Annotated in this window: 215 protein-coding genes, 8 tRNA genes, 2 pseudogenes and 1 other annotated feature (2 of these 226 cut by a window edge); of the genes and pseudogenes, 109 read left to right on the top strand and 116 right to left on the bottom strand. The window is 68.3% G+C overall.

Features of this window, described 5'->3' with window-relative positions; genetic code table 11:
* From IEX50_RS06010 to IEX50_RS05995, 4 genes are all read right to left on the bottom strand, one after another.
* Nucleotides 1-477, bottom strand: partial view of a DHA2 family efflux MFS transporter permease subunit gene (locus IEX50_RS06010; RefSeq protein WP_157175194.1) — the 5' end (the start) only. The gene continues 1,053 nt to the left of window position 1, outside the view; only the first 477 of its 1,530 coding nucleotides appear in the window; it begins with the start codon at nt 475-477; the stop codon falls past the left edge of the window.
* Between the two features lie 2 nt (nt 478-479).
* Nucleotides 480-1,646, bottom strand: coding sequence for an HlyD family secretion protein (locus IEX50_RS06005; RefSeq protein WP_157175195.1), 1,167 nt, complete (start codon nt 1,644-1,646; stop codon nt 480-482).
* Entirely contained in the window at nt 1,646-3,061 is a 1,416-nt protein-coding gene (locus IEX50_RS06000) for an efflux transporter outer membrane subunit (protein WP_157175196.1), read from the bottom strand. The genes IEX50_RS06005 and IEX50_RS06000 overlap by 1 nt, the downstream gene beginning before the upstream one ends.
* Before the next feature lie 243 nt (nt 3,062-3,304).
* On the bottom strand, nt 3,305-5,374 hold the full coding sequence (locus IEX50_RS05995; RefSeq protein WP_157175197.1) for a TonB-dependent receptor: 2,070 nt from the start codon (nt 5,372-5,374) through the stop codon (nt 3,305-3,307).
* A gap of 174 nt (nt 5,375-5,548) precedes the next feature.
* Between IEX50_RS05995 and IEX50_RS05990 the strand changes: the two genes are divergently transcribed.
* On the top strand, nt 5,549-6,556 hold the full coding sequence (locus IEX50_RS05990; RefSeq protein ID WP_157175198.1) for a fumarylacetoacetate hydrolase family protein: 1,008 nt from the start codon (nt 5,549-5,551) through the stop codon (nt 6,554-6,556).
* A 130-nt stretch (nt 6,557-6,686) separates the two neighbouring features.
* On the opposite strand, the gene IEX50_RS05985 is transcribed toward IEX50_RS05990, so the two are convergent.
* From IEX50_RS05985 to IEX50_RS05940, 10 genes are all read right to left on the bottom strand, one after another.
* Entirely contained in the window at nt 6,687-7,055 is a 369-nt protein-coding gene (locus IEX50_RS05985) for a hypothetical protein (RefSeq protein WP_157175199.1), read from the bottom strand.
* A gap of 165 nt (nt 7,056-7,220) precedes the next feature.
* On the bottom strand, nt 7,221-7,592 hold the full coding sequence (gene rplL / locus IEX50_RS05980; RefSeq protein WP_076073194.1) for a 50S ribosomal protein L7/L12: 372 nt from the start codon (nt 7,590-7,592) through the stop codon (nt 7,221-7,223).
* 52 nt (nt 7,593-7,644) lie between these two features.
* On the bottom strand, nt 7,645-8,160 hold the full coding sequence (gene rplJ, locus IEX50_RS05975; protein WP_157175200.1) for a 50S ribosomal protein L10: 516 nt from the start codon (nt 8,158-8,160) through the stop codon (nt 7,645-7,647).
* A gap of 451 nt (nt 8,161-8,611) precedes the next feature.
* On the bottom strand, nt 8,612-9,310 hold the full coding sequence (gene rplA / locus IEX50_RS05970; RefSeq protein WP_076073196.1) for a 50S ribosomal protein L1: 699 nt from the start codon (nt 9,308-9,310) through the stop codon (nt 8,612-8,614).
* Nucleotides 9,311-9,314: 4 nt separating this feature from the next.
* The gene (gene rplK, locus IEX50_RS05965; RefSeq protein ID WP_076073197.1) at nt 9,315-9,746 is read right to left on the bottom strand and encodes a 50S ribosomal protein L11; all 432 of its coding nucleotides are present in this window, start codon (nt 9,744-9,746) and stop codon (nt 9,315-9,317) included.
* A gap of 151 nt (nt 9,747-9,897) precedes the next feature.
* Nucleotides 9,898-10,437: a transcription termination/antitermination protein NusG gene (gene nusG, locus IEX50_RS05960; protein ID WP_076073198.1), complete on the bottom strand. Its 540-nt coding sequence runs from the start codon at nt 10,435-10,437 to the stop codon at nt 9,898-9,900.
* 8 nt (nt 10,438-10,445) lie between these two features.
* Nucleotides 10,446-10,649, bottom strand: a complete 204-nt coding sequence (gene secE / locus IEX50_RS05955) for a preprotein translocase subunit SecE (RefSeq protein ID WP_076073199.1) — start codon at nt 10,647-10,649, stop codon at nt 10,446-10,448.
* 120 nt (nt 10,650-10,769) lie between these two features.
* Nucleotides 10,770-10,845: transfer RNA gene (locus IEX50_RS05950), tRNA-Trp, on the bottom strand.
* A 63-nt stretch (nt 10,846-10,908) separates the two neighbouring features.
* A complete protein-coding gene (locus IEX50_RS05945; protein WP_157175201.1) occupies nt 10,909-13,260 on the bottom strand; it encodes a putative bifunctional diguanylate cyclase/phosphodiesterase in 2,352 nt (783 codons plus the stop codon).
* A 138-nt stretch (nt 13,261-13,398) separates the two neighbouring features.
* Nucleotides 13,399-15,156 carry a fatty acyl-AMP ligase gene (locus IEX50_RS05940; protein WP_157175202.1) on the bottom strand — a complete coding sequence of 586 codons (1,758 nt, stop codon included), beginning with the start codon at nt 15,154-15,156 and terminating at the stop codon, nt 13,399-13,401.
* Nucleotides 15,157-15,280: 124 nt separating this feature from the next.
* Between IEX50_RS05940 and IEX50_RS05935 the strand changes: the two genes are divergently transcribed.
* From IEX50_RS05935 to IEX50_RS17730, 5 genes and pseudogenes are all read left to right on the top strand, one after another.
* On the top strand, nt 15,281-15,877 hold the full coding sequence (locus tag IEX50_RS05935) for a regulatory protein RecX (protein ID WP_157175203.1): 597 nt from the start codon (nt 15,281-15,283) through the stop codon (nt 15,875-15,877).
* A gap of 109 nt (nt 15,878-15,986) precedes the next feature.
* Nucleotides 15,987-16,574: a cold-shock protein gene (locus IEX50_RS05930; protein ID WP_373285292.1), complete on the top strand. Its 588-nt coding sequence runs from the start codon at nt 15,987-15,989 to the stop codon at nt 16,572-16,574.
* Between the two features lie 73 nt (nt 16,575-16,647).
* Nucleotides 16,648-17,049 carry an NADH:ubiquinone oxidoreductase subunit NDUFA12 gene (locus tag IEX50_RS05925; protein ID WP_157175204.1) on the top strand — a complete coding sequence of 134 codons (402 nt, stop codon included), beginning with the start codon at nt 16,648-16,650 and terminating at the stop codon, nt 17,047-17,049.
* Nucleotides 17,046-17,546: an outer membrane lipid asymmetry maintenance protein MlaD gene (gene mlaD / locus IEX50_RS05920; RefSeq protein WP_157175205.1), complete on the top strand. Its 501-nt coding sequence runs from the start codon at nt 17,046-17,048 to the stop codon at nt 17,544-17,546. Before IEX50_RS05925 ends, mlaD begins: the two co-directional genes overlap by 4 nt.
* A gap of 55 nt (nt 17,547-17,601) precedes the next feature.
* Nucleotides 17,602-17,994 (top strand): annotated as a pseudogene (locus tag IEX50_RS17730) (DUF2155 domain-containing protein); the annotation flags it as partial.
* 35 nt (nt 17,995-18,029) lie between these two features.
* On the opposite strand, the gene aat reads toward IEX50_RS17730, so the two are convergent.
* Nucleotides 18,030-18,761 carry a leucyl/phenylalanyl-tRNA--protein transferase gene (gene aat / locus IEX50_RS05910; RefSeq protein WP_157175206.1) on the bottom strand — a complete coding sequence of 244 codons (732 nt, stop codon included), beginning with the start codon at nt 18,759-18,761 and terminating at the stop codon, nt 18,030-18,032.
* A 580-nt stretch (nt 18,762-19,341) separates the two neighbouring features.
* Complete coding sequence (locus tag IEX50_RS05905; protein WP_157175207.1) at nt 19,342-20,985, bottom strand: M28 family metallopeptidase; 1,644 nt, start codon at nt 20,983-20,985, stop codon at nt 19,342-19,344.
* Between the two features lie 226 nt (nt 20,986-21,211).
* Between IEX50_RS05905 and IEX50_RS05900 the strand changes: the two genes are divergently transcribed.
* Nucleotides 21,212-22,213, top strand: coding sequence for a threonine aldolase family protein (locus IEX50_RS05900; RefSeq protein ID WP_157175208.1), 1,002 nt, complete (start codon nt 21,212-21,214; stop codon nt 22,211-22,213).
* Nucleotides 22,214-22,231: 18 nt separating this feature from the next.
* A complete protein-coding gene (locus IEX50_RS05895; RefSeq protein WP_157175209.1) occupies nt 22,232-23,170 on the top strand; it encodes a DMT family transporter in 939 nt (312 codons plus the stop codon).
* Here the strand turns inward: IEX50_RS05895 and IEX50_RS05890 are convergent.
* A complete protein-coding gene (locus IEX50_RS05890; RefSeq protein ID WP_157175210.1) occupies nt 23,095-23,925 on the bottom strand; it encodes a Rossmann-fold NAD(P)-binding domain-containing protein in 831 nt (276 codons plus the stop codon). The genes IEX50_RS05895 and IEX50_RS05890 overlap by 76 nt on opposite strands.
* A gap of 154 nt (nt 23,926-24,079) precedes the next feature.
* Here IEX50_RS05890 and pepN point away from each other — a divergent pair, with 154 nt between their 5' ends.
* Nucleotides 24,080-26,668, top strand: a complete 2,589-nt coding sequence (pepN, locus tag IEX50_RS05885) for an aminopeptidase N (protein ID WP_157175211.1) — start codon at nt 24,080-24,082, stop codon at nt 26,666-26,668.
* A gap of 467 nt (nt 26,669-27,135) precedes the next feature.
* Here the strand turns inward: pepN and IEX50_RS05880 are convergent, their stop codons facing one another.
* From IEX50_RS05880 to IEX50_RS05865, 4 genes are read right to left on the bottom strand one after another with little or no spacing between them, the layout of a single operon-like run.
* A complete protein-coding gene (locus tag IEX50_RS05880; RefSeq protein ID WP_157175212.1) occupies nt 27,136-27,720 on the bottom strand; it encodes an ABC-type transport auxiliary lipoprotein family protein in 585 nt (194 codons plus the stop codon).
* 1 nt (nt 27,721) lies between these two features.
* Entirely contained in the window at nt 27,722-28,693 is a 972-nt protein-coding gene (locus IEX50_RS05875; protein WP_157175213.1) for an MlaD family protein, read from the bottom strand.
* Nucleotides 28,693-29,583: an ABC transporter ATP-binding protein gene (locus tag IEX50_RS05870; RefSeq protein WP_157175214.1), complete on the bottom strand. Its 891-nt coding sequence runs from the start codon at nt 29,581-29,583 to the stop codon at nt 28,693-28,695. The genes IEX50_RS05875 and IEX50_RS05870 overlap by 1 nt, the downstream gene beginning before the upstream one ends.
* Nucleotides 29,580-30,674, bottom strand: a complete 1,095-nt coding sequence (locus IEX50_RS05865) for an ABC transporter permease (RefSeq protein ID WP_157175215.1) — start codon at nt 30,672-30,674, stop codon at nt 29,580-29,582. Before IEX50_RS05865 ends, IEX50_RS05870 begins: the two co-directional genes overlap by 4 nt.
* Nucleotides 30,675-30,859: 185 nt before the next feature.
* Here IEX50_RS05865 and IEX50_RS05860 point away from each other — a divergent pair, with 185 nt between their 5' ends.
* Entirely contained in the window at nt 30,860-31,534 is a 675-nt protein-coding gene (locus IEX50_RS05860) for an HAD family hydrolase (protein WP_157175216.1), read from the top strand.
* A gap of 128 nt (nt 31,535-31,662) precedes the next feature.
* Here the strand turns inward: IEX50_RS05860 and IEX50_RS05855 are convergent, their stop codons facing one another.
* The 3 genes from IEX50_RS05855 to galE all read right to left on the bottom strand — a co-directional run bounded on the left by IEX50_RS05855 (nt 31,663) and on the right by galE (nt 34,946).
* A complete protein-coding gene (locus IEX50_RS05855) occupies nt 31,663-32,988 on the bottom strand; it encodes a cystathionine gamma-synthase family protein (protein WP_157175217.1) in 1,326 nt (441 codons plus the stop codon).
* A gap of 168 nt (nt 32,989-33,156) precedes the next feature.
* Nucleotides 33,157-33,927, bottom strand: coding sequence for a peptidoglycan editing factor PgeF (pgeF, locus tag IEX50_RS05850; protein ID WP_157175218.1), 771 nt, complete (start codon nt 33,925-33,927; stop codon nt 33,157-33,159).
* On the bottom strand, nt 33,924-34,946 hold the full coding sequence (galE, locus tag IEX50_RS05845; protein WP_157175219.1) for a UDP-glucose 4-epimerase GalE: 1,023 nt from the start codon (nt 34,944-34,946) through the stop codon (nt 33,924-33,926). Before galE ends, pgeF begins: the two co-directional genes overlap by 4 nt.
* A 132-nt stretch (nt 34,947-35,078) precedes the next feature.
* Between galE and IEX50_RS05840 the strand changes: the two genes are divergently transcribed.
* Nucleotides 35,079-36,320, top strand: a complete 1,242-nt coding sequence (locus IEX50_RS05840; RefSeq protein ID WP_229673682.1) for a YihY/virulence factor BrkB family protein — start codon at nt 35,079-35,081, stop codon at nt 36,318-36,320.
* A 360-nt stretch (nt 36,321-36,680) separates the two neighbouring features.
* Here the strand turns inward: IEX50_RS05840 and IEX50_RS05835 are convergent, their stop codons facing one another.
* From IEX50_RS05835 to aroQ, 5 genes are all read right to left on the bottom strand, one after another.
* The gene (locus IEX50_RS05835; protein ID WP_157175220.1) at nt 36,681-37,058 is read right to left on the bottom strand and encodes a Fe-S oxidoreductase; all 378 of its coding nucleotides are present in this window, start codon (nt 37,056-37,058) and stop codon (nt 36,681-36,683) included.
* Between the two features lie 156 nt (nt 37,059-37,214).
* Nucleotides 37,215-37,946 carry a ParA family protein gene (locus IEX50_RS05830; protein WP_157175221.1) on the bottom strand — a complete coding sequence of 244 codons (732 nt, stop codon included), beginning with the start codon at nt 37,944-37,946 and terminating at the stop codon, nt 37,215-37,217.
* Between the two features lie 88 nt (nt 37,947-38,034).
* Nucleotides 38,035-39,405, bottom strand: coding sequence for an acetyl-CoA carboxylase biotin carboxylase subunit (gene accC, locus IEX50_RS05825; RefSeq protein WP_157175222.1), 1,371 nt, complete (start codon nt 39,403-39,405; stop codon nt 38,035-38,037).
* A 2-nt stretch (nt 39,406-39,407) separates the two neighbouring features.
* Nucleotides 39,408-39,890, bottom strand: a complete 483-nt coding sequence (accB, locus tag IEX50_RS05820) for an acetyl-CoA carboxylase biotin carboxyl carrier protein (protein ID WP_157175223.1) — start codon at nt 39,888-39,890, stop codon at nt 39,408-39,410.
* A gap of 30 nt (nt 39,891-39,920) precedes the next feature.
* Nucleotides 39,921-40,361 (bottom strand): type II 3-dehydroquinate dehydratase, encoded by a 441-nt coding sequence (aroQ, locus tag IEX50_RS05815; RefSeq protein ID WP_157175224.1) that lies wholly within the window; start codon nt 40,359-40,361, stop codon nt 39,921-39,923.
* 277 nt (nt 40,362-40,638) lie between these two features.
* Here aroQ and thiS point away from each other — a divergent pair, with 277 nt between their 5' ends.
* Nucleotides 40,639-41,646: a sulfur carrier protein ThiS gene (thiS, locus tag IEX50_RS05810; RefSeq protein WP_157175225.1), complete on the top strand. Its 1,008-nt coding sequence runs from the start codon at nt 40,639-40,641 to the stop codon at nt 41,644-41,646.
* A gap of 116 nt (nt 41,647-41,762) precedes the next feature.
* The gene (locus tag IEX50_RS05805) at nt 41,763-41,954 is read left to right on the top strand and encodes a CsbD family protein (protein ID WP_157175226.1); all 192 of its coding nucleotides are present in this window, start codon (nt 41,763-41,765) and stop codon (nt 41,952-41,954) included.
* Between the two features lie 125 nt (nt 41,955-42,079).
* Here the strand turns inward: IEX50_RS05805 and IEX50_RS05800 are convergent, their stop codons facing one another.
* From IEX50_RS05800 to IEX50_RS05775, 6 genes are all read right to left on the bottom strand, one after another.
* Entirely contained in the window at nt 42,080-42,265 is a 186-nt protein-coding gene (locus IEX50_RS05800; protein ID WP_157175227.1) for an ankyrin repeat domain-containing protein, read from the bottom strand.
* A 12-nt stretch (nt 42,266-42,277) separates the two neighbouring features.
* A complete protein-coding gene (locus IEX50_RS05795; protein ID WP_157175228.1) occupies nt 42,278-42,733 on the bottom strand; it encodes a hypothetical protein in 456 nt (151 codons plus the stop codon).
* A 149-nt stretch (nt 42,734-42,882) separates the two neighbouring features.
* The gene (locus tag IEX50_RS05790; protein WP_184075026.1) at nt 42,883-43,338 is read right to left on the bottom strand and encodes a hypothetical protein; all 456 of its coding nucleotides are present in this window, start codon (nt 43,336-43,338) and stop codon (nt 42,883-42,885) included.
* A gap of 11 nt (nt 43,339-43,349) precedes the next feature.
* Nucleotides 43,350-45,008 carry a thiamine pyrophosphate-binding protein gene (locus tag IEX50_RS05785; RefSeq protein ID WP_157175230.1) on the bottom strand — a complete coding sequence of 553 codons (1,659 nt, stop codon included), beginning with the start codon at nt 45,006-45,008 and terminating at the stop codon, nt 43,350-43,352.
* An 82-nt stretch (nt 45,009-45,090) separates the two neighbouring features.
* Nucleotides 45,091-45,279: a hypothetical protein gene (locus IEX50_RS05780; protein WP_157175231.1), complete on the bottom strand. Its 189-nt coding sequence runs from the start codon at nt 45,277-45,279 to the stop codon at nt 45,091-45,093.
* Between the two features lie 127 nt (nt 45,280-45,406).
* Nucleotides 45,407-46,846, bottom strand: a complete 1,440-nt coding sequence (locus IEX50_RS05775; RefSeq protein WP_157175232.1) for an NAD-dependent succinate-semialdehyde dehydrogenase — start codon at nt 46,844-46,846, stop codon at nt 45,407-45,409.
* A gap of 135 nt (nt 46,847-46,981) precedes the next feature.
* Here IEX50_RS05775 and IEX50_RS05770 point away from each other — a divergent pair, with 135 nt between their 5' ends.
* The 3 genes from IEX50_RS05770 to IEX50_RS05760 are packed head-to-tail and all read left to right on the top strand — an operon-like array spanning nt 46,982 to nt 49,136.
* Nucleotides 46,982-47,683, top strand: a complete 702-nt coding sequence (locus IEX50_RS05770) for a CoA transferase subunit A (protein WP_157175847.1) — start codon at nt 46,982-46,984, stop codon at nt 47,681-47,683.
* Entirely contained in the window at nt 47,680-48,504 is an 825-nt protein-coding gene (locus IEX50_RS05765; RefSeq protein ID WP_229673680.1) for an HAD family acid phosphatase, read from the top strand. Before IEX50_RS05770 ends, IEX50_RS05765 begins: the two co-directional genes overlap by 4 nt.
* Nucleotides 48,501-49,136 (top strand): 3-oxoacid CoA-transferase subunit B, encoded by a 636-nt coding sequence (locus IEX50_RS05760; protein WP_157175233.1) that lies wholly within the window; start codon nt 48,501-48,503, stop codon nt 49,134-49,136. Before IEX50_RS05765 ends, IEX50_RS05760 begins: the two co-directional genes overlap by 4 nt.
* Nucleotides 49,137-49,454: 318 nt before the next feature.
* Here IEX50_RS05760 and IEX50_RS05755 read toward each other — a convergent pair.
* The 3 genes from IEX50_RS05755 to dapB form a co-directional block, all read right to left on the bottom strand.
* Nucleotides 49,455-49,531: transfer RNA gene (locus tag IEX50_RS05755), tRNA-Arg, on the bottom strand.
* A 43-nt stretch (nt 49,532-49,574) separates the two neighbouring features.
* A complete protein-coding gene (gene nth, locus IEX50_RS05750) occupies nt 49,575-50,246 on the bottom strand; it encodes an endonuclease III (protein WP_157175849.1) in 672 nt (223 codons plus the stop codon).
* 14 nt (nt 50,247-50,260) lie between these two features.
* Nucleotides 50,261-51,040, bottom strand: a complete 780-nt coding sequence (dapB, locus tag IEX50_RS05745; protein ID WP_157175234.1) for a 4-hydroxy-tetrahydrodipicolinate reductase — start codon at nt 51,038-51,040, stop codon at nt 50,261-50,263.
* A 143-nt stretch (nt 51,041-51,183) separates the two neighbouring features.
* Between dapB and IEX50_RS05740 the strand changes: the two genes are divergently transcribed.
* The 6 genes from IEX50_RS05740 to arsH all read left to right on the top strand — a co-directional run bounded on the left by IEX50_RS05740 (nt 51,184) and on the right by arsH (nt 54,603).
* Nucleotides 51,184-51,257 (top strand) — tRNA-Gly (locus tag IEX50_RS05740).
* A 195-nt stretch (nt 51,258-51,452) separates the two neighbouring features.
* Complete coding sequence (locus tag IEX50_RS05735) at nt 51,453-51,785, top strand: ArsR/SmtB family transcription factor (protein WP_157175235.1); 333 nt, start codon at nt 51,453-51,455, stop codon at nt 51,783-51,785.
* Nucleotides 51,786-51,798: 13 nt separating this feature from the next.
* The gene (arsC, locus tag IEX50_RS05730) at nt 51,799-52,242 is read left to right on the top strand and encodes an arsenate reductase (glutaredoxin) (protein WP_157175236.1); all 444 of its coding nucleotides are present in this window, start codon (nt 51,799-51,801) and stop codon (nt 52,240-52,242) included.
* Nucleotides 52,239-53,525 (top strand): arsenic transporter, encoded by a 1,287-nt coding sequence (locus tag IEX50_RS05725; protein ID WP_157175237.1) that lies wholly within the window; start codon nt 52,239-52,241, stop codon nt 53,523-53,525. Before arsC ends, IEX50_RS05725 begins: the two co-directional genes overlap by 4 nt.
* Entirely contained in the window at nt 53,522-53,845 is a 324-nt protein-coding gene (locus IEX50_RS05720) for a YnfA family protein (protein WP_157175238.1), read from the top strand. Before IEX50_RS05725 ends, IEX50_RS05720 begins: the two co-directional genes overlap by 4 nt.
* Nucleotides 53,845-54,603: an arsenical resistance protein ArsH gene (arsH, locus tag IEX50_RS05715; RefSeq protein WP_157175239.1), complete on the top strand. Its 759-nt coding sequence runs from the start codon at nt 53,845-53,847 to the stop codon at nt 54,601-54,603. Before IEX50_RS05720 ends, arsH begins: the two co-directional genes overlap by 1 nt.
* Here arsH and IEX50_RS05710 read toward each other — a convergent pair whose 3' ends face one another.
* Nucleotides 54,604-55,878 carry a TonB family protein gene (locus tag IEX50_RS05710; protein ID WP_157175240.1) on the bottom strand — a complete coding sequence of 425 codons (1,275 nt, stop codon included), beginning with the start codon at nt 55,876-55,878 and terminating at the stop codon, nt 54,604-54,606.
* Nucleotides 55,879-56,172: 294 nt separating this feature from the next.
* Here IEX50_RS05710 and IEX50_RS05705 point away from each other — a divergent pair, with 294 nt between their 5' ends.
* The 4 genes from IEX50_RS05705 (at nt 56,173) to IEX50_RS05690 (ending at nt 60,701) form a co-directional block, all read left to right on the top strand.
* The gene (locus IEX50_RS05705) at nt 56,173-57,468 is read left to right on the top strand and encodes a serine hydrolase domain-containing protein (protein ID WP_157175241.1); all 1,296 of its coding nucleotides are present in this window, start codon (nt 56,173-56,175) and stop codon (nt 57,466-57,468) included.
* Nucleotides 57,469-57,607: 139 nt separating this feature from the next.
* Nucleotides 57,608-59,065, top strand: coding sequence for a 3-isopropylmalate dehydratase large subunit (leuC, locus tag IEX50_RS05700; RefSeq protein WP_157175242.1), 1,458 nt, complete (start codon nt 57,608-57,610; stop codon nt 59,063-59,065).
* On the top strand, nt 59,062-59,643 hold the full coding sequence (leuD, locus tag IEX50_RS05695) for a 3-isopropylmalate dehydratase small subunit (RefSeq protein WP_076073238.1): 582 nt from the start codon (nt 59,062-59,064) through the stop codon (nt 59,641-59,643). Before leuC ends, leuD begins: the two co-directional genes overlap by 4 nt.
* Before the next feature lie 65 nt (nt 59,644-59,708).
* Nucleotides 59,709-60,701: an SDR family oxidoreductase gene (locus tag IEX50_RS05690; RefSeq protein WP_157175243.1), complete on the top strand. Its 993-nt coding sequence runs from the start codon at nt 59,709-59,711 to the stop codon at nt 60,699-60,701.
* A gap of 12 nt (nt 60,702-60,713) precedes the next feature.
* On the opposite strand, the gene IEX50_RS05685 is transcribed toward IEX50_RS05690, so the two are convergent.
* From IEX50_RS05685 to rnc, 3 genes are all read right to left on the bottom strand, one after another.
* Complete coding sequence (locus tag IEX50_RS05685; RefSeq protein ID WP_229673678.1) at nt 60,714-60,995, bottom strand: c-type cytochrome; 282 nt, start codon at nt 60,993-60,995, stop codon at nt 60,714-60,716.
* Between the two features lie 178 nt (nt 60,996-61,173).
* Nucleotides 61,174-62,007 carry a GTPase Era gene (gene era / locus IEX50_RS05680; RefSeq protein ID WP_229673785.1) on the bottom strand — a complete coding sequence of 278 codons (834 nt, stop codon included), beginning with the start codon at nt 62,005-62,007 and terminating at the stop codon, nt 61,174-61,176.
* 149 nt (nt 62,008-62,156) lie between these two features.
* Entirely contained in the window at nt 62,157-62,825 is a 669-nt protein-coding gene (gene rnc, locus IEX50_RS05675; RefSeq protein WP_184075024.1) for a ribonuclease III, read from the bottom strand.
* Nucleotides 62,826-62,888: 63 nt separating this feature from the next.
* Here rnc and IEX50_RS05670 point away from each other — a divergent pair, with 63 nt between their 5' ends.
* From IEX50_RS05670 to IEX50_RS05655, 4 genes are all read left to right on the top strand, one after another.
* Nucleotides 62,889-63,149 (top strand): DUF4169 family protein, encoded by a 261-nt coding sequence (locus tag IEX50_RS05670; protein WP_157175246.1) that lies wholly within the window; start codon nt 62,889-62,891, stop codon nt 63,147-63,149.
* A 170-nt stretch (nt 63,150-63,319) separates the two neighbouring features.
* Nucleotides 63,320-63,913, top strand: a complete 594-nt coding sequence (locus IEX50_RS05665; RefSeq protein WP_157175247.1) for a DedA family protein — start codon at nt 63,320-63,322, stop codon at nt 63,911-63,913.
* A 125-nt stretch (nt 63,914-64,038) separates the two neighbouring features.
* Nucleotides 64,039-66,657 carry a sensor histidine kinase gene (locus IEX50_RS05660; RefSeq protein WP_157175248.1) on the top strand — a complete coding sequence of 873 codons (2,619 nt, stop codon included), beginning with the start codon at nt 64,039-64,041 and terminating at the stop codon, nt 66,655-66,657.
* Nucleotides 66,654-67,049, top strand: a complete 396-nt coding sequence (locus IEX50_RS05655) for a response regulator (protein WP_229673676.1) — start codon at nt 66,654-66,656, stop codon at nt 67,047-67,049. Before IEX50_RS05660 ends, IEX50_RS05655 begins: the two co-directional genes overlap by 4 nt.
* Here the strand turns inward: IEX50_RS05655 and IEX50_RS05650 are convergent.
* Nucleotides 66,985-68,130, bottom strand: coding sequence for a mechanosensitive ion channel family protein (locus IEX50_RS05650; protein WP_157175249.1), 1,146 nt, complete (start codon nt 68,128-68,130; stop codon nt 66,985-66,987). The genes IEX50_RS05655 and IEX50_RS05650 overlap by 65 nt on opposite strands.
* Nucleotides 68,131-68,336: 206 nt before the next feature.
* Here IEX50_RS05650 and IEX50_RS05645 point away from each other — a divergent pair, with 206 nt between their 5' ends.
* Together IEX50_RS05645 and IEX50_RS05640 are read left to right on the top strand one after the other, a co-directional pair.
* Complete coding sequence (locus tag IEX50_RS05645; protein WP_157175250.1) at nt 68,337-69,836, top strand: DHA2 family efflux MFS transporter permease subunit; 1,500 nt, start codon at nt 68,337-68,339, stop codon at nt 69,834-69,836.
* A 41-nt stretch (nt 69,837-69,877) separates the two neighbouring features.
* Entirely contained in the window at nt 69,878-70,069 is a 192-nt protein-coding gene (locus tag IEX50_RS05640; protein WP_157175251.1) for a hypothetical protein, read from the top strand.
* 192 nt (nt 70,070-70,261) lie between these two features.
* On the opposite strand, the gene IEX50_RS05635 is transcribed toward IEX50_RS05640, so the two are convergent.
* The gene (locus IEX50_RS05635) at nt 70,262-71,785 is read right to left on the bottom strand and encodes an amidase (RefSeq protein ID WP_157175252.1); all 1,524 of its coding nucleotides are present in this window, start codon (nt 71,783-71,785) and stop codon (nt 70,262-70,264) included.
* A gap of 103 nt (nt 71,786-71,888) precedes the next feature.
* Between IEX50_RS05635 and IEX50_RS05630 the strand changes: the two genes are divergently transcribed.
* Nucleotides 71,889-72,107, top strand: a complete 219-nt coding sequence (locus IEX50_RS05630; RefSeq protein WP_157175253.1) for a hypothetical protein — start codon at nt 71,889-71,891, stop codon at nt 72,105-72,107.
* A gap of 90 nt (nt 72,108-72,197) precedes the next feature.
* Nucleotides 72,198-73,088: a hypothetical protein gene (locus tag IEX50_RS05625; protein WP_157175254.1), complete on the top strand. Its 891-nt coding sequence runs from the start codon at nt 72,198-72,200 to the stop codon at nt 73,086-73,088.
* Nucleotides 73,089-73,441: 353 nt separating this feature from the next.
* On the opposite strand, the gene IEX50_RS05620 is transcribed toward IEX50_RS05625, so the two are convergent.
* The 3 genes and pseudogenes from IEX50_RS05620 to lon all read right to left on the bottom strand — a co-directional run bounded on the left by IEX50_RS05620 (nt 73,442) and on the right by lon (nt 76,410).
* Nucleotides 73,442-73,516, bottom strand: a tRNA-Val gene (locus tag IEX50_RS05620).
* A 103-nt stretch (nt 73,517-73,619) separates the two neighbouring features.
* Nucleotides 73,620-73,907 (bottom strand): annotated as a pseudogene (locus IEX50_RS05615) (HU family DNA-binding protein); the annotation flags it as partial.
* Nucleotides 73,908-74,007: 100 nt separating this feature from the next.
* The gene (lon, locus tag IEX50_RS05610) at nt 74,008-76,410 is read right to left on the bottom strand and encodes an endopeptidase La (protein WP_157175256.1); all 2,403 of its coding nucleotides are present in this window, start codon (nt 76,408-76,410) and stop codon (nt 74,008-74,010) included.
* 133 nt (nt 76,411-76,543) lie between these two features.
* Between lon and IEX50_RS05605 the strand changes: the two genes are divergently transcribed.
* Nucleotides 76,544-76,816 carry a hypothetical protein gene (locus tag IEX50_RS05605; RefSeq protein ID WP_157175257.1) on the top strand — a complete coding sequence of 91 codons (273 nt, stop codon included), beginning with the start codon at nt 76,544-76,546 and terminating at the stop codon, nt 76,814-76,816.
* Nucleotides 76,817-76,971: 155 nt separating this feature from the next.
* On the opposite strand, the gene clpX is transcribed toward IEX50_RS05605, so the two are convergent.
* The 5 genes from clpX to IEX50_RS05580 all read right to left on the bottom strand — a co-directional run bounded on the left by clpX (nt 76,972) and on the right by IEX50_RS05580 (nt 81,894).
* The gene (clpX, locus tag IEX50_RS05600; RefSeq protein ID WP_076073256.1) at nt 76,972-78,240 is read right to left on the bottom strand and encodes an ATP-dependent Clp protease ATP-binding subunit ClpX; all 1,269 of its coding nucleotides are present in this window, start codon (nt 78,238-78,240) and stop codon (nt 76,972-76,974) included.
* Between the two features lie 129 nt (nt 78,241-78,369).
* Entirely contained in the window at nt 78,370-79,017 is a 648-nt protein-coding gene (locus IEX50_RS05595; protein ID WP_157175258.1) for an ATP-dependent Clp protease proteolytic subunit, read from the bottom strand.
* Between the two features lie 82 nt (nt 79,018-79,099).
* Nucleotides 79,100-80,038, bottom strand: a complete 939-nt coding sequence (locus IEX50_RS05590) for a glycosyltransferase family 2 protein (protein WP_157175852.1) — start codon at nt 80,036-80,038, stop codon at nt 79,100-79,102.
* A 142-nt stretch (nt 80,039-80,180) separates the two neighbouring features.
* Nucleotides 80,181-81,746 (bottom strand): trigger factor, encoded by a 1,566-nt coding sequence (gene tig / locus IEX50_RS05585; protein ID WP_157175259.1) that lies wholly within the window; start codon nt 81,744-81,746, stop codon nt 80,181-80,183.
* A 63-nt stretch (nt 81,747-81,809) separates the two neighbouring features.
* A tRNA-Leu gene (locus IEX50_RS05580) sits at nt 81,810-81,894 on the bottom strand.
* A 120-nt stretch (nt 81,895-82,014) separates the two neighbouring features.
* Between IEX50_RS05580 and IEX50_RS05575 the strand changes: the two genes are divergently transcribed.
* Both IEX50_RS05575 and IEX50_RS05570 read left to right on the top strand, forming a co-directional pair.
* Nucleotides 82,015-82,218, top strand: coding sequence for a hypothetical protein (locus IEX50_RS05575; RefSeq protein WP_157175260.1), 204 nt, complete (start codon nt 82,015-82,017; stop codon nt 82,216-82,218).
* A gap of 8 nt (nt 82,219-82,226) precedes the next feature.
* Complete coding sequence (locus IEX50_RS05570; protein WP_157175261.1) at nt 82,227-83,108, top strand: aldose 1-epimerase family protein; 882 nt, start codon at nt 82,227-82,229, stop codon at nt 83,106-83,108.
* A gap of 173 nt (nt 83,109-83,281) precedes the next feature.
* Here IEX50_RS05570 and IEX50_RS05565 read toward each other — a convergent pair whose 3' ends face one another.
* The 6 genes from IEX50_RS05565 to IEX50_RS05540 form a co-directional block, all read right to left on the bottom strand.
* A complete protein-coding gene (locus IEX50_RS05565; protein ID WP_157175262.1) occupies nt 83,282-83,794 on the bottom strand; it encodes a YaiI/YqxD family protein in 513 nt (170 codons plus the stop codon).
* Nucleotides 83,791-84,807 carry a sulfate/molybdate ABC transporter ATP-binding protein gene (locus IEX50_RS05560; RefSeq protein WP_157175263.1) on the bottom strand — a complete coding sequence of 339 codons (1,017 nt, stop codon included), beginning with the start codon at nt 84,805-84,807 and terminating at the stop codon, nt 83,791-83,793. The genes IEX50_RS05565 and IEX50_RS05560 overlap by 4 nt, the downstream gene beginning before the upstream one ends.
* Nucleotides 84,807-85,616 carry a sulfate ABC transporter permease subunit CysW gene (cysW, locus tag IEX50_RS05555; protein ID WP_229673674.1) on the bottom strand — a complete coding sequence of 270 codons (810 nt, stop codon included), beginning with the start codon at nt 85,614-85,616 and terminating at the stop codon, nt 84,807-84,809. The genes IEX50_RS05560 and cysW overlap by 1 nt, the downstream gene beginning before the upstream one ends.
* Entirely contained in the window at nt 85,616-86,443 is an 828-nt protein-coding gene (gene cysT, locus IEX50_RS05550) for a sulfate ABC transporter permease subunit CysT (RefSeq protein ID WP_157175265.1), read from the bottom strand. The genes cysW and cysT overlap by 1 nt, the downstream gene beginning before the upstream one ends.
* Before the next feature lie 91 nt (nt 86,444-86,534).
* Complete coding sequence (locus IEX50_RS05545) at nt 86,535-87,563, bottom strand: sulfate ABC transporter substrate-binding protein (protein WP_157175266.1); 1,029 nt, start codon at nt 87,561-87,563, stop codon at nt 86,535-86,537.
* Between the two features lie 71 nt (nt 87,564-87,634).
* Entirely contained in the window at nt 87,635-88,063 is a 429-nt protein-coding gene (locus IEX50_RS05540; protein WP_157175267.1) for an RrF2 family transcriptional regulator, read from the bottom strand.
* A 119-nt stretch (nt 88,064-88,182) separates the two neighbouring features.
* On the opposite strand from IEX50_RS05540, the gene IEX50_RS05535 reads away from it, so the two are divergent.
* Together IEX50_RS05535 and IEX50_RS05530 are read left to right on the top strand one after the other, a co-directional pair.
* Nucleotides 88,183-88,259: transfer RNA gene (locus tag IEX50_RS05535), tRNA-His, on the top strand.
* A 110-nt stretch (nt 88,260-88,369) separates the two neighbouring features.
* Nucleotides 88,370-89,413: a Leu/Phe/Val dehydrogenase gene (locus IEX50_RS05530; protein ID WP_157175268.1), complete on the top strand. Its 1,044-nt coding sequence runs from the start codon at nt 88,370-88,372 to the stop codon at nt 89,411-89,413.
* A 238-nt stretch (nt 89,414-89,651) separates the two neighbouring features.
* Here IEX50_RS05530 and IEX50_RS05525 read toward each other — a convergent pair whose 3' ends face one another.
* A complete protein-coding gene (locus tag IEX50_RS05525) occupies nt 89,652-90,593 on the bottom strand; it encodes a DMT family transporter (RefSeq protein ID WP_157175269.1) in 942 nt (313 codons plus the stop codon).
* 92 nt (nt 90,594-90,685) lie between these two features.
* Between IEX50_RS05525 and ccmC the strand changes: the two genes are divergently transcribed.
* The 7 genes from ccmC to IEX50_RS05490 are packed head-to-tail and all read left to right on the top strand — an operon-like array spanning nt 90,686 to nt 95,488.
* Nucleotides 90,686-91,405, top strand: coding sequence for a heme ABC transporter permease CcmC (ccmC, locus tag IEX50_RS05520; protein ID WP_157175270.1), 720 nt, complete (start codon nt 90,686-90,688; stop codon nt 91,403-91,405).
* A complete protein-coding gene (locus IEX50_RS05515) occupies nt 91,402-91,548 on the top strand; it encodes a hypothetical protein (protein ID WP_184075021.1) in 147 nt (48 codons plus the stop codon). The genes ccmC and IEX50_RS05515 overlap by 4 nt, the downstream gene beginning before the upstream one ends.
* On the top strand, nt 91,545-91,997 hold the full coding sequence (ccmE, locus tag IEX50_RS05510; protein WP_157175271.1) for a cytochrome c maturation protein CcmE: 453 nt from the start codon (nt 91,545-91,547) through the stop codon (nt 91,995-91,997). The genes IEX50_RS05515 and ccmE overlap by 4 nt, the downstream gene beginning before the upstream one ends.
* Entirely contained in the window at nt 91,994-93,919 is a 1,926-nt protein-coding gene (locus tag IEX50_RS05505; RefSeq protein WP_157175272.1) for a heme lyase CcmF/NrfE family subunit, read from the top strand. The genes ccmE and IEX50_RS05505 overlap by 4 nt, the downstream gene beginning before the upstream one ends.
* Nucleotides 93,916-94,446 (top strand): redoxin family protein, encoded by a 531-nt coding sequence (locus IEX50_RS05500; protein ID WP_157175273.1) that lies wholly within the window; start codon nt 93,916-93,918, stop codon nt 94,444-94,446. Before IEX50_RS05505 ends, IEX50_RS05500 begins: the two co-directional genes overlap by 4 nt.
* On the top strand, nt 94,443-94,856 hold the full coding sequence (locus IEX50_RS05495) for a cytochrome c-type biogenesis protein (RefSeq protein WP_157175274.1): 414 nt from the start codon (nt 94,443-94,445) through the stop codon (nt 94,854-94,856). The genes IEX50_RS05500 and IEX50_RS05495 overlap by 4 nt, the downstream gene beginning before the upstream one ends.
* On the top strand, nt 94,853-95,488 hold the full coding sequence (locus IEX50_RS05490) for a tetratricopeptide repeat protein (protein ID WP_157175275.1): 636 nt from the start codon (nt 94,853-94,855) through the stop codon (nt 95,486-95,488). The genes IEX50_RS05495 and IEX50_RS05490 overlap by 4 nt, the downstream gene beginning before the upstream one ends.
* 711 nt (nt 95,489-96,199) lie before the next feature.
* On the opposite strand, the gene IEX50_RS05485 is transcribed toward IEX50_RS05490, so the two are convergent.
* The gene (locus IEX50_RS05485) at nt 96,200-96,421 is read right to left on the bottom strand and encodes a DUF3072 domain-containing protein (RefSeq protein WP_157175276.1); all 222 of its coding nucleotides are present in this window, start codon (nt 96,419-96,421) and stop codon (nt 96,200-96,202) included.
* 395 nt (nt 96,422-96,816) lie between these two features.
* Here IEX50_RS05485 and IEX50_RS05480 point away from each other — a divergent pair, with 395 nt between their 5' ends.
* From IEX50_RS05480 to IEX50_RS05465, 4 genes are read left to right on the top strand one after another with little or no spacing between them, the layout of a single operon-like run.
* The gene (locus tag IEX50_RS05480) at nt 96,817-98,754 is read left to right on the top strand and encodes a potassium transporter Kup (protein ID WP_157175277.1); all 1,938 of its coding nucleotides are present in this window, start codon (nt 96,817-96,819) and stop codon (nt 98,752-98,754) included.
* A gap of 25 nt (nt 98,755-98,779) precedes the next feature.
* Nucleotides 98,780-99,349, top strand: coding sequence for a nucleotidyltransferase family protein (locus tag IEX50_RS05475; protein ID WP_157175278.1), 570 nt, complete (start codon nt 98,780-98,782; stop codon nt 99,347-99,349).
* 23 nt (nt 99,350-99,372) lie between these two features.
* On the top strand, nt 99,373-99,921 hold the full coding sequence (locus IEX50_RS05470; protein ID WP_157175279.1) for a PRC-barrel domain-containing protein: 549 nt from the start codon (nt 99,373-99,375) through the stop codon (nt 99,919-99,921).
* On the top strand, nt 99,918-100,427 hold the full coding sequence (locus tag IEX50_RS05465; protein WP_157175280.1) for a 2'-5' RNA ligase family protein: 510 nt from the start codon (nt 99,918-99,920) through the stop codon (nt 100,425-100,427). The genes IEX50_RS05470 and IEX50_RS05465 overlap by 4 nt, the downstream gene beginning before the upstream one ends.
* 156 nt (nt 100,428-100,583) lie before the next feature.
* Here the strand turns inward: IEX50_RS05465 and IEX50_RS05460 are convergent, their stop codons facing one another.
* Nucleotides 100,584-100,991, bottom strand: coding sequence for a DUF3775 domain-containing protein (locus IEX50_RS05460; protein WP_157175281.1), 408 nt, complete (start codon nt 100,989-100,991; stop codon nt 100,584-100,586).
* A 109-nt stretch (nt 100,992-101,100) separates the two neighbouring features.
* Nucleotides 101,101-101,177: transfer RNA gene (locus IEX50_RS05455), tRNA-Met, on the bottom strand.
* 149 nt (nt 101,178-101,326) lie between these two features.
* Here IEX50_RS05455 and IEX50_RS05450 point away from each other — a divergent pair.
* Together IEX50_RS05450 and IEX50_RS05445 are read left to right on the top strand one after the other, a co-directional pair.
* Nucleotides 101,327-103,570, top strand: a complete 2,244-nt coding sequence (locus IEX50_RS05450) for a S9 family peptidase (RefSeq protein WP_157175282.1) — start codon at nt 101,327-101,329, stop codon at nt 103,568-103,570.
* Between the two features lie 131 nt (nt 103,571-103,701).
* Nucleotides 103,702-104,376 carry a DUF1013 domain-containing protein gene (locus IEX50_RS05445; protein ID WP_157175283.1) on the top strand — a complete coding sequence of 225 codons (675 nt, stop codon included), beginning with the start codon at nt 103,702-103,704 and terminating at the stop codon, nt 104,374-104,376.
* Here IEX50_RS05445 and IEX50_RS05440 read toward each other — a convergent pair.
* Nucleotides 104,360-104,707, bottom strand: coding sequence for a GCN5-related N-acetyltransferase (locus tag IEX50_RS05440; RefSeq protein ID WP_157175284.1), 348 nt, complete (start codon nt 104,705-104,707; stop codon nt 104,360-104,362). The genes IEX50_RS05445 and IEX50_RS05440 overlap by 17 nt on opposite strands.
* Before the next feature lie 62 nt (nt 104,708-104,769).
* Here IEX50_RS05440 and IEX50_RS05435 point away from each other — a divergent pair, with 62 nt between their 5' ends.
* Nucleotides 104,770-105,552: a transglutaminase-like domain-containing protein gene (locus IEX50_RS05435; protein WP_157175285.1), complete on the top strand. Its 783-nt coding sequence runs from the start codon at nt 104,770-104,772 to the stop codon at nt 105,550-105,552.
* A 186-nt stretch (nt 105,553-105,738) separates the two neighbouring features.
* On the opposite strand, the gene IEX50_RS05430 is transcribed toward IEX50_RS05435, so the two are convergent.
* Nucleotides 105,739-106,539 carry a DUF1206 domain-containing protein gene (locus IEX50_RS05430; protein ID WP_157175286.1) on the bottom strand — a complete coding sequence of 267 codons (801 nt, stop codon included), beginning with the start codon at nt 106,537-106,539 and terminating at the stop codon, nt 105,739-105,741.
* 68 nt (nt 106,540-106,607) lie between these two features.
* Nucleotides 106,608-107,261 (bottom strand): arylesterase, encoded by a 654-nt coding sequence (locus IEX50_RS05425; protein ID WP_157175287.1) that lies wholly within the window; start codon nt 107,259-107,261, stop codon nt 106,608-106,610.
* A gap of 17 nt (nt 107,262-107,278) precedes the next feature.
* Here IEX50_RS05425 and IEX50_RS05420 point away from each other — a divergent pair, with 17 nt between their 5' ends.
* Together IEX50_RS05420 and IEX50_RS05415 are read left to right on the top strand one after the other, a co-directional pair.
* Nucleotides 107,279-107,971, top strand: a complete 693-nt coding sequence (locus tag IEX50_RS05420) for an ABC transporter ATP-binding protein (RefSeq protein WP_157175288.1) — start codon at nt 107,279-107,281, stop codon at nt 107,969-107,971.
* Nucleotides 107,972-108,113: 142 nt separating this feature from the next.
* On the top strand, nt 108,114-110,609 hold the full coding sequence (locus IEX50_RS05415) for an ABC transporter permease (RefSeq protein ID WP_157175289.1): 2,496 nt from the start codon (nt 108,114-108,116) through the stop codon (nt 110,607-110,609).
* A gap of 282 nt (nt 110,610-110,891) precedes the next feature.
* Here IEX50_RS05415 and IEX50_RS05410 read toward each other — a convergent pair whose 3' ends face one another.
* From IEX50_RS05410 to IEX50_RS05400, 3 genes are all read right to left on the bottom strand, one after another.
* Nucleotides 110,892-112,433: an efflux transporter outer membrane subunit gene (locus tag IEX50_RS05410; protein ID WP_157175290.1), complete on the bottom strand. Its 1,542-nt coding sequence runs from the start codon at nt 112,431-112,433 to the stop codon at nt 110,892-110,894.
* Complete coding sequence (locus IEX50_RS05405) at nt 112,426-115,605, bottom strand: efflux RND transporter permease subunit (RefSeq protein ID WP_157175291.1); 3,180 nt, start codon at nt 115,603-115,605, stop codon at nt 112,426-112,428. Before IEX50_RS05405 ends, IEX50_RS05410 begins: the two co-directional genes overlap by 8 nt.
* A 105-nt stretch (nt 115,606-115,710) precedes the next feature.
* On the bottom strand, nt 115,711-116,895 hold the full coding sequence (locus tag IEX50_RS05400; protein WP_157175292.1) for an efflux RND transporter periplasmic adaptor subunit: 1,185 nt from the start codon (nt 116,893-116,895) through the stop codon (nt 115,711-115,713).
* A 145-nt stretch (nt 116,896-117,040) separates the two neighbouring features.
* Between IEX50_RS05400 and IEX50_RS05395 the strand changes: the two genes are divergently transcribed.
* A complete protein-coding gene (locus IEX50_RS05395) occupies nt 117,041-117,682 on the top strand; it encodes a TetR/AcrR family transcriptional regulator (protein ID WP_157175293.1) in 642 nt (213 codons plus the stop codon).
* Between the two features lie 73 nt (nt 117,683-117,755).
* Here the strand turns inward: IEX50_RS05395 and IEX50_RS05390 are convergent, their stop codons facing one another.
* Nucleotides 117,756-118,238, bottom strand: coding sequence for a Ros/MucR family transcriptional regulator (locus tag IEX50_RS05390; protein ID WP_157175294.1), 483 nt, complete (start codon nt 118,236-118,238; stop codon nt 117,756-117,758).
* A gap of 418 nt (nt 118,239-118,656) precedes the next feature.
* On the opposite strand from IEX50_RS05390, the gene IEX50_RS05385 reads away from it, so the two are divergent.
* A complete protein-coding gene (locus IEX50_RS05385) occupies nt 118,657-119,883 on the top strand; it encodes a dicarboxylate/amino acid:cation symporter (RefSeq protein WP_157175295.1) in 1,227 nt (408 codons plus the stop codon).
* A gap of 74 nt (nt 119,884-119,957) precedes the next feature.
* Here the strand turns inward: IEX50_RS05385 and IEX50_RS05380 are convergent, their stop codons facing one another.
* The 6 genes from IEX50_RS05380 to IEX50_RS05355 form a co-directional block, all read right to left on the bottom strand.
* On the bottom strand, nt 119,958-121,232 hold the full coding sequence (locus IEX50_RS05380; protein WP_157175296.1) for a D-amino acid dehydrogenase: 1,275 nt from the start codon (nt 121,230-121,232) through the stop codon (nt 119,958-119,960).
* Nucleotides 121,233-121,365: 133 nt separating this feature from the next.
* Complete coding sequence (locus IEX50_RS05375) at nt 121,366-123,405, bottom strand: S9 family peptidase (protein WP_229673672.1); 2,040 nt, start codon at nt 123,403-123,405, stop codon at nt 121,366-121,368.
* A gap of 81 nt (nt 123,406-123,486) precedes the next feature.
* On the bottom strand, nt 123,487-124,497 hold the full coding sequence (locus IEX50_RS05370; RefSeq protein WP_157175298.1) for a glycosyltransferase family 4 protein: 1,011 nt from the start codon (nt 124,495-124,497) through the stop codon (nt 123,487-123,489).
* A gap of 51 nt (nt 124,498-124,548) precedes the next feature.
* Entirely contained in the window at nt 124,549-126,141 is a 1,593-nt protein-coding gene (locus IEX50_RS05365; protein ID WP_157175299.1) for an alpha-amylase family glycosyl hydrolase, read from the bottom strand.
* Nucleotides 126,138-127,250 carry a glycoside hydrolase family 130 protein gene (locus tag IEX50_RS05360; RefSeq protein WP_157175300.1) on the bottom strand — a complete coding sequence of 371 codons (1,113 nt, stop codon included), beginning with the start codon at nt 127,248-127,250 and terminating at the stop codon, nt 126,138-126,140. Before IEX50_RS05360 ends, IEX50_RS05365 begins: the two co-directional genes overlap by 4 nt.
* A 55-nt stretch (nt 127,251-127,305) precedes the next feature.
* Nucleotides 127,306-128,085 carry an SDR family oxidoreductase gene (locus IEX50_RS05355; RefSeq protein ID WP_157175301.1) on the bottom strand — a complete coding sequence of 260 codons (780 nt, stop codon included), beginning with the start codon at nt 128,083-128,085 and terminating at the stop codon, nt 127,306-127,308.
* A gap of 102 nt (nt 128,086-128,187) precedes the next feature.
* On the opposite strand from IEX50_RS05355, the gene IEX50_RS17645 reads away from it, so the two are divergent.
* Genes IEX50_RS17645 through IEX50_RS05335 form a run of 4 tightly spaced genes read left to right on the top strand, consistent with a single transcriptional unit; the run spans nt 128,188 to nt 130,619 of the window.
* A complete protein-coding gene (locus IEX50_RS17645; protein ID WP_188699421.1) occupies nt 128,188-129,027 on the top strand; it encodes a GspE/PulE/PilB domain-containing protein in 840 nt (279 codons plus the stop codon).
* Between the two features lie 10 nt (nt 129,028-129,037).
* Complete coding sequence (locus IEX50_RS05345) at nt 129,038-129,790, top strand: hypothetical protein (protein WP_157175303.1); 753 nt, start codon at nt 129,038-129,040, stop codon at nt 129,788-129,790.
* A complete protein-coding gene (locus IEX50_RS05340) occupies nt 129,787-130,215 on the top strand; it encodes a hypothetical protein (RefSeq protein ID WP_157175304.1) in 429 nt (142 codons plus the stop codon). The genes IEX50_RS05345 and IEX50_RS05340 overlap by 4 nt, the downstream gene beginning before the upstream one ends.
* The gene (locus IEX50_RS05335; protein ID WP_157175305.1) at nt 130,215-130,619 is read left to right on the top strand and encodes a hypothetical protein; all 405 of its coding nucleotides are present in this window, start codon (nt 130,215-130,217) and stop codon (nt 130,617-130,619) included. The genes IEX50_RS05340 and IEX50_RS05335 overlap by 1 nt, the downstream gene beginning before the upstream one ends.
* Here the strand turns inward: IEX50_RS05335 and IEX50_RS05330 are convergent.
* The 6 genes from IEX50_RS05330 to gspG all read right to left on the bottom strand — a co-directional run bounded on the left by IEX50_RS05330 (nt 130,600) and on the right by gspG (nt 136,539).
* Nucleotides 130,600-132,102 carry a SulP family inorganic anion transporter gene (locus IEX50_RS05330; RefSeq protein ID WP_157175306.1) on the bottom strand — a complete coding sequence of 501 codons (1,503 nt, stop codon included), beginning with the start codon at nt 132,100-132,102 and terminating at the stop codon, nt 130,600-130,602. The genes IEX50_RS05335 and IEX50_RS05330 overlap by 20 nt on opposite strands.
* Nucleotides 132,103-132,174: 72 nt before the next feature.
* Nucleotides 132,175-132,230, bottom strand: a sequence feature (sul1 is cis-regulatory element that is thought to sense ions involved in sulfur or methionine metabolism; They are found in Alphaproteobacteria).
* A gap of 87 nt (nt 132,231-132,317) precedes the next feature.
* The gene (gspD, locus tag IEX50_RS05325; protein ID WP_157175307.1) at nt 132,318-134,405 is read right to left on the bottom strand and encodes a type II secretion system secretin GspD; all 2,088 of its coding nucleotides are present in this window, start codon (nt 134,403-134,405) and stop codon (nt 132,318-132,320) included.
* 10 nt (nt 134,406-134,415) lie between these two features.
* Entirely contained in the window at nt 134,416-135,252 is an 837-nt protein-coding gene (locus IEX50_RS05320; RefSeq protein ID WP_157175308.1) for a type II secretion system protein N, read from the bottom strand.
* Nucleotides 135,249-135,644 (bottom strand): type II secretion system minor pseudopilin GspI, encoded by a 396-nt coding sequence (gene gspI, locus IEX50_RS05315; RefSeq protein ID WP_229673670.1) that lies wholly within the window; start codon nt 135,642-135,644, stop codon nt 135,249-135,251. The genes IEX50_RS05320 and gspI overlap by 4 nt, the downstream gene beginning before the upstream one ends.
* Nucleotides 135,641-136,105 carry a prepilin-type N-terminal cleavage/methylation domain-containing protein gene (locus IEX50_RS05310; protein WP_229673668.1) on the bottom strand — a complete coding sequence of 155 codons (465 nt, stop codon included), beginning with the start codon at nt 136,103-136,105 and terminating at the stop codon, nt 135,641-135,643. The genes gspI and IEX50_RS05310 overlap by 4 nt, the downstream gene beginning before the upstream one ends.
* Before the next feature lie 5 nt (nt 136,106-136,110).
* The gene (gspG, locus tag IEX50_RS05305) at nt 136,111-136,539 is read right to left on the bottom strand and encodes a type II secretion system major pseudopilin GspG (protein WP_373285280.1); all 429 of its coding nucleotides are present in this window, start codon (nt 136,537-136,539) and stop codon (nt 136,111-136,113) included.
* Nucleotides 136,540-136,627: 88 nt separating this feature from the next.
* On the opposite strand from gspG, the gene gspL reads away from it, so the two are divergent.
* The 4 genes from gspL (at nt 136,628) to IEX50_RS05285 (ending at nt 141,192) form a co-directional block, all read left to right on the top strand.
* Nucleotides 136,628-137,806, top strand: coding sequence for a type II secretion system protein GspL (gspL, locus tag IEX50_RS05300; protein WP_157175311.1), 1,179 nt, complete (start codon nt 136,628-136,630; stop codon nt 137,804-137,806).
* Entirely contained in the window at nt 137,806-138,291 is a 486-nt protein-coding gene (locus IEX50_RS05295) for a type II secretion system protein M (protein ID WP_157175312.1), read from the top strand. The genes gspL and IEX50_RS05295 overlap by 1 nt, the downstream gene beginning before the upstream one ends.
* Complete coding sequence (gspE, locus tag IEX50_RS05290; RefSeq protein ID WP_157175313.1) at nt 138,288-139,829, top strand: type II secretion system ATPase GspE; 1,542 nt, start codon at nt 138,288-138,290, stop codon at nt 139,827-139,829. Before IEX50_RS05295 ends, gspE begins: the two co-directional genes overlap by 4 nt.
* A gap of 133 nt (nt 139,830-139,962) precedes the next feature.
* Complete coding sequence (locus IEX50_RS05285; RefSeq protein ID WP_157175314.1) at nt 139,963-141,192, top strand: type II secretion system F family protein; 1,230 nt, start codon at nt 139,963-139,965, stop codon at nt 141,190-141,192.
* 300 nt (nt 141,193-141,492) lie between these two features.
* Here the strand turns inward: IEX50_RS05285 and IEX50_RS05280 are convergent, their stop codons facing one another.
* Nucleotides 141,493-142,290: a type II secretion system protein N gene (locus IEX50_RS05280; RefSeq protein ID WP_157175315.1), complete on the bottom strand. Its 798-nt coding sequence runs from the start codon at nt 142,288-142,290 to the stop codon at nt 141,493-141,495.
* Nucleotides 142,291-142,304: 14 nt separating this feature from the next.
* On the opposite strand from IEX50_RS05280, the gene IEX50_RS05275 reads away from it, so the two are divergent.
* From IEX50_RS05275 to IEX50_RS05265, 3 genes are read left to right on the top strand one after another with little or no spacing between them, the layout of a single operon-like run.
* A complete protein-coding gene (locus tag IEX50_RS05275; protein ID WP_229673667.1) occupies nt 142,305-143,285 on the top strand; it encodes an ABC transporter substrate-binding protein in 981 nt (326 codons plus the stop codon).
* Between the two features lie 5 nt (nt 143,286-143,290).
* On the top strand, nt 143,291-143,902 hold the full coding sequence (locus tag IEX50_RS05270; RefSeq protein ID WP_229673665.1) for a type II secretion system protein GspJ: 612 nt from the start codon (nt 143,291-143,293) through the stop codon (nt 143,900-143,902).
* Nucleotides 143,899-144,765 (top strand): type II secretion system minor pseudopilin, encoded by an 867-nt coding sequence (locus IEX50_RS05265; protein WP_157175317.1) that lies wholly within the window; start codon nt 143,899-143,901, stop codon nt 144,763-144,765. Before IEX50_RS05270 ends, IEX50_RS05265 begins: the two co-directional genes overlap by 4 nt.
* A 147-nt stretch (nt 144,766-144,912) precedes the next feature.
* Here IEX50_RS05265 and IEX50_RS05260 read toward each other — a convergent pair whose 3' ends face one another.
* Nucleotides 144,913-146,046: a sensor histidine kinase gene (locus tag IEX50_RS05260; protein ID WP_229673663.1), complete on the bottom strand. Its 1,134-nt coding sequence runs from the start codon at nt 146,044-146,046 to the stop codon at nt 144,913-144,915.
* A gap of 114 nt (nt 146,047-146,160) precedes the next feature.
* On the opposite strand from IEX50_RS05260, the gene IEX50_RS05255 reads away from it, so the two are divergent.
* Both IEX50_RS05255 and IEX50_RS05250 read left to right on the top strand, forming a co-directional pair.
* A complete protein-coding gene (locus tag IEX50_RS05255) occupies nt 146,161-146,469 on the top strand; it encodes a hypothetical protein (RefSeq protein WP_221237484.1) in 309 nt (102 codons plus the stop codon).
* 491 nt (nt 146,470-146,960) lie between these two features.
* Nucleotides 146,961-147,509 (top strand): hypothetical protein, encoded by a 549-nt coding sequence (locus IEX50_RS05250; RefSeq protein WP_157175319.1) that lies wholly within the window; start codon nt 146,961-146,963, stop codon nt 147,507-147,509.
* Nucleotides 147,510-147,523: 14 nt separating this feature from the next.
* Here the strand turns inward: IEX50_RS05250 and IEX50_RS05245 are convergent, their stop codons facing one another.
* The 4 genes from IEX50_RS05245 to folK form a co-directional block, all read right to left on the bottom strand.
* The gene (locus IEX50_RS05245) at nt 147,524-148,261 is read right to left on the bottom strand and encodes an extensin-like domain-containing protein (RefSeq protein WP_157175320.1); all 738 of its coding nucleotides are present in this window, start codon (nt 148,259-148,261) and stop codon (nt 147,524-147,526) included.
* 38 nt (nt 148,262-148,299) lie between these two features.
* Nucleotides 148,300-149,073: an NUDIX domain-containing protein gene (locus IEX50_RS05240; protein ID WP_229673661.1), complete on the bottom strand. Its 774-nt coding sequence runs from the start codon at nt 149,071-149,073 to the stop codon at nt 148,300-148,302.
* Nucleotides 149,074-149,101: 28 nt separating this feature from the next.
* Nucleotides 149,102-149,177: transfer RNA gene (locus IEX50_RS05235), tRNA-Lys, on the bottom strand.
* 37 nt (nt 149,178-149,214) lie between these two features.
* Nucleotides 149,215-149,715 (bottom strand): 2-amino-4-hydroxy-6-hydroxymethyldihydropteridine diphosphokinase, encoded by a 501-nt coding sequence (gene folK, locus IEX50_RS05230; RefSeq protein WP_157175321.1) that lies wholly within the window; start codon nt 149,713-149,715, stop codon nt 149,215-149,217.
* A 102-nt stretch (nt 149,716-149,817) separates the two neighbouring features.
* Between folK and IEX50_RS05225 the strand changes: the two genes are divergently transcribed.
* On the top strand, nt 149,818-150,546 hold the full coding sequence (locus tag IEX50_RS05225) for a uracil-DNA glycosylase family protein (protein ID WP_157175322.1): 729 nt from the start codon (nt 149,818-149,820) through the stop codon (nt 150,544-150,546).
* Entirely contained in the window at nt 150,543-150,692 is a 150-nt protein-coding gene (locus IEX50_RS05220) for a hypothetical protein (protein ID WP_157175323.1), read from the top strand. The genes IEX50_RS05225 and IEX50_RS05220 overlap by 4 nt, the downstream gene beginning before the upstream one ends.
* A gap of 343 nt (nt 150,693-151,035) precedes the next feature.
* On the opposite strand, the gene IEX50_RS05215 is transcribed toward IEX50_RS05220, so the two are convergent.
* The 4 genes from IEX50_RS05215 to rpsD form a co-directional block, all read right to left on the bottom strand.
* Nucleotides 151,036-151,197 (bottom strand): hypothetical protein, encoded by a 162-nt coding sequence (locus tag IEX50_RS05215; protein WP_157175324.1) that lies wholly within the window; start codon nt 151,195-151,197, stop codon nt 151,036-151,038.
* Nucleotides 151,198-151,257: 60 nt separating this feature from the next.
* Nucleotides 151,258-152,106, bottom strand: coding sequence for an N-carbamoylputrescine amidase (aguB, locus tag IEX50_RS05210; protein WP_157175325.1), 849 nt, complete (start codon nt 152,104-152,106; stop codon nt 151,258-151,260).
* 32 nt (nt 152,107-152,138) lie between these two features.
* Nucleotides 152,139-153,125, bottom strand: coding sequence for an agmatine deiminase family protein (locus tag IEX50_RS05205; protein WP_157175326.1), 987 nt, complete (start codon nt 153,123-153,125; stop codon nt 152,139-152,141).
* 249 nt (nt 153,126-153,374) lie between these two features.
* Nucleotides 153,375-153,989, bottom strand: coding sequence for a 30S ribosomal protein S4 (gene rpsD / locus IEX50_RS05200; protein ID WP_157175327.1), 615 nt, complete (start codon nt 153,987-153,989; stop codon nt 153,375-153,377).
* Between the two features lie 205 nt (nt 153,990-154,194).
* On the opposite strand from rpsD, the gene IEX50_RS05195 reads away from it, so the two are divergent.
* Nucleotides 154,195-154,500: a chorismate mutase gene (locus IEX50_RS05195; RefSeq protein WP_157175328.1), complete on the top strand. Its 306-nt coding sequence runs from the start codon at nt 154,195-154,197 to the stop codon at nt 154,498-154,500.
* 110 nt (nt 154,501-154,610) lie between these two features.
* Here IEX50_RS05195 and IEX50_RS05190 read toward each other — a convergent pair whose 3' ends face one another.
* The 4 genes from IEX50_RS05190 to rpiB all read right to left on the bottom strand — a co-directional run bounded on the left by IEX50_RS05190 (nt 154,611) and on the right by rpiB (nt 158,296).
* Nucleotides 154,611-155,804, bottom strand: a complete 1,194-nt coding sequence (locus IEX50_RS05190; RefSeq protein ID WP_157175329.1) for a TrmJ/YjtD family RNA methyltransferase — start codon at nt 155,802-155,804, stop codon at nt 154,611-154,613.
* Between the two features lie 90 nt (nt 155,805-155,894).
* Nucleotides 155,895-156,356 (bottom strand): transcriptional regulator NrdR, encoded by a 462-nt coding sequence (gene nrdR, locus IEX50_RS05185; protein WP_157175330.1) that lies wholly within the window; start codon nt 156,354-156,356, stop codon nt 155,895-155,897.
* Nucleotides 156,357-156,518: 162 nt separating this feature from the next.
* Complete coding sequence (gene glyA, locus IEX50_RS05180; RefSeq protein WP_157175331.1) at nt 156,519-157,832, bottom strand: serine hydroxymethyltransferase; 1,314 nt, start codon at nt 157,830-157,832, stop codon at nt 156,519-156,521.
* A complete protein-coding gene (gene rpiB, locus IEX50_RS05175) occupies nt 157,829-158,296 on the bottom strand; it encodes a ribose 5-phosphate isomerase B (RefSeq protein WP_373285279.1) in 468 nt (155 codons plus the stop codon). The genes glyA and rpiB overlap by 4 nt, the downstream gene beginning before the upstream one ends.
* Nucleotides 158,297-158,401: 105 nt before the next feature.
* Here rpiB and IEX50_RS05170 point away from each other — a divergent pair, with 105 nt between their 5' ends.
* From IEX50_RS05170 to IEX50_RS05160, 3 genes are read left to right on the top strand one after another with little or no spacing between them, the layout of a single operon-like run.
* Nucleotides 158,402-158,881, top strand: coding sequence for a hypothetical protein (locus IEX50_RS05170; protein WP_157175333.1), 480 nt, complete (start codon nt 158,402-158,404; stop codon nt 158,879-158,881).
* A 22-nt stretch (nt 158,882-158,903) separates the two neighbouring features.
* Nucleotides 158,904-159,461 carry a DUF3429 domain-containing protein gene (locus IEX50_RS05165; RefSeq protein WP_184075016.1) on the top strand — a complete coding sequence of 186 codons (558 nt, stop codon included), beginning with the start codon at nt 158,904-158,906 and terminating at the stop codon, nt 159,459-159,461.
* A 49-nt stretch (nt 159,462-159,510) separates the two neighbouring features.
* Nucleotides 159,511-159,882 (top strand): tRNA-binding protein, encoded by a 372-nt coding sequence (locus IEX50_RS05160; protein WP_157175335.1) that lies wholly within the window; start codon nt 159,511-159,513, stop codon nt 159,880-159,882.
* A 187-nt stretch (nt 159,883-160,069) separates the two neighbouring features.
* On the opposite strand, the gene hemA is transcribed toward IEX50_RS05160, so the two are convergent.
* Together hemA and murI are read right to left on the bottom strand one after the other, a co-directional pair.
* On the bottom strand, nt 160,070-161,284 hold the full coding sequence (hemA, locus tag IEX50_RS05155; protein ID WP_229673781.1) for a 5-aminolevulinate synthase: 1,215 nt from the start codon (nt 161,282-161,284) through the stop codon (nt 160,070-160,072).
* Nucleotides 161,285-161,401: 117 nt separating this feature from the next.
* On the bottom strand, nt 161,402-162,199 hold the full coding sequence (gene murI / locus IEX50_RS05150) for a glutamate racemase (protein ID WP_157175337.1): 798 nt from the start codon (nt 162,197-162,199) through the stop codon (nt 161,402-161,404).
* A gap of 253 nt (nt 162,200-162,452) precedes the next feature.
* On the opposite strand from murI, the gene plsY reads away from it, so the two are divergent.
* The 3 genes from plsY to topA all read left to right on the top strand — a co-directional run bounded on the left by plsY (nt 162,453) and on the right by topA (nt 167,184).
* Complete coding sequence (plsY, locus tag IEX50_RS05145; protein WP_373285291.1) at nt 162,453-163,064, top strand: glycerol-3-phosphate 1-O-acyltransferase PlsY; 612 nt, start codon at nt 162,453-162,455, stop codon at nt 163,062-163,064.
* Nucleotides 163,061-164,170 (top strand): DNA-processing protein DprA, encoded by a 1,110-nt coding sequence (gene dprA, locus IEX50_RS05140; protein WP_229673659.1) that lies wholly within the window; start codon nt 163,061-163,063, stop codon nt 164,168-164,170. The genes plsY and dprA overlap by 4 nt, the downstream gene beginning before the upstream one ends.
* 353 nt (nt 164,171-164,523) lie before the next feature.
* The gene (gene topA, locus IEX50_RS05135; RefSeq protein ID WP_157175339.1) at nt 164,524-167,184 is read left to right on the top strand and encodes a type I DNA topoisomerase; all 2,661 of its coding nucleotides are present in this window, start codon (nt 164,524-164,526) and stop codon (nt 167,182-167,184) included.
* A 277-nt stretch (nt 167,185-167,461) separates the two neighbouring features.
* Here topA and IEX50_RS05130 read toward each other — a convergent pair whose 3' ends face one another.
* From IEX50_RS05130 to coaBC, 4 genes are read right to left on the bottom strand one after another with little or no spacing between them, the layout of a single operon-like run.
* Complete coding sequence (locus IEX50_RS05130; RefSeq protein ID WP_157175340.1) at nt 167,462-167,824, bottom strand: DsrE family protein; 363 nt, start codon at nt 167,822-167,824, stop codon at nt 167,462-167,464.
* Entirely contained in the window at nt 167,812-168,576 is a 765-nt protein-coding gene (locus IEX50_RS05125; protein WP_157175341.1) for a HesA/MoeB/ThiF family protein, read from the bottom strand. The genes IEX50_RS05130 and IEX50_RS05125 overlap by 13 nt, the downstream gene beginning before the upstream one ends.
* A complete protein-coding gene (gene dut, locus IEX50_RS05120; RefSeq protein WP_157175342.1) occupies nt 168,573-169,013 on the bottom strand; it encodes a dUTP diphosphatase in 441 nt (146 codons plus the stop codon). The genes IEX50_RS05125 and dut overlap by 4 nt, the downstream gene beginning before the upstream one ends.
* Nucleotides 169,010-170,194, bottom strand: coding sequence for a bifunctional phosphopantothenoylcysteine decarboxylase/phosphopantothenate--cysteine ligase CoaBC (gene coaBC / locus IEX50_RS05115; protein WP_157175343.1), 1,185 nt, complete (start codon nt 170,192-170,194; stop codon nt 169,010-169,012). The genes dut and coaBC overlap by 4 nt, the downstream gene beginning before the upstream one ends.
* A gap of 127 nt (nt 170,195-170,321) precedes the next feature.
* Between coaBC and IEX50_RS05110 the strand changes: the two genes are divergently transcribed.
* The 8 genes from IEX50_RS05110 to IEX50_RS05075 all read left to right on the top strand — a co-directional run bounded on the left by IEX50_RS05110 (nt 170,322) and on the right by IEX50_RS05075 (nt 179,832).
* Nucleotides 170,322-171,212, top strand: coding sequence for a bestrophin family protein (locus IEX50_RS05110; RefSeq protein ID WP_157175344.1), 891 nt, complete (start codon nt 170,322-170,324; stop codon nt 171,210-171,212).
* Between the two features lie 424 nt (nt 171,213-171,636).
* Complete coding sequence (locus tag IEX50_RS05105) at nt 171,637-173,445, top strand: sensor domain-containing diguanylate cyclase (RefSeq protein WP_157175345.1); 1,809 nt, start codon at nt 171,637-171,639, stop codon at nt 173,443-173,445.
* Between the two features lie 85 nt (nt 173,446-173,530).
* Complete coding sequence (locus IEX50_RS05100; protein WP_157175346.1) at nt 173,531-175,105, top strand: aldehyde dehydrogenase (NADP(+)); 1,575 nt, start codon at nt 173,531-173,533, stop codon at nt 175,103-175,105.
* Nucleotides 175,106-175,157: 52 nt separating this feature from the next.
* Complete coding sequence (gene araD1 / locus IEX50_RS05095; RefSeq protein ID WP_157175347.1) at nt 175,158-176,141, top strand: AraD1 family protein; 984 nt, start codon at nt 175,158-175,160, stop codon at nt 176,139-176,141.
* A gap of 1 nt (nt 176,142) precedes the next feature.
* The gene (locus tag IEX50_RS05090; protein ID WP_157175348.1) at nt 176,143-177,066 is read left to right on the top strand and encodes a Gfo/Idh/MocA family protein; all 924 of its coding nucleotides are present in this window, start codon (nt 176,143-176,145) and stop codon (nt 177,064-177,066) included.
* A 284-nt stretch (nt 177,067-177,350) separates the two neighbouring features.
* Nucleotides 177,351-178,274 (top strand): 2-dehydro-3-deoxygalactonokinase, encoded by a 924-nt coding sequence (locus tag IEX50_RS05085; protein ID WP_157175349.1) that lies wholly within the window; start codon nt 177,351-177,353, stop codon nt 178,272-178,274.
* Complete coding sequence (locus IEX50_RS05080; protein WP_157175350.1) at nt 178,271-178,915, top strand: 2-dehydro-3-deoxy-6-phosphogalactonate aldolase; 645 nt, start codon at nt 178,271-178,273, stop codon at nt 178,913-178,915. The genes IEX50_RS05085 and IEX50_RS05080 overlap by 4 nt, the downstream gene beginning before the upstream one ends.
* 38 nt (nt 178,916-178,953) lie before the next feature.
* The gene (locus tag IEX50_RS05075) at nt 178,954-179,832 is read left to right on the top strand and encodes an SMP-30/gluconolactonase/LRE family protein (protein WP_157175351.1); all 879 of its coding nucleotides are present in this window, start codon (nt 178,954-178,956) and stop codon (nt 179,830-179,832) included.
* Nucleotides 179,833-179,918: 86 nt separating this feature from the next.
* Here the strand turns inward: IEX50_RS05075 and IEX50_RS05070 are convergent, their stop codons facing one another.
* Nucleotides 179,919-180,779, bottom strand: coding sequence for a type 1 glutamine amidotransferase (locus IEX50_RS05070; RefSeq protein WP_157175352.1), 861 nt, complete (start codon nt 180,777-180,779; stop codon nt 179,919-179,921).
* A gap of 165 nt (nt 180,780-180,944) precedes the next feature.
* Between IEX50_RS05070 and lov the strand changes: the two genes are divergently transcribed.
* Nucleotides 180,945-181,994, top strand: a complete 1,050-nt coding sequence (lov, locus tag IEX50_RS05065) for a blue-light-activated histidine kinase (RefSeq protein WP_157175353.1) — start codon at nt 180,945-180,947, stop codon at nt 181,992-181,994.
* Nucleotides 181,995-182,039: 45 nt separating this feature from the next.
* On the top strand, nt 182,040-182,780 hold the full coding sequence (locus IEX50_RS05060; RefSeq protein ID WP_157175354.1) for a metallophosphoesterase family protein: 741 nt from the start codon (nt 182,040-182,042) through the stop codon (nt 182,778-182,780).
* 140 nt (nt 182,781-182,920) lie between these two features.
* On the opposite strand, the gene IEX50_RS05055 is transcribed toward IEX50_RS05060, so the two are convergent.
* The 9 genes from IEX50_RS05055 to IEX50_RS05015 form a co-directional block, all read right to left on the bottom strand.
* Nucleotides 182,921-183,409, bottom strand: coding sequence for a GreA/GreB family elongation factor (locus IEX50_RS05055; protein ID WP_157175355.1), 489 nt, complete (start codon nt 183,407-183,409; stop codon nt 182,921-182,923).
* 39 nt (nt 183,410-183,448) lie between these two features.
* Complete coding sequence (locus IEX50_RS05050) at nt 183,449-184,015, bottom strand: YbhB/YbcL family Raf kinase inhibitor-like protein (RefSeq protein WP_157175356.1); 567 nt, start codon at nt 184,013-184,015, stop codon at nt 183,449-183,451.
* Between the two features lie 30 nt (nt 184,016-184,045).
* Nucleotides 184,046-185,368 carry a replication-associated recombination protein A gene (locus IEX50_RS05045; RefSeq protein WP_157175357.1) on the bottom strand — a complete coding sequence of 441 codons (1,323 nt, stop codon included), beginning with the start codon at nt 185,366-185,368 and terminating at the stop codon, nt 184,046-184,048.
* 71 nt (nt 185,369-185,439) lie between these two features.
* Entirely contained in the window at nt 185,440-186,618 is a 1,179-nt protein-coding gene (locus IEX50_RS05040) for a glycosyltransferase family 4 protein (RefSeq protein WP_157175358.1), read from the bottom strand.
* Between the two features lie 161 nt (nt 186,619-186,779).
* The gene (locus IEX50_RS17725) at nt 186,780-187,136 is read right to left on the bottom strand and encodes an SWIB/MDM2 domain-containing protein (protein ID WP_157175858.1); all 357 of its coding nucleotides are present in this window, start codon (nt 187,134-187,136) and stop codon (nt 186,780-186,782) included.
* Nucleotides 187,137-187,308: 172 nt separating this feature from the next.
* Nucleotides 187,309-191,610: a DNA-directed RNA polymerase subunit beta' gene (rpoC, locus tag IEX50_RS05030; RefSeq protein WP_157175359.1), complete on the bottom strand. Its 4,302-nt coding sequence runs from the start codon at nt 191,608-191,610 to the stop codon at nt 187,309-187,311.
* A gap of 129 nt (nt 191,611-191,739) precedes the next feature.
* Nucleotides 191,740-195,903, bottom strand: coding sequence for a DNA-directed RNA polymerase subunit beta (gene rpoB, locus IEX50_RS05025; RefSeq protein WP_157175360.1), 4,164 nt, complete (start codon nt 195,901-195,903; stop codon nt 191,740-191,742).
* 348 nt (nt 195,904-196,251) lie between these two features.
* On the bottom strand, nt 196,252-198,651 hold the full coding sequence (gene clpA / locus IEX50_RS05020) for an ATP-dependent Clp protease ATP-binding subunit ClpA (RefSeq protein WP_157175361.1): 2,400 nt from the start codon (nt 198,649-198,651) through the stop codon (nt 196,252-196,254).
* A 132-nt stretch (nt 198,652-198,783) separates the two neighbouring features.
* Nucleotides 198,784-198,981, bottom strand: coding sequence for a DUF1192 family protein (locus IEX50_RS05015; protein ID WP_157175362.1), 198 nt, complete (start codon nt 198,979-198,981; stop codon nt 198,784-198,786).
* 102 nt (nt 198,982-199,083) lie between these two features.
* Here IEX50_RS05015 and IEX50_RS05010 point away from each other — a divergent pair, with 102 nt between their 5' ends.
* From IEX50_RS05010 to tatC, 10 genes are all read left to right on the top strand, one after another.
* Complete coding sequence (locus IEX50_RS05010) at nt 199,084-200,064, top strand: NAD(P)H-quinone oxidoreductase (protein WP_157175859.1); 981 nt, start codon at nt 199,084-199,086, stop codon at nt 200,062-200,064.
* Between the two features lie 123 nt (nt 200,065-200,187).
* Nucleotides 200,188-201,270 (top strand): aspartate-semialdehyde dehydrogenase, encoded by a 1,083-nt coding sequence (locus IEX50_RS05005; protein ID WP_157175363.1) that lies wholly within the window; start codon nt 200,188-200,190, stop codon nt 201,268-201,270.
* 12 nt (nt 201,271-201,282) lie between these two features.
* Complete coding sequence (locus tag IEX50_RS05000) at nt 201,283-201,738, top strand: GFA family protein (protein ID WP_157175364.1); 456 nt, start codon at nt 201,283-201,285, stop codon at nt 201,736-201,738.
* 73 nt (nt 201,739-201,811) lie between these two features.
* Nucleotides 201,812-202,564 (top strand): alpha/beta fold hydrolase, encoded by a 753-nt coding sequence (locus tag IEX50_RS04995; protein WP_157175365.1) that lies wholly within the window; start codon nt 201,812-201,814, stop codon nt 202,562-202,564.
* Nucleotides 202,565-202,695: 131 nt separating this feature from the next.
* The gene (argS, locus tag IEX50_RS04990) at nt 202,696-204,423 is read left to right on the top strand and encodes an arginine--tRNA ligase (RefSeq protein WP_157175366.1); all 1,728 of its coding nucleotides are present in this window, start codon (nt 202,696-202,698) and stop codon (nt 204,421-204,423) included.
* On the top strand, nt 204,423-205,163 hold the full coding sequence (locus IEX50_RS04985; RefSeq protein ID WP_157175367.1) for an SPOR domain-containing protein: 741 nt from the start codon (nt 204,423-204,425) through the stop codon (nt 205,161-205,163). The genes argS and IEX50_RS04985 overlap by 1 nt, the downstream gene beginning before the upstream one ends.
* A 106-nt stretch (nt 205,164-205,269) precedes the next feature.
* Nucleotides 205,270-206,277 carry a beta-N-acetylhexosaminidase gene (nagZ, locus tag IEX50_RS04980; protein ID WP_157175368.1) on the top strand — a complete coding sequence of 336 codons (1,008 nt, stop codon included), beginning with the start codon at nt 205,270-205,272 and terminating at the stop codon, nt 206,275-206,277.
* Nucleotides 206,278-206,373: 96 nt separating this feature from the next.
* A complete protein-coding gene (locus tag IEX50_RS04975; protein WP_157175369.1) occupies nt 206,374-206,619 on the top strand; it encodes a twin-arginine translocase TatA/TatE family subunit in 246 nt (81 codons plus the stop codon).
* 92 nt (nt 206,620-206,711) lie between these two features.
* The gene (gene tatB, locus IEX50_RS04970; protein ID WP_157175370.1) at nt 206,712-207,218 is read left to right on the top strand and encodes a Sec-independent protein translocase protein TatB; all 507 of its coding nucleotides are present in this window, start codon (nt 206,712-206,714) and stop codon (nt 207,216-207,218) included.
* On the top strand, nt 207,218-207,991 hold the full coding sequence (tatC, locus tag IEX50_RS04965) for a twin-arginine translocase subunit TatC (protein WP_157175860.1): 774 nt from the start codon (nt 207,218-207,220) through the stop codon (nt 207,989-207,991). The genes tatB and tatC overlap by 1 nt, the downstream gene beginning before the upstream one ends.
* 86 nt (nt 207,992-208,077) lie before the next feature.
* Here tatC and IEX50_RS04960 read toward each other — a convergent pair whose 3' ends face one another.
* From IEX50_RS04960 to IEX50_RS04950, 3 genes are all read right to left on the bottom strand, one after another.
* A complete protein-coding gene (locus IEX50_RS04960; RefSeq protein WP_157175371.1) occupies nt 208,078-208,206 on the bottom strand; it encodes an entericidin A/B family lipoprotein in 129 nt (42 codons plus the stop codon).
* A gap of 167 nt (nt 208,207-208,373) precedes the next feature.
* Nucleotides 208,374-209,957, bottom strand: a complete 1,584-nt coding sequence (locus IEX50_RS04955) for a sensor histidine kinase (RefSeq protein WP_157175372.1) — start codon at nt 209,955-209,957, stop codon at nt 208,374-208,376.
* Between the two features lie 70 nt (nt 209,958-210,027).
* Entirely contained in the window at nt 210,028-210,204 is a 177-nt protein-coding gene (locus tag IEX50_RS04950) for a NepR family anti-sigma factor (protein WP_157175373.1), read from the bottom strand.
* 248 nt (nt 210,205-210,452) lie between these two features.
* Between IEX50_RS04950 and IEX50_RS04945 the strand changes: the two genes are divergently transcribed.
* The 8 genes from IEX50_RS04945 to xth all read left to right on the top strand — a co-directional run bounded on the left by IEX50_RS04945 (nt 210,453) and on the right by xth (nt 217,798).
* Complete coding sequence (locus IEX50_RS04945) at nt 210,453-211,247, top strand: response regulator (protein ID WP_157175861.1); 795 nt, start codon at nt 210,453-210,455, stop codon at nt 211,245-211,247.
* Nucleotides 211,248-211,313: 66 nt separating this feature from the next.
* Complete coding sequence (locus tag IEX50_RS04940; RefSeq protein ID WP_184075014.1) at nt 211,314-211,451, top strand: hypothetical protein; 138 nt, start codon at nt 211,314-211,316, stop codon at nt 211,449-211,451.
* 200 nt (nt 211,452-211,651) lie between these two features.
* On the top strand, nt 211,652-212,236 hold the full coding sequence (locus IEX50_RS04935) for a sigma-70 family RNA polymerase sigma factor (protein ID WP_184075046.1): 585 nt from the start codon (nt 211,652-211,654) through the stop codon (nt 212,234-212,236).
* A 298-nt stretch (nt 212,237-212,534) separates the two neighbouring features.
* The gene (locus IEX50_RS04930; protein WP_157175863.1) at nt 212,535-215,174 is read left to right on the top strand and encodes a bifunctional [glutamine synthetase] adenylyltransferase/[glutamine synthetase]-adenylyl-L-tyrosine phosphorylase; all 2,640 of its coding nucleotides are present in this window, start codon (nt 212,535-212,537) and stop codon (nt 215,172-215,174) included.
* Between the two features lie 23 nt (nt 215,175-215,197).
* On the top strand, nt 215,198-215,686 hold the full coding sequence (locus IEX50_RS04925) for a peroxiredoxin (protein ID WP_157175374.1): 489 nt from the start codon (nt 215,198-215,200) through the stop codon (nt 215,684-215,686).
* A 203-nt stretch (nt 215,687-215,889) separates the two neighbouring features.
* Nucleotides 215,890-216,615 carry a M23 family metallopeptidase gene (locus IEX50_RS04920; protein ID WP_157175375.1) on the top strand — a complete coding sequence of 242 codons (726 nt, stop codon included), beginning with the start codon at nt 215,890-215,892 and terminating at the stop codon, nt 216,613-216,615.
* A gap of 38 nt (nt 216,616-216,653) precedes the next feature.
* The gene (gene erpA, locus IEX50_RS04915; protein ID WP_157175376.1) at nt 216,654-216,980 is read left to right on the top strand and encodes an iron-sulfur cluster insertion protein ErpA; all 327 of its coding nucleotides are present in this window, start codon (nt 216,654-216,656) and stop codon (nt 216,978-216,980) included.
* 41 nt (nt 216,981-217,021) lie between these two features.
* Nucleotides 217,022-217,798 (top strand): exodeoxyribonuclease III, encoded by a 777-nt coding sequence (gene xth, locus IEX50_RS04910; RefSeq protein ID WP_157175377.1) that lies wholly within the window; start codon nt 217,022-217,024, stop codon nt 217,796-217,798.
* Between the two features lie 55 nt (nt 217,799-217,853).
* Here the strand turns inward: xth and IEX50_RS04905 are convergent, their stop codons facing one another.
* On the bottom strand, nt 217,854-218,333 hold the full coding sequence (locus IEX50_RS04905) for an Lrp/AsnC family transcriptional regulator (RefSeq protein ID WP_157175378.1): 480 nt from the start codon (nt 218,331-218,333) through the stop codon (nt 217,854-217,856).
* Between the two features lie 175 nt (nt 218,334-218,508).
* Here IEX50_RS04905 and IEX50_RS04900 point away from each other — a divergent pair, with 175 nt between their 5' ends.
* Entirely contained in the window at nt 218,509-220,158 is a 1,650-nt protein-coding gene (locus tag IEX50_RS04900) for a sensor histidine kinase (RefSeq protein WP_229673657.1), read from the top strand.
* Between the two features lie 66 nt (nt 220,159-220,224).
* Entirely contained in the window at nt 220,225-220,443 is a 219-nt protein-coding gene (locus IEX50_RS04895; protein ID WP_157175379.1) for a hypothetical protein, read from the top strand.
* Between the two features lie 470 nt (nt 220,444-220,913).
* Here IEX50_RS04895 and IEX50_RS04890 read toward each other — a convergent pair whose 3' ends face one another.
* Nucleotides 220,914-221,871, bottom strand: partial view of an SdiA-regulated domain-containing protein gene (locus IEX50_RS04890; protein ID WP_157175380.1) — the 3' end only. Its footprint extends 2,480 nt past the window's final position; 958 of the gene's 3,438 nt are visible here — the last part of the coding sequence; the start codon falls outside the window, past its right edge; it ends in the stop codon at nt 220,914-220,916.

Here is a 221,871-nt window from a genome sequence, read left to right as displayed (position 1 = left end):
GATGGGTCCCAGGATCGGGGCGACGACGGTGGTCATCGCCCAGATACCGAGCGCGACCGCGGCCTTGTCCTTGGGGAAGATACGCAGCATCAGCGATTGCGACAGCGGCATCAGCGGGCCGCCGGACAGGCCCTGGAGGATGCGGAACGCGACGAGCATCGACAGGCTGGACGACAGTCCGCACAGCATCGAGAAAAGCGAGAAACCGCAAAGCCCAAAGGTGAAGGTCTTTACCGCGCCGAAGCGGTTGGCGACCCAGCCGGTGAGCGGCACGCTGATCGCCTCCGCCACCGCATAGCTGGTAATGACCCAGGTGCCCTGCGTGGGGGAGACGGCGAGGCCGCCGGCGATGTGCGTGACCGAGACGTTGGCGACGGTCTGGTCGAGCACAACGGTAAAGTTGGCGAGACCGAGCCCGACCGCGACGATCGCCAGCGTCGCGCCCGACAGCGGTTTCGGTGCGGCGGCCTCCGCCATGGTCAGCGGTCGAGGTGGACGGTGACGTCCATCGACAGGCCGACGCGGAGCGGATGGTCCCGCAACTCGCGCGGATCGAGCGTGATGCGGAGCGGCAGGCGCTGCACCACCTTGATCCAGTTGCCGGTCGCGTTCTGCGCCGGGATGACCGAGAAGGCAGCACCGGTGCCGCCCGCGAAGCCGGTGACGCGGCCGTGGAACACGACGTCGTCACCGTAGAAATCGGACACCATGTCGACGGCCTGGCCGACGCGGACCTTGGCCAGCTGCGATTCCTTGAAGTTCGCATCGACATAGGCGCGCCCGACCGGGACGACCGTCATGGCCGGCGTGCCCGCGGCGACACGTTGCCCGACCTGGACATTGCGGCGCGCGACGACGCCGTCGATCGGCGCGCGGACGATGGTGCGTTCGAGGTCGAGCCGGGCCTGGTCGAGCCGCGCCTGCGCCAGTGCCACGTCGGGGTTGGACCGTGCGGTGGTGCCGTTGGTCAGCGCGCGGTTGGCGGCGAGTTCGCCCTCGGCCGATGTGCGGGTGGAGGCGGCGCGGCGGACGTCGGCGGCGGCCTGCGCATAGGCGGCGGTCGCATCGGCGAAGGCGGAGCGCGCGCTCGTCAGTTCCTCGCCCGAGACGGCGCCGGTGGGGGCGAGCTTCTGACGACGGGCAAGGTCGATGCGGGCGCGGTCGAGGTTGGCGGCGGCGGAGTCGAGCTTGGCGCGCGACTGGGCGATGTCCGCCTCGCGTGCGGCGACGGTCGCGCCGAGTGCGGTGTTGTTCGCGGCGGTCTGACCGTAGCGCTGGCTGGCCTGTTTCACGGAAGCCTCGGCGGTGGCGAGCGCGATGCGGGCGTCGGCGGAGTCGATCGTCATCAGGATGTCCCCGCGGCGGACCTGCTGCGTATCGGCGACGCGCACGGAGGTGACCGCGCCCGAGACGAGCGGCGTCACCTGCGCCACGTCGGCGCCGACATAGGCGTTGTCGGTGGTGACGCGGGTCGACCCGACGAGCAGGTACCAGACGAGCCAGGCGATCAGCCCGAGAATCGTGACGACGCCGAGGATCAGCAGCAGACGCTTGCGCTTCGACGGCTGGATCGCGGGCGCGTCCTGGGTTTCGGTCGCGTCCTGTGCGTTGGCGCCCGGACGCGCGGTCGGATCAGCATCGGCCATCAATTTTGTCCTTCGCGGTATCCGCCGCCGAGCGCGCGGACGAGGGCGATATCGAGCGTGACTGCGCGCGCCTGGGCATCGACGAGTTGCCGGCGGCGGGTGAGGAGGCGGTCTTCGGCGGACAGCACGCTCAGCCGCGCGGACAGCCCGCCTTCGTAGCGTTGCTGCGCGATCGTGTAGGCGGCCTCGGCGGCCTTCACCGCCGCGGCCTGGTCAGCGATGCGCGCGTCGATCGCGTCGATGCCGGCGGCGGCGTCGGCGACTTCGCGAAGCGCGGAGAGCAACGTCTGATCATAGTCAGCGATCGCCTCGTCATAGATCGCGCCGGCGTTGCGGTAGCGCGCGCGGAGGCGGCCGCCGTCGAAGATCGGAAGCGAGAAGGCGGGGCCGGCGGAGCCGATCGACGAGCCCTGTTCGATCAGCTTGCCGAGGCCGAGCGACTGGAGGCCGATCAGCGCGGACAGGTTGACGTCCGGATAGAAGCCGGCGCGCGCGACCTTGATGCGCGACGCCGCCGCCTCCGCACGCAGCCGGCGAGCGACAAGATCGGGACGCCGGCCGAGCAGCGCGATACCGGCATCGGCGGGGACGCGCGCGGAGACCCCGGTGCGCAGGACTGGGCGGACGATGCGCAGCCCGCGATCGGGGGTTGCGCCGACCAGATAGGCGAGGCGGTTGCGGGACTGCGCGATCGATTCGTCGAGCTGGTTCAGCGTGGCGCGGGCGGCGGGGACGTCGCCCTCGGCCAGCCGCACCTCGCCCTGATTCTCAAGCCCGTTGGCGGCGCGATCGGCGACCAGTTTGCCGCTGTCGGTGCGGATGCGCAGTTCGGCGGTGGCGACATCGCGCTCGGCGTAGAGCATCGCCAGCTGCGCATAGGCGTCCGCCACGGCGGTGGTGAGCGTCAGCGCGGCCTGATCGGCATCGACGCGTGCGGCAACCGCCTCGGATGTCGCGGCGGCCAGCGCGGCCCGGTTGCGGCCCCACAGGTCGAGGTCGATTCGGCCGGACAGCGCGATGCGGCCGGTATCCTGGAACCCCTTCGGCACGAAATCGCGCGGGATGCCAAGATTATAGCTCTGTTTCGTCACGCCGACATTGCCGTCGGCGGTCAGCGTGGGGCGGCTGTCTGCACCAGTCTCTTCGGCGAGTGCTTCGGCCTGGCGCAGGCGGGCGGCGGCAACGGCGACGTCGGGCGATCCGGCCAGCGCCTCGGTCATCAGCGAATCGAGTTGCGGGTCCGCATAGCTGCGCCACCAGCCGGCACCGGGCCAGGCGGCAGCGACATCGGTGCGCGGCAGGATGGCAGCGTCACCCACGCGTGCCGTAGCGGCAGGCGGCAGCGTAGGGACGCTAGCGCATCCGCTGAGCAGGACGAGGCAGAGGGTGAGGGGACGGTACGACCGGACGGGCATGCCGGCGCCTTTACGCGTTCGGAAGGCGCGGGTCGATGGTTTCGATCGTCATAAGACGGTTTCGGCGATGTCACAAAGTTGCGACGTTGCAATGCTAGTTCTACACTTTATCCGAATGGGGCATATTCGGATCGGCTTGTCATTCGTAGGGGTGCGTGATGATCGAACGTTTGCGGCTGGGCTACCGCATTTTCTGCACGCTGGCCGGGGCGCGCAATGCCCCGACCCCGCAGGTTGTGCCGATCAGAAAGTGAACCGCATCGTGGCGCGCAGGTCGCGCCCGGCGAGCGGAGCATAGTCCTTTAGGAAGCTCGCGTGGCGGCGCGAGACCGTGTCGAAGATGTTGTTCGCCGACAGGACGAGCGTGGTCTTGTTGGTTTCGAACGGTTGCAGCGTGACCGACGCGTTGACGAGCGTGAACGCGTCGGTGTTGGTTTCGAACGGCTGCACGCGGTCCTGCTTGTCGGACCATTCGACCTCGACCCGGCCGGAGGTGCGCGGTGACTTCAGCTCGACCCCGCCGAGCAGGCGGAGCGGCGGGATGCGCGGGGCGGGACCCGACCCGATAATCCGCGCGCGGACATAGTCGGCGCTGCCGTCGGCCAACAGATCGTAATCGCCGAACTTCGCCAGCGTGGCGCTGCCCTCGACCTCGAACCCGTAATAGCGCGCCTTGGCCTGGTTGTACTGGAACACGGGCAGGTCGTCGCGGACCTCGCCGGTCTGGGTCTCGTAGATATAGTTGTCGAACCAGCTGTGATAGACCGACGCGGAGAGTGCGAACCGCTCGAACTTGGCGCGCGCCGTGCCTTCGAGGCCCCAGCTGGTTTCCTTGTTGAAGTCCGGGCTGCCGACCTCGAACGACTGGGTGCCGGCGTGCGGGCCGTTGGCGAACAGTTCCTCCGCCGACGGCGCGCGTTCGGTGTGCGATCCGTTCAGGCCGAGGCGGATGCCGTCCGCGACGCCGACGCTGGCGCCGAGCGAGCCGGAATAAGCGTCGAAGGTGCGGTTCAGGGCGGGGTTGCCGAGCGCGTCGTCGGCGACCGCGGTCAGGATCGAATGTTCGTAGCGGCCGCCGGCCTCGGCCTTGATCGCGCCGAGATCATATTCCTGCAGCGTGAAGAGGCCGTATTGCTGCGTCTCGTTCTTCGGCAGGAAGGCTTCGTCGCCGACCACGTTGAAGTTGCGGATCATCATCTGGCCACCGACCGCGCCACGCCAGCCCCCATGCTGTGCCTGGACGAGTTCGAGGCGCGCCTCGTAGCTGTCGTTGAAGAACTGCGTGCCGATCTCGCCGGTGTCTTCGATCTCGGCATGCTGGTAGTCGGCATGACCGGCGCGGAAGCGAATCTTCTCCAGCACATTGCCGCCGGTATCGACCTCGGCGCGCATGTCCTCGCGGGTCTGCTTCATCTTGAGGCGGACGGTTTCGGCCTCGACCGCCGGATCGAGCGAGAAGCGAATCGGGACACCGTAGAGATTGTTGTAGCGCGAGACCGAGACGCCGAAATTGCCGGTGTCCGTGACGATCGCGGCGCCGCCGGCGACCTCCCAGGTTTCCGCGGCGGAGTTGGGCAGTTTGCCCTTGAGATCGGCGAGATCCCGGACGCTCTCGTCGCTGCTCGCTGCGGCCTGCGCGCGGAGCGGGGGGCTGAGCAGGTAGCCGCCGGTGTCCAGATCGCCGGTCTTAGTGTAGCTGCCGTCGACGTGGAACACGATCTTGCCGAGCAGGGGGGCTTCGACTGCGCTGGACACGGAGCGTTCGTTCGCGGCCGAGCCGTAGCTGGCAAGCCCGTCGATGTGGATCGGTTCGTCGGGGACGCGGCGCGGGATGCGGCTGTCGATGACGTTGACGACGCCGCCGATCGCGGAGGAGCCGTAGAGGAGCGCGGAGGGGCCGCGCAGGACCTCGATCCGATCGGCGGTCAGGGGGTTGATGACGACGGCGTGGTCGACCGAGGTGTTCGACACGTCGAAGCTGCCGATGCCATCGGTCAGCACGCGGACGCGGTCGCCCTGGAAACCGCGCAGCACGGGACGCGACGCGTTGGGACCGAACGAGGTGGCCGACACGCCGGGCGTGCGGGCGAGCGTCTCGCCGATCGTCGGGCGAATCTCGCGGACGAGGTCGGCACCGGACAGAATCGTGACGCCCGACAGCGAACTGTCCGCATCGCGTGCGAACGGTGCGGTGATGACGATGTTCTGCGGCGCGTCATCGTGGAAGGCGACGGCAGCCTTCGGTGCGGGCTGTGCGGCGGGGGCGGCGGTCAGCGCGGCGGCGGCGGTGGTCGTGAGCAGGGACAGGATCATGAGTGGTCCGTTCGGGCAGCAGGTTCGACTCGGGACCTAGCGGGCATGTAATAGTATATCAACGCATTTACGGGTGTGCGGAGACGGCCCGCTGCCGTTTCCGCGGACTCGGGAGGATGGCGGCGCACGATGCTTGCCGCTATGTTGCACAAAACACACAGAGGAGAGGCTGCCATGAAGCTGGGATCGTTGAGATCGGGACGCGATGGTCGATTGGTCGTGGTGAGCAGCGACCTGGCGTGGTGCGCGGATGCTGGCCATATCGCACCGACGCTGCAGGCGGCGCTGGACGATTGGGAGCGGGTGGAGCCGGCGTTGCGGAACCTGGCGACCGACCTGGCGCACGAGGCGATCCCGATGATGCGGTTCCACGAGCGGCAGGCCGCGGCGCCTTTGCCGCGGGCATATCAGTGGGCGGACGGATCGGCCTATGTGAACCATGTCGCGCTGGTACGGCAGGCGCGCGGGGCGGAACTGCCCGACAGTTTCTGGACCGACCCGCTGATGTACCAGGGCGGGTCGGACGGGTTCCTGGGACCGCGCGACCCGATCCGGCTGGCGGACGAGACGTGGGGTTGCGACCTGGAGGCGGAGATCGTCGTCGTGACGGGCGACGTGGCGCAGGGGATCGATGCGGTCGCAGCGCGCGAGGCGATTCGGCTGGTCGGTCTGGTCAACGACGTGTCGCTGCGCAACCTGATCCCGGCGGAACTGGCGAAGGGGTTCGGTTTCGTCCAGTCGAAGCCCGCGTCCGCGCTGTCGCCGGTGTTCGTGACGCCGGACGAGCTGGAGGGCGCGTGGGACGGTGGGACACTGTCCGGTGCGCTGAAGGTTGACCTGAACGGGCAGCCGTTCGGGCGGGCAAATGCAGGTGCGGACATGACGTTCGATTTCGGCGTGCTAATCGCGCATTTGGCGAAAACGCGGTCGCTGGTGGCGGGCACGATCATCGGGTCGGGGACGGTTTCGAACCGCGGGCCGGACGGCGGGCCGGGGCGGAGCGTGGCGGACGGGGGTGTGGGCTATAGCTGCATCGCGGAACTGCGGATGGTGGAGACGATCACCGGCGGGGCGGCGGTGACACCGTTTTTGAAGGTGGGGGATAGCGTGCGGATCGCGATGGAGGATGCGCATGGGCATCCGATCTTTGGAGCGATCGAACAGGTTGTGGAAGGGGTTTAGGCTTCTTCTCCCTCCCCCTCCGGGGTAGGGGCTCGCGCGAATCTCCCATGACGCGTGTGGTGGACTCGTCGGCTCAAGCCGTGCCCCCCACCCAACCCTCCCCCCGGTGGTGGGAGGGCTTAGAAGCAGGTTAGCGGGTCTGCAGTTCTCTCGCCAAGCCGCAGCGGCCGAAGGATTGGCCGTCGTCGCAGCGGCGGTCGCGGAGGCCCTCGCTGACGCGGCGGTCGCCGGTGGAGTCTCGGGCGTAGCGTGGGCTGCGCGGTTCTGAGATCGGGTCGCCGTTCCAGGCGCGGTAGCGGTCCTTGGGGCCGGGGGCGCACACGATGATGTCGTCGCTATCGGCGGTGTCGCGCTTGCACATCGGCAGCGCGCTGGTGAGTTCGCGGTAGCGGCGCAGCGCCTCGTTCGCCGTGATCAACTGCCTAGCAGTAGGCGGCGGGGGCGTCAGCAGCACCGGGACCGGATTCGCGGCTAGCAGCGCGAGAACGAAAGCGAACATCGGTTGCTTGTGCGTCAGGGCTGACACGAAGGCCAGAGATTTGCGGACGATTCAATCTTGTCGCCGGGACACGAAAAAGGGGGCGGCCCTTGGCAGGCCGCCCCCTGATCCTGTTCCGTCCCGTGGCTGGCTCCCCGCCTGCGCGGAAGTACAGCCGGGTTGGACTTACTTGAGTTCGACGGTTGCGCCGGCTGCTTCGAGCTGGGCCTTGGCCTTCTCGGCTTCGTCCTTCGAAACGCCTTCCTTGACGGCCTTCGGAGCGGACTCGACGAGCGTCTTGGCTTCGGTCAGGCCCAGGCCGGTCATGGCGCGGACTTCCTTGATGACGTTGATCTTCTTGCCACCGTCGCCGGTGAGGATCACGTCGAACTCGGTCTTCTCTTCGACGGCCGGTGCAGCGGCGCCGGCAGCGGCCGGTGCGGCAGCAGCGGCGGCAGCGGAAACGCCCCACTTCTCTTCGAGCAGCTTCGAAAGCTCGGCTGCTTCGAGGACGGTCAGTGCGGACAGGTCTTCAACAATCTTGTTCAGGTCAGCCATGATATTCTCCGTGGCGGGCGCGTGCCCGCATGATGTTCAAACAAAAGCGCGATTAAGCGGCTTCTTTTTCCGCATAGGCGGCAAGCACGCGCGCGATCTGCGCGGCCGGCTCCTTGACGATGCGGGCGATCTGGGTCGCAGGTGCCTGCACCAGACCGATGATCTTCGCACGCAGTTCGTCGAGCGACGGAAGCTCGGCAAGCGCCTTGACCCCATCGATGTCGAGCAGCGTCCCACCCATCACGGCGCCCACGATTTCCAACTTGTCGTTGGTCTTCGCGAACTCAACGATCACCTTGGCCGGGGCCACGGGATCGGTGGACGTGCTGAGCGCCGTCGGGCCGACCAGCAGGTCGGACAGATCGGCATAGGGCGTGCCCTCGAGCGCGATGCGGGCAAGCTTGTTCTTGGAAACCCGGTAGCTGGCGCCCGCTTCGCGCATCCTGTTCCGCAGCACAGTGGACTGTGCGACGGTCAGACCAAGATTCTTGGTCACGACGACGACCTGGGTCGTGTCGAAGATGCTCTTCAGTTCGGCAACCAGTCCGGCCTTTTCAGCCCGATCCATAGTTACACTCCATTCACATGATCCCCGAAACATTCGGAGACCGCCCCGCGACGGACGAACCGCCGCGGAAGGTTGAACCACAGGACAAATAAGCCGTCCTGCGGCTGTCCGTGGGGGGAGTGACTGGATCGGCACGGGGCCGATGGCAGACCCGCCTGCCGCGATGGGCAGGACGGTGATACTCTTCCCCGTCTTGGCGGGAGATTAAGCATCCCGGAGGATGCACCCGCTGTCTCGGACGGTACTGACCGGCGTCGAACAGGTTCGACAGCGGCAAATCGATTTGATTCGATGGACGGGCGTCTAGCGCAATCCACCGGGCCTGACAATCATCATCCCGGCGAAGGGCGGGATCCCGCTTCGGCCAGAGGCTTGCTCTGCACCGGAGGGAGATCCCGACTTTCGCCGGGATGACGGTTGGGAGCGGGGCGGTTGACCCGCCCCGACTGGATCAGACGCCGGCGATCTCGGCGACGTCGACCTTCACGCCCGGGCCCATGGTGGAGGAGACCGCCACCTTCTGGAGGTACTTGCCCTTGGCGCCGGTCGGCTTGGCCTTCACGATCGCATCGACGAACGCGTCGAAGTTGGCGCGCAGGTCTTCGGCCGGGAACGATGCCTTGCCGATGCCGGAGTGGATGATGCCGGCCTTTTCGACGCGGAATTCGACCTGGCCGCCCTTGGCAGCTTTGACCGCTTCACCGACGTTCATGGTCACGGTGCCCAGCTTCGGGTTCGGCATCAGGCCCTTGGGACCCAGCACCTTACCGAGGCGGCCGACGAGGCCCATCATGTCCGGCGTCGCGATGCAGCGATCGAAATCGATCGTGCCACCCTGGACCTGTTCCAGCAGATCTTCGGCACCGACGACTTCCGCGCCGGCGGCACGGGCTTCGTCGGCCTTGGCGCCGCGGGCGAACACGCCGACGCGGACGTCCTTGCCGGTGCCCTTGGGCAGCGTCACCACGCCGCGGACCATCTGGTCGGCGTGACGCGGATCGACGCCGAGGTTCAGCGCGACTTCGATCGTCTCGTCGAACTTGGACGTCGCGTTGGTGCGGGCCATCGCGATGGCCTCGTCAACGCCGTACAGCTTCAGGACGTCGACGGCCTGTGCCATCGCCTTGTTCTTCTTGCTCAGCTTGGCCATCGGATCAGCCCTCCACCACTTCGAGGCCCATCGCGCGAGCGGAGCCTTCGATCGTCTTCGTTGCCGCGTCGATATCGTTCGCGTTCAGGTCCTTCATCTTGGCCTGGGCGATTTCCGCGAGCTTGGAGCGCGCGATCGTCCCCGCACTGATCTTGCCCGGCTCCTTGGAACCCGACTTCAGATTGGCGGCCTTCTTGATGAGGTAGGACGCCGGGGGCGTCTTGGTCGCGAACGAGAAGCTGCGGTCGGCATAGACGGTGATGACGGTCGGGAGCGGGGTGCCCACTTCCTGGTCGCCGGTCGACGCGTTGAACGCCTTGCAGAATTCCATGATGTTCACGCCGCGCTGACCCAGCGCGGGGCCGATCGGCGGCGACGGGTTGGCCTTGCCGGCCGGAACCTGCAGCTTGATGTAACCGGTAATCTTCTTCGCCATGATGATCTCCTATGGCTTAGCGGTACATGCGGCAGGTTTGACGCTGCCTCCCGCGGACTGATCCGGGTGAAACCCGGAAACTTGGAACAGGACGTTGCGTCCCGTTGAAACTATCTTGCGAAGTTGTCAAAGTTGCGGTGTTCGAAGCACCTTACTTTGCGCGCTCCACCTGTTCGAATTCGAGTTCGACCGGGGTGGCGCGACCGAAGATCGAGACCGAGACCTTGACGCGACCGCGGTCGAAATCGAGTTCCTCGACCAAGCCGTTGAAACTGGCGAACGGACCGTCGAGGACCTTCACCGAATCGCCGATTTCGTAATCGACCTTCAGCTTGGCCTTCGGTGCGGCGACCGCGGCTTCTTCCTTGGTGTTCAGGATGCGGGCGGCTTCGGCTTCGCTGATCGGCTGGGGCTTGCCCGACGATCCGAGGAAGCCGGTGACCTTCGCGGTGTTCTTGACGAGGTGATACACCTGATCGCTCATGTCGAGCTTGGCCAGCACGTAGCCCGGGAAGAACTTACGGTCGGACGTGACCTTCTTCCCGCGGCGGACCTCGGTGATCTTCTCGGTCGGCACTTCGACCGATTCGACGAGATGTTCCAGCCCGAGCCGGGTCGCGTCGGCGAGGATCGCTTCGCGCACCTTGTTCTCGAAACCGGAATAGGCGTGGATGATGTACCAGCGGGACATGCTCTACCTTAACCCTTGCTCGCCAGCGACAGCAGGAACTGCACGATCTGGCTGAAGATCGCATCGACGCCGAAGAAGAACAGGCCGAGCGTCAACGTCATGATGACGACCATGATCGCGGTCGTCACGGTTTCCTTGCGGGAGGGCCACACCACTTTCGCGGTTTCGGCCCGGACCTGCCGGATGAATTCGCCGGGATTAACCTTGGCCATGTCCAACCTTCGCGAAACGACGATAACGAGGCCAAGCGCACCCTTTCGGACCCTATCAGGCCCCGAAGGTGCGCCCGCCTCGTCTTCATTCTTACCGACCCGAACATCCACCCGGTGGGGTGGCAGGAGTAGGGGGACTCGAACCCACGGCCCTCGGTTTTGGAGACCGATGCTCTACCAACTGAGCTATACTCCTCCGGGTCGGAAGAAGCGCGTGCTTAGCGGGCAGCCGCGCGACATGCAAGCCGCGCGTGAGCGATCAGGCGACGGAGCGCTGCTCTTCCTTCTCCAGGACAACGGGCCGCGGCGCGACCATCAGTCGAACGGCGGCGGCAGTCATTGGCGAGCCAGCATAATGGCCCTGAATCCGATCAAGTCCGAGCGCCTGCATGCGGGTGAGGTCGGCATGGCTTTCGGCGCCCTCCGCGACAGTGGCGACGCCGAGCGCGTCCGCCATCGCGACGCCGGCACGCACGACCGCAAGGCTTTCGCGGCGGCCGTCGGTCGACCCGCGGACGAAGCTGGTGTCGATCTTGATCGCCGAGAAGCGACCGACGCGGATATGGCCGAGTGCGGCATAGCCGACGCCGAAATCGTCGAGCACGAGCCGGATACCGAGCGCCTGCAACGCATCGAGCGTCGGCAGGATCGTGGCGGAATCGGACAGGAAGAATGATTCGGATACTTCCAGTTCCAGCCGGTGGGGCGCCAGCCCGGCGTCCGACAGCGCGGACAGCACGGTGGCCGTGAACTGCGCGTCGTGAAGCTGCGCCAGCGCGAGGTTGACGGACAGCCGGATCGGATCGGGCCAGGCTGTCGCCTCGCGACAGGCAGTGCGCAGGACCCATTCGCCAATCCGGCCGGCGAGCTGTGCCTCCTGTGCCACAGGCAGGAAGTCGCCCGGCGCAAGGTCGCCGAGGGTCGGGTGGCTCCAGCGGATCAGCGCCTCGAAACTGTCGATCACGCCGGTGGTGGCGCAGACGACCGGCTGGTAGGCGAGATGGAATTGGTCGCCGATGTCGAGCGCCTCGCGCAGCGCCGCCTCCATCATGCGGCGATGTTCGGCGTGAATCAGCAGCGAGGGATCGTAGCGCCGCATCGTGCCGCGGCCGTCGTCCTTCGCGCGGTACAGCGCGAGATCCGCGTTTCGGACGAGTGTTTCGACCGAGCGGCCGTCGCGCGGGGCGAGCGCCGACCCGAGGCTGGCGCCGATCCGGATGATGTTGCCGTCGACCTCGAACGGTGCGGACAGCGCGGCAATGATGGCGTCGCCCAACCCGTCGACCGCGCCAGGCGTGACGCGTGCCAGCAGAATCGCGAACTCGTCACCACCCATGCGGCCGCAGACATCCTCGTCCGTGATCAGCGTGCACAGCCGTTCCGCGACGAGTTTGAGCACCCGATCGCCGACCGGATGGCCGAGCGTGTCGTTGACCGGCTTAAACTTGTCGAGATCGATCAGCAGCAGCGCGCAGGGGTGACGGTCGCCCAGCGCGCGGCCGATGCCGATACGGAGCGAGTCCATGAATTCGCGGCGGTTGGGCAGGCCGGTGAGCGCGTCGATCCGCGCCAGCCGATCGATCTTTTCCGCCGAGCGCCGCTGTTCGGTAATGTCGGAGCCGACACCGCGATAGCCGAGGAACGCGCCGTCCGCATCGTAGCGCGGGGCGGCCGACAGGCTCCACGACCGCGCGTCGCCGTTGACGACGATCTGGAACACCAGGTTGGAGAAGCGTTCGCGCGCGTTCATCAACGAGACGAGATTGCGGAGCGCGGCGGTGCCGGTCTCGTCCGCCGGCCCGTCGGACAGCAGGCGGAGCAGCGGCATCCCCTCGAGCCGGGCCGGATCGCGCGCGGCGGCGTGCGCGAATCGCGGGGAAACCGCAACGAGACGCTTGGCGCTGTCGACCTGCCACAGCCAGTCGGCAGCGCTGTCCTCGAAATCGCGCAGCAGGAGCCGGACGACCTCGCTCTTGTCCTCGAGCGCCTGATCCGCCCAATGGCGGGCGATGAAGGCGCGGCCGACGCCGAGGCCGCTCGCGCCGAGCAGCCCGGCGTAGACCGGCGGCAGCAACGCGAGCAGCGGCGATCCGGTCCGCGCGAGCATGATCGATAGGCCGATCGACGACGGCACGAGGAACATCATCAATACGCCGGGCACGGTGCCGGTGGTGAGCGCGGTGAGCGCCATCAGCGCGCAGGACAGCAGGCAGGCCGCCAACTGCTGTTCCGTGCTGCCGCCGATCGCGAACAGCGCGGGCGGCAACGCCCAGAGGAGGCCGAGACCGCTGCTGCGGATGCCGTGGAGGAGGAGTCCGTCCGGATCACCCGGGCGGGTCCGCGCCCGGATGCGCGCCAGATCGAGCGCGAGCAGCAGCGCGGTGGTCATGAGCCAGGCGAACAGGCCGGGCAGCGGCACCGAACCGACGAACAAGGCAGCGATCAGGATGCCGGCGGCGACGAACGCCGCGGACGTCAGCGGCAGGCCGCGCGCGAGTTCGGCATATTGCGCGACGCGTACGAGGCGCCAGTTCGCAAGGTCGGGATCGACGAAACCGGCGACGACCCGCCACGAACGGGCGGCGGGGGGTATGGAGGTGGCGTCGATCATGTTCCCGCCGGTATGGGCACCGATCCTTTATGATCGGTAACCGAAGGTCTAAACTTTAGGACCCGTTTGTTACAAATAATTGGGGGATCACTATAAAAAAAGATCGTTCGGATCGTTACGCCGGCAACATAATCGGGGTCAGGCGGCGACCGCGTAGGGCTGTATTTCGCCGGACAGGTACAGGTTGCGCGCCTTGGCCCGGCTGAGCTTGCCGGAACTGGTGCGCGGCAGCGTCTTGGGCGGGACCAGTTCGATGACGCAGTTCATGCCGGTGATTGCGCGGACGCGGTCGCGGATTTCCTCACGCAGGCGGGCGCGTTCGCCATTGTCGGACGTGCGGCACTGGACAAGGACGGCGGGTGTCTCCTCCCCGCCGGGGGTGGTGATGGCGAAGGCGGCGATGTCGCCGGCCTTGAATCCGGGCAGCTGTTCGACCGCCCATTCAATATCCTGCGGCCAGTGATTCTTGCCGTTGATGATGATCATGTCCTTGGCCCGGCCCACGATGTAGACATAGCCGTCCGACAGATAGCCCATGTCGCCGGTGTCGAGCCAGCCATCGACCAGGCAGGCGGAGGTCGCCTCGGGATCGCGGAAATAGCTGTGCATCACGGATGCGCCGCGGCACCAGACCTTGCCGATCGCGCGGTCGGGCAGGACGGCGCCGTCCTCCTCGCGGATCTGGATCTCCATGCCGAGCGCGGGGCGGCCGCAATTGACGATCGCGCGGTAGCGTTGCGGCCGGTCGCAGGCGGCGTCGCCACCGGACAGTTCGGTTTCCTCGACCAGTTCGACGACGATCCCCTCGCCCGGCGGCATGATCGAGACGGCGAGCGTGGCCTCGGCAAGGCCGTAGGAGGGGAGGAAGGCGGAGGCCTGGAACCCGGCGGTGGCGAACGCATCGACGAAGCTCTGCATCACGTCCGGGCGGATCATGTCGGCGCCGTTTCCGGCGACGCGCCAGCGCGACAGGTCGAACCGGTCCGATGCGCGCGTCTGGCTGGACATGCGACGCGCGCAGATGTCGTAGCCGAAGGTCGGCGAATAGCTGAGCGTCGTGCCAGGGTTGCGGCTGATGAGGTCGAGCCAGGCGAGCGGGCGACGCGCGAAATCCTCGGTCTTCAGGTAGTCGGCCGAGACCTGGTTGGCGACCGGCGAGAGCAGGCAGCCGACGAGGCCCATGTCGTGATACCAGGGCAGCCAGGAGACGCAGCGGTCGCCGGGGCGGACCTCCATCCCGATCGAATGGGCGGCGAGGTTGCTCAGCAAAGCCTCGTGCGTGACGGCGACGCCGTGCGGGAAGCGGGTCGAGCCGCTGCTATACTGCAGATAGGCGATGTCGGACGACGCGGCGGGCGGGAAGACGATGTCGGCCGGCGCGTCGCGGGTGGCGAACGCTTCCCACGACAGCCCCTCGACGCCGCAACGATCCGCGGCGGCGGCGGCCATGGTGGCGAGTTCGGCGGGGTAGAACAGCATGCGCGGGTCGGAACTGCCGAGCTGGACCGCGAGCTGTTCGATATAGCTGTCGCGCCCGCCGAACGAGGTCGGCAGTGGCAGCGGGACAGGCCATGCGCCGGCGACCACGGTGCCGAAGAAGAGCGCCGCGAAATCCGGGCCGGTTTCGGCGAGCATCGCGATCCGGTCGCCCGGTGCGACGCCGGCGGCGATGAGCCGGCGCGCGACATCACGCGCATCGTCGCGCAGTTCCGCATAGGTGTAGGCGCGGGTCAGTTGGCCGCGCGGATCATGGAAGTTGAGCCCACAGGCACCGTCCGCCGCGAAATCGAGCGCCTCGACCAGGGTCGCGAAATCCGCGTAACGGCGTACCCGGCCGTCGTCGGTCGGCGTAGCACCGCCTGCGTCCTTCGACCTGTCCGCAACCTTGTCGAGCACTCAGTTCAGCTCCCGTCATTCCAATACCGTTGCCGCGCATCACCGAGCGCGACCGGTTCCAACCTGCATGTAAAGTCGCCGGGCACGTTCAAATTCCGGCCCGACTGTGGCACAAAGATGGCGCGTGGCACGACATTCATCAAACCGCAACCCGGACCGGGTCCGACCGCCTCTCGATCGCGAGGGGCTGGAGCGGCTCGCGCTGCATTATCTCGGGCGGTACGCGACCACGCGGGCGAAGCTGTCCGACTACCTGAACCGCAAGCTGAAAGAGCGTGGCTGGGCGGGGGCGGACCCGGACGGCGGGAGCGACGGGCGCGCGGATGCGACGGTTGAGGCGATCGTCCTGCGCATGGCGGAACTCGGCTATGTCGACGACCGGGTGTTCGCGGAGATGCGGAGCGCGGCGCTCGGCCGGCGGGGTTACGGCAAGCGACGGCAGGCGGATGCGTTGCGCGCCGCGGGGGTGGGCGAGGAGGATCGCGCGGCGGCGCTGGCCCCGCCGGAGGAGGACGAGGACGGCGACGAGCCCGCGGTGAACAGCGACCACGCCGCCGCGATGGCGTTTGCAAAGCGCAAGCGAATCGGGCCGTTCGCGACCGCCGCGCTGGACCCGGACATGCGGCGGAAGGCGCTCGCGTCGATGATGCGGGCGGGGCATCCTTATGATCTGGCGCGACGTTTCATCGATTGCGCGCCCGGCGAGACGCCCGAAGAGTAGATTCGCCGCCTGAACATGTCGGACAGGCTTGCATCCGGACGCCTTTCATGGTGCGTTCAGGTTAGCAGCGGGCCGGGGGCTGTCCGCTGCGGAACGGGGCGTGCGTGCGATGAGTGTGCAGACCATGATGCGGGCAGAGCCGGGCATGGAAACGGACGGGTTCGTGCCGGATCCGATCGTGCTGGCTGCCGACGAATCGCGGATGTCGGGCGCGGTGAAGTGGTTCGACATGACCCGCGGGTTCGGGTTCATGGTGGGCGACGACAATGCGGGCGACGTGCTGCTGCACTTCTCCGTCCTGCGCGACCATGGCCGCCGGACGTTGCCGGAAGGGACGCGCGTGGAATGCATCGCATCGCGGCGCGAACGCGGGTTGCAGGCGACGCGCGTGCTGGCGATCGACCTGAGCTGCGCCACCGGGCCGGATGCGGACCTCGCGCTGCGCCGTCAGCAGGAGCGGACCGACCCCGCCGGGCTGGAGGACAAGGCCGGGCCGTTCGAACCGGTGACGATCAAATGGTTCAACCGGATGAAGGGTTACGGCTTCGTCCTGCGTGACGGCGATACGAGCGACGTGTTCCTGCATATGGAAGTGGTGCGCCGCGCGGGACTGGACCAGCTGTTGCCCGACCAGCGGTTGCAGGCGCGGATCGCGGCGGGGCCGAAGGGGCCGATGGCGGTCGTTCTGGCGCCCTGACGGCGCATGCGACCGGGCGCGGCGGATGCGCTGCGCCATTGCAGGGGGCGGGCTTCGCCGCTAAGCCGCAGGCATGACAGTTCTTGGCAGCATCTTTACCTGGTGGAACGGCGCGACGATCGGGACGCGGCGGCACACGAAGCGGTTCGGTGGCAAAGTCGGGCAGGACACGCTCGGCAACGTGTATTTCCAGGCGAAGAAGCCGGATTCGCGCGGGCAGCTGAAGCGCTGGGTGATCTATGAAGGCGCCAACGACGCGAGCCGGGTGCCGCCCGAATGGCATGGCTGGCTGCACAACACGATCGATGCCGTGCCCGATCAGGGCCTGCCGCCCGCACGTGTGTGGGAGAAGGAACCGCTGCCGAACCTGACCGGCACGCGCGATGCGTATCGCCCGGCGGGTTCGCTGGACGCCGGGGGCCGGCGTGCCGCCGCGACGGGCGATTACGAGGCCTGGAGCCCGGACCAGGCATGAAGACGATGGTCAAGGAAAACGGCGTCGAGGCGCTGATCGGATTCGTCGTGGTGGCGGTGGCCGTGCTGTTTGCACTGTTCGCGTGGGGCCGGACCGGCGGCGGCGGGGCGGCGGACGCGATCCACGTCAGCGCGCTGTTCCCGAACGCCAGCGGCGTGACGGTCGGCACCGATGTGCGCGTCGCGGGGCTGAAGATCGGCAGCGTGACGGAACAGAAGCTCGACGCAGCAAGCTACCAGGTGAAGATCACGCTGGCGATCGACCCGAGCGTCAAGCTGCCAACGGACAGTAGTGCGGCGATCACGTCGGAGGGTCTGCTGGGCGGAACGTTCATCTCGCTGCAGCCGGGTGGATCGACCGAGATGTTGAAGAACGGCAGCGTCATTGCGGACACGCAGGGGTCGGTCGACCTGATGGGGCTGATCGGATCGTTCATCAACAAGCCGGCCGCACCGACGACCGATACGACCGCCGCGCCGGCCGCGCCGGCGCAGTGAAGACCGCGTGAAGACCGCCGCCGGCGCGGTGGTGATCGCCGCAGGGCTGGGCCTCATGGCCTGGCAGGTTTCGGCCTTGCAGGGCCAGGAACAGCCGGCACCGCAGACTGCGGCACCGCGTGCCGCGACCCCCGATACGTCATCGTCGCGATCATCGTCGCGGACCCGGACGGAAGGGCCGGCCGCGGAACCGTTGTCGAAGGTCGAGACGCCGATGGCGCAGCGCGTGGCCGTGCTGGGCGTGCTGAACAAGCGGAATGGATTGTCGCGTGACCTGTCGCTCCGGCCCGGGCAGGCGGTGCGGCTGGGCGACCTCGTCGTGCGGCTGCGCGCGTGCGCGGAGACCGCGCCGTGGGAGCCGGAGCACCTGACCGGGGCGTTCGTGCAGACCGATGTGCAGGGGCGCGATACGCGCTGGCGGCGGGTGTTCTCGGGTTGGCTCTACAAGGAGTCACCCTCGCTGAACGCAGTCCAGCATCCGGTCTATGATGTCTGGCCCAAGAGCTGCACGATGCGGCATCCCGATATGGGGCCGGCGACGATCGCAGCCGGGGCGGGTGGGGTTGCGCCGTCCGCGGCGGGGCCGGCAAGACGGTCGAGCGCGCCAAAGTCGCCGATCACGACTCCGGTGGCGGCACCAACGCCGAGCGCCGCGTCGAGCAACGACACGTAGGCCGACCGCCGGATTTCGACCGCGCCCAGCGAGGCGAGGTGATCGGTGATGAACTGGCAGTCGAGCAGCTTGTAGCCGCCGCAGCGTAGCCGCGCGACCAGGTGGGCAAGTGCGACTTTCGATGCGTCGCGGCAGCGGCTGAACATGCTTTCGCCGAAGAACGCGCCGCCGAGCGTGACGCCGTAGAGTCCACCGACCAGCTCGCCGTCCTGCCAGGTTTCGATCGAATGGGCGTGGCCGCGGGCATGGAGTGCGGCATAGGCGCGCTCGATCTGCGGGTTGATCCAGGTGTCGGGGCGGTCCGGCGTACTTTGTGCGCAGTGGGCGACGACGTCTGCGAAGGCGACGTCGGCGGTGACGGTGAAACGGTCCGACCGCAGCGTCTTGGCAAGCGAGCGCGAGAGGTGGAACCCGTCGAGCGGCAGGACGCCGCGCTTGCGAGGCTCGACCCAGTAGATGTCACCCGCGTCGCGGCTGTCCGCCATCGGGAATACACCGATGGCGTAGGCGCGCAGCAGCATGTCGGGATCGAGCGCCATCATGCATGGAAGATGGCGGGGAGCGCGCGGCTTTGGAAGGGCCGGGGGGCAGGATGTGGCATTTTGTCCGCCGCGGGCGGCGCGACGGGGAAGTGCGCCGCTTGGTTGTACCGGCTGTCGTCGGCGTTGGCGCAGTCCAGCCCCCGCCGCCACCAATCGTCACCCCGGCGGAGGCCGGAGTCTCGTTTTGGCCGGATGATGGCGCAAGCCGAAGCGAGGTCCCGACCTTCGCCGCGCAGTGGCGGTGATTGTACGGGTTGGCCGTGTTCGTCTGCGCGGGGTCGCGCGGGACGGGGCGTTTGTACGGGCGGTTCACCCCGTTTCCCGGCAGTAGCTACCCCGGCGGAGGTGAGCGTCTCGCCTTTCCTGAGTTTCAGCGCAAGTCAGAGCGAGATCCCGGCTTTTGCCGGGATGACGGGGGGCTGTGTATGCGAATAGCGGTGTTATGAGCCTTGGGCGATACGACCAGACGTATCGCATGGCTTTTCGTAGAGAGGGTGCGTTTGGGGTGCTGTGCCCCACCCCCAGCCCCCTCCCCTGAAGGGGAGGGGGCTTTTCCTTGCCTCGCTGCTGGGCGCGACTTCTACTTCCGTTCGCTGGCGGTCTTGTCGCGTTCGGCTTTGAATTCGCTGTCGGCGCTCCAGTTGGGCCAGTTGGTCCCGGCGGCGAGGTCGCGGCCGACGGCGTAGAGGAGGCCGAGGTCGGCGGTCATGCCGGCCAGGTTCCAGCTGGGGCTCCATTCGTCGGCGGGCTGGTGGTAGCGGTCCTTGGTATAGGCCTGCGCGAATGCCTCGCCCGCCGCGGTGCCGCCCGCGATCAGGTCGCTGCCGCCGTCGAACGAGACGGCGGGGACGCCGCGCTTGGCCATTGGGAAATGGTCGGAGCGGTAGAAGCCGCCGGCCTCCGGATGCGGTTCGGGCGAGAAGGTGCGGTTGCGCTTGGCGCCCTCCGCGGTGAGCATGTCGAGCAGGCCGAGTTTCGCGCTGCCCGAAATGCCGAAGTCGCGCGCCGGGCCGGCGACCGCCATCGAGTCCATGTTGAGGATGCCGACAGTCTTGCCGAGCGGATAGACCGGGTTTGCGGCATAATACTCCGAGCCGAGCAGGCCCTTCTCCTCCGCCGTGACCGCGAGGAACACGAGCGAGCGGGCGGTGCGCGGAGCCTTTGCGAAGGTGCGGCCGAGTTCGAGCAACGCGGCGATGCCCGTCGCGTTGTCGACCGCGCCGTTATAGATGCGGTCGCCCTTCGCATCGGGCGCGCCGACGCCGAGATGGTCCCAGTGCGCGGAGTAGATCACCGTCTCGTCCGGGCGGCTGGTGCCGGGCAGGCGGCCGAGGACGTTCTTCGACGTGATGACCTGTGCGTCGACCGCGTAGTTGGCGTTGAACGTCGCCTTCAGCGGGACCGGGCGGAAGTCGCGCGTGCGGGCCTTCGCCTTCTCCGCGTCGAAATCGAGGCCGGACGCCGTGAAGAGTTTGACGGCGAGGTCGCGCTGGATCCAGCCCTCCATCGGCGTGTGGCTGGCGGCCGGGTTCTGCCGGACGATGTCGAACATGGTGTTGGTGTTGCTGTTCTTGACGGTTGCCCAGCCATAGGAAGCGGGGGCAGTTTCGTGCACGATCAGGATGCCGGCGGCCCCGCGGCGGGCGGCTTCCTCGTACTTGTAGGTCCAGCGGCCGTAATAGGTCATCGCCTTCCCGCCGAAATCGCCGGCGCCGGTTTCGAAATCGGGGTCGTTGACGAGCACGACCGCGATCTTGCCCTTCAGGTCCTGGCCCTTGAAGTCGTCCCATTTCCGCTCGGGCGCGGTGACGCCGTAGCCCATGAAGACGAGCGGGGCGTTCGCGATCGAGACGGACTTTTGGCCGGTGAGTGCGGCGCGGACGGCGATCTGGTCGCCCTGCGTGAGCGGCGTGGCGGTGCCGGCGATCGCCATCGACAGCGTCGGGGTGCCGGTGATCTGCGAGCGGAGGAGGGGGACGTCCTGCGTCCAGCCGCGTTTGCCGGACGCGTCCGCGGTGCCACCGGGCTGGAGGCCGGCGGCCTGCATCTGCTTGACGATGTAGGCGACGGTCTTGGTTTCACCGGGGGTGGCGGGGCCGCGGCCTTCATAGGCGTCGCTCGACAGCGTCTTCACGTCGGCGGTGATGCGGGCGGGGTCGAAGGTCTGCGCCGTGGCGATGCCGGCCGTGGCGGCGAGGAGCGTGGCGAGAAGCGTACGGTGCATGCGGGACCCTTGTTTGGTGTTTGGGGGAGGGTGCAACGGCGGGCCAGGGAACGCAACCGGGGGAGCTACGCGCTTCGTATGCCCGCGGAGGCGGGGATCCAGGTTGCCGGGCCGGACCTTGTATTCGGGACCCAGCTGGACCCCCGCGTCCGCCGGGGGTACGTTGGTTGGGAGGGGGCTGAACCGCTCCCTTGAACGAGAGGGGGCTTTCGGTATGGCAGTCGCCATGCGCTTTTTCTCCGACAATGCCGCGCCGGCTCATCCGGCTGTTCTGGACGCGATGCTGGCCGCCAATGCGGTCGATACCGCTTATGATGGCGATGCGTTGTCGAAGCGGATGGACGGCGTCTTTTCCGACCTGTTCGAGACGCCGGTGACCGCGATGTGGGTGGCGACGGGGACGGCGGCGAACGCGCTGGCCTTGGCGGCGATGGTGCCGCCGCATGGGGGCGTGATGTGCCACCGCGATGCGCATATCCAGAACGACGAGGGGGGCGCGCCGGAATTCTATACGCACGGTGCCAAGCTGATGCTGGTCGACGGGGTCGGGGCGAAGCTCGACCCGGCGGGTGTGGCGGCGGCGGCGGATGCGATCGCGAACGACGTTCACCGGGTGCAGCCGCATGCGCTGTCGATCACCAACGCGACCGAATATGGGCTGGTCTATACGCCGGACGAGGTCGCGGCGCTGGGCGAGGTGGCGAAGGCGCGCGGCTGGGGGCTGCATATGGACGGGGCGCGGTTCGGCAATGCGATGGCGCATGTCGGCTGTTCGCCGGCGGACATGACGTGGCGCGCCGGGGTGGACGTGCTGAGTTTCGGGTTCGTCAAGAATGGCGGGATGTCGGCGGAGGCTTTGGTGTTCTTCGACCGGACGTTGGCGGCGGACACGTTGCGCCGGCGGAAGCGCGCGGGGCATCTGTTGTCGAAGGGGCGGTTCGCGGCGGCGCAGATCCTGGCGCTGGTCGAGCAGGATCGCTGGCTGGACACGGCGCGGGCGGCCAATGCGGGCGCGGCGGCGCTCGGTGCGGCGGCGGGGGCGCGGGCGCTGCACGCCGTTCAGGCGAACGAGCTGTTCCTGCGCGCCACGCCGGACGAGGCCGCGGCTCTCAGGGCGCAGGGTTTCGACTTTTACGACTGGGCGGCGGGCGAGGTGCGGATGGTGGTCTCGTGGAGCCAGCCGGCCGACGAGATCGCGGCGCTGGCGGCAGCGATCGCGGCACTGTGACCGCGCGATGAGGGCCGCATGACGGGGGCGCTGACCGCTCCGCCGCTGCCGCCGGCGACGATCCGGCGCGTGCTGGTGCCGTTCATGCTGGTGACGTTGATCTGGGGATCGACCTGGCTGGTGATCCGCGACCAGATCGGCATCGTGCCGGCCAGCTGGTCGGTCACCTACCGCTTTATCGTGGCGACGGTCGCGATGTTCGGCGTGGCGGTGGCGACGCGTGCGCCGCTGCGGATCGGGCGGGCGGGGATGCTGTTGGCCGCGGTCATCGGGTTCTGCCAGTTCTTCGCCAATTTCAACCTGGTGTATCTGGCGGAGACGTCGATCACGTCGGGGCTGGTGGCGGTGGTGTTCGGGTTGCTGGTGGTGCCGAACGCGGTGCTGGGTCGGATGTTGCTGGGGCAGGCGCTGTCCGTGCCGTTCCTGGCCGGGTCGGCGATCGCGATGGTGGGTGTCGCGCTGCTGTTCGATCATGAGTTGCGGACCGCGGGGGTGCGCGGCGAGGATGCGATCGCGGTGGCGGGCGGGATCGTGACGACGCTGGCCGCGGTGCTGGCCGCGTCGATCGCCAATGTGGTGCAGGCGACGCCGGCCGCGCGGCGGGTGGCGGTGATCCCGCTGATCGCGTGGGCGATGCTGTTCGGGACGATCGTCGATGCGGGTTATGCGTGGGCCACGGTCGGTGCGCCGACGGTGGAGTGGCGCTGGGGCTATGTGGCCGGGATCGCGTATCTCGGGCTGGCCGGGTCGGCGCTGGCGTTTCCGCTCTATTACCGCGTGATCCGGACGATCGGACCGGCGCGGGCTGCCTATTCCAGCGTGCTGGTGCCGGTGATCGCGATGACGCTGTCGACCGCGTTCGAGGGGTATCGCTGGTCGGTTCAGGCGGGCGTGGGCTCCGCGCTGGCGATGGCCGGGCTGGTCGTGGCGTTGAGGGCGCGCAACCCGGCGCGGTAGTCGGGATAGGCGGGCGACCAGTCGAGCACGCGTTTGGCCTTGCCGTTCGCGACGCGGCGGTTCTCCGCATAGAAGCCGCGCGCCATGGGGGAAAGGTCGGCCACGTCGAGCGATTGCAGTTCGGGCCAGGGCAGGCCGAGCAGGTCGCACGCCGCCTCGATCACCGCATTCTGGCTGGACGGCAGGTCATCGGCCAGGTTGTAGACGCCGGGCGGGCCGTCCATTCCGGCGATGACGCCGGACACGATATCGTCGACATGGATGCGGCTGAAGACCTGCGTGCGCAGGTCGATGCGGTGCGCGCGGCCCTCGCGGACGCGGTCGAGCGCGGAGCGGCCGGGGCCGTAGATGCCGGGGAGGCGGAAGATGCTGGCCTGCGGCAGCGTCTGCCAGCGGAGGTCGGCGGCGGCGCGGGCGTTGCGGCGGCCGGTGCCGATCGGGGCGCTCTCGTCGACCCACGCGCCCTGCGCATCGCCGTAGACGCCGGTGGAGGAGAGGTAGCCGAGCCAGCGGGTGCGGACGAGGGCGGGGCCGTAGCGGGTCAGGACCGGGTCCTGTTCGTCCGCGGGCGGGACGGAGGAGAGGATGTGGGTGGCGGCCGCGATCTCTGCGCGGACCGCGGGTTCGTCGTCGAAGGCGAGTGCGGTTTCGGTCGCGGTGCGGCGGGTGGCGGTGACGTACCAGCCGTCCTGCGTCAGGCGGTCGGCGAGGCGGGTGGCGGTGTAGCCGAGGCCGAAGATCAGGAGGCGGGACATGTCTGGTTCCTTTCTTGGGGCCGTGGCGTGGGTGAGGTGATCTTATCCCAGGCCACGCCCCCCACCCCGACCCTCCCCCCGGTGGGGGGAGGGGGCGAGTGCGTTCGCGGTTCTTCGTTGTGAACCCTTTGGCTCGTGCCTAGTTTCGGGAGCTATGGATATACGCACGCAACCGCTCGCTGCCGCACCGGCTCCCGTTCTTCGCGCTGACTATGCGCCGCCTGTTTGGCAGGTGCCGGAGATCGCGCTGGAGTTCGATCTGGATCCGGCGCGGACGCAGGTGACGGGGCGGTTGTCGGTGGTGCGGGCCGGCGACGGGCCGTTGCGTCTGGATGGCGACGGGCTGACGGCGGACTCCGTCATGGTGGACGGTGTTGCGGCGGACTGGGCAATGGATGGCGACCAGTTGGTCGTCGATTTGCCCGGCAACGCGCATCTGGTCGAAATCCGCGTCACGATCGCGCCGGAGGCCAATACGCAGCTGATGGGGCTGTATGCGTCCGACGGGCTGCTCTGCACGCAGTGCGAGGCGGAGGGGTTCCGGCGGATCATGTTCTTCCCCGACCGGCCCGACGTGCTGGCGCGCTATGCCGTGCGGCTGGTGGCGGACCGGGCGCGCTATCCGGTGCTGCTGTCGAACGGTGACCATGTCGATTCGGGGACGCTGCCGGACGGGCGGCACTATGCGGACTGGCGCGATCCGTTTCCGAAGCCGAGCTATCTGTTCGCGCTGGTGGCGGGCGACCTGGCGGTGAACCGCGACAGTTTCGTCACCGGATCGGGCAAGGTCGTGGAGCTTGGCATCTGGGTGCGCGAGCATGATCTGGGCCGGACGGGCCATGCGATGCACGCGCTGAAGACCGCGATGGCGTGGGACGAGCGGGTGTATGGCCGCGAATATGATCTGGGCGTGTTCAACATCGTCGCGGTCAGCGATTTCAATTTCGGGGCGATGGAGAACAAGGGCCTCAACATCTTCAATTCGCGCTACGTGCTGGCCGATCCGGACACCGCGACGGACCAGGATTACGACGCGGTCGCGACCGTTGTGGCGCATGAATATTTCCACAACTGGTCGGGCAACCGGGTGACGTGCCGCGACTGGTTCCAGCTGTCGTTGAAGGAGGGGTTCACCGTCTTTCGCGACCAGCAGTACAGTGCGGATCAGGGATCGGCGGCGGTCAAGCGGATCGAGGACGTCCGTGTGCTGCGCGCGGCGCAGTTCCCGGAGGATGGCGGCCCGCTGGCCCACCCGATCCGGCCGGACAGCTATATCGAAATCAGCAATTTCTACACCGCGACGATTTACAACAAGGGTGCGGAGGTGATCCGCATGATGCACACGATGCTGGGCGAGGCGGCGTTCCGTGCGGGGTCGGACCTGTATTTCGATCGGCATGACGGGACGGCGGCGACGTGCGAGGACTTCGTCGCGGCGATGGAGGATGCGTCGGGCCACGACCTGGGCCTGTTCCGGCTGTGGTACCGTCAGGCGGGGACGCCGCGGGTCCATGCCGCGCTCGATTTCGATGCGCCGGGCGGCCGCGCGCGGCTGCGGTTGCAGCAGGTGGTGCCGGCGACGCCGGGTCAGCCGGACAAGCAGGCGATGCCGATGCCGCTGCGCATCGCGCTGTTCGGCGAGGTTTCGGGGACCAAGCTGTTGCCCGAACAGACGGTGATGCTGGACGGGGCGCATCAGGAGATATTGTTCGAGGGGATCGGCGAGCGGCCGGTGTTGTCGATCAACCGCGGGTTCAGCGCACCGGTGACGATCGAGAGCGATCGGTCCGCGGCGGACCTGGCGTTCCTGTCCGCGCACGACGACGATCCGTTCGCGCGGTACGAGGCGATGCAGCAGTTGATGGTCGATACGCTGGTCGACGATGTCGCGACCGGCAACGCCGACCTGGCGCCGGTGATCGCGGCGGTGAAGGCGACGCTGGCCGATCCGGCGCTGGAACCGGCGTTCGTGGCGGAGGCGGTGCTGCTGCCGTTCGAGGCGTATCTGGGCGACCAGATGCCGGTGGTCGATCCGCAGGCGGTGACGCGCGCGTGGGACCGGTTGCGCGGTGCGCTGGGGGCGGAGCTGATCGCCGACTGGCGCGGGGTGTATGCAGGTATGGCGGCGGGCGGCAATTCGCTCGAGGCCGCCGGCAGGGGCATGCGGCGGCTGCGCGGTGTGGCGCTGGGCTACATCGTGGCGAGCGGGGCGGCGGATGGTCCCGCGCTCGCGAAGGCGCAGTATGAGGCTGCGGGGACGATGACGGATCGGCAGACGGCGCTGACCGCGTTGGCGATGACGGCATCGGCGGAGCGCGATGCGGCGTTTGCGGCATTCCATGCGCGTTATGCTGACAATGCGCTGGTGCTGGACAAGTGGTTCCAGACGCAGGCTCTGGCGCCGCGGAGCGACACGATCGATGTGGTGGAGCGGCTGGCGCGGCATCCGGATTTCGTGATGACGAACCCGAACCGGTTGCGGTCGCTGGTGGGTGCGTTCGCGGTGAACCAGCGGGCGTTTCATGATCCTTCGGGGCGTGGGTACCGGTTCCTGGGCGACATGGTCGTGGCGATCGATCGGATCAATCCGCAGACCGCGGCCAAGCTGGTGCCGCCGTTGGGGCGGTGGTCGCGATTCGATGCGGCGCGTGGGGCGATGATGCGGGCTGAGCTGGAGCGGGTGTTGGGGACCGAGGGTTTGTCGAAGGATGTGTTCGAGCAGCTGAGCAAGAGTTTGGGGTGAGAGGGGCGGAAGTCCTCGTCCCCGGGGGTGCCGGAAGCTTGTTTGGGCTCTGGGTGAGTTCTTTGCCGGAGGGAGATCCCGGCTTTCGCCGGGATGACGTTCGAGGGGACGGGTCGATTCCTCGTCGAGGTGATGCGTTCGTTGCGACGTTGCTCCCCTCTCCCAACCCTCCCCCCGGTGGGGGGAGGGCTCTGCCTGCAGCCTGTGTTACTAGCTTACTCTTGGTCGACGATTTCGGTTGGCGGAGCCGCGTCCAACATTCTGCAAAGGCCGAGCCACGCTTAGGCGCCGCGCGACCTGCCCCCTCTCCCCTACGGGGAGAGGGTTGGGGAGAGGGGGTGTGGCTTGGGGTGCCCTTTAGGCAAATAAATGCGACGACACTTTTAGGTTCTGCGCCGCCGCAAGACGCGGTTGCTCAGCTGCGGATCGTCATCGAGCCTCGGCTTACTTAGCCTATTGGATGAACTTCAGCCGCCAACCCAGCCAGCAACCTCGCTTGCAACCTGGTTCGCGCCCTGCGTCAGGGCCGCCGCGATCGTCGGGCCGTCCTCGGTCGTCACCGGGACGCTTGCCTGGAAGCGGCGGGTTTCGACGGTGTCAGATTTTCCGCGGGCCAGCGAGGCGTCGTAGGTGACGACGGCGGTGCGGGTGGCGGCGTCGAGGCCGAAGGTCTGGAGTCGGCCGCCGAGGCGGAGGCCGGGGGTGACGTTGGCACCGCGCGGTTCGATGACGACTCGGCCGGTGCGAGCAGTGACCGTGTCGGCGAGCACGTTCCGGAACAGGCGGGCAGGCGCGTCGGCCCACTGTGCGTCCTTGACGTAGGCGATCTCGGTCGGCGTGGTGCGGACCGGGATGCGGAGCGCGAGGAGTTCTGCCGGCACGCTCGGCACGCCGATCAGAACCGCCTGGCCGTCGGCGGCGGTGCGCGACGCGCCTGGCTGGACCTGCGCAGTGGAGGGCAGCGCTAGGAACGACGGCGGCACCTTCGGCCCGAAGGCGCAGCCCGCGAGCGTCAGGGCGGCGAGGACGGATAGGGGCAGGGACAGGCGCATATCAGTTCCTCGGCTTGTAGTCGGGCAGCTTGCCGCCGCCGATCAGGGCACCCGCGCCGCCGCGGTCGACCTTGTTGGCGACGGACGTCAGCGATTCGGCCATCTGCGACAGGTCGCGGACGAGCTGGTTGGCGTTCGGGATCGTGTCGTTCGTCAGCGTCTTGATGCCGGGGCGGGCCTCCGTCATCGTCGCGTCGATCTGGGCCAGCGTGCGGTTCGCGTTGGCAGCTGCCTTGTTGAAGTTCGCCATGGCGGGGCCGACGTCGCGCTGCATCACGCCGTCCGCGGTTGTGGCGAGCTTCCCAATCTGTTCGGCAGCGTCGCCGGCCTGGCGGACCGCGATGCGCGTTTCGACCAGCGTCTGGGCGATCTCGGGACCACGATCGGCCAGCGAGCCGGACAGCCGATCCATGTTGGCCAGGATGCGACCGATCGAATTCTGGTTGTTTGGGTTGAGCAACTGGCCGAGCCGGTCGGTCAGCGTGGTCACGCGTTCGAGTAGGACGGGCGCGGAGTTGAGCAGCTGGCCGAGTGCGCCGGGCTTAGTCGGGATCACCGGGTAGCCGTCCGGGCAGGTCGGGTCCTTTTCGAGTTCTGGATTGCACGCGATCGGTGCGGCGCCCTTGACCGCGCCGTCCAGATTGATCTGGCTGACACCGGTGAAGCCGACGCCAGCGATCGTGGCGGTCGTGCCCTTCAGCACGGGGACGCCTTCCTTCACCTTGATCCGCACGCGGACGAATTCGGGTGAGGCGGGCATGATCGCGATGTCCTCGACATTGCCGACCGGCACGCCGGAGAAAGCGACGACTGAGCCCTTGGCGAGGCCATCGACCGAGGAGCGGAAGAAGATGTCGAACTTCTGGTCATTGGGGCCGGAGAAGCCGGCCATCCACACCAGGAAGCCCAGCGTGACGACCAGCAGCGCCAATACGACGCCGCCGACCAGAACATGGTTTGATCGGTTTTCCATCAGGCCCTCGCGTCCGCTTGCTGGCCCGCCGGTGCGGGCGGCGTCGCCCGTTCGCGGGCTTCGTCGTGCAGTGTTTCGGCCCCTTGCGCCGCGGTGCGTCCGCGGGGGCCGTTGAAATATTCCTGGATCCACGGCTGGTCGAGCGCGAGCAGTTCCGGGATCGTGCCGACCGCAACGACCTTGCGATCCGCGATGACGGCGACGCGGTCACAGATCGCGTAGAGCGTGTCGAGATCGTGGGTGATGAGGAAGACGGTGAGGCCGAGCGTGTTCTTCAGGCTCTTGATCAGTTCGTCGAATGCGGCGGCACCGATCGGATCAAGCCCGGCGGTCGGTTCGTCGAGAAACAGCAGTTCCGGATCGAGCGAGAGCGCGCGGGCGAGGGCGGCGCGTTTGCGCATGCCGCCGGACAGCTCGGACGGATATTTCGGACCGGCCTCCGCGCCGAGCCCCGACATCGCAATCTTGTAGCAGGCGATCTCGTCGAGCAGCGTCGCGTCGAGGCGGCGGTAGTATTCGCGGAGCGGGACCTGGACGTTTTCCGCGACGGTGAGCGTGGAAAACAGCGCGCCGTTCTGGAACAGCACGCCCCAGCGGCGGCGGACGTTGCGCGCGTCGGTTTCCTCGCGCCCCAGCATCGATTCGCCGAACACCGTGACCTCGCCGGCGCTGGGCGTCTGGAGGCCGATGATGGAGCGGAGCAGCACGGACTTGCCGGTGCCGGAGCCGCCGACGACGCCGAGGATCTCGCCGCGCCGGACGTCGAGGTCCAGGTTTTCATGAACGACCTGATCGCCGAACTGGTTGCGAAGGCCCTTCACCCGGATCAGGAAATCGTCCTGGGCGGGGGCGGCGGGGGCCGGGGCGGACTTGGCGAGTGTGGCGGTCATACCCAGCCGATCGCTGCGAAGAACACCGCGAACACGGCGTTGATGATGATGACGAGGAAGATCGACTGCACGACGGCGGACGTCGTGCGCAAGCCGACCGATTCGGCGCTGCCTTCGACCTGCATCCCCTGGAAGCAGCCGGCCATCGCGATGATGAGGCCGAACACCGGGGCCTTGATGAGGCCGGTCAGCACGTCGGTCAGTGGCACGACCTCGCGGATGCGGGTGATGAACGTGACCGGAGGGATATCGAGCGAGATCCAGGTGAACAGGCCGCCGCCGAGCAGGGCCAGCAGCGAGGCGTAGAAGCCGAGCAACGGCATCAGGAGTACGGTGGCGAGCACGCGCGGCAGGATCAGCGCCTCCATCGGCGAGACGCCGATGGTGCGCATCGCATCAACCTCCTCGGCGAGACGCATCGATCCGATCTGCGCGGCAAAGGCGGAGCCGGAGCGGCCGGCGACCATGATCGCGGTCATCAGCACGCCGAGTTCGCGGAAGGTGATGCGGCCGATCAGGTTGATCGCGAACACCTCGGCGCCGAACTGGCGGAGCTGGATCGCGCCCTGTTGCGCGATGACGACGCCGATCAGGAAACTCATGAGGCCGACGATGGCGAGCGCCTCGACACCGACAACCTCGAACTGGCGTGCGACGGCGTTGTAGCGGAAGCGGCGCGGGTGGCGGATGACGCCCCAGGCGGCGACGAGCGTGGCGCCGAAGAAACCGGTGAGGCCGATCAGCGTGTGGCCGGCCTGTGCGACCGCATCGCCGATCTGGCCAAGTACGCGGACGAAGGAGGGCGTCGCGTCGGGCCGGACCTTTGCCGGGCGGTCGGCGGCGGCGACCTGTTCGAGCAAACGCGACGTGTTCTCATCCGCGCCCTGCACGGGGATGTTGTGGTCGCGGACCAGGCGGTGGACGATCCAGGCGCCGACTGTGTCGATCCGGTCGATCCCGGACAGGTCGATCGCGGTGGGGCGGGTGTCGATCGCCTCGACCCGGTCGACCACGTCGCCGAGCCGGGCGAGCGTCATCGTGCCGCAGAAGCGCAGGACGCCGTTATCGTTCGTGAATTCCGCCCCGCTCATGCCGACGGACGATGACGGGAAATGACAGGGGGAGCAAGCATGTGAACGCGATACGTCCCATCCCTTAAGATAGTTCCCAGAGGGTTTGGTTATTACACTTGGCACCGACGAGGTGCCGCGCGTCGTCGGGTGTCCGGCGCGCATCGCGCTTGGCCCGTCGCGCCGAAACCGGTAACGCGGCGGGCATGACCGAACTCGCGATCTACGACATGGACCGGACGATCACGCGGTCGGGGACCTATACCCCGTTCCTGATCCACGCCGCGAGCCGGCTGGCCCCGTGGCGGCTGGCGCTGGTGCCGTTGGTGCCGTTCGCGATGCTGGTTTACGTCGTGGGGGCGATCGACCGGAAGCGGTTGAAAGAAATTAATCAGCGGTTGCTGCTGGGCGGGTCCGTTTCGCGCGCCAAGCTGGCCCCGGTGACGGCGTCGTTCGCCGATGCGGTGATGCGCGCGAATGTCCATCCGGGCGCGCTGCGGCAGATCGCGGAGGACCGCGCGGCGGGGCGGCGGCTGGTGCTCGCGACCGCATCGTACCGGTTGTACGTCGAGGCGATCGCGGGTCGGCTGGGGTTCGACGATGTCATCGCGACGGGGACGATGAACGGGTTGGACGACCGCATCCTGGCGCAGGTGGACGGCGAGAATTGCTACGGCCCGGCCAAGTTGCGGATGATCGAGGCGTGGATGGCGGCGCAGGGTCTGGTGCGCGGGGAGACGCAGGTGCGGTTCTATTCGGACCATGTGTCGGACGGGTGTGTGCTGGACTGGGCCGATGCACCGTTCGCGGTGAATGCGAGTGCGAAGTTGCGGGTGATGGCGGGGAAGAAGGGGTGGCCGCTGCTGGAATGGGGGGTTTGAGTTTTTCTTAAGCCCTCCCCCCACCGGGGGGAGGGTACGGTGGGGGGCTTTGGCTGGAGGCGGCCTTACCTCAAGCCACGCCCCCCACCCCGACCCTCCCCCCGGTGGGGGGAGGGAGTTTGGTTGTATTACACCCCGCGCAGGGCCTGGTCGCAGTCGGCGATGAGGTCGTCGGCGTTTTCGACGCCGATCGAGATTCGGACGAGGTTGTCGGTGATGCCCAGCGCCTGTTTGCGGGCGTCGGGGACGGACAGGTGCGTCATGCCGGCGGGGTGGCTGGCGAGCGTTTCGGTGCCGCCGAGGCTGACCGCGAGTTTGGCGATGCGCAGGCCGTCGAGGAAGCGGAAGGCCTCGGCCTCGCCGCCCTTCAGGAACAGCGAGAAGGTCGATCCGGCGCCCGAGCAGTGGCGGCGGTAGATGTCGGCCTGACGCCCGCCGGGGTCGAGGAAGCCGAGATAGCCGACATGTTCGACCTTGGCATGGTCGCGCAGGAAGGCGCAGACCCTGGCGGCGTTCTCGCCCGCGCGGCTCATCCGCAGTTCGAGTGTTTCGAGCGAGCGGAGCAGCATCCAGGCGGTGTGCGGATCGGTGATCGTGCCGATCGTGTTGCGCATCGAACGGATGACGTTGATGTGCGCCTTCGACCCGACCGCGCCGCCGGCGACGAGGTCGCTGTGCCCGCCGGCATATTTGGTGAGCGAATAGAGCACGAGATCGGCGCCGTGGCGGAGCGGTTTCTGCCAGAGCGGACCGAGGAAGGTGTTGTCGATGACGACCGGCGGCTTCTCCTCCAGATCGGCGAAGACCGCGTTGCGAGAGGCGACGACGGCCTCGATATCGACGAGCGCGTTGGTGGGGTTGGCCGGGCTTTCGAGATAGACCATCGCGACGCGACCGTGGGCGTGCGCGCGTTCCATCACCGCGTCGATTTCCTCGCGCGTGGCGCCGGCGGGGAAATCGAGCCAGTTGATCCCGAACCGGCCAAGCACCTTGCCGATCAGCGTTTCGGTGGCGGCATAGAGCGGCGCGGAGTGGACGATGGTGTCGCCCGGCCGGCAATGCGCGAGCAGGACGGTGGCGATCGCCGACATGCCCGAGGAGAAGGTGAGTGCGTCCTCCGCATCCTCCCAGATGCCGAGCCGGTCCTCGAGGATCTCCTGGTTCGGGCCGTTGAAGCGCGAATAGACCAGCCCCTCCGCGCCGCCGGGGCGCTTGCCCGTGACGCCTTCGAAGTGGCGTTTGCCGGCGGCGGCGGATTCGAAGACGAAGGTGGAGGTGAGGAAGATCGGCGGCTTGAGCGCGCCTTCGGACAGCATGGGGTCGTAGCCATGGCCCATCATGAGCGTTTCGGGGCTCAAGCGGTGGCCGCCGATATCGAGCGCCTCCGCCTTGGGACGGCGGCGCGCGGTGGCGCCGGTCAGGTCGGCCTCGGTCGGGACGGTGTCATCGGACATGGGGGTTCCTTCGCTTTTCCTGGTTGGGAGGTAGTGCCTCGCAGGAAGGTCTTTTAGCCCCTCTCCTTCAGGGGAGGGGTTGGGGTGGGGGCAACAGCACCTCCCCTGCAACGTTGTTTGGGTGACGAGGTCAGCCCCACCCCAACCCCTCCCCTGAAGGGGAGGGGCTTAGAAAGTATCCGCCGCGATCACGCTCATCTGGCGGCCGTAGCCCGGTTCCGCGCGGTGGGTGGCGCGGCGGTAGCTGTAGAAGCGGTTGGCGAGCGCGTAGGTGTCGAGGCCGAGCGCGTCGATGCGGGTGACGCCGGCGGTGGCGAGGCGGTGGGCGACGTAGGATTCGATGTCGAACTGATGATGGTCCTCGCGGCGCCCTTCGCGGAAGAAGCGTTCGGTTTCAGGGTCGTGCGCGGTGAAGCGGTCGCGGAAGCTCGCGTCGACCTCGTAGGAGGCACGCGCGATGCAGGGGCCGATCGCGGCGACGATGCGCGTGCGGTCCGCGCCGAGCGCCACCATCGCGTCGAGTGTCGCATCCGTGACGCCGCCGAGCGCACCCTTCCATCCGGCGTGGGCGGCGCCGACGATACCGGCGGTCCGGTCCGCGAACAGGACGGGGACGCAGTCGGCGGTCAGGATGCCGATCAGCAGGCCGGGGCGGTCGGTGACGAGCGCGTCGGCGTGGGGGCGGGCGTCGTCGGGGAACGGTTCGGTCACCGTGATCGCGGTGGCGGAGTGGACTTGGTACAACGTCACGAGCCGCGCGCCGGGGGCGACCGCGTCCACCGCGCGGCGGCGGTTTTCGAGGATCGCTTCGCGGTCGTCGTCCGAACCCAGGCCGACGTTGAGGCCGGCGTAGATCCCGGTCGACACGCCGCCGCTGCGGCCGAGGAAGCCGTGGCGGATCCCGTCGAGCTGGGCAGAACGGACGACGTCGACGGTCAACGCTTCGTCCCGCTTGTGCTGGCCATGCCCTGCCGCACGGTGCCTTCCCAGGCGAGCGCGTGGCCGACGATGGTGTCGAGATCGTCATGCTGCGGCCGCCACGGCAGCCGCGCGAGGATGGCGCTGTTGTCCGCGATCAGTGCGGCCGGATCGCCTGCGCGACGCGGTTGCATGACGCGGTCGACGGTGACGCCGGCGACACGGTCGACCGCGTCGAGCACCTCCAGCACCGAAAAGCCGCGGCCGTAGCCGCAGTTGAGCGTGAGGTTTTCGCCGGGCGAGGCCTCGAGTGCCTCCAGCGCGTGGAGATGCGCGTCGGCCAGGTCGGTGACGTGGATATAGTCGCGCACGCCGGTGCCGTCGGCCGTGTCGAAATCGCTGCCGAACACGGCGACCGAGGGGCGCTTGCCGAGCGCCGCTTCGGCGGCGATCTTGATCAGGTGGGTGGCGCCGGCGGTGGATTGCCCGGCGCGGCCCTGCGGATCGGCGCCCGCGACGTTGAAGTAGCGCAGCGCGCAATAGGTGATCGGGTGGGCGGCGGCGACGTCGGCGAGCATCTGTTCCGACATCAGTTTGGACATGCCGTAGGGGTTGATCGGGCGTTTGGGATCATCCTCCTGCACCGGCACGCGCTCGGGCGTGCCGTAGGTGGCGGCGGTCGAGCTGAACAGGAAGTGCCGGACGCCGCCGGTGACCGCGGACTCGATCAGGCTGCGCGTGGCGGCGGTGTTGTTGCGGTAATATTTGAGCGGGTCGCTGACCGACTCCGGCACGACGACCGAACCGGCGAAATGCAGGATCGCATGGACCCGGTGGTCCGCGATGACGCCCGCGACGAGATCCGCATCCGACACGTCGCCCTGGACGAAACTGGCGCGCGGATCGACCGCATCGGCGAACCCGGTGACGAGATTGTCGAGCACGACGACTTTCCGCCCGGCGTCGAGCAGCGCCAGCACCGCGTGACTGCCGATATAGCCGGCGCCGCCGGTGACGAGGACGGTGGTCGGTTCGGTCATGCGGGTGCTCCGGCGGTTTGGGTCGCCCCGTCTCTACGGCGCGGCGGCGCGGGATGGAATAGCGGGCGGCCATTCCGGCCGGAACGAAGGGGGGACGGGCCGGGTTGAGGCGAGGTTAACCAAGGGGCCGCCATGACCGATACTGCCACCGTTCCCGACCAGCGCGGTCGGGACGCGACATCGCCCTGGCGGATGCCGGCCAAGGGCTGGAAGGACGTGCTGATCCGCACGTACCGCGAAACGGGGCGCGACAATATCGGGCTGATCGCGGCGGGGGTCGCGTTCTATGCGTTCCTGTCGATCGTGCCGCTGCTGGGCGCGATGGTGCTGAGTTACGGGCTGGTGGTGGAGCCGGCGACCGTGCTGCACGATATCCGCGCGCTGGCGGCGGTGATGCCCGCGGATGCGGCGAAGCTGATCGGCGAGCAGCTGCTGAACGTTGTCGAGGCGTCGGGCGGCAAGAAGGGGTTCGGGCTGATCCTGGCGCTGGGGCTCGCCTTCTACGGCGCGATGAAGGCGGCGACGGCGGTGATCACCGCGCTCGACATCGCGTACGAGCAGGAGGAGACGCGCGGGTTCGTGAAGCTGAACGCGCTTGCGCTGGCGATCACGGTGGGTGGCGTGCTGACCGCGATCGTGGCGATGATCGCGATCGCGGCGATGGCGCATCTGGAGACGCTGCTGCCGGGACTGCCCGCACCTGTGCTGTGGCTGGGGAAGATGTTTTCGTATCTGGTGATGGGGGCGGTGGGTGCTGCGGCGGCGGCGACCTTGTTCCGGTACGGGCCGGATCGCGATCGGGCGCAGTGGACTTGGCTGACGCCGGGGTCGCTGCTGTCGACCGTGCTGTGGCTGGCGCTGACCGCCGGGTTCGGCGTGTATGTCTCCAATTTCGGGAATTACGATGCGACTTACGGGTCGCTGGGCGCGGTGGTGGTGCTGCTGACCTGGATCTGGTTGTCGTCTTATGTGCTGTTGTTGGGGGCGGAGCTGAATTCGGAGCTGGAACATCAGACTTCGGCCGATACGACGCGGGGGCCCGAGCGGGCGATGGGAGCTCGCGGGGCGACTGTCGCGGATAGTGTGGCCGGGGGTGTTGTTGCTTCGCGTGATGTCTCGTTGGGCGAGGTTGCAGAGCCGGAGGTCGGTTCTGGCGCGCCTGCGAAGGCCGGTACGGGCGTCGGGCGGGCTTTGGTGGTTGCGGGTGTTGGGAGCCGGGCGGCGCGGGTTGCCGGTGGGGGGAAGGCCGGGATGGTGCCAACCTTGTTGGTGACGGCCGGGTTGAGTTGCCTGCGGCGCGAGCGGCGGGCGGGTGTTGGGGTGGTGTTGCTGGCGGCCGGTGGGGGGCTGGCCTGGTTGGGGCGGAAGCGGTGAGGTTTCGTCGTTAGGTCCCCGGCCGGGGCCGGGGCCTGGGTGAAACGGTTGCGTCTAGGCCCCGGCCTTCGCCGGGGAACACTTTTGCGTTGGGTGTGACCCGCGGCCGTCTCGCGCATGTTCCCTCCACCAATTCGGTTCGAGCGTATTGGCGGTGTTGCTGAGTTCTCGACAGGCTCGAACCGAACGGAAATGGGACGGAATGCTTCCACCGATCTGTTGGCTTCTCGGCTTCGCTCGAAGGGTCCCTAGACTTCGCATGGGATGGACGGTGCGCGAGTAGCGTGCAGTCATCTTCTCTGCACAAACGAAAAGGGCGGCCCGTTGCGGGGCCGCCCTTCTGTTGCTTGAAGTCGGGGCTTACTTGCCGCCGCGGTTCTTGCAGTTGTCGGTGACCGTGCGCGAGCAGGTCGGGTAGTCCTTGGTCGACGGCTGCGGGGTCGTGGACTGGGTGGCCATCGGGGCCGGGGCTGCGGCCGGGTCCGACGCCATCGGCGCTGGTGCGGCGGCCGCCGGGTCGGTTGCCATCGGCGCTGCGGCGGCCGGATCGGCGGGCGTTGCGGCGTCGGCCGGGGCGGTCATCGCCGGATCGGCGGCGGGCGGCGTTGCGGATGCGGCGGGATCAGCAGCAGCGGCCGGATCGGCGGCGGCACCGGCCTGCGCCGGCGGCTGCGTCATGTCCTGAGCGATGGCTGGCGCGGCGAGCATGAAAGCGGCGGCGATCAGAAATGGCTTCATGGGGTTTCTCCTCAAAAGGACGGTATAATTCGTGTTCCGGATCGTAGTAACTCACGAACTTGCGATCGGACCCATGCTTTGGCACGAATTAACGCAGTTTCACGCCTCCATCTGACAAAAAGACTAGCTAAACAGGCAAAGCGTTCACCGATCCGGTCAGGTCGTTTCGGCGAGACGTCGTTCTATACCGGTCCAGATGCCGGCGAATGCTTGCGCGGCAACCGAGGTGGGCGCGAACATCGCCACGGGTGCGCGGTGGAGCGTCATCGATTCGACGGCGCTGGCCATCGGAATGCGCGGCCAGTCGGGCGCGGCCTCGATCGTGGCGAGGTGCAGCGCGCGGCGGCGGTCGACCATCGAGAAGACCGGCAGGATCGGCGCGTGGCGGCCGGGCGCGTTGGCGAAGTGCGTCACGACATCGTCGAGCGCACGGCGGGCGAGCGGGGAGGGGATGACGGGCGCGACGATCAGCGTGGCGGCACGCGCGACCTGCTCGCTGGTTTCGGTGAGGCCGGGCGGGCAGTCGAGGATGATCCGATCGTAACGCTCGGTCAGTTCGTTCAGCAGGCGGAGCAGCCGCTTGCGCTTGCCCAGCACCCCGAAGAAGCTGTCGAGCCGGCGGAGCGAGGCGTCCGCGGGGAGCAGGTCGAGCCCGTCGATCGCGGTCCGGCGGATCAGGCGGTCGGGGGTGACGGAGCGCGCGAACACCGCCTCGGCCGGATCGGCGGCGGGGCTGTCGCCACCGAGCAGCCAGGTCGAGGCGGCCTGCGGGTCGAGATCCCAGAGCAGCGTGCGGCGGCGGCAGATGGTGGCGTTGTGCGCGAGGTTGACCGCGAGCGAGGTCTTACCGACGCCGCCCTTGAGGCTGTAGACCGCGATCGTCGCCATGCCTTGCTCCTCCTGCGTACCTCGGGTGGGTTCGGTTCGAACGTTCTCGACAGGCTCGAACCGAACGGGTTTGGGTGACTGCTCCCGGTCAGGCCTTTGCCGCTGCGTCCGCGAGATCCTGGCGGGCGAGCCATTCCTCGAGCCACTTGATCGTGTAGTCGCCGCGCTGGAACTCCGGATCGTCGAGCAGTGCCTGGTGGAGCGGGATCGTCGTCTTGACCCCTTCGACCACGAATTCCTCCAGCGCGCGGCGGAGGCGGCGGAGCGCACCGTCGCGAGTGGTGCCGTAAACGATCAGCTTGGCGATCATCGAGTCGTAGTAAGGCGGGATGCGGTAGCCGGCATAGAGCCCGCTATCGACGCGCACGTTCATGCCGCCTGGCGCGTGATAGCCCTTCACGAGACCCGGCGAGGGCATGAAGGTGCGCGGGTCCTCCGCATTGATGCGGCATTCGATCGCGTGGCCGCGGAACACGACGTCTTCCTGACGCAGCGTCAGCGACTTGCCGTCGGCGATGCGGATCTGTTCGCGGACGAGATCGAGGCCGGTGATCGCCTCGGTCACCGGATGTTCGACCTGGAGCCGGGTGTTCATCTCGATGAAGTAGAATTCGTTGTTTTCGTAAAGGAATTCGATCGTACCGGCGCCGCGATAGCCCATGTCGGCCATCGCCTTTGCGACGATGCCGCCCATGTCCATGCGCTGCGCCGCGGAGATGACGGGGGATGGGGCCTCCTCCAGCACTTTCTGGTGGCGGCGCTGGAGCGAGCAGTCGCGTTCGCCGAGATGGATCGCGTTGCCGCGGCCGTCGCCGAACACCTGGAATTCGATGTGGCGCGGATCGCCGAGATATTTTTCGAGATAGACGGTCGCGTCGCCGAATGCGGCCTTCGCCTCGCGCCCCGCCTGCATCATCAGCGTTTCGAGCTGCGACGGATCGGTGCAGACCTTCATTCCGCGGCCGCCGCCACCGGAGGCCGCCTTGATGATGACCGGGTAGCCGGCCGCCTCGGCGATCGCCTTGGCTTCGTCGATATCGGAGATCGGGCCGTCGGAACCGGGGACGAGCGGGAGACCGAGGGCGGCGGCGGTGCGCTTGGCCTCGATCTTGTCGCCCATCGTGCGGATATGTTCGGGCTTCGGTCCGATCCAGATGATGCCGTGGCTCTCGACGATCTCGGCGAAGCGCGCGTTTTCGCTGAGGAACCCGTAGCCCGGGTGGATCGCGTCGGCATGCGTGATTTCGGCGGCCGAGATGATGTTCGGGATGTTGAGGTAGCTGTCGGCCGCCGCGGGGGGGCCGATGCAGACCGCCTCGTCCGCCAGCCGGACGTGCATGGCGTCTTCGTCCGCGGTGGAATGGACCGCGACCGTCTTGATCCCCATTTCATGGCAGGCGCGGTGGATGCGGAGCGCGATTTCGCCGCGGTTGGCGATCAGGACCTTGGTGATCGCCATGCTTATTCGACGATCGCGAGCGGCTGGTCGAATTCGACCGGCTGGCCGTTGTCGACGAACAGCTGGCGCACGGTGCCGGCGCGCGGGGCGACGATCGGGTTCATGACCTTCATCGCCTCCACGATCAGCAGCGTGTCACCGGCGGCGACGGCCTGGCCGACCACGGCGAACGGCTTGGAGCCCGGTTCGGCGGCCATGTAGGCGGTGCCGACCATCGGCGATTTCACGACGCCGGGGTGATCGGCGGGCTCGATCGCCAGCGGGGCGGGTGCGGCCGCGGCAGGTGCCGGGGCGGCGAGCGGGGCCGGGGCGGGTGCGGCCTGCATGACGGGCGCGGTGATCGCGGCGGCCTTGCGCACCACGCGGATGCGGCGGTCGCCGTCGGACACCTCAATTTCGGTCAGGTGCGTGTCGTCGAGCAGTTCGGCCAGTTGCTTCACCAGGCCGACATCGACCTGCATCGCGCCATTGGGGGTATCGGTCATCTTCGGAGTCCCTGTTTTGGCGCGCAAATGTCAGAGCTTGGCGGCGGCGTCCAGCGCCAGCACGTAGGAATGCGCGCCGAAGCCCGCGATCGTGCCCTTTGCGGCCATGCCGACATAGCTTTTGTGGCGGAAGGTTTCGCGGAGGTGGGGGTTGGACAAGTGCACCTCGATCACCGGCACCGACACGGCCTTGATCGCATCGTGGATCGCGATCGAGGTGTGGGTGAAGGCGCCCGCGTTGAGCAGTACGGCCTTGGCCCCGCGGGCGTTCGCCTCCTGGATCCAGTCGACGAGCAGCCCTTCGTGGTTGGTCTGGCGCATGTCGATCTCGAGCCCGATCTCCTGCGCGCGGTCGTCGAGCATACCCGCGATGTCGTCGAGCGTGTCCGACCCGTAGATGGCGGGCTCGCGCAGGCCCAGCATGTTCAGGTTGGGACCGTTCAGGACGTAGACGACGGGGCTGTCCGGCATTGCGGGCTTTCTGGTGGCTTGGAGGGCACGTCCTACAACGGACGGGCGGGCGAGGCAAAGTGCAGTCTGGCCCCCCTCCCTTTCAAGGGAGGGGTTGGGGGTGGGTGGGCGAGCGTAGACTCGTCCGTCCGACTTTGGTTCGCGCGCTGCCGTCTGCGCGGCAGCACCCACCCCCGGCCCCTCCCTTGAAAGGGAGGGGGGAAGGCGATCTTATTTTGCTACCGTTTGAACATCGCCCCCCGCGTCTCTAGATCGCGGGTCAGGCACGGAGACGCAGATGCATAGCGACGGTACGATCACACTCAGCGTGAATGGCGAGCATAAGCGCGTGCGGGCCGGCATCACGCTGGCGGAGCTGGCGTCGGAGTTGGGGCTGGTGCCGGAGAAGGTGGCGGTGGAGCGCAACCTGGAGGTGGTGCCGCGGTCCACGCTGAACGACGTGGTGGCGGAGGACGGCGACGAGCTGGAAATCGTTCATTTCGTCGGTGGGGGCGATCATGTCGCGGCGCCGGTCAAGGACGACACATGGACGGTCGCCGGGCGGACGTTCCGGTCGCGGTTGATCGTCGGGACCGGCAAGTACAAGGATTTTGCGCAGAACGCCGCGGCGGTCGAGGCGGCGGGGGCCGAGATCGTGACCGTGGCGGTGCGCCGCGTGAACGTGTCGGACCGCAACGCGCCGGTGCTGATGGACTATATCGATCCGAAGAAAGTGACGTACCTGCCCAACACGGCGGGGTGTTTCACCGCGGACGAGGCGATCCGGACGTTGCGACTGGCGCGCGAGGCGGGTGGCTGGAACCTGGTGAAGCTGGAGGTGCTAGGCGAGGCGCGGACGCTGTACCCCGACATGGTCGAGACGATCCGCGCGTGCGAGATCCTGGCCAAGGAAGGGTTCGAGCCGATGGTGTACTGCGTCGACGATCCGATCGCGGCGAAGCGGCTGGAGAATGTCGGCGCGGTGGCGATCATGCCGCTGGGCGCGCCGATCGGGTCGGGGCTGGGCATCCAGAACCGCGTGACGATCCGGCTGATCGTCGAGGGGGCGAGCGTGCCGGTGCTGGTCGATGCGGGCGTGGGTACCGCGTCCGAAGCGGCGGTGGCGATGGAGCTGGGCTGCGACGGGGTGCTGATGAACACCGCGATCGCCGAGGCGAAGGACCCGGTGATGATGGCGACCGCGATGCGCCATGCGGTGGAGGCCGGGCGGCTGGCCTACCGCGCCGGGCGGATGGGGCGGCGGATGTATGCCGACCCGTCGAGCCCGCTGGGCGGCCTGATCTGAGCCCCGCGACCCGGATGTTACGAGAGCGTCATGGAACCGCGTTCGGGGCGGTTGGTTTTGATTCATGTTAAGATAGACGGCCTCGCAATGGTGCGGCGCCGGCCAGGAGACGGATCATGGGCGAATTCACCGACAAGCTGAAGGGTGCCACGAACGAAGCCATCGGCAATGTGAAGCAGGCCGTCGGCAAGGGCACCGACAACCATGACCTGGCCGCCGAAGGCCATGCGCAGGAAGCCAAGGGCGAAATGCAGCATGCCAAGGGCGACGTGAAGGGTGGCGTGAAGAACGTGGTCGACAAGATCTGACCCGCTGCCAAGACTGAATGACCGAGCGCCGTCGCGGGAAACCGCGGCGGCGTTTTTTTGAGAGACGCCGGGTCGGTTGGGGGCCTGAATTGGTCTCCCAGCGCCGGACGCTGAACTTTGGTGCGTTATTTGTGAGCGAGGCGTGCGCGGATCTGTTCGAGGGCCGCCGCATCGGCCGGCTTCCGTGGCGGCAGGTCCGGTGCAGCGGCCTGCGTCCTGACCGACTTGCCCTGATTGTCTTTTAAGTCGGGATCGGCGCCGCGTGACAGCAGGAACGCGACGAGGGACCATTGGCCGAAACTCGCGGACATGATGGCGGGGGTCTAGTTGAACGTTGGCAAGCGGTGATCGACGCTGGCACCTTCCTTCATCAGCCGGTCCATCCATTCGGTGTCGTCCATGAGGATGGCGTTGGGGTAGGAACCTTCGATGATCTCGTCCCGGCTCAACACCGGCTTGGCACGCTCATGCGCGTAGAACGATGCGCCGAGTGTGCCGAGCGCGGCCAGGACCGCGAGGAAGCTGCCCCACATCGCGATGCGGATGACGTGAAGGCCCGCCTGATTCGATCGCCGCCGCGCCCCCCGTTCCAGCACCGCGAGGAAGGGCAGCACGACGGGATATCCCGTCACCGAAAGCAGGACCGCGAGGTAGAGGCCGAGTTCCGCGTCCGTCGGCTTACCGGGAACGCTTAACAGCACGGGCAGGATCAGCAGGATGCACAGCACCCAGAGCGACCAGAGTGCCGCGGTCTTCGCGAAAGTGACGATGCGCGGCATAGGACCCAATCGGTAGGATACGGGCGTAGCCGTGCCGACCGCCCCCGCACAAGCGTGTCGTGCGGTTCACGATCTAACACGAGACCCGAAGCCGGTCGTCGCCATTGGCGAGGGGCGGCACCGGGGATCGGGACCTGCGGGAACGGTGTCTAGTTGCCTTGTCGCTGGGCCGGCATCTGGCTGCGAAGCGTCTGGTCCGTGAACGACACGGCTTCGGCGACCGACACGGTGAAGACCCCGCCTTCGGCCTGCTGCCATTGCGCGATGCCGTCGGCGCTGTCCAGGAACGCGATCTTGGACGAGGACAGCTTCGTGACGCTCGCGTCCAGCGCGGCCTTGGAAAACGGCGCGTGTTGCAGGACACCGGCGAGCGGCAGTCCAGTGAAATGTACGCCGACGATGCTCACATGGTAGATCGGCCCGATCTTCGGGAAATCAGCGCCATCGTCGATCTTCTGGATCTTCAGAAGTGACCCCTTGTCCTCCGGACGGGTGCGATACTCCCATATCTGCCCTTCCGAATATGTCTTGCCGGGCAATCCGGCCATCGCTGTCCCGGTAAACCCGACAAGCCCAAGACCGGCCCACAGCAGGCGCCGCAGCATCGTCCGGACGATCATGCAGGGTTCCGGAGCATCGTCATCGTGGCGCCGGGTGCGATCTGTTCGATGTCGGTCTTGAGGTGGAGGAGGGCGATGCCGGGCTGCGCAGTCGCCTCCGCCAGTGCGGGGGCGAAGTCGGCGGTGCGGTCGACCGTCGTGCTCCAGGCGCCGTAGGCGCGGGCGAGGGCGGCGAAGTCGGGGTTGGCGAGCGCGGTGCCGGAGATGCGGTTCGGGTAGCGCCGTTCCTGGTGCATGCGGATCGTGCCGTAGCTGGCGTTGTTGACCACGAGGATCAACAGGCGGCAGCCGAGTGCGGCGGCGGTCGCCAGTTCCTGTCCGTTCATCAGGAAATCACCGTCGCCCGCGATCACGACGACCTGGCGGTTCGGATGGCGGCGGGCGGCGGCGATGCCGGCGGGCAGGCCGTAGCCCATCGCGCCCGCGGTGGGGGCAAGCTGAGTCGTCGGGCCATCGTAGCGCCAGTAGCGGTGCCACCAGCCGGAGAAGTTGCCGGCGCCGTTGCAGAGGATGCTGTCGGCGGGGAGCACGCGCTGCATTTCGGTGACGCAGGCGGCGAGATCGAGCGTGGCGGCGCTGTCCGGTGGGACGATCCAGGCCTCCCATTCGGCGTTCGCCTCCGCCCCGTCGGCGAATTCCAGTAGGTCGTCGTCCCAGCCCGCGGCGGTTTCGGCAAAGTCGTGGCAGTCCGCGCAGATGGCAAGGTCGGTGCGGTAGACCGAATGGAGTTCCTCCGGGTCCGGGTGGACGTGGACGAGGATCTGCTCGGGATGTTCGGGCGTGATGAGCGTGTAGCCGTCGGTCGTCGCCTCGCCCAGCCTGGCGCCGACGACGAGGATCAGGTCGGCGGCGCGGACGCGGGCGGTGAGCGCCGGGTTGGGGCCGTAGCCGAGATTGCCGGCGTAGACCGGGCAGTCGTTGGGGATCGCATCCTGCCGACGGAAGGCAGCGGCGACGGGCAGGCCGATCCGCATCGCCCAGGTGCAGAACCAGACCGCGGTGGCGGCGTCCCAGTCCGCGCCGCCGACGATTGCGATCGGGGCGGCGGCGTCGCGCAGCAGATCGACCAAGGTGTTCATCGCGAGCGCATCGACGGGCTGCGGCGGGCGGACGATGCGCGGGCGATCAACTGCGGCGACGACGTCGCAGAGCATGTCCTCCGGCAGGGCCAGCACGACCGGGCCGGGGCGGCCGGCCATGGCGGTGGCGTAGGCGCGCGCGATATATTCGGGGATGCGCGCGGCGTCGTCGATCCGCGCGGCCCATTTGGCGAGCGGGCGGAACATGGCGACGAGGTCGACTTCCTGGAATGCCTCGCGGTCGCGGTCGGCGCGGGCGACGTCGCCGACGAACAGGATCATCGGGACCGAATCCTGCATCGCGACATGGACGCCGATCGATGCGTTGGTGGCGCCGGGGCCGCGCGTGACGAAGGCGATGCCGGGGCGCTTGGTCATCGCGCCGTCCGCGGCGGCCATGTAGGCGACGCCGCCCTCCTGCCGTGCCACGACGAGGTCGATCGCGGGCACGTCGTGCAGCGCATCGAGGACCGCGAGGTAGCTTTCGCCCGGCACGCAGAAGATGCGGTCGCAGCCCTGCGCCACGAGTTGATCGACGAGGATGCGGCCGCCGGTGCGGGTGTCTGGGGATGTCATGCCCCGGTCATAGCCGGATCGGTTGCGGCGGAAAACCGTGCGTCCGTCGGGTCGGGCGAAATGGCCTATGCCGTGCGGATCGTTAGCGGGCGGGCAGACCGGAGCCTTCCGCGGCCTGGGCCGGGAGCTGCGCGCTGCCGCGTTCCGGCGCCGGGTGCGATTCGATGTAGGCGAAGACGGCGACCGCGATCGTCAGGAGCAGGACGCCGACGACCACCGCGTAGAGAATCCGTGCGCCGCGGCCGGGGGCACCATCGGGTCGTCCAGTCATGGTGGTGGTCCTTTCCGTGACGATCTCGGGCGCTTGCCTAGCATGGTTGCGCGCGGGGGTCGCGTTAACCGCGATCAATGTTCCGGGGCGTTCCCGCCGACACGGGAACGCCCCCTCGGTCGATAGATCAGGACATGTGGACGGTCTTGGTCACCAGATGCGCCTGGACGCCTTCGGGGCCGTCCTCCGATCCGTGGCCGCTGTCCTTCATCCCGCCGAACGGACTGTCGGGGAAGCTGAGCCGGACGCCGTTGATGGCGACCATGCCGGCCTCGATCGCGTCGCCGAGCAGGTTCTGGCGGCGGCCGTTTTCGGTGAAGCAGTAGGCCGCGAGGCCGAAGGGGAGCCGGTTGGCCTGTTCGATCGCATCGTCGACGGTGGCGAACGGGCGGAGGAGCGCGACCGGGCCGAACGGTTCGTCGTTCATCGCGCGCGCGGTGAGCGGCACGTCGGCCAGCACGGTCGGCTGGTAGAAGAAGCCGTTGCCGGACGTCTGCCGCTCGCCACCGGCGAGGAGGCGCGCGCCGGCGGACAGCGCGTCGTCGACGAGGCCGGCGATCGCATCGGGACGGCGCGGGTTGGCCATCGGGCCCATCTGGCTGGCGGCGTCCATGCCGTCGCCGACCGCGAGCGCCTTCGTCCGCGCGGCGAACCCAGCGGCGAACGCGTCGTAGATCCCGTCCTGCACATGGAAGCGGGTGGGCGCGACGCAGACCTGGCCGGCGTTGCGGAATTTATGCGCGACGAGCGTGTCGAGCGTCTTTTCCAGATCGCAGTCGTCGAACACCAGCACGGGGCCGTGGCCGCCAAGTTCCATCGTGGTTTTCATCATGGTGTCGGCCGCGAGTGCTGCGAGATGCTTGCCGACCGGGACCGAGCCGGTGAAGCTGAGCTTGCGCGTGACGGGCGAGGCGAGCAGCTGGCGCGAGACCATGTCGGGGACGCCGAACACGCATTGCGCGACGTCGCCGGGCAGGCCCGCATCCTGGAAGCAGCGCAGCACCTCGACCGCGGAACCGGCGGTTTCCTCCGACGGCTTGATGATGATCGAGCAGCCGGCGGCGAGCGCGGGCGCGATCTTGCGCACCACGTTCATCACCGGGAAGTTCCAGGCGCAGAAGGCGGCGACCGGGCCGACCGGTTGTTGCAGGACGAGCGAGCGCGTGCCCGCCGGGCGCGGCAGGACGCGGCCGTAGATGCGCAACGCCTCGCCCGCGTGGAAATCGAGCAGCGCGGCGGCGAACGCGACCTCGCCCTTCGCCTCGGCCAGGATCTTGCCCTGTTCGGTGGTGGCGATGCGCGCGATGCGGTCGGCCCGTTCACGCAGGAGCGCGGCGGTCTTCTGCAGCATCGCGGCGCGGGCGTCGGGGGCGGTGGCGCGCCAGGCCTTGAACCCGCGGTCGGCGGCGGCCAGCGCCTCGTCCAGGTCGGCGGCGGTGGCGAGCGGCAGTTGCGCCAGCGTTTCGCCGGTGGCGGGGTTCAGCACGGCGTGGGTGTCGCGCCCCTCGCCGGTGCGCCAGGTGCCGGCGATGTAGAGGCCGAGACTGGTATCGTAAGCGGTCGCCATGGCGGTTCTCCTGCGGTTGGCGCTCAATCGCATGGTCGCGCGGCGGTGTCACGCCGGGGTGTGCGCGCGCGATTGACCGGTGTCGTGCGGGCGGCCTATTCCGAAATGCAGAAGAAGAACTGGAGAGAGTCGCCGATGAACAAGCTGTATCCCGATGCGGCCGCGGCGCTGTCCGGCGTCCTGTTCGATGGCATGACGATCTGCGCCGGCGGGTTCGGGCTGTGCGGCGTGCCGGAACGGTTGATCGATGCGATCGCGGCGGCGGGCACGACCGGGCTGACGGTGGCGTCGAACAATGCCGGGATCGACGGGGAGGGGCTGGGCAAGCTGCTCCGCACGCGACAGATCAAGAAGATGATCTCCTCCTATGTCGGTGAGAACAAGGAGTTCGAACGGCAATATCTGAGCGGTGAGCTGGAGGTCGAATTCTGTCCGCAGGGGACGCTGGCCGAGCGCGTACGCGCGGGCGGGGCGGGGATCCCGGGTTTCTACACCAAGACGGGCGTCGGCACGCTGGTGGCCGAGGGCAAGGAAGTGAAGCTGTTCGACGGGCAGGAGTATATCCTGGAACGCGGCATCCGCGCGGACCTGTCGATCATCAAGGGATGGAAGGCGGACGAGGCGGGCAACCTGATCTTCCGCAAGACGGCGCGGAACTTCAACCAGCCGATGGCGACCGCATCGTCGATGACGGTGGCGGAGGTCGAGGAGATCGTGCCGGTCGGATCGCTGGACCCGGATGCGATCCATGTGCCGGGGATCTTCGTGAAGCGACTGGTGCTGGGCGCGCCGTACGACAAGCGGATCGAGTTCCGCACCGTGCGGGAGCGGGTGTGAGGTCTTTCGGTCTGTCGTGCTGGGTGGCGGCGGTGACGCTTTCGGGATGTGCCGCAACGCCGGCACCGGTCGCGACGGTGCCAGCGGGGATGCAGTATCTGTACGGGTCGGGTGAGGCGGCGGCGCTCAGTCGGCAGGCTTATGCGGGGCTGGCGGATTATGTGCGCGCGTCGTCGCGGGCCGCGCCGGTGTCGGTGGTCGAGGGGGCGGGGCCGTGTGGGGCCAAGCCGCGGGCGATCGTGCTGGACGTCGACGAGACGGCGTTGCTGAACCTAGGCTATGAATATGCCGACGGGCTGGCGGCGCGGCCTTATGACCCCGCGCGATGGGAGCGGTGGGAGCGGACCGGCACGCGCGCCGTGTTGCCGGTGCCGGGCGCGGTCGATGCGCTGGCCGCGGTGCGGGCGCAGGGCGTGACGGTGATCTTCAATTCCAACCGCAATGCCGCGACCGCGCAGGAGAGCCGCGCCGCGATCGAGGGCGCGGGGCTGGGGCCGGCGGTGCACGGCGAGACGCTGTTCCTGAAGGGTGATGCGGGCGGCGGTTCGGGCAAGGATGCGCGGCGGCGGCTGGTTTCCGAGCGGTGGTGCGTGATCGCGATGGTGGGCGACCAGCTCGGCGATTTCAGCGATCGGTTCGTGGGCTCAGCACCCGTGCGACGCGCGGCGGCGCAGGCCGCGGGGACGGGCGAGCGCTGGGGGCATGGCTGGTTCATGCTGCCCAATCCGGTGTACGGCACCGGTCTTGCGGGCACGTTCGACGATGTATTTCCGGTGGACCGGCGCTGGGCCGATCCCGCCGCCAGAAAGGGTGCGAAATGAGCTGGGACCGCAATCAGATGGCGGCGCGGGCCGCGCGCGAGCTGCGCGACGGATATTATGTGAATTTGGGGATCGGCATTCCGACGCTGGTCGCGAACAACATTCCGGACGGCGTGACCGTGACGTTGCAGTCCGAGAACGGGATGCTGGGGATCGGGCCGTTCCCCTATGAGGACGAGGTCGACGCGGACCTGATCAACGCGGGCAAGCAGACAATCAGCGAACTGCCGTCGTCGAGCTATTTCTCGTCGTCCGACAGCTTCGCGATGATCCGCGGGGGGCATATCGACCTGACCGTGCTGGGCGCGATGGAGGTTTCGGAGGGCGGCGACATCGCCAACTGGATGATCCCGGGCAAGATGGTGAAGGGCATGGGCGGGGCGATGGACCTCGTCGCCGGCGTGAAGCAGATCATCGTGGTGATGGACCACACCGCCAAGGACGGCAGTGCGAAGTTCATCCCGACGTGCACCCTGCCGCTGACCGGGCGGAACGTGGTGGACATGATCGTGACCGACCTGTGCGTGTTCCGGCGGGCGGACCATGCGACGCCGTTCCGGTTGGTGGAGCTGGCGCCGGGCGTGACGGCGGATGAGGTTCGGACGAAGACGACGGCTGCTTTTGAGGGGTGAGGTTTGGGCTTGGTCTCAGCCGAGCGGAGCCTGAAGCGTAGGGACTGAGCACCTCCATCCGGTTGTCACTACGGACTTGATCCGGGGTTCAGGACACTGGGTGGAGCAGCTGCGGATGTGAACCCAGCGCACTCCAGCTCGGGGAAGTTCCGGCAGGTGTCCGTTGTCGTGGGGTGGCGGTTTGTGGCGGGTAGGCGTCTAGGCCCCGGCCTTCGCCGGGGAACACAACTTTGTCGCGCGAGACGGATGCCATGTCGTCACACCGGAATTGCACCGGGGCAGGCCTCTGTTGAAGCCGTTCGAACTGTCTGAAAAGGTTGGTGCACCGTGAGGAATTCGAATCCCCGACCCCTGCCTTCGGAGGGCAGTGCTCTATCCAGCTGAGCTAACGGTGCGCTGGACGGGCACTTAGCAAAGGGCTGGGCGGGGGGATAGGCCTTAATTGAGCGGTGAGGGCTCCGCGGCGGGGGCCGGCGGGGCGGGGGTCTTGGGCTTGTAGCGGCAGAGGTCGGCGACCGGGCAGCGCCAGCAGAGCGGGGTGCGCGCCTTGCAGATGTAGCGGCCGTGCAGGATTAGCCAGTGGTGCGCGTGGGCGCGGAACGGGGCGGGGGTGACCGCCTCCAGCCGGCGTTCGACCGCGACGACGTCCTTGCCGATCGCGAGGCCGGTACGGTTGCCGACGCGGAAGATGTGCGTGTCGACGGCGATCGTTTCGTGGCCGAACGCGACGTTCAGCACGACGTTGGCGGTCTTGCGACCGACGCCGGGGAGCTGTTCGAGCGCCTCGCGGTCGGCGGGTACCTCGCCACCGTGCAGCGCCAGCAGCCGTTCGGACAGCGCGATGACGTTCTTCGCCTTGGTGTTGAACAGGCCGATGGTGCGGATGTGGTCCTTCAGCGCGTCGAGCCCGAGTGCGACCATCGCGGCGGGGTTGTCGACTTCGGCGAACAGTTTGCGTGTCGCCTTGTTGACGCCGATGTCGGTCGCCTGCGCGGACAGCGCGACCGCGACGAGCAACGTGTAGGGATTGGTGTAGGCGAGTTCGGTCTGCGGTGCGGGGTCCGCCTCCGCCAGGCGGCGGTAGAATTCGAACACGTCGGCACGCGGCATGGGGCGCATGGCCATCAGTCGGCGAACAGATCGGACATGGTGTAGCGGCCGGGGGCGCGGCCGGCGAGCCAGCCCGCCGCGCGGACCGCACCGCGGGCGAAGATCGCGCGGCTTTCGGCGCGGTGGCCGAGTTCGATCCGTTCGCCCTCGGTCGCGAAGGTGACCTGGTGATCGCCGGCGACGGAGCCGCCGCGGAGCGATGCGTAGCCGATCGTGCCGGCTTCGCGGACGGCCGGGGGCTGTGCGGCGCGATCGGTGCGGGCGAGGTCGGCATGGTTTTCGTTGCGGCCGGCGGCGGCGGCGGTGCCGAGCAGGAGCGCGGTGCCGGACGGGGCGTCGCGCTTGTGGCGGTGGTGCATCTCGACGATCTCGATGTCCCAGTCGGGGCCGAGCCGGGCGGAGGCCTGTTCGACGAGCCAGGCGAGGACGTTGACGCCGAGCGCGGTGTTGGCGGCCTGGAGCACCGGGATGGTGCGTGCGGCGGCGTCGATCGCGGCGTGGTGCGCGGCGTCTAGGCCGGTGGTGCCGATGACGATGGCGGTGCCGGCGGCGGTCGCGGCGGCCAAGTTGGCGGCGAGCGCGTCGGGGGTCGAGAAGTCGATCAGGACGTCACAGGCGGTGGCGAGGGCCGGGGCGTCGGCGTGGGAGCCGACGACCGGGCCGTCACGGCCGATGCCGCCCGCGATTGCGATGCCGGCATCCGTTGCGGCGGCCAGGATCGCCTGCCCCATGCGCCCGCCGGCGCCGAGCAGGCCGAGGCGGAGGGCGGGGTTTGCGGGGGGCGGGCTGGTCATGTCCGGTCCCATGGCAAATCCGCGGGCGGGCGAACAGGATTATCGTCGCGCGGTCGCCGGGATAGACCTTGCCGTCGGCACGAACAGAAAGTATGAGCGCCGAACCGATGGGGCGACCCGCCGGCACGCGTACGGATCGGTATGCGGGTGTAGCTCAATGGTAGAGCTTTTGCTTCCCAAGCAAGTGACGAGGGTTCGATTCCCTTCACCCGCTCCATTCGGCAGCCTCAAACCAGATATGTTGTCTTAGGGGCGTTCCAGCGGCCTGCGGCTTGGGCTGGTTGCCCGGTATCGCTGCCCTGAGATCCGCATGGTCGAGCGTGGGACGAACCTTGCGTGGGGTACTCGACAGGCTCGAACCGAACGGGTTTTGATGATTGTCAGGCGCCGACACTTCCAATAAGCTGGATATATGGAAACGGAGACTGCCATCGCCACGTTGGGCGCGCTCGCGCAGGGGACGCGGCTTGACGTGTTCCGGCTGCTGGTGCGGCATGAGCCGGACGGGATGGCGGCGGGGGAGATCGCGCGGTCGCTTACCGTGCCGCAGAATACCATGTCCGCGCATCTTGCCATTCTTGCCCGCGCCGGTGTCGTGCGGTCGGAGCGCCGCGGGCGATTGATCGTCTACCGCGCCGATCTGGACGGGTTGCGGGCGCTGACGCTGTTCCTTGTCCGGGATTGCTGCGCGGGGGCGCCCGAGCTGTGCGCGCCGCTGCTCGCCGAACTGTCTCCCTGCTGCTGAAAGGATGCCCATCATGGCGAAGGTGCCGGCCGTCGATATCGTGATCTATCACAACCCAGCGTGTGGCACGTCGCGCAACGTGCTGGGCCTGATCCGCAATGCCGGCATCGAGCCGCATGTCGTCGAATATCTCAAGACGCCGCCGTCGCGCGCGCTGCTGGTGGCGTTGATCGAGCGGGCAGGCATCACCGCGCGCGAGCTGCTGCGCGAGAAGGGGACGCCCTATGCCGAGCTGGGGCTGGGCGAGGCGAGCCTGTCCGACGATGCGCTGGTGGATGCGATGATAGCGCACCCGATCCTGATCAATCGCCCGCTGGTCGTGTCGCCAATGGGTGTGAAGCTGTGTCGGCCGTCCGAAGCGGTGCTCGACCTGTTGCCGGAACCGCAACGCGGCGCGTTCGCCAAGGAAGACGGCGCGCAGGTGGTGGACGAAAGCGGTCGGCGCGTCGCCGGATGATCCTCGCGCTCGCCATCTTCGCGGTCACCATCGCGCTCGTCATCTGGCAGCCGCGCGGGCTCGGCATCGGGTGGAGCGCGATGGGCGGGGCGGCGGTGGCGCTGCTGCTCGGCGTCGTGTCGCTGGGCGACATCCCGACCGTCTGGGGTATCGTGTGGAACGCGACGGCGACGTTCGTCGCGATCATCATCGTCAGCCTGCTGCTGGACGAAGCGGGGTTCTTCGAATGGGCGGCGTTGCACGTCGCGCGCTGGGGCGGCGGGCAGGGGCGACGGCTGTTCGTGCTGATCGTGCTGCTGGGTGCGGCGGTGTCGGCGCTGTTCGCGAACGATGGCGCGGCGCTGATCCTGACGCCGATCGTCATCGCGATGCTGCGCGCGCTGGGGTACAGGGACTGGGCGACGCTGGCGTTCGTCATGGCGGCGGGGTTCGTCGCCGATACGGCCAGCCTGCCGCTGATCGTGTCCAACCTCGTCAACATCGTGTCGGCCGACTTCTTCCGGATCGGTTTCGCGGATTATGCCGCGGTGATGGTGCCGGTCGATCTGGCGTCGATCGCCGCGACGCTGGTCGTGCTGCTGCTGTTCTTCCGTCGCGACATACCGGCCGACTATGACGTGGCGCAGCTCCGCACGCCGGCGCAGGCGATCCGCGACCCGGCCACGTTCAGGGCGGGCTGGATCGTGCTCGGGCTGCTGCTCGTTGGGTTCGTCGTGCTCGAGCCGATCGGCGTGCCGGTCAGCGTGGTCGCGGCGGCCGGCGCGGTCCTGCTGATCGTGATCGCCTCGCGCGGTCGAGTCATCGAGACGCGCCGGGTGCTGAGCGGCGCGCCGTGGCAGGTCGTGATCTTCTCGCTGGGCATGTATCTGGTCGTCTACGGCCTGCGCAATGCGGGGCTGACCGATCATCTGGCCGTCCTGCTCGACCGCACGGCGCAGGGCGGCGTGTGGGGCGCGGCGTTCGGCACCGGGATCATCGCCGCGCTGCTGTCGTCGGTGATGAACAACATGCCGACCGTGCTGGTGGGGGCGCTGTCGATCGAGGCGACCCACGCCACCGGTGCGGTGCGCGAGACGATGATCTACGCCAACGTGATCGGGTGCGACCTGGGGCCGAAGATCACGCCGATCGGCTCGCTCGCGACGCTGCTGTGGCTGCATATCCTGGGCCAGAAGGGCATCCGGATCGGCTGGGGATATTATTTCCGGGTCGGGGCCACGCTGACGATTCCGGTCCTGCTGGTCACGCTGGCGGCACTGGCGATCCGGATCGGGATGGCATGACGGCGCTCGTCTATCTGGCCGCGGCGGTGGCGGAGATCGGCGGCTGTTTCGCCTTCTGGGCGTGGTTGCGGCTGGGCCGGTCGCCGTTGTGGCTGGTGCCCGGCATCGTGTCGCTCGCGCTGTTCGCCTGGTTGCTGACGCGGGTGGACAGCGATGCGGCGGGGCGCGCCTTCGCGGCCTATGGCGGGATCTATATCTGCGCTTCGCTGGGCTGGTTGTGGGCGGTCGAAGGGGTGCGGCCGGATCGCTGGGACGTGGGCGGGGCCATGCTCTGCCTGGTCGGCAGCTGTGTCATAATGTTGGGACCGAGGACTGCCTGATGCCGCTTCGCACGATCATCGATCCCGATCATCTGCCGGCGCTCGATTGCCGCTATGCGATCGAGCGACCCGCCCTCGGCCTGGGGGCGGGCGATCCGCCGCCGCGTATCCTGCTGCTCTACGGATCGCTGCGCGCGCGATCCTATTCGCGGCTGTGCGTCGAGGAGGCGGCGCGGCTGCTGCGTTTCTTCGGGTGCGAGACGCGGATCTTCGATCCCGCGACGCTTCCGCTGCCCGACCAGGTGGCGGGCGACGATCATCCCGCGGTCCACGAACTGCGTGCACTGTCGCTGTGGTCGGACGGGCAGGTGTGGTGCAGCCCGGAACGGCACGGCCAGATCACCGGGATCATGAAGCTGCAGATCGATCATCTGCCGCTGTCGATGGGCGGGATGCGCCCGACGCAGGGGCGCGCGCTGGCGGTCATGCAGGTGTCGGCCGGGTCGCAGTCGTTCAACAGCGTGAACACGCTGCGCGTGCTGGGGCGCTGGATGCGGATGGTGACGATACCCAACCAGTCGAGCGTCGCCAAGGCATTCGAGGAGTTCGGCGACGACGACCGGATGAAGCCGTCGAGCTACTATGACCGGATCGTCGACGTGATGGAAGAACTGGTCCGCTTCACCGTCCTGCTGCGCCCGCACGCCGTCCAGCTCGTCGATCGCTATTCCGAGCGGAAGGCGGCCGGTGTGCCGATCGACGCCGCGACGGACCTGTCGAGTATCGCGGTGTCGGCGGGGCCGACTCAGGCGGGCTGATCAGCCTGGGGCCTGTGCCTCGTCTTCCTCCGCGGCGGTGCGCTGGCCGGGAAGGGCGAAACGGACGGTGGTGACGCAGCCGCGATAGCCGTTCGGGCTGGGCGCGACGGTGGCGCGCTGGATCATCGAGCGGGCGGTTTCGCCGAACGCATCGGCCGGTTCGGCGGCGACGACCTGGACGTTGCCGGTCTGGCCCCAGGAGGCGACGTCGAACCGCACGGTCGCAACGCCACCGATGCGGCGCCGGGCGAAGGGGGTCGGGAACGGGCGGCCGGGCGGCAATGTCATGACCTGTTGCAGGTCGACCGGGCATTCGGGGCCCTTCGTGGCGACCGGCACGGCCGGGCGTTGCGCGGGTTGCATCGGCGCGCTGTTCGTATGGTATTGGAACAGGCATCCGGTGCGCGCACCGGGTTGGTAGCGGTTGAGCGCGAGCGCGGCGCGGGCCGCGGCATCGAAGCCGTTATTGCCGCTGGACGCGATCAGGCGGATCTTGGCCGGGTGGCCGGCCGCGTCAATGTCGTGCTGGAAATAGCTGAAGTTCCAGTCGCCGTTCGGTTCGACGAACCGTTCGAACGACGGGAAATTGGTGCTGCGTGCGTTCGGACGGCCGCCTTCGTAACAGTTCGATCCGACCGGTTTCAGGCGATCGAACGCGGCCTTGCCGGCGGAACCGATCATCGGCCCGGACAGGAGGCGCGCCAGCGACGCGGCGGGCGCGCGATCGATCGGCACGGCCTGAACCGTGAAGCCGATGCTGCAACCCGTGCGCGCCGCGCCGGGGCGGAAGCGCCAGCCGGACAGGGCGGGGGCGAGGTCGCTTGTGTCGACGAACATGCCGTACTCCCCCGGTCCGGGGCGCTGGCGGATCGCGGTGGGGCGACCGGCGGCATCGATCGTGAATTCGAACATGCGCGGGTTCGTAGCAGGTGGCCACACGTAACCCGGCTGCGTGGTGCCGGGGGGCGGAACGGACGGCTGGGCGTAGCGGACCGTACTGGTATCGTACGGCCGGACGACGCGGTCGGGCGCGACCATCTCTGTCCCGCAACGAACCGTGCCGGGGACGAAGCTGACCACATCCTCGGTCCTGCGGGTCTTCGGCGCCTCGCCGTAGCGCCAGCCGGCGACGTGCTGGCTGAGGTCGGTGGGCGGGCCTTGCGTCGGGACCGTGAAGTCGGCCGCCGGTGGCGCGGATCGGACCGCCGGTGTCGGTGCCGGCTGCACCGCCGCAGCGGTTGTCGCGAGCAGGAGGATCAGGGCCGTGAACTGCATCGTCCGTCTCCGCCGCCATTTGTATGCGATTACCAAGATATAGCGCAGCGCGGACGCCGTCGGAAGTGGAATGTCGCCCGCATCAAAGTAAATCCATGTTACGATTATTTGACGGTGCTGTGGTTCGTCCGGAAAGGGCGTCGATCCGATGTGGTCATGCGCCGTCCGCCACCGCCGTCCGCCGTCCGCCGTTCGCCGGCGCTGGTCCGGACGGCGGAGTGGGCCCGCCAAAGGGAGCGGTTTGCGCGGCGGGCGGAGCTTTTGCGGAGTGGCGGCGGGGGTTAGAGCAGCGCGATGAAATTTCGCAGACTGACATGGCCGACGTCGCGGCCGAAGGGCAAACCGGTCGGCCCGAGCGCGGCGCTGGCGGGTGCGGCGTTGCTGATCGGCGTGGCGGCGGTGGCCGGCTGGCAGGGCGGGTCGGCGACCGAGAAACCCAACGCGCAGCCGGGTGCAGCGGCGGTGTTGCCGGCGTCCGTCGCGGATGCGGGAGGGCGGATCGCGGATGCGGCGAGCACGCGCCACCGGGTCGATTATGCGCAGCTCGATCGACGGATCGAAGGGCTGATGCGGACGCCGGGGATGAGCGGGCTGGGCGTGGCGGTGGTCGAGGGATCGCGCGTCACGTTCGTCAAGGGATATGGCCGGACCGAGCCGGGGGCGGCGGGCGATCCGGTGACGTCGCGCACGGCGTTCCGCTGGGCCTCGCTGTCCAAGACGGTGGCGGCCACCACGATGGAGAAGCTGGCGGCGGAGAAGAAGCTGTCGCTGCAGTCGCCGGTGACGCAGTACCGCACGTCGTTGCGGCTGCCGGGCGGCAAGGAGCGGTTCGCGACGATCGAAGACGTGCTGTCGCACCGGCTGGGGATCGTCAAGAACGCGTATGACGACAAGCTCGAGGACGGGATGGACCCGGCTTATATTCGCGGGCTGTATGCCGGGCTGTCGTCGATCTGTTCGCCGGGCGCGTGTTTCGCATATCAGAATATCGCGTTCGATACGGTGACCGAGATCGTCCGCGCGGTGACCGGGCGGAGCTATGCCACGACGGTGCAGTCGATGCTGTTCGGGCCGCTGGGCATGGTGAACGCGTCGATCGGGCGGGCGGGGCTGACGGGGGCGGCAAGCTGGGCGCGGCCGACGAAGGGGTCGCGCGTGCTGACCGTGCAGGAACCTTATTACCGGGTGCCGGCGGCCGGCGGCGTCAACAGTTCGATCGGTGATCTGGCGCTATGGCTGAAGGCGCAGATGGGCGGGAGCCCGCGGGTGTTGCCGCAGGCGTTGCTCGACGACCTGCACCGCGCGCGCATCAAGGTACCGCGCGGGCGGCAGGGGACGTTCGACCGGGCGATGACGGACGGGCGCTATGCGCTGGGCTGGCGCAATCACCGGTTGGCCGGGCATCTGCTGGTCGGGCATCGCGGGGCGGTGTCCGGGTACCGGTCGCTGATCCTGTTCGATCCGGTGGAGCGGGTCGGGATCGCGATGTTGTGGAACAGCGAGAGCCCGCGGCCGGTGGGGTTGCCGTTGGAGCTGTTCGACGCGTTGTACGGGCTGCCGGCAACGGATTATCTGGAGCTTGGGAAGTAGCTTCGCCAGGATCTGTTACTGATATTTAAGGCGTGGTTCGTCGTCGAAGGGACGGCCCTGCGCGACATGTCGTTGCCGCCGCTTTGCCTTCGCGGGGTCGCGGGTGTAGGGCGCCCGCGATAGCTGCGAGGCCCCCGCGATGACCGAACCGAAGACGCTGTATGCCAAGATCTGGGACGCGCATGTCGTCGATACGCGCGAGGACGGCACCGCGCTGATCTATATCGATCGGCACCTGGTGCATGAGGTGACGAGCCCGCAGGCGTTCGAGGGACTGCGCGTCGCCGGGCGGACGGTGCGGCGGCCGGACCTGACGCTGGCGGTGCCGGACCATAATCTGCCGACCACGCGGCGGGTGGATGCGCAGGGCGCGCGTTTGCCGATCGCGGATCTGGAGTCGGCCGCACAGCTGGAGGCGCTGGCCCGGAACGCGCCGGCGGCGGGGATCCGCTATATCGATGCGGTCGCGGCGGAGCAGGGGATCGTGCATGTCGTGGGGCCGGAGCAGGGCTTCACCCTGCCGGGCACGACCGTGGTGTGCGGCGACAGCCATACCGCGAGCCACGGCGCGCTGGGGGCGCTGGCGTTCGGGATCGGCACGTCGGAGGTCGAGCATGTGCTCGCCACGCAGACGCTGCTGCTGCAACGGTCGCAGTCGATGGAGGTGCGTGTCGACGGCGTGCTGGGCGCGGGCGTGACGCCGAAGGACGTGATCCTGCACATCATCGGGCGGATCGGTGCGGCGGGCGGGACCGGCCATGTGATCGAATATACCGGCAACGTGTTCCGCGAGATGTCGATCGAGGGGCGGCTGACCGTCGCCAACATGTCGATCGAGGCAGGCGCGCGCGCCGGGCTGGTGGCGCCGGACGAGACGACCTTTGCCTATCTCAAGGGCCGGCCGATGGCGCCGGTGGGCGAGCAGTGGGACGCCGCGGTCGCGTGGTGGCGGACGCTGGCGACCGATCCGGGCGCGGCGTACGACAAGGTGGTGGTGATCGACGCGGGCGAGATCGCGCCCAGCCTGACCTGGGGGACGAGCCCGGAGGATGTCGTGCCGATCACGGGCGTGGTGCCGGACCCGATGAGCTTCGCCGATCCGTCGAAGCAGGCCGCGGCGCAGAAGTCGCTCGACTATATGGGCTTGGTGCCCGGCACGCGGATGCAGGATGTCGGGGTCGACATGGTGTTCATCGGCAGTTGCACGAACAGCCGGATCGAGGATCTGCGCGCGGCCGCGGATGTGGTGCGTGGGCGGCATGTCGCGGCGGGCGTTTCGCAGGCGCTGGTCGTGCCGGGGTCGGGGCTGGTGAAGCGGCAGGCGGAGGCCGAAGGGCTGGACCGCGTGTTCGTGGAGGCGGGCTTCGAATGGCGCGAGCCGGGCTGTTCGATGTGCCTGGCGATGAACCCGGACAAGGTGCCGCCGGGGATGCGCTGTGCGTCGACGAGCAACCGGAACTTCGTCGGGCGGCAGGGGCCGGGGGCGCGGACGCACCTGCTGTCCCCCGCGATGGCGGCGGCGGCGGCGGTGACCGGGCGGTTGACCGATGTCCGCGAACTTTTTCGCGAAGGCGATCTGGTGGGAGCGACGGCATGAACCCGGTGGTGAAGGTCGAGGGCCGTGCGATCCCGTTCGGGCGGAAGAATGTCGACACGGATGTGATCATCCCGGCGCATTATCTGAAGACGATCAGCCGGTCGGGCCTGGGCCGCGGCGCGTTCGAGGTGGTGCGGCGCGAGCCGGGCAACGTGTTCGACGACCCGCGCTACGTGGGCGCGCCGGTGCTGATCGCGGGCGACAATTTCGGTTGCGGGTCGAGCCGCGAACATGCGGCCTGGGCGCTGGGCGACATGGGCGTGCAGGCGGTGATCGCGCCGTCCTATTCCGATATCTTTTCCGGCAATGCGGTGAAGAACGGGATCGTGCCGGTGGTGCTGCCGCAGGACGCGGTCGACCGGCTGATGGTGGTCGCCGCGGAGGGGTTGCCGGTGACGGTGGACCTGGAAAGCTGCACCGTGACGACGCCGTATCAGGACCGCTACAGTTTCACGATCGACCCGTTCCGGCGCGACTGCCTGATGCACGGGCTGGACGAGATCGGCCTGACGATGGCGCAGGGCGATGCGATCTCCGCTTATGAAGCGAAGGTCGGGGCGGAGCGCGGCTGGGTTTGAGCGCGGCCGTCTGAACGTCCGTCCGTGTCGTCCGTTGAGGGGCGATACGGACAGGGAGACGGCAGATGGACGGCGACGGCACTTCGCGACGGACGGTTCTGGGTGGTGCGGCGATCGCGATCGCGGCGGCGAGCGCAGCGCCGGGGCTGGCGCAGGCGGGCGGTGGTGGTGCGGCACCCTCGCTGCGCGATCCGCGGACCAAATATACCAACACGCCGTTTCCGGAGCAGCGCCAGCCCTGGCCCGCGCTGGCGAGCAAGATGACGCCGCGGCCGGACCACGGCGAGACGAGCTATCGTGGGTCGGGCAAGCTGACCGGGCGCAAGGCGCTGATCACCGGGGGCGACAGCGGGATCGGCCGGGCCGCGGCGATCGCGTTTGCGCGCGAGGGGGCGGATGTCGCGATCAACTATTATCCGACGGAGGAGCCGGATGCGCGCGAGGTCGTGGCGCTGATCCGTCAGGCGGGGCGCAAGGCGGTGGCGATCCCGGCGGACATCCGGACGCTGGAGGCGTGCGAGGGGATCGTGCGCAAGGCGATCGCGGGCTTGGGCGGGCTGGATATCGTCGTGAACAACGCCGCGTATCAGCAGAGCAAGGCGGACATCCTGGAAATCACGGACGAGCAGTTCGACCGGACGTTCAAGACGAACATCTACCACGTGTTCCGGGTGAGCAAGGCGGCGATCCCGAGCCTGCCGCCGGGGTCGGTCATCATTAACACGATCTCGGTCAACAGTTACGACCCGGGCGAGGAACTGATCGACTATGCCGCCACGAAGGCGGCGATCCTGAACCTGACCAAGGGCATGGCCAAGCAGCTGGCGAAGAAGGGCATCCGCGTGAATGCGGTGGCGCCCGGCCCGATCTGGACGCCGTTGCAGGTGGCGGGCGGTCAGTTGCCCGGCACGATGGGCGAGTTCGGGCAGGACACGCCGCTCGGCCGCGCAGGTCAGCCGGCGGAGCTGGGCAGCCTGTACGTGGCGCTGGCGTCCGACGAGGCGAGCTTCAGCACCGGCACCGCGGTCGGCGCGCATGGGGGGAAGGGAAATCCGTGACGTCGGCGCGTGTTACTGCTTGGTGAGGTAGGCGATAACGTCGGCGCGGTCCTGGGGGTTGGGCAGGCCGGCGAAGGCCATGCTGGTGCCGGGGGCGACGGCGCGGGGGTTGCTGAGCCAGGCGTCGAGGCGGGCGGGGGTCCAGGTGCCGCCGGTTGCGGCGAGGCTGGCGGAGTAGGCGAAGCGGGGGCGGCGGCTGGCGACCGGGTTGTTCACGACGTCGTGGAGGTTGGGGCCGTCCGTGTCGCCACCGCCCGCGCCGACGGTGTGGCAGGCGGCGCAGCGGCGGAACACCGCCGCGCCGTGGGTCGTGTCGGCCGCGGCGAGACGGGCGGGCAGCGTGGCGGCGGCGCGGGCCGTATCCTGGAGGCGCTGCGATTTTTCGCCGGGTGCGAGCAGCAGCGTCGCGACCAGCGCGACGCCGGCGCCGCCGATGAGGAGGATGGGAAGGCGGGGCAGCGGCGTGGTCCTACTACTCGACCCAGTCCAGGCCGATTTCCTTGTAGAGGCCGCGGTCGTCTTCCCATTTCGGGTTGACCTTCACGTGCAGGAACAGGTGGACCTTGCGGTCGAGGAGATGTTCGAGCTCGGCGCGGGCGCGGCTGCCGATTTCCTTGAGGCGGACGCCCTTTGCGCCGAGCACGATCGCCTTCTGTGTGTCGCGGCCGACGTGGATCTGCTGGTGGATCACGACGGAGCCGTCCTTGCGTTCCTCATACTTCTCAGTCTCGATCGCCGAGGCGTAGGGGAGTTCGGCGTGGAGTTGGAGGTAGAGCTGTTCGCGCGTGACCTCGGCCGCCATCATGCGGTCGGTGGCGTCGCTGACCTGATCCTCCGGGAAATGCCACGGGCCGGCGGGGACGCGCTTGGCGAGGGCGGCCTTGAGCCCCGCGACGCCGTCGCCGGTGCTGGCGGCGATCATGAAGATCTCCTCGGGGTTCAGCATCTCCTGAAGCCGCATGGCGAGTTCGAGGAGCTTTTCCTTCGGGGTGATGTCGACCTTGTTCAGCACGACGAGTTTCGGTTCGCGGCGTTCGGCGAGCGACTGGACGAGCGGTTCGAGGCGCTTGGTGAGGCCGGTCTTGGCATCGATGACGAAGGCGATGACGTCGGCGTCCTGCGCACCGCCCCAGGCGGCGGCGACCATCGCGCGGTCGAGCCGGCGGCGCGGTTCGAAGATGCCGGGCGTGTCGACGAGCAGGACCTGCGACGCGCCTTCGAGGGCGACGCCCATGAGGCGGACGCGCGTGGTCTGCGCTTTCGGGCTGACGATCGCGACCTTTTGCCCGACGAGCGCATTCACCAGCGTTGACTTGCCGGCGTTGGGCGCGCCGACGACCGCGACGAAACCGCAGCGCTGGTCCTGCGTCGCGACGGTCGCGGGTTCGGCGGTGTGGAGGCCGGCCGTTTCTAGCTCAGGGGCGGGCTCGGGCGTTTCGGGGGCTTCGGAAGCGGTCACGTCAGGGACTCCAGTAATTTGGTGGCGGCCTCGGTCTCGGCCTCCTGTTTCGATGCGCCTTCGGCCTGGGCCTCGGCGCGGCCGGGGATGGCGACGCCGACGGTGAAGCGCGGCGCGTGGTGCGCGCCGGTGCGGCCGAGCAGCGTGTAGACGGGCGGGCGGCAGCGATGCGCGGCGGCCCATTCCTGCAACGCGGATTTGGGATGGCGCGGGGCCTGTGCGCCGGCATCGACCATCGACCCCCAGGCGCGGCGGACGAACGCCTGTGCAGCGGGGAGGCCACCCTCGAGATACAGCGCGCCGATCAGCGCCTCGACCGCGTCGCCGACGACGTTGCCGCTGTTGACCGCGCCGTCGTCGCGCGCCTGCTTGCCGAGCCGGAGCATGCGGTCGACACCGATCGCGCGACCGACGACGGCGCAGGTTTCGCGGCTGACGATCGCGTTGAGGCGGCGTGACAGCGCGCCCTCGGGCTCGTCGGGGAACAGCGCGTAGAGCCAGTCGGCGGCGACGAGGCCGAGCACGCGGTCGCCCAGGAACTCGAGCCGTTCGTAGGTGGCGCCGGCGTGGCTGCTGTGCGTCAGCGCGCGGCGGAACAGGGCGATGTCGCGCGGTTCGTGGCCCAGCGCATCGGGCAGCCAGGCGGCAAGGGGATCGGCGGTCATTCCGGCTGCCATAGCGCAGGCGGGGCCTTTGCGTCGATGCCGGATGGACGTATCGTTTGCGGCATGGGCGAGATCGTGAACCTGGGGCGCGTGCGCAAGCAGAAGGCGCGGGCGGTGGCGGCGGAGACCGCGGCCGCGCGGCGGGTGCAGTTCGGCCGGACGAAGGGTGAGGTTGCGGCGGACGCGGCGGCGAAGGCGCGGGTGGCGCGGGTGTTGGATGGGGCTTTGCGAGAACGGGGTGCCGTTGTGGCCTCATCTCAGGAGGCGGTTTCTGAGGAGCTGTCGCCCCCCACCCCCAACCCAGTTGCTCCAATCGTCAGGTAAAACATGCCCCCGGCATGTTTCAGGTATTGCCAGGGGCAATTCCCACCTGACGACCGGTGCAACTCCTGAACGGGAGGGGGCTCAGAAGCCGGAGCACCCGCTTCGAGATTAGTGCGGACGGTAGTTCTGCGCGGTAGCGGGCGACCCTGAGTTCGGGCAAGGATCGGTGGATGTCGATCGAGAGCCTCGTGGCCCAATATGGTCTGGTCGCGCTGTTCATCGGCGCGGGGCTGGAGGGTGAGACGGTCGTCCTGACCGGCGGGGTGCTGGCGCACCGGGAGCTGGTGCCGTTGTGGGGCGCGGCGCTGGTGGCGGCGGGCGGATCGTTCACGTCGGACCAAATCTTCTTCGCGCTGGGGCGGCGGTACCGCGACCATCCGCGGGTGCGGCGGGTGATGGGGAAGCCGGCGTTCGCCCGGGCGTTGCGCGCGCTGGAACGCCATCCGGTCGGGTTCATCCTGGCGTTCCGGTTCCTGTACGGGCTGCGCACGGTCAGCCCGGTCGCGATCGGCACGTCGCAGGTGCCGGCGGCTCGGTTCGTGTTGCTGAACGCGGTCGCGGCGTTGCTGTGGGCGGTCATCTTCACCGGACTCGGGTACGGGTTCGGCGAGGGGATCGAGGAACTGGCCGGGCGATTCAGGCCGCATCTGCCGACGCTGCCCGTGGTGCTGGCGCTTGCGGGGGGCATCGCGCTGGTGATTGCGGTCGCCCGGCTGCTGTGGGTGCGGCAGGTCGCGCGCGCGCCGGAGGGCGATGCGGACTGAATCCTGTTACCGGTCACAGGAAAGGTGCGCAGTCCCCTTGCAAAGCCGTCGAAACGCGATACGCCTAGCGCCCAGAACAACTTAGCGTCGTAGAAGCGCTGGTTGCCGGGACCGGGGGGTCGTCAATGAACACGATGTTCGATCACGACCTGACGGCACCTCGACCCCGCCCGCGGGGCAAGCAGTTCGTGCTGGCCGGGATCGTCGCGACGCTGTTGCTGGCGTTCGGCGCGGTCGGCATCCGATCTGAATATCAGCGGGCGGTAGAGGGGCGCAGCCGGCTGATCCGTTCGTTCGAGCGGCGTACGATCGTGTCCGACCTGCTGTCGCGCCTGAAGGATGCCGAGACCGCGCAGCGCGGCTACCTGATCAGTGGAAACCGGTCGTACCTGGCGTCGTACCGGCCGGCGATCGCCGACATTGCACGGTACCGCGCGCGGCTGGACGATCATCCCCCCGAAACGCCGGCGCAGAAGCGGCGCTACGCCGTGCTCGACCGGGCGATCGACGCGGAGCTGTGGGAACTGGGCGCGATCCTGCGGGTGGACGCGATGCGCGGGAGCCCGAGCGCGCGGCAGACGGTGGGGCGCACCGGATCGGGCGCGATGGACCGCGTTCGTGCGGTCGGCGCGGCGATGATCGCGGACGAGGACAGCATGATCGCCGGGCAGGTTGCATCCGACGACGAGCGGATCGCCGCGGTCGAGCGGCAGGTCGTGCTGCTGGTCGCGTTCTTGGCGGCGCTGGCCGGCCTCGCGCTGACCCGCGAATGGCGGGGGCGGCGGTCGAAGCATCGCCTGGAAACGGCGGTGCACGCCGCGGCGGTGCGGTTGCGCGGCGTGTTCGCGGCGACGAGCGACGCGGTGGCTTTGATCGATCCAGACGGCGTGATCCAGGCGGTGAACCCCGCGCTGGTCCAGCTGGTCGGTCGCCCGCCCGTCGAGTTGATCGGCAAGGATATCGCCGCGCTCACCGATGCGCTGCCCGCCGCCGGTACATTGTCGGAACGACTGGGGCTGATCGACGGGCGGTTGGCGGAACCCTACCGGATCGACCGCGTGGCGCATCATGCCGACGGCAGCACGGTGCCGGTCGACGTGTCGCTAGGGCTAATGCCGGAGGAGACGGGACTGCGTGTGGTCGCCGCGATCCGCGACGTGTCGGAACGCAAGCGCGTGGAGCGGATCAAGGACGAGTTCGTGGCGACGGTGAGCCACGAGCTGCGCACGCCGCTGACCTCGATCGTCGGTGCGTTGGGGCTGTTGCGCGCGACGGCGCAGGCCAATCTGTCCGACGGCGCACGGCGGCTGGTGCAGGTCGCGGAGGATAATTCGCAACGGCTGATCGACCTGATCAACGACCTTCTCGATATCGAGCGGATGGAGGCGGGGGGGCTGCGGTTCCGTGAGGAGCCTCTCGATCTCGCCGCGGTGCTACGTCAGGTGGCGCATCGCAGCGAAGGGTTGGCCGCGGTGCACGAAGTGCGCATCGCCCTGTCGATCGCGGCGGGCGTCATTCCGGTGCGCGGCGACGAGGGGCGGCTGGCGCAGGTGACGACCAACCTGCTGGCCAACGCGATCCGGTTCAGTCCGCCGGGCGAGACGGTGACGATCACCGCGGAACGGCGGCAGGGCCGCGCGGTGGTGACAGTGGACGATGATGGGCCCGGTGTGCCGGAGGCGTTCCGCGACCAGCTGTTCACCCGTTTCGCGCAATCGGAACCGGGCGGGCGAGCTGTCGGCACCGGGCTGGGTCTGGCGATTTCGCGGCAGATCGTGCGGGCGCATGGCGGGACGATCTGGTTCGAGCCGCGGGCGGGGGGCGGGGCGCGGTTCGGTTTCGCGATCAACCTGCGGACGGGGACGACCGAGACGCCGCACATGCTGATTTGCGCCGATCATCCGGTCGCCGTGTGCGGGCTGCGCCGGCTGGCGGATGCGGGCGGGTGCAGCGCCGATTGGGTCGCGAGCGTGGAAGACGCACGCGCGGCAATCCGGTCCGGCAGTTACGACGCGATGCTGATCGAACTGGACGGGGAGGATGCGACCGGTCCGGCGCTGCTGGCGGGGCTGAGCGTCGGGCCGGCCGAGACGCGGCTGCCCATGCCGGTGATCGCGCGCAGCGAGGGCACGGTGCAGCTGGGGATCGAGGCCGACCGCGCATCTTGGGACGCGATCGAGACCGCGGACGGCGCGCTGGCGGCGCAGTTGCGCACGTTGCTGGACGGCATGGCGGCGGCGCGCCCGCTGATCGTCCATATCGACAGCGATGCGGCGGTGATCGACCGGACGGCGGGTGCCCTGCGCCGGCGTGCGCGGTTGCGCGGGGCGCCCGACCTGGCGGCGGCGACCGCATTGCTGCGGCGGGAGCGACCGGTCGTGCTGATCGTGCACCAGGACCCGTCGGACGGCACGTCAGATGACCTGGCAACGTGGCTGGCGACGCTGAACGCGGACGACCGCGGCGATCCGGTCGCGACGATCCTGTACACGACGCGTCCGGTGACGGCGGTGCTGGAGCGGATGGTCGATTATGTCGTCGCCCGGTCGGAGCGATCGTCCGCCAACCTGGTCGCGGCGGTCGACCGGCTGCTCGCGCGGGCGGGCGTGGCGACCGATGCGGTGCAGAGCGATCGGGGGGACGACCCGAGCGGCCCGGCGAAGCGAGGCGATGGCGACGGGGCCGCCGCGAACGATGCTGACAATGGTGCGGTCGCGGCCGCACAACGCGGCCAGACCGGGTGACGACGCCGCCCCCGCTGCATGTCCTGCATGTCGAGGACGATCCCGATATCCGCATGATCGCGGGCATGGCGTTGTCATTGGATGCGCAGATCGACGTGCGATCGGCGGATTCCGGGTCCGCGGCGCTGACACTGCTGCGCGGGGGCGAATGGCGGCCGGACCTGCTGCTGCTCGACATGATGATGCCAGAGATGGACGGCACGGGCCTGGTCGAGCAGGTGCGGCAGATCGACGGGCTGGCGGAGGTGCCGGTTGTGTTCCTGACCGCGCGGGCGCAGCCGGACGATGTCGAACGCTACCGCGTAGCCGGATCGCTGGGGCTGATCGTCAAGCCGTTCGATCCGTTGACGCTGGCGGCGAAGCTGCGGGGGTTGTTGGTCCCGGCGCGATGACGGGCCAGTCGCCGGACGTGGGGGTGATCCGCCGCTGGAGCAGCGCCTCGGGCATTTCGGCGGCGATGTAGGCGAGCATCGCCTCACGCACGGCGCAGCGCAGGTCGAACGCGGTGGGGCCGTCCTTTGCGGTCATGAGCGCGCGGACCTCGATCATGTCGGCCTTCATGTCCGTCACTTGCAGGTTGTGGAAGCGGCGGTCCCAGAGCGGCATGCGGTCCATGACGGTGGCCAGGTGCGCGCGGAGGCGAGGGATGTCGGCGGTGGGATCGAGGTAGAAGATGATGTTGCCGAGCAGTTGAGCGGACTCGCGCGTCCAGTTCTGGAACGGCTGTTCCAGGAAACGCGAGACGGGGACGACGAGCCGGCGGTCGTCCCAGATGCGGATGACCACGTAGGTGAGCGTGATTTCCTCGATCCGGCCCCATTCGTTGTCGAGCACGACCGCATCGTCGATCCGGATCGGTTCGGTGAAGGCCATCTGGACGCCGGCGATCAGGTTCTTCAGCGCGGGCTGCGCGGCGGCACCGACGGCGAGTGCGGCGAGGCCGGCGGACGCGATCAGCGTGACGCCGATCGTCCGGACGCTGGGGATCGAGATGAGCATCATGCAAAGCGTGACGACCAGTACGAGGAAGACGGTGATGCGGTGCAGGATGCCGGCGCGGGTCCGCTTCCGCCGGGCGCGGAGATTGTCTTCGACCGTGATGTCGGTGCGCGCGATCAGCACGTCCTGCAGCGCGTTCAGGATGCCAATCAGCAGCCAGCCCATGAGTGCCGGGACACCGAGCCCGAAGATGCGTTGCCAGATCTCGGTCGCGTCGTCGTTCAGCCGGAGCGCGGGCAGGACCGCGGTGAGCGCGATGGCGCAGAACACCCAACGCAGCGGCTGGGCGAGCCGGTCGACGATCAGGTCGTCGGTGCCGGAGGGGGTGCGCGCGGCACCGCGCCGGGCGACGAGCATCAGGACATGGTGGAGCAGCAGGCCGAGCAGGATCGCGCCGACGCCAATCGCCAGCGCGCTGCCGAACCGCAGGGCGGTGTCGTCGTAGGTTTCGATCCAGCGGTCGAGCGTCTTCATCGGCGTGTCCGGGTTATATTGCAGTGCAGCATATATTAAGGGAACGGGAGAGCGGTGGGGAGGTTCCGTTAGGGGCAGGGGTTTCGACGGCGCGCGATCCACGCCGGCCGTGCGTCCAAAACGAGCCGAGCCCGGCGTCCGTCGGGATGACGGCGAAAGGGTGATTGCATGATCGACGCAGGTCGCGTCTTCGACGGTCTGATTTCATGAGGTTGCGGCGGCGCGGGCTCGCATCGATCAATGCGGAGGTGCGCGACGGGATACTGCCCGCGGCGGACTCAGTGGCGCTGGTGCCGCTGGAACAGGCGAGCGGCGCGGGCAGCGTGCGGAATTACCGGGTCGTTGCGCTGATCATCGCCTGCGCACTGTTCATGGAGCAGATGGACGCAACAGTGCTGGCGACCGCGTTGCCGACGATGGCGCGCGATTTCGGGGTGCTGGCGACCGCGATGAGCGGGGCGCTGACGAGCTACCTGCTGGCGCTGGCGATCTTCATTCCGGCGAGCGGCTGGCTGGCCGACCGGTTCGGATCGCGGACGATGTTTCGGCTGGCGATCCTGCTGTTCATGGGCGGGTCGTTGCTGTGCGGACAGGCGACCAGCCTGCCGTTCATGATGGGCGCGCGGTTCCTGCAGGGGCTGGGCGGGGCGATGATGATCCCAATCGGGCGGCTGGTCCTGCTGCGCAGCGTGAACAAGGAGGACATGGTGTCGGCCATGTCGTGGCTGATCATGCCCGCGCTGATCGGGCCGATCCTGGGGCCGCCGGTGGGTGGGTTCATCGTGACCTATCTCGACTGGCGCTGGATCTTCTGGCTGAACCTGCCGATCGGGACGCTGGGCGTGGTGCTGGTGACGAAATATATCGGCGACTATCGTGCGGAGCGGCGATCGCCGTTCGACGGGGTGGGGTTCGTGCTGTCGGGCGTGTCGCTCGGTTGCCTGCTGTTCGGGTTCGAGATGGCAAGCCGGTCGGGCGAGGCGGCGACCGGCGTGGGGCTGGCGGCGGTCGGGCTGGTCGCGGGGTGGTTCTATATCCGCCATGCGGCGCGGGTGCCGAACCCGATCATGGACCTGTCGCTGATGCGGATCGCGTCGTTCCGGCTGTCGGTGATCGCGGGGTCGCTGACCCGTATCACGCAAGGCGCGCAGCCGTTCCTGTTGCCGCTGATGCTGCAACTGGGGTTCGGCATGACCGCGGCGGCGAGCGGGACGATCACGGTGGCGGGCGCGATGGGGTCGCTGGCGATGAAGGGGCTGGCGCCGCGGGTGTTGCGGCGGTTCGGGTTCCGGCGTGCGCTGGTGACGAACGGGCTGGTCGCGAGTGCGGGCTATGCGGTGTGCGGGCTGTTTCGGCCGGACTGGCCGGTGGCGGCGATCTTCGCCACGCTGCTGGCGTGCGGGTTCTTCATGTCATTCCAGTTCACGGCGTACAACACGATTGCCTATGACGAGATCCCGAAGGAGCGGATGAGTTCGGCGACGAGCTTCTACGCGACGTTTCAGCAGCTGATGCTGTCGCTGGGGATCTGCACCGGGGCGGCGGCGCTGCATGGCGGGATGCTGGTGTCGGGCGCGAGCGTGCCGAGCCTGGGCGATTTCACCGCGGCGTTCCTGGTGGTGACGGCGATTTCGGCGTCGGCGACGATCTTCAACCTGCGGTTCGCGAAGGATGCGGGGGCGGAGCTGAGCGGGCATCGCGGGTGAAGGGGGTTTCGCTTGGGCGCGGGGTCTGGCAGGTTCGCGGGATGAGCGATCCGACCATCATCCCCGTGCCCTTGCCCCCCGAAACGCTGGCGGCGCTGGACGCCTGGATCGCGCGGGCGAAGGGCGCGCCGTCGCGGGGCGAGGCGGTGGCATCGTTGCTGGCGGGGGCGCTGGGGAGCCATTCGCCGTCTTCGGTGGTGCCGAGCCTGGTGACGGGGCGGGATATCGTTTGAGGGTTTAGGCTGGGACTGCCCCTTCGATCCGTTCGTGCTGAGTAGAGACCGAGTAGCGCTCTTGCGCGTATCGAGGGCTCGTATCGAAGCATTGCCTCAAGGGTGGGGCCGATCCTTCGATACGGGCCTTCGACTGCGCTCAGTCCCTACTCAGGACAAACGGTTGGGGGGTGGGAGAACGGAGGTCGGGCGTTAGCGCTTCGCCGGCCGCAGCTGCTTCTCGGTTTCTTCGTCGCGCTCGACCGACTCGCGGAAGCTGGGCGTGAGCTTCAGCCGGCTGGCCTGTTCGTAGGCGTAGCCGTAGCCGATCAGGCGCGCTTCGGACCAGGCGGGGCCGATGAAGGAGAGGCCGACGGGCATCCCGCGGACCGCACCCATGGGCACGGTGAGGTGCGGGTAGCCGGAGACCGCGGCGAGGCCGCCGGCGCCGCCGCCGGAGATCTGGTCGCCGTTGACGGTATCGATTAGCCAGGCGGGCGGCATGGTGGGGGCGACGAGTGCGGTGACGCGGTTGCCGGCGAGCAGCGCGTCGATCCCGTCGCGCCCGGCGATGCGGAGCGACAGCGCGCGGGCGGCAAGATAGGCCGGGTCGGTCAGGCCCTTGGTTTTCTGTGCCTCCAGAAAGCTTTCCTGGCCGAACAGCGCCATTTCCTGGTCCGCGTGGGCCGTGTTGAACGCGATGACGTCGGCCAGCGTGCGGGTCTTCACCGCCGGCGGCGTGGTGGCGAGGTAAGCGTTGAGATCGGCCTTCAGCTCGGTCATCAGGACGAGGTTTTCGGCCGGGCCGATCTTGTCGCGATCCTTGAGCGTGGCGATGTCGACGAGGGTGGCACCCTGCGCGCGGAGGACGGCGAGTGCGGCGTCGAACAGCCGGTCGACGGGCGCGGACCAGCCGGTGGCGAAGCGCAGCACGCCGATCCGCATGCCCTTGAGCGCCGCGGGGTTGAGCGCGGCGGTGTAGTTGGTGCGGCGGCGGTCGGCCTGCGCGGTGGCGGCATCGGCCGGGTCGCTGCCGGCGATCGCGGTCAGGACGCGGGCGGCGGTGGCGACGTCGCGCGTCATCGGACCGGGCGTGTCCTGGCTGTGGCTGATCGGCACGATGCGCGTGCGGCTGACGAGGCCGACGGTGGGTTTCAGCCCGACGATGCCGTTGATCGCGGCGGGGCAGGTGATCGATCCGTCGGTCTCCGTCCCGATCGCGGCATCGACCATGCCGGCGGCGACGGCGGCGCCGCTGCCCGACGAGGAGCCGCAGGGATTGCGATCGAGCGCGTGCGGGTTGCGCGTCTGGCCGCCGACCGCGCTCCAGCCCGAGATCGAGGCGTTGGAGCGGATGTTGGCCCATTCGGACAGGTTAGTCTTGCCGAGGATGACCGCACCGGCGGCACGCAGCGAGGCGGTGACGGGGGCGTCGCGGTTGGTGACGTTGTCGATCAGCGCCAGGCTGCCCGCGGTGGTCGGGAGCGGGCCTGCCGCCTCGATATTGTCCTTCAGCAGGATCGGCATGCCGAACAGGATGCCGCGGCCCCGGCGACCGCGATCGAGCGCGCGGGCCTGATCACGGGCGGTGGGATCGAGCGCGAGCACTGCGCCAATGCGCGGGTTCAGTCGTTCGACGCGGCCGATCGCGGCGCGGACATTGTCCTCCGCAGATTGTGCGGCGGCGAGCGTGGGGACGGACAGCGAGACGAGGAGCATCGGCAGCAGGCGAGTCATTACATTCCCCCATGTAAGTTGTTGCACCATGGCGAAGCCTCGTCACGAAAGCGAGCGGAACGGCGTGGTGGCGGCGGCGTTGGCGCGGGACAGGAGAACGACCATGGAAGACAAGCGCCCCGCGCAGACCCCCGAGCGCGAACTGGCCAAGCCGGCGGATGCGACCGCCGCGCGGACCCGACCGACTGACGCGGCGGCATCACCCCCGGCGGATGCGGACGACGCCGCCGATGCGCGGCGTGGCGCGAGCGATGCCGATGCGGCGACGAAGGAGATGGCGGCGCGCGGGTTCGGTAGCCACAAGGGGACGGAAGCGGATTGAGCGCGACTTCATTTGTCGTCGGGTCCGACCTTTCGCGAAATGGCATGAACGCGACAACAGCCAGTGGTGCTGGCGCCGCGAAATGATGCCATGACCGATGCGCCGGCTGGAACGCCGGCCGCGATGGGGGACGGAATGGACGCAGTGGAGTGGCAGACGAGCATGGCGGGCGTGCGGGCGATCGTCCGGGCGCCCGAGGCGATCCGGACAATCCAGGTTTACGGCCAGCGGTGCAGCGGGACGAATGTGTTGATCCACCTGATCGAGGGGAACCTGCCGCAGGGGACGTTTACCGAGGCTTACGGGTTCAAGCACTGGTTCGTGCCACCGCAGGTGCTGTTCCAGCCGTCGACGCTGGTCGTAGTAATCGCGCGTGATGCGGTGGGGTGGTTGCAGAGCGTCCACCGCCAGCCCTGGCATCTTGACCCGGCGGTCAGCCAGATGCGCTTCAGTGACTTCATCCGGATGGAGTGGGCGAGTTATTGGTACGGCGACTTTTGGGGCGTGGACGAGGCGCATCCAATCTACGCGACCGAGATGATGCACGAACGCGATCCGCAGACCGGCGCGCGGTTCGCCAATCCCATGCGGAAACGGACGGCAAAGCTGTCGCATTGGGCGGGGCTCCATCGGCGGGCGCATAATCTTTGTCTGGTTGATCAGGCGAGCGTGCAGGCTGATCCAGAGGGGGTGACGCGCGCGCTGGCCGCGATGACCGGGTTGCCGATGGGCGACACGTTCCGGCCGGTCGACAGTTACAAAGGCAGGGGCGTGAAGCCGTACCAGCCGCATGTCTATCCGGCGGTGTCGGCGGACGACCTGGCGTTCATCGCCGCCAATCTGGATCCGAAGGTTGAGGGATCGTACGGGCTGACGATGCCGGCGGCGGCGGCGGCGGATCGGGGGTCGCCGGTGGGGGCGGACACGACGACGCGCGGGTCTGGGGCGTTGTCGGTCTCCGCGATGGTGACGGACAGCTGATCCATTCTCGCCGCCGCCGTTGTCCTGGTTGCCGGCCACTGTTGTTTCCCGGCGGAGGCCGGGGTCTGGGTGCAGCGGTTGCATCTTGGCCCCGGCCTTCGCCGGGGAACGGTTCGAGCTTCGTGAGACGGACGGCCCGCGTGCCGGTTTGTGGCGAAGCTGCTCGGCGCGAGGGGCGCGCTGCGAGGGGGCCGCAGGTGGCGAATGACGTTGCCGCGGTGCGGTGATGTGCGCGCCGTGAGGCGGCGCTTTGTCACGCTCGGGTGGCCGCTGTATTGGCCCAGGCGGAGCGGGCGTTCGAGTGTTCAAAGGTTCAGCCAAACCCTGCGCGGGCGGTCCGACCTCAGTGGGCGTGGTGGGCGCGGCAGGGATTGAACCTGCGACCCCACCCGTGTGAAGGGTGTGCTCTACCACTGAGCTACGCACCCACGCCCGGAACCGGCGGCACGCCGCGCGGTGAGAGGGCCGATTAGGGAGTCGCCGCCGGCTTGTCCAGCCCTGATGCCGCCGTTGTTCGACAGCGGAGGCGGTTCAGGCGTTCACGGCGTCTTTCAGGCCCTTGCCGGGCTTGAACTTCGGCTGGCTGGAGGCGTCGATCTTCATCGGTTCGCCGGTGCGCGGGTTGCGCCCGGTCGATGCCTTGCGCTGCGACACCAGGAAGGTGCCGAATCCGACCAGCCGGACTTCGTCCCCGCGCGCAAGCACGGCGCTCATCGTGTCGAAGACCGCTTCGACCGCCTTGACCGCATCGCCCCGGGTCAGGCCGGACGCCTCGGCGACGGCACCGATCAACTCCTGCTTGTTCATCGCTTTACGTTCCCCCGAATTCGCGGCGGGCGGAGTCGCCCGCCGCGGTCAATTCGCCATCTAACAGCCGCAAGGCAAGCGCTGTCAAACGGCCGTCACCCGATTCGCGCGATCAGTGGCGGACGGGTGGCTCCGGCGTCACACCCGGGACGGGCACGGGGGGCAGGGCGGCCAGTTCGTCCGCCTCGGTCCACTCGATCGGCTCGAGCGGTTCGGTGAGCGCGAGCGCGAGGACCTGATCGACGTGCGAGACCGGGATGATCTTGAGCGTACTCGTGATATTCGCCGGCATTTCGGCAAGGTCCTTCTCATTCTCCTCCGGGATCAGGACCGTGGTGATGCCGCCCCGCATCGCCGCCAGCAGCTTCTCCTTCAACCCGCCGATCGGCAGGACGCGACCACGCAACGTAACCTCGCCCGTCATCGCCACGTCGCGGCGGACGGGGACGCCGGTGAGCGTCGAGACCATCGCGGTGACCATCCCGATGCCGGCGGACGGACCGTCCTTCGGCACCGCGCCCTCGGGCAGATGGATGTGGATGTCCTTGCGGTTGAACAGCGACGGCTTGACCCCGTAGCTCGGCGCGCGGGCGCGGACGAACGACCAGGCCGCCTGGACGGACTCGTTCATGACCTCACCCAGCTTGCCGGTCGTCTTGATCAGGCCCTTGCCCGGCGTGGTGACCGACTCGATCGTCAGCAGCTCGCCGCCAACCTCGGTCCAGGCCAGACCGGTGACGGCGCCAATCTGGTCCTCGGTCTCGCCGATGCCGAAGCGGTACTTCCGGATGCCCGAGAAGTCGGCGAGATTGTCGACGGTGACCTCGATCCGCTCGTCCTTCTTCTCCAGGATCCGGCGCAGCGCCTTGCGGGCGACCTTTGCGATCTCGCGCTCCAGCGTGCGGACGCCGGCTTCGCGGGTGTAGTAGCGGATCAGGTCGCGCAGGGCCGGCTCGGTCAGGACGAACTCGCTGGCCTTCAGGCCGTGCGCGTCGATCTGCTTGTCGAGCAGATGCGCCTTGGCGATCTCGACCTTTTCATCCTCGGTGTAGCCTTCGAGGCGGATGATCTCCATCCGGTCGAGCAAAGGCTGCGGCAGGTTCAGCGAGTTGGCGGTGCAGACGAACATCACGTCCGACAGATCGATGTCGATCTCCAGATAATGATCCTGGAACTTGGCGTTCTGTTCCGGGTCGAGCACCTCGAGCAGCGCCGATGCGGGATCGCCGCGGAAATCCTGGCCGAGCTTGTCGATCTCGTCGAGCAGGAACAGCGGGTTGGACGCGCCGGCCTTCTTCAGGTTCGTGACGATCTTGCCGGGGAGCGAGCCGATATAGGTGCGGCGATGGCCACGGATCTCGGCTTCGTCGCGCACGCCGCCGAGCGACTGGCGGATGAACTCACGCCCGGTCGCCTTCGCGATCGAACGGCCGAGCGAGGTCTTGCCGACACCGGGCGGGCCGACGAGGCAGAGAATCGGACCCTTGAGCTTGTTGGTGCGCGCCTGGACCGCGAGATACTCGACGATCCGGTCCTTGACCTTCTCGAGCCCGAAATGGTCGTTGTCGAGCACGGCCTGCGCCGCTTCGATGTCCTTCTTCAGCTTCGACTTCTTGCCCCACGGCAGCCCCAGCAGGACGTCGAGATAGTTGCGCACCACCGTCGCCTCGGCCGACATGGGAGCCATGCCGCGCAACTTCTTGAGCTCCGCAGTCGCCTTCGTCCGGGCTTCCTTCGACAGCTTGGTGCCGGCGATCTTGGCGGCCAGTTCGGCGACCTCGTCGCCGCCGTCCTCACCGTCGGCATTGCCCAGCTCGCGCTGGATCGCCTTCAGCTGCTCGTTGAGATAATATTCGCGCTGGGTCTTCTCCATCTGGCGCTTCACGCGGCTGCGGATCTTCTTTTCGACCTGCAGCACGCCGAGTTCGCCCTCCATGAAGGCGAAACCCATTTCGAGGCGCTTCGACGGGTCCATCTCGACCAGCATGGCCTGCTTGTCGGCGACCTTGATCGTGATGTTGGCGGCGACCGCATCGGCAAGCCGGAACGCGTCCTCGATCTGGCCGAGCTGGACCGCGGTTTCGGCCGGGGTCTTCTTGTTGAGCTTGGCGTAGTTCTCGAACTGGTCAACGACCGACCGCATCAGCGCGGACACTTCGGTGCCGGTCGCCTCGACGTCGTCGATTGTCTCGACCTCGGCGGTCAGGTGATCGCCGGTTTCGTCGAGGCTATCGATCCGCGCGCGCTGGCGCCCTTCGACGAGCACGCGAACGGTGCCGTCGGGGAGCTTGAGCAGCTGCAGCACGGTGGCGGTGACGCCCAGATCGTAGAGCTGCGAACGGTCGGGATCATCCTCGGCGGGGTCGAGCTGCGCCACGAGGAAGATCGACTTGTCCGCCGCCATGGCGGTTTCGAGCGCGGCGACCGACTTGTCGCGGCCGACGAACAACGGGACGATCATGTGGGGGAAAACGACGATATCGCGAAGGGGAAGAACGGGAAGGGTCTCGGTCATGTACACTCCGATGGCCATGCGATTGCGGCCTGTTGGATACGGATATGGGCAAGGACAAAAGCTGAATCAATGAAGGGCGCGGTGGGCGCGCGGAGCCGTGCGGCAACTTTGGTCGACCGTGCGTTCGGGTGTGATGGACAAAGATACACAGGACATCGTCTCCCTCGCCGCCGCGCGGACCGGGGAGATGTGCGCGGTCTTCATGATCGGGGACGGCTTGCTGGGGATGGTGCAGCCCGAGCGGCATCTGGCGCTTTGGGAGTCGGATGTCGGCGCGGTCGATGCGCTGACGCGGCCGTTCCAGGGGCGGCCGGGAAGGCGGCGGGCTTATGGGGCGGTGCAGTTTTTGGCGGGCGTCTGGCTGGCTTCGCGGATGCGGGGGCCGCGGGGTAGATTTTCCGTCTAGCGTTGGCTTCTCGGCTTCGCTCGAAGGGTCCCTCGACTTCGCTCGGGATGGACGGATTTGTGTTTAACGTAGTGTTCCCCGGCGGAGGCCGGGGCCTTGGCGGTACTGTTTCACCTAGGCCCCGGCCTTCGCCGGGGAACTGTTAGGGTTTTTGGCTAGGCAGCAGGCTGGGCTTCCTTGCCCTTCTTGGCGAAGACACGGACCGGTTCCTTGCGGCCCTCCACCACGTCCTTGTCGACGCGGATTTCGTCGACGCCGTCCATGCTGGGCAGGTCGAACATAGTGTCGAGCAGGATGCCCTCGAGGATCGAGCGGAGGCCGCGCGCGCCGGTCTTGCGTTCGATCGCCTTCTTGGCGATCGAAACCATCGCGTCGTCGGAGAAGCCGAGCCTGACATCCTCCATGTCGAACAGCTTCTGATACTGCTTCACCAACGCGTTCTTCGGTTCGCCCAGGATCTTGATCAGCGCAGGCTCGTCGAGGTCCTCCAGCGTCGCGATGACGGGCAGGCGGCCGACGAACTCGGGGATCAGGCCGAACTTCAGCAGATCCTCGGGCTCGCACTGCTTGAGCGTTTCGCCGACGCGGCGTTCCTCGGGCGTGGCGACATAGGCGCCGAAACCGATCGACTTGCCCTGCAGACGGTCGCCGATGATACGCTCGAGACCCGAGAAGGCGCCGCCGCAGATGAACAGAATGTTCGTCGTGTCGACCTGCAGGAATTCCTGCTGCGGATGCTTGCGGCCGCCCTGCGGCGGGACGGAGGCGGTGGTGCCTTCCATCAGCTTGAGCAGCGCCTGCTGGACGCCCTCGCCCGACACGTCGCGCGTGATCGAGGGGTTGTCCGCCTTGCGGCTGATCTTGTCAATCTCGTCGATGTAGACGATCCCGCGCTGCGCCCGCTCGACATTGTAGTCGGACGCCTGGAGCAGCTTCAGGATGATGTTCTCGACATCCTCACCGACATAGCCGGCCTCGGTCAGCGTGGTCGCGTCGGCCATCGTGAACGGCACGTCGAGGATGCGGGCGAGCGTCTGCGCGAGCAGGGTCTTGCCGCAGCCGGTGGGGCCGACGAGCAGGATGTTCGACTTCGAAAGTTCGACGTCGGCACCCTTGCCGCCGTGGTTCAGCCGCTTGTAGTGATTGTGGACCGCGACCGACAGGACCCGCTTGGCGCGCTTCTGACCGATGACATAGTCGTCGAGCACGTTGCAAATTTCCTGCGGGCTGGGGACGCCGCCGTCCTTCTTGCTGACCAGTGCGGACTTCGTTTCCTCGCGGATGATGTCGTTGCACAGTTCCACGCACTCGTCGCAGATGAAGACGGTCGGCCCGGCGATGAGCTTGCGCACCTCATGCTGCGACTTTCCGCAGAAGGAGCAATAGAGGGTGCTTTTGGAGTCGCCGCCGCTCAGTTTCGTCATGGTGGTCCGGTTCCTGTGTCGACCCCTGCCACGGGGGGTCTGCGATAAAGGCAATGTAGGCGGGCTCCAACCGGCCCGGCAAGCGCGATCTGGTCGGACCGCACTTGCCGGACGCCGGCCGGCTTCGGATCAGACCGTGGCGGGCGTGGTCCCGTCTTCCGGCATGGGCCGCTTGTCGAACACCGCGTCGATGAGGCCGAACTTCAGCGCCTCGTCGGCTTCGAGGAACTTGTCGCGGTCCATGGCATGCTCGATCTCCTCGATCGGCTTGCCGGTATACTTGGCGTACAGCGTGTTGAGCGCGTGCCGCATACGCAGGATCTCACGCGCCTGGATCTCGATATCCGCGGCCATGCCCTGTGCACCGCCGGACGGCTGATGGATCATGATCCGGCTGTTGGTGAGTGCCGAACGCATGCCGGGTTCACCGGCGGCGAGCAGGAAGCTGCCCATCGACGCGGCCTGACCGATACAGACGGTGCCGACCCGCGGGCGGATATACTGCATGGTATCGTGGATCGCGAGACCCGCCGTCACCACGCCGCCCGGCGAGTTGATGTACATGTAGATGTCCTTCTTCGGGTTTTCCGACTCGAGGAAGAGCAGCTGTGCGGTGATGAGCGAGGCCATATGGTCCTCGACACCGCCGGTGATGAAGATGATCCGCTCGCGCAGCAGGCGGGAATAGATGTCGAACGAGCGTTCGCCACGGTTGGACTGTTCGATGACGATCGGAACGAGGCCGCCGATGATGTCGGCGTGGTCGGGATATGCCATGGGAGTGTTCGGTCCTTATGCCCTGCGCTGCCTGCAACATCGGCGTTTGGCGGGGAAGGTTCAAGAGGCGGGTGGTGCCCGGTCAGTTGCCGATGCCGGGGACCGCGAGATAGGCGAGCCGCCGAACCTCGCGCCGGCCGCGCACTACGGTGTCGAGGATGATGCCGCAAAAGAAGGTGAGCACCGCGACAATGCTGAGCCCGGTCGACAGGATCGCGGTGGGCACGCGCGGCACCAGCCCGGTCTGCATATAGGTGAGCACCAGCGGGATCGCGAGGAGCACGGCAAGCGCCGCGAGCAGCGCGCCGATGCCGCCGAAGAAAAGCACCGGGCGCTCGATCCGGAACAGCGTCAGGATCGTGGTGAGGATGCGCCAGCCGTCGCGGTAGGTGGCGAGTTTCGACTCGGAGCCTTCGGGGCGCGCGCCGTAGGCGGTCATGACCTCCGCCACCGGCATGCGCAGTTCGAGCGCGTGGACGCTGATCTCGGTTTCGATCTCGAACCCGGCGCTGAGCACCGGGAAGCTTTTGACGAAGCGGCGCGAGAAGACGCGGTAGCCCGACAGGATATCGCCGAAGCTGCGGCCGAACAGCCGGGCGAGCATGCCGGTGAGGACCGCATTGCCGAGCCGGTGGCCGCGGCGATAGGCGGCCTCGACCTCCGACCGGCGGGCGCCGACGACCATGTCGAGCCGGTCGTCGATCAGCCGCTGGACTAGGGCGGGGGCGGCGGCGGCCTCGTAGGTCTCGTCGCCGTCGGCCATGACGTAGATGTCGGCCTCGACATCCGCGAACATGCGGCGGACGACATGGCCCTTGCCTTGCATCCGTTCGACGCGGACTTCCGCGCCGGCCGCGCGGGCGACGGCGGCGGTGCGATCGGTGCTGTTGTTGTCGTAGACGTAGACCGTGGCGGCGGGCAGCGCGGCGCGGAACGACGCGACGGTCGCGGCGATCGCGGCTTCCTCGTTATAACACGGCAGGACGACGGCGATGCGGGGCGCGGGGCGGCCGGTGTCCATGGCGATCCGGGGCGGCGTGTTTGCGCTGAAAGGCTCGACGTGGGTCGCCACTCAGGGTCCTTCGAAGGTTCCGGGGCCGTAACGTAAAACGGGCCGTCTGCGGAGTCCAGACCGGGCGCGGGGGTGCCGCGCCCGGGGAGGATCAGCCTTCGGTCGGCTCGGTCGTTTCGGCTGCTTCGGCCTTGGGCTTCTTGGCGCGCGGCTTCTTGGCCGGGGCCTTGGCTTCGGTCTTCTCCGCCGCTGCTTCGGTCACCGGAGCGGCATCGTCGGCATGATCATGGTCGGCATGGTCGTGCGCGGCGTGATCGTGACCGGCGTGGTCGTGGTCATGGTCATGATCGCAATCCGGGCCGTGGACGTGGTCCTTGCCGAGATTGTCGGCATCGGCCTCGATTTCGGACTCAAGCTCGGCGCGCTCGACTGTGCGGTCGGTGATCTCGGCGCGTTCGAACAGGAAGTCGACGACCTTGTCCTCGTACAGCGGGGCACGCAGCTGGGCGGCAGCCATCGGGTCCTGCTGGACATACTGGATGAAGCGCTTCTGGTCTTCACCGCGATACTGCTGCGCCGCCTGTGCGACGAGGCGGTTCATTTCCTGCTGGCTGACCTCGACGCCGTTGCGCTGGCCGATTTCGGACAGGAGCAGGCCAAGGCGGACGCGGCGGACGGCGATCGCGCGGTAATCGTCGCGGTCGGTCTCCAGCTCGGCGCGGGCGGCCTCCGGGTCTTCCTCGTGGCTGGCTTCATGATCGAGCTGACGCCAGATCTGCTCGAACTCAGCCTCGACCATCGACGGCGGAACGTCGAAGCTGTGCGAGTCGGCGAGCTGGTCGAGCAGCTTGCGCTTCATGTGCGTGCGGGTGAGGCCGTTCAATTCCTGCTCGACCTGACCCTTCAGCAGGCCGCGCAGCTGCTCCATGCTCTCGAGGCCGAGCGACTTGGCGAAATCCTCGTCAGCGGCGGCTTCCTTGGGGACCTGGATCTTCGTGACGGTGACGTCGAAGGTCGCGGGTTTACCCTTGAGGTAAGCGACGTTGTAGTCGTCCGGGAAGGTGACGTTGAGCGTGCGGCTCTCGCCGGTCTTGACGCCTTCGAGGCCGGATTCGAAACCGGGGATGAGCCGGCCGGAGCCGAGTTCGACCGACATGTCGGAGCCGGTGCCGCCGTCGAACGGCTCGCCGTCGACCTTGCCGACGAAGTCCATGACGACCAGGTCGCCCTCGACCGCGGGATGGCCTTCCATCGCGTCGTCGAAGCTCTTCTGCTGGCCCGCCAGGCGGCGGACCTGCGCGTCGATCTCGTCGTCGGTCGGCTCGACCGTCAGGCGCTCAAGCTTCAGGCCGTCGATCTGCGGCTCCGGCACGTCGGGCAGGATTTCCAGCGTGACGTTGAGTGCGGCGTCCTTGCCGGGTTCATACCCGTCGACCAGTTCGACCGCGGGCTGCATCGCCGGGCGGAGGCGCTGTTCGGTCATGAGCGACTGGACACCGTCGCGCACGGCGGCGTCGAGCGCCTGCTGTTCGAGCGCCGGGCCGTGCATCTTGCGGACCAGGTTGGCGGGCACCTTGCCGGGGCGGAAGCCGGGCATGCGGATGGTGGGGGCGGCCTGCTTGATCTCCGCATCGACCCGCTTGGCGATGTCGGCGGCGGGGATGGTGAGCGTGTAGGCGCGCTTCAGCCCCTCGTTCAGCGTCTCGACAGTCTGCATCGCTCTTCTCGTTCTTTCTCGGAATGTCGTCCGGGGAGGCACTCCACCCGTGCGGGGCGGAGATGGTGCGGGCGAAGGGACTCGAACCCCCACATCTTGCGATACTTGGACCTAAACCAAGCGCGTCTACCAATTCCGCCACGCCCGCATGAGGCCCGGTCGGCGGGGCATATAACAGGGAAGGCCTGCCAAGCAAGCACGCAGACACGCGTGGACCCGCGTCGCAGGTAGCGCGTTCAATGCGCACAAACCGTGACAGGAGCGCATCATGGCGAGCTTTCCCGACCAGAACCCCGACAGTCCACCGGCCGGCCCGGACGATACGCCCAACCCGTTCGACGAGAACCAGACGCCCGCGCGCGAGGACCACAAGGATGACGGTCGTTCGCCGATGGAGGACCCCGGCAGCGACGGCGGGACCGGCGGCACGGGCGGGACGGATGGCCCGCAGGACCATGACGTCACGTCGTGAGTGTTGAGATGACCGCGGATGTTGTGATCGCCTCGTCCGGGCTGACCGTCACGGTCAGTCCGGATGGGGCGGAGTTGCGGCGGATCGTCGACGACGAAGGGCGCGACCTGTTATGGGATGGCGATCCGAAGTTCTGGACGGGGCGTGCGCCGTTGCTGTTCCCGATCGTCGGGGCTGTGGCCGGCGGGCGCTACCGCGTCGATGGTGCGGAGTATGCGCTGGAGAAGCATGGCTTTGCCCGCAGGAGCCGGTTCGAAGTGGTCGAGACCGGCGCGGATTTCGTGCTGTTCCGGCTGACGGACAGCGCGGCGACGCGGGCGGTGTATCCGTTCGCGTTCTCGCTCGAGATGCGGTTCGAGGTTGCGGGGCATCGGTTGGCGATGACCGCGACCCTGACCAATCCGGGCGAGGTTTCGTTGCCGGCGTCGTTCGGGTTCCACCCTGCGTTGCGGTGGCCGCTGCCTTATGGGGCGGAGCGCGGTGAACATGTGGTGCGTTTCGACCAGCTGGAGCCGGAGGCGGTGCGGACGGTGACGCCGGACGGGCTGATTGCGGCGGAGCGGTTCCCTTCGCCGGTCGAGGGGCACATGCTGGTGTTGCGTGACGAGCTGTTCGCGGTGGATGCCGTGATCTTCGAGGACGTGCGGAGTCGTGGGCTTTGGTATGGCGGGGCCGGCGGCACGGGTGTGCGGGTGGATTTTGCCGACATGCCGGATCTGGGCATCTGGACGAAGCCGGGGGCTGGGTATCTGTGCATTGAGCCGTGGCAGGGGATGGCGGATTCCGACGGGTATGCTGGCGACTTCCGGGACAAGCCGGGGGTGGTCGAGGTGGCTCCGGGTGCGGCGCGGGTGTTTGCGATGCAGATGGAGTTTGGGGTTAGCGCGTAAGGGCGGTTTAGCGCGCGCTGCTGGCTTCCCGACTTCGCTCGAAGGGGCACTACGCGTGGGTTAGGTACCCACTCGCAATTTCCGTTTGGTTCGAGCCTGTCGAGAACTCTGCGCGGGGGTTCTCGACAGGCTCGAACCAAGCGGGGTGGGGGCGGGGTGTTGAAGTGGCGGGGTTAGGCTGAGGGTGGCGTCGGAGCCGTACTGGGGGCTGCGCGGGACTGGCGCTTCAGATTTACCACCGCCCCGTCGAGCGCCTGCAGGAACGCGGAGCGGTCTCGTGCCGAGAACGGCGCGGGGCCACCGGTGACGCTGCCCATGGCGCGGAGGTCGGCCATCAGGGCGCGCATGGCGACGGCGCCGCCGATGCGGGCGCGGTCGAAGGGGCGGCCGTCGGGGCCCATCACGACGGCGCCGGATTTGACGCAGCGTTCGGCGAGCAGGATGTCGGACGTGATGACGATGCTGGTCGCCTCGGCGCGTTCGGCGATCCAGTCGTCGGCCGCGTCGAACCCGTCGCCGACGATGACGCGCGCGAAGTCGGGGTCGGGCGGCACGCGGATCATCTGGTTCGCGACGACGCGCACCGCGACCGCGTGGCGGCGGGCGACCTTGTAGATCTCGTCCTTCACCGGGCAGGCATCCGCATCGACCAGAATGCAGGGCCGGGGCAGCGCGTCGCCGGTCATGCCGGGAAGATGCGGAACCGGAAGGGGCGGAGGTGGACCGTCGCGCCGACCGCGGGGGCGGTGGCGAGGTCGGCCTCGAACGGTTTGTCGATGCCGGCGACCTGCGCCTCGATCCGGGTCAGGCCGTTTTTCGGGCGGGCGAGCAGGACGGTGGCGGGGATGCCGGTATCGTCCGCGACGACGTCGTGCGGGCGGAACCAGGCGTTGGCGGGGCCGTCCGGGGCCTCGGCTGCGCCGAGATCGATGTCGTGATGCCAGGCGCGGCCGGCGCGGACGGTGACGGGCAGGCAGTTCGATTCGCCGACGAAACCGAACACGAAGGCGGAGGCGGGGCGATCGTAGATGTCGGCCGGGGGGGCGACCTGTTCGATCACGCCGTGATCCATCACGACGACGCGGTCGGCGAGTTCGAGCGCTTCCTCCTGATCGTGCGTGACGAAGATCGAGGTGAGGCCGAGCCGGTCGTGCAGGCCGCGCAGCCAGCGGCGGAGGTCCTTGCGGACCTTTGCATCGAGCGCGCCGAACGGCTCGTCGAGGAGGAGGAAGCGGGGTTCGACCGCGAGCGCGCGGGCGAGCGCGACGCGCTGGCGTTGGCCGCCCGACAGTTGTGCGGGGTAGCGGCCGCCGAGGCCGGGGAGCTGGACGAGATCGAGCAGTTCGTCGACGCGGCGCGCGATCTCGGCCTTGGCCGGGCGGTCGCGGCGCGGGCGCACGGTGAGGCCGAACGCGATGTTGTCGGCGATCGTCATGTGGCGGAACAGCGCATATTGCTGGAACACGAAGCCGACGCCGCGTTCGGACACGGGGCGGCCGGTAACGTCCTCATTATCGAACGCGACGGTGCCGGCGTCGGGAAATTCCAGCCCGGCGATGATCCGCAGCAGCGTGGTCTTGCCCGAGCCGGAGGGGCCCAGCAGCGCCAGGAACTCGCCCGGTTGCGCGTCGAGATCGATGCCGTGCAGTGCGGCGAAACTGCCGAAGGTCTTGGCGACCCCGGTCACGGTGATGCCCATCAGTGTCCGATCCCCTGGATCTGATCGCCGTAGCGCCATTCGAGCAGCGTCTTCACCACCAGGGTGACGAGCGCCAGCACCGCGAGCAGCGAGGCGACCGCAAAGGCGCCGACGAAATTATATTCGGTGTACAGGATTTCGACGTGGAGCGGCATCGTGTTGGTGAGCCCACGGATGTGGCCCGACACGACCGACACCGCGCCGAATTCGCCCATCGCGCGCGCATTGCAAAGCAGTACGCCGTAGAGCAGTCCCCAGCGGATATTGGGCAGCGTGACGTGCCAGAAGGTCTGCCACCCCGTCGCGCCGAGCGAGATGGCGGCTTCCTCGTCGTCCCGCCCTTGCTCGGCCATCAGCGGGATCAGTTCGCGCGCGACGAACGGGAAGGTGACGAAGATGGTCGCAAGCACGATGCCGGGGACGGCGAAGATGATTTCCACCCCGTTCGCCTGAAGCCAGGGGCCGAACCAACCGTTGATGCCGAACAGCAGCACGTAGATGAGCCCCGCAACAACCGGCGAGACGGAGAAGGGCAGGTCGATCAGCGTGATGAGCAGGCCCTTGCCGCGAAATTCGAACTTCGTGATGCACCAGGCCGCGACGATGCCGAACACGATGTTGGCCGGCACGCTGATCGCGGCGACGATGAGGGTGAGGCGCATCGCGGCCATCGCGTCGGGTTCGGCGAGTTGGGCGAGGTAGGTGGGCACGCCTTCGCGGAACGCCTCCACGAAGACGGCGACGAACGGCATCAGCACGAACAGGCCGAGGAAGGCGAGTGCGGCGGCGATGAGGGCGGCGCGGGTCATCATCGTTCCATGCGACGACGGCGCCACACCTGCGTCAGGTTGACCGCGAGCAGCATCGCGAAGGCGAGCAGCAGCATGACGGTCGCGATCGCGGTGGCGCCGGCATAGTCATATTGTTCGAGCTGCGTGACGATCAGCAGCGGGGCGATCTCGGTCTTGTACGGCAGGTTGCCGGCGATGAAGATGACCGAGCCATATTCGCCGACGCCGCGTGCGAAGGCGAGCGCGAAGCCGGTGAGCAAGGCGGGGCCGATCGCGGGAAGGATGACGCGGCGGAAGATCGTGAAGCGGCCGGCGCCGAGCGAGGCGGCGGCCTCCTCCAGGTCGCGGCCGACATCCTCCAGCACCGGTTCGACCGAGCGCACGACGAAGGGCAGCCCGACGAAGACGAGCGCGATCGTGACGCCGAGCGAGGTGTAGGCGACCTTGATCCCGAGTGGGGCGAGATATTGGCCGATCCAGCCGTCCGCCGCCCAGAGCGCGGTGAGCGCGATGCCGGCGACCGCGGTGGGGAGCGCGAAGGGCAGGTCGACGATCGCCGACACGAACCTCCGGCCGATGAAGCGGTAGCGGACCAGCACCCAGGCGACGAGCATGCCGAATACCGCGTTGACCGCAGCGGCGGCGAGCGCGGCGCCGAAGCTCAGCCGGTAGGCCGCGACCGCGCGTTCGGAAAAGGCGACGCGCGCGAAGTCGGCCGGGCCCATGCCGGCGGATTTGAGGAACACGGTCGACAGCGGGATCAGCACGACAATCGAGAGATAGGCGAGCGTCAGGCCGAGGGTGAGGCCGAAACCGGGCAGGACCGAGCGTTTGGCGCGGGTCATGGGGTATCAGCCCGGCGCGTACGACCGGTCCTCGACAGGCGCGCAGACCCGTATGGTTCGAGCCTGTCGAGAACCTTCGTCATTCGAGCGGTCAGCGGCCCGTGGGGCGGTAGATGGCGTCGAAGGTGCCGCCGTCGGCGAAGTGGGTGGCCTGCGCCTTGCGCCAGCCGCCGAAGTCGCCGTCGATGGTGAGCAGCTTGGTCTGCGGGAACTTGCTGGCGTAGCGCGCGGCAACCTGGGGGTCGCGCGGGCGGTAGTGCGCCTTGGCGATCAGGTCCTGCGCGGCCGGCGTGTAGAGGAACTCGAGATAGGCCTTTGACACCGCGGCGGTGCCGTGGCGCTGCGCGTTCGCGTCGACCACCGCGACGGGCGGTTCGGCGAGGATCGAGACGGAGGGCACGACGATGTCGAACTTGCCGCGGCCCATTTCGTCGCGGGCCAGCATCGCCTCGTTCTCCCACGCGAGCAGCACGTCGCCGAGGCCGCGTTCGGCAAAGGTGGTGGTGGAGCCGCGCGCGCCGGAGTCGAGCACCGGCACGTTCTTGTAGAGCCGCGTGACATAGTCGCGTGCGGCGGCGTCCGACCCGCCGGCCTGGCGTCCGTAGCCCCAGGCGGCGAGGTAGTTCCAGCGCGCGCCGCCGGACGTCTTGGGGTTCGGCGTGATGACCGACACGCCCGGCTTCACCAGATCGGCCCAGTCGCGGATTTTCTTCGGGTTGCCCTTGCGGACGAGGAACACGATCGTGGAGTAATAAGGCGCGCTGTGGTCGGGCAGCTTCGCCTGCCAGTCCTGGGCGAGCAATTTCCGGTCGGCCAGGATGTCGATGTCGTAGGCGAGCGCCAGCGTGACGACGTCAGCCTCCAGCCCGTCGGCGACCGAGCGCGCCTGCTTGCCGGAGCCGCCATGGCTCATCCGGATCGACAGCGGCTTGCCGGTCTTCGCCTTCCAGTCGGCGATGAAGGCGGCGTTGATGCCGCGGTACAGTTCGCGCGTGGGATCGTAGCTGACGTTCAGCAGCGTGCTGCCGTCCGTCTTGCTGCCGCCGGAGCAGCCGGGGAGCGTCGTGAGCGCGGCGAGGGCCAGCGCGATCGTCAGTCTGGCCTTGGTCGGTCGCGTCATGGTGATCCCCCTTTCGACAATCTGGTATTCCGGGTCCTGGCCGATTGGCGAACAGGCAAAACTGTCAGCGATCAAACCATAAGCTTTTCGACGGGCGGTTTATCGGACAGGCGGATCCGGTCGAGGATATTGGCGGTCTCGTCGCGCACCGTGAGCATGACGGCGCGCAGGCGGCATTCGTCCTCGTCCAGGCAATTGTCGCACGGCGCATGATTGAGCCGGCTGGCGCAGGGGACGAGGGCGAGCGAACCGCGCGTCAGGCGGACGATGTCGCCGTAAGTCACTTCCTCCGGCGGGCGGGCGAGCCAGTAGCCGCCGACCTTGCCGCGCATCGTGTCGACCAGTCCGGCGCGTTTCATCTCGGACAGGATGACGGTCAGGAATTTCGCGGGAATATTCTGCGCTGCGACGATTTCGGTTAGCTGGACCGGACCCTGCCCATAACGGTCGGCAAGATGCTGGAGCGCGCGGGCGGCGTAGCGGGTGCGTTGCGATAACATGAGATTGTCTACTTAGGGGGTCGGGATATCGAAGCCAAGCGGCCAGCTTGCGTTTCGTGATCGCCGGATGTAGGGGCGCGGGACGACATGCGGCCACGCGCCGCGGTGTCGACGATGTGGCGGCCATAGCTCAATTGGTTAGAGCGCCGGTTTGTGGTACCGGAGGTTGCGGGTTCAATCCCCGTTGGCCGCCCCATCCCCCCTGATATTCCCGACGACGCGAACGGCCCTTTTTGGGCTGGTCTCGCGCGTGCAGGAACATTATTGCCGGTATTCGCAATATAATGTCGCGTTAGGATTTCGGCCATGACCGCCCCGTGGGACTATCTGGATTATGACGACCATGAGGGTCTGCATTTCTTCCGGGATCGCGCGAGCGGCCTGACCGCGGTCATCGCGATTCATTCGACGACGCTGGGGCCGGCGGCCGGCGGCACGCGCTACTGGGCGTATGACGATGCCGAACTGGCGGTGACGGACGTGCTGCGCCTGTCGCGCGGCATGAGTTACAAGAATGCGATGGCCGGGCTGCCGCTGGGCGGGGGCAAGGCGGTGATCCTGGCGGACGGTGCGCGCGGCAAATCGCCCGAGCTGCTCGCCGCGTTCGGGCGGGCGGTCGATTCGCTGGGCGGTCGTTACGTGACTGCGGAGGATGTCGGCATCACGCTGGCCGACATGGTCGCGGTGCGCGAGCAGACGCGGTTCGTGTCGGGCCTGCCGGCCGAAGGTGGTGCGGCCGGTGGCGATCCGGGGCCGTTCACGGCGCAGGGCATTTTCTTGGGCATCGAGGCGGCGGTGCGGCGGCGGCTGAAGCGCGACTTGGACGGCGTGCATGTCGCGATCCAGGGTGTGGGATCGGTCGGCGGCGGGCTGGCGCGGCGGCTTGCAGCGCGTGGGGCCAAGCTGACGCTGGCGGATGTCCATGCGGATCGCGCGGCGCGGCTGGCGGAGGAGCTGGGTGGTCGTGCGGTTGCGGCGGCGGACATCCTGCGCGTCGAGTCCGATGTGGTGAGCCCGAACGCGCTGGGTGCCATTCTGGACGAGGCGACGATCGCCGGGCTGTCCGCGCCGATCGTGGCGGGCGGGGCGAACAACCAGCTGGAGACGCCGGCGGATGGCGGGCGGTTGCAGGCGCGCGGCATCATGTACGCGCCGGATTATGTGATCAACGCGGGCGGGATCATCAGCGTCGGGGTGGAATATCTCGGGCAGGGCGACCGCGATGCGGTGGAAGCGCGGATCGCGGCGATCCCGGACCGGCTGAACGCGATCTGGGACGAGAGCGACGCCAGCGGCGATAGTGCGGCGGCAGTGTCCGACCGGATGGCGCAGCGGTTGATCGGGCGGTAGGCTCTACTGCGCTTTGAAGCGGAGGCAGCGGAATCCCGGATCAGCTCCGGGATGATGTTCTGCTTGGAATGTTACAACTCGTCCCCGTCCATCCCGAGCGAAGTGGAGGGACCCTTCGAGCGTAGTCGGGAAGCCGGCGTTGGCCCCTCAGCTGCGCTCGGGGAGCGTGCCTCGACTTCGCTCGGCATGGACGGGGTTTGGGGTTGGTCTTCACCGCCTAGCGTTGTGGCAACAGGCGTTAGAGGTCCGGTCTTGCGGCGATGACCGTCCGCCGCAGATAATGTTCGCGCCAGGCGGTCAAGAGGCCGCCGGCGACGACCAGAGCCGCGCCCAGCAAGGTCGTCGCGACGGGCGCGTGGGCGAAGACGAGCCAGCCGAAGAGCGTGGCCCAGAGGATCTGGAGATAGTCGAGCGGGGCGACGACGGCGACGGGGGCGTGTTGCAGCGAGGCGGTCATCATGAGCTGTCCGCAAATACCGATCATGCCGGCGGCGACGAGCAGCGCCCAGGTGGTCGCGTCGTGGCGCTGGCCGAACCACGGGAGCGCTAGGAGGCCGGCGACGGTGGTGGCGACGGTGAACCAGAAGACGATCGCGGCGATGCCCTCGCTCTTGCCGATCTGACGGAGCGTGATGGCGACGCCGGCCTGGCCGATGGCGGCGGCGACCGCGACCAGGACGCCGGCCAGCGGGAGACGGTCGCTGCCCGGCTGCATCACGATCAGGACGCCGGTGAAGCCCATCGCGACCGCCGCCCAGCGGTAGCGCCCGACGCGTTCGGACAGGACGAAGACCGAGAGGATGGTCGCGAACACCGGGGCGGCGAAGGTGATCGTCGTCGCCTCCGCCAGCGGCAGCAGGATCAGTGCCTCGAAGGTGAGGACCATCGAGACGAGGCCGATCGCGGAGCGGGTGAGGTGGGCGAGCGGGCGCCTGGTGCGGAGCGCGCCGAGGCCGGGGCCGAGCAGGACCCAGGCGAGCAGGACCGGCAGGCCGAAGCCGTTGCGGTAGAGGATCATTTCCGGCGCGGTGACGCCGCGCTCGCTCGACAGTTTGAGCGCGACCGCCATGATCGCGAAGCAGGAGGCCGAGCCGAGCCGGAGCGCGATGCCCAGCAGCGGGCGATCGGCGGCGGGCGCGACCTTCGCGGGGGTCGCGGGCAATGGGGTGGGGTTCGGCATGTCGGGCGGGCGTCTAGGCGGACGACTCCCGGTGCGGCAAGCGCGATCGGTTCTTTCGCGGGCGGCGAACAGCCTCTATGCAGCGATGAACGATGCACGCTTTCGCCAACCCGACCAGATTTCTGGGGATCGCCCGGCCGGTGACGCCGTGGGCGTTGTGGGGCGGCGTGCTGCTGTCGCTGATCGGGCTGGCCAGCGGGTTGTGGCTGACGCCGGCGGATTATCTCCAGAAGGACAGCGTGCGGATTCTGTACGTCCATGTGCCGGCTGCGTGGCTGGGGATGGCGGGCTGGACGGGGATCGCGGCGGCAAGCCTGATGCAACTGGTGTGGCGGCATCCGCTGGCGGCGGTCGCGGGGCGGGCGCTGGCGGTGCCGGGGGCGGTGTTTGCGGCGTTGTGTCTGGCGACGGGATCGATCTGGGGCCGGCCGACCTGGGGGACGTGGTGGGAATGGGATGGGCGGCTGACGTCGATGCTCGTGCTGTTCTTTCTCTACCTCGGCTATATCGCGCTGGCGCAGGCCTATGCCGATCGCGGGGCGGGCGGGCAGCGGATCGTGGCGATCTTCGGCATCGTCGGCGCGGTGAACGTGCCGGTGATCCGCTATTCCGTGGTGTGGTGGCGGACGTTGCACCAGGGTCAGAGCATTAGCCTGACGGGGACGACGATTGACGGGGCGATCCTGTGGCCCTTGCCGATCGTGGTGGTGGGGTTCACGCTGATCTTCACCGCGGTCGTGCTGATGCGGATGCGGGCGATGCTGGCGGACGCGAAGATCGAGGCGCGGTTGCGGCGGATGGCGCGCGCATGAATCCCTGGCCGTTCGTGATCGCCGCCTATGCCATCGTGATCGGTGGGACGGCGGCGCTGTGCCTGTGGGCGCATGTCGCGATGCGGCGGGCGGAGCGGCGGGCCGACGCGGTGACTTCGCAGTCGAAGCAGGCTGGACGATGAGGGCGAAGCATCAGCGGCTGACGCTGGCGGTGCTGGCGATCGTTGCGGTCGTGGGCGCGGCGTTGCTGGCGATGTCCGCGCTGAAGGATCAGGCGGCGTATTTCTATACGCCGAGCGATGCGGTGCGGGACGGCGTGCAGCCGGGACGGGCGGTGCGGCTGGGCGGGATGGTGGCGGACCGGTCGATCGTGCGCGCGGCCGACGGGGTGACGATCCGCTTCGTCGTGACGGACGGTGCGCAGACGGTGCCGGTGCGGTACACCGGAATCGTGCCGGACCTGTTCAAGGAAAATAGCGGCGTGGTGGCAGAGGGCGCGTTCGTGCCCGGCGGCGGGTTCGTCGCGACGAACATCCTGGCCAAGCATGACGAACGCTACATGCCGCCGCAGGTGGCGGGCGAGATGCACAAGTCCGAGAGTATCGCGCCGGGGAAGGCAGGCGCGACGTGATCGCCGAGTTCGGCCTGGCCGCGCTGTGGCTGGCGGCGGCGCTGTCCGTGTTGCAGCTGGCGCTGTCGGCGTTCGGGCTGACCGGTGGGCGCGACGCGCTGATGGCGCCGGTGCGGTCGGTGGCGGTGGTGCAGGGTGCGCTCACCATGCTGGCGTTCGCGGCACTGATCGCGCTGTTCGTGCGGGTCGACCTGTCGGTCGCGCTGGTCGCGGCGAACGACCATAGCCAGAAGCCTTTGCTGTACCGCTTTGCGGGCACATGGGGGAACCATGAGGGGTCGATGCTGCTGTGGGTGGCGGTGTTGGGGCTGGCGGGGGCGGCGGTCGCGTTGCTCGAGCGGCGCTTGCCGGAACGGACGCTGGTCGCGACGCTGGGCGCGCAGGCGTTCATCGCGATCGGGTTCTTTGCGTTCCTGCTGTTCGCGTCCAATCCGTTCGCGCGGCTGGACCCGGCGCCGGCGGAAGGGCTGGGGCTCAATCCGCTGTTGCAGGACCCAGGCTTGGCGTTCCATCCGCCGACCTTGTATTTCGGCTATGTCGGGTTGTCGGTGGCGTTCTCGTTTGCGGTCGGCGCGTTGGTGACGCGCGACGTGGGGCCGGTGTTCGCTCGCGCGATGCGGCCGTGGGTGCTGGGGGCGTGGATCTTTTTGACGCTGGGCATCACGGCGGGCAGCTACTGGGCCTATTACGAGCTCGGCTGGGGCGGCTGGTGGTTCTGGGATCCGGTCGAGAATGCCTCGCTGATGCCGTGGCTGGCGGCGACTGCCTTGCTCCATTCGGTGACGGTGCTGGCGACGCGCGACGGGTTGCGCGCGTGGACGATCATGCTGGCGGTCGTCGCGTTTTCGATGAGCATGGTGGGGACGTTCCTCGTGCGGTCGGGCATCCTGACGAGCGTGCATGCGTTCGCGGTCGATCCGACGCGGGGCGGGTTCATCCTGGCGTTGTTGGCGATCTATATCGGCGGGGCGCTGGCACTGTTCGCGCTGCGCGTCGGCACGGTGCGCGAGGGGCAGCGGTTCGATGCGGTCAGCCGCGAGGGTGCGCTGGTGGCGAACAATCTGCTGCTGTCCGCGATCCTGGGCGTGGTGCTGATCGGGACGCTGTATCCGCTGGCGGTCGAGGGACTGACGGGCGGAAAGCTATCGGTCGGGCCGCCTTATTTCAATGCGGCGGCGGGGCCGTTGGCGCTGATTCTGGTCGCGATGATGGGGGCGGGGCCGCTGGTGCGGTGGCGGCGTGACGACGGCGTCGCGGTGCTCAAGCGGATGGCTTTGCCGATCCTGATCGCGGTGGTGGCCTTCGCTGCGGTGTGGCTGCGTGCGCCGGGGATCGGGGTGCTGCCGCTGCTCGGGCTGACCGTGGCGGCAGGCGCGGCGGTGGCGAGCGTCGCGCCGTTGTGGAAGCGCAAGCTGTGGCGGACGCCGCTGTTCACATACGGGATGGTCGTGGCGCATCTCGGCATCGCGGTGGCGCTTGCGGGGATGGCGTCGGAGGCGGCCTTTACGCAGGAGACACTGGTGGCGGCGCGGCCGGGCGAGACGCACCGCGTGGGGCCGTGGGCGCTGCGGTTCGACGGGGTGGAGCCGATCGCGGGCGAGAACTGGACCGCGATCGAGGGGACGCTGACCGTGCGGCGCGGCGACGATGCGGGTTACGTCATGCGTCCGCAGGCGCGGGCGTTTTCCGCGCCGCCGACCGAGACGAGCGAGGCGGCGATCCGCACCGTGCTGGACGGGCAGCTGTATGTCGTGCTGGGCAAGGCGGACGAGCAGGGGCGCTGGCAGCTGCGGCTGTGGTGGAAGCCCTATGTGACGTTGATCTGGCTCGGCGGTGGGCTGGTCGCGTTGGGCGGTCTGCTGTCGCTGGTCGGGCGGGTGTTGCGTGAGCGGCGGTCGCGCTTGGTGGAGCAGTACGCATGACCAAGGCGGGCGTACGCTGGCTGTTGTGGGTGCCGCTGGTGGCGTTCCTGCTGTTCCTGGGGCTGGTCGCGGGCGGACTGCTGCGGCCGGCGGACCGGACGATCGTGTCGCGGCTGGTGGGGCAGCCGATGCCGGCGATCGCGTTGCCGGCGGCGTCGGCGTCGCGGCCGGGGCTGAGCGCGAATGCGGGCGGCGCGCGGCTGGTGAACGTCTTCGCCAGCTGGTGCGTGCCGTGCGCGGCGGAGGCGCCGCAGCTGGCGGCGCTGGCGAAGGCGGGCGTGCCGATCGACGCGATCGCGATCCGCGACACGCGGGCGGACGTCGACCGGTTCCTGGCGCGCTACGGCAATCCCTATCGTTCAATCGGCAGCGACGTGGACAGCCGGGTGCAGATGGCGCTCGGGTCGTCGGGCGTGCCGGAGACGTTCGTGGTGGACGGGCGCGGCATCATTCGGGCGCAGAAGATCGGTGATATCCGGCCGGAGGATGTGGCCGGGCTGGTTGCTGCGGTGCAGGCGCTGCGATGAGGTTTTTCGTCGCCTTTGCGCTGACGATGGCGCCGGTGATGGCGGCGGCGCAGTCGGGCGTGCCGCCTGCTGCGCTGAGCGATACGCAGCTTCCCGATCCGGCGGCGGAGGCGCGCGCGACGGCGCTGATGCAGACGCTGCGGTGCCTGGTGTGCCAGGGGCAGTCGATCGCCGACTCCGATGCGGACATGGCGGGCGACATGCGCGCGCTGGTCCGACGGCGGATCGCGGCGGGCGAGCGGCCGGAGGATATCCGCGCATGGCTGGTGCAGCGTTACGGCGACTGGGTGACGTATGATCCGCCGTTGAACGCGGTGACGTGGCCGCTGTGGGCGCTGCCGGTGCTGTTGCTGGTGATCGGTGCGTTCGTGGCGCGTGGCAGTTTCCGGCGGCGGGGGCGCGGCGCATGACGGGGTGGGTGATCCTGATCGTGCTGGCGGCGGTAATAGGCGTTGGGCTGGCGCGGTTCGGGCGGTTTCCGCGCGGGGGTGTCGAGTTGCTCGGGGCGGCGCTGCTGCTCGCGCTGGCGGGTTATGCGTGGCAGGGGCAGCCGGGGCTGGCGGGCCGGCCGACGCCACCGCGCGCCGATGTGGCGCGGGCGAACAGCGACTATGGCGCGCTGCGCGAGACAATGTTCGAGCGGTTCACGGGCGATGCGCAGGTGCTGACCACGGCGGACGCGTTCCAGCGGCAGGGGCTGGACCTGTATGCGATCGGTGTGCTGCGCGGGGCGCTGGTGCGACGGCCGCGCAGTGCGGACCTGTGGGTCGGCATGGGCAACGCGCTGGTCGCGCATGCCGACGGGCTGGTGACGCCGGCGGCCGAGCTGGCGTTCGCGCGGGCGGCCAAGGCATCGCCGCTGCATCCGGGGCCGCCCTTCTTCCTGGGGCTGGCCTATGCGGGGTCGGGGCAGTTCGATCGGGCGCGGGATGCGTGGGCCGGGCTGCTCGCGCGGACGCCGGCCAATGCGCCGTGGCGGGCAGACCTGGCGCTGCGCGTGCGGGCGCTGGATGCGTTGCTGGCGAGTGACGCGACGCGCTAACCGTTCGCGGGATTGCGTGAAGTCACCTGACTGGCCTTGTCCGAGCCTGTCGCATGCTCAAGCTAGACGACATCTATTGGTTTTGCAGCGCGATGATGACAGGTCGAGCCGCGTTCCGTCTGGTTCGGGGCGAGCGATAACTCTGCGCCGGGTTTTCGACAGGCTCGAACCAAACGGGGTTGGGATCGTGACCACGCCAGGAACTCAGAGGAGGTCGGACAGGGCGAGCGTGTTCGACGGCACTTTGCGTCAGAAGCGGGTCGGGACGCCGAGCAGGATCGTGCTCATGTCATTGTCGAGATGGTCGACGTCGATCTGGGGTCCGGCGCGCGGCCAGAACGTATATTCCGCGCCGGTACCGACGGCGAAGCTGGATCGGAGGCGTTGTGCTTCGTCGCGCTCGATGCCGGGTTAGGTGTCGGAGATCGTCTCACGCTGACCGCCATGGCCGAACGTGCCGTCGGGACGGGGACGTAGCTGGCCTTCGGAACGCCGCGTATGTCGTAGCGCGGATTCCCGGGATTGCAGTCCGTGCGACGCGGGCGACCGGACTGGCGCCATGAATTGAAAGGTAGTGATTTCTCGGGTTGCGTAAGCCCGTCATATTGCGTGGCGATTGGCACGCAGTGCCGAACGACCGCGCTGACAACTTATCGACAAGAACCGGACCGGAAACAAAATCGGGGGGCAGATCGCCCCCCGGTTCCGGTTTTACTGGCCGCGGCCTGTCTTGGCCTGGAGCTCGTCGATCTTCTTCGATGCGTCGGCCTTGGTGAGGCTGTCGTCGAATTCTTCGCCGGCTTCTTCGCTCAGCGTCTTGAGGTAGGACGCCTGCGCGCCGGTCATCGCCTCGTCGCCCGTGGTCCAGTCGGACGGGTCCTTTTCGGCGTTCGAGGTCGGATGGGTTTTCGGATTTTCGGTGGTCATGAGCATCCTTCCTGATGGCTGCGGGGAGAACGCCGATGTTCGCTTTGCGTTCCGGTTCGTCGTACGCGATTTATGATTATCGGAGCGCGGTTCGGTGGGGCCGCGGACGGGTCGAACGCCGCCGCCGCCCGGTTATTTCGATAACCTGTGTCAATATTGCACGCTGGTTCGGCCGGTCCGGATACTCGTTGCCATGGTCGTGCAAGAAGAAGCCGGGCGGTCGACGTTGCGTCGCGCGGGCGGGACGCGGCTTTTTCTGGGGGCGGTGCTGCAGGGTCGCCCGGGCGGGCCGGCGATAGTGGGTGCGTTGCAGCGCGGTATGGCGAGTGCTAGGGGCGGCGCAACGCGGCCTGACGGCGGCGAAGGGACCTGCACGACATCATGCGGATTTTGGTCGGTCGATGAGCGTTTCGGAAACCGGCGTCGCTCAGGTGGCCGCCGAGCCCGATCCCGCGCATGGCCACGGTGAGCAGGGCATTGCCAAGCTGGCGGTCGGCGCGATCGGCATCGTGTTCGGCGATATCGGGACGAGCCCGCTCTATGCGTTCCGCGAGACGTTCGCGGGGCATCATCCGCTGACGCCGGATCGGCTGCATGTGCTGGGCGTGCTGAGCCTGATCTTCTGGTCGATGATGCTGGTCGTCACGATCAAATATGTCAGCATCATCATGCGCGCCGACAACAAGGGCGAGGGCGGGAGCCTGGCGCTGCTGGCGCTGATCAACCGCAAGGGCGGCGGCAAGCGGCGCTGGACCAAGGGGATCGTGCTGCTGGGCGTGTTCGCGACCGCCTTGTTCTACGGCGACAGCATGATCACGCCGGCGATTTCCGTCCTGTCCGCGGTCGAGGGGCTGGCGGTGGTGGAGACGGCGTTCGCGCCGCTGGTGCTGCCGATCGCGATCACGATCCTGGTCGGGCTGTTCTTCATCCAGTCGCGCGGGACCGCCAAGGTCGGGCTGCTGTTCGGGCCGATCATGCTCGTGTATTTCACGGTGCTGGCGGGGCTCGGGCTGCTGCACATCGTGCAGTCGCCGATGATCTTCGAGGCGCTCAACCCACTGCATGCCGCGCGCTTCTTCTACGCCGAGGGCGTGACCGCGTTCCTGGCGATGGGGTCGGTCGTGCTGGCCGTGACAGGCGCGGAGGCGCTGTATGCCGACATGGGGCATTTCGGGCGCAACCCGATCCGCGTGTCGTGGATGTTCTTCGTCCTGCCGGCGCTGATGCTGAACTATCTGGGGCAGGGCGCGATGCTGCTGTCGCTGACGCCGAATGCCGCGCTACAGGCGATCCACAATCCGTTCTTCCTGCTGGCGCCGGACAATTTCCGCCTGCCGCTGGTGATCCTGGCGACGCTGGCGACGGTGATCGCGAGCCAGGCGGTGATTTCGGGCGCGTTCTCGGTGACGCAGCAGGCGATCCAGCTGGGCTTCATCCCGCGGCTGCGCATCGTCCATACGAGCAGCCAGGCGGCGGGGCAGATCTACATCCCGGCGATCAACTGGGCGCTGATGGTGATGGTGATCCTGCTGGTGCTGACGTTCCGGTCGTCGAGCAACCTGGCGGCGGCGTACGGCATCGCGGTGACGGGCGCGATGCTGATCGATACCGCGTTGATCGCCATCGTGCTGTTCAGCCTGTGGAACTGGAACAAGTTGTGGGCCGGGTTCCTGGTGGCGATCTTCGCGATCATCGACGTGGCGTATTTCGGGGCGAACCTGACGAAGGTGCCCGATGGCGGCTGGTTCCCGCTGCTGATCGGGTTCATCGCGTTCACGCTGCTGACGACCTGGGCGCGCGGGCGGCAGCTGATGATCGACCGGATGCGCGAGTCGGCCATGCCGGTGCAGGTGTTCGTAAAGTCAGCCGCCAACAGTGCGACGCGGGTGGCGGGCACCGCGGTGTTCATGACATCGAGCGCGGAGGGCGTGCCGCATGCGTTGCTCCATAATCTGAAGCACAACAAGGTGCTGCACGAGCGGGTGATCCTGCTGACCGTCAAGATCGAGGACGTGCCCTATGTGATCACCAAGGCGCGGACGCAGATGGAGGATCTGGGGCAGGGGTTCTTCCGGCTGGTGCTGCGGTTCGGGTTCATGGAGGAACCCGACGTGCCGGGCGCGCTGAAGGATGTGGAGAGTTGCGGGAACGGGTTCCGCATGATGGACACGAGCTTCTTCCTCGCAAGGCAGACGCTGATCGCATCGTCGCGGCCGGGGATGGCGATCTGGCGCGAGAAGCTGTTCGCGTGGATGCTGCGCAATGCGGAAAGCGCGATGGAGTTCTTCAAGCTGCCGACGAACCGCGTCGTTGAGTTGGGCAGCCAGGTCGAGATCTGATGATCGCGCGGCGGGAGTGCGGGGGTTGCGCGTAGCGATCCTGCTGGCCGCCGGAAGCTCGCGGCGGTTCGGGCGGGCGAACAAGCTGCTGGTGCGGACGGGCGGTCTGCGGCTGATCGACCGGACGCTGGCGATCGCGCGGGCGGCTCCGGTGGCGCGGGTGGTGGTGGTGACCGGGCCCGACCGGGCGCGGGTGACGCAGGCGGCGCGCGGGCCGCGGACGACGGTGGTCCATGCGCGCGATCATGATCAGGGAATGGGGGCGAGCCTGGCCGCGGGGCTGGCGGCGTTGCGGCTGCGTGAGCGCGAGGTGGTGGTGATGCTGGGCGACATGCCGGCGGTGCCCGCGACACTGGCCGCGCGGTTGTGGCGGGCGTTGCGGCCGGGGGATGCGGGGGTGCGGCCGGTATCGCGCGGGCGGCCGGGGCATCCGGTGGTGTTGCGGCTGCCGCTCGCGCAGATGCCGGCGGGCGATGCGGGCGCGGGACGGGGGATGCGGTTGCGGACCGTGGCGGGGCCGCGCGGTTGCGTGCTGGACGTCGATACGCGCGCGATGCTGGCGCGGGCCGTAACCAAGCGCGGGGTGGCGCGTTAGGGCCGCTCCAGCAGGAGGGCAGCGTGGAAGATATTGCAGGGTGGATCGCGCCGATCGCGACGATGGTGGCGGCGATGATGACCGCGGCCAATCTGGGCACGCGGACGACGGGCTGGGGCTTCGTCGTGTTCACGGTCGGGTCGATCTGCTGGATCATCGTGGCGGCGACGTCGGGGCAGGCGAACCTGTTGTGGTCGAACGCGTTTCTGACGCTGGTCAACGTGGTCGGGATCTGGCGCTGGCTGGGACACCGCGCGCGGGTGGAGGACAGCGCCGCCGCGGCGATCGCGCAGAGCCGCGCGGACGAGTCCGCGCCCGTCCTGTTCGCGGCAACCGCGATGCAGGGGCGGCCGGTGAAGGGTCTGGACGGGACCGTCGTGGCGACCGCGGTGGAGGCGATGGCGGACTGTCGCGACGGGCGGATCCATTATCTGATCGTCAGTGTCGGCGGGCTGGCTGGGGTGGGCGAGACGTTGCATCACCTGCCGTGGACCGCGGTGACGGTGCATGACGATGCGTTGGCGACGGACCTGACCGCGGCGGATGCGCGCGGGCTGGCGGTGGCGGCGTGACCGCGCCGCTCATCCTGTCGGCGTTGTTCGGGCCGGCGGACTTCGGGTATCTCGACGGCTTGCGCCGCGCGCATTTTCCGCCGGAGCGGAACGTCATTTCCGCGCATCTGACGATGTTCCATCACCTGCCGCCGTCGGTGGCGGACGAGCTGGAGCGGCGCGTGGCGGAGCTGTGCCGAGCGCCGGCACCGAAGGCGGTGTTGTCCGAGCCGATCAATCTGGGACGGGGTGTCGCGTTGCGGGTGCGGAGCCCGGAGCTGGCCGAGATGCGGGCGGAGCTGGCCGAGGTGTTCGCGACGATGCTGACGCCGCAGGACGGGCAGGGGTGGCGCGCGCATGTGACGATCCAGAACAAGGTTCGGCCGGAGGAGGCGCGGGCGTTGCTGGCGGCGTTGCAGGCGGACTGGCGCGAGCGGCCGGTGTCGATCGTCGGGTTGGCGGGGTGGTGGTACCGCGACGGGCTGTGGGAGCTGGCGTTCAAGCGGAGTTTTCGGGGGGTTGGGTAGTTGGGACTAACGAATGGCGTTGCGCCTGCGTCCCCGAATCCCGGATCAGGTCCGGGATACTGCTGAGGGCACTGCGCGCTTCGACTTGTTCCTTGCGCGTGCGGTGCTGTTGCCCCCACCCCAACCCCTCCCCTGAAGGAGAGGGGTTTAAGGAAATCAGTCGATCTGGCCGATGCCGGTGCAGCTGAGGTCGAAGGCGGCGAGGCCGGCGTCGAGGTAGCCGGCGAGCATCGGCATTTCCATGAGCTGGTCCGCGGGGGATTCACCGCTGCGGTCGTTGGCTTCCTCAAGTGCTTCTTCCCACTCGGTCGCGTCGTAGGTGCCGCGGCCGACCCAGGCGAGCGCCAAGACTTCGGCGACCTGATCGTCGGCGAGGTCGTCGAGTGCGGCGGCCATCTCCTCTTCGATCACGGTGTTGGTTTCGTCTTCCATCACCGAGAATTCGTCGTCGGCGTCGAGCGGGTTCTCATCCTCGTCTGCGGCGAGGCCGGGGACCTGCGCCTCCATTTCGCGTGCGCGGATGATGAGGCGGCAGACCGTCTCGAGCGATACCGTGAGTTCCATTGCCGTCTCCTGTGAGCCTGTTGCCCCCCCGAACGACACGCGCGGTCGCTGGTTCCGCGGCTTGCGCGCCGGCAACTGTTTGTCAGGAAAAGAAGATCGCAAAGCGGACTGGTAGCGAAGGAGGGACTTGAACCCCCGACCCCAGGATTATGATTCCCGTGCTCTAACCAGCTGAGCTACTTCGCCGTACCCGTCAGTCCGCTCTGCGATGGCGGGGCCTATAACAGCGCGGGCGGCGCGGTCAACCGGTTCCGCGAGACTTGACGTGGTGGGAAGGCTCGACGCGAGGCGTGCGGCCACGCTAACAGGCGGGTGCCCCCTGTCCGGAGACAGCCATGTCGCTTCGCGTGCCCATCGTCCTTGCCGCCCTCTTGTCCACGGCCGCAGGTGCGCAGACGGTTCCGGCCCCGGCCGCAACGCAGCCCCCGAGGCTGACGCTGGACCGCGTGTTCGAGAGCCCGTCGCTCAACGGATCGGTGCCGCGCAGCCCGAAGCTGTCGCCCGACGGGACGCTCGCGACGCTGCTCAGGGCGCGGGCGGACGACCGGGACCGGTATGATCTGTGGGCGGTGGACACGACGACGGGCCAGTCGCGGATGCTGGTCGACAGTGCGAAGGTCGGCAGCGGGGCGGAGATTTCCGAGGCGGAAAAGATGCGGCGCGAGCGGGCGCGTGTCGGCGGCACGCGCGGGATCGTCGATTATGACTGGGCACCGGACGGCAAGTCGATCCTCGTGCCGATCGACGGGGACCTGTACCTGGCGGGGCTGAACGGGACGGTCCGCCGGCTGACCGCGACGCCGACGTCGGAGGTGGACGCGGAGGTTTCGACCGGCGGGCGCTATGTCAGTTTCGTGCGCGATCAGGATTTGTACGTCGTCGATACGGGATCGGGCGTCGAGCGGCGGCTGACCAGCGGCGGGGGCGGCACGGTGACGTGGGGATCGGCCGAGTTCGTCGCGCAGGAGGAGATGGACCGACACACCGGCCATTGGTGGGCGCCCAACGACGCGCGGATCGCGGTGGCGCGGGTGGACGAGAGCAAGGTGAAGGTGGTGACCCGGGCGTCGATCGGCGCGGAGGGGACGCGGTTGTACGAGCAGCGTTATCCGGCAGCCGGTACGCCCAATGCCGAGATCCAGCTGTATGTGATGGCGCCGGACGGGACCGGGCGGGTGAAGGTGGACCTGGGCACCGACCCCGATTTCTACCTGGCGCGGGTCGACTGGTCGAAGGACGGCGGGTCGCTGTATGTCCAGCGCGAGAGCCGCGACCAGCACCGGCTCGACCTGCTGGAGGTGGACCCCGACACGGGCAAGTCCAAGCTGTTGTTCAGCGAGACCGCCAAGACCTGGATCAACCTGAACGACGGGCTGCATTCGCTGGCCGACGGCAGCCTGATCTGGATGTCGGAGCGGAGCGGCTATGCGCATCTCTATCGCTACACGCGCGGCAAATGGTCGACGCTGACCAAGGGCGACTGGGCGGTGAAGGACGTGGTCGGCGTGGATGAGGTGGCCGGCAAGGTCTATTTCCTGGCGAACCGCGACAGCCCGATCGAGCAGCAGCTCTATTCAGTCGACCTGACGAAGCCGAAGGCGCCGGCGCAGCTGACCGAGGCGGGCTGGTTCAACGGCGCGACGATGGACAAGAGCGCGACCAAGGCGCTGGTGTTCCGATCGAACCCGACGCAGCCGCCGCAGGTCTATCTGGCCGATGCGGCCGGCACGCGCGTGGCGTGGATCGAGGAGAACCGGCTGGACGCGACGCATCCGTATGCGCCGTACCTGCCGCGCCATGTGGTGCCGGTGTTCGGCACGCTGAAGGCGAAGGACGGGAGCGAGTTGCAGTACAAGCTGCTGTCGCCGCCGCGCGAGCCGGGCAAGAAGTATCCGGTGTTCGTGCAGGTTTATGGCGGGCCGGGCGCGGGGCGGCAGGTGACGCGCAGCTGGGGCCCGGCGATCCAGCAATATCTGGTGGAGCGCGGGTGGATCGTGTTCTCGATCGACGGGCGCGGGACGCCGGACCGCGGCGCGGCGTTCGAGAACCAGATCTACAAGGCGATGGGGACGGTGGAGGTCGAGGACCAGCTGACCGGCGTCAACTGGCTGAAGTCGCAGGCGTTCGTCGATCCGGGCAAGATCGCGGTCAATGGCTGGTCCTATGGCGGGTATATGGCGTTGAAGCTGCTGGAGAAGGCGCCGGGCGTGTTCGCGGCGGGCGTTTCGGGTGCGCCGGTGACGCGCTGGGGCCTGTACGACACGCATTATACCGAGCGCTACATGGGCAATCCGGTGACCGATCCGAAGCCCTATGCCGCGTCCGACGCGCTGCCGTTCGCGACGCAGATCCGCGATCCGTTGCTGATGCTGCACGGCATGGCGGACGACAATGTGGTGTTCGAGAATTCGACGGCGTTCTATGCGAAGCTGCAGGAGGCCAAGCTGCCGTTCGAGATGATGGCGTATCCGGGCAAGACGCACGGCGTGTCGGGCGAGGGCGCGCAGACGCATGTGTGGCGGACGATCACCGATTTCCTGGAACGGCGCGTCGTGGGGGTGGAGCCGCCGGCCAAGTAAGCCGCGCCGGAGGGCGTCTGAGCTTGGCCACATCGCGGCTTGCCCTCGGTGGCCGTGGCGCTTACATTCGAGACATAATCAGGCCGCTCTCCACATACGGGGGGCGGCCCTTTCTTTATCCGGAGTGTTTCATGTCCCAGCCCCTCATGCCCCATGCGACCGCGTCGTGGCTGGTCGACAACAGCGCGCTGAGTTTCGAACAGATCGCGGCGTTCTGCGGGCTGCACATCCTGGAGATCCAAGCGATCGCCGACGACATGGCCGCGACCAAGCTGACCGGGCGCGACCCGATCCGCGCGGGCGAACTGAGCCAGGCGGAGATCGACAAGGGTCAGGCGGACCCGGCGTACCGGCTGGTCATGCTGAAGGGGCCGGAGCAGGTCCGTCGCACGAAGGGCCCCCGTTACACGCCGGTGTCCAAGCGTCAGGACAAGCCGGACGGCATCAGCTGGATCATCCGCAACCATCCGGAAGTGTCCGACGGCCAGATCGGCAAGCTGATCGGCACGACGCGCGACACGATTTCAAAAATCCGCGACCGCAGCCACTGGAACATCGCCAACATCACGCCGAAGGATCCGGTGACGCTGGGGCTGTGTTCGCAGCGTGAGCTTGACGCGCTGGTCGCCAAGGCGGCGAAGGCGGCCGGCATTGAAGCGCCGACCGATACGCGGCTGGACGGCGATCGCAGCGCGTTGATCGAGGAATTGCGCGCGCAGCGCGAAGCCGCAGCGAACGCACCGGAAGGGGCCGCGCCGAACCTGTTGCCCGGCGGCATGGTCGATCCGTTCAAGCGTCGGGATTGATCTGACTGGCGGCGATGCGGCGTTTGGCCGCGCGCCGCCATTCGAGCGAGCGGGCGTTGAGCGCGTGGAGGTCCGCGCCGTCCAGCACCAGATCGGCAAGCCGGACGGCCTCCGTCAAGACCGCGTCCGGCGCCTTCGCATAGGCCGGGCGGCCGGCAATATGATCGTACCAGCAACCACCCACCGCATTGTCGAGCAGGATACGCTGAAAACAGTGGTTCGCCGATACTGGCCAGTCGCGCGCGGCCGCGGATCGTGGCAGGGTACGCCGGGTCAGATCCAGCCAGCGCGCCTCCAGCAGCGCGCGGTCGTCAAGCGAGAGCGATGTCATCGAACGGAAACGCGCGGGCCGGCGGCCTGTTGCGGGTGGATTCACAGGGGGGACAGCCAGGCATGCGGCTCAGGATCGACGCGACTTTGGATTACCAGCTGCCGGAGCCCTACGACGTCCTGCTCGCGATCGAGGCAGCGCCGACCGCGGACCAGCGGCTGATCGAGGATGGGCTGATCGTGCAGGGCGCGGGGCCGCTGCGCACCGTGCCGGGTGAGGACGGGGTCGGGCGGCGGACGCTGATGCGCGGCCTCGGCGGGCGGTTGCTCGCGACCTATCACGGGGTGTTCGATGTCGAGCGGCCGGCGTCGCGGCTGTCGGGGCTGGGGAAGGCGGAGACGCGCGACCTGCCGGGCGACGTGCTGCCGTTCCTGTGGCCGAGCCGCTATTGCGAGAGCGACAAGTTCTTCGGCTTCGTCCACCGCGAGTTCTCGAATGTCGAGGGCGGCGACAAGATCCTGGCGATGGCGGACTGGATCCATCGCCACATCGATTACGTTATGGGATCGAGCGACGGGACGACGACGGCGGTCGATTGCTTCGTCCACCGCGCGGGCGTGTGCCGCGATTTCGCGCATCTGCTGGCGAGCCTGGCGCGCGCGGACGGGATCCCGGCGCGGGTGGTGTCGGCCTATGCCTGGGGGCTGGAACCGGAGGATTTCCACGCGGTGGTCGAGGTGTGGCTGGATGGCGACTGGCATCTGGTCGATGCGACGCGGTTGGCGAAGACCGAGGGGATGGTGCGGACTGCTGTCGGGCGCGATGCGACGGATATCGCGTTCATGACGGTGTTTGGGAGTGCGCGGTTGAATTTCCAGGAAGTGCGGGTGACGCGGTTGGATTGAGGGTTTTTGGGGAGCTAAGTCCGTTTGGTTCGAGCCTGCGCGGAGTTCTCGACAGGCTCGAACCAAACGGGTGGGGGGTGAGTTCTTTGGCCTCTAGGGCTGAGCTAAGTTTGAGGTTGGCTTCTCGGCTTCGCTCGAAGCGTCCCTCGACTTCGCTCGGGATGGACGGTTCGCGAGGGGATTACCTTACGAAGTCACCACCCGGATGTGGCGATAACGCGCCTCCACAAGACTGTAGAGGCCGAAGCAGAAGAGCCCTGCCGCCACGATGCCGAGGAGGATCGGACCATAAGCCTGGTCCTGCAGTTCGGACAGGGCCTGGCCCATGCCGCCGGCGCGGGCGGCTTCGCTGGTCCAGGCGGCCATGATGAAGAACCAACCGATGATGACGAACACGACGGCACGGGCGGCATAGCCGAGGCGGCCGATGGTGCGCACGTGGCGCGGGGCGGGGGTGGCGCCTTCGAGGTCCTTGAGGAAGCTGGACTTGTACGCCTTCATCGCCTGCGTGCCCGCGACGACGAACAGAGCGACACCGACCAGACCGATCAACAGCGTGCCGGCGGGCTGTTCGAGCAGCCAGCGGGTCCAGTCCTGCGCGCTTTCGTCGCCGGGGGCGGCGCCGCCTTCGACCGGGCGGCGCAGCGCGAGCTTGGCTGCGGTCCAGGCGAGCACGACGTGGGCGATGCCGCTGATCGCGTAACCAAGCCGCTTGAAGGCGCCCTTCGCATCGGTGCCGACGCGTTCGGGGTCGAACGCCGCCTGCGTCAGCCGCCAGAAGGCGTAGCCGGCGAGGCCGAGCGTGATCGCGCCGAGCAGGACGCGGCCGAACGGTTCGTCGATCAGGCTGGCCATCACCGCCTGGTTGTCGTTCGGGCTGGCCCCGGTGCGGGCCGCGTCGATCGCGAACCAGCCGACCAGAATATAGACCAGCCCGCGTGCCGCGAAGCCGAGCCGTGCGAGCCAGTTAGCGCCCTGTTCCGTCATGATATTGTCCCCCCGGAATGTCGTTCCGGAGGCTCAATGGACGAGCGGCGTTCCCGTTCCTTGGTCGGTCAGCGTAATGCGGCGCGGACCGCGGGCAGCATGCGGCGGACGATGACGGTCACGCCGCGTGCGTTGGGGTGCATGCCGTCCGCCTGCAACAGCGTGCGGTTGCCCGCCACGCCGTCGAGGAAGAAGGGGTAGAGCGGCGCGCGGTACTTTCGCGCGAGCAGCGGGAAGATCGGTTCGAACGCGGCGGCGTAGGGGCGGCCCATGTTCGGGGCGGCGCGCATGCCGGCTACCAGCACCGGGATTTTGCGGCGGCTGAATTCCGCCAGGATCGCGTCGAGATTGGCGCGGGTCTGCGCCGGTTTCAGGCCGCGCAGCATGTCGTTCGCGCCGAGTTCGACGATGGCGAGATCGGGCTTCGCTTTCAGCCCGCGCAGCACCCAGGCGAGCCGCGCGCGGCCTGCGGCGGTCGTGTCACCGGAGACGCCGGCGTTGTAGACGCGCGCGGGTTTGCCGCTTGCGCGCAGCGCGGCCTCGAGCCGGGTTGGGAAGGCCTGTGCGGGGGAGAGGCCGTAGCCGGCGGTCAGGCTGTCGCCGAATGCCAGGACGAGCTTGTCCGCGGCGAGCGCGGGGGTGGCGAACAGCGCGAGTGCCGCCGCCGACAGCGCTTGGAGAAGCCGCGCCGCCCGTCCATAGGGAGTCGTCCTGCCAGTCATCGGGTATCCTTCACGCCATGCCGACCGACTCTATCGCGATCCGCGCGCGCAATGTCACCCTCGCGCTCGGCCGGGGGGCGGCGCGGGTGGAGATTTTGCGCGGCATCGACCTGGATATCGCGACCGGGGACAGCGTCGCGCTGCTCGGCGCGAGTGGCTCTGGCAAGTCGTCGCTGATGGCGGTGCTGTCCGGGCTGGAACGCGCGACGAGCGGCGAGATCCTCGTCGCGGGGGCGGATTTCGGGAAGCTGGACGAGGATGCGCTGGCGCTGGCGAGGCGGGGGCGGATCGGGATCGTGTTGCAGGCCTTCCATCTATTGCCGACCATGACGGCGCTGGAGAATGTGGCGGTGCCGCTGGAGCTGGACGGGGTGGCGGAGCCGTTCGTCCTTGCCGAGGCGGAGCTGAAGGCGGTCGGGCTGGGGCACCGGATCGGCCATTATCCGGCACAGCTGTCCGGCGGGGAGCAGCAGCGCGCGGCGATCGCGCGGGCGATCGTGTCCGGCCCGGCGATCCTGTTCGCGGACGAGCCGACGGGAAACCTGGACGAGGCGACGGGGGCGGCGGTGCTCGACCTGCTGTTCGCGCGGCGGGCGGAGACGGGGGCGACGTTGCTGATGATCACGCATGACCGCGCGCTGGCGGAGCGGTGCGACCGGGTGCTGGAGATGCGCGACGGGCGGATCGTGAACGATCGGCGGACGGCGTGATTGTGGCTTTGTTGAAAAACGCTTTGGTATCCCCGCGTAGACGGGGATCCGGTTCTGCTTCTCCTTCTGGCCGTTGCAGTTGGGTTCAACCTGGACCCCCGCGTCCGCGGGGGTACGCAGTGATGGCGTTGGGGTCCGTCGCATGAGTATCGCCTGGCGGCTGGCTTTGCGCGATTTGCGTGGCGGCTTGGTCGGGCTGCGGCTGCTGGCCGTTTGCCTGTTTCTCGGTGTTGCAGCGATTGCCGGGGTCGGGTCGCTGTCTTCCGCGATTGTCGGCGAGTTGCGGTCGCAGGGGCGGGTGATCCTGGGCGGCGATCTGTCGCTGTCGCTGTCGCAGCGGCAGGCGACGGCGGCGGAGCGGGCGGGGATCGCGCGGCTGGGGCGCGTGGCGGAGAGTGCGTCGCTGCGCGCGATGGCGGCGCGGACCGACAATGCGGAGGCGGTGCTTGCCGAGTTGAAGGCGGTCGACGGGGCTTATCCGCTGTATGGGCGGCTGACCGTGGTGCCGGGGGGGCGCGTGGCGCGGCCGGGGGGCGGGCAGGTTCTGGTGGCGCCGGCGCTGGCGGAGCGGTTGCGGGTGCGCGTGGGCGATCCGGTGCGGCTGGGCGATGCGACGCTGACGGTCGGCGGGATCATCGCGGAGGAGCCGGACCGGGTGGGCGACGGGTTCGTGCTGGGGCCGGCGGTGCTAATCGGCATGGCGGATCTGGCGCGCACCGGGCTGATCCAGCCGGGCAGCCTGTATAACTGGCGGTACAAGATCGCGATGCCGGCGGGCAGCGATGCCACGGCGGCGGGCGTCGCGCTGAACCGCGCGTTTCCGGAAGCCGGGTGGCGGGTGCGCGACAGCAGCGACGGCGCACCGAGCACGCGGCGCTTCATCGAACGGATCGGGCAGTTCCTGACGCTGGTTGGGCTGACCGCGTTGCTGATCGCCGGGATCGGGGTCGGCAATGGGGTCGGCGCGTATCTCGACGGCAAGCGGCCGGGGATCGCGACGTTGAAGACGCTGGGGGCGTCGTCGGGAACGATTTTCCGGATCTACCTGATCCAGGTCGGGCTGGTGGCGGTCGCTTCGGTTGCGTTGGCGCTGGTGGCGGGGGCGCTGGTGCCGTCGCTGGTCGTGGCGCTGGCGGGCGCGGCGTTGCCGGTCGCGCCGGGCTTTGCGATCCAGTGGCGACCGTTGGCGCTGGCGGCGGCATATGGGTTGCTCGTGACGTTCGCGTTTGCGCTGGCGCCGTTGGCGCGCGCGCGGGCGGTGGGGGCGGCTTCGCTGTTTCGTGGTGGGGTGGAGCGTGCGGGGCGGCCGCCTTGGCGGGTCGTGTTGGGGGTTGCCGCGGCGATCGGGACCGCGGCGGCGCTGGCGATCGGGACGGCGCGGGAGCCGTTGTTCGCGGGCGGGTTTCTTGGGGCGGCGGCGGTGTTGCTGGGGTTGCTCGCGCTGATCGGCTGGGGCGTGCGGGCGGGGGCGGCACGGTTGCCGCGGTCGCGGCGGCCGTTGCTGCGGCTGGCGATCGCGAACCTACATGCGCCGGCCGCGCAGACCGACCGGCTGGTGGTGGCGCTGGGGCTCGGGCTGAGCCTGTTCGCGACGCTGGCGGTGATCCAGACCAATCTGGGCGGGCAGATCCGCAGCACGGTGCCGGATCGCGCGCCGTCCTTTTTCATGCTCGACATCCCGTCGGCGGAGATCGACCGGTTCCGCAGTGTCGTGAGCGGGGCCGCGCCGGGCAGCACGCTGAGCGTCGTGCCGTCGCTGCGCGGGCCGGTGGTCGCCGTGAAGGGCGTCCGCGTGACCGAGATGAAGAATGTGCCGGAGGGCGCGTGGATCCTGCGCGGCGACCGCGGGCTGACGTTCGCGCAGGATTTGCCGGACGGGAACCGCATCACCGAAGGCAAATGGTGGCCGCGCGACTATGCCGGGCCGCCTCTGGTGTCGATGGATGCCGCGGCGGGCAAGCTACTGGGTCTGAAGGTCGGCGACGCGATCACGGTGTCGGCGCTGGGTGTCGAGGTGCCGGCGACGATCGCGTCGTTCCGCGAGATCAAGTGGGACAGCCTGGGGTTCAACTTCGTGCTGATCTTTTCGCCCGAGACGTTCGCAGGGGCGCCGTTCAACTACATGGCGACGCTGGACCTGGCGCCGGAGCGCGAGGCGGCGCTGAACCGGGCGGTGGTGGGGGCGTTCCCGTCGGTCAGCCTGATCCGCGTGAAGGATGTAATCGAACAGGTCGGGACGCTGCTGGGGCAGCTGGCGACGGCGGTGGCGGCGGCGTCTGCGGTCGCGATCGCGGCGGGGATCGCGGTGCTGGTCGGGGCGATCACGGCGTCGCGTGCGGCGCGGGTCTATGACGCCGTGCTGCTGAAGATGCTGGGCGCGCGGCGGGTGCAGATCCTGGCGGTGCAGGCGATGGAATATGCGGTGCTGGCGCTGCTGGTGTCGGCGGTGGCGCTGGCGGTCGGCGCGGGGGCCGGGTGGTATGTGGTGGTAAAGGTGTTCCAGCTGGAATGGGGGCCGGACTGGTCGGTCGTGCTGGGGACGCTGGCGGGGGGTGTGGTGCTGATCCTGGCGATCGGGCTGGCGGGGGCGCTGCCAGCGCTTGCGGCGCGGCCGGCGCGGGCTTTGCGGGATATGTGATGGGTTTGGCTCGAGGCTTTAGCGTATTGCTTGGGATGCTGTTGGCTTCTCTGCTTCGCTCGAAGGGTCCCTCGACTTCGCTCGGGATGGGCGGGATTTTGAAAGCAAGCGCCGTTTGGTTCGAGCCTGTCGAGAACTCAGCGCGGAGTTCTCGACAGGCTCGAACCTAACGGGAGTGGGGTTTGGGAGTGGGAAGTAGCGTCAACCGTCCGCGTTGCGTCTGGTGACACCCCTCTCCCCAGCCCTCTCCCCGGAGGGGAGAGGTGGCTTGTTGCGCCTTCGTTAGCGGGGCTGGACGGGCGTGACGGCTGCGAGCGGGGCGGCGTCGCCGGGGCGGAGCGGGGGTGGGGGGCCTAGGCCGCCGCCGAGGGCCGCGTAGAGCGAGACGAGGTTGGTGAGTTCGTTGCCGCGTAGGGTGATGAGCGCCTGTTCCGCCGAGAACAGGCTGCGTTGCGCGTCAAGGACCTCCAAATATTGCGCGACGCCGTTCTGGTAGCGCGACTGGGCCAGCTGCGCGAGCGTGCGTTGGGCGGTGACGGCGCGGACCTGGGCGGCGATCTGTTCGCGCAGGTAGCGGCGGCCGGCGAGCGCATCGGCGACTTCGCGGAAGGCGGTCTGGACGGTCTTCTCGTAGGTCGCGACCGCAATGGTTTCGCGGGCACGGGCGACGGTGAGGTCACCCTTGCGTGCGCCCCAGTCGAAGATCGGCAACGAGATCGACGGGCCGAAGCTCCAGCCCAGACCCTCCGGCCCGATGAGGTTGCCGAGCTGCGACGAGGTGTAGCCCGCCTGGCCGGTGAGCGTGATCGACGGGAAGAAGGCGGCGCGCGCGGCGCCGACATTGGCGCGGGCGGCGCGAAGCTGTTCCTCCGACTGGAGGATGTCCGGGCGGTTGGCGAGCAGTTCGGAAGGCAGGCCGGCCGCGATATCGCGGATGATGCCCTGGTTATCGAGCGTCGAGGCGGGCGCGAGCGTCTCCTCGTCGATCGGTTGCCCGACGAGCAGCCGGACGATGTTGCGTTGCTGCGCCCGCTGGTTGCGAAGCGAGGCGGCTTCGGTTTCGGCCTGGGTCACCAGCACTTCGGCCTGGCGGTAGTCGAGTGCGGAGGTGACGCCGGCGTCGAGCCGGAGCTTGGCGATCCGCAGCCCTTCGCGGCGTGACGCGATCGTGCGGTCGGCGAGATCGGCCTGTTCGGACAGCGAGCGTGAGGTGAGGTAGGCGGTCGCCAGATCGCGGATCAGCGACAGCCGGAACGCGCGTTCCGCCGCGACGGTGGACAGGAAGTTCGATCGCGCGGCCTCGCTGAGGTTCGCGACGCGGCCCCAGAAATCGAGTTCGAACGAGGTGACCGCGACGCCGACATTATAGGTGTTGAACGTGAAGCCGTTCGGCGTTTCGGCACTGCCGTCGGTCGGGACCGTCGTGGATCCGCCGGTCTGGCTCTGGATCGATGCGATGCCGGCGCGGCGGCGTGTGGCACTGCCCGTCGCCGCAAGCTGCGGCAGCTGGTTCGCGCGCTGGATGCGATACTGGCCACGCGCTTCTTCGATCCGCGCGACGGACACGCGCAGGTCGCGGTTGTTCACGAGCGCAATCGCGATCAGTTCGCGGAGACGCGGGTCCTGGAAATAATCCTGCCAGCCGATCGCGGTGGCCGGGACGGAGCCGCCCGCGGGCAGCACCTCGGCCGGATAGTCGGTCGCGGTGCTGAGCGCCGGGGTGACGTGCTTGGGCGCCATGTTGCACGCCGACAGCGCGGTGGCGGCGAGCAGTGGCCACGCCAGGCGGGGCTGTGACCGGGCGCGTTGGGAACGATCATGCATGGGTCGGTTCCCCATCCTTGTGGCCATGGTCCTCGCCGGTGTGCGCGTTGGGGGCGTGCGGTGCCTTTCGCGTCAACCAGCGGCGGACCGCGATGTAGAAGAGCGGGATGAAGAAGATGCCGAGGATGGTGGCCGCGATCATCCCGCCCATCACGCCAGTGCCGACCGCACGCCGGCTGGCGGCACCAGCGCCCGTCGAGATGAAGAGCGGCACCATGCCCAGGATGAAGGCAAGGCTGGTCATGATGATGGGGCGCAGCCGGAGCTTCACCGCCTCCATCGTGGCATCGAACACGCTCTTGCCCTCGGCCTCCTGCTCGATCGCGAATTCGACGATCAGGATCGCGTTCTTCGCGGCGAGACCGATGATCGTGATCAGACCGACGTTGAAATACACGTCCGCCGAATAGCCGCGCATCATCGTAAACAGGATCGACCCCAGCACGCCGAGCGGCACGACCAGCAGCACCGCGACGGGCACCGTCCAGCTTTCGTACAAGGCCGCCAGCAGCAGGAAGACGACGATCAGCGACAGGCCGAGCAGCAGCCCGATCTGGCCGCCGGACTGGCGTTCCTCGAACGAGGTACCGGTCCATTCATAGTCGAACCCGCCGGGGACCTTTGCGACCAGCTGTTCCATCTCGGTCAGCGCGTCGCCCGTCGAATAGCCGGGCTTGGATTCGCCGGAGATCGAGGCGGAGGGGTAGCCGTTGTAGCGTTGCAGCTGCGGCGGCCCGACCGTCCAGGTGGCGGTGGTGAAGGCGCCGAACGGCACCATGTCGCCCGCCGCGTTGCGGACGCGCAGGTTGAGGATGTCCGCAGGCGTCATGCGGTAGGGGGCATCGGCCTGCAGATAGACGCGCAGGACGCGGCCATCGCGGTTGAAGTCATTCGCATAGGCGGAGCCGGCCGCGATCGAGAGCGTGGTGTTGACGTCGCCGATCGACAGGCCGAGCGCGCGGGCGCGGACGCGGTCGATATTGACCTTCAGCTGCGGCGCAGGCTCCATCCCTTCGGGACGGACATTGGCGAGCACCGGACTTTGCGATGCCATGCCGAGGAGCTGGTTGCGCGCGGCCGTCAGCTCTTCCTCGCTCTGGCCGCCGCGGGCCTGGAGCCGGAATGAGAAGCCGGTGGCGTTGCCGAGCTGCTGGATCGGAGGCGGGGTGAGCGTGAAGATGATCGCCTGCTTCACCGTCGACAACGCGCCGAGCGCCTTGCCGGCGAGCGTCGCGGCGCTGTTTTCCACGCCGGGTCGATCCTCCCACGGCTTCAGCGGTGCGAACACCATCGCGGTTGATTGACCCTGGCCGAAGAAGCTGAACCCGCGGACGGCGATCACGTTGGCAACCTGCGGCTGCGCGTCGAAGAACGCCTGCGTCGCGCGGATCGCCTCGTCCGTCCGCTGGCGCGTGGCACCGGGCGGCGCCTGGATGACGGAGATTGTGTAGCCCTGATCCTCCGAGGGGAGGAAGCCGCCGGGGAGCCGGGTGAACAGCAGTGCGGTCAGCCCGAAGAGCAGGAGCGCGACCCCAAGCCACCGGACCGGGCTTTTCAGGATCGAGCCGACGCCGCGTTGATATTTGTCGGTGGTGCGCGCGAAGCGTTTGTTGAAGCCGCCGAAGAAGCGCTGGACGAAGGGGAAGCGCGACGGCTTCTTCTCCTGCTCATGCGGTTTCAGCAGGGTGGCGCAGAGCGCGGGGGTGAGCGTGAGTGCGAGCAGCGCGGAGAAGGCGATCGAGACGACGAGCGTGATCGAGAACTGGCGGTAGATGCCGCCGGTCGAGCCGGGGAAGAACGCCATCGGCACGAACACCGCCATCAGGACAAGCGTGATGCCGACGATGGCGGTCGTGATCTGGCCCATCGCCTTGATCGTCGCATCGCGCGGCGACAGATGTTCCTCCGCCATGATGCGTTCGACATTCTCGATCACCACGATGGCGTCGTCGACGAGGATGCCGATCGCGAGCACCATGCCGAACAGCGTCAGCACGTTGATCGAGAAACCGAACAGCCAGAGGCCGAGGCAGGCACCGGCCAGCGCGATCGGGACAACGAGCGTCGGGATGACCGTGGCGCGCCAGTTCTGGAGGAACAGAAACATGACGAGGAAGACGAGGATCATCGCCTCGACGAGTGTCTTGATCACTTCCTCGACCGACACGGTGATGAATGGTGTCGTGTCGTAGGGAATCGACCAGGCGACGTCGGCAGGCAGGCCCTTGGCCAGTTCCGCCATGCGGGCCTTGACGCCTTCGCCGGTGGCGAGCGCGTTGGCGCCGGTGCGCAGCTGGATTGCCATGCCGGCCATCGGCTTGCCGTTCAGTTCGGTGCCGGTGCTGTAATCCTGCGCGCCCAGTTCGACTCGACCGACATCGGCCAGCGTCACGGTGGACCCGTCTGGGTTCGCTCTCAGGATGATGTTTTCGAACTGCTGCGCGTTGGTGAAGCGGTTCTGTGTGATGATCGTGGCGTTCAGCTCGCTACCCTTGGCGACGGGCTGATCCCCCAGCGAACCGCCGGCGGTCTGGCTGTTCTGTTCGGTGACGGCGGCAAGTGCTTCTGCCGAAGACAGCCTGTAGGTGGCGAGCTTGTCCGGATCGAGCCAGATGCGCATTGCGTACGGGCTGCCGAACAGGCGGATGTCGCCCACGCCGGGGACGCGGCGCAGCTCGTCGATGATCTGGTTGGAGGCGATGTTGCCGAGTTCCGTGCTGTCCGTTTCACCACCCTTGGAGGTGAGTGCCACGATCTGCAGGAAGCCGGCATTGGCTTCGCTGACCAGCACGCCCTGGCGGCGGACTTCCTCGGGCAGACGCTGTTCGACGCGGCGCAGACGGTTCTGGACGTCCATCTGCGCCGTATCGATGTTCGTGCCGGACTCAAAGTTCACCGTGATCGATGCGGTGCCGTTCGAAAGGCTGGTCGACGACATGTAGAGGAAGCCCTCCACGCCGTTCAGTTCCTGTTCGATCACCTGCGTCACATTCTGTTCGAGCGTGGCGGCATCGGCACCAGGATAGGTGACGGAGATCTGGAGCGAGGGCGGGGCAACGTCCGGATATTGCTCGATCGGCAGCGCGCGAAGCGCGAGGATGCCGCCGAGCAGGATGCCGAGCGCGATCACCCAGGCGAAGACCGGGCGGCCGATGAAGAAGCGGGAAAACATGGGGCCTAGCCTTCGTGAAGCTGGGAACAGGTGCGCGCACGACCGGACCCGTCATGACGCGGCGGCGTCACGAGACGGGTCCGGGGGGACGGCGGCTTCATCGGATCAGCGCTGCGCCGCCGCCGGGGCGGCTGGCGACGCCGCGGCGGGACGGCGACCCGCGGGTGCGGCGATCCGGACAGGTGCGCCGGGTTGCGCCTTTTGCGCGCCGTTGACGATGACGCGGTCACCGGGGCGCAGGCCTTCGGTCACGACCCAGTTGCTGCCTTGCAAGTCGCCGACGCGGATTTCGCGGACGGTGGCGATGTTGTTCTGGCCGACGATCATGACGGTCGCGCCCTTCGGCCCGATCGTGACCGCGCGCTGCGGCACGGTGATGCCGCGCGTGTCGGTGCCGGCCGACACCTTCGCACGCACGAACTGGCCGGGCAGCAGGTAGCGGTTCGGGTTCGGGAATTCGGCGCGGAGCGAGACGGTGCCGGTCGATTCGTCGACCGACATGTCGAGGAAGTCGAGCCGGCCCTTCGGACCGTAGGGTGTGCCGTCTTCCAGCGCGAGCGAGACCTGGACCTTGTTCAGGTTGGGCGTCTTGACCAGTCCGGCGGCGATGTCGCGTCGGAGCTGCATCAGGTCGCTGCTTGATTGCGAAAAGTTCACGTAAATCGGATCGAGCTGTTCGATACGAGTAAGCAGCGTTGCGCCGGTGGCACTGACGAGTGCGCCCTCGGTCACTTCGGCGCGACCGGCGCGGCCCGAGATGGGGGCGACGACATTGGTGTAGTTGAGCGTCAGGCGGGCACGATCGGCCTGTGCGCGGGCGTTGGCGACGTCGGCCTGGCCGGTCCGCTGCTGCGCCACGGCGGCGTCATATTCCTGCTTGCTGATCGCTTGCTGTCCGACAAGCGGCTGATAGCGGGCGACGACCTGAGCTGCATTGCGGGCAGAGGCTTCGCTGCGGCGCAGCGTAGCCTGGGCGGCTTCGAAGTCGGCGCGGCGTTCGCGGGGGTCGACGCGGAACAGCAATTGGCCGGCGCGGACGTCGGTGCCTTCCTCATATGTGCGCCGTTCGACGATGCCGTCGACGCGGGCGCGGACCTCCGCCGTTCGGATCGCCGCGACGCGGCCGGGGAGTTCGACGACGTGGGCGACCGACGTCGGCTGAATCGTCACTATTTCGACTTCGGGCGGTGGTGGGGCGGGGGGTGCTTCCTGCGCGCACGCCGGCAGCAGGAGTGCCAGCGCGAACGCAAGCGTGACGCCAGAGGCGCCGTTTTTCAGACTGGCGAACATGAGCAACGAGCCCCTTTTTGTTCTGTATCGGTCGATATGATGAACGATCGGTTTCGAGCGGACTCGACGCCTTGTGTCACAGTATGTAATGTATGATACACTACGCGTCAAATCGCTTTTGCGCCGCAGCATGGAATCACGATCAATGGGTACGGCAGACGAGCACACCCCCGAAACCGGGCGCCGCGAGCGCCGCGCGGAAGCGATGGTCACCGCGGCGGGCGAACTGTTCCTGGAGCGGGGCTTCGATGCGGTCAGCCTGACGCAGATCGTGCGCCGATCGGGCGGTTCGCTGTCGACGCTCTACGATCTGTTCGGCAGCAAGATCGGACTGCTGGGTGCGGTGGTCGACGCCGAGCGGTTCGACGGGATCGGCCGTTTGCGCGTCATTCTGTCAAAGGATGGGGCGCCGGCGGACATTCTGTTCGAAGCGGCGTGCCACCTGATGGATCTGATGGGTGATCCGCGGTTCGTGGGCCTGATCCGACTGGTGATGAGCGAGGCGCTGACGTCGCCTGAGTTCGCGGCACGCGTCTATGCAGGCAACAATGCGCCAATGATGAATGAATTCATCGCGCTGTTCAGGCGGTGGAATGCCGAGGGCCGCACACATGTGCCCGACCCGGAGCTATCCGCCCATATATTCAACAGCATATTCTTCCAGGCGCCGCAGTTGCGCGCCGTATTCAGCGATGCGGAAGCGCCTGGGCAATGCGACAAGCAGCGGACGATGCGGCATGTCGTCGCGATGTTCCTGGCGGCGGCCGGGACGGCGCGACCAGACTGACCGATCTGTTCCGATCGATCATGAAAACGCGACGATCCGCGACTGCATGGCGCAGCCGCGGATCGTCATCGGATCAGGCGTCGTTGCTCTGGTCGGCGTCGGCGGCGGCCTTCTTGGCGCGCGGCTTGCGCTCCGGCTTGGCGGGGGCGGCGGCGGGCTCGACCTTCTTGCGACCGAGGCCGAAGCTGTGGGCGAGTTCGCGGCGACGCTCACTATAGGCCTTCGCCGTCATCGGATAGTCCGACGGCAGGTCGAAGCGTTCGCGATACTCGGCCGGCGTCATGCCATTCTGCGCAAGATGGCGCTTCAGCATCGTGTACGGCTTCCCGTCGATCATCGACAGGATGTGGTTCGGGTTGGACAGCGACTTGCGCGCCGACACGGCCGGTTCCGGCTTCCCGGCTGGCTCGGGCTCCTGCGGCTCGCCAAGGCCCGCCATCGCTTCATATGTCGCGCGGATCAGGCCGGGAACTTCGGCGGTCGCGACATTATTGTTCGAGACATGGGCAGAAACGATATCGGCGACGAGGCCGAGGAGATCTTCGTTGGCAGGCATGGAATAGAGTGTCCTTTGTATCAGAGCGAGCCGGCCGGTGGATTGCACCCGTTCCGAACCTCGCTTTTGGTCACTTAGGGAATTTGTATACACTATCCAAGTCAATGTTTCGATTTTTTATTGATTTTAGGTCGAACCTGCAATCTCGTCAGTAGATCTGAATTACCGATATGTCACATGCGTCTTTTGAACGATGTTGCTGAACTGTTCTTCCGTAGACACGATTTGCTGCCTGGCGCCGCAGTCTCGCGCAATCATTGGAAAATCTGCGTTTCGGCGCGGTCCCGCAACGGAAGACCGCGGAACTGACGTCCGTTACACGTAGCATGGACAAGCAGGATCGGCTTGCCGATGAAGGTGACAGGACGGATTATTTCGTTCGGGGCGGCCATGGGACCGGAATCGAAGCAATGACGATATGGCGATGACCGGGCGGATCGTGCTGGCGCTGGTGTCCGGCCTGGCGGCCGGTGCCGGGCTTGCCCATGTCGAAGTCGCCGGGCCGCTGGCGGTGGCCGAGCCGATCGGGCAGGCGTGGCTGGCGGGGCTGCAGATGACACTGGTGCCGCTGGTCTTTGGCCTGCTGGTGACGGGGATCGCCTCGGCGGCGCTGTCGGTGCGTGCGGGCGGCGTTGCGGGGCGGGCGATCCTGCTGTTCGCGGTCGCGCTGCTCGCGTCGGCGACGTTCAGCGCGGCGGCGACGTCGGCGATCCTGGCCTGGTGGCCGGTGCCGGCGGGCGGGGCGGCGGCATTGAGTGGCGCGGTGGCGAGCGGGGCGGCGATCCCAGCGGGGGCGGTCGAGCCATCGGCGGCGTGGCTAGTCGGGTTCATACCGGTCAACCCGATCCGCGCCGCGGCGGACGGCGAGATGGTCGGCGTCGTCCTGTTCGCGCTGCTGTTCGGCTTTGCCGCGACGCGGATAAAAGCAGAGCAGCGCGCGGTACTGATCGCGTTCTTCGAGGCGATGGTGGACACGTTGCTCGTCGTGGTCGGTTGGGTCCTGTGGCTCGCGCCGATCGGGGTGTTCGCGCTGGGGCTGGTTGCGGGATACCGGTCTGGACTGGCGAGTGCGGGCACGCTGCTGCATTACGTCATGGTCGTTTCTGCGGTGTGTCTGGCGCTGACTATGCTGATCTATCCGGTGGTCATGCTGTTCGGGCGGATCGGGGCGGGGCGGTTCGCACGGGCCGCGGTACCGGCGCAGGCGATCGCGTTCAGCACGCAATCGTCGATCGCGGCATTGCCCGCGATGATCGCGGCGTGTGACGGGCCGCTGGCGGTCTTGGCGACGGTACGGAGTATCGTGCTGCCGCTGGCGATCTCGCTGTTCCGCGTGACGAGTCCGGCGGCGAACCTGGCTGTCGCGATCTATATCGCGCAGTTGTACGGGGTGCCGCTGTCGTTGGTCACGCTGACCGTTGGGGTGATGGTGGCGGCGCTGGTCAGCCTGGCGGCGGTCGGGTTGCCGGGGCAGATCACCTTCTTCACGACGATCGGGCCGATCTGCCTGGCGATGGGGTTGCCGGTCGGGCTGCTGCCGCTGTTGCTGGCGGTGGAGACGATGCCGGATATCTTTCGCACGACCGGGAATGTGACGGCGGACATGGCGGTTGCGCGGATCATTGGGCGGCGGCGGGAGGTTTAGTCCGGCGCCTTTTGTTCGAACTCAGTGCGGAGTTCTCGACAGGCTCGAACCAAACGGGGTGGGCTGTTGCTAGTTTACGCGTTTACAGGACTGTACCGTGCGTAGGACAGGTCCGCGTAGTCAATGTCGGGCGTGGCGCCGGTGATGAGGTCGGCGATGAGGCGGCCGGAGCCGCAGGCCATGGTCCAGCCGAGCGTGCCGTGGCCGCAGTTGAGCCAGAGGTTGGCGATCGGCGAGGCGCCGACGATCGGCGGGCCGTCCGGCGTGGCGGGGCGCAGGCCGGTCCAGTATTGCACGGCGTCGAGATCGGCGGCGCGCGGGAAGAGGTCGGTCAGGCTGAGGCGCAGGACCTCGGTCCGCTTCGACGGCAGGCGCGTGTCGAAGCCGGCGAGTTCGGCGGTGCCGCCGACCCGGACGCGGCCGCCGAGCCGCGTGATGCCGATCTTGTAGGTTTCGTCCATGACGGTGGACAGCGGCGCGCCGGCTGGGTCGGCGACGGGGGCGGTGAGCGAATAGCCCTTGAGCGGGTAGACCGGCAGGTCGAGGCCGAGCGGGCGGGCGATGTCGGCGGAATAACTGCCGAGCGCCAGCACGACCTCGTCAGCGCGGTAGGTCTGGCCGCCGGCGAGCACGTGGTCGACGCGGCCGTCCTTTGCGACGATCGAGTCGATGTTGGTGTCGTGGACGAAGGTGACGCCGGCGTCGGCCGCCATGCGCGCCAGTTCGCGGGTGAAGAGGTGCGCGTCGCCGGTCTCGTCGCCAGGGAGCAGCAGGCCGCCCGCGATCGGCGCGGTGGCGGCGGCGAGGCCGGGTTCCTGCGCGAGGACGGCGGCGCGGTCGAGCATACGATGTTCGACGCCGAGTTCGCGCAGGACGGTCACGTCCTTGATGGCGGCGTCGACCTGCTTCTGGGTGCGGAACAATTGCAGCGTGCCGCCTTCGCCGTGGTCGTAGGCAATGCCGGTTTCGGCGCGGAGGAGCCGGAGCATGTCGCGGCTGTAGGTGGCAAGCCGCATCATGCGCGACTTGCCCGTCGCGTAGGCCTCCGCCGTGCAGGCGGCGTTGAAGCGGATGAGCCAGGCGAACAGCGCGCGGTCCATGCGGGGCTGGACCTTGAGCGGGCCGTGCTTCATCGCGAGCCAGCGGAGCGCCTTCACCTGCATGCCGGGGCCGGCCCAGGGGGCGGAATAGCCTGGCGAAACCTGGCCGGCATTGGCGAAGCTGGTTTCCATGCCGACGCCCTCGCGTCGTTCGATCAGCGTGACCGCGCAACCGGCCTGCGCGCAGTACCAGGCGGTCGCGACGCCGACCACGCCGCCGCCGAGGACGAGGACCGACCGGCCGGTCATGCGCTTGGACCCATGAAGGTCGGGCAATAGAGGCGCGCTTCGGGTTGGATCACGGCAAGTCGGCTTTCGCAGGATAGTGGCATCGGAGACTAAATCCGTGGTGATCGGTCATGGTTCCGGTTGGGCGGTGCCGTCAACCGCCCGGTTTCAGGTGGCGGTCGAGGAAGTCGATCGTGGCCTCGTAGGCGCGGACCCAGCTGTCGTGGCGGATGAACGAATGGCGTTCGTCGGGGAGGAGCATGTCCTCGTAGGGGATGCCGCGCGCCTTGAGCATGGCGGCGAGCAGGAAGGATTGCGAGACGGCGACGTTGCGGTCGTCGTCGCCGTGGATCAGCAGGACGGGGGCGCGCCAGCTGTCGATCGCCGACACGGGCGAGGATTGCCACTGGAGCAGGCGGGCGGCGTCCTGCGCGGTGGGGGAGAGGCCGGGGCTGGGCGTGCGGGTCAGGTCGTGGACGCCGTGCAGGTCGACGCCGGTTGCGAACAGCGCGCTGTCGCGGGCGAGTCCGAGCGCGGTAAGGTAGCCGCCCCAGCTGCCGCCCCAGAGCGCGATGCGGCCCGGATCGACGTCTGCGCGGACGGCGAGGAAGGTGCCGGCGGCGCGGACATCGCGATATTCGCTGGCGCCGTCGCGGCCGGTTCCGGGCGCATCGCGAAAGGCGAGGCCGTAGCCGGTGCCGCCGCGATAGTTGACGACGAGCACGTCATAGCCCTTTGCGACCATCGTCTGGTTGAGGATCCAGGCGTTGGAATAATAGCGCGAGGGGTGGAAGCCGAGCAGCATCTGACGCCGCGGGCCGCCGTGAAGGAAGATCAAGGCCGGGTGGCGGCCGGTGCCGGGGGCGCGGAAGTAGAGCGCGTGGACGGGGGCGCCGTCGTCGGCGGTGAATTGCACGACTTTGGGGACGACGTAGCGGGCGGCGGGGGTGGCGTCCTGCGTGCCGAGCGGCGTGGTGGTGCCGGTCTTGCCGACCAGCGCGACATAGGCCGGGTGGGTGGCGTCCGCGGCGATCGTCGCGACCGCGTCGCCGCCGAGCGAAGGGTAGGCGACGATCGCCGGGCCGGTAGCGATCGGTTTCGCGGTGCCGCCCGCGATGGGGCGACGCCAGACGCGGCGGCGTTCGAGGTCGCCGGCATTGGCGGTGTAGAGCAGGTCGCGCTTCGCGCGGTCGATCTGGAAATCCTCGACTTCGAAGTCGCCCGTCGTCAGCGCGCGCGGTGTGCCGCCGGTGGCGGGGACGGCGTAGACGTGCATCCAGCCGGTGCGTTCCCATGGGAAGATCAGGTCGCCGGTCGCCGCCCAGTAGAGGTTGCGGCCGCGCGTGCCGCCGTAGCGGTTGCCGGGGCCGGAGGGCGCGGCCCACACTTGGCGCGCGGTGAAATCGTGCAGGTCGACGACGTGGATCGACCAATAGGGGCCGCTGGCGACCGGGGCGGCGGCGGGCGGGGGCGTGAAGCGGATGAACGCGACGCGGGTGCCGTCGGGCGAGAAGACCGGATCGACATCGTAGCCGAGCGCTGGATCGAGGTAGCGCATCGTCTTGCTGGGCACGTCGAACAATGCGGTGACGGCGTGGCCGCTGCGGTCGTTCTGGAACAGCAGGCGGGTGCCGTCGGGCGACCAGGCGAGTGGGCCGGCGCTGCCGTCAAACGTGGCGAGCTTCACCGGATCGCCGCCGGCGACGGGCGCGATCCAGAGCGTGCCGTCGGCGGTCCAGGCAACGCGGTCGCCGGTCGGAGAAAAGGCGGGGGCGTGGCCGGTGCCGAGGATGCGGTCGGTGCCGTCGGCGACGGTGCGGAGGTGGACCTCCTGCCGCGGCGGGGTGGCGAGGTGCGCGGGGTTGGGGGCGGCGGCGTCGGGATATTCGGGGTCGCCGCCGCGGACATAGACGATGTGGCTGCCGTCCGGATCGAAGGCGAGGTCGTAGAGGTCGAGGCCGTCGTCCTGCGTGTAGGTGGTGAGGGCGCGACCGGGCGTGCCCACGTCCGCCAGCCAGAGATTGCGGACGCCGGCGCGGTTCTCGACCCAGGCGAAGCGCCGGCGGTTGGCCGCGCCGACCAGGTTGTTGGCCGTCGGCATCGCGAGGGCGCGGGCGATCGTGCTCGGTGGTGGTGCCGCCGGGGCGGTGACGGGGGTGAGCAGCGCGAGCAGCAGCAGGACGGTGGGGCGCAAGGCTGGTCTCCGGACGATCATGTCGTATCGGAGACTAGGGGTTGAGCGCGGTGCGGCAAGGCGGTTTTGCGCCTTCGCCGATCAGCGGCCGAGGATGTCGCGGTAGAGCGCGAGATAGGCGTCGGCCATGTGATCGATCGTGAAGCGGTCGGCGATCGACTGGCGGCAGGCGCCGCGGTCGATTTCGGCGATACGCGGGATGGCGGCGATCGCTTCGTCGAGGCTGTCGACGAGGAAACCGGTGACGCCGTGGTCGATGATCTCCGCCATCGAACCGCGGCGGGTGGCGATGACCGGGGTGCCGCAGGCGAGCGCCTCGACCACCGACAGGCCGAACGGTTCGTCGAAATTGATGAGGTGGAGGAGCGCGTATGCGGCCCCGAGCGTGTCAGTGCGCTGCTTGCCGCCGATCGCGCCGAGATATTTGGCCTGCGTACCGTCGATGTGGGGGGCGACGTCACGTTCGTGATAGCCCTCGTCCTGGACGATGCCGGCCATGATCAGCCGGCGGCCGGTGGCGCGGGCGGCGGCGATGGCTTCGGCGGCGCCCTTGTCGGGGTGGATGCGGCCGAAGAAGAGGAGGTCATCGCTGCCGGTCGGGTCGAACGGGAAATCGTCGATCGGGATGCCGTGGTGGATGGTGGCGGCATAGGGCAGGTCGGGGTGGCGGTCGGCCGCGCTGATCGCGACATAGGCGACGCGGTCCTGATATTCGCGGTAGGCGGGCAGGATGCGGTCCGATCCGAAGCCGTGGATCGTGGTGACGACCGGCGTGTCGACCAGCCGCGAGAAGGCGAGCGGCATGAAATCGGCCTGGTTGTGGATGATGTCGAACTCGGCGGCGCGTTCGAAGACATGGGCGATGTGGAGCGCCTCCCACACCTTTGCGTCGATCGTCGGGTCCTCGGAATAGGCGCGCGGGACGACGCCGGCGAGCGTGCCGGCGGTGATCGAATCCTGCGTGGCGAAGAGCGTGACGTCGACGCCGCGCGCGACGAGCGCCTCGGTCAGGAGCGAGGTGACCAGTTCCCAGGGGCCGTAGTGGCGCGGCGGGGTGCGCCAGGAGATGGGGGCGAGCATGGCGATGCGCATTTCGGAGGCCTTTGGTGAGCGGTGTTCGGCGAGGGGGTGAAGCGGTGGCGTCTAGGCCCCGGGCTGCGCCGGGGAACTTTGGCGGTGGAGGATCAGGCCTTCGTTGGGGGCGAGTTCGATCGTTGTTCCGGGGGACGCGGGGTTGGGGAGAGTGGAGGCGAGCGCTTGCCAGTGGCCTTGGGGGATGGGGTAGCTTGCCGGGGTGTCGGTGAGGTTGAGAAGGACGAGTAGGTCGGGGCCGCGGTGGTAGGCGAGGATGGCCGGGTCGGGGGCGAGGAGGGTTAGGTCGCCTGTTTCGAGCGCGGTCTGGGTGCGGCGGAGGGCGAGGAGTTGGCGGTGCAGGTTGAGAAGTGAAGTTGGGTCCTCCGACTGCGTCACGACGTTGCGGGTGGCGTGGTCGGGGTTGAGCGGGAGCCAGGGGGTGGCGGTGGTGAAGCCTGCGCCTTCGGTGGCGTCCCAGGGCATGGGGGTGCGGACGGGGTCGCGGCCAAGGCCGATATTGGGCTCGCGGAGTTCGCGGGGGTCCTGGACCTGGGACGCCGGGATCGGGACGTCTTCAAGGCCGAGTTCGTCGCCATAGTAGAGCGTCGGCGTGCCGCGGAGGGTGAGGAGGAGCATGGCGGCGACGCGCGCTTGCGCCTGGCCGCGCTTGGTGGCGACGCGGGGGCGGTCGTGGTTGCCGAGGACCCAGTTGGGCCAGGCGCCAGGCGGCAGGGCGGCCTCGTACTCGGCGATGATGCGGTGGAGGGTGGGGGCGTCCCACTCAGCGTCGATCAGCTGGAAGTTGAAGGGGAGCTGGACCTCGGGACGCTCAGGGGTGCCGTAATAGGCCATGAGATCGGGGACCGGCAGGTAGATTTCGCCGATCAGGACGCGGTCGGGATAGGCGTCGGCGACCGCGCGCATCTCGGCGGCGATGGCGTGGACCTCGGGTTGGTCGGTGCTGTTGATCTGCAGCACGCGGTGCATTTCGCCCATGCCGTGGCGGTAGTGCGGGTTGGGCGGATTGTCGGGGAAACCGGCCGCCTTCACCATGTGCCACAGGACGTCGATGCGGAACCCGTCGACGCCGCGGTCGAACCAGAAACGCATCGCGGCGTACATCGCGGCGCGAAGGTCCGGATTGCGCCAGTTGAGGTCGGGCTGTTCGGCCAGGAAGGCATGTTCGTAATATTGGCCGGTGCGGTCGTCGTAGGTCCAGGTCGGGCCGCCGAAATCGCTGATCCAGTTGTTGGGCGGGCCGCCGTCGGGCGCGCGATCGGCCCAGAGATACCAGTCGCGTTTCGGGTTGGTGCGGCTCGACCGGCTTTCCACGAACCAGGGGTGCCGGTCCGAACTGTGGTTGGGGACGAAATCGAGCAGCAGTTTCAGGCCGCGGGCGTGCGCGGCCGCGACGAGCGCGTCGAAGTCCGCGAGCGTGCCGAAACGCGGATCGATGCCGGTATAGTCGGCGACGTCGTAGCCGAAATCGGCCATCGGCGAGGGGAAGATCGGCGAGATCCAGACCGCGTCGATGCCCAGCGCGACAAAGTAATCGAGCCGGGCGCGGATGCCGTTCAGGTCGCCGATCCCGTCGCCGTCGCTGTCCTGGAACGAGCGCGGATAGACCTGGTAGAGGACCGCCGATTTCCACCAGTCGGTCATGCGAACAGCGCCTTCGGCAGATGGGTGATGCGGCAGGCCAGGTCGGCTTCTCCGGACGCGACGATATAGTGGTCGCCGGCGTCGACAATGCCGGTGGTGAACACGACCGGGGTGGGGAGATAGAGGAGGTCCGCGATCGGGGCGGTGAGGGTGGGGGAGGCCTCGAGCAGCGGGGTGGTGTCCTCGATGCGGAGGATGCGGGTGGGTTCGGTGGCGTCGAGCAGCGCCCAGAAGGTGCGGTAGATGCCGACTTTCTCGCGGGTTTCGACGCCGTGGTAGAGCATCAGCCAGCCGGTGGGGGTGAGGATGGGGGGCGTGCCGCCGCCGATCTTCATGGCGGGCATGCTGCCCTTGCGCGCGCGCAGGCCGGGGGCGCCGAGCGGGCGCCAGTGGAGCGCGTCGGGCGAGCGGGCAAGGTTGATCGCGGGGCCGCCGGCGTAGGGGCTTTCGGGCGGGTAGGCGAAGTAGACCTCGCCGAGCGGGCGGGTGAGCGCGTGGTAGGCGTCGTCGATCCGCCCTTCGAACAGGAGCATGTCCTTGTTCTGATGATCGAGCACGATCCCCTCCAGCCGGTAGTCGAGCCCGTTGTCGGAGATGTGGAGCGTGGTGCTGTGGCGTTCCGCGCTGACCGAGCAGGTGGTCATGTACCAGCGGTCGCCGATCCGGCTGATGCGGGCGTCCTCCACGCCATAATCCTGGTAGCTGGCGGCGGGTGCGATGGCGCGGTCGTAGTGTGTGGCGACGACTTGTCGGCCGGTGGGGTCGAGTTCGACGGGGAGCAGCCAGGAGAGCGAGGTGAGGCCGAGCATGCGGTGCGGGTGGCCACGCAGTTCGAACTGGCGGGGGTCGGTCATGTCGACGTTGGCGAGCGGGTGGGCGTCGAGGACGTAGCCGGCGGGGGTCCAGCGGATAGCGTGGACGTGGTTGTCGACGACCGGCTCGGAGAGGGCTTCCGCAATGCGGACCACCATGAGGAGGTTGCCGGAGGGAAGCCGGGTGAAGCCGGGGTTGAATGCGCCGAGGACGTAGGTGGCGGCGCCGAGCGTGGCGCGGAGTGGGGAGCGCGACAGGTCGATGTCGGCGGGGGTGAAGATGAGCGCGTCGTGCATGAACGGCCTTCGATGGTTCTGTGGTGTGGTCCGAGCCTTACGGTCGTCGCCGGAGCTACATGATGCCCGGGAAGATGCCGCCGTCGATGAGGAGGCTCTGGCCGGTGATGTAGCCGGCCATGTCGGAGCAGAGGAACGCGCAGGCGGCGCCGAATTCGGCGGGGGTGCCGAGCCGTTTGGCGGGGATGGTGGCCAGGCGGTCGGCGAGGATATCGGCGGCGGGGCGGCCGGATGCCTTGGCCTGGCCGGCGACGAGCGAGGTGATGCGGTCGGTGTCGAAGCTGCCCGGCAGGAGGTAGTTGATCGTGACGTTGGCGTGCGCGACCGAGCGGGCGACGCCGGCGAGGTAGCCGGTGAGGCCGGCGCGCGCGCCGCTGGACAGGTCGAGGCCCGCGAGCGGCATCTTGACCGATCCGGAGGTGATGTTGACGATTCGGCCGAAGCGGCGGTCGACCATGCCGTCGATCACCGCCCGGACCAGCATGGCGGGGGCGATCATGTTCGCCTCCAGCCCGGCCAGCATGGCGTCGCGATCGACCATGCGGAAATCGCGCGCGGGCGGGCCGCCATTGTTGTTCACGAGGATGTCGACGTGCGGCATGGCGGCGAGGATGGCGGTGCGGCCCGCCTCGGTCGACAGGTCGGCGGCGACGGCGATGACTTCGGCGCCGGTTTCCTGGCGGATTGCGGCGGCGGTGGCCTCGAGCTTGTCCGGGTCGCGGCCGTTGATGACGACGCGCGCGCCGGCGCGGGCGAGTTCGAGCGCGCAGGCCCGGCCGAGCCCGCGGCTGGACGCGCAGACGATGGCGGTGCGATCGGCGATGTTCAGGTTCATGCGCGCTTCCCTCGGGCGGTTCGGGTGCGACCTTGGTGCAGCGCCGCGGGTAGGGCAATGCCGGTCTGGCGGAACGGCCCCGGTCCGCGCTATGCGGACGCGATGTCACGGCCGCTTCCCCCTACGCCCGCCGAACTGGGGGATATCGACCCGGCGTTCCTGCGCGCGCGCGGGATCGTGCCGGTGGCGGTGACGGACGGGCGGCTGGTGGTGACGATGCCCGACCCGGACGATGAGGCGCTGATCGCGACGCTGGCCTTTGCCGCGCGGCGGCCGGTGGTGGCGCGGGCTGCTGTTGTCGAGATTGCTACGCCGGTTGCGGGGCCTGCGCCGAGCCTGGCGGCGGGGTTGTTCGGGGCGATCGGGGGGGATCGGTCGGGCGACTGGCTGGCGGTCGAGATGGTCGCGCAGCTGGTGGCGGACGGGGTGGGGGTCGAACCTGCGGTGGCGCGGGTGCGGGCGTTGCATCCGGAGCGGGCGGAGGTGCTAGACCGGATTGCGACGGGGGCTTTGCCGGTCGGGTGGGACCCCGCTGGTGGTGCGCCTGCTGATCTGCCCGCGGTGGCGGCGGCGATGCGGTGTGAGTTGGAATGCTCTGCGGCTCTGCGGCAGGCGGTGGCGATGGTGGCGCTGGTCGCGATCGTGGCGGTGGTGACCGTGGGGGTGTGGAGTTTGGCCTTGCTGCCGGCGGTGTTGCCGATGCGCGGGGCGGTGGCGGCGTGGTCCGGGGCGCGGCGGGATGGTCGTGCGCTGGCGGTGGGGGCAGATGTGGCATCGGTTACGCCGGCCGAGCGGGACCGGGTTTCGGCGGGTGGTGCGCTGGTGCCGGTGATCGTGGCGGTGCAGGACCGCGCGCTGCTGACGATCCGCGATGCGGGCGGACGGGCGGCGGTGGCGACGCTGCTGGTGCTGGCCGTGCTGGTGGTGGTGCGGCTTGGTTGAGGGTGGGCCTGTGACGATCGACGCGGGGGCGGTCGAGGGCTCTGCGGAGGGCTTGGCGGCGTTGCGGGGGGACGCTGTGGCGGTTCGGCTGGACGCGGCGGATGTGTTGTCGCTGGTGGTCGATGTGCCCGGTGTGGTGACGCGGGCGGCGGTGGCGCGGGCGTTGGCGGGGCGGGCGCCGGTGGCTTTGGGGCGGTTATATTGGGGGTTTGAGGCTGGCGACGACGGGCGCGTGCGGGTGGCGATGGCGCATCGCGATCGGGTGGATGCGGTGCTGGCCGCCTTGCGGGCGGAGGATGTCGTGCCGGGGGCGGTGATCGCTGACGGTATCGTGGTGACGGCGGACGTGCCTGCGGAGCAGCCGGCGTGGCTGTGGTTGCTGGTGGTGGTGCCGTTGCTGACCGGTGTCGGTGGCTGGGTGCTGTCGCGGGCGGGGGAGGCGCGGATCGCGCGGCTGGCGCCGCTGGCGGGGGCGCGCGCGGCGGATGTGGCGGCGCAGGCGGGTGCGGTGGCGGTGTTCGCGCGGCCGGGGGTGAGCGAGGTGCTGGGGCGGCTCGACGAGGTTCTGCCGGCGGGGGCGACGTTGCATGCGGCCGGCATGGGGGCGGGCGGTGCGGTGGAGGTCGTGATCGATACGACCGATCCGGTGGTGCTGCGCGATTCGCTGGGGCGTGACGCGATGCTGCGGCGGGCGCGGACGGTGTCGCAGGAGATGGTGGCGGACCGCGGGATCCGCATGACGATGCGGATTGATCGACCATGAAGGACGCGGTCCGGTTCGGGGTGCTGGCGGGGCTGGTGCTCGGCGCGTCGCTGTGGGGGGCGGCGATGGTGCGGCGGCTGAACGGCGTGCGGCTGCGCGAGGCGGCGATGCTGGCGGTGGTGCGTGCGCCGCGGCCGGTGCGGGCGGACGGCGACCCGGTGGCGCGGGTGCGCGCGGCGGCGGTGGGGTCGGGCGTGACCGTGCTGCGGCTGTCGGCGGCGGGGCGGGTCGGCGGGCGGGCGCGGACGCTGGCGACTTTGGTGGGACCGGAGGCGGCGATGCGCGCGCTGCTGGCGGCGCTGGAGAGCGGGCCGCCGGCGGTGCGCTTTGCGGACTGGCGGTTGCGCGCGGAGCCGGGGGCGGCGGACCGGTTGCGGTTCGAGGGGACGGCGTTGGTCTGGTCGCCCGATCGGCGGGGGCGGTGATGCGGCGCGCGACCTGGATCGCGGGAGCGGTGGCGCTTGCCGTGCCGGTGGTCCTGTTGTGGAACCGTGTGGCGGTGCCGGTGGTGCCCGTCGCTTCGGCGGCGGCGGTGTTGCGGCCCGTTCCGGTCAGTGCGCCGACGCGGCGGTTGTTCGGGGGTGGGCTCGACGATCCGTCCGTGGCCGATGTGGTGGCGGGCGGGGAGGGCGATGCGCCGGTGCTGGTCGGTGTCGTCGGGCGGTTGCCCGATGCGGCGGTGGCGCTGGTCCGCGATGCGGACGGACGGAGCCGGCCGGTCGCGGTGGGCGAACTGGCCGGGACGTGGCGGCTGGAGGGGCTGGCCGCGGACCGCGCGGTGTTCGCGCGCGGCACGGAGCGGGTGCGGGTCAGGCTGGCCGGGGAATGACCGGGCTGCCCGCGTCGACGTCGGTCAATGGCGCGTGGCGATCGACGAGGATCGCGCTTGCCTGGTTCAGGCCGACGACCTGAACCTGCGTGCCGTGGCGTTGCAGCATCGTGACGACATGCTGCAGCGCGCCGACCGCAGTGACATCCCACAGATGCGCGGCGGTCAGGTCGATCCGCACCGCACGGGCGGTTTCGCGCAGGTCGAACTTGTCGGCGAAGATGTCCGCGCTGGCGAAGAAGACCTGTCCCGACACGGTATAGCGCCGCGTGTCGGTGGCCGCGTCGTGATCGACCGCGACGTCCATCATGCGCGTCACCTTGAACGCAAAGAACACGCCGCTGAGCGCCACGCCGACCATGACGCCGGCCGACAGATCGTGCGTCGCGACGGTGACCGCGACGGTCGCCAGCATGACCACGCCCGACACCTTCGGATGACGCGCCAGATCGCGGAGCGAGCCCCAGGAGAAGGTGCTGATCGACACCATGATCATGATCGCGACGAGTGCGGCGACCGGCACCTGCGCCACCCAGGGGCGGAGCGGGACCATGACGATCAGCAGGAACACGCCCGCGACCAAAGTCGACAGCCGACCGCGCCCGCCGTAGCGGACGTTGCCGACCGTCTGGCCGATCATGCCGCAGCCGGCGATGCCGCCGAACAGCCCGGCCGCGACATTGGCGACGCCGAGGCCGGTGCATTCGCGCGCCTTGTCGCTGCCCGTCTCGGTCAGTTCGTCGACGACGCCCGCGGTCATCATCGATTCGAGCAGGCCGACCGCCGCCATCGCGAACGCATAGGGCGCGACGATCCGCAGCGTATCCCAGCCGAGCGGGACGTTGGGGAAGGCAAAGCTGGGCAGCGACGCGGGCAGCCGGCCGAGATCGGCGATCGTGGCGACCGGCATCGGGAACAGCGTCGCCACGATCGTCAGCACGACGATGCAGACGAGCGGCGAGGGAATGACGGTGGTGACCCGCGGCAGCAGGTAGATGATCGCGAGGCCGCCGGCGACCATGGCGTAGGTGTGCCAGCTGACATCGATCAGCTGCGGGAGTTGCGCCGAGAAGATCAGGATGGCGAGCGCGTTGACGAAGCCGGTGCGGACCGATTTCGACACGAACCGCATGAGGATGTCGAGCTTGCACAGCCCGAACAGGATCTGGAACAGGCCGGCGAGGACTGTCGCGGCGAGCAGATATTGCAGGCCGTGACTGTGGACGAGCGCGGCGACGACCAGCGCGACCGATCCGGCCGCGCCCGAGATCATGGCCGGGCGGCCACCGACGACCGCGATGACGATGCCGATGACGAAGGAGGCGAACAGCCCGACCTCCGGATCGATGCCGGCGACGAACGCGAACGCGATCACCTCCGGGATGAGCGCGAAGGTGGCGACCATGCCGGCTAGCGTGTCGCGACGCACGCCGCCGAGGCCGTCAAACCATTCGGCCCGGTAGCGGGATAAAGCAGATGTCATGTGTAAAACTCGCAGACCGCGCAGCGGGACCGTCCGGTTTCGACCGGCGGTAAATCCAGGCATGCGCATTCGCGTTGTCCGGCGGATCGGCGGCCGGAATAGCCGCCCGGATTTGCACCGGGTCCTAGTGAGTGCTGCGGCGGTTAGCGGATTGTGACGCGCAGGGCAATGTTGGCGGAACAGGCAGGGGATCCGACCTCGCGCGTCGCCAGCGTTTAGTAGAGTCCGTTGATCTCCGTCGTCAGCCGTGGGCCGGTCGGGCGGAGGAGGGGGCTGTCGCCGGGGCGGGGGCGGAGTTCGATGTTGGCTTCTTCGCCGCGGAGGCGGGCGTACTGGCGGTCGGTGGCGGTGTCGACGCTGACCTTGTCGCGCAGGATGGTGGGTTTGAGGAAGACGAACAGCGTACGCTTCGTGCGGCTGGTCGTGCGGGCCTTGAACAGGTTTCCGAGAATGGGGACGTCGCCGAGCACGGGTACCTGGCTGCGGCTGCTTTCGCGGTCGTCGGTGATCAGGCCGCCGAGCACGATGGTGCCGCCATTGTCGGCGAGCACTTTCGTCTGGATCGCGCGGCGGTTCGTGATGAGATCGGCGGCGCCCGACACCGCGCCGACGAGCGAGGACACCTCCTGGCTGACTTCCAGTCGGACGACGTTGCCCTGCAGGATGCGCGGGATGACGCGTAAGGTGATGCCGACGTCCTGCCGTTCGATCGTCGTGAACGGGTTGGTGCTGTTGCCGTCGGTCGCGAAGCTGCCGGTGCGGAAGGGGACGTTCTGGCCGACGACGATCTGCGCGACTTCGTTGTCGAGCGTGGTGACGCTGGGCGTGGAGAGCAGGTTCGCGCGGCTGGACGTGCCGATCGCCTGGAGCAGGATGTTGAAGCTGTTGCCGATGCCGAGATTGCCGGTCAGGCCGTTGCTGAGCACGCCGGCGGCGGCGACCGGATTGATCGCGGACAGCAGCGAGCTGAGCGGGAGGCCGAGCGTGGTCGACGAGTTCAACAGGCCGTCCGCCCCGGTGACGGCGGCGGCGCCGACGCCGAGCTGGATGCCGAGTGATTCCGCCTGGTCGCCGGTGATTTCGACGATCGCGGCCTCGATCAGCACCTGCGGCCGGCGGACGTCGAGATCGGCGATCAGCGGTTCGAGCGCGGCGATCGCGGTGGGCGTGCCGCGCGCGACGATGGCGTTGATTTCAGGCGCGGGCTGCACCGCGAGTTCGGGCGTGGAGAAGCCCTGGACTGCCTGACGTTGCGCCCCGCCGCCGGTGTTTCCGCCGCCGCTGGACGCGCCGAGTGCCGCGCCGAGCCCGCCGGATGCCGCAGCCCCCAGGGCCGAGCCGCCGGCCGCTGAAAGCGAGGTACCGATTCCGCCGCCGACATTGCTGCCGCCGCCGAGGCCGCCCGCGCCGATCGAGGAACTGGACAGGCTGCGCGCGACGGGGTTGTCGGCCTGGGCGGACCCATCGCCGAGCAGGCCGCGCAGGACGAGCGTGATCGATTCGGCATCGCCGTTGGTCAGCCGGAAGACGCGGGTGATGGGGGTCGCGCCGCCGGGCTGGTCGAGCAGCCGGGCCATGCGCCGCGCCTCCGCCAGGGCGGACGCATCGCCGCGGACCAGCACGATGTTGCTGCGTTCGTCGGCGACGACCTTTGCACCATTGTCGCCCATGACGGCCTGGATCGCGGTGGCGACGTCGCGTGCGGCACCGTTGCGCAGCGTGATGCTGTCGAACGAGGCGCCGCCGCCGCTGTCGAGCGACGCCGCGAGCCGTTCGATGCGGCGGACATTCTCGGCATAGTCGGTGACCACGACGGCGTCGGGATTGGTCACCGCCTCGATCGTGCCGAAGCTGGCGATGAGCGGGCGGAACACGCGGACCGCGGCCTCCGGCTGGAGATTGCGGAGGCGGATGAGGCGGGTGACGACGTCCTGTGCGCCGGCATTGCCGCGCAGGGCCGAGCTGCCGCCGTCGCGGATCGCGTTCGCCTGAGGAATGATGCGCCAGCTGCGGCCGGAGCGGACCGCGGCGAACCCCTGGACGCGGAGGACGGACTGGAACAGTTCCCAGACGCCGCCGACGCTGAGCGGTTCGGCGGAGGTGACGTTGACGCGGCCCTTGACCGCGGGATCGAGGATGAGCGTGCGGCCGGTGATGCGGCTGATCTGTTCGGCGACGTCGGCGATTTCGACGTCGCGCATGTTGACGACCACGTCGGCGACGGGGCCCTGCGCGGCGGAAGGAGCGACGGGCAGCAGCGTGGCGAGCGCCACGGCGGCAAGGAAACGGTTCGGGCGGATCATGCGGGGTCCTTCACCGGGCCGGGAGCGATACGGCGATGCGACGGCCGTTCCGGACGAGTTCTACACGTAGCGGGCCGCCGGAGGCGGCGGAAGCGAACAGGGCGCGATCACGGTTCGCGTCACCGACAGCGGCGCCGTTGACGCGTTCGACGAGGTCGCCAGGCTGGAGCCCCGCGGCGCGCATGGCGGGCGATGCGCCCGGGCCGATGCGGTAGCCGCCGTCGGTCGGCGTGGCGCCCATGCTGTCAAGGAATGCGGCCGGCGCGCCGGCCCCCGATGGCGGGGGCGAGAAGACGAGCGGCGCGGAGGGGACCGGCGTGGGCGTGGCGGCGGTCGGCAGGCCGACGAAGGGTTGCGGCGTGGGGGCCGTGCCGGCGGCGGGCGGTGGCGCGCCGGGTTGCGGGAAGGCGAGCGTCTGGAGCCCGGCGGGGCCGCGCAGCAGGATGTGGTCGATCGCGATGCTGTCGACGATCGCGCCGCCGGGGGCCGGATCGCCGACATGGAGCAGCGTCGCGGGCGTGTCGCCGGCCGAGACGAGCGCGGTCGATGCGCTGGCGGGTCGCGCGAACATGACGGCGCGCAGGACGAGGTTGCCGGCGGCGGCGGCGGTCGCGACGGGAGCGGCCGAGCCGAACGGGCTGGCCGCGACGATCGCGGCAACATCGACCGGCGGGGGCGGGGCGACGGGGGTGAAGGCGACGGCGCGGGCGGGGAGACCCGATTCGCCGGTGAGGCGCCAGGTGAGGCCGGCGAGCGCGATCGCGACCGACACGATGACCGCGCCGGTGAACAGATCGACGCCGATTTCGGCGCGGCTGCGGCGGAGGGGGATGCGCAGGATGGTCATGCGGCGGGGACCGGTGCGACCTTCGGCCCGCGATCGACGAAGCCGCCGAGCGTGACCATGGGCGCCGCGCCGGGCGGGCCCACGGCGACGTCGATGCGGGACAGGTCGGGGTCCGGGCTGGTGCGGATCATGGTGCGCACCTGCCAGCGTCGGCCGAGCATGTCGACCGTTCCCGCACCGGCAGCGCCCGCCGTATCGCCGATCGCGAGTTCGGTCAGGCGGTTTTCGGCGACCCAGACCGCGGCGGCGCGTGATTCGAGGCGGGCGATGGAGTCGATATGGCTTTCGACCGCGCGGACGAGGCCGGCGGCGGCGACGCCCAGGATGAGGAGCGCGACGAGCGCCTCGATCAGCGAGAAGCCCTGTTCTGACGTGGGCACCGCATGCGTCACGATGCCGCACTCGCGGTCGTCGTGACGGTCATGCCGTCGTAGCGGACCCGCCAGCTGTCGCGGGTGGAGCCGATGCGGGCGTCGATGGTGCCGCCCATGCCGTCGATCCCGATCGGCACGGGCGCGGGGGTGACGCCGGACAGCGTGACGCCGGACGGCAGGTCGTGGCGGGCAAGCAGCGGCGTATCGGACGCAGCCCAGCGGCGGCCGTCCCACGCAACGAAGCCGTAGCCGCGCGCGTCGGCGGTGAAGGCCACGGCGCGGTCGGTGACCATGACGTCGTCGGCGGCCATGCGGATGCGGGCGGACAGCCGGCGCGCCTCGTTTTCCGCGCTCGCGCCGCGGGTGGCGGCGCCCATGCCCAGCGTCACGGCGCCGCCCGCAATGCCGATGATGACGAGCACCACGAGCATTTCGACCAGCGTCATGCCGGTTTCGGACGGATGTCGTGCGTGCCGCATGCGGGTCAGCGGCGGCGTTCGGTCAGGTCCGCGTCGAGGCCTTCGCCGCCGGGCTGGCCGTCCTTGCCGAGCGAGGACAGGTCGAAGCCGCTGCCGCTTTCGCCGGGATTCTTGTACGCATAGGGGCGACCCCACGGGTCCATCGGGACCTGCGGCAGATAGCCTTCGGTCGCATAGTTGGTCGGCACGGGGACGCCGGACGGCTTTTCCGCCAGCGCGGTCAGCCCCTGTTGCGTTGAGGGGTAGTCGCCATTGTCGAGGCGGTACATCTTGAGCGCGGCGGCGATCGTTTTCAGATCGGTGCGGGCGACCGTGACGCGCGCCTCGTCGGGGCGGCCGATGACGTTGGGGACAATGAGCGCGGCGACCAGCGCGATGATCGCCAGCACGACGATCATTTCGACCAGCGTCAAGCCGGCCTGACTGTCACCCAAATGTCTTTGTTCGGGCAGTACCCGTGGGGCCTGCGGTAGGCTAGTGTCTGTCGGCAACGTCGTCATCGGACCACCAATAAGGCTTTATGTGAAAGTCACGTTACACGCGATCCATCAACGCGACTATCGCCGTCTGCGTGCCTTCATGCCGCCCGCGGGGCCGGGTGGGGTGTGGGTGCTCGGGGCCGGCGCGCCCGTGCTGCGCGAAGCCGTAGACGAGGGCGCGCGGACCGGGGCGGTCGTGCTGGTGCCGACCGAGCAGGTGCTGCTGACCGTCGTCGACCTGCCGCTGGCATCGCGGCGGCAACGGCTGGCGGCACTGCCGTTCGCGATCGAGGACCGCATCGCCGAGCCGATCGAGGCGGTGCATGCCGCGCTCGGGACCGAGACGGGGCCGGGACGCTATCTGGCGGGCGTGGTCGCGACCGCGACGATGGCGGCATGGGTCGCGCGGATCGAGGCGGCGGGGCTGGGCCATGCGGCGGTGATGCCCGATGCGCTGGCGCTGCCCCTGCCGGCCGAGGGCGCGTGGGGCGTGGAGCGGACCGGCGACCGGGTGCTGGTGCGGACCGCGGACGGCGGCGGCTTTGCTGTGCCGGCGGCGCGGTTCGCGGCGATCTGGGGCGTGGCGGGGCGGCCGGATTGCATCCTGTACGGTGAGGCTTTGCCGGACGGGATCGCGGGCGTGGCGGCGGCCGATCCGGTCGTTGGCGTGCCGAGCGTGGCGATCGACCTGCGGCAGGGCGCGTTCGCGCGCGTGCGGCGGGCGACGTCGCGACTGTGGCGGCGGGCGGCGATCGTGGCGGGCTGCGGCCTGCTGGCGCATGGGGCGATCGCGGCGGCGGACACGATCGCGCTGCAACGCGTGGCGGCCGAGCGGAAGGCGGAGACCGCGGCGATCGTCGAGCGGATCGCACCGGGGACGTCGACCAGCGGCGACCTGGCCGAGGTGGCGGGTGACCTGTTGCCGAGCGGGAATGCGACGCCGGGGGCGACGTTCGTGCCGATGATGGGGCGGATTTCACAGGCGATGGGCGCGGGCGTGACGTTGCGGTCGCTGGCCTATGATGCGGGCGCGGGGACGATCGTGCTGGACGTGAGCGCGCCGGACCTGGCCGCTGTGCAGGGCGTGGAGGCGCGGATGCGTAGCGCAGGGCTGGTGGTGAGCGGCGGCGGCGGGACCGCGGCGGCGGGCGGCGCCGAGGGGCAGATCACGGTACAGACGCGCGCCAATGCGGCGGTATCGGCGACCGGAGAGGCAGGCTGATGGCGATCCCGTTCGAACCCTATGTCGTGCGTGGCCGGTCGTGGTGGATGGACCGATCGCCGCGCGAACGCGTGATGCTGGCGGTGCTGGGCGGCGTGGCGGTGATCGCGCTGATGCTGGTGCTGGTGGTGAAGCCGTTGCAGGCGGCGCGCGGCCAGGCGCTGGCCGATATCCGGACGTACGAGACGCTGTCCGCCGGGCTGGTCGCGGCGGGGCCGGCGGTGCGGCCGGCGGGAACCGCGCGGACCGGGCCGGTGGCGCAGATCCTGACGACGACCGCGGCGGGTTTCGGCCTGACGGTACAGCGTGTCGAGCCGGAGGGCGGACGGACGCGTGTCGTGATGGACGGTGTGCCTTATGACGCGACGATCCGCTGGCTGGCGGATCTTGAGACGGGCGGCGGCGTGACGCTGGCCGAGCTGCGGCTGGACCGCGGGACGGCGCCGGGGACGGTCAACGTGCAACTGGTGGTGCAGGGCGAATGAGCGACGTGATCGTGACCGACGTGGTCGATGTGGCGGCGGACGAGGTGCTGGTGTTGCAGCCGGCCGAGCCGGTGGCGATCGCCGGGCTGCCTTACGGCTTTGCGCGGCGGCATGGGGTGATCGTGCGGGCGACGCCGGCCGGTGGCGAGTGCGTGACGCGCGGCGCGCCGTCGCTGGCCGCGATGCTGGAGGTGCAGCGGTTGTTCGGCGATGCGATGCCGATCGTGCCGCTGGACGATGCGGCGTTCGATGCGGCGCTGAGTACGCAATATCGCGATAGTGCCACCGAGGCGTCGGATGCCGCGTCGGCGAGCGACAGCGATCTGGCCGCGCTGGCCGACAGCGCGTCGGCGGTGGACGACCTGCTCGACAATCGTGACGATTCGCCGGTGATCCGGCTGATCAACGCGCTGCTGCTGGAGGCGGTGAAGGAGGGCGCGTCGGACATCCATGTCGAGACGCAGGAGAAGCGCCTGCTGGTGCGGTTCCGGATCGACGGCGTGCTGCGCGACCGGGTGGAGCCGAAGCGTGCGCTGGCGCCGTTGCTGGTGAGCCGGATCAAGGTGATGGCGAAGCTCGACATCGCGGAGAAGCGCGTGCCGCAGGACGGGCGCGTGACGTTGCGGGTCGGCGGGTACGATATCGATGCGCGCGTTTCGACCATTCCGACGCAGCATGGCGAGCGGGTGGTGCTGCGGTTGCTCGACCGCGGGGCGACGCAGCTTGACCTGAAGGCGCTCGGCATGAACGAGCATGACATCGGGGTCTTCCATACGTTGCTGCAGCGGCCGCACGGGATCGTGCTGGTCACCGGGCCGACCGGTAGCGGCAAGACGACGACGCTGTATGCGGCGCTGACCCGGCTGAACGACCGGCAGCGCAACATCATGACGGTCGAGGATCCGATCGAATATGAGCTGGAGGGTGTCGGCCAGACGCAGGTCAATCCAAAGACCGAGCTGACCTTTGCGCGGGGGCTGCGTGCGATCCTGCGGCAGGATCCGGACGTCATCATGGTGGGCGAGATCCGCGACGACGAGACCGCGGAGGTGGCGGTCCGGTCGAGCATGACCGGGCATTTCGTCCTGTCCACGCTGCACACGAACAGCGCGATCGGGAGCGTGACGCGGCTGATCGACATGGGGGTTGAGCGCTATCTGCTCGCGCCGATGATCGTCGGGCTGATCGCGCAGCGGCTGGTGCGGAAGCTGTGTCAGGCATGCCGGGTCGAGGATGTGGCGGGGGCACGGGACGTCGCGCTGATGTCCGGGGCGATCGCGGTGGGCGATGTGGTGTACCGGCCGGTCGGGTGCCCGGCGTGCCACGGCGACGGGTATCGCGGGCGGCTGGGGCTGTACGAGCTGGTGACGGTGGACGAGCGGATGCAGGCGCTGATTCACGACGGCGCGTCGGAGGCGGCGCTGGTGGCGGCGGCGCGGGAACGGTCGCCGAGTTTGCTCGATGACGGGATCGCGAAGGTGCGCGGCGGGCTGACGTCGGTGGACGAGGTTGCGCGCGTGGTGAGGGACGATTTGTGAGTTTCGGTTGTTCCCACATCCCGTTGGGGCGGGTTCTCGACAGGCTCGAACCGAACGGGGTTGGGGGTAGGGGATTGTCTTCGCGTGCCGTTTGGTTCCAGCTTGTCGAGAACCGGTCCGGAGCGCGTCGCTGATGCCAGCCTTCTCGTACAAGGCGGTTGATACCGCGGGCAAAGCCTCGCGCGGCGTGCTCGAGGCGGCGAACGCGGGCGCAGCGCGGCGGGTGTTGCGGGAGCGGCAGTTGTTGCCGACGTCGGTCGAGATGACCGACAAGCCGGTGGGCGACGCGAAGGGCGGGATCGACCTGTCCCAGCTGTTCCGAAAGCGGGTGGGGGCGCGGGCGTTGTCGACCGTGACGCGGCAGATTTCGACGCTGGTGAGCAGCGATATCCGGATCGAGGAGGCGCTGCGGCTGGTCGCGGCGCAGGCCGATACGCCGGCGATGGCGGGGCTGTTGCTGAACGTGCGGGGCGGGATCCTGGACGGGCGGAGCTTCGCGCAGGCGCTGGGCGATCATCCGGCGGCGTTCCCGGAATTCTACCGTGCGTCGGTGGCGGCGGGGGAGCAGTCCGGGCGGTTGCCGGAGGTGCTGAATCACCTGGCCGAGTTCGTCGAGCATCGTCACCGGAACCAGCAGAAGGTGCAGCTGGCGTTGCTGTATCCCGCGCTGCTGGCGGTGGTGTCGATCGGGATGATGGTGCTGCTGCTGGTGTATGTGGTGCCCGATATCGTGAAGGTGTTCGTGTCGCGCGGGGCGGAGTTGCCGTTCCTAACGCGTGCGCTGATTGGCTTAAGCGCCGGGTTCCAGAGTTACGGGCTGGTGATGGCGGCGGGGATCGTCGCGGCGATGGTCGCGTGGCGGGCGTGGGTGAAGAAGGAGGGCAATCGGTTGCGCTTCCACCGGTTCCTGGCGACGACGCGGCCGGTGGCGGGCTTTTCGCGCAAGCATAATGCGGCGCGGTTCGCGGGGTCGCTGGCGACGCTGGTGCAGAGCATGGTGCCACTGGTTGAGGCGCTGAACGCGGCGGCCGCGGTGACGCCGAACCTGCACGTGCGGGAGCGCGCGCGGGCGGTGGCGGCGCGGGTGCGCGAGGGGGCGAGTTTGCAGACGGGCATGACGGAGGCGGCGATTTTTCCGTCGATGCTGGTCGCGATCGTGGCGTCGGGGGAATCGAGCGGGCGGCTGGGGCCGGCGCTGGGCCGTGCGGCGGGGGAGCTGGACCGCGAGCTGGAGCAGGCGGTGTCGACGCTGGTGGCGCTGGTGGAGCCGGCGGTGTTGTTGATGATGGGTGGGCTGGTGCTGTTGATGGTGCTGGCGATTTTGCTGCCGATCATCAATTTGAATAATTTGGTGGGGATGTAGGGGGTTTGCTGACCCCATGAACTTCTTCACTGATCCGTTTGCTTCGAGCTTGTCGAGAACTTAGCGCGGGGTTCTCGACAGGCTCGAACCGAACGGGGTTGGGGGTGTGCTTCAACTTGATGGGGCGCCATCGTGGTTCTGCCCAACTTCCCAGATCCGTCCATGCCGAGCGCAGTCGAGGCACGCTTTCCCCCGAGCGTAGTCGAGGGGTGCTGTTGGCTTCTCGACTGCGCTCGAAGGGTCCCTCGACTTCGCTCGGGATGGACGGTTTTCTGGGAAATGCCTTCGCGGATGACCTCCCTACAGCGTCGTTTCCAGCGACAGGCCACCCGGGGGGCTGGCGAAGGGGAAGAGGGCGGCGCCTTGGGGGCGGACGGTGATGGAGACGCGGCCGTCGCGGGTGAAGACGGTGCGGGCGAGGGTTTCGCGGCGTTGGGTGGCGGGGGTGACGACCAGCGCGGTGCTGTTCGGGCCGGCGGCGCGGGCGGTGGCCAGGAGCGCGGGGACCGGGGCGGGGGTGCCGCCGGTGCGCGGCGTGCAGGTGCCGGGCGTGCTGCGAATTTCGCCGGCGACGTCGGTGGCGCCGTCGCCGAAGGTCAGGCGGGGCACATCGACCTGCAACCCCAGTTCGCAGGTGAACGGCAGGTCCGGGAAGGCGGCGCGGAGCAGCGTGCCGTCCGCGCGGCCGGCTACCGAATCGAGCCGGACGCGCGAGGGGGAGAGTGCGGCGCGCCCGGCGAGGTCGGTCTGTGCGCCGGTGACCGTGAAGTCCGCCGCGAAGGCCAGGCTGGACAGCGTGCGGAGCGGGGCGAAGCGCCATTCCAGCCGGTCGCCGCCGGCCAGTGCGGCCTCGCCGTGCCAGATGGTTCCTGATACAGCGCCCAGCGCCGGCACGTCCTCTGGCAGGACGAGCCGCGCGGGTATGGTGGCGAGCAGCGCCAGCAGATAGGCCCCGGCACCGATCCCTGCGAACAGCAGGACGCGGCGGCGGTGGCGATCGATGGGGACGAGGACGGATGACGATGCCAGACCCGGTGACGCTGGATCGGCGGCAGATGCTGCGCCTCGCGCGATCCGTGGGGCTGCTGTCGGTTGCATCGTCTGTTCCCCTGATGGCGGCGCCGCGCGTCAATCGCGAACCGGTGGCGTTCCTGCTACCGCTGACCGGCGCATCCGCCAACCTCGGACTGAGCATGCAGCGGGCCGCATCGTTGCAGTTGCCGTTCGGGGGCAAGCCGGTGCTGGCGACGGCGGTCGATACCGGCGCGGGCGCGGCACTGGCGGCGCGGGCTGCGATCAAGGGTGGCGCGAAGCTGATCCTGGGCCCGGTGTTCGCGGCGGACGTGCGCCCGGTGCTGGCCGAGGCGGCGGGGCGGGTGCCGGTGCTGTCGTTCAGCAACGATATTTCGCTGTACGAGAGCGGGGCGTTCATTTTGGGCATCACCGCGTCGCAGCTGACGACCGCGATCCTGCGCTACGGACGGCAGCGCGGGTTGCGGCGGATCGGTTTGCTGGCGGGCGAGGGCGCGTGGAGTGCGCAGGTCGCGGCGGCGTGCGCGCGGTTGCAGGGCGAGCTGGGGTATGAGCTGGTGCCGGTCGCGCGGCCGGCGAACCTGGCGGGGCTTGGGCTCGAGCTGGGGCGGATCGCGGGCGGTGCGCCGGATGCGTTGCTGGTGCCGGACAACGCCGCGGTGTTCGTCGAGGCGGCGCGTGGGCTGGCGGGGAGCGGCGTACAGCTGCTCGGGCTGATGCAGGGCGTGGATTATGCGCCGGCGGCGTTGCAGGCGACGGCGGGGGCGTGGATCGCGGCGCCGGATCCGACGGCGTTCGGAACGTTCGCGACGGCGTTTCAGGCGCAGCATGGCGGGACGCCGGGGACGATCGCGGCACTCGCCTATGACGCGGCGGGGATCGTGCAGCGGTTGCGCACGCAGAACCGGATCAGCCGGGCGGGGTTGCTGGCGATGGAGCCGTATCGCGGCGTGACGGGCACGCTGAAATTCCGGTCGGACGGCAGTTGCGTGCGCGAATTGTCGATCCTGGTCGCGGGGCCGGACGGGTATCAGGTGGCGGCGGCGAGCGCGTCTGCTTGACGCCTGTGCGCGGCCTTGAGGTGCGGGCGGGGGAGCAGGGCTTCACGTTGATCGAGCTGATCGTGTCGCTGGCGCTGTTCGGGCTGATCGCGGTGGCGGGGCTGGCGCTGGTCGAGAATGTGCTCGGCGTGCAGGCGCAGACCGACGGGCGGCTGGAGCGGCTGGGCGACCTGCAACGCGCGATGTTCGTGGTGACGAGCGACCTGGAACAGGTGTCGGAGGGCGGGATCGCCGGGTCGGCCGGGGGGGTGGCGTTCCGGCGGCATGCGCAGGCCAATGGCGGCTATGGCGCGCCGGTGTCCTATACGCTGGCGGCGGGGGCGCTGACCCGGACGCTGATGCCGGTGGTGCCGGGTGAGGCGATCCGGTCGCAGCGGTTGCTGGGCGGGGTGTCGGCGGTGCGCTGGCGGTACCGCGACGGGGCAGCAGGGTGGCGCGACAGCTGGCCGCCGGCGGAACCCGACCGCCAGACCGACTGGCCGGATGCGATCGACGTGACGTTGACGCTGACGCCGGGCAAGGGGCGGCCGGCGGGGACGGTGCGGCGGATCGTCGCGCTGCCGGTGCCGATCGTGAAGCCGAAGCCGGCGGGTGTGCCCGGGAGCGTGCCGGCATGACGCCGGCGCGTGAGGAGCAGGGCATGATCCTGATCACCGTGCTGCTGTTCGTGGCGCTGGCGGCGGGGGTCGTGGCGCTGATGCTGTCGGGCGAGGATGCGGCGCTGACGCGGGCGCAGCGGATGCGCGATGCGGCGGCGGCGCAGGCGGCGGTGCGCGGGGCGGAGGCGAGCGCCATCGTGGCGTTGCGCCGCGATGCGGTGACCGCGCCGCTGGCGGATCATGCGGGCGAGCCGTGGGCGGCGCTGGCGGAGCGTGGGGCGAAGATCCAGGGCGGCACGTTCGATCTGGCGATCGCGGACGCGCAGGGGCGGTTCAACATCAACGCGCTGGCCAGCGACGATATCGGTGCGAGCCTGATCGCGGCGCGGATCGCGCGGGCGTTGCAGCTGCCGCCGGAACTGGCGTTGCGCGCGGGGGCGCTCATTCGGCAGGGTGGGCCGATCACCGATCTGGCGCCGCTCGCGCTGTTCGGCTTGAAGCCGGCGACGCTGGCCGGGCTGGCACGGCTGGCGACGGCGTTGCCGGGGCAGGCGCCGGTCAACCTGAACGCGGCATCGCCGGAGCTGCTGGCGATCCTGCTGGACAATGCGGAGGCGGCGCAGACGCTGGTCGCGGTGCGGACGCGGCAGGGGTATCTGACCGCGGAGGATTTTCAGCGCGCCGGCGTGTCGGTGCCGCCGGGGGCGGGGTTCACGTCGGACCTGTTCTGGGTGCGGGCGCGCGTGACGATCGGCGATACGCCGCAGCAGCTGACCAGTCTGTTGCAGCGGCGGAAGACGCCCGAGGGGGTGGAGGTCGTGCCGATCGGGCGCTGGCGCGGGGCGGCGGTGCCCGAGCAGGCGCCTGCACTGGTGTTTTGAGGGTCGATCCCGGCTGATCCCGTTGCACCACCCCGTTTGGTTCGAGCCTGTCGAGAAGTTAGCGCTGAGTTCTCGACAGGCTCGAACCAAACGGGGTTGGGGGGTAGGCGAGGGGTGTTGGTGTCCGTGACTTAGAGCCAGCAGTCCTTACCCCTCCCGCACCAGCGGCATCAGGATGGTGACCGCGAAGCCCCCGCCGGGCGCGGGGCCGGCGCGGCAGAGGGCTTGGGTGCCGAAGCGGGCGGCGAGGCGGTCGGCGACGTTGCGGAGGCCGATGCCGGTGTTTTGCGGTGGGCGCGGTTCGGGCGCGGGGCGGGCGGGGGCGTCGTCGGTGACCGAGAGCGCGAGCATGTCGTCCTGCGCCCAGGCGCGGATGGCGATGGTGACGAGGCCGCGGCTTTGCGAGACGCCGTGCTTGACCGCGTTTTCGATCAGCGGTTGCAGGATCAGGCCGGGGACGAGCGCGTCGGCGACTGTGTCGGCGATATCCTCGACCAGCCGGATGCGCGACGGGAAGCGGACCGTTTCGATTGCCAGATAGAGGCGTTGCAGCTCGATCTCGTCGGCCAGCGGCGCGTCGGTGGCGGGATCGCCGGCCAGGCTGGAGCGGAAGAAGGTCGAGAGGTTGAGGATCATGCGTTCGGCCTCGTCCGGCTTGCCGGTCATGACGAGTGCGGAGAGCGAATTGAGCGTGTTGAACAGGAAGTGCGGATTGACCTGATAGCGCAGCGCGCGGAGCTCGGCGGATTGCGCGGCGGCGGCGAAACGCGCGGCGCGGCGTTCGGCGACGCGGCCCTGCGCGGCGTAGGCGAGCGCGAGGTAGAGCGCGGCCCAGGCGGCGAAGAAGAAATAGCCGTTCACCGCGACGTCGGCATGGGCGGCGACGGTGCCGACGCGGCGCGGGCGGCCGCTGTTGTCGCCGACCTGGACCGAGCGGGCGGCCGGTGCGGAGGGGCGGGTGGGGGTGAAGATCCACTGGTTGACGGTGGCGTAGGCGAGTGCGGCGGGCACGGACAGCAGCGCCACGATCGCGACCGCGCGGGCCGGGCCGTGGCGCGTCACGCGGCGCAGCGCCCGCCACATCGCCCAGCTGATCGCCATGCAGACTGTCGTGACGACGAGGCGGCGGAGGAGCAGATCGCCCTGGTCGTCGAAATCGAGCAGCGCCGCACGCAGTGTCGCGACCGCGAAGTAGAACGCCCAGAAGGCGACGATCGACCCGATCGCGGCGCGTGGGCGGACGGTGGCGTCTTCGTCGGGTTCGGGGGGCAGCATGGGCATGTTGCGGCAGGTTAAGCCGTGAAACGCCCCGGTGGGCAAGGCGTATGTCGGGACAGGGAACGTCCCGGGTCGGACGGTCGTTGGTCCAGCAACATTACGAAATGGAGACGCACCATGGCCGACGAAAAAATGTTCGACGACAAGGCAGACGACGGCCTGGCAGTCGCGCCGCCGCCGCCCGGTGGCAAGGAAGGCGAAGCGGCCGTTGCAGGGTCGGTGCCGTCCGTGCGCGAGGGGCTCGATGCCGACGACGACAACCGGCTGAGCCAGGACCCGTCCGACGAGGATGCCAAGCTGGACGTGGCGCTGGACGAGACGTTCCCGACGTCGGATGCGCCGTCCAACACGCAGCCGGGCAAGGGCAAGGATCCGGCGCCGTCGAGCGGGTATGATGCCGAGGCAGAGGCTGCTCGCGCAGGCTGAGCGTTTGCGCTGAGCGACTGGGTGACGAGAGGCCCGCTTCCCGAAGTCGGGGGGCGGGCCTTTTGCTGTTCGGGCGAGTTTGTCAGGGCGTCTCGAGAAATGGCGTTTTGAATTGGAAACAGGACAAGCCGTCCGTCCCCGAGCGAAGTTGAGGATCCTTCAAGCGAGGCGAAGAAGCCGACAGCGCCCCTCGGCTGCCCTCGGGGGAGCGTGCATCGACGTCGCGGCATGACGGATTGCGAGTGGAGCAGCCTGAAGACCTCGGAGCTTCGGCCCCTTCCGTCCCTGTTCGATACTTGCGTGAATTTAATGGGAGTGGCCTCAGTCGCTCGGTTCGGCCGGCTTAAGACGAAATGATCGAATATCACGCAGCATGTTGCGCCGCAGCAGCCTCCGTGCTTCGATGGCGTATCGGCGGTCGATGCTGATTAATGTCCCATCAATCGGTGGGGTGCATCATCGGGCTTCGAACCTTTCAACGGAGGATTGCGATGGGTGCCATGTCCAAGCCAGCTGATGGTGCGATGTCGCTTGCCGAGATGAAGGAGTTCGCCAGTTTTCCGGCGGCGACGCAGCGTTATATCCGGCGGTCGCTGGATGTCGGGCTGGACCGCCGCGATGCGATGGAATGCTGGTCGCGCGATGTCGTCGAGGCGGCGAGTATCCGGGCGCAGATCCGGATTTACTCGCGGTTGGACCACGTTCGCGGGACGGTGCCGGACGACAGCGGGCTGGACGCGATCGAGCCGTTCCTGGCGCCGCTGGTGACGATGACCGCGTTCGACCTGGGGCAGGACCGGCTGTCGGGGTTCGGTGCGTACCGGTTCCTGTACGAACGGCTGATCGGCGGGCAGGTGCGGCCGTGGTTGCCGGGCGCGTTTTGTGCTGCGGCGGCGCTGCCCCATCTGCATCCGGAGAAGCGCCGGATGTTTCTGCAATCGATCAGCGAGGCCGCGGCGACCGCGCCGGGCTGGTCGAATCGCGAACCCTGCTTCTTCCCGCAATGGGTGGAGAAGGTGGAGCATCGCCTGGCGAACTGAGGTCTGGCTGCGGGTTACCGGCAGGCGCGCCAACCGGCGGTGCCGCGCTGGGCCTGGTCGAGGTGGAGGTGGTCGCGGTGCGCGGCGTTGTAGTCGGGTGAGAGCGTGGTGCCGAACAGCTTGCAGGCGCCGTCGCGGACCTCGCGTAGGAAGGCCGCCTTCGGTCCCGTGCCGGTCCAGTCGCCCGCCACGGTGATGCGGCGGCCGTCCGCGAGGCGGAATCCGGCGATGTCGACCGCGTTGGCGCTGGAATGTTCTGACCAGTTGGCGGTCGCCGCGGCACTGCGCCCGCCGCCGATCCGCCGGCAGTTGTAGGTGCCGAAATCGTCGATCGTCGCGACGCGACGGCCGAAGTGGCGGATCGCGGCGGGTTGTACGACCTGCCATTCCCAGGTGGCGAGCGAGGCGACGATCGCGCAGGAGGCGCCGATCGCGGGGCGATACCCGATGCCGAGCGGACCGGAGGTCTGCGCGCGGATGCCGTCGGTGTAGCCGCAGGTGGGGCCGTCGCTGCGGTTCGGGAGGCGGGTGAAACTGATCCCGGCGCGGTCGAGCAGCGCGCGGCATTCGGTGGGGTCGGTCTTGAGCGCGGAAAGCTTGCGGCCGGTGAACAGGCCGACCGTGTCGCCGAGGTCGAGCCGCGTCCAGGGCACGTCCTGCGGCCGGCGGTGGCCGATCGCGACGACGGTCAGGACAAGCGCGGCGATGACGGCCAGCACGATCAGCGCGGTGAGGAATGGGCGGAGCGACATGCGCGCACTACGTGCGGGGCGGGGCTTGCGTTGCGTCGTCATCCGCGGCGCGCGGTGGCGACCCGTTCGGCGGTGACCGGGTAGCCGCGATTGGTGGGGATGCAGATCCAGTCGCCGTCGTCGCGCGCCTCGATCCACGGGACGATCCGCTCGGGGGCGATGCCGCGCGCGTGGGCGGCGGCGGCGTCGAAATCGGCGAAGAGGGCGAGCCGTTCGAGGTTGCGGCGGGTGGGGAAGATGATGTGGCGGCGGCCGGCGTCGGCATCCGCCAGGATACTGGCGGTGGGGGCCCAGTAGGCCGCGGCGGTTTCGGTGCCGTCGGGGATGGGCGTCGCATCGGCGGGCGCGCGGGCGAGGTAGAAGCGCGTGTCGAAGATGCGCGTTTCGTGGCCGTGCGGGCACCAGCGCGCGAACGGGACGAGTTGGTCGAGGTCGAGCCGGAGGCCGGCGTCGGCCAGAAGCGTGGCGAAGTCCTGTCCGGTGGCGAGGGCGGTGCGGAGCACGGCGACCGTGGCGGCGTCGGGGGTGGGCGTCAGGCCGATGGCGATGCCGACTTCCTCAATCGTTTCGCGGATCGCGGCGATGCGGGCGGCGGCGTCTTCACGGTCGCGGTAGTTCGCGGCCGCGCGGTGGTCGGCGGGATCGACGCGGCCGCCGGGGAACACGATCGCGCCGGCGGCGAACGCCATGCGGCGCGCGCGTTCGGTCAGGAGGAGGTCGGGGGCGACTTCGCCGGGTGTGTCGCGGATCAGGATGACGGTCGCGGCAGGGATGGCGGCCGGGATTTCAGCCGGGTCTGGCGGTCCGGGCACGGCGCGACCTCTTGGCGGCGGGATGGATTGGTGAGCCCAGATGGATTCGAACCATCGACCTAGTGATTAAAAGTCACGTGCTCTACCAACTGAGCTATGGGCCCCACCGAGCGCGCCATCTATGGCGCGGGCGGGCGTTGGTCAACCTTTGGCGCGCGCATGAAGTTGCGCGATCGTGCGGCGGGTGCCGGGGAGCGTCCAGCGCGGCGCGATTTGGACGAGCGGATCGAGCACGAAACGCCGCGCGGGCAGGCCGATATGCGGGACCTGCAGCCGGCCGGGGGCGGCGGTGCGGTGATGCTGCGGCCAGACTCCGCCGGACCAGAGCAGGATGTCGAGATCGAGCGGGCGCGGTCCCCAGCGTTGCCCGCGCCGGCGGCCGAATGCGCGTTCGATCTGCTTCAGCACGAGGAGGAGCGCGTCCGGGCGGAGCGGGGTCGTGACCAGGATCGCGGCGTTGGCGAAGCTGCGGCCGGCAGGGCCCATGGCGGGGGTGGGGATGATCGGCGAGACGCGGTCGATCGTGAGGCCCGCGTCGCTGAGCGCCGCGCAGGCCGCGATCAGCGTGTCGCGCGGGCCGCCGTGGCGGGTGCGCCGGTTGCCGCCGAGGGCGATCGCATAGCGGAACGAGGGCGCGGTCATCGATTGCGTCAGACACGCTTTGACGGGTGGCGTCCAGCCTGTGCTGGGGCTGACGGGGGGCGGGGTTGGGATTGGGGCTCGGGGCGGCTATGCAGGGGGATGATGACCGATCCTGTGACCGCCCTTTCCGATGACCTGACCGACGCTGTTGCGCATGATACGGTCGAGCCGCCGCGTGACTGCCCGCTGTGCCCACGGCTGGCCGCGTTTCGCGAAGAGCAAAGGCTGGCGCATCCCGACTGGCACAATGCGCCGGTGCCGGTTTTCGGCGACCCGGACGCGTGGCTGGCGATCGTCGGGCTGTCGCCGGGGCTGAAGGGCGGCAACCGCAGCGGGCGGACGTTCGATGGCGAGAAGGGCGGGGGCACGCTGTACGGCACGCTGCTCGCGTTCCGGCTGGCGCATGATCATGAGGCGCTGGGGCCGCAGGAGATCGGGCCGGAGGACGACTTGGTGCTCGACGGCGTCGTGACGATCGACGCGGTGCGGTGCGTGCCGCCGAACAACCAGCCGACGAAGGAGGAGCTGCGGACGTGCCGGCCGTTCTTGGCCGGACCGCTGGCGGCGTTGCCGGAACTGCGCGTGGTGATCGCGCTGGGCGAGGATGCGCACCGGTCGGCGGTGAAGGCGCTGGGCGGGAAGCTGCCCAAGGCGCGCTATGCACCGATGGCGGAGCACCGGTTTCCGAGCGGCGTACAGCTGATCGATTGTGCGCCGCTGGCGCAGGACGGCGTGGCGATCGAGGCGGCGGTGCTGGAGGCTGTGGTGGCGCGGGCGCTGGTGCTGCGGTCGGGTGAGGCTGCGCCGGTCGAGGATGTCGCGGCACCGTGATCCACCTGACGCTCGCCATCGCGGACTTCATGCTGATCCTCATCATGGCGGCGCTGGGCGCGATGGGGTGGATCGTGGCGGGGGCCGCGGCGGTCGGGTTGGTGGGCTGGGGGGCGTGGCGGCTGGTGCGTCGGGGGCGGGGTTAGGGTTCGCCCGGTTCAACCAACTTCTACCCTTGATCCGCGTCCTTCTAAGCCAGGCGGGTATTGGGGCCATGCTTCGATACGAGCCCTCGATACGCGCCGAGGGGCGCTACTCGGTCTCTACTCAGCACGAACGGAGGTTGGGGAGGCGAGGTTGGCTTCTCGACTGCGCTCGAAGGGTCCCTCGACTTCGCTCGGGATGGGCGGGTGTTTGGTGTCCCATTTTACCCTCAACCCGTTTTGTTCGAGCTTGTCGAGAACTCCGCGCAGCGTTCTCGACAAGCTCGAACCAAACGGGGGGGTGGGGTCCGCTTGAATTCTAATCCGGCACTTACGGCAAGTCAGTTCAGACCGTATCTTCCTTCGGCCGCGCAACGTTCTCGTCCTGCTTCTTGTCGAGTTCCTCGGCGGTGCCCTTGGACACGTCGCGGTTGGGCACGCCGGGGCGGGTGTCCATGAAGACGCCGTCGATGTCCGAACTGGGCGGGGAGGCGGGGGGTTTGGCCATGGGGTTTCTCCTTGTTGCCGGTTCAACGCCCGAAGGGGCGCAAAAGGGTCCCGACGCGGGTCAGATGTCCTGGACGAGGCGGCCGTAGAGGTCGGGGCGGCGATCGCGGAAGAAGCCGAACGCGGCGCGGTGACGCTTCACGTGGGTGATGTCGAGCGTGGCGGTCAGAACACCGGTTTCGGACGCGCCGAACTCGGCCAGCAGGTCGCCGCGTTCGTCGGCAATGAAGCTGTGGCCGTAGAAAGTCTGGCCGTCTTCGGTCCCGATGCGGTTGGAGGCGACGACGGGCACGACGTTGGATACCGCGTGGCCGACCATCGCGCGCCGCCAGAGGCGCGACGTGTCGAGCGAGGGGTCGTGCGGTTCGTTGCCGATCGCGGTCGGGTAGAACAGCACCTCCGCGCCCATCAGCATCATCGCGCGCGCGGTTTCGGGATACCATTGGTCCCAGCAGACGCCGACGCCGAGCGGGACGGGCGCGTCCTTCCACACGCGGAACCCGGTGTTGCCGGGGCGGAAGTAGAATTTCTCCTCATAGCCCGGGCCGTCGGGGATGTGGCTCTTGCGGTAGACGCCCTGGACCGCGCCGTCGGGGCCGATCATGGCGAGCGAGTTATAGTGGTGCGGCCCGTCCGCCTCGAAGAAGCTGGTCGGGATGTGGATGTTGAGTTCGTCGGCGAGCGTCTGCATCGCCAGCACCGCGGGGTGGCGGTCGACCGGCATCGCGCGGGCGAAGATGCCCTCGTCCTCGACCCGGCAGAAATAATGGCCCTCGAACAGTTCGGGCGGCAGCACGACCTGCGCGCCTTTCGCGGCGGCCTCGCGCACCAGTTCGGCGACGTTGGCGATGTTTTCGGCGATGTCGTCGCTGAAGGCGAGCTGCATCGCGGCGACGGTGATCTCGGTCATGATGGTCCTTTCATCCGGGGATGCGGATGGTGTCAGGCGGTGGGCACCTGTTGCGAGATGCAGTGGAAGCTGCCGCCGCCGGTCAGGATATGGTCGGCGCGGAAGCCGGTGACGGTGCGGTCGGGGAACAGTGCGGCGATCGCGGCGATGGCGGCATCGTCGTTGGGTGCGCCGTAGAGCGGCACGACGACCGCGGCGTTGCCGATGTAGAAGTTCATGTAGGACGCCGGCACGATCTCGTCATCGCGCAGCACCGCGCCGGGGGAGGGGATCGCGACGACCTCCAGCCCGAAGGCGCGCGCGCGGGCGGCGGCATCGGCATAGACCGTGGCGTTGGGATCGTTCGGCCCGGCCGGCACGGGGATCGCGATGCGGCCGGGGCCGACGAAGCGCGCGAGGTTGTCGACATGACCGTCGGTGTGATCGTTGGCGAGACCGTCGCCCAGCCAGAGGATGCGGTCGATGCCGAGGTCCGCGGCGAGCCGTTCGGTGATCTCCGCACGGGTCAGGTCCGGGTTGCGGTTCGGGTTGAGCAGGCATTGTTCGGTGGTGACCGCGGTGCCGGTGCCGTCGACGTCGATCGCGCCGCCCTCCAACACCCAGTCGTTGGTGCGCGCGGGGAAGCCGGCGGCGTCGGCGAGCGCCGGGCCGATCGTGTCGTCATGCGCCAGGTCGTACTTGCCGCCCCAGCCGTTGAATTCGAACAGCGCGGCCCAGCGGCTGGTGCCGTCGCTCAGCACGATCGGGCCGGTGTCGCGCAGCCAGATGTCGCCGAACGGTGCCACGTGGACGTCGATGCCGTCGCCCGCCAGTTCGCGCGCGGTGTCGGCAGCGGCGTCGTCCGCGGCGACCAGTACGACGCGCTCGCCGCGGCCCGCGGCGTGGACCGCCTGTGCGAAGGCGACGACCTCGTCCTGCGCGGGGGCGAGATCGTCGAGCCAGAGGTCGGCGTGGCTGGGGAAGCCGATCCAGACGCTGTCGTGCGGGGCCCATTCGGCGGGCTGGCGATGAGCGGGCATGGGTTGATCCTCGAACAGACGGTGTCGCGCTCAGATGGCGTCCGACGATGACAGTCGCAAGCGTCTTATGGTTTAGGCGCGGAAGGGCTTAGCCTGGACAGAAGAAAGGCGGCCCCATCGCTGGGACCGCCTTGTCTGGCGTTCGGTCGGTAGAGCGCCGTGGCGGAGCCACGTCGTCGGTCGGCGCTTTGGGCGCCGCCGGCCGAGCCGCTGACTGTTTGCTTGCCGTAGCTGCGCTACGGCTGCGCGTCAGCGGCTGTAGAACTCGACGACCAGGTTCGGTTCCATCTTCACCGGGTAGGGCACTTCATCGAGCGTGGGCACGCGGATGTAGGTGACCTTCGTCGTGCCGTCGGGCGTGACGTAGTCGGGGATGTCGCGCTCGGACAGGCCCTGGGCTTCCATGACGAGCGTCATTTCCTGCGCCTTGCTGCCCAGCGAGATTTCGTCGCCCGGGTTCACGCGGCGCGATGCGATGTTGCACTTCACGCCGTTGACGCGGATGTGGCCGTGGTTGACGATCTGGCGTGCCGCGAAGATCGTCGGCGCGAACTTGGCGCGGTAGACGACCATGTCGAGGCGACGCTCGAGCAGGCCGATGAGGTTCTGCGACGTATCGCCCTTCATCTTGGCGGCGTCCGTGTAGGAGCGCTTGAACTGCTTCTCCGTCACTTCGCCGTAGTAGCCCTTGAGCTTCTGCTTGGCCTTCAGCTGGATGCCGTAGTCCGACACCTTGGACTTGCGGCGCTGGCCGTGCTGGCCGGGACCGTATTCGCGCTTGTTGACCGGCGACTTCGGACGGCCCCAGATGTTCTCGCCCATGCGGCGATCGATCTTGTACTTGGCGCTATGGCGCTTCGACATAGTGTCGATCCTTCAATTGCGTGTGACATTGCTGTCGGAATGTCCCGGAACCGCGCTGCTGGCCTGTCGAGGACAGGGGCAGGGCCGCCGCTTCACCGGGGTGCGGAGCCAATTGCGAAGGCGGGCCTATGGCCGAAAGGGCCGTGCGGGTCAAGCCGGCGGCGGAACTGGACCTGCGGTGCGATGGCCGGGTAGGGTCCGCGGCATGACCGATCCGATCCTTCCGCCCGACGAGTGCACCACCATGGCGGAGGTGCGGCGCGGCGTCGACGCGCTGGACCTCGTGCTGGTCGAGATGCTCAGCGTGCGGTTCGGGTACATGCGCGCGGCGGCGCGGATCAAGCCGGAGCGCGGGCAGGTGCGCGACGAGGCGCGCAAGGCGGCGGTGATTGGGCAGGCGGTGGCGCATGCGGAGGCTGTCGGGGCGCCGGCGGATGTGGTGGGGGCGTTGTGGGAACAGTTGGTGGAGGCTTCGATCGGGTATGAGCTGGCGCGGTTTGATGCGCGCTAGGCTTCAATCACGCCCCTGATCCGTTTGGTTCGAGCTTGTCGAGAACTCGGCGCGGAGTTCTCGACAAGCTCGAACCAAACGGGTTGGGGGCGAGAGGTTAGGAGTAAAGGTTAGTCGCTGCCACCCAGCTTCCGCTCGATCGACCGCAGCACCCCCCGCAGCGTGCGGACTTCGCCGGCGGTCCAGCCGGGGCGGGTGAGGATGCCGCGGAGCTGGCGGCGGTCGACGGGGGCGCGTTCGGGCGGGAAATAGTGGCCGGTCGAGACAAGGATGCGGTCGAGATGGCCGATCATGCCGTCCAGTTCGTCCTGCTCGGCGGGGGGATAGGGTTCGACCAGCGTGGGTTGCGACAGGGCGACGCCCTTCGACCATTCATAGGCGACCAGGATGACCGCCTGCGCCAGGTTGAGCGACCCGAATTGCGGGTTGATCGGCACGGTGATGATGGTGCGCGCGACCGCGACGTCGTCGGTTTCCAGTCCGGAGCGTTCGGGGCCGAACAGGATCGCGGCGCGGCCGGTGGCGGCGTGGATCTCGGTCGCGGCCTGTTCGGGCGTGACGACGGGTTTCGCCACGCCGCGCTTGCGGACCGTGGTGGCGTAGACATGCGCGCAGTCGGCGGTGGCCTCGGCCAGCGTGGCGTAGAGTTTGGCGTCGGCGAGGACACGGTCCGCGCCGGATGCGGCGGCGGTGGCGGCGGGGTTGGGCCAGCCGTCGCGCGGTTCGACGAGGCGCAGTTCGGTGAGCCCGAAGTTCAGCATGGCGCGCGCGGCCTTGCCGATGTTCTCGCCGAGTTGTGGGCGGACGAGGATGATGACGGGGGGTGGGGCGGTGTTTTCGTCTCGCACCGAAGATTCAAACCCATCCCGTTTGGTTCGAGCTTGTCGAGAACTCTGCGCTTCGTTCTCGACAGGCTCGAACTGAACGGGGGAGGGCTGTTGGGGTTCGGAAAGGGAAGAGGGGTTCTCGACAGGCTCGAACCGAACGGAGGGGGGTGTGGTTTCGGCTTCTTCAGTGCGCTGGGGCGTCGTTGACTTGGCGGCATCCGCTACCGCCGCCCAGTTTCCCTGGAACAGGGCTTCCTTCTTCTTGCGCGACCAGTCCTTGATCTGGCTTTCGCGTTCCAGCGCCTCGATCCGCGTCGGGAAATATTCGGACCACATCAGTATGACCGGGCGGCGGTCGTGCGTGTAGCCGGGGAAGGTGCCGGCGTCGTGCTGGGCGATGCGGCGTTCGAGGTCGTCCGTGTGGCCGGTATAGTAGGTCCCGTCGGCGCAGCGGAGGATGTAGGTCCAGAATGTCATGGGTCGGTCTTTGCGACGCGGGCGAGTTCTCGACAAGCTCGAACCGAACGGGGGTGGGCGTTGCGCGCCGATCGCTTGGCGGGTTTGGCCCTACTCCTCCACCGCTTCCGCAACACTTCCGACGAAATCGCGGAAGTCCTGGGCTTCGGTGAAGTCCTTGTAGACGCTGGCGAAGCGGATGTAGGCGACGGTGTCGAGCGCGCGGAGGCCGTCCATGAGCATCTCGCCGATGCGCGTGGCCTTCACTTCGTTTTCGCCGGAGGTCTCTAACTGGCGCTGGATGCCGGAGACCATGCGTTCGAGGCGGGCGGGGTCGATCGGGCGCTTGCGGCAGGCGATCGCGACGGAGCGTTCGAGCTTGGAGCGGTCGAAGGGCTGGCGGTCGCCGTCCTTCTTGATGACGACGAGGTCGCGGAGCTGGACGCGTTCGAAGGTGGTGAAGCGTGCGCCGCACCCTTCGCACTGGCGGCGGCGGCGGATCGAGGCGCCGTCCTCGGTTGGGCGGCTGTCCTTTACCTGGGTGTCGTCATGGGCACAGAAGGGGCAGCGCATTCCCGGACTCCGTTAGGTTCGGGCCAAAACCCCGTTTGGTTCGAGCCTGTCGAGAACTCGGCGCAGGGTTCTCGACAGGCTCGAACCAAACGGGATTGGGCGTTCTCGACAGGCTCGAACCGAGCGGGGTTTGGGGGCGGCGGTCCGGTTCGAGCCGGCCGATCAGAGCTCCGGGTAGATCGGAAAGCGGTCGCAGAGTGCTTCGACGCGGCGCTTTACGTCGGCTTCGACGGTGGGGTCACCATGTTCGCCGTGCTTGGACAGCGCGTCGAGGACGTCGGCGATCATGTCGGCGATCTCGCGGAATTCGGCGGGGCCGAAGCCACGGGTGGTGCCGGCGGGGGTGCCGACGCGGATGCCGGAGGTCTTGACCGGGGGGAGCGGATCGAACGGGATGCCGTTCTTGTTGCAGGTGATGCCGGCACGCTCGAGCGCCTCGTCCGCATCGCGGCCGGTGACGCCCAGCGGGCGCAGGTCGACGAGCGCGAGATGCGTGTCGGTGCCGCCGGCGACGAGGTCGGCACCGCGTTCCTTCAAGCGGGCGGCAAGCACCTTGGCGTTTTCGACGACAGCGCGGCTGTAGGCACGGAATTCGGGGGTCAGTGCCTCGCCGAATGCCACGGCCTTTGCGGCGATGACGTGCATCAGCGGGCCGCCCTGGAGGCCGGGGAACACCGCGCTGTTGATCTTCTTGGCGATCGCCTCGTCATCGGTCATCACCATGCCGCCGCGCGGGCCGCGCAGCGTCTTGTGCGTGGTGGTGGTGACGACGTGCGCGTGGCCGAACGGCGTCGGGTGGACGCCGGCCGCGACGAGCCCGGCGAAATGCGCCATGTCGACGAGAAAGGTCGCGCCGACCTGGTCCGCGATGGCGCGGAAGCGGGCGAAATCGATGATCCGCGGATAGGCGGAGCCACCGGCGATGATGAGCCGCGGCTTGTGTTCGTGGGCGAGCGCCTCGACCTGATCATAGTCGATCACCTGCGTGTCCTGGCGGACGCCGTACTGGATCGCGTTGAACCACTTGCCCGACATCGCGGCGCGCGCGCCGTGCGTGAGGTGGCCGCCGGCGTCGAGCGACATGCCGAGGATGGTTTCGCCAGGCTTGACCAGCGCGAGCATGACCGCGCCGTTCGCCTGCGCACCCGAATGCGGCTGGACGTTGACGAAGCCGCAGCCGAACAGCTGCTTGGCGCGATCGATCGCGAGCTGTTCGACAACATCGGACGGCGCGCAGCCCTGATAGTAGCGCTTGCCGGGGTAGCCTTCGGCATATTTGTTGGTGAAGACCGAGCCCTGCGCCTGCATCACCGCGGCGGACACGATGTTCTCCGACGCGATCAGTTCGATCTGCTTGCGTTCGCGGGTCAGTTCCTGCGTGATGCCGGCGAACACGGCCGGATCGCTTTCGGCCAGGCCGCGGGTGAAGAAGCCTTCGGGACGGATGTCGTCGACGGGAAGGGGCTGGGTGCTCATGCGGGGTCCTTCGCGCGGTGTGGCGTGGAGAGTTTGGCGATGCGGTCGCTGTGGCGGCCGCCGTCGAACGGGGTGTCGAGGAAGACGGTGACGCAGTCGCGCGCGGTGTCGATGCCGATCAACCGGGCGCCGAGTGCGATGACGTTGGCGTCGTTATGCTGCCGCGACAGCCGGGCGGAGAGCGCGTCGGAGACGAGCGCGCAGCGCATGTCCGGGTGACGATTGACCGCAATCGAGATGCCGATGCCGGAGCCGCAGATCGCGACGCCGAAGTCGGCACGATCGTCCGCGATGGCGGCGGCGAGTTCGTAGCCATAATCGGGATAGTCGACGCGGGCGGCGTCGTACGGGCCGAGATCGACGACGTCGTGACCGGCATCGCGCAGGTCGATCGCTAGTGCCGCCTTCATGTCGAAGCCGGCATGGTCCGATGCGATGGCGATCCGCCGGGAACTTGTATTCAACATCGAAATCCGTTTCGGGAACGAGTCGGGAGACAGAATAGGGTTTGCGCGCTTAGTAGAAGCGCAGGGCCGATATGGCCAGTGACCATGCGGAGGGTGGACCGAATGACCGGAACCGGCGGGACGAGAGCAAGCGGTGCGGTAATGGCGATGCTGTTGCTGGTGGCGTGCGGCGGTGGTGGCGAGGATCGCGCGCCGGTGGTTGCGAACGAGGTTGCGGCGAACGAGGCTGTGGCGAACGAGGTCGTGGCGGAGACGAACCAGGCCGTGGCGGAGGCGAACGTCGCGGCACCGGCCCCGGAGACTGCGGTGTCGTTCGCGGGTACGTGGACCGGACCGGAGGGATTGTCGTTCGAGGTCGAGCCGGCGGCGGGCGGCGGGTTCCATGTCCGCAATCAGGACACGTTGGACGAAAAGACGATGTTCGATGCGCGTCAGGAGGGCGGAACGCTGCATTTCGTACGGCGTGGGCAGGCTTTGGTCGCGCGGCCGGGCACGGGCGCCGAAACCGGGTTCAAATGGCTTGCAAACAAGCGCGATTGCCTGATCGTGCAGGCCGGTGTCGAAGGCTATTGCCGGGACTGAACCGCGTGTCCACAGGGGAAGCATGACGGAAAGCATGACAGGCGGCATGGCGAGCGACGAGGACGTTCATACGGAAGCGGCACTCCCAACGATCTATCAGGTCGGCGAGGAAGATGCAGACGGCTGGCGGGTCGGCGGCGCGGAGCCGGTCCGGCTGGCGATCGCGCTGGGCGTTGCCGGGTTGCTGCCGCAAATGGCGGCCGTGCTGGCGACTTTGCTCGAACTGGACTGGCTGAACGCACCGGCGATGGCGCTGATCTATGGCGCGCTGATCCTGTCGTTTCTGGGGGGCAGCTGGTGGGGCATCGCGCTGACCCGTGCGGAGGGGCGCTGGCGTTCGATCCTGCTGCTGCTCGGTATCGGCGCGTCGCTGATCGGGTTCTGCGTGCAGGGGCTGGCCGGGGCGAGCCCGATGCGTGCGTTGCTGATCGTGCTGGGTGCGGCGATCCTGTCGAGCTGGCTGGTCGACCGCGTGCTGGTTCGCGAGGGGATGATCGGGCGCTGGTGGGGCTGGCTGCGGCTGGTGCTGTCGGTTGGGTTGGGCGGCTTGACCGTCCTTGCAGGAGTGATTGCGGGGTGAGACTTGCGTTGCACCTTGCAGCGTTAAGGCTGGCAGGCGGGCACGTGCCGTGCACCTGATCCATGATCCGAACGAGCCGCCGGCGGCGGAGACCAGTTTCGGCGAGTTTCTGAAGCTCGATATTCGGGTGGGGACGGTTCGAACGTGCGTGCCGTTCGAGGGGGCGCGGAACCCGTCGTTCGTTCTGACGATCGATTTTGGCGCGGGTGTGGGCGTGCGTAAGAGCGCGGCGCAGATTACCGAGTATTACACGCCGGAGGGGTTGATCGGGCGGCGGGTGATGGCGGTGGTCAATTTTCCGCCGCGGCAGATCGGGCGGATGCGGTCCGAGGTGCTGGTGCTGGGGTTTCCCGATGCGGACGGGGCGATCGTGCTGGCGGGGCCGGATGCGGCGGTGCCGGATGGGGCTCGGTTGGCTTGAGTGCGGGATCCCGGCGGGGGTAGTTTTTGCGGTAGTGTGGCCCCCACCCCAACCCCTCCCCTGAAGGGGAGGGGCTTTTTGTCACGCGTGCGCTCGCTGTTGTTCCCCGGCGTAGGCCGGGGCCTAGGTGAAGCAGTCGTCCCTAGGCCCCGGCCTCCGCCGGGGAACTGTTGGGCGGTCGCTGCTCTTACGCGGCCAGACGGAGTTCCATGCGGTCCCAGATTTCGAGGAGCGCGTTGGTCAGTTCGCGCATCATCGATTCGTCGTGGGCGGGGCCGGGGGTGAAGCGGAGGCGTTCGGTGCCGCGCGGCACGGTGGGGTAGTTGATCGGCTGCACATAGACGCCGTATTCGGCGAGCAGGATATCGCTGATCCGCTTGGCCTTGACCGGGTCGCCGATCATCAGCGGGACGATGTGCGTGGTGGACGGCATGACGGGCAGGCCGGCGTCGGCGAACATCGTCTTAAGCCGCGTGGCGGCGGCCTGTTGCCCGTCGCGTTCGGCGGACGAGGCCTTCAGGTGGCGGACGCTGGCGAGCGCGCCGGCGACCAGCACGGGCGACAGCGAGGTCGTGAAGATGAAGCCGGGCGCGTAGCTGCGGATCACGTCGACGATCGTCTGGTCGGTGGCGATGTAGCCTCCCATGACGCCGAACGCCTTACCGAGCGTGCCTTCGATGATGTTGACGCGGTCGGCCACGGCGTCCCGTTCCGAAATGCCGCCGCCGCGCGCGCCGTACATGCCGACGGCGTGGACTTCGTCGATATAGGTGAGCGCGTTGTACTTGTCGGAAAGGTCGCAGATCGCCTCGATGGGGGCGACGTCGCCGTCCATCGAATAGACGCTTTCGAACGCGATCAGCTTGGGCGCGTCCGGGTTGGCGGCGGCGAGCAGTTCCTCGAGATGGGCCAGATCGTTGTGGCGGAACACCTGCTTTTCGCAACCCGAGTTGCGGATGCCCGCGATCATCGAAGCGTGGTTGAGTTCGTCGGAGAAGATGATGCAGCCGGGCAGGATCTTGGCGAGCGTCGACAGCGTCGCGTCGTTCGAGACATAGCCCGAGGTGAACAGCAGGGCGGCCTGCTTGCCGTGCAGGTCGGCCAGCTCGCCTTCGAGTTCGATGTGATAGTGGGTGTTGCCGCCGATGTTGCGCGTGCCGCCGGAGCCGGCGCCGACATCGTGGAGCGCATCCTCCATCGCGGTGACGACGGCGGGGTGCTGGCCCATGGCGAGATAGTCGTTGGAGCACCAGACGGTGATCGGCTTCGGTCCGTTATGACCGGCGAAACAGCGCGCGTTCGGGAACGACCCCTTGTTGCGAAGGATGTCGATGAAGACCCGGTAGCGTCCTTCGGCATGCAGCCGATCGATCGCCTGATTGAAAACGCGCTGATAATCCAACCGGGGCACTCCGGGACCTAGTTCCAACCCGCCATGTACGACCGCGGCGCCTGGAATTCCAGCGTGATCGCAGTGCAGCATGATGGCATTTTGTCCCGGTCCGATCGATGCATTCGATCAGAGGCGTGCGGTGCGGTCCAGCCCGAAGCCCGCCAGATGTTCGAGGAAGGCGGGTGTCGGATCGATCGGGCCGGTGAAAACCGCGATGCCGGGAACGGGGGCGGTGGGCCAGGACTGGTCGCGGGTGAGCCACGCGACGCGGCGCGCGATGCCGGGGCCGCCGTCGACGAAGCTCAACGGGCGGGGCGCGATCGCGGCGAGCCGATCGGCGATCAGCGGGAAATGGGTGCAGGCGAGCGCGACCGAGTCCATGCGGTCGCCACCCGGCTGATCGAGCAGGCCGGCGAGCACGGCGGCATAGGCGGCGTCGGGCGTGTCCTCGCCGCGCAGGTCGGCCTCCGCCAGGGCCACGAGTGCTGCGGAGCCGTGGCGCAGGACGGTGCAGTCGGCGGCATGTTCGGCGGCGAGCCGGTCGACATAGGGTTGCCGGACGGTCGCGTCGGTGCCGAGCACGCCGATGACGCGGGTCTGTGAGGCCAGCGCGGCGGGGCGGATCGCGGGGACGGTGCCGACGACGGGGATGTCGAGCGCGGCGCGGACCGGGTCGAGCGCGATGGTGGAGGCGGTGTTGCAGGCGATAACGACGAGGCGCGGGCGGTAACGTTCGGTAAGCCGGCCGAGCAGGACCGGGACGCGGCCGGCGATCTCCTCCTCCGATTTCACGCCGTAGGGGAAGAAGGCGTTATCCGCGGCGTAGACGATCGGCGCGTGCGGCAGGATGGCGCGGGTGGGCGCCAGCACGGACAGGCCGCCGACGCCGGAGTCGAAGAACAGGAGCGGCCTTGGGTCGGTCATGCGAGTGTCGTAGCAGGGGGGTGGGTTGCGAGGCTAGGTGGGTTGGGTTTTGAAGTGCGCCATTGCCTGTCCATCCCGGGCGCAGCCGATGGGTGCTGTTGGCTTCTCGGCTGCGCTCGAAGGGTCCCTCGACTTCGCTCGGGATGGACGGGTGCAAGATTTACATCCTACCCGAGATCGATTGCGTCCCAGTGGGCGGGCGCTATGAATTGGGGACGAAGGGGACGCCGCTATTTCGACGATGGAACCGTGGATGGTGACCGTGCTGGTCATGATCGGTGCCTACCTGCTGGGGGCGGTGCCGTTCGGCATCCTGCTGACCCGGATGACGGGCGCGGGCGACCTGCGGACGATCGGGTCGGGCAATATCGGCGCGACCAACGTGCTGCGTACCGGGCGCAAGGGGCTTGCGGCGGCGACGTTGCTGCTCGATGCCGCCAAGGGTGCGGTGGCGGTGCTGGCGGCGGGCGCGATCGATCCGGTGCTGATGCCGGTCGCGGGCGCGGCGGCGTTTTTCGGCCATTGCTATCCGGTCTGGCTACGGTTCCGCGGCGGCAAGGGGGTGGCGACGTTGCTCGGCATCGCGCTGGCGCTGCACTGGCCGACCGGGCTGATCTTCGCGGGCGTCTGGATCGTGGCGATGGCGGCGACGCGTTATTCGTCGGTCGGGGGCATCGCGGCGGCGATCGCGACGCCGGTGTCGACGGCGTTCTTCCAGCGGTTCGACCTGGTGCCGCTGTTCCTGGCGCTGGCGCTGATCGTGTTGTGGAAGCACCGCGGCAATCTCGAACGGTTGATGGACGGGACCGAGCCGCGGATCGGGCGCGGGGCCAAGGGTGAGGGCGCGCAGGCGCAACCGGATTGAGCGAGCCTTCGCTGTACGACGACCGGATCGCGCGGTTGCGGCTGATCCGGACCGGCGGGATCGGGCCGGTCACCTATAAGCAATTGATCGCGCGGTTCGGGACGCCGGCGGCGGCGCTGGCGGCGTTGCCCGATCTGGCGCGCCGCGGGGGTGGCAAGGCGCCGCCGATCGCGACGCTGGCGACGGTGGAGGCCGAGGTCGAAGCGGTCGAGCGGCTGGGCGCGCGGTATCTGTTCATGGGGCAGGGGCTGTACCCGGCGTTGCTGGCGCGGATCGAGACCGCGCCACCCGCACTGATCCTGCGCGGGCGGACAGCGTTGCTGGAGCGGCCGGCGGTGGCGATCGTGGGGGCGCGCAATGCGTCGGCGGCCGCGGTGCGGTTCGCGCGCGGGCTGGCGGCGGAGCTGGCGGATGCGGGGCTCCTGGTGGTGTCGGGGCTGGCGCGCGGGATCGATACGGCGGCGCATCAGGGGGCAGGCGCAGCGCGGACGGCGGGGGTGATCGCGGGCGGCATCGACATCGTCTATCCGCCCGAGAATGCGGAGTTGCAGCGGGCGATCGCCGAGGGCGGGCTGCTGCTGGCCGAGCAGCCGCCGGGGACGGAACCGCGGGCGCGGCATTTTCCGTATCGCAACCGGATCATCGCCGGGCTGGCGGGCGGGACGGTGGTGGTGGAGGCTGCGCCGCGGTCCGGATCGCTGATCACCGCGCGGCTGGCGAGCGAATATGGGTGCGACGTGATGGCGGTGCCGGGGTCGCCGCTCGACCCGCGGGCGCAGGGGTGCAACCTGTTGATCCGCGAGGGCGCCGTGCTGGTGCAGTCGGCGGCGGACGTGATCGAGGCGCTGGGGCCGATCGGTGGGGCGGGCGCGGCGCTCGGCGTGGCGATGCCGGCGAGCGGGTACGACGCGCCGCCCGCGGCCGATGCGGACGACCGTGAGCGGGCGCGGGTGACCGGGCTGCTCGGGCCGACCGCGGTGGCGGTGGATGAGCTGATCCGGCAGGCGGCGTTGGCGCCCGCGATCGTGCAGACGGTGCTGCTCGAACTCGAGCTGGGCGGGCGGCTGGAACGCCATGCCGGGGGTCGCGTCAGCCTGATCGGCTAAGACATGATTTGTCACATCATTGTAAGAAACGATGTGCAACCGACGCGGCGATGGTTCCGTACATGGATCGCGCGGTAACCGACTTGCCGCCCGCTCCGTCGGCCATTTCCCCCCCGGGCCGACGGAGCGTTAGCGGGGGCCGCGCGATGCGATGGTCTTACGCCTGTCGGTTCCGGATCTTCGAGACGATCGCCGTGGCGCGGGGATGACGCCGCTCCGGCCTGCCTGTAGGGAACGCGGCACCGGGGGGATGCGGGGGGCGGAGCGCGTCCCCATCTGAGCCGCGACTTGACGACCGGGGGCGGGCCTCGCCACCCTCGTGCGTACATGTGAGAGATCGAAGGCTTGCCCCAATGAAACTCGTCGTCGTCGAATCGCCCGCCAAAGCCAAGACCATCGAGAAGTATCTCGGCCCGGGATACCGCGTGCTGGCATCCTACGGCCATGTCCGCGACCTGCCGCCCAAGGACGGATCGGTCGATCCCGACGACGGATTCGCCATGCAGTGGGAGAATTATGCGGACAAGGCGCGCCAGCTGAAGGCGATCACCGACGAGGCCAAGGGGGCGAGCACGCTGATCCTGGCGACCGATCCGGATCGCGAGGGCGAGGCGATCAGCTGGCACGTGCAGGAGGTGCTGCGCAAGCGGAAGGCCCTGCCGAGCGACGTGCAGCGCGTGACGTTCAACGCGATCACCAAGCAGGCGGTGACCGAGGCGATGGGCCGGCCGCGCGCGCTGGACGAGGACCTGATCGACGCATATCGCGCACGCCGGGCGCTCGACTATCTGGTCGGGTTCACGCTGTCGCCGGTGCTGTGGCGTAAGCTGCCGGGGGCGAAGTCCGCGGGGCGGGTGCAGTCCGTGGCGCTGCGGCTGGTGGTGGACCGCGAGCGCGAGATCGAGGCGTTCCGGCCGCAGGAATATTGGTCGGTGACCGCGGTGTTCGAGCAGGACGGGGTCGCGTTCACGAGCCGGCTGGTGCGGTGGAAGGGCCAGAAGCTCGACCGCCTGTCGATCGGCAATGGCGGCGATGCGGCCGCGGCGAAGGCGGCGGTGGAGAGTGGGCGCTTCTCGGTCGAGAGCGTCGAGACCAAGCCGCTGACGCGCAACCCACCCGCGCCGTTCACGACATCGACGTTGCAGCAGGAAGCGGCGCGCAAGCTGGGCTTCTCGGCCAGCCACACGATGCGCGTGGCGCAGGCGCTGTATGAGGACGGCGCGATCACCTACATGCGGACCGACGGCGTGCAGATGGACCATAGTGCCATTTCCGCGGCTCGCGGCGCGATCGCGAACCGTTACGACGCGTCCTATGTGCCGGACAAGCCACGGCTTTATACGACGAAGGCAAAGAACGCGCAGGAGGCGCACGAGGCGATCCGGCCGACCGATTTCGGGCGGGACAAGGCGGGTTCGGGTGACCATGCCCGGTTGTACGACCTGATCTTCAAGCGTGCGCTCGCCAGCCAGATGGCGTCGGCGCGGCTGGAGCGGACGACGGTGGAGCTGGCCGACCAGACCGGGCAGCAGGCATTGCGTGCGACGGGCCAAGTCGTGTTGTTCCCGGGCTATCTGGCGCTGTACGAGGAAGGCCGCGACGACGAGGCGGACGAGGAGAGCCGCCGCCTGCCGCGGATGCACGAGGGCGACGGGCCGGCGCGCAAGTCGGTCGACAGCGAGCAGCATTTCACGCAGCCGCCGCCGCGTTATTCCGAGGCGAGTCTGGTCAAGAAGATGGAGGAGCTCGGCATTGGGCGGCCGTCGACCTACGCGTCGGTGCTGCAGGTGCTGAAGGATCGCGACTATGTGACGGTCGAGAAGAACCGTTTCACGCCAAACGAGAGCGGGCGGCTGGTGACGGCGTTCCTCGAGCGCTTCTTCGAACGCTATGTCAGCTACGATTTCACCGCGGGGCTGGAGAACAGCCTGGACGATGTGTCGGGCGGGCGGGCCGAATGGCAGGCGGTGCTGGAGGCGTTCTGGCGCGATTTCAAGCCGAAGACCGCTGAGGTGATGGAGCAGAAGCCGTCCGAAGTGACGGCTGAGCTGGACATATTTCTGGGGTCCTACCTGTTCCCCGAGAAGGAGGACGGGACCGATCCGCGGGCGTGCCCGGCATGCGGCGACGGGAAGCTGGCGCTGCGTGGCGGCAAGTTCGGGGCGTTCGTGGCGTGCTCGAACTATCCGGAGTGCAAATATACGCGGCGATTCGCGCAGGCGGGCGGGGCGGAGGCCGGGGCCGATACCGGACCGGTGTCGCTGGGCATCGATCCGGAGACGCAGCTGGAGGTCAGCAAGCGGACCGGGCGGTTCGGGCCCTACGTCCAGCTGGGTGACGAGAAGGACGCCAAGCGATCGTCGATCCCCAAGGACTTCGGCGCGGAGGTGGACCTCGAGGGCGCGTTGAAGCTGCTGTCGCTGCCGCGGACGGTGGGCGCGCATCCAGAGAGCGGGCTGGATATCGTCGCGTCAATCGGGCGTTACGGGCCGTACCTGCTGCACGACGGCAAGTACGCACGGTTGCAGACGACGGCGGACGTGTTCGAGACGGGCATGAACGCGGCGGTCGTGAAGCTGGCCGAGGCGGCGGCCGGTGGCGGGCGTGGACGCGGGGCGGCGAAGGAGCCGCTCGCGGCGTTCGGCGACAGCCCGGTGACGGGCAAGCCGGTGAAGCTGATGGAGGGGCGGTTCGGCCCCTATGTGACCGACGGCGAGACAAACGCGACGCTGCCCAAGACCGCGGATCCGTCGACGATGACCGCGGACGAGGCGCTGATGCTGCTGGCGGAACGCGCCGCGAAAGGCCCGCCGAAGGGGAAGAAGAAGGCGCCGGCGAAGAAGGCGGCTGCGGCGAAGAAGCCTGCGGCGGCGAAGGCTGGGACTGAGGCTCCTGCGGTGAAGGCCGCGGTGGTGAAGAAGGCTCCCGCGAAGAAGGCGGCCCCGAAGAAGGCTGGCGCGAAGGCGGCGGCTGTGAAGAAGCCGGTGGTGAAGAAGGCGGTGGCGGCGGAGTGATCCGGGTGCGGCTGCATTGATGAGGGCGTAGTCGGTTCGTTCCAGAGCGAGGGGAAGACCGTCGAACGCAGCTTTGCGGTGGTGTCGGCCGTCTCGACTTCGCTCGACGGGTCCCTCGACTTCGCTCGGGATGGGCGGGTTTGTCTTGTTGCACTGCCTTCAAACCCCGTTTGGTTCGAGCTTGTCGAGAACGTTGCGCGGCGTTCTCGACATGCTCGAACCGAACGGGGTGGGGGGTGAGCAAAGCCTGTGCGTCTCAGGTCTTGATTGATCAGTCTCAGGCGATGACGAGGCGGTCTTCCCCGAGACCCGCCAGGACGCTGATCATTCCTGCATAGTCCGTCTCTGGGTCGTAGTCGCTCGGTTGGGTGCCGGTTAGGGCAAGGCCGGACTGGCAGAGGGTGAAGCGGACGCCGAGGGCGAGGGCTTCGCCGTAGTGGGCGGCCAGGGTGGGGAGGCCGGCTTCCTTGTGGGCCGGGTCGTTCGGGGCGGTGATTGGGGGGCGGATCAGGGTGACTGCTTCGCCCTGCAGGAAGATGCGGGTGCGGGCGCCGAGGGCGGCGGTGGCGGTGGCGAGGGAGAGGGCTGTGCGGAAGCGTTCGGGGGTGACGTCCGCGACGACGATGGTCAGGCCGCGCATCGGCAGCCGGGGTCCTTGGGCACGGTGATCGTGCGGAAGCGGAAGGCGAGCGCGTCGACGAGGAGGAGCTTGCCGGCGCTGTCCTCGCCGAACGGGACGATCTGGCGGATCGTTTCAATTGCGGCGAGGCTGCCGAGGACGCCGGTCAGTGCGCCGAGCACGCCCTGGTCGGCGCAGGAGGCGTCGCCGCGGTCGGGCGCGTCGCCGACGAGGCAGCGGTAGCAGGGCTTGCCGGCCTCCCAGCCGCGGTAGACGGCGAGCTGCCCTTCGAACTGGCCGACCGCGGCGGAGACGAGGGGGATGCGGCGGGCGAGGGCTGCGTCGGCGACCATGAGGCGGGTTTCGAAATTGTCGGAGCCGTCGACGATGACGTCTGCCTGGCTTGCGAAAGCGTCAAAATTGGCGGGCGCAAGGCGTTCGTTTTGCTGGACGAACCGGACATCGGGGTTGAGGCGAGCGACCGCATCGGCGGCGGCGGCAACCTTTGGCCGGCCGACGTCGGCGGTGGCGAAGAGATACTGGCGTTGGAGGTTGCTGAGCGCCACGACGTCGTCGTCGATCACGGTCAGCCGGCCGATGCCGGCGGCGGCGAGCGCCTGAATGAGCGGGGAGCCGATGCCGCCCGCGCCGACGATCGCAACATGCGCGGCGAGCAGCGCTTGCTGGCCTGCGCCGCCGATTTCGCGCAGCACGATGTGGCGGGCGTAGCGATCGAGCTGATCGTCGCTGAGGGGTGCGGGCGCGGCGGTCACCGCGTGCCGGTCGATCCGAAGCCGCCGGTGCCGCGGGTGGTGTCGTCGAGCGTGGCCACTTCGACGAACGTGGCCGGCTGGACCGCGGCGGGGATGAGTTGGGCGATGCGGTCGCCGCGGGTGATCGGGAAGGGATCGGGGCCGTGGTTGATGAGGATGATCTTTACCTCGCCGCGATAGTCCGCGTCGATCGTGCCGGGGGTGTTGAGGCAGGTGACGCCGTGCTTGAAGGCGAGGCCGGAGCGCGGGCGGACCTGCACCTCGTAGCCCGGCGGGATGGCGATGGCGAAGCCGGTGGGCACCGCCGCCCATGCGCCGGGGGCGAGGACGAGGTCTTCCGCCGCGACGATGTCCATGCCGGCGGCGTCCGCGGTGGCGCGGGCGGGGATGGGCAGGTCGGCGCCGTGGGGCAGGCGCTTGAGCTGGATGGCGATCATGCGAGGTGCTCCGCGATGCGGTCGGCGAGGCGGTCGGCGACGGCGGTCTTGGAGGCGGCCGGCCAGTCCTCGACGCCGTCTGCGGTGATCAGGTGGACCCGGTTGCGGTCGCCGCCCATGACGTCGCCGGACACGTCGTTGGCGACGATCCAGTCGACGGCCTTGCGGGTGCGCTTCGCGGTGGCGTGGGCGACGACGTCCTCGGTTTCGGCGGCGAAGCCGATCAGCAGCCCGGGGCGGCGCGGGTCGGCGGCGAGCGTGGCGAGGATGTCGGGGTTCTCGCGCAGTTCGAGTGTGGGGGTGCCGTCGCGGGTCTTCTTGATCTTCTGCGCGGCGGGCGCGACGTGCCAGTCGGCGACCGCGGCGACCAGGATGGCGGCGTCTACCGGGAGCGCCGCGTCGACCGCGGCGGCCATCTGGCGCGCGGTTTCGACGTCGATGCGGTCGACGCCGGGGGGTGTCCGGAGCGTGACGGGGCCGGCGACCAGCGTGACGCGGGCGCCGCGGGCGGCGAGGGCGGCGGCGATGGCGAAACCCTGTTTCCCGGATGAGCGGTTGGCGATGTAGCGGACCGGGTCGATCGGTTCGTGCGTCGGCCCGGCGGTGACGAGGATGTGGCGGCCGGCAAGGGCCTTCGCGGTCGGTTTGGCGAGCTGTGCCATGATGGTGTTCGCGAGCGTCTCGACGTCGGGCAAGCGGCCGGGGCCGAACTCGCCGCAGGCCATCAGGCCTTCGTCGGGGTCGACCACGGTGATGCCGTCCGATCGCAGCGTCGCGATGTTGCGGCGGGTGGCGGGGTGGAGCCACATGCGGACGTTCATGGCGGGCGCGACCAGCACGGGCTTGTCGGTGGCGAGCAGCAGCGTGGTGGCCAGATCGTTCGCGAGGCCGGCGGCCATGCGGGCGAGCAGGTCCGCGGTGGCGGGGACGACGACGATCAGGTCGGCCGCCCGGCTGAGCTGGATGTGGCCCATCTCGGCCTCGTCCAGGTCCCACAGGCTGGTGTGGACCGGGCGTTCGGACAGGGCGGCGAGCGTCATCGCGGTGACGAAGCGCGCGCCGCTGTCGGTCAGCACGCAGGTGACGGTGGCGCCGGCGCGACGGAGCGTGCGGACGAGATCGCATGCCTTGTAGGCCGCGATGCCGCCGCCGACGATCAGGAGGATATGCGGATCCGACATGCGCCCCTATTGCCGGTTGGCGACAACGCTGTCGAGTGGAGGGGTACTTCCTCGCGGTTGCAGCATGGCGGGCGAGACCATATTGTAAGGCCCAAGTTCACGAAGAGCAGCAAGGGTAGCGTACAGGATGATCGTTCCGAATACGCCGCGGGTGCGGCTGATGATCAAGGAGGTCTGGCGCCCCCTGACCGTGTTGTTCGTGTGGGACGTGATCGTGACGGTCACGTATTTCGTGCTGCCGTTCAAGGCGCCGTCCCTGCCGCTGACGCTGTTCGGTTCGGCGATCGCGCTGTTCCTCGGCTTCCGCGTCAACAGCGCGTACGAGCGGTGGTGGGAAGGCCGCGGGCTGTGGGGCCTGATGATCAACGCGTCGCGCAGCCTGGCGCGGAGCACGATCGCGTTCCTGGACGATAAAGATCCGGGCGTGGTCGACCTGAAGCGCACGATCGTGCTGCGCCAGATCGCCTATGTCCACGCACTGCGGAACCGCTTGCGCAAGGAGGATCCCGCGCCGGAGGTGCTGCGGATGCTGTCGCCGGAGGAGGCCAAGGAGGGTCTGGACCGGCAGAATGTGCCGAACGGGCTGCTCGACGGGACCGCGCGGCGGATCGCGGAGGCGCAGCGCCGCGGGCTGATCGACACGATCCAGCAGACGCAGCTGGAGCGCGTGCTGGTCGACATCGCCAATGCGCAGGGCGGGATGGAGCGGCTGAAGAATACGCCGCTGCCGATGCAGTACCGGTTCTTCCCGGAGATTTTCGCGCGGCTGTTCTGCGTGGCGTTGCCGATCGGGCTGGTGGAATCGCTCGGCTGGGCGACGCCGGCGGGTTCGACGGTGGCTGGGCTGATGTTCCTGGCGATCCTGCGGATCGGCGACGACCTGGTCGATCCGTTCGCCAACGACGTGCACGACGTGCCGCTGACGGGCATGTGCCGGACGGTCGAGATCGACCTGCTGGAGGCGATCGGCGACGAGGCACCGAAGCCATTGCAGCCGGAGAAGGGCGTGCTCTGGTAAACAGAGTGTCGCGCTGCGGTGATGTCGCGAGGCCGGAACGAACCTGTCGCGGGGTTGTCATGGGTAACCCGACGTCATGGCATGACCCGAGCGACCGCTCATTTGACGAGCATCGTCCAAAGGGAGCGATCGTAATGGATCGGCTCAGCCGGCTGCCGGCCCGTCGGAGGCGATCGCGCTTTTGGGGGGCGGCGCCCGAAGTGGGCATCGACCGGCGACTCAACGCCCGCAGGCTCAAGCCGTCGACCGACATCGGTAGGGTCGGCGGCAATCACGAACCGCCAAGTCGGTTAACGACCGATCTGTACCGCTGCGGTCGACAGAGGTGTCCGGAAGGCCGCCCGGTGCGCGGTTGTGGATGCGTTAAGGAGATCGGAGCTAGACCGTTCACGTCTCTTGCTAACGGAATTCCATCGACGTGGCGTTGAACCGCTTCAGACCCATCGTCCATCTGGGACCGATCGTCACGGCGGTGCTGTATTTCTGTTTCGCGTTCCTCGCGCTCGATCTGACCCAGGGGGTCGACGGGATCGCGACGGTCTGGCCGCCGAGCGGCATACTGCTCGCCGCGTTGCTGATGACCAAGCGTGGGCGGGTGCCGTATTACATCGCGGCGGCGGCCGTCGGCAGCGTGGCGGCCAACCTGACGGCGGATGTCAGCCCGGGCGTCGCGATCATCCTGACCATTGCGAACATGACGGAGTCGGCGCTGGCCTCGTGGTTGCTACGCGGGCGGCGGGAACCGCAGCCGGGGTTCACCCAACCGGCGGAGATCGGCCGGTTCTGCACGGCGGCGGTCATTGCCGCCGGGGCGAGCGCCTGCACCGCCACGGTCGGAACGCTGTTCTCCGGTGGCCCGCAGTTCGCGATATCGTGGTTCCTGACCGATCTGCTCGGCATGCTGCTCGTGACGCCGCTGATCCTGATGGCGTCCGATGCGGTGCGGAACCGCAACCCGGACATCGCCGTGCGACGGCGCGATCTGGTGCTGCTGCTTGGTCTGGTTACCGTGGTAACGACGGGCGTGTTCATGCAGTCCGGTTATCCCGTGTTGTTCCTGCCGCTGGTGGCGCTGCTCGCCGCGACGTTCTGGCTGGGGCCGATCGGTGCGGCGGCGGGCGTGCTGATCATGGCGGTGATCGGCACCGCGCTGACCGCGGACGGGCAGGGGCCGATCATGCTGGTCCACCGCGATCCGGGCCGGATGGCGCTGTTCCTGCAATTCTATCTGCTGGTGATGTTGGGGACGGCGTTGCCGCTGGCCGCGTTGCTGGCAACGCGCAACCGGCTGATCCGCGAAGTGGGGGAGAGCAACCGGCTGCTCCGCATGGCCGAACGGACCGCGCGGTTGGGCCATTGGAGCCTCGATGCGGTGCGGGAGAAGCTGATGTGGTCGCCGGAAGTGTTCCGTTTGTACGGACTGCCGGTCGGCGAGGTGCCGGGCCTCGAAGGCGCGATCGCCGCGTATCACCCAGACGATCGCGCGCGGGTGGCCGCGTTCATCGAGGCGCTGACGACGAGTGATGACCCGGGCGGCAGCGAATTCGCGTTCGAGGCGCGGCTGGTCAACCCGGACGGGACCGTACGGCATGTCGTGTCGCACGGCCATGCGGACCGCGCGCCAGACGGGACGCTGATCGCGCTGTTTGGCGTGGTGCAGGATGTGAGCGACCGGGTACGCGCCGCTGAAGCGCTGGAGGCGGCGCGGGCTGCCGCGGAGACCGCCGCCGATACGGACCAGCTGACCGGGCTGGCCAGCCGTCGCCGCGCGCTGCGCGTGCTGGATGAGGCGATGAGTGCCGCGCAGGACGGGTCGCAGCCGCTGTCGGTGGCGATCTTCGACGTGGACCATTTCAAGCAGGTCAACGACCAATATGGCCATCTGGTTGGGGACGAGGTCCTGTGCCGCGTCGCGCAGGCGGCGGTGGGTGCGTCGCGACACGATGATCTAGTCGGGCGGCTGGGGGGCGAGGAGTTCGTCCTGCTGCTGCCGGGGGCGGACGAGGCGACGGCGATGGCGGTGGCCGAACGGGTGCGCAGCGCGATCGAGGCGAGCGACCGGACGGCCGGGGCACGCTTTACCGGCGAGGTCCCGCACGTGACGATCAGCATCGGCGTCGCGTTGCTAGATGGTGTGACCGATGTCTCGGCCACGCAGTTGCTGAACCGTGCCGACCGCGCGCTGTACGATGCGAAACGGTCCGGCCGGAACCGGATGCGGCTCGCCGCCTGAGGCCCGAAAGCGGCCGCACCGCCTTGCGCATGGGGCGGCCAACCGTTATTCGCATGTCCGACAAATTCATCGGATCGGAAATACCATGATCAACGGCAATATCCTCGTGGGCGCTGCCGAACATGTCGGTGAGGCCACCTTCCGCGCGGTCGATCCGGCAACCGGCGCGACGCTGGATCCCGCCTTCGCCGAATCGGGCAAGGCCGAGATCGACGCGGCCTGCGCGCTCGCCGCCGCCGCCTATCCGAGCTTTTCGGAAACCGACCTGACGACGCGCGCCGCGTTCCTGGAGGCGATCGCCGACAACATCGTGGCGATCGGCGACGACCTGATCGTGCGCGCGATGGCCGAGAGCGGCCTGCCGCGCGTCCGGCTGGAGGGTGAGCGCGGACGCACCGTCGGCCAGCTGAAGCTGTTCGCCAATGTGGTGCGCGCGGGCGATTTCCTGGACGTGACGATCGACCCGGCGATGCCGGACCGTGCGCCGCTGCCGCGCCCCGACATGCGCCGTCGCAACATCGCGCTCGGCCCGGTCGCGGTGTTCGGCGCGAGCAACTTCCCGCTCGCTTTCTCTACCGGTGGCGGCGACACCGCATCGGCGCTGGCCGCCGGTTGCCCGGTGGTGGTGAAGGGTCATCCGGCCCACCCAGGCACGGGCGAGCTGGTCGCACGCGCGATCCAGAAGGCCGTTGCCGACTGCGGCCTGCACGAGGGTGTGTTCTCGTTCCTGCCGGGCACGACGCATGAGCTGGGCGGCGGGCTGGTCGCCGATCCGCGGATCGCGGCGGTCGGGTTTACCGGTTCGCGCGGCGGCGGGCTGGCGCTCGTCAAGATCGCGGCCGAGCGGGCTGTGCCTATCCCGGTCTATGCCGAGATGAGCAGCATCAACCCGGTCGTGCTGCTGCCCGCGGCGCTTGCGGCACGCGGCGCGGCGATGGCGCCGGCCTTCGTCCAGTCGCTGACCATGGGTGCGGGGCAGTTCTGCACCAACCCGGGTCTGGTGCTGGCGCTTGCCGGTCCGGAGCTGGATGCGTTCGTCGAGGAGGCCGGCAAGGTGCTGGCAGAGGCGAAGCCAGTCCAGATGCTGACCCCCGGCATCCATGCCAGCTTCGAACAGGGCGTCGCGGCGCTCGAGAAGCATGACGCGGTGACGGTGGTTGCGCGCGGGTGCGTCGGCGACGGCGTGAATCAGGCGCGCGGCGCTATCTTCCGCACCGATGCGGCGCAGTTCATCGCCGATGCGGCGCTGGGCCACGAAGTGTTCGGTTCGTCCGCGATCATCGTGGCGTGCCGCGACCAGGACGAGATCGCACAGGTCATCGCCGGTCTGGAAGGTCAGCTGACCGCGACGATCCAGCATGATGCGGGCGACGAGGCGATGGCCGCGATGCTCGTGCCGCTGCTCGCCGCCAAGGTCGGCCGCGTGCTCGCCAATGGCTGGCCCACGGGCGTCGAAGTGTCGCACACGATGGTCCATGGCGGGCCGTTCCCGGCGACGTCGGACGGCCGCACGACCTCGGTCGGCGCGCTGGCGATCGACCGCTTCCTGCGTCCGGTCTGCTACCAGTCGCTGCCGGAAGCGCTGCTGCCGCCGGTGCTGCGCGATGCCAATCCGTGGGGCGTTGCGCGCCGCATGGACGGGAAGATGACCCCGGCCTGATCGGCCGGGGCGACCCGACACGGTTAAAGAAACAATAATCAGGAGAGAGCCGATGCGTCTGTCACTCGTGCAGTATCACGACGGCGCGGGCACCCGTGCGGTGGCCGCGATCCGCGACGACGGTGTCGCGCGGGTCGTGCCGGGTGCCGCATCAGTACGGGCGCTGGCGCTGGCGGCGATCGCGGCGGGGCAGGGGCTGGCCGATGCGGTCGCCGCGGCGGGCGAAGGCGATGTCGTCGATCTGAACGCGGTGACGCTGCTGCCGCCGATCGATCATGACGATCCGGCGCACCTGGCGATGACTGGCACGGGCCTGACGCATCTCGGGTCCGCCGAAGGGCGCGACGCGATGCACCGCGCGGCGAAGGTCGATGCGGCGCCGACCGATTCGATGAAGATGTTCCTGATGGGGGTCGAAGGCGGCAAGCCCGCGGCCGGGGCGGACGGCGTGCAGCCGGAGTGGTTCTACAAGGGTGACGGGACGCAGCTGGTCGCGCCCGGTGCGCCGCTGACGTCGCCGTCGTTCGCGCTGGACGCGGGCGAGGAGCCGGAGATTGCCGGTATCTACCTGATCGACGAAGCGGGAACGCCGGTGCGACTGGGCTTCGCGCTGGGCAACGAGTTTTCGGACCATGTGACCGAGCGCGGCAACTATCTGTGGCTGGCGCATTCGAAGCTGCGCCCCGCGGCGCTGGGGCCGGAGCTGCTGGTCGGCGATCTGCCGGCCGATGTGCGGGGCACGAGCCGGATCGTGCGCGACGGCGCGACGGTATGGGAGAAACCGTTCCTGTCGGGCGAGGCGAACATGTCGCACAGCATCGGCAACCTGGAACAGCATCATTTCAAATATGGCCTGTTCCGGCGGCCGGGCGACGTGCACGTCCACTTCTTCGGCACCGCGACGCTGTCGTTCGCCGAGGGTGTGCAGACGCAGGCCGGCGACGTGTTCGAGATCGAGGCGGCGCCGTTCACGATGCCGGTGCGCAACCCGATCGTGGTGGCGGAGCCTGCGCCCGTGACCGTGAAGGTGCTCTGACATGGCGATTCGGATCGGAATCGTCGGGCTCGGCAAGATCGCGCGCGACCAGCATGTGCCGGTGATCGAAGCGTCGCCGGACTTCACGCTGGCGGCGGTGGCGAGCCGCAGCGGCGGGTTGCCCGACTTGCCTTATTATAGCGACATCGGCGACATGCTGGCGGGGGACGACGGGCTGGATGCGGTGGCACTCTGCCAGCCGCCGCAGGTGCGGTACGACGCGGCGCGCGCGGCGATCCTGGCGGGCAAGCATGTGTTCCTGGAAAAGCCGCCCGGCGCGACGCTGAGCGAGGTCAAGTCGCTGGCGGACCTGGCGCAGGCGCACGGCGTGACGTTGTTCGCCAGCTGGCATTCGCGTTACGCATCCGGCGTGGCGGCGGCGAAGGCGTGGCTGGCGGAGCGGACGATCCGGTCGGTTGCGGTCGAGTGGAAGGAGGATGTCCGCGTGTGGCATCCGGGGCAGGCGTGGATCTGGGAACCGGGTGGTCTCGGCGTGTTCGACCCGGGCATCAACGCGATGTCGATCGTGACGCACATCATGCCGCGGCCGTTCTTCCTGCTCGACGGTACGCTGTCGTTTCCGGAGAACCGCGGTGCGCCGATCGCGGCGGACCTGACGTTCCGTGACGACAGCGGCGTGCCGATCACCGCGGCGTTCGACTGGCGCCAGACGGGGCCGCAGACCTGGGATATCAGCGTCGATACCGTCGACGGTGCGCTGGTGCTGTCGAAGGGCGGCAGCGTGCTGACCATCGCCGGGGAGTTGCAGGAGACGGCGCCGGAGGCCGAGTATCGCGGGCTGTACGATCGGTTCGCGGGCCTCGTCGCGCGTGGCGAGAGCGATGTGGATGTGAGCCCGCTGCGGCATGTGGCCGACGCCTATTTGCGCGGGGCGCGGGTGGTGGTGGAGCCTTTCGAGGACTGAGGGTGAGGTTGCGGCCTGTCAGTCTGGCGTTTGGGTCGGCCGGCGGGTTGCCTGTCTCCTGACGGGGTGGCGCAGTTCGATCGCGTTTGGCCTGTCGGTCCTGATTTTCCTGCGGGAGATCCCGGCTTTCGCCGGGATGACGGGTTTGGGGAAGGGGGGCGGCAAGTACGCCGGACGTCTGGCCCTGTCGTCGGAGACAGGCCCCGGAGTTTGCGGCTGTATGACAATTGTCCTACAAGTTTGGCGACAAAGCCGGCCGTAGGTTGGTGCGCGCAGGAGGCGGGATGACCGTACAGGACGAGTGGCGCGACGGGGACCGGGTGGCCGGCGATTGGGGGACGAGCCGGTTGCGGCTGTTCCACCTCCGCGGCGATGCCGTGATGCGGACCGTTACCGGGCCGGGGATCGCGGCGGTGATGGGGGCCCCGGGTGAAGCGCTGATCGAGACGCTGGCCCCGTGGTTCGAGACCGGGTTGCCGCGCGACGCGGAGGTTGCGCTGTGCGGCATGGTGGGGTCGCGCAACGGGATCGCCGAGGTGCCTTATGCCGAGTGTCCCGCCAGTCTGGACGTGTGGCGCTTGGAGGCGCACGCGGTTGCGGTCGGTGGGCTGCGCGTGGTGATCGCGCCGGGGCTTGCCTGTACCCGCAACGACGGGGCGGCGGACGTGATGCGCGGCGAGGAGACGCAGATCTTCGGGTTGCTCAGCCTATATCCGGCCCTGGCGCGGGGGCGGCACGTCATTGCGTTGCCGGGCACGCATGGGAAATGGGCGGAGGTGGTCGACGGGCGGGTCGTGCGGTTCCGGACGTTCCTGACCGGTGAGTTGTTCGCGTTGTTGCGCGACCAGTCGACGCTCACGCGCGCGGGGGCCGACGATAGCGGCGGCGAGGACGGTTTCGTCGCCGGGTTGGAACGGTCGGATGCGGGCGGGCTGCTGGGGTCGCTGTTCGAGGCGCGGGCGGCGCAGTTGCGCGAGGGACGGTCGCGCGGCTGGGCGGTCGGGTTCCTGTCCGGGCTGACGATCGGGCATGAGGTGCGCGAGGGGCTGGCCGGGGCTGACCGGGAGGGGACGGTCATGCTGGTGGGTGATCCGGTGCTCACCGCGCTCTATACGCAGGCGTTGGCGCGACACGGGCGCGCGGCCGAGACCTGCGACGGATCGGTGGCCGCGCGGGCCGGATTGCGGATGTTGGGAGAGCGACCATGACGATCGACGATGTGCTGGCCGGCGGCGCGCCGCCCGTGGTGGCGATCCTGCGCGGGGTGCGGCCGGACGAGGCGGTCGCGGTGGCGGGTGCGCTGGTCGATGCGGGCATCCTGCTGATCGAGGTGCCGATGAATTCGCCGGACCCGATCGACAGCATCGCGGCGATCCAGGCGGAATATGGCGACCGCGCGCTGATCGGCGCGGGCACGGTGCTGACGACCGAGATGGTCGCGGCGGTGGCGGCGACGCGCGGGCGGCTGATGGTAACGCCGAACACGAACCCCGCGGTGATCGCGGCGGGCGTGGCGGCCGGGCTGGAGCCGATGCCGGGGTTCGTCACGCCGAGCGAGGCATTCGCGGCGATCGCGGCAGGCGCGAAGCGGCTGAAGCTGTTTCCGGCGACCGCGTTCGGCCCGGCATATCTGAAGGCAATCGGCGAGGTGCTGCCGAAGTCCGTGCCGTTGTGGGCGGTGGGCGGCACCGGCGCGGACAATATCGGCGACTGGCTGGCGGCGGGGGCCGAGGGGATCGGCGTCGGCGGTGCGCTGTTCCGGCCGGGCGACAGCGTGGCGGATGTGGCGGCGAAAGCCGCGGCGCTGGTGACGGCGTGGCGGCGGTACCGCGACGGCGCGTCGCGTTGACGACGGGTATCGACAGGCAGAACGAGGATGCGATGGACATGACGACGATGGCGGAACCCGTTTGGGAAGTCGGCGCGGAACTGGGCGAGGGGCCGGTGTGGGTCGCGCGCGACCGAGCGCTGTGGTTCACGGACATCAAGGGGCGGCGCATCCACCGCTTCGATCCGGCGAGTGGCGAGCGGAGCGGCTGGGACGCGCCGGGGATGCCGGGGTTCGCGTTGCCGGCGGCGCGTGGCGGGTTCGTGGTTGGGATGGCGGACGGGCTGCACCGGTTCGATCCGGCGGATGGTTCGTTCGGTATGCTGGCGGCGGTCGAGCCCGATCTGCCGGGCAACCGGCTGAATGATGCGGTGGTCGACCGCGCCGGCCGACTGTGGTTCGGGACGATGGACAATGGCGAGACGGACGCCAGCGGGATGCTGTACCGGTTGCAGGCGGACGGTGTGCCGCGTGCGATGGGTGGCGAGTGCGTGATCACCAACGGGCCCGCGGTCAACCCGGACGGGACGATCCTGTACCATGTCGATACGCTGGCGCGCGTGATCTACGCGTTCGCGTTGGATGCGGACGGGGGCCTGAGCGACCGGCGGGTGTTCGCGACGATCGACCCGGTGGACGGGCATCCGGACGGGGTGAGCATGGATGCCGAGGGGCATGTCTGGGTCGGGCTGTACGGAGGCTGGTCCGCGCGGCGTTATGCGCCGGATGGGACGCTGGTCGAGACGGTGCGGTTCCCGGTCGCCAACGTGACGAAGGTGGCGTTCGGCGGCCCGGACCTGCGCACCGCGTTTGCCACGACGGCCAAGCAGGGGTTGAGCACCGAGGCGCTGGCGGCGCAACCGCTCGCGGGGGCGCTGTTCGCGTTTCCGGTGGCGGTGCCGGGGTTGGAAGGGCGCGAGGTTTCGGTCGGGATCTGAGGGTTCTTCGCTGAGTTAGCACCCCGCCCCCGTTTGGTTCGAGCCTCACGCCGTCAGGGTGAGGTGGTAGAGGTGCAGTACGGGCCTCAAGTCCGCCCGCGGTCCCGGCGGACGCGGGCGACGAGGTGGTCGATGAAGTTGCGCAGTTCGGTGCGGCGCGTGGCGGGTTCGACGACCTGTTCGTTGAGGCCGAGTTGCCAGGCGAGGTCGTGGCGGGCGGGGTCATTGCCGAGCGTTTCGATCAGGACGGCCTGGCGTTCGAGGTCTGCCTCGTCGGCGACGAGGCCCTGTTCGATCAGGTCGTCCTGCTGGCGCCGGAGTGCCACCGCGATTTCGCCGAGCGAGAGTTCGGGGTGGTATTGGACGCCCCAGAAGATGCCACCGTCGTGGCGGATCTCGGCGGCTTGGACGCGGGTGACCGAGTTGGAGGCGAGCAGCGTCGCATCGGCCGGGAGCGAAGCGACCTCGTCACCGTGGATCGCGGGCGCGTCGTAGGCGGCGGGGCGGCCGGCGAGGAGTGGGTGATCGCGACCGGCATCGGTGGCGGCGATGCGGCGCGCGAAGCCGGCCTCCTGGCGCTTGTCCATCGGCTGAACCTGTCCGCCGGCCGCCGCGACCGCGACCTGTAGACCGGCGCAGGAGCCGAAGGACGGTGTGCCCGAGGCGAACACGGCGCGCATGAAATCGAGCTGGCGGCGCACCGCGGGACTGTCCTCGTACACGTGGAGCGGCGAGCCGGTGATGAACACCGCGTCGTAAGCAGCGAGCGTCGCGACGTCGGGGGCGTCGCCGTCCGGGTCGGCGGGGGCGATCCGGTCGCACTGCGCGTCGGGCGCCAGTTCGAGCAGCGTTTCGATGTAGGTTTCGCCCGAGCTTGTGCCGACATGCGCGCGGCGCGCCTCGCGTTCGTCCGCGGTTTCACTTTCGGCAACGAGGAAACGCAACATTGGCCAGGCGTCCGATCCGGGGCGGCCGGCCAAGCGGGCGCGGCGGGTGGAGCCTCGGGAACGGCGTTGTCCGGCAACGGTTCCCGCCGGCGCGGCCAATAAAGTCCGTGAACAACGTGAGAGTCGGGGCGTTCACCCCCGCCACTCCCGTGCATTAGGACCGCCGTGACCGCTCTGCCCGCCCACCCATCGCGGCTGTCCCCGGACGGTCCCGCCGCATCGGCTGAGATCGCGCCGGCCGACCGCGCCGCGCTCGCGCTCATCGCGGTCGAGCGGACGCGGATGCCGATCGTAGTGAGCGATGCATCGCAGCCGGACAGTCCGATCATCCTGGCGAACGAGGCGTTCCTGCGGCTGACCGGTTATTCGGCGGACGAAGTGATCGGGCGGAATTGCCGGTTCTTGCAGGGGCGCGAGACCGATCCGGCGGCGGTGGACCAAATCCGCGCGGGTCTCAGGGCCGGGCGGGACATCACGGTCAGCCTGCAGAATTACCGCAAGGACGGTAGCGCGTTCTGGAACGAGTTGCAGATCAGCCCGATCCGCAACGATGGCGGCGAGGTGGTCTACTACCTCGCGTCGCAGATGGACGTGACCGACCGGCGGCAGGCGCAGCAGCTGGAGAAGAGCGAACATCGGCTGCTGAAGGAGGTCGACCACCGCGCGAAGAATGCGCTGGCGCTGGTGCAGGGGATCGTGCGGCTGAGCCGGTCGGACGACAGCGTCGCCTATGCCAAAGCCGTGCAGGGGCGGGTCGATTCGATCGCGCACGCGCACGGCCTGCTTGCGGCGGGCGGGTGGCGCGACGTGGATCTGGAGGCGATCATCCGCGGCGAGATGGAGCCGTTCGGGCGGCAGCACGTCGTGCCGAGCGGGCCGCCGGTGGCGATCGCGCCGGTACAGGTGCAGCCGCTGGCGCTCGTGCTGCACGAAATGTTGTCGAACGCGGGCAAGCATGGCGCGCTGTCGGTTGCGGGCGGGCGCGTGGTGATCCGCTGGACGCCGCTGACGGACGAGGATGGCGTGTCGATCGACTGGATCGAGACGGGTGGGCCGGCGGTGGCGCCGCATCCGGTACCGGGGTTTGGATGGCGGATGCTGACCAGCATCGTGCGGAGCCAGATGCGGGGCACGGTGACGTTCGACCTGCAACCGGGTGGCCTGCGCGCGACGTTGATCGTGCGGCGGCGGCAGGGGGCGGGCGAGAGCGGCTGACCGGTATTGCGCGGAACTCCGCAGGGGACGGGACGTAGTGGCGGCATGACGATACGCCTCTTCCATGTTTCCGACCTCCATTTCGGCCGCGCCGACGGCGAAGCGCTCAACTGGTTCGAAGGGCTGGTCCATGCCGAGCGGCCGACGGCGGTCGTGTGCACCGGCGATCTGACGATGCGCGCGCGGTCCGCCGAGTATCAGGCGGCGCGCGTCTGGCTGGAGCGGCTGGGCGTGCCGGTGACGATCGAGCCGGGCAATCATGACATTCCGTATCACAATCCGCTGATGCGGTTGCTGTCGCCCTATCGCCGGTACCGAGCGGTGGAGCGTGCGCTGGAGCGACCGATCGACCTGCCGGGCGTGATGCTGGTGCCGCTCAAGACAACCGCGCGGTTCCAGTGGCGGACGAACTGGGCTTATGGCCGGGTGAGCCAGAGCGGGCTCAGGACGGCGCTAGCGCAGTTGAAGACGCGGACGCCGGGGACTGTGGCGATCGTGGCGTGCCATCATCCGCTGATCGACGGGGCGCATGTGCACGGCGAGGCGAAGACCGCTGGCGGCAAGGCCGCGCTCGACGCGCTTGCGGCGGCCGGGGCGGATGCGGTGTTGAGCGGGCATGTGCATGACCCGTTCGACGTGGCGCATCCCGTGGGCGGCCGGACAGTGCGGTTGATCGGGGCGGGGACCTTGTCCGAGCGGCTTCGGACGAGCCGGCCTTCGTTCAACGAGCTGATCGTGAAGGATGGGGTGCTGGAGGTGAAGCCGCGGATCTTCGAGCTGGCGTAGACTGAGGCGGGGCCGTCTCGGCTGCACTCGCCCCGCCCCGTTTGGTTCGAGCCTCTCGAGTACTCTGTGCGGAGTTCTCGACAGGCTCGAACTAAACGGGTTTGGGTTTGACACGCGGGTTAAGCTGACTGTGCGGGAACCTAGTCCGGGATCGCCTCGATCGCGACGATCTCGATGTCCACGGTCTTCCCGCCTGCTTTGAACGGGGCGACGTCGTCCACCGACAACCCCATCAGCGCGCGGGCCAGCGGGGAGGTGAAGGCGATGCGGCCTTCGGTCGGGTCCGCTTCGTCTTCGCCGACCAGGTCGATCGTCTGGTCCGGGCTGCCGTCGCGCGCGTGGGTGACGCGGGTGCCGAATGCGACGACCGCGCCGTCGGGGATCGGCGCCACCTGCGCGGTCGCGCGGCGGGCGTGCCAGTAGCGTAGGTTGCGGCGGACTTCCTTGACCGCGGCCTCGTCCGCCTTGGTGGCGAGTGCTGTTTCGAGGCGGTCTTCCCATAGCGTTGCATGGCCCGCGATCAGCGCGAGGCCACGGGCGGTGACGAGGTTGGGTCCGGGTGGGATCGGCAGATCGGGACGCGGTTCGAGATGTTCTTCATCGCTCTCGCGACGAAATGCGACGGACATGGACGGTGGGCTCCGAAGACGAGTTAAGAGGGCTGCGGGTCAGCGGCGTTCGTAGGTGCCGATCAGGCGGCCGCGGGCGATGGCGAGCGCTCCGAGCACGTCGCGGACCGCGCTGCGGCCGGGATGCGCGCCGAGATCGCTGGGCGCGCCGAGCGCGTAGAGCTGGAACACGTAGCGGTGCGGGCCGTGGCCGGTGGGCGGATCGGGGGCGAGCCAGTCGGTGCGCAGGTAGGAGTTGCGGCCGATCTGGACGCCGGGTTCGCCGGTCGACAGCTCGCCCTCGGTCAGGAAGCCGGGGGCGGGGGTCAGGCGGTGGACGATCGCATGGACCAGCGGCGAGGGGAGCGGCGGGTCGGCATCCTCCACGATCAGCAGCAGTTCGGCGGCGGCGTCCGGGATGTTGTCCCAGGCCAGCGGGGGCGAGATGCCGACGCCGTCGTCGGTAAAGCGCACCGGCAGCGCCGCGCCGTCCTCGAACGCCGGGCTGGTCAGGCGGATCGTGTCGGGGATCGCGACGAGCGCGGGATCGGCCCAGACGAGCTTTTCCAGGCCGGGACGCACGTCATGCAGCGCGTGGCCCACACCTTCGGGGATATGTTCGAGCATGACGACGTCTCCTTCGCCGGCCTCAACGCGTCAGCCGGGCGGATCGCTCCGCCGGTCGTTGCGGAGCGCGTCCCAATGGGCGAGCCGTTCGGCGATCTTGGCCTCGAACCCGCGGGGGGCGGGGACGTAGAAGATCTGTGGCGACATCTCCTCCGGCCAGTAGTCGTCGCCGGAGAAGGCGTCGGGCTGGTCGTGGTCGTAATGATAGCCGCTGCCGTAGCCGACCGACTTCATGAGCTTGGTCGATCCGTTGAGGATGAGTTTCGGCGGCATCAGCGAACCGGTCTCCTTGGCGGAGCGCGCGGCGGCCTTCCACGCGGCATAGCCGGCGTTCGATTTGGGGGCGGTCGCGAGGTAGACGCAGGCGTTGGCGATCGCCAGTTCGCCCTCGGGTGAGCCGAGGAAGTCGTAGCTGTCCTTCGCGGCGAGGCACTGGACCAGCGCCTGCGGGTCGGCGAGGCCGATATCTTCCGACGCCATCCGGACGAGCCGGCGGAGGAGGAACAGCGGCTCCTCGCCGGCGACCAGCATGCGGGCGAGATAGTAGAGCGCGGCCTGCGGATCGGACCCGCGCACCGCCTTGTGGAGCGCGGAGATGAGGTTGTAGTGCCCCTCGCGATCCTTGTCGTAGACCGCCATGCGACGGTGCAGGAGGGCAGCGAGCGCGGCCGGATCGAGCGGTTCGGGGATGGCGATGCCGAACAGCGTTTCGGCCTGATTGAGCAGGAAGCGGCCGTCGCCGTCCGCCGAGGCGATGAGCGCGGCGCGCGCGTCGGGCAGCAGCGGGAGCGGGCGTTGTTCGACGGTCTCGGCGCGATCGAGCAGGCCGTTCAGCGCGGTGGCGTCGAGCCGGTTGAGGATCAGGACCTGCGCACGGCTGAGCAACGCGGCGTTGAGTTCGAACGAGGGGTTTTCGGTGGTGGCGCCGACCAGCACGACGGTGCCGTCCTCGACATAGGGCAGGAAGCCGTCCTGCTGCGCGCGGTTGAAGCGGTGGATCTCGTCCACGAACAGCAGCGTGCGCTGACCGAGGCGGCGGTGGTCGCGGGCCTCGGCGAAGATCTTCTTGAGGTCCGCGACGCCGGAGAAGACGGCCGAGACCGCGGCGTAGCGCAGTCCGACCGCGTCGGCGAGGAGGCGGGCGATGGTGGTCTTGCCGGTGCCGGGCGGGCCCCACAGCACGATTGACGACATGCGCCCGGCGGCGATCATCCGGCCGATCGCGCCGTCCGGGCCGACGAGATGATCCTGGCCGATGACCTCCGCCAGTGTCGCCGGGCGGAGCCGGTCGGCGAGCGGGGCGGTGTCGGGAGTGGCGGTGGTGTCGTCGGGGGTGGGGGCGAAGAGGTCCATGTGCGCTGGGATATAGGGGCGAGGGCAGGGGTGGCCAACTTTTCGGATTGGTTCGCGCGCCCTCCCGCCGCTCAGCCCAGCGGACCCTTCGGCGGTTTGCCGCCGCTCCGGCGGTGTTCGGCGATGCGGAGATAGGCGTCGAGCAGCGTCTGGTTGACCGCGTCCCAGGTGTAGCGTTGCGCGGCGGTGGCGCCGGCGTGGCCCGCGGCGCGGCGCATGGCGTCGTCGCCGATGTAGGTGGCGAGGCTGTCGGCGAAGGCCTCCACGCCGCCCGGCGCGATCAGGCGGCCGCTGACGCCGTCGTCGACGAGGCTTTCGCTGCCGGTGGCGCGGGCGGCGACGACGGGCAGGCCGACGGCCATCGCCTCCAGCGTGACGTTGCCGAAGGTTTCGGTGACGGACGGGTTGAACAGGATGTCCATGGAGGCGAGCGCGCGGCCGAGATCGGTGCCGGTCTGCTGCCCGGTGAAGATCGCGTCGGGCAGCCGCTGTTCGAACCAGGCGCGCGCGGGGCCTTCGCCGACGATCAGCACGCGGTGCGCGATGCCGCGGCGGCGCAGGCGGTCGATCGTGTCGGAGAAGACGTCGAGGCCCTTCTCCATCACCAGCCGGCCGAGAAAACCGACCACGACGTCGTTGTCGTGGATGCCAAGCGCGCGGCGCCAGTCCATGCTGCGGCGGGTCGGCGTGAAAACCTCGTGATCGACGCCGCGCGACCAGATGCCGACGTCGTAGTTCATCCGCTGTTCGCGAAGCAGCTGGGCCATCGATTCGGAGGGGGCGAAGATCGCGTCGCAGCGCCGGTAGAAACGCCGCAGGATTGCGGCGACGGCGGGCTCGAGGAAGGTCAGCCCGTAATAGCGCGGGTAAGTTTCGAATCGCGTGTGGACCGAAGCAACGACGGGCACGCCGCGCGCGCGCGCGATGGTGACCGCGCGGTGGCTGACGAATTCGGGGCTCGCGACATGGACCATGTTGGGCGCGAACTTCTTCAGGTCCGTGCGGGCGTGCGGCGAAATGAGGAGCGGGAGGCGATATTCGCCGCGGCCGGGGAACGGCACCGACGGTATGTTGACGACCTTGCCGACCGACGCGAACGCCGGCTTGTCGGTGCGCGGGGAGTAGATCCGGACCTGCGCACCCTGGCGCTGGAGGTAGCCGACGAGCCGGTTGAGCGCCTGGTTCGCGCCATCCCGTACGTAGTTGTAGTTCCCGCTGAACAGGGCGACGCGAAGTTCGGATGGCTGCATCGTGCGCGCCTAGCCTGTCCTGCCGGTGGATGCCATCGGAACCGCCGGGCCCGGCACCCGAGTGCGACAGGTCGTGGCATCTCGGCCACGCCTCGCGTGCCACCGATCGATGACCATGGACGGTCCGACCTCAGGGCCGGCACCGTCCATGGTCAGTCGTCCTACTTGAGGTGAGCGGACAGATGCTTGTTCATCTCGAACATGCTGACGCTCTTCTTGCCGAAGATCTTCTCGAGCTTGGCATCGGCGTTGATCTGGCGCTTGTCCTTGGGATCCTGGAGATCGTTCGCCTTGATGTAGACCCACATCTTGGACACGACTTCACCGCGGGCGAGCATGTCGCTGCCGACGATCTCGGCAAGTTCGGCGGAGGGCTGGACGGGCTTGTGAATGCCGTCGGTGCGCTTGCCCTCGGGGGCGGCGGCGACCTTCGTTGCGGCGGCTTTCTTGGGGGCGGCCTTCTTCGCGGCCGGCTTGGTGTCTTCCTTTGCGGCCGCATCGGCCTTCTTGGCTACCATCGTCACGTCTCCCTGTTTGTCGAACGGGTCATTGAACGTCCGCCCTGCACGGATTGTTGCGCTTTTCCCGTCGTCCGACAAGAGGCGACAAAAGAGTAGGAGAAAACGGAAAACGCCGCCGCCCCCTTTCGGGGACGACGGCGCCGTCCGCTTGCACGATCGATCCGGTGGATCAGTCGTTCAGATACTCGCCCGCGTCGGCGTCGGTGCCGTGGCTTTCACCGGCGGCATTGCCGAGCGGATCGTTGCCGAGCGAGACGTTCGCGTCGGCCAGTTCCGCCTCATGCTCTTCCGCCGCCGAAGACGGCGCGATCAGCGCCTTCTCGATCGCGGCAGCCGAAGCCGCTGCGGTCGCCGCCGCGAAACCGCGGTTGGCGGCGCGCAGGGCCGCATCGCGGCTGTTGGCCGTGACGCGCAGGCGGTTGAGGCCCGCCCCCGTACCGGCCGGGATCAGGCGGCCGACGATCACGTTCTCCTTCAGGCCCGTCAGGCTGTCGATCTTGCCCTGGACGGACGCCTCGGTCAGCACGCGGGTGGTTTCCTGGAAGGATGCGGCCGAGATGAAGCTGCGGGTCTGCAGCGACGCCTTGGTGATGCCGAGCAGGATGGGCTTGCCCTGTGCGGGCATCGCACCCTTTTCGAGCTTCTCGTTGGCTTCGTCCATTTCCAGACGATCGATCTGCTCGCCCGCCAGGAACTGCGTGTCCCCCGCGTCGGTGATCTCGACCTTCTGAAGCATCTGGCGGACGATCGTCTCGATGTGCTTGTCGTTGATCTTCACGCCCTGCAGACGATAGACCTCCTGGATTTCCGAGACGAGATATTCCGCCAGCGGCTCGATCCCGAGCACTTCGAGAATGTCGTGCGGATCTGGCGAGCCGCCGATCAGGTTGTCGCCGCGCTTGACGTAATCGCCTTCCTGAACGTCGATGACCTTCGACTTCGGGATCAGGTAGTCGATCAGTTCGCTGCCGTCGTCCGGACGGATGCTGATCTTGCGCTTGGCCTTGTAGTCCTTGCCGAATTCGACACGACCCGAGACCTTTGCGATGATCGCATTCTCCTTCGGCTTGCGCGCCTCGAACAGCTCCGCCACCCGCGGCAGACCGCCGGTGATGTCGCGGGTCTTGGCCGATTCACGCGACACACGCGCCAGCACCTCACCCGCGGAGACGGCCTGGCCGTCCTCGACCGACAGCACAGCGCCGGTGGTGAGCATGTAGCGAGCGGTCTCGCCCGAGCTGTCGTCCATCAGGGTGATCCGCGGACGCAGATCCTCCTTACGGCCGGTGGCGCGGTAATCGATCACGACCTTCTGCGTGATGCCGGTGGCTTCGTCGGTCTGCTCGGACAGCGTCTGCTTGTCGACCAGGTCGACATACTTCACGACGCCGCCCGTCTCGGTGATGACGGGCATGGTGTAGGGATCCCACTCCGCCATCCGGTCGCCCTTGGTCACGACATGGCCGTCGTCGAACAGCAGGTACGCGCCGTACGGAATACGGTGCGTCGCCCGCTCGCGCCCATCGAGATCGATGATCGCCAGTTCGCCCGAGCGGCTGAGCGACACGCGGCGGCCGCGCGTGTCCATGATGATGCGCAGGTCGCGATATTCCATCCGGCCGTCGGTGACGGCTTCGAGGTTCGAGACTTCGTTGAGCTGCGCCGCGCCGCCGATGTGGAACGTCCGCATCGTCAGCTGGGTGCCGGGCTCGCCGATCGACTGCGCCGCGATGACGCCGACGGCCTCACCGATGTTCACGGGCGTACCGCGGGCGAGATCGCGCCCGTAGCAGGCGCCGCAGACGCCGCCCTTCGATTCGCAGACCAGCGGGCTGCGGATCTTGACGCCCTGCGTGCCGACCGCCTCGATCCGCGCGACCATGGCCTCGTCCAGCAGCGTGCCGGACGGGATCAGGACCTCGTTGTTCTTGGTGTCGACGATGTCCTCCGCGGTCGTGCGACCGAGGATGCGTTCGCCGAGCGAGGCGATGGTGGAACCGCCCTGGACGATCGCCTTCATGTCGAGCGCGCGTTCCGTGCCGCAGTCGAGTTCGACCACGACGCAATCCTGCGACACGTCGACCAGACGGCGGGTCAGGTAGCCCGAGTTGGCGGTCTTCAACGCCGTATCCGCGAGACCCTTGCGGGCGCCGTGGGTGGAATTGAAGTACTCAAGGACGGTCAGGCCTTCCTTGAAGTTCGAGATGATCGGCGTTTCGATGATCTCGCCCGACGGCTTGGCCATCAGGCCGCGCATGCCGGCGAGCTGCTTGATCTGCGCCTGCGAACCGCGGGCACCGGAGTGGGCCATCATATAGATCGCGTTGATCGGCATTTCACGGCCGGTCTCCGGGTCCTTCTTGACCGCCTTGATCTCCTTCATCATCTCGTCGGAGACACGATCACCGCAACGCGACCAGGCGTCGATGACCTTGTTGTACTTCTCCTGCTGCGTGATCAGGCCGTCCTGATACTGCTGCTCGAAGTCCTTCACCAATGCCTTGGTCTCGTCGACCAGTTCGACCTTGGCAGCGGGGATGATCATGTCGTCCTTGCCGAACGAGATGCCGGCCTGGAACGCGTGGCGGAAGCCGAGCGACATGATCGCATCGGCGAACAGCACGGTCTCCTTCTGCCCGGTGTGACGATAGACCTCGTCGATCACGTCGCCGACGTCCTTCTTCGTCAGCAGACGGTTGACGGTGTCGAACGGCACCTTGAAGTTCTTCGGCAGACACTCGCCCAAGAGCATGCGCCCCGGGGTCGTTTCGAAGCGCTTCATATACTGGTTGCCGGCCTCGTCCGTCTGCGGGACGCGGGTCGTGATCTTGGTGTGGAGCGTCACTGCCTTCGCGTTGAGCGCCTGATGCACCTCGACCATGTCGGAGATCAGCATGCCCTCGCCGGGCTCGCCTTCCTTCAACATGGACAGATAGTACAGACCCAGCACCATGTCCTGCGACGGCACGATGATCGGCTTGCCGTTGGCGGGCGACAGGATGTTGTTGGTCGACATCATCAGGACGCGTGCTTCGAGCTGCGCCTCGAGCGACAGCGGCACGTGGACGGCCATCTGATCGCCGTCGAAATCGGCGTTGAAGGCCGAGCAGACCAGCGGGTGAAGCTGGATCGCCTTACCCTCGATCAGCACGGGCTCGAACGCCTGGATGCCGAGACGGTGAAGCGTGGGCGCGCGGTTGAGCAGCACGGGATGCTCGCGGATCACCTCGTCGAGGATGTCCCAGACTTCCTTGCGCTCCTTCTCGACCCACTTCTTGGCCTGCTTCAGGGTCATCGACAGACCCTTGGCATCGAGGCGCGCGTAGATGAACGGCTTGAACAGCTCGAGCGCCATCTTCTTGGGCAGGCCGCACTGGTGCAGCTTGAGTTCCGGACCGGTCACGATGACCGAACGGCCGGAATAGTCGACGCGCTTGCCGAGCAGATTCTGGCGGAAGCGGCCCTGCTTGCCCTTGAGCATGTCGGACAGCGACTTCAGCGGGCGCTTGTTGGCACCCGTGATGGTGCGGCCGCGGCGGCCGTTGTCGAACAGCGCGTCGACCGACTCCTGCAGCATGCGCTTCTCGTTGCGGACGATGATGTCCGGCGCGCGCAGTTCCATCAGGCGCTTCAACCGGTTGTTGCGGTTGATGACGCGGCGATAGAGGTCGTTGAGATCGGACGTGGCGAAGCGGCCACCGTCGAGCGGCACCAGCGGGCGCAGTTCGGGCGGGATCACGGGGACGACCTCGAGGATCATCCATTCCGGACGGTTGCCGGATTCGAGGAAGCTCTCGACGACCTTCAGCCGCTTGATGATCTTCTTGGGCTTCAGCTCGGACTTGGTCTCGGCCAGTTCCTTGAGCAGGTCGGCCTTTTCGCCTTCCAGGTCGAGGTCCTCGAGCATGCGGCGCACGGCCTCTGCACCGATGCCGGCGGAGAAGGCGTCTTCGCCATACTCATCCTGCGCCTCGAGCAGCTCGTCCTCGTTCAGAAGCTGATACTTCTCAAGCGGGGTGAGGCCCGGCTCGATGACGATATAGGCTTCGAAATACAGGACGCGCTCGAGCTGCTTGAGCTGCATGTCGAGCAGCAGGCCGATGCGCGACGGCAGCGACTTCAGGAACCAGATGTGCGCGACGGGGGCGGCGAGTTCGATGTGGCCCATCCGCTCGCGGCGGACCTTGGACACCGTGACCTCGACGCCGCACTTCTCGCAGACGATGCCCTTGTACTTCATGCGCTTGTACTTGCCGCACAGGCACTCGTAATCCTTGATCGGACCGAAGATGCGCGCGCAGAACAGGCCGTCGCGTTCCGGCTTGAACGTACGGTAGTTGATGGTTTCCGGCTTCTTGATCTCGCCGAACGACCACGAACGGATCCGTTCGGGGGAGGCGATGCCGATCTGGATCTGGTCGAACGTCTCGGTCTTGGCGACCGGATTGGCGAAGTTGGTCAGTTCGTTCATGGAAGAACCTCTCTGAAATCTCTGACCCTCTTCCGTGGGAAGAGGGCGGGAGGGTGAGGGGGCGTAGTGGCTACGCGCGTCCCTCGCCCCGACCCTCTCCCGCCGAAGCGGGAGAGGGGGCAGGTCGGCTTACTCGGCGGCGTCGGCCAGCTCTTCGGCGGTCGGTTCGTGGGTGTTGAGTTCCACGTTCAGGCCGAGCGAGCGCATTTCCTTGACCAGCACGTTGAAGCTTTCCGGAATGCCGGCCTCGAACGTGTCGTCGCCCTTGACGATCGCCTCGTAGACCTTGGTGCGGCCGACGACGTCGTCGGACTTCACCGTCAGCATTTCCTGCAACGTGTAGGCGGCGCCGTAGGCCTGGAGTGCCCAGACCTCCATCTCGCCGAAGCGCTGACCACCGAACTGCGCCTTACCACCCAGCGGCTGCTGCGTGACGAGCGAGTAGGGCCCGATCGACCGGGCGTGGATCTTGTCGTCCACGAGATGGTGCAGCTTCAGCATGTAGATGTAGCCGACCGTCACCTTGCGATCGAACTGATCGCCGGTGCGCCCGTCGAAGAGATCGGACTGGCCGCTCTCGTCGAGGCCCGCAAGTCGCAGCATCGCCGCCACGTCCGCTTCGCGCGCGCCGTCGAACACCGGCGTCGCCATCGGCACGCCGTTCTTCAGGACGGCGGCCAAGTCGACGATCTGTTCGTCGGTCCGGCTGTCGATGTCGGCATGGTACTGCTCGCCATAGACGTACTTCAGACGCTCCTTCACCGCTTCCGGCGGGGAGCCGGCCTGCGTGACGCCGTCCGGATTGGCTTCGCGCCATTCCTCGAGCGCCTGAGTGACCTGCTGCCCCAGGCCGCGTGCGGCCCAGCCCAGATGCGTCTCGAAGATCTGACCCACGTTCATGCGCGACGGCACGCCGAGCGGGTTGAGCACGATATCGACCGGCGTCCCGTCGGCGAGGAACGGCATGTCCTCGTTCGGCAGGATGCGGCTGATCACGCCCTTGTTCCCGTGACGGCCGGCCATCTTGTCGCCCGGCTGCAGCTTGCGCTTCACCGCGACGAACACCTTGACCATCTTCAGCACGCCCGGCGGCAGCTCGTCGCCGCGCTGCAGCTTCTCGACGCGGTCCTCGAACCGCTTCACGATGATGCTGACCGCGTCGTCATACTGCGCCTTCACGGCCTCCAGATCGGACTGGCGGGCGTCGTCGGCGACGGCGAACTTCCACCAGTCACGCTTCTCGACAGTGTCGAGCAGCGCCTGATCGATTGCCGTCCCCTTGCGGATGCCCTTGGGGGCAGCCGCAGCGGTCTGGCCGACCAGCATGTCCTGCAGGCGGGCGTAGGAGGACCGGTTGAGGATGCCGCGTTCGTCTTCGCGGTCCTTGGTCAGCCGATCGATCTCCTCGCGCTCGATCGCCATCGCGCGCTCGTCCTTGTCGATGCCGTGACGGTTGAAGACGCGGACGTCGACGACCGTACCGGACACGCCCGGCGGCAGTCGGAGCGAGGTGTCGCGCACGTCCGACGCCTTTTCACCGAAGATGGCGCGGAGAAGCTTCTCCTCCGGCGTCATCGGGCTTTCGCCCTTCGGCGTGATCTTGCCGGCGAGGATATCGCCCGGCTCGACCTCGGCCCCGACATAGACGATGCCCGCCTCGTCGAGGTTGCGAAGCGCTTCTTCACCCACGTTCGGGATGTCGCGAGTGATGTCCTCCGGCCCGAGCTTCGTGTCGCGGGCCATCACTTCGAACTCGTCGATGTGGATCGACGTGAACACGTCGTCCTTCACGATCCGCTCGGAGATGAGGATGGAATCCTCGTAGTTGTACCCGTTCCACGGCATGAACGCGACGAGCGTGTTCCGGCCGAGCGCCAGTTCGCCGAACTCGGTCGACGGACCGTCGGCCAGCACGGTGCCCTTGTCGACGATGTCGCCGACCTTCACCAGCGGACGCTGGTTGATGCAGGTCGACTGGTTCGACCGCTGGAACTTCATCAGCGTGTAGATATCGACGCCGGACTTGCCGGCTTCGATGCCTTCCGTCGCGCGGATGACGATACGGGCGGCGTCGACCTGGTCGACTACGCCGCCGCGCTTGGCGGAGATGGCGGCGCCGGAATCGCGGGCCACAGTCTCTTCCATGCCGGTGCCGACAAACGGCGCCTCGGCACGGACCAGCGGCACGGCCTGACGCTGCATGTTGGAGCCCATCAACGCGCGGTTGGCGTCATCGTTTTCCAGGAACGGAATGAGCGATGCCGCCACGGACACGAGCTGCTTCGGGCTGACGTCCATCAGCGTGATGTGGTCGCGCGGGGCGATCAGGAACTCGCCGGCCTCGCGGCTGGAGATGATCTCCTCGACGAAGCCACCGGTCTCGTCCAGCTCGGCATTGGCCTGCGCGATCGTGTGCTTGGCCTCCTCCATGGCGGAAAGGTACACGACCTCGTCCGACACCTTGCCGTCGATGACCTTGCGGTACGGCGTCTCGATGAAGCCGTACTTGTTCACGCGGCTGAACGACGCCAGCGAGTTGATCAGACCGATGTTCGGGCCTTCCGGCGTCTCAATCGGGCAGATGCGGCCATAGTGCGTCGGGTGGACGTCGCGGACCTCGAAGCCGGCGCGCTCACGCGTCAGACCACCTGGCCCGAGCGCCGACACGCGACGCTTGTGCGTCACTTCGGACAGCGGGTTCGTCTGATCCATGAACTGCGACAGCTGCGACGAGCCGAAGAATTCACGCACCGCGGCGACCGCCGGCTTGGCGTTGATAAGGTCGTTCGGCATGACCGTGGACACGTCGACCGAGGACATCCGCTCCTTCACGGCGCGCTCCATGCGGAGCAGGCCGACGCGGTACTGGTTCTCGAGCAGCTCGCCCACCGAACGCACGCGGCGGTTGCCGAGATTGTCGATGTCGTCGATCTCGCCCTTGCCGTCCTTGAGGTTCACGAGCGTCTTGACGACCTCGAGAATATCCTCGGCGCGCAGCGTGGTGACGGTGTCCTCGACGTCGAGGTCGAGGCGCATGTTGAGCTTCACGCGGCCCACGGCCGAGAGGTCGTAGCGCTCCGGATCAAAGAACAAACCGGAGAACAGCGATTCCGCAGTCTCCTTCGTCGGCGGCTCGCCGGGGCGCATGACGCGGTAGATCTCGGACAGCGCATGGTCGCGCTCGTCGACCTTGTCGGCCTTGAGCGTGTTGCGGATCCAGGGACCGGTCGAGACATGGTCGATGTCGAGCAGATCGAGCCGCTCGATGCCGGCGGCGTCGAGCATTTCGAGGTTCTCGGGCGACACTTCGTCACCGGCCTCGATGTAGATCCGGCCGGTCGACTCGTCGATCAGGTCGAACGCGCTGTAGCGACCGAAGATCTCCTCGGTCGGGATCAGCAGCATCGTCAGGCCGTCCTTGGCCGCCTTGTTGGCGGCGCGGGGCGAAATCTTGGTGCCGGCGGGGAACACGGCTTCACCGGTTTCCGCGTTGACGACGTCGAACGACGGCTTCTGGCCACGCCAATTCTCGACGACATAAGGCACCTGCCAGCCACCCTGGCCGCGGACGTAGGTCGCCGTGCCGTAGAAGTGGTTGAGGATGTCCTCGTCGTTCATGCCGAGCGCATAGAGCAGCGTTGTGACCGGCAGCTTGCGCTTGCGATCGATGCGGACGTTGACGATGTCCTTGGCGTCGAATTCGAAATCGAGCCACGAACCGCGATACGGAATGACGCGGGCGGCGAACAGATACTTGCCCGATGCGTGCGTCTTGCCGCGGTCATGATCGAACAGGACGCCCGGCGAACGGTGCATCTGGCTGACGATCACGCGTTCCGTGCCGTTGACGATGAACGTGCCGTTCGACGTCATGAGCGGCATGTCGCCCATGTAGACGTCCTGCTCCTTAATATCGAGCACCGAGCGGGTTTCCGTGTCCGGATCCACTTCGAACACGATCAGGCGCAGCGTAACGCGCATCGGTGCCGCGTAGGTGATGCCGCGCTGGCGGCACTCATCGGTGTCGAACTTCGGCTCTTCCAGCTCGTAGTTCACGAAATCGAGCTCGGCGGTGCCGGCGAAATCGCGGATCGGGAAGACGCTGCGCAGCGTCTTTTCCAGGCCGGAGATGTAGTTGTCCTCGGGGCGCGAGCGCAGGAAATGCTCGTAGCTTTCGCGCTGCACCTCGATCAGGTTCGGCATCTGCACGACTTCGTGAATGTTGCCGAACACCTTGCGGATGCGCTTCTTCGCGGCACCTTGCACGGTTGGGGTAATTGCCTGGGTCGCCATGGATGATCCTTCGCGCTCAAATTCGTCGGCGCACCTTGCAGTGCCGCCGAAGGCCGGTTCGTCACGATCGCCGCCCTGGGGAAGGACCGGATCGCAGAGGCGCAGCACGACAAAAAACTGCGACATCCAGCGGATATCGCAGTCTCAGCGTCATGATGTCCGTGCTTCCCAATACGTCGCGATCCGTCGCGCAATGTCGGATCGTGTCCCGGGAAGACCGGATCGCCACCCCGACCCTTGCGGGCCGGAGCGGCTGTTGGATTTGATATAGACCGCGGGGGAACAAAAGCCAACCCCCGCCAAACAGATACGGACGTTCTGACTTGCCGGAACGTCCGTATCATAAGCTTACTCGGCCGTTGGCGCTTCTTCTTCGCCTTCGTCGTCGGTCAGGCCGTCGTCGTCATAGTCTTGGTCCTCGGTGGCCTCGGCGTTGCCTTCGCCGCCTGCCGTGACCTTCGCCTTCCGCTTGCGCGGCTTCTTCGGGGGGGCGGCGGTGATTTCGAAGGCGAGGGTGCCGTCCTTGACGTGGACCTTCACCTCGCCGCCGTGGACCAGCTTGCCGAACAGCAGTTCCTCGGCCAGTGGCTGCTTCACCTTTTCCTGGATCAGACGGCTCATCGGGCGTGCGCCGTAGAGCTTGTCGTAGCCGCGGGTCGTCAGCCAGTCCTTCGCGTCCTGATCGAGCGAGATATGGACGTGGCGGTCGGCCAGCTGGAGTTCGAGCTGGAGGACGAACTTGTCCACCACCCGGCTGATCACCTCGGTCGGCAGGTAGGAGAAGGGGACGATCGCATCCAGCCGGTTGCGGAATTCCGGTGTGAACATCTTCTTGACCGCTTCCTCGTCCTCGCCTTCGCGGGTCAGCGCCCCGAAGCCGAGCGATTCACGCGCCATGTCGGACGCGCCGGCATTGGTGGTCATGATCAGGATCGTGTTGCGGAAATCGACCGTCTTGCCGTGATGGTCGGTCAGCTTCCCGTTATCCATAACCTGAAGCAGGATGTTGAACAGGTCGGGATGCGCCTTCTCGATCTCGTCGAGCAGCAGGACGCTGTGCGGATGCTGGTCGACCGCGTCGGTCAGCAGGCCGCCCTGATCGTATCCGACATAGCCGGGGGGTGCGCCAATCAGTCGGCTGACCGAGTGACGCTCCATATATTCCGACATGTCGAAACGCTGCAGCGGGATGCCCATGATCGCGGCCAGCTGACGCGCGACCTCGGTCTTGCCCACGCCGGTCGGGCCGGAGAACAGGTAGTTGCCGATCGGCTTGTCCGGATCGCGCAGGCCGGCACGGCTGAGCTTGATCGCGGAGGAGACCAGTTCGATCGCCTTGTCCTGCCCGAACACGACCCGCTTGAGATCGGTTTCGAGCGTGGCGAGCGCCTTGGTATCGTCGGTCGACACGGACTTCGGTGGGATGCGCGCCATCGTGGCGATGACGGCCTCGATCTCCTTGGGCGTGATAACCTTCTTGCGCTTGTCCTCGACCACCAGCATCTGCATCGCGCCGGCTTCGTCGACGACGTCGATCGCCTTGTCGGGCAGCTTGCGGTCGTTGATGTAGCGCGCCGACAGCTCGACTGCGGCCTTGATGGCGGCAGGCGTGTACTTGACGTGGTGATGCGCTTCGTAGGCGGAGCGCAGCCCGGTCAGGATCGCGATCGCATCCTCGATCGTCGGTTCGTTGACGTCGATCTTCTGGAACCGGCGCAGCAGGGCGCGGTCCTTTTCGAAGTGGTTGCGGAACTCCTTGTAGGTGGTCGAGCCGATGCAGCGGATTGAACCGCCGGACAGCGCGGGCTTCAACAGGTTGGACGCGTCCATCGCGCCGCCGCTCGTTGCGCCGGCACCGATCACCGTGTGGATCTCGTCGATGAACAGCACGGCGTGCGGCAGCTTCTCGAGCTCGGACACGACCTGCTTCAGCCGCTCCTCGAAGTCACCGCGGTAGCGGGTACCGGCAAGCAGCGCACCCATGTCGAGCGAGTAGATCACCGCTTCGAGCAGCACCTCCGGCACGTCGCCGTTGATGATCTTGAGCGCCAGGCCTTCCGCGATCGCGGTCTTGCCGACGCCGGGTTCACCGACATAGAGCGGGTTGTTCTTCGAACGGCGGCACAGGATCTGGACGGTGCGGTCGACCTCCGGACCGCGCCCGATCAGCGGGTCGATCTTGCCGGTGGCGGCCTTCTCGTTCAGGTTCACGGTGAACTGCTTCAGGGCGCTTTCGCCCTTCTTGCCGTCCTTGCCCTGCGGCTTGTCTTCGTCGGCCCCCTTCACTTCGCGTGCCTCCGTCGGGGAGCCGGCCTTGCCGACACCGTGGCTGATGAAACTGACCGCATCGAGGCGGTTCATGTCCTGCTGCTGCAGGAAGAACACGGCGTAGCTCTCGCGCTCGCTGAACAACGCGACCAGGACGTTGCCGCCGGTCACCTCGTCGCGGCCCGAAGACTGGACGTGGAGGATCGCCCGCTGGACGACGCGCTGGAACCCGGACGTGGGCGAGGGATCGGTCTGACCCTCGACCTTCAGCGCATCGAGCTCGGTATCGAGATAGAGGGTGACGGCGTCCTTCAGTTCGGACACTTCGACGCCGCACGCCTGCATGACCTTCGACGCATGATCGTCGTCGATCAGCGCGAGCAGCAGATGTTCGAGGGTCGCATATTCATGACGGCGAGTGCTGGCGGCAGTCAACGCATTGTGCAGCGTCTGTTCCAGCTCACGGGCGAATGAGGGCATGGATTTCTACTCCTTCGGGATCGTCAAGGGACCATCCCGTCTGTTGGATATGTCGTGTGTCGCGATCCGCGATCAAGGAGGTGACGGACGCCCGATGACACCCCATATTACGGCGTAGCGAGCGGCCGGGGGTCATGTCCGGAACAGCGCATCGGCGGCAGCGCGGCGCGCCTCGGCCCGGACGGCGTGTGCGCGGGTGCGTTCGACCTCCGCCTCCAGCGCGGTAATCCGCGCGGTGAGTTCGGCAAGCGACAGCGGATCGAGATCCTGCCGGGCGAGCGCCGTAAGCGGATCGTCGTGCCGTTTCGGAAATGTTTCTTCCGACTCCATGAACGCCAGCGTTGACCGCGCGGCCCCCCAAGTCAATAAACCGCTCGGCCCGGGGGGGTGTTTCGCTTGGGAGAGACCGACTTGGCCGCATTGCCCGACAGCATGACCGCGATCGACCCGGAGGGTGCCGGCGGACCGGACGTCCTGGTGCCGGTGACGCGCCCGTTGCCCGTGCCGGGGGAGGGCGAGGTGCTGGTGCGGATCGCGGCGGCCGGCGTGAACCGGCCGGACCTGATGCAGCGCGCGGGGGCCTATCCGCCGCCGCCGGGTGCCTCGTCGATCCCGGGGCTGGAGATTTCGGGTACCGTTGTTGGCCTGGGCGAGGGCACGACGGGCGCGATGCTGGGGCAGTCGGTGTGCGCGCTGCTGTCCGGCGGCGGCTATGCCGAATATGTCGCGGTGCCGGCGGGGCAGTGCCTGATGGTGCCGGCGGCGTTGACGATGGTGGAAGCCGCGGCGATGCCGGAGACGCTGTTCACCGTCTGGACCAATTTGTTCGAGCGCGCCTACGCCGCGGAGGGCGACGTCGTGCTGGTCCATGGCGGCACGAGCGGGATCGGGACGATGGCGATCATGCTGGGGCGGCTGTTCGGGCTGACCGTGATCGTGACCGCCGGGTCGGACCCGAAGTGCGCGCGGGCGCTGGAGATCGGCGCGGCGCATGCGATCAACTACAAGTCCGACGACTATGTCGAGGTCGTGAAGCGGTTGACCGACGGGCGCGGTGTCGATGTGGTGCTCGACATGATCGGCGGCGATTATTTCGCGCGGAACCTGAAGTGCCTGGCGGACGACGGGCGGCACGTGTCGATCGCGTCGCAGCGCGGGGGCGAGGCGTCGTTCCAGATTTTCGACGTTATGCGCCGCCGGCTAACTCTGACCGGATCGACGCTGCGCGCGCGGAGTACGGAGTTCAAGACGCTGGTGGCGGACGAGATCGACCGGCAGGTGTGGCCGCATGTGCGCGAGGGGCGGTTGAAGCCGATCATCGACCGGACCTTTCCGTTGCGCGAGGCGGCGGCGGCGCATGCTTATCTCGAGGCGGGGGATCATGTCGGGAAGGTCGTGCTGACGGTCGAGTGACCTGCTCCCTCCCCCCACCGGAGGGAGGGCTTTAGAAGAAGTTGCCTCGTCCATAGGCGTAGCGGCTGGACAAATACGGCCTCCCGCCTAAACCCCGCGCAACTTTGGAACGGAGCGGACAGCATGGGCTATCGGATCGTCGTCGCGGGTGCGACGGGCAATGTCGGGCGGGAAATGCTCAACATCCTGGCGGAACGCGAATTCCCGATCGACGAGATCGCGGTGCTGGCGTCGTCGCGCAGCCAGGGCGACATGGTCGATTTCGGCGACACGGACCGTCAGCTGAAGGTCCAGAACATCGAATATTTCGACTGGGCCGGCTGGGACATCGCGCTGTTCGCGATCGGATCGGAAGCGACCGCGGTCTATGCGCCGAAGGCCGCCGCGGCCGGCTGCGTGGTGATCGACAACAGCTCGCTCTACCGCATGGACCCGGACGTGCCGCTGATCGTGCCGGAGGTGAACCCCGACGCGATCGACGGCTATACCCGCCGCAACATCATCGCCAACCCGAACTGTTCGACCGCACAGATGGTCGTCGCGCTGAAGCCGCTGCACGATGCCGCGACGATCAAGCGCGTTGTGGTGTCGACGTACCAGTCGGTGTCCGGGGCGGGCAAGCAGGGGATGGACGAGCTGTTCGAGCAAAGCCGCAACATCTTCGTCGGCGATCCGGCCGAGCCGCGGCTGTTCACCAAGCAGATCGCGTTCAACGTGATCCCGCACATCGATGTCTTCCTGGACGACGGTTTCACCAAAGAAGAGTGGAAGATGGTCGTCGAAACCAAGAAGATCATGGGGCCGAAGATCAAGATCGTCGCGACCTGCGTGCGCGTGCCGGTGTTCGTCGGCCATTCGGAGGCGCTCGCGATCGAGTTCGAAAACGAGATTTCGGCGGTGGAGGCGCAGAACATCCTGCGCGAGGCGCCGGGCATCATGCTGATCGATAAGCGCGAGGACGGCGGATACATAACGCCGGTCGAGTGCGTCGGCGAATTCGCCACGTTCGTCAGCCGGGTGCGCGAGGATCCGACCGTGGAGAACGGCCTGATCCTGTGGTGCGTCAGCGACAACCTGCGCAAGGGTGCCGCGCTGAACGCAGTGCAGATCGCGGAGCTGCTCGGACGGCGTCACCTGAAGAAGGGTGACATGATCGAGGACGGCGCGAACTTCGACGATGCCGCGGACGACGACGCGGACGATTGAGGAGCGCGCGGCGTGGCGGACGGTCTGAGCGGCGGGTGCCAGTGTGGCGCGGTCCGGTACCTGATCGTCGGGGCGATGCCGCCGTGCCATGCCTGCCATTGCCGGGAGTGCCAGAAGCAGTCCGCGAGCGCGTTCGGGCTGTCGCTGGCGGTGGCGCGGCAGGCGTTTGCAGTGACCGGGCCGGTGCGGCGCTGGGACCGGCCGAACGATTTGGGCGCGCGCACGACCTGCGTGTTCTGCGTCGAATGCGGGACACGCGTGTTCCATATCGACAGCCTGACGCCCGACCGGGTGAGCGTGAAGGGCGGGTCGCTGGACGACATCACGCTGGCGGTGCCGACCGCGCATATCTGGGTGTCGCGCAAGCTGGACTGGGTGCGGTTGGACCCGGCGGTGCCGACGCATCCGACGCAGCCGGAGGATATGGCGGCCTGGCGAGCAGGGTTTTCGCATAGCGATCACACCTAGGCCCCGGCCTGCGCCAGGGAACGAATGAGGGGCCCGGCGGCTTGTCCGGTCGCTGCAGGAGCGGAGGTTTCGGATGACCACGACGCATGAGTTCACGGCGCCGGACGGGGTGCGGCTGGTGTGGCACGAGGTCGGCGAGGGGCGGCCGATCGTGCTGATCCACGGGTTGTTCTCGTCGGCCGATACGAACTGGATCAAGTTCGGCCATGCCAAGCGGATCGCGGCGCTGGGGCGGCGGGTGATCATGCCGGACCTGCGCGCGCATGGGGAAAGTGACCGGCCGCATGACGCGTCGGCCTATCCGCCGGACGTGCTGGCGGACGACGGCGAGGCGTTGATCGCGCATCTCGGGCTGACCGATTATGACCTCGGCGGCTATTCGCTCGGCGCGCGGACGGTGGTGCGGATGCTGGTGCGTGGGGCTCGCCCGGGTCGGGTGATCCTGTCGGGCATGGGGCTGGAAGGGTTGCTCGATACGGGCGACCGGGCGGCGCATTTCCGGCGTATCCTGACCGGGCTCGGCACGTTCGAGCGCGGCACGCCGGAATGGATGGCGGAGGCGTTCCTGAAGACGAGCGGCGGCGATCCGAAGGCGCTGCTACCGTTGCTGGGAAGCTTCGTCGACACCACGCGGGCGGAAATCGCGGCGATCGACCGGCCCGTGCTGGTGATGTCGGGGGCGGAGGATACGGACAACGGGTCGTCCGAGGCCGTGGCGGACCTGTTGCCGCAGGGGGCGTATGTCGCGGTGCCGGGAAATCACATGAGCGCGGTGGTGAAGCCGGAACTGGGGCGGGCGATGGCGGACTGGCTTGGGGTGGCTTGAGGCTGGCTCGCTGACGCGGGGGCGGCGGAGCGTTTCATAGCGGGTCCTTGCGTCCCGTACCGCGGCCGGTTCCCGAACCGCGCGACTTCCCCTATGACCGTGCGTCCCTTCTGCAACGCCCGGAAATCGCCTTGAGTCTCTATGCCCGTTTCGCCGCCGCGATCGATGTCGTTCTGGATACGCTGGAGGCCGAGGGTGCGCTGCCGGCGGGGTTGAACCGGGCGAGCATCGCCGTCGAGCCGCCGCGCGACGCGAGCCATGGCGATCTGGCGACCAATGCGGCGATGGTGCTGGCCAAGCCGGCCAAGACCAATCCACGCGCGCTGGCGGCGTTGATCCAGCCGAAGCTGGCGGAGATGCCGGGCGTGACCGCGGTGGAGATCGCCGGACCGGGGTTCCTGAACCTTCGGCTGGACCCCGAGCAGTGGCGCGACGAGATGCGGACGATTTTCGCGGAGGGCGCGGATTACGGGCGGTCCACGCAGGGCAACGCCGTGCGGGTAAACGTGGAATATGTGTCCGCCAACCCGACCGGGCCGATGCATATGGGGCATTGCCGCGGGGCGGTGGTGGGCGATGCGCTGGCCAGCCTGCTGGAATATGCCGGGCATCCGGTGACGCGCGAATATTATGTCAACGATGCCGGCAGCCAGGTCGAGACGCTCGGGCGGTCGGCGCATCTACGCTACCGCGAGGCGCTGGGCGAGACGGTGACGATTCCGGAGGGGCTGTATCCCGGCGACTATCTGAAGCCGGTCGGGGCGATGCTCGCGGCGGAATATGGCGACCGGTATGTCGGCGCGGCGGAGGCGGAGTGGCTGCCACTGTTCCGCGCGCGGACGGTGGCGGCGATGATGGACATGATCCGCGCCGACTTGGCGCTGCTCGGTATCAAGCACGATGTGTTCTCGTCCGAGGCGAAGGTGCAGTCGGACGGCAAGGTCGTGGCGGCGATCGACAAGCTGCGTGCCGACGGGCTGATCTACGAAGGCGTGCTGGAGGCGCCGAAGGGCGAGGCGGCGGACGACTGGGAACCGGTCGAGATGACGCTGTTCCGCGCGACGAAGTTCGGTGACGACAGCGACCGGCCGGTGCGCAAGGCGGACGGCGCCTACACCTATTTTGGCAACGACCTGGCCTATCACGCGCAGAAGGCGGAGACCGCGGACCTGCTGGTCGACATCTGGGGCGCGGACCATGGCGGCACGGTGAAGCGCGTGCAGGCGGCGGTGCAGGCCCTGACCGCCGGGCGGGTGCCGCTCGATATCAAGCTGGTCCAGATGGTGCGGCTGCTGCGCGACGGCGAGCCGGTGAAGATGTCGAAGCGCTCGGGCAGCTTCGTGACGCTGGCCGACGTGGTCGAGGAGGTCGGGCGCGACGTGGTGCGGTTCACCATGCTGACGCGCCGCGCCGATGCCCAGATGGACTTCGATTTCGCCAAGGTAGTCGAGGCGTCGAAAGAGAATCCGGTCTTTTACGTACAATATGCCCATGCCCGTATCCGTTCGCTCGGCCGCAAGGCGGTCGAGGCGGGGATCGACGTGACGGCGCCGGCCGACCTGCGGAAGCTGGACGCCGAGGAGCTGGCGCTGGTCAGGCTGCCGGCGCAGTTTCCGCGGATCATCGAGGCGGCGGCGGCGACTCGCGAGCCGCACCGGGTGGCGTTCTACCTTGCTGATCTGGCCGGGGCGTTCCATGCTTTGTGGAACCGCGGCAACGACGATCCGGAGCGGAGATTTTTGCTCGTTAACGACACTGAAACGACGCTTGCGCGATTGTCGCTGGCGAATGCCGTCGGGCAGATCGTCCGCAATGGCCTGGCCGTGATGGGTGTCGCGGCCGCCGAGGAGATGCACTGATGTCGGATATCGATCGGGGACGGATTGCGAGCGACGAGGATCGTCTGCCCTGGCTGGAACCGGTCGAGGAACAGCGCGTCGGCACGCCGGGCGCGGGCAAGACGATCGCGGCGCTGCTCGTTGCGCTGCTGGTGATCGGGCTGGTCGTGGGCGGCATCTTCTGGCTGAGCGCGAGCCGGCCGGGGGGCGCGTCGGGCGACATGATCGCGGCACCGGAGGGCGACTACAAGGTGAAGCCCGATCAGCCGGGCGGGATGAAAGTCGAGGGCGAAGGCGAGACCGCGTTCGCGGCGAGCGACGGGCGCGAGACGAATGCGTCGATCGATTTGTCCGCGATCCCCGAGGCACCCGTGTCGGGTGCGGGGAGCGTGACCAATTCCGACGCGGCGGCGGGTGGGCTGGCGGTGAAGCCCGCGGCGCCTGCACCTGCCCCGGCGCAGGTGGCGGCCGCACCAGCTCGTCCGGCACCGGTTGCGCAGGCGGCACCTGCGGCGGCGGCACCCGTGATCGGCGGCGCGCAGGTTCAGCTTGGAGCGTTCGGGAGCGAGGCGAAGGCCAATGTCGCGTGGAAGACGCTGGCCGGGCGGTTCGCGTTCCTGGCGGCGTTGCCGAAGTCGGTGACGCCGGTGACGGTGGGCGACAAGACGCTGTACCGGTTGCGCGCGAGTGCGGGCGGGCAGGCCGGTTCGATCTGCGCGCGGTTGAGGGTTGCGGGCGAGACCTGTTCGGTCATCGGCTGACGGACGCGGGTAACAAGATCCCGGCTTTCGCCGGGATGACCGGTGCCGGTGGTGGACGCCGCGGCCCGGGGTTCCGGTCGGTCCGGGTCCGCGCTATCCGTAGCGCATGACCCCACTCATTTTAGGCCTGGCGGGCCCCGACCTTGCTGCTAACGAAGCGGCTTTCTTCAAGGACTGCGACCCGGCCGGGTTCGTGCTGTTCCGGCGGAACGTCGCGGATCGCGAGCAGCTGCGGCGGTTGACCGACGCGTTGCGGGCGCTGGCGGGGCGCGACGATTTGCCGATCCTGATCGATCAGGAGGGTGGCCGCGTTGCGCGGATGCAGCCGCCGGAGTGGCCGGCTTTCCCGCCGGGTGGGGCGTTCGGGCCGCTGTACGATCGTGCGCCGGTGTCGGCGATCGAGGCGATGCTGGCCAATGCGGAGGCGATCGGCGCGATGCTGCGCGAGGTCGGCATCACGGTGGACTGCCTGCCGCTGCTCGATGTGCGGCAGGAGGGCGCACACGACATCATCGGTGATCGCGCTTTGGGGAATGAGCCGATGCAGGTCGCGGCGCTGGGGCGCGCGACGATCGATGGACTGGCACGGGCGGGCGTCGTTGGCGTGGTGAAGCACATGCCGGGGCATGGTCGCGCGCTGGTCGACAGCCACACGGAATTGCCGGTGGTGGACGCGAGCGCGGAGGCGCTGGAGGTCGACCTGCGGCCGTTCCGCACGCTGGCCGACGCGCCGATGGCGATGACGGCGCACGTTGTCTACCGCGCGTGGGATCCGGAGCGGTGTGCCAGCCTGTCGCCGGTCGTGATCGCGGACGTGATCCGTGGGGCGATCGGGTTCGACGGGCTGCTGATGTCCGACGATCTGGGGATGCATGCGCTGGGCGGTGCGTTCGGCGCGCGGGCGGCGGGGGTGATCGCGGCCGGGTGTGACGTCGCGCTGCATTGTTCCGGCGAGATGGACGAGATGGTGGCGTGTGCCGGGGCGGTGGGTGAGATCAGCGCGGCGGCGCGGGCGCGGCTCGACCGTGCAACGGCGAGCGTTGCGGGGCACGTCGGGGGCGAGCCTTATGACGTGCTTGCCGCGCGCCGGGATGCCTTGCTGGCGCTTGCCTGAACCGGTAGTGGCGGTCGCGTGTCGCCGCGGGATGCAGTGAATGGTGGAAAGCGAGCACGAAGACGCCTAGATAGAGACTGAAATAGGAGACTATCGATGGGCATTTCACTCCCGCATATCCTGATCTTCGCCGTCGTTGCGATCCTGTTGCTGGGCGGCGGGCGCTTCTCCAGCATGATGGGCGACGTCGCCAAGGGCGTGAAACAGTTCAAGAAGGGCATGGCCGAAGAGGACGAGGACAAGCCCGTCAAGCCGGCGCCGCGCCTGCAGGCGCAGCCCCCGGTCGAGCCCAATCCGACGGCCGACCTGCAGCCGATGAAGGACGACCGTCCGCAGGCGTGATGCCGTGGGCGTGTAGAGCGGCAGGGGCTGGTATGCCGCCGTCGTCCGTGTCATCGGGCGGCGGCTGGACCTTTTGTGGGATGTGATTGCCGATGTTCGACATCGCCCCGACCGAATTGCTGCTCTGCGCCGTCGTGGCGCTGGTCGTCATCGGTCCCAAGGACCTGCCCAAGGCGATGCGGACGGTCGGCCAGTTCGTGGCCAAGGTCCGTGGGATCGGCCGCCATTTCCGGTCGGGTTTCGACGAAATGGTGCGCGAGGCCGAGCTGAAGGAAATGGAAGAGACCTGGGCGAAGGAGAATGCGCGCATTATGCGCGAGCATCCGCCCGAGGAAATTCACGACGCGGAATATGCGCACGGGACGAACGTGGCGATGCAGGCTCCAGCGCCAGCCACGATGATCGAGGCGCACGGCGCGCAGGTTCATGACGCCCCGGCCCATGATGCGACCCCAGACCATGTCATGACGCCGCTGCATGACACGTCGCATGGCCATGACGTGACCCCGGTTCAGAGTGCGTCACATGATGGCTCGGCGGCACACGACCTGCCCGAACATCAGGATGATGGCGAACAGAAGCGGATGGACCAGAAGTGATTGGCGATATCGACGAAAGCCGCGCACCGCTGCTCGACCACCTCATCGAATTGCGGCGGCGGCTGTTGTGGTCGTTCGGTGCGCTGGCGATCGCATTCGGGATCTGCCTGTATTTCGCGAAGCCGATCTTCGCGGTCCTCGTCCAGCCGTTGCTGAAGGCCGGGCAGGGGCGGCTGATCTACACCGATATCTTCGAAGCGTTCTTCGTCGAGCTGAAGGTCGCGTTCTTCGCGTCGATCATGCTGGCGTTTCCGATCATCGCGAACCAGCTGTGGCAGTTCATCGCGCCAGGCCTGTACAAGAACGAGAAGCGCGCGTTTTTCCCGTTCCTGATCCTGACGCCGGTGCTGTTCCTGGGCGGCGCGTCGCTCGCCTACTTCTTCGCAATGCCGGTCGCGCTGCACTTCCTGCTTGGATATCAAGGCAATATCGGCGGTGTGCAGCAGGACGCCTTGCCGGGCGTGGGCAATTACCTCAGCTTCGTGACGAAGTTCCTGTTCGGGTTCGGCGTGGCGTTCCTGTTGCCCGTGCTGCTGATGCTGCTCGAGCAGGCGGGCCTGGTGACGCGGGCGCAGCTGAAGGCGGGGCGGCGTTATGCCATCGTTGCGGCGTTCGGTGTGGCCGCAGTGCTGACGCCGCCGGATGTCGTGTCGCAGCTGATGCTCGCGATCCCGCTGGTCATTCTCTACGAATTCGCGCTGGTCGCGATCTTCTTTACCGAGAAGCGCCGCAAGCGGGTTGCTGACGCCGCGGTCGCGGTAGAAGACATCTGACGTTCGAGGCCGCGGTTAAGTGTCGCGGGCATGAAGAACCCCGCCGGTCGTGGACCGGCGGGGTTATTGGTTCGCAAAAGGCGGACTTAGTTTGCCGTCTTCTCGATTGCCTGACCAGCAGACTTCACATCCTTGCCGGCGCCTTCGACGGTATTGCAGGCCGAAACCATGAGGCTGCCGGTGACGAGGGCGATAGCGACGATCTTACGGACCATGTTGTAACTCCTGATTCAGTGCCGCCTGTGCGGAGGCTTGAGTGGGAATGCGCCATGGCGAAACTTGTTCCGCAGGCGTGTCGAAACCCGGAACCTGTCGCCTTACTGCCACGCCTGCCAGTTGGGACGGGCACCAAGGGCGCCTGTAGGACCGTCCGGCCGGAGGATCAGACGATGTCGGTGGCCGGTTCGGGCAGGATGCTAATGTCGATTGCGTAAGTGCCCGTTTCGGTGTCGACTGACAATCTGGTGCGAAGCTGTCGTGACAGGCCTTCCATGACGCGGAGGAAGCGTTCCGGCGGCGCGTTCGACTCTTCGGAAATTGTGCTGAGGCCGGCTGCGGCGACGGACAGCGTCGCGCGCTCAGGCGCGGCGGCGGGGACGAGCCGGATCAGCGCCGTGCCGCGCGGGTCGGCGATCATCGCGACCTCGACGATCTCGGTGATCAGGAACGCGACCGGGACGGCGACATCCTGCGTGCAAAAGGCGGTTATGAGGTCGAGCCGGATTGCGAAATGGGTCGCGTTGGGCGCGGCGGTCGCGCGGAGGTTCGCGGCGAGCTCGCCGATCAGCGCACGCAGGCCGACCCCGCGATTGGCCTCCATTTCCGCGAAATGATTGCGGTGAACGACGGCGAGCGCATCGACGCGGCGCTGGATCGACGCGTAGGCCGCGGCGACGTCCGGATCGTCGACCCCGCGCGCATGAATGCTGATGAGGCTGGCGACGACTTGAAGGTTGTTCTTCACACGGTGATGGACTTCGCGGGTGAGTTTGGTCTGGCGGAGCAGGCCCTCGGCCAGTTCGCTCTCGTGCAGCGCGACGCGTTCGGTGACGAGCCGGAACGCTTCGCCAAGTTCGCGAATCTCACGCGCGGGCGTCGTCAGATGCGGAACGGCCATGGGGCCGTTTTCGGGGCGATAGTCGGCGACGACGCTCTGCAACCGCAGCAGAGGGCGGATCATCAGGCGGTCCACTACGACCCAGCCGATGATCGCGGCGGCCAGCCACATGAGGATCGGCAGCAGCGCGAGCAGCAGCTCGATCACGCCGATCGGCACCGCGTTGGTGACCAGTTCGAGCGTCACCTGACCGTTGGCGACGGGCGAGGTGACCAGCAGGCGAGGGCCGATCGCGGTCTTGGCGGGCAAACGGCGCACGGTGATCGCGGCGGTCTCGTGCCGCAGGACGATGCCGTGCTGGATCGTGCGCCCGGGGAGCGCGGTGACGGTCTCCAGTGTTTCGAGCGGCGCCTCAGCCACGCCGAACAGCCCGCCGCCGGGTGAGCGCGCCTCGAACTGGACACGCTGGATTGCGGGGAGCAGCCGGACTTCCGTCGCGAACAGTTCCTGCGGCATCGTGGGGGGCAGACCGCTGAACCCCGGGGTGGCGCAGACGAGGCGGCCCGCAATGGTGAGCACTGCGAACTCGTAGTGGTTCTTTCCGGCAGCCCGTAGGTCGGCAAGCGAGGTGCGGCATTCGGCCAGACGCGCGGCGCGGGTCATCGGGGCATAATCGAGGCGGGCGGTGACGGCGCGCAGATCGAGCGAGGTGTGGCCGATCGCGATGCTGAGTTGGCGCGCCGCCTCCGTCGCGGTGACCCGGGCATCGTCGGCCCGGCGCAACCGTGCTGTCTGAGCGCTTTCGATCGAGGCGAAGATCGCGATAAGCCCCAGCGGCAGCAGGGCAACCGTCAGGATCAACAGCATTTTGAAACCGGTCGAAAGCCTGGAGAAGGACGGTAGGGTCATGGCGCAGCGCCTATATCATGCCGGACCCGGACAGCGACCGGTCATCCCGACCATCCCCCTTATTGGTGGCTCAGCCCAGCTTGCCGAGCAAATCCAGCAGGTCCGCCGGCACGTCCTCGTTCACTGTCCGCTGATAGGCGGAGCGCAGCGCCTGACCCACATTCGCATCACCGATGGCGGCATCCGGGGCGGGTCGCTTGCCGGCTTTGCCGGGGGTCCCAGCCTGCTTCTTTGCCTCAGGCGCCAACTGGTCAGTCCCCCGTCATAGATCATGCGCCCTGCGCACATTCGCGCCCGACCGCCCATGTGCGCCACGTTCGGGCTGCGCATTGGACAATCGGACAATTGCTGTCTCGTGCGGGGAAACTAAAAACTGGTCGGTTGGTTCCAGCTTCGACACAACAAACGGAACCTTCGTCTCACCGGCGCGGGCGGCTTGCCTTGACCCGCCGCGGCGGTGATATGTTCGAGCCGAAACAGGAGTATAGTACTGACATGTCGCTTGGCCAGGATCTCGCCCCGCACCTTCCCTTCCTGCGGCGCTACGCCCGCGCACTGACCGGCAGCCAGTCGCACGGCGATACCTATGTCCGGGCGGCGTTGCAGGCGATCGTCGACGCGCCGGAAGATTTTCCGCGTGACGTCGATCCGCGCCTAGGGCTGTACCGCACGTTCCAGGCGATCTGGTCGTCGACCAACGACGAGATCGAGAACCGCGATGCCGGCGATACCGGTAACGAGGGCATCGCACAGGCGCGGCTTGCGCAGGTGACGCCCCGATCGCGTCAGGCGTTGCTGCTGACCGCGATGGAAGGGTTCACGCCGGAGGATGCCGGCTACCTGATCGAGGCGGACCCAGCCGAGATCGACGCGCTGGTGAACGAGGCACTGGAGGAGATCGAGCGCCAGACGCATGCCGACGTGCTGATCATTGAAGACGAGCCGATCATCGCGATGGACCTCGAGACGATCGTCCGCGACCTGGGCCATTCGGTGAACGGCGTTGCCGTCACGCGTGACGAGGCCGTGGCGCAGGCGATGGCGCATCGTCCGGGCCTGGTGCTGGCCGACATCCAGTTGGCCGACGACAGTTCGGGGATCGATGCAGTCAAGGACATCCTCGCGGAGTTCTCGGTGCCGGTGATTTTCATCACGGCGTTCCCGGAGCGGCTGCTGACGGGCGAGCGGCCGGAGCCGACGTTCCTGATCACCAAGCCGTTCCAGCGGTCGACCGTGAAGGCGGCGATCAGCCAGGCGCTGTTCTTCGACCAGGCGACCGTTCCGGCCTGACCGACCCGACCGGTCGCGGGCATGGGTCCGCGGCCGGATACGCGCTTTTGCTGACGGAGAGACGACATGGCCGAAGACCCGATCGAAGTGAGCCGGACCGAAGCGCGTGGCGGTGCCAGCACGCATGTGACCCGTTATGTGCTGCCGATCTCGCTGGGGCTGATCGTCGGGCTGTTCATCATCCTGTTGTTGATGTTCGCCTGACACCCCGGAATTGCGGTCCGGGAGCGGTCGCCGGAGGCTCTCCGGAAAAACGGCTCGCAATCCATCCGGACCCTTCCTATTTCCTCCGGACTGGACGGGTAGCCGTTCGAAGGGGCGAGTAGCACGTGATCAACGAAGACCAGCGCGGCCCGGACGAGGACTATGACGACGACGACGTCGAGGAGGTCCGTGCCGAGCCGGTGCCGTTGCCGGACAATGAGTTCAAGGACGAGCTCGCCCGAGTGATCCCACATCTGCGCGCGTTCGGACGGTCGTTGTCCGGCAATCGCGACCTGGCGGACGATCTGGTCCAGGAAACGCTGCTGAAGGCTTGGGCGGCGCGAAAGCGTTTCCAGGCCGGCACGAACATGCGTGCCTGGACCTTCATCATCCTGCGCAACCTGTTCCTGAGCCAGATGCGCCGCGCGCGGTTCAAGGGCGAATGGGACGAGATCACGGCATCCAAGCTGCTTGCAGCACCGGCGAGCCAGGATCGCCATGTTGAGCTTGGCGATATGCAGCGTGCGTTGATGCACCTACCGCAGCCGCAGCGCGAGGCACTGATCCTGGTCGGTGCGGGTGGTTTCGCCTATGAGGAAGCGGCCGAAATCTGCGGTTGTGCAGTCGGCACGATCAAAAGCCGTGTGGCGCGTGGTCGCGTGGCACTCGAGAACTTGCTCAGCGAGGGTAAGTTGCCGTCGCGTCGGTCGCATGTGTCGGACCCAGACCGGACGGCGTTGCAGTCGATCATGAACGACGTGGACGAACTCAGCCGTCCACGCTGATCTTTAGCTTAATTTATCGAGAAGTACCTGCATGTCGTGAGGGAGAGCCGGTCCGTCGGGATAGACGCGTCGGAGGGCGGTGCCGACACTCTTCGTCGCTCGCGAGGGGAGTGATGCAACGGACGGCCGGGCGACTGTTTGCGGCGTGGCCGCTCTTCGGAAATTCGCTGTCTGTTTCATGCCTGTATAACGCCGACATATCCCGTCGGTTGCGCATGGATGACGTTGCGTCCGACAGTTGTTACCTTGCTGCGTGGTAGATGTGACAGATCCCGATATTGCCGATGCGCGCGACCGCATGATGGCGGAGGCGCCGTTTCTGCGGCGGCTGATGCTAGCGCGCCCGGAGGTGCTGGCGGCGACGGCAACTGGATCGTTCGACACGGCGATCGCCGCGGCGTGGGAGCCGGGTGAAAGTGTCGCCGAGGTTTCTCGTGCCTTGCGGCGGGAGCGGCAGGCGGTGGCGCTGGCCGTTGCGCTGGGTGACCTGTCGGGGCGGTTGTCATTCGAGCAGGTCGTGCGGTTCTTGTCCGACTTTGCGGATCGGGCGGTGGAGCGCGCGTTGCATGCGATCTTTCGCGAGCGCGGGGCAGATGCGGTGACCGGGTTCAGCGTGCTCGCGCTGGGCAAGCATGGCAGCCGCGAGCTGAATTATTCGAGCGATATCGACCCGATCCTGCTGTTCGATCCGGACACGCTGCCGCGGCGGCGGAGCGAGGAGCCGGTCGAGGCAGCGGCGCGGATCGCGCGGCGGCTGGTCGAGATGCTGCAGACGCGCGACGCCAACGGTTATGTGTTCCGCGTCGATTTGAGATTGCGGCCGTCGCCGGAAGCGACGCCGCCCGCGTTGCCGGTGGAGGCAGCGATCGGATATTATGAGTCGAGCGCGCTGCCGTGGGAGCGGGCGGCGTATATTCGGGCGCGAGCGGCGGCGGGTGATCGGACGCTGGGCGGCGGGTTCCTCGCGGCGATCCGGCCGTTCGTGTGGCGGCGCGGGCTTGGGTTCGGCGCGGTGGGCGAGATCCGCGAGATCTCGCGGCGCATTCGGGCGCATTACAGCGAGGGCCAGGTTTTCGGGCCCGGCTACGACATGAAGCGCGGGCGCGGCGGCATCCGCGAGATCGAGTTCTTCATCCAGATCCAGCAGCTGGTCCATGGCGGGCGCGATCCCGCGCTGCGGGCGCCGGCGACGCTCGATGCGCTGACGGCGCTGGCGGCGGCGGGGCATGTCGGACCGGACGAGGCGGCGCGGCTGGCGCATGGCTACCGCGCGTTCCGGACGGTCGAGCACCGATTGCAGATGATCGAGGATCACCAGACGCACAGCCTGCCGGTTGATCTCGCCGCGCTGGACGCGGTGGCGCGGTTGGACGGATTGCCGAACGGGGCGGCGTTGCTCGATCGGTTGCGGCCGGACGTGGCGGCAGTGGGGACGATCTACGACTCGCTCGATCCGACGGACGGCGTTGCGTTGCCGCGGGGTGCGGTGGCGGTGGAGGATGCTGTCACGGCGGCCGGGTATCGCGACCCGGGGGCGGTCCGGACGCGGATCGAGGGATGGCGCGCGGGGACGCCGCGGGCGTTGCGGACGCCGGCGGCGCAGGCGGCGATGGAGGCGGCGCTGCCCGGGCTGATCGCGGCGCTGGGGCAGGCGAGCGATCCGGATGCGGCCTTCGCGCGGCTGGACCGGATGATCGGCGGGCTGCCGACCGCGATCGATTTCTTCCGGCTGGTGACGGCGCGACCGGGGCTGGGACGGCTGGTGGCCGATATCCTGTCGAGCGCACCGGCGCTCGCGGATCAGCTGGGGCGGCGGCCGGCGCTGCTCGACGTGCTGATCGATGCGAGCGCGTTCGATCCGCCGCCCGCGGTGGTGGTGCTGGCGGACGAGTTCGGGACGGTGGAACGCGGGGCGGACTATCAGCAGGTGCTGGACCGCGCGCGGGCGCGGATCAACGAGCGGCGGTTCGCGCTGGGGACGCAGATCGTCGCGGGGGTGGCGGACCCGATCGAGGTCGCGGGCGGCTATGCGCGCGTGGCGGAGGGCGCGATCGGCGCGCTGGCGGGCGCCGCGGTGGCGGAGTTCGTCAAGGCGCACGGGGCGGTGCCGGGGGGTGAGTTGTTGATCCTGGCGCTCGGCCGGCTGGGTGGCGGGGCGTTGACCCATGCGTCCGACCTGGACCTCATCTACCTGTTCACGGGCGATCACCAAGTGGAGTCGGACGGGGCGAAGCCGCTGGGGGCGACGACCTATTTCAACCGGCTGGCGCAGCGCGTGACCGGGGCGCTGAGCGTCGCGACGCCGGCGGGGCCGTTGTACGATGTCGACACGCGTCTGCGGCCGTCGGGTGCGCAGGGGTTGCTGGCGGTGTCGATCGACAGTTTCGAACGGTACCAGCGCGAGGATGCCTGGACGTGGGAGCATATGGCGCTGACCCGCGCTCGGCCGGTGTTCGGGTCGGCGGATGCGGTGGCTGGGTTGACGGCGGTGATTCGTGGCGTGCTGGAGCGGCCGCGTGATGCCGGGACACTGATCCCGGATGCGGTGCGGATGCGCGGCGAGATCGCGCTGCACAAGCCGCCGGCGGGGCCGTTCGACGTGAAGCTGGTGCCGGGCGGACTGGTCGATGCGGAGTTCGCGGTGCATGTCCTGCAACTGCGACACGCGATCGGGCTGGACCCGCGGTTGCGGAGCGCGATCGGGGACCTGGCGGCGGCGGGGCTGATCGACGGCGAGATGGCGGAGGCGCACGCGCTGCTGACGCGGATGCTGGTGGTGATGCGGTTGGTGTCGCCCGAATCGACCGAGCCGCCGGTCGCGGTGCGCGCGCTGATCGCGGCGGCGTGCCGGATGACGGACTGGGACGCGCTGATCGCGGCGCGCGATGCGGCGCAGAGGTTGATTGCAGCGGAATGGTCGCGCATCAGCACGGTCTGACTTCGCCCCAAAAGGAGCCTGCCATGCTCGATATCGACGACCGCCTGCCCGACCTGTCGCTCGAAACGCCGGACGGCGGGATGTTGCGGCTGGCCGACATGGTTGGCAACACGCTGGTGTTGTTCTTCTACCCCAAGGACGACACGTCGGGCTGCACCGTGGAAGCGCAGGATTTCACGCGGTTGAAGGCGGCGTTCGAGATGGAAGGCGCGCATGTGCTGGGCATTTCGAAGGGCACGTCGAAGGGGAAGAATAAGTTCATCGAGAAGGCGGGGTTAACCGTGCCGCTGGCCACCGACGCGGACGAGAGCGTGTGTGCGGCGTTCGGGACGTGGGTCGAGAAGAGCATGTACGGGCGGAAATATATGGGGATCGACCGGGCGACGTTCCTGGTCGACGGCGCGGGTCGAATCGCCCACGTGTGGCGCAAGGTGAAGGTGCCGGGGCATGCGGAGGAGGTGCTGGAAGCCGCGCGGGCGCTGAAGGGTAAGAGCGAGCCGCACGCCGGTTGAACCCGGGATTTTCGTTCGTCGAAACGACTGACCGCACGATCCGGACGCTTTGGCGAAACCCCGAATGGTCGGGGTTTCCAACCACCGGAGTATCCCGCAGTAGGAAATCACGCAGCCGGGAACTTTTTCAAATTCCCGCAAACGACCTGATCTTCCAGCACCCTAGGCGAATGCGCCACGGTGCGCTGACTACCGGGGACTGAATGACCTTCACCGCATCCAACGTCGCTTCGTCCATCCGGTTCCTGTGTGCGGCGGCCTGCATGATGGCCACCGCGGCGGGGGCCACTCCCCAGGATGGTGCGGCGATGGACGGTGGTTACGAGGCGGTCGATACGGACACGCAGGCACAGCCGGCGGATGCGCAATTCAAGGCGCTGTTTACCAACTGGAAGCGGGCCGATGCGTTCGCGCAGTCGGGTGTCGTGACGCTGCCGGGCAGTCCGCAGGTGAGCGTCCCGTCGCTTCGCCCGGTGACGTTGACGTCGCTGAATTTCACCAGCGGGTTCGGCGTGCGGTCCGATCCGTTCCGTCACAGCGCGGCGATGCATGCCGGCATCGATCTGGCCGGCCCGACCGGCACGCCGATCTATGCGACCGCCGACGGCGTCGTGAACAAGGCGGGCTGGGGCAATGGCTACGGCAACCTCGTCCAGATCAGCCACGGGTCGGGCATGGAGACGCGCTACGGCCACATGTCGAAGATCCTGGTGTCGCCGAACACGCGGGTCCACCGCGGCCAGCTGATCGGCCTGATGGGCTCGACCGGCCGTTCGACCGGCAGCCACCTGCATTACGAAGTGCGGATCGACGGTCGCGCGGTGAACCCGGTGCCGTATCTGCGGTCCGCCGAATATGTCGCATCGTTCGAGAAGCGCACGACGGGCAACACGCAGCTCGCGTCGATGGGCGGCCCGATCGGCGAGTAAGCGTTGCAGCGGGGGTGACCCGCGCTTATCTTTACACCATGCCTGACATCGACCTGACCCCATCCGCTGCGAAGCGCGTTTCCCTGATCGCGGAGCGGCAGGGCAAGCCGGCGATCCTGCGCCTGGCGGTCGACGGCGGCGGATGCGCCGGTTTCCAGTACAAGTTCGGCCTGGCCGACCTGATCGAGAGCGACGACACCGCGGCAACGCGCGATGGCGTGACGCTGGTGGTAGATCCGATGAGCCTCGACCTGGTGCGCGGCAGCGCCGTCGATTTCTTCGATTCGCTCGGTGGGTCGGCCTTCCGGGTTACCAATCCGAACGCGGCGTCCGGATGTGGATGCGGGACCAGCTTTTCCGTCTGACACGGGCTGCATTCGCGTGGCCCGGGCGCTAGACAGTGCCGATGAAGATCGCGACTTTCAACATCAACGGCGTGCGTGCGCGCCTCCCCCGACTGCTCGAATGGCTGGAGGAGACTCAGCCCGACGTCGCGTGCCTGCAGGAATTGAAGGCGCAGGACGACAGTTTCCCGGAAGCCGAGATCCGCGCGGCCGGGTATGGCGCGATCTGGCACGGTCAGAAGGGGTTCAACGGCGTTGCGATCCTGGCTCGCGGGACCGACCCGGTGGAGACGCGGCGCGGCCTGCCCGACGATCCGGATCCGGCGCAGAGCCGCTATCTGGAAGCGGCGGTGAACGGCGTGATCGTGGCGTCGATCTACCTGCCCAACGGCAATCCGCAGCCGGGGCCTAAGTTCGACTACAAGCTGGCCTGGTTCGATCGGCTGATCGATCATGCCGCGTCGTTGCTGGCGACCGAGCATCCGGTGGTGCTGGCCGGCGACTATAACGTGATCCCGACGAGCACGCATGACGACACGTTTTCGGTGCGCGCGATGGCGAGCGATGCGTTGTTGCAGCCGGAGTCGCAGGCGGCGTTCCGGCGGTTGCGGTTCCAGGGCTGGACCGATGCGATCCGCGCCCGGCACCCGAACGGGCCGGTCTATACATTCTGGGATTATCAGGCCGGGGCCTGGGCGCGCGACGCGGGGTTCCGGATCGATCACCTGCTGCTGAGCCCGATGGCGGCGGACCGGCTGGTCGATGCGGGCGTCGACAAGGCCACGCGGGGGAAGGAGAAGGCGTCGGATCACGCACCGACCTGGATCACGTTGCGGTAGAGGCTTGGGGCGCGGTCTTATCTAGGCCCCGGCCTGCGCCGGGGAACGGCTGGGGTTATTCCGGGTCGACGGGGATGCCGCTCTCGTCCTTTGCGGTGCGGATCGTGAGCGATGTCTTGACGCTGGCGACGTGCGGGGCGGTGGTGAGTTCGGAGGTCAGGAACAGCTGGAATGCCTGCAGGTCGTGGGCGACGATCTTGACGATGAAGTCGATCTCGCCGTTCAGCATGTGACACTCGCGGACTTGGGGCAGGGCGACCATGTGCGCTTCGAACGCGCGCAGATCCTCCTCCGCCTGCGACCGGAGCGAAACGAGCGCGAACACCATGATGCCGTAGCCGAGCGACGCGGCGTTAAGCTTTGCGTGGTAACCCTCGACGATCCCGGCCTCCTCCAGCGCGCGGACGCGGCGCAGGCAGGGAGGCGCGGTCAGGCCGGCGCGGCGGGCGAGATCGACATTCGTGATGCGACCCTCCGCCTGCAATGACGTCAGGATCGTGCGGTCGATCGAGTCCAGGGGGTAGCGATTGGCCATAATGGGCAGCCTATACCTATCTGGCCCGGAATTGGAATAATCTATCAAGCCACTGGAATCGTCCTGTAATGTGACAGGGTGAAATACATGGTTCCCACCGAGTCCGGTTCCGGTTACCGAACATCCAGGGCGGGCTCGCGTGCAGGGTCGCCAGTTATTCGAGGAATCGCCGCCGGTGCGTTACGACGACATGATCGGCACCGTGCTGGACCAGGGACCGGCCACCGACGCGGCGCGATCGGCGGCGTGGCGGCAGGTGGTCGACCTGATTGCGCAGGGCCGTGGCGGCGACAATACCGATCGCGGTTATGCGTATCTGCGTGCGGTGCGGAGTGCGGTGCCGGCCGAGCTTAGGGCGCGGTGCGCGCGGTCGCTGGCGGGACGGCGTCTGCCCGCGGCGCTGGTGTTGCTGTTCGCGGAGGATGTGCCGGCGATCGCCGCGCCGATCCTGTCGACTGCGCGACTGGCGGATGCAACGTGGGACGCGGTGCTGCCGAGATTGTCGCCGACGATGCGCGGCATGTTGCGCCATCGCCGCGATCTGGATGCCGAGACGCGGCGTGCGCTGGCGACGTTCGGGGCAACCGACCTCGTGCTGGGCGCGCCCGACGGCGAGGCTGATACGGAGGTCCCCGTGGCGCCGGCGACGGTTGCGGCCATCGAGCGCGCGCCGGACATGGTTGCGGCCAATCCGATCGGCGTGTCGATCAGCGATCTGGTCAAGCGGATCGATGCCTATCGTCGCGAGCGACCGTTTCCGGTGACGACGCCGGCCGTACCGCCCGCGACAGGTTTCCGGTTCGAGGCCGGGGCGGACGGCGTGATTGTCTGGATCGAAGGTGCGCCGCGCGAGGCGATCGTCGGCGAGACGCTCGCGCGGGCCGCTGCGCTGAACGCCGGGCACGGGGTGGACGGGCATGTCGCGGGCGCGTTCCGCCGGCGGAGTCCGTTCCGCGACGCCCGGTTGTCGGTGGCTGGGTCAGGGCCGGCGGCGGGCGACTGGCGGATTTCGGCAGTGCCGTTGTTCGCGCCGGTCGACGGGCGCTTCCTGGGCTATCGCGGCACGGCGCGGCGGCCGCGCGCCGACGAGATCGCGGTGGCGGCACCGCGCGACGCCGCGATGCTGGGCGTGTCGATGGCCCCTGATTCGCTGCGCCAGCTGGTCCATGAACTGCGGACGCCGCTGAACGCGATCGTCGGGTTCGCGGACATGATCGCGGCGGAGATGCTCGGGCCGGTCGGCGAGGATTATCGGGCGCGAGCCGGTGCGATTTCGGACGACGGACGGCGGCTGGTGTCGGCGATCGACGATCTTGATATGGCCGCGCGGATCGAGGCGGAGCGGCTGACGCTCGGGGGCGGACGGATCGACCCGGCGACGCAGCTGGCGGATATCGTCGCGCGCCATGCTGGCGCGGACGGGGTGTCGGCGATCGACCTGACGATCACGCCGGGGCTGGGCGGACGGTGCGGCGACGGCGTCGTGTTCGACCGCATGGTGTCGCGCTTGGTGGCGGCCGCGGTCGGGCTGGCGGAGCGTGACGAGCGGGTCGCGGTGACGCTGGAGCCCGAGGGGGTGCGCGGGGTGCTGTTTATCGTGTCGCGTCCGCGCCGGCTGGCGGGGCGGGACGAGCGCGCGTTGCTCGACCCGGGCTATGCGCCGGACGGGGACTGGCCGGACGGGCCGCTGCTGGGGCTTGGCTTCTCACTGCGACTGATCCGCAACCTGGCCAATGCGGCGGGCGGGAGCCTGGTGATCGAGGAGACGCGGTTCGTGCTGCGGCTGCCGTTCGCGGTGATGGAGACCGAGGCGGAGAACGCCTGAAGGGGCGACGGCGCGGTGCGCGGGTGGTAGGCTCCACCCATTGCGGACCGGAAAGGCACCACGCGAATGACGAATGATCAGGGCGAGACGTTCGGCGGCTGGTTGCTGCAGCAGAAGGACCGCGAGGGCTGGGTCGGTGATCTGGCCAAGGCGGCGCGGTCCGACCCGAAATTCCCGAAGGCCGGCGATCCGGAAGCGGTCCGCGGCCGCCTGCGCGAAATGATGGCGGAAGGCGATATGTTCGAAGCGGTCGACGACGCGGAGAGTGCTTGGCTCTCAAGCTGATGCGGCAGGGGTGATTCTGAACCTCGGGGTAAAATCGTTTCTAGCCGGAGCGTTGAGAAGCGCAGCGGTTCCTCAGGTTCTTCGCGAGGCGCTTGGCGCGAGACTTAGAGGTACGCTGCGAGGCGCTTCGGCTAGCGTAGGCCCGAAGCTCATGGCGTTCAGCACTGCTGCCGGCGTCGCGACAGGCGCCATATTCTGAGACTGATTTGTCAGCCAAAGGGCGGGGCTCGTGTTCGGAGGACCCGTCCCAGTCTGGACCGCCTGCTTCACGAGCGCTTGGCACGGCGACCGTCCGCGCGGTGCAATATCGACGCCATTTCTCGCGGCAACGGGTTACGCCAGCAGTGTCTCCGGCATCATGCCGGGCTTGTTGCGCGACAGCCTAAGTCAGAACCGCCAGGCCACGTTTTAGACCGATGCGAAATGAACGCGACTGCCGATCCGTGGACCGGCAGTCGCGCCCTAGAGCCTTAGCCTGCGACGTAGTCGAGCGAGGTCACCGGGGTGGGCAGCATCATATCAAGGGCGAAGGTCACTTCCTCGACGCCGAAGACCTGCGTGACGGCGCCGGTGGCGAGGTTGGTGGCCGAGAAGCCGCCGCCGATCGACTGGAAGCTGAAGTCGACGACGCTACCGGCAAGTGCGACGGTGTCGCGCCCTTCGCCACCGATCAGGATGTCGTTGCCGAGCCCCGCGACGATCGTGTCGTTGCCGGCACCACCGTCGATATAGTCGTTGCCGGCACCGCCATCGAAATAGTCGTTGCCTGCGCCGCCGAGCATCGTGTCGTTGCCGTCCTGACCCAGCAGGATGTCATCACCGGCGTCGCCGACGAGCTGGTCGGCGCCGACACCGCCGTCGAGATAGTCGGCACCCTCGCCGCCCGACAGGAAATCGACGCCGTCGCTGCCGATCAGCGTGTCGTTGCCGTTCTGGCCCAGCAGCGTGTCGTCGCCCGCATCACCGTCAAGACGATCGGCATCGTCGCCGCCGTCGAGATAGTCGGCACCGGCGCCGCCGGATAGTCGGTCGAGGCCGGTAGAGCCGATGAGCGTGTCGTTGCCGGCCTGGCCTAGCAGCGTATCGTTCCCGGCATCGCCGTCGAGACGATCAATCCCGTCACCGCCGTCGAGGTAGTCGGTATCGTTGCCGCCCGACATGCGATCGCTGCCGGCGCCGCCGATGAGCACGTCGTCACCGGCGAGGCCGACCAGCATGTCCGACCCCGTGGTGCCGCCGAGTCGGTCTGCGCCGTCAGTTCCGGTGAGCGTCACGCCGACCGTCTCAAGAGCGAGGATCGTGCCGGGCGAGCCGATTTCCGCGCTGTCGCGGGCGGCGGCGAAAGCACCGCGGACGCCGTCGGCGCTGAGCGTTGCGATCGTCGCGTTATCGAGCGCGGCGCCATTGTCGAACGTTGGGTACGGACCC

It is taken from the genome of Sphingomonas prati (genome assembly GCF_014643515.1).
Classification (GTDB): domain Bacteria; phylum Pseudomonadota; class Alphaproteobacteria; order Sphingomonadales; family Sphingomonadaceae; genus Sphingomonas_R; species Sphingomonas_R prati.
Note: the sequence above shows the minus strand (reverse complement) of the source record. Positions and strands in the feature narration are given on the sequence as shown.

What these genes read in the sequence shown, in the direction of transcription:
- secE (WP_076073199.1), bottom strand. Translation starts at nt 10,649, where the DNA reads ATGGCCAAGGTTAATCCCGGCGAATTCATCCGGCAGGTCCGGGCCGAA.
- thiS (WP_157175225.1), top strand. Translation starts at nt 40,639, where the DNA reads ATGCATAGCGACGGTACGATCACACTCAGCGTGAATGGCGAGCATAAG.
- IEX50_RS05570 (WP_157175261.1), top strand. Translation starts at nt 82,227, where the DNA reads ATGACCGCGGATGTTGTGATCGCCTCGTCCGGGCTGACCGTCACGGTC.
- IEX50_RS05800 (WP_157175227.1), bottom strand. Translation starts at nt 42,265, where the DNA reads ATGTCCGCGAGTTTCGGCCAATGGTCCCTCGTCGCGTTCCTGCTGTCA.
- IEX50_RS05770 (WP_157175847.1), top strand. Translation starts at nt 46,982, where the DNA reads ATGAACAAGCTGTATCCCGATGCGGCCGCGGCGCTGTCCGGCGTCCTG.
- IEX50_RS05645 (WP_157175250.1), top strand. Translation starts at nt 68,337, where the DNA reads ATGAGGTTGCGGCGGCGCGGGCTCGCATCGATCAATGCGGAGGTGCGC.
- IEX50_RS05365 (WP_157175299.1), bottom strand. Translation starts at nt 126,141, where the DNA reads ATGACCGACTGGTGGAAATCGGCGGTCCTCTACCAGGTCTATCCGCGC.
- IEX50_RS05090 (WP_157175348.1), top strand. Translation starts at nt 176,143, where the DNA reads ATGGCGATTCGGATCGGAATCGTCGGGCTCGGCAAGATCGCGCGCGAC.
- IEX50_RS04925 (WP_157175374.1), top strand. Translation starts at nt 215,198, where the DNA reads ATGCTCGATATCGACGACCGCCTGCCCGACCTGTCGCTCGAAACGCCG.
- IEX50_RS05215 (WP_157175324.1), bottom strand. Translation starts at nt 151,197, where the DNA reads ATGGCCAAACCCCCCGCCTCCCCGCCCAGTTCGGACATCGACGGCGTC.
- IEX50_RS17645 (WP_188699421.1), top strand. Translation starts at nt 128,188, where the DNA reads ATGTCACGGCCGCTTCCCCCTACGCCCGCCGAACTGGGGGATATCGAC.
- IEX50_RS05460 (WP_157175281.1), bottom strand. Translation starts at nt 100,991, where the DNA reads ATGGAACTCACGGTATCGCTCGAGACGGTCTGCCGCCTCATCATCCGC.
- nagZ (WP_157175368.1), top strand. Translation starts at nt 205,270, where the DNA reads ATGACCCCACTCATTTTAGGCCTGGCGGGCCCCGACCTTGCTGCTAAC.
- IEX50_RS05705 (WP_157175241.1), top strand. Translation starts at nt 56,173, where the DNA reads ATGAAATTTCGCAGACTGACATGGCCGACGTCGCGGCCGAAGGGCAAA.
- leuD (WP_076073238.1), top strand. Translation starts at nt 59,062, where the DNA reads ATGAACCCGGTGGTGAAGGTCGAGGGCCGTGCGATCCCGTTCGGGCGG.
- IEX50_RS05690 (WP_157175243.1), top strand. Translation starts at nt 59,709, where the DNA reads ATGGACGGCGACGGCACTTCGCGACGGACGGTTCTGGGTGGTGCGGCG.
- IEX50_RS05280 (WP_157175315.1), bottom strand. Translation starts at nt 142,290, where the DNA reads ATGCAACCGACAGCAGCCCCACGGATCGCGCGAGGCGCAGCATCTGCC.
- IEX50_RS05985 (WP_157175199.1), bottom strand. Translation starts at nt 7,055, where the DNA reads ATGTTCGCTTTCGTTCTCGCGCTGCTAGCCGCGAATCCGGTCCCGGTG.
- IEX50_RS05295 (WP_157175312.1), top strand. Translation starts at nt 137,806, where the DNA reads ATGGCGATCCCGTTCGAACCCTATGTCGTGCGTGGCCGGTCGTGGTGG.
- IEX50_RS05040 (WP_157175358.1), bottom strand. Translation starts at nt 186,618, where the DNA reads ATGCAGCCATCCGAACTTCGCGTCGCCCTGTTCAGCGGGAACTACAAC.
- IEX50_RS05805 (WP_157175226.1), top strand. Translation starts at nt 41,763, where the DNA reads ATGGGCGAATTCACCGACAAGCTGAAGGGTGCCACGAACGAAGCCATC.
- IEX50_RS05625 (WP_157175254.1), top strand. Translation starts at nt 72,198, where the DNA reads ATGACCGATGCGCCGGCTGGAACGCCGGCCGCGATGGGGGACGGAATG.
- rnc (WP_184075024.1), bottom strand. Translation starts at nt 62,825, where the DNA reads ATGACCGCCGATCCCCTTGCCGCCTGGCTGCCCGATGCGCTGGGCCAC.
- tig (WP_157175259.1), bottom strand. Translation starts at nt 81,746, where the DNA reads ATGCAGACTGTCGAGACGCTGAACGAGGGGCTGAAGCGCGCCTACACG.
- gspD (WP_157175307.1), bottom strand. Translation starts at nt 134,405, where the DNA reads ATGATCCGCCCGAACCGTTTCCTTGCCGCCGTGGCGCTCGCCACGCTG.
- tatB (WP_157175370.1), top strand. Translation starts at nt 206,712, where the DNA reads ATGTTCGACATCGCCCCGACCGAATTGCTGCTCTGCGCCGTCGTGGCG.
- araD1 (WP_157175347.1), top strand. Translation starts at nt 175,158, where the DNA reads ATGCGTCTGTCACTCGTGCAGTATCACGACGGCGCGGGCACCCGTGCG.
- IEX50_RS05395 (WP_157175293.1), top strand. Translation starts at nt 117,041, where the DNA reads ATGGGTACGGCAGACGAGCACACCCCCGAAACCGGGCGCCGCGAGCGC.
- IEX50_RS05045 (WP_157175357.1), bottom strand. Translation starts at nt 185,368, where the DNA reads ATGGACCTCTTCGCCCCCACCCCCGACGACACCACCGCCACTCCCGAC.
- IEX50_RS05735 (WP_157175235.1), top strand. Translation starts at nt 51,453, where the DNA reads ATGGAAACGGAGACTGCCATCGCCACGTTGGGCGCGCTCGCGCAGGGG.
- rpsD (WP_157175327.1), bottom strand. Translation starts at nt 153,989, where the DNA reads ATGTCGAAGCGCCATAGCGCCAAGTACAAGATCGATCGCCGCATGGGC.
- IEX50_RS05445 (WP_157175283.1), top strand. Translation starts at nt 103,702, where the DNA reads ATGTCCCAGCCCCTCATGCCCCATGCGACCGCGTCGTGGCTGGTCGAC.
- rpoC (WP_157175359.1), bottom strand. Translation starts at nt 191,610, where the DNA reads ATGAACGAACTGACCAACTTCGCCAATCCGGTCGCCAAGACCGAGACG.
- IEX50_RS06005 (WP_157175195.1), bottom strand. Translation starts at nt 1,646, where the DNA reads ATGGCCGATGCTGATCCGACCGCGCGTCCGGGCGCCAACGCACAGGAC.
- galE (WP_157175219.1), bottom strand. Translation starts at nt 34,946, where the DNA reads ATGACCGAACCGACCACCGTCCTCGTCACCGGCGGCGCCGGCTATATC.
- gspE (WP_157175313.1), top strand. Translation starts at nt 138,288, where the DNA reads ATGAGCGACGTGATCGTGACCGACGTGGTCGATGTGGCGGCGGACGAG.
- IEX50_RS05865 (WP_157175215.1), bottom strand. Translation starts at nt 30,674, where the DNA reads ATGAGCGGGGCGGAATTCACGAACGATAACGGCGTCCTGCGCTTCTGC.
- IEX50_RS05245 (WP_157175320.1), bottom strand. Translation starts at nt 148,261, where the DNA reads ATGTCGCTCCGCCCATTCCTCACCGCGCTGATCGTGCTGGCCGTCATC.
- IEX50_RS05540 (WP_157175267.1), bottom strand. Translation starts at nt 88,063, where the DNA reads ATGTTATCGCAACGCACCCGCTACGCCGCCCGCGCGCTCCAGCATCTT.
- IEX50_RS05370 (WP_157175298.1), bottom strand. Translation starts at nt 124,497, where the DNA reads ATGCGCATCGCCATGCTCGCCCCCATCTCCTGGCGCACCCCGCCGCGC.
- cysW (WP_229673674.1), bottom strand. Translation starts at nt 85,616, where the DNA reads ATGACCCGCGCCGCCCTCATCGCCGCCGCACTCGCCTTCCTCGGCCTG.
- IEX50_RS05360 (WP_157175300.1), bottom strand. Translation starts at nt 127,250, where the DNA reads ATGCACGACGCGCTCATCTTCACCCCCGCCGACATCGACCTGTCGCGC.
- IEX50_RS05285 (WP_157175314.1), top strand. Translation starts at nt 139,963, where the DNA reads ATGCCAGCCTTCTCGTACAAGGCGGTTGATACCGCGGGCAAAGCCTCG.
- IEX50_RS05100 (WP_157175346.1), top strand. Translation starts at nt 173,531, where the DNA reads ATGATCAACGGCAATATCCTCGTGGGCGCTGCCGAACATGTCGGTGAG.
- IEX50_RS05110 (WP_157175344.1), top strand. Translation starts at nt 170,322, where the DNA reads ATGATCGTTCCGAATACGCCGCGGGTGCGGCTGATGATCAAGGAGGTC.
- IEX50_RS05250 (WP_157175319.1), top strand. Translation starts at nt 146,961, where the DNA reads ATGGGTGCCATGTCCAAGCCAGCTGATGGTGCGATGTCGCTTGCCGAG.
- IEX50_RS05400 (WP_157175292.1), bottom strand. Translation starts at nt 116,895, where the DNA reads ATGTTCGCCAGTCTGAAAAACGGCGCCTCTGGCGTCACGCTTGCGTTC.
- IEX50_RS05265 (WP_157175317.1), top strand. Translation starts at nt 143,899, where the DNA reads ATGACGCCGGCGCGTGAGGAGCAGGGCATGATCCTGATCACCGTGCTG.
- IEX50_RS05165 (WP_184075016.1), top strand. Translation starts at nt 158,904, where the DNA reads ATGACGGAAAGCATGACAGGCGGCATGGCGAGCGACGAGGACGTTCAT.
- nusG (WP_076073198.1), bottom strand. Translation starts at nt 10,437, where the DNA reads ATGTCCCGCTGGTACATCATCCACGCCTATTCCGGTTTCGAGAACAAG.
- IEX50_RS05440 (WP_157175284.1), bottom strand. Translation starts at nt 104,707, where the DNA reads ATGACATCGCTCTCGCTTGACGACCGCGCGCTGCTGGAGGCGCGCTGG.
- IEX50_RS05430 (WP_157175286.1), bottom strand. Translation starts at nt 106,539, where the DNA reads ATGACGGAACAGGGCGCTAACTGGCTCGCACGGCTCGGCTTCGCGGCA.
- leuC (WP_157175242.1), top strand. Translation starts at nt 57,608, where the DNA reads ATGACCGAACCGAAGACGCTGTATGCCAAGATCTGGGACGCGCATGTC.
- folK (WP_157175321.1), bottom strand. Translation starts at nt 149,715, where the DNA reads ATGACCGCGCCCTCGTTCCGCTATGCGATCGCCCTCGGCGGCAACCGG.
- rpoB (WP_157175360.1), bottom strand. Translation starts at nt 195,903, where the DNA reads ATGGCGACCCAGGCAATTACCCCAACCGTGCAAGGTGCCGCGAAGAAG.
- accB (WP_157175223.1), bottom strand. Translation starts at nt 39,890, where the DNA reads ATGACCGATACCCCCAATGGCGCGATGCAGGTCGATGTCGGCCTGGTG.
- nrdR (WP_157175330.1), bottom strand. Translation starts at nt 156,356, where the DNA reads ATGCGCTGCCCCTTCTGTGCCCATGACGACACCCAGGTAAAGGACAGC.
- IEX50_RS05170 (WP_157175333.1), top strand. Translation starts at nt 158,402, where the DNA reads ATGACCGGAACCGGCGGGACGAGAGCAAGCGGTGCGGTAATGGCGATG.
- IEX50_RS05500 (WP_157175273.1), top strand. Translation starts at nt 93,916, where the DNA reads ATGACCAAGGCGGGCGTACGCTGGCTGTTGTGGGTGCCGCTGGTGGCG.
- IEX50_RS05195 (WP_157175328.1), top strand. Translation starts at nt 154,195, where the DNA reads ATGACCGATCCGATCCTTCCGCCCGACGAGTGCACCACCATGGCGGAG.
- IEX50_RS05795 (WP_157175228.1), bottom strand. Translation starts at nt 42,733, where the DNA reads ATGCCGCGCATCGTCACTTTCGCGAAGACCGCGGCACTCTGGTCGCTC.
- IEX50_RS05260 (WP_229673663.1), bottom strand. Translation starts at nt 146,046, where the DNA reads ATGCCCATGCTGCCCCCCGAACCCGACGAAGACGCCACCGTCCGCCCA.
- IEX50_RS04995 (WP_157175365.1), top strand. Translation starts at nt 201,812, where the DNA reads ATGACCACGACGCATGAGTTCACGGCGCCGGACGGGGTGCGGCTGGTG.
- IEX50_RS05275 (WP_229673667.1), top strand. Translation starts at nt 142,305, where the DNA reads ATGGCGGCGCCGCGCGTCAATCGCGAACCGGTGGCGTTCCTGCTACCG.
- IEX50_RS05595 (WP_157175258.1), bottom strand. Translation starts at nt 79,017, where the DNA reads ATGGCATATCCCGACCACGCCGACATCATCGGCGGCCTCGTTCCGATC.
- IEX50_RS05830 (WP_157175221.1), bottom strand. Translation starts at nt 37,946, where the DNA reads ATGGCGACGATCGCGGTCTACAGCCTCAAGGGCGGCGTCGGTAAGACC.
- aguB (WP_157175325.1), bottom strand. Translation starts at nt 152,106, where the DNA reads ATGACCGAGATCACCGTCGCCGCGATGCAGCTCGCCTTCAGCGACGAC.
- IEX50_RS04920 (WP_157175375.1), top strand. Translation starts at nt 215,890, where the DNA reads ATGACCTTCACCGCATCCAACGTCGCTTCGTCCATCCGGTTCCTGTGT.
- IEX50_RS05670 (WP_157175246.1), top strand. Translation starts at nt 62,889, where the DNA reads ATGGGCGAGATCGTGAACCTGGGGCGCGTGCGCAAGCAGAAGGCGCGG.
- IEX50_RS05775 (WP_157175232.1), bottom strand. Translation starts at nt 46,846, where the DNA reads ATGGCGACCGCTTACGATACCAGTCTCGGCCTCTACATCGCCGGCACC.
- IEX50_RS05545 (WP_157175266.1), bottom strand. Translation starts at nt 87,563, where the DNA reads ATGACGCGACCGACCAAGGCCAGACTGACGATCGCGCTGGCCCTCGCC.
- IEX50_RS05840 (WP_229673682.1), top strand. Translation starts at nt 35,079, where the DNA reads ATGACCGATACTGCCACCGTTCCCGACCAGCGCGGTCGGGACGCGACA.
- IEX50_RS05780 (WP_157175231.1), bottom strand. Translation starts at nt 45,279, where the DNA reads ATGACTGGACGACCCGATGGTGCCCCCGGCCGCGGCGCACGGATTCTC.
- dut (WP_157175342.1), bottom strand. Translation starts at nt 169,013, where the DNA reads ATGATCGCCATCCAGCTCAAGCGCCTGCCCCACGGCGCCGACCTGCCC.
- IEX50_RS05485 (WP_157175276.1), bottom strand. Translation starts at nt 96,421, where the DNA reads ATGCTCATGACCACCGAAAATCCGAAAACCCATCCGACCTCGAACGCC.
- IEX50_RS05190 (WP_157175329.1), bottom strand. Translation starts at nt 155,804, where the DNA reads ATGACATTCTGGACCTACATCCTCCGCTGCGCCGACGGGACCTACTAT.
- IEX50_RS05660 (WP_157175248.1), top strand. Translation starts at nt 64,039, where the DNA reads ATGAACACGATGTTCGATCACGACCTGACGGCACCTCGACCCCGCCCG.
- IEX50_RS05410 (WP_157175290.1), bottom strand. Translation starts at nt 112,433, where the DNA reads ATGCATGATCGTTCCCAACGCGCCCGGTCACAGCCCCGCCTGGCGTGG.
- rplA (WP_076073196.1), bottom strand. Translation starts at nt 9,310, where the DNA reads ATGGCCAAGCTGAGCAAGAAGAACAAGGCGATGGCACAGGCCGTCGAC.
- dapB (WP_157175234.1), bottom strand. Translation starts at nt 51,040, where the DNA reads ATGACCAGCCCGCCCCCCGCAAACCCCGCCCTCCGCCTCGGCCTGCTC.
- plsY (WP_373285291.1), top strand. Translation starts at nt 162,453, where the DNA reads ATGGTGACCGTGCTGGTCATGATCGGTGCCTACCTGCTGGGGGCGGTG.
- arsH (WP_157175239.1), top strand. Translation starts at nt 53,845, where the DNA reads ATGCCGCTTCGCACGATCATCGATCCCGATCATCTGCCGGCGCTCGAT.
- IEX50_RS04945 (WP_157175861.1), top strand. Translation starts at nt 210,453, where the DNA reads ATGTCGCTTGGCCAGGATCTCGCCCCGCACCTTCCCTTCCTGCGGCGC.
- IEX50_RS06000 (WP_157175196.1), bottom strand. Translation starts at nt 3,061, where the DNA reads ATGCCCGTCCGGTCGTACCGTCCCCTCACCCTCTGCCTCGTCCTGCTC.
- glyA (WP_157175331.1), bottom strand. Translation starts at nt 157,832, where the DNA reads ATGAGCACCCAGCCCCTTCCCGTCGACGACATCCGTCCCGAAGGCTTC.
- ccmC (WP_157175270.1), top strand. Translation starts at nt 90,686, where the DNA reads ATGCACGCTTTCGCCAACCCGACCAGATTTCTGGGGATCGCCCGGCCG.
- IEX50_RS05630 (WP_157175253.1), top strand. Translation starts at nt 71,889, where the DNA reads ATGGAAGACAAGCGCCCCGCGCAGACCCCCGAGCGCGAACTGGCCAAG.
- IEX50_RS05070 (WP_157175352.1), bottom strand. Translation starts at nt 180,779, where the DNA reads ATGTTGCGTTTCCTCGTTGCCGAAAGTGAAACCGCGGACGAACGCGAG.
- murI (WP_157175337.1), bottom strand. Translation starts at nt 162,199, where the DNA reads ATGACCGACCCAAGGCCGCTCCTGTTCTTCGACTCCGGCGTCGGCGGC.
- IEX50_RS05425 (WP_157175287.1), bottom strand. Translation starts at nt 107,261, where the DNA reads ATGACTGGCAGGACGACTCCCTATGGACGGGCGGCGCGGCTTCTCCAA.
- IEX50_RS05525 (WP_157175269.1), bottom strand. Translation starts at nt 90,593, where the DNA reads ATGCCGAACCCCACCCCATTGCCCGCGACCCCCGCGAAGGTCGCGCCC.
- IEX50_RS05945 (WP_157175201.1), bottom strand. Translation starts at nt 13,260, where the DNA reads ATGATCGACGCCACCTCCATACCCCCCGCCGCCCGTTCGTGGCGGGTC.
- clpA (WP_157175361.1), bottom strand. Translation starts at nt 198,651, where the DNA reads ATGCCCTCATTCGCCCGTGAGCTGGAACAGACGCTGCACAATGCGTTG.
- IEX50_RS05890 (WP_157175210.1), bottom strand. Translation starts at nt 23,925, where the DNA reads ATGTCCCGCCTCCTGATCTTCGGCCTCGGCTACACCGCCACCCGCCTC.
- IEX50_RS05855 (WP_157175217.1), bottom strand. Translation starts at nt 32,988, where the DNA reads ATGTCCGATGACACCGTCCCGACCGAGGCCGACCTGACCGGCGCCACC.
- aroQ (WP_157175224.1), bottom strand. Translation starts at nt 40,361, where the DNA reads ATGCCGGACAGCCCCGTCGTCTACGTCCTGAACGGTCCCAACCTGAAC.
- clpX (WP_076073256.1), bottom strand. Translation starts at nt 78,240, where the DNA reads ATGACGAAACTGAGCGGCGGCGACTCCAAAAGCACCCTCTATTGCTCC.
- IEX50_RS05010 (WP_157175859.1), top strand. Translation starts at nt 199,084, where the DNA reads ATGACCGCGATCGACCCGGAGGGTGCCGGCGGACCGGACGTCCTGGTG.
- IEX50_RS05650 (WP_157175249.1), bottom strand. Translation starts at nt 68,130, where the DNA reads ATGAAGACGCTCGACCGCTGGATCGAAACCTACGACGACACCGCCCTG.
- IEX50_RS05575 (WP_157175260.1), top strand. Translation starts at nt 82,015, where the DNA reads ATGGCGAGCTTTCCCGACCAGAACCCCGACAGTCCACCGGCCGGCCCG.
- IEX50_RS05565 (WP_157175262.1), bottom strand. Translation starts at nt 83,794, where the DNA reads ATGACCGGCGACGCGCTGCCCCGGCCCTGCATTCTGGTCGATGCGGAT.
- IEX50_RS05085 (WP_157175349.1), top strand. Translation starts at nt 177,351, where the DNA reads ATGACCGTACAGGACGAGTGGCGCGACGGGGACCGGGTGGCCGGCGAT.
- IEX50_RS05495 (WP_157175274.1), top strand. Translation starts at nt 94,443, where the DNA reads ATGAGGTTTTTCGTCGCCTTTGCGCTGACGATGGCGCCGGTGATGGCG.
- IEX50_RS05390 (WP_157175294.1), bottom strand. Translation starts at nt 118,238, where the DNA reads ATGCCTGCCAACGAAGATCTCCTCGGCCTCGTCGCCGATATCGTTTCT.
- IEX50_RS05435 (WP_157175285.1), top strand. Translation starts at nt 104,770, where the DNA reads ATGCGGCTCAGGATCGACGCGACTTTGGATTACCAGCTGCCGGAGCCC.
- nth (WP_157175849.1), bottom strand. Translation starts at nt 50,246, where the DNA reads ATGCCGCGTGCCGACGTGTTCGAATTCTACCGCCGCCTGGCGGAGGCG.
- IEX50_RS05405 (WP_157175291.1), bottom strand. Translation starts at nt 115,605, where the DNA reads ATGTTTTCCCGCTTCTTCATCGGCCGCCCGGTCTTCGCCTGGGTGATC.
- IEX50_RS05710 (WP_157175240.1), bottom strand. Translation starts at nt 55,878, where the DNA reads ATGCAGTTCACGGCCCTGATCCTCCTGCTCGCGACAACCGCTGCGGCG.
- IEX50_RS04975 (WP_157175369.1), top strand. Translation starts at nt 206,374, where the DNA reads ATGGGCATTTCACTCCCGCATATCCTGATCTTCGCCGTCGTTGCGATC.
- IEX50_RS05450 (WP_157175282.1), top strand. Translation starts at nt 101,327, where the DNA reads ATGTCGCTTCGCGTGCCCATCGTCCTTGCCGCCCTCTTGTCCACGGCC.
- IEX50_RS05635 (WP_157175252.1), bottom strand. Translation starts at nt 71,785, where the DNA reads ATGACTCGCCTGCTGCCGATGCTCCTCGTCTCGCTGTCCGTCCCCACG.
- IEX50_RS05720 (WP_157175238.1), top strand. Translation starts at nt 53,522, where the DNA reads ATGACGGCGCTCGTCTATCTGGCCGCGGCGGTGGCGGAGATCGGCGGC.
- IEX50_RS04905 (WP_157175378.1), bottom strand. Translation starts at nt 218,333, where the DNA reads ATGGCCAATCGCTACCCCCTGGACTCGATCGACCGCACGATCCTGACG.
- IEX50_RS05205 (WP_157175326.1), bottom strand. Translation starts at nt 153,125, where the DNA reads ATGCCCGCTCATCGCCAGCCCGCCGAATGGGCCCCGCACGACAGCGTC.
- IEX50_RS05590 (WP_157175852.1), bottom strand. Translation starts at nt 80,038, where the DNA reads ATGGACACCGGCCGCCCCGCGCCCCGCATCGCCGTCGTCCTGCCGTGT.
- IEX50_RS05760 (WP_157175233.1), top strand. Translation starts at nt 48,501, where the DNA reads ATGAGCTGGGACCGCAATCAGATGGCGGCGCGGGCCGCGCGCGAGCTG.
- IEX50_RS04930 (WP_157175863.1), top strand. Translation starts at nt 212,535, where the DNA reads ATGATGGCGGAGGCGCCGTTTCTGCGGCGGCTGATGCTAGCGCGCCCG.
- IEX50_RS05605 (WP_157175257.1), top strand. Translation starts at nt 76,544, where the DNA reads ATGGACAAAGATACACAGGACATCGTCTCCCTCGCCGCCGCGCGGACC.
- topA (WP_157175339.1), top strand. Translation starts at nt 164,524, where the DNA reads ATGAAACTCGTCGTCGTCGAATCGCCCGCCAAAGCCAAGACCATCGAG.
- IEX50_RS05415 (WP_157175289.1), top strand. Translation starts at nt 108,114, where the DNA reads ATGAGTATCGCCTGGCGGCTGGCTTTGCGCGATTTGCGTGGCGGCTTG.
- IEX50_RS05225 (WP_157175322.1), top strand. Translation starts at nt 149,818, where the DNA reads ATGACCGATCCTGTGACCGCCCTTTCCGATGACCTGACCGACGCTGTT.
- IEX50_RS05880 (WP_157175212.1), bottom strand. Translation starts at nt 27,720, where the DNA reads ATGCGCCTGTCCCTGCCCCTATCCGTCCTCGCCGCCCTGACGCTCGCG.
- IEX50_RS05480 (WP_157175277.1), top strand. Translation starts at nt 96,817, where the DNA reads ATGAGCGTTTCGGAAACCGGCGTCGCTCAGGTGGCCGCCGAGCCCGAT.
- IEX50_RS05790 (WP_184075026.1), bottom strand. Translation starts at nt 43,338, where the DNA reads ATGCTGCGGCGCCTGCTGTGGGCCGGTCTTGGGCTTGTCGGGTTTACC.
- IEX50_RS05310 (WP_229673668.1), bottom strand. Translation starts at nt 136,105, where the DNA reads ATGCGGCACGCACGACATCCGTCCGAAACCGGCATGACGCTGGTCGAA.
- IEX50_RS05005 (WP_157175363.1), top strand. Translation starts at nt 200,188, where the DNA reads ATGGGCTATCGGATCGTCGTCGCGGGTGCGACGGGCAATGTCGGGCGG.
- IEX50_RS04940 (WP_184075014.1), top strand. Translation starts at nt 211,314, where the DNA reads ATGGCCGAAGACCCGATCGAAGTGAGCCGGACCGAAGCGCGTGGCGGT.
- IEX50_RS05990 (WP_157175198.1), top strand. Translation starts at nt 5,549, where the DNA reads ATGAAGCTGGGATCGTTGAGATCGGGACGCGATGGTCGATTGGTCGTG.
- IEX50_RS05385 (WP_157175295.1), top strand. Translation starts at nt 118,657, where the DNA reads ATGGCGATGACCGGGCGGATCGTGCTGGCGCTGGTGTCCGGCCTGGCG.
- aat (WP_157175206.1), bottom strand. Translation starts at nt 18,761, where the DNA reads ATGATGGCGCTCGATCCCGACATGCTGCTGCGCGCCTACGCCATCGGT.
- IEX50_RS05320 (WP_157175308.1), bottom strand. Translation starts at nt 135,252, where the DNA reads ATGACCATCCTGCGCATCCCCCTCCGCCGCAGCCGCGCCGAAATCGGC.
- IEX50_RS04985 (WP_157175367.1), top strand. Translation starts at nt 204,423, where the DNA reads ATGTCGGATATCGATCGGGGACGGATTGCGAGCGACGAGGATCGTCTG.
- IEX50_RS05785 (WP_157175230.1), bottom strand. Translation starts at nt 45,008, where the DNA reads ATGACATCCCCAGACACCCGCACCGGCGGCCGCATCCTCGTCGATCAA.
- IEX50_RS05900 (WP_157175208.1), top strand. Translation starts at nt 21,212, where the DNA reads ATGCGCTTTTTCTCCGACAATGCCGCGCCGGCTCATCCGGCTGTTCTG.
- IEX50_RS05080 (WP_157175350.1), top strand. Translation starts at nt 178,271, where the DNA reads ATGACGATCGACGATGTGCTGGCCGGCGGCGCGCCGCCCGTGGTGGCG.
- IEX50_RS05335 (WP_157175305.1), top strand. Translation starts at nt 130,215, where the DNA reads ATGCGGCGCGCGACCTGGATCGCGGGAGCGGTGGCGCTTGCCGTGCCG.
- IEX50_RS05870 (WP_157175214.1), bottom strand. Translation starts at nt 29,583, where the DNA reads ATGACCGCCACACTCGCCAAGTCCGCCCCGGCCCCCGCCGCCCCCGCC.
- erpA (WP_157175376.1), top strand. Translation starts at nt 216,654, where the DNA reads ATGCCTGACATCGACCTGACCCCATCCGCTGCGAAGCGCGTTTCCCTG.
- IEX50_RS05530 (WP_157175268.1), top strand. Translation starts at nt 88,370, where the DNA reads ATGACCGCCCCGTGGGACTATCTGGATTATGACGACCATGAGGGTCTG.
- IEX50_RS05665 (WP_157175247.1), top strand. Translation starts at nt 63,320, where the DNA reads ATGTCGATCGAGAGCCTCGTGGCCCAATATGGTCTGGTCGCGCTGTTC.
- IEX50_RS05015 (WP_157175362.1), bottom strand. Translation starts at nt 198,981, where the DNA reads ATGGAGTCGGAAGAAACATTTCCGAAACGGCACGACGATCCGCTTACG.
- xth (WP_157175377.1), top strand. Translation starts at nt 217,022, where the DNA reads ATGAAGATCGCGACTTTCAACATCAACGGCGTGCGTGCGCGCCTCCCC.
- rplL (WP_076073194.1), bottom strand. Translation starts at nt 7,592, where the DNA reads ATGGCTGACCTGAACAAGATTGTTGAAGACCTGTCCGCACTGACCGTC.
- IEX50_RS05905 (WP_157175207.1), bottom strand. Translation starts at nt 20,985, where the DNA reads ATGCACCGTACGCTTCTCGCCACGCTCCTCGCCGCCACGGCCGGCATC.
- IEX50_RS05515 (WP_184075021.1), top strand. Translation starts at nt 91,402, where the DNA reads ATGAATCCCTGGCCGTTCGTGATCGCCGCCTATGCCATCGTGATCGGT.
- IEX50_RS05060 (WP_157175354.1), top strand. Translation starts at nt 182,040, where the DNA reads ATGACGATACGCCTCTTCCATGTTTCCGACCTCCATTTCGGCCGCGCC.
- IEX50_RS05875 (WP_157175213.1), bottom strand. Translation starts at nt 28,693, where the DNA reads ATGGAAAACCGATCAAACCATGTTCTGGTCGGCGGCGTCGTATTGGCG.
- IEX50_RS05050 (WP_157175356.1), bottom strand. Translation starts at nt 184,015, where the DNA reads ATGCTCGAACATATCCCCGAAGGTGTGGGCCACGCGCTGCATGACGTG.
- IEX50_RS05340 (WP_157175304.1), top strand. Translation starts at nt 129,787, where the DNA reads ATGAAGGACGCGGTCCGGTTCGGGGTGCTGGCGGGGCTGGTGCTCGGC.
- arsC (WP_157175236.1), top strand. Translation starts at nt 51,799, where the DNA reads ATGGCGAAGGTGCCGGCCGTCGATATCGTGATCTATCACAACCCAGCG.
- accC (WP_157175222.1), bottom strand. Translation starts at nt 39,405, where the DNA reads ATGGCGATCACCAAGGTCCTGATCGCCAACCGCGGCGAAATCGCGCTC.
- mlaD (WP_157175205.1), top strand. Translation starts at nt 17,046, where the DNA reads ATGAAGACGATGGTCAAGGAAAACGGCGTCGAGGCGCTGATCGGATTC.
- coaBC (WP_157175343.1), bottom strand. Translation starts at nt 170,194, where the DNA reads ATGTCGGATCCGCATATCCTCCTGATCGTCGGCGGCGGCATCGCGGCC.
- rplJ (WP_157175200.1), bottom strand. Translation starts at nt 8,160, where the DNA reads ATGGATCGGGCTGAAAAGGCCGGACTGGTTGCCGAACTGAAGAGCATC.
- IEX50_RS05895 (WP_157175209.1), top strand. Translation starts at nt 22,232, where the DNA reads ATGACGGGGGCGCTGACCGCTCCGCCGCTGCCGCCGGCGACGATCCGG.
- IEX50_RS05835 (WP_157175220.1), bottom strand. Translation starts at nt 37,058, where the DNA reads ATGAAGCCATTTCTGATCGCCGCCGCTTTCATGCTCGCCGCGCCAGCC.
- IEX50_RS05995 (WP_157175197.1), bottom strand. Translation starts at nt 5,374, where the DNA reads ATGATCCTGTCCCTGCTCACGACCACCGCCGCCGCCGCGCTGACCGCC.
- IEX50_RS05130 (WP_157175340.1), bottom strand. Translation starts at nt 167,824, where the DNA reads ATGCGCGGCCTGACCATCGTCGTCGCGGACGTCACCCCCGAACGCTTC.
- cysT (WP_157175265.1), bottom strand. Translation starts at nt 86,443, where the DNA reads ATGACCCGCGCCAAACGCTCGGTCCTGCCCGGTTTCGGCCTCACCCTC.
- IEX50_RS05560 (WP_157175263.1), bottom strand. Translation starts at nt 84,807, where the DNA reads ATGGGCATCACCGTGACCGGGGTCGCCAAGACCTTCGGCAGTTTCGCC.
- IEX50_RS05725 (WP_157175237.1), top strand. Translation starts at nt 52,239, where the DNA reads ATGATCCTCGCGCTCGCCATCTTCGCGGTCACCATCGCGCTCGTCATC.
- IEX50_RS05860 (WP_157175216.1), top strand. Translation starts at nt 30,860, where the DNA reads ATGACCGAACTCGCGATCTACGACATGGACCGGACGATCACGCGGTCG.
- IEX50_RS05420 (WP_157175288.1), top strand. Translation starts at nt 107,279, where the DNA reads ATGCCGACCGACTCTATCGCGATCCGCGCGCGCAATGTCACCCTCGCG.
- IEX50_RS05355 (WP_157175301.1), bottom strand. Translation starts at nt 128,085, where the DNA reads ATGAACCTGAACATCGCCGATCGCACCGCCATCGTCTGCGCGTCCAGC.
- ccmE (WP_157175271.1), top strand. Translation starts at nt 91,545, where the DNA reads ATGAGGGCGAAGCATCAGCGGCTGACGCTGGCGGTGCTGGCGATCGTT.
- IEX50_RS05055 (WP_157175355.1), bottom strand. Translation starts at nt 183,409, where the DNA reads ATGTCCGTCGCATTTCGTCGCGAGAGCGATGAAGAACATCTCGAACCG.
- IEX50_RS05930 (WP_373285292.1), top strand. Translation starts at nt 15,987, where the DNA reads ATGAGTGTGCAGACCATGATGCGGGCAGAGCCGGGCATGGAAACGGAC.
- IEX50_RS05380 (WP_157175296.1), bottom strand. Translation starts at nt 121,232, where the DNA reads ATGACCGGCCGGTCGGTCCTCGTCCTCGGCGGCGGCGTGGTCGGCGTC.
- pepN (WP_157175211.1), top strand. Translation starts at nt 24,080, where the DNA reads ATGGATATACGCACGCAACCGCTCGCTGCCGCACCGGCTCCCGTTCTT.
- IEX50_RS17725 (WP_157175858.1), bottom strand. Translation starts at nt 187,136, where the DNA reads ATGGTAGCCAAGAAGGCCGATGCGGCCGCAAAGGAAGACACCAAGCCG.
- IEX50_RS05925 (WP_157175204.1), top strand. Translation starts at nt 16,648, where the DNA reads ATGACAGTTCTTGGCAGCATCTTTACCTGGTGGAACGGCGCGACGATC.
- IEX50_RS05330 (WP_157175306.1), bottom strand. Translation starts at nt 132,102, where the DNA reads ATGACATCTGCTTTATCCCGCTACCGGGCCGAATGGTTTGACGGCCTC.
- rplK (WP_076073197.1), bottom strand. Translation starts at nt 9,746, where the DNA reads ATGGCGAAGAAGATTACCGGTTACATCAAGCTGCAGGTTCCGGCCGGC.
- lon (WP_157175256.1), bottom strand. Translation starts at nt 76,410, where the DNA reads ATGACCGAGACCCTTCCCGTTCTTCCCCTTCGCGATATCGTCGTTTTC.
- IEX50_RS04895 (WP_157175379.1), top strand. Translation starts at nt 220,225, where the DNA reads ATGACGAATGATCAGGGCGAGACGTTCGGCGGCTGGTTGCTGCAGCAG.
- IEX50_RS05640 (WP_157175251.1), top strand. Translation starts at nt 69,878, where the DNA reads ATGAGCGATCCGACCATCATCCCCGTGCCCTTGCCCCCCGAAACGCTG.
- IEX50_RS05255 (WP_221237484.1), top strand. Translation starts at nt 146,161, where the DNA reads ATGGCCGACGAAAAAATGTTCGACGACAAGGCAGACGACGGCCTGGCA.
- IEX50_RS04955 (WP_157175372.1), bottom strand. Translation starts at nt 209,957, where the DNA reads ATGACCCTACCGTCCTTCTCCAGGCTTTCGACCGGTTTCAAAATGCTG.
- IEX50_RS05075 (WP_157175351.1), top strand. Translation starts at nt 178,954, where the DNA reads ATGACGACGATGGCGGAACCCGTTTGGGAAGTCGGCGCGGAACTGGGC.
- IEX50_RS05490 (WP_157175275.1), top strand. Translation starts at nt 94,853, where the DNA reads ATGACGGGGTGGGTGATCCTGATCGTGCTGGCGGCGGTAATAGGCGTT.
- IEX50_RS04960 (WP_157175371.1), bottom strand. Translation starts at nt 208,206, where the DNA reads ATGGTCCGTAAGATCGTCGCTATCGCCCTCGTCACCGGCAGCCTCATG.